Source organism: Streptomyces sp. CA-111067, from assembly GCF_050956065.1.
Classification (GTDB): domain Bacteria; phylum Actinomycetota; class Actinomycetes; order Streptomycetales; family Streptomycetaceae; genus Actinacidiphila.
The window spans coordinates 169,321-400,006 of sequence record NZ_CP192103.1; the positions used below are offsets into that span (position 1 = coordinate 169,321).

Annotated in this window: 192 protein-coding genes, 1 pseudogene and 2 riboswitches (2 of these 195 running past the window's edge); of the genes and pseudogenes, 82 read left to right on the forward strand and 111 right to left on the reverse strand. The window is 72.7% G+C overall.

Translation table 11 applies throughout. The features are described 5' to 3' along the window. A protein-coding gene (locus tag ACQPW6_RS00715) for a phosphocholine-specific phospholipase C (RefSeq protein ID WP_433887514.1) crosses the window boundary here: on the forward strand, positions 1-633 show its end. The gene continues 1,311 nt to the left of window position 1, outside the view; only the last 633 of its 1,944 coding nucleotides appear in the window; the start codon falls outside the window, past its left edge; its stop codon occupies positions 631-633. 117 nt (positions 634-750) lie between these two features. Here ACQPW6_RS00715 and ACQPW6_RS00720 read toward each other — a convergent pair whose 3' ends face one another. After that, positions 751-1,695, reverse strand: coding sequence for a DUF3048 domain-containing protein (locus tag ACQPW6_RS00720; protein ID WP_433887515.1), 945 nt, complete (start codon positions 1,693-1,695; stop codon positions 751-753). Between the two features lie 256 nt (positions 1,696-1,951). Between ACQPW6_RS00720 and ACQPW6_RS00725 the strand changes: the two genes are divergently transcribed. The 5 genes from ACQPW6_RS00725 (at position 1,952) to ACQPW6_RS00745 (ending at position 7,973) form a co-directional block, all read left to right on the forward strand. After that, complete coding sequence (locus ACQPW6_RS00725) at positions 1,952-2,860, forward strand: UTP--glucose-1-phosphate uridylyltransferase (protein WP_433887516.1); 909 nt, start codon at positions 1,952-1,954, stop codon at positions 2,858-2,860. Between the two features lie 449 nt (positions 2,861-3,309). Next, the gene (locus tag ACQPW6_RS00730; RefSeq protein WP_433887517.1) at positions 3,310-4,665 is read left to right on the forward strand and encodes a dicarboxylate/amino acid:cation symporter; all 1,356 of its coding nucleotides are present in this window, start codon (positions 3,310-3,312) and stop codon (positions 4,663-4,665) included. A gap of 157 nt (positions 4,666-4,822) precedes the next feature. Continuing rightward, positions 4,823-5,764, forward strand: coding sequence for a GlxA family transcriptional regulator (locus tag ACQPW6_RS00735; RefSeq protein ID WP_433887518.1), 942 nt, complete (start codon positions 4,823-4,825; stop codon positions 5,762-5,764). A gap of 182 nt (positions 5,765-5,946) precedes the next feature. Beyond that, a complete protein-coding gene (gene gap / locus ACQPW6_RS00740) occupies positions 5,947-6,945 on the forward strand; it encodes a type I glyceraldehyde-3-phosphate dehydrogenase (protein ID WP_433887519.1) in 999 nt (332 codons plus the stop codon). Positions 6,946-7,109: 164 nt separating this feature from the next. Continuing rightward, positions 7,110-7,973, forward strand: a complete 864-nt coding sequence (locus tag ACQPW6_RS00745) for a hypothetical protein (protein ID WP_433887520.1) — start codon at positions 7,110-7,112, stop codon at positions 7,971-7,973. Between the two features lie 39 nt (positions 7,974-8,012). Here the strand turns inward: ACQPW6_RS00745 and ACQPW6_RS00750 are convergent, their stop codons facing one another. After that, complete coding sequence (locus ACQPW6_RS00750) at positions 8,013-9,212, reverse strand: cytochrome P450 family protein (protein ID WP_433887521.1); 1,200 nt, start codon at positions 9,210-9,212, stop codon at positions 8,013-8,015. A 168-nt stretch (positions 9,213-9,380) separates the two neighbouring features. Further along, positions 9,381-9,493, forward strand: a riboswitch (SAM riboswitch). A 55-nt stretch (positions 9,494-9,548) separates the two neighbouring features. Here ACQPW6_RS00750 and ACQPW6_RS00755 point away from each other — a divergent pair. From ACQPW6_RS00755 to ACQPW6_RS00780, 6 genes are all read left to right on the forward strand, one after another. Then, positions 9,549-9,653, forward strand: coding sequence for a putative leader peptide (locus ACQPW6_RS00755; protein WP_433894381.1), 105 nt, complete (start codon positions 9,549-9,551; stop codon positions 9,651-9,653). Between the two features lie 141 nt (positions 9,654-9,794). After that, a complete protein-coding gene (locus ACQPW6_RS00760; protein ID WP_433887522.1) occupies positions 9,795-11,441 on the forward strand; it encodes an ABC transporter substrate-binding protein in 1,647 nt (548 codons plus the stop codon). After that, positions 11,438-12,517, forward strand: a complete 1,080-nt coding sequence (locus ACQPW6_RS00765; protein ID WP_433887523.1) for an ABC transporter permease — start codon at positions 11,438-11,440, stop codon at positions 12,515-12,517. Before ACQPW6_RS00760 ends, ACQPW6_RS00765 begins: the two co-directional genes overlap by 4 nt. A 1-nt stretch (position 12,518) precedes the next feature. Further along, positions 12,519-13,547 (forward strand): ABC transporter permease, encoded by a 1,029-nt coding sequence (locus tag ACQPW6_RS00770; protein WP_433887524.1) that lies wholly within the window; start codon positions 12,519-12,521, stop codon positions 13,545-13,547. After that, a complete protein-coding gene (locus tag ACQPW6_RS00775) occupies positions 13,540-15,267 on the forward strand; it encodes a dipeptide ABC transporter ATP-binding protein (protein WP_433887525.1) in 1,728 nt (575 codons plus the stop codon). The genes ACQPW6_RS00770 and ACQPW6_RS00775 overlap by 8 nt, the downstream gene beginning before the upstream one ends. Positions 15,268-15,344: 77 nt before the next feature. After that, the gene (locus ACQPW6_RS00780; protein WP_433887526.1) at positions 15,345-16,457 is read left to right on the forward strand and encodes an LLM class flavin-dependent oxidoreductase; all 1,113 of its coding nucleotides are present in this window, start codon (positions 15,345-15,347) and stop codon (positions 16,455-16,457) included. Between the two features lie 46 nt (positions 16,458-16,503). On the opposite strand, the gene ACQPW6_RS00785 is transcribed toward ACQPW6_RS00780, so the two are convergent. From ACQPW6_RS00785 to ACQPW6_RS00805, 5 genes are all read right to left on the reverse strand, one after another. After that, positions 16,504-17,745 carry an MFS transporter gene (locus ACQPW6_RS00785; protein ID WP_433887527.1) on the reverse strand — a complete coding sequence of 414 codons (1,242 nt, stop codon included), beginning with the start codon at positions 17,743-17,745 and terminating at the stop codon, positions 16,504-16,506. A 463-nt stretch (positions 17,746-18,208) separates the two neighbouring features. Further along, positions 18,209-19,165, reverse strand: coding sequence for a lysophospholipid acyltransferase family protein (locus ACQPW6_RS00790; RefSeq protein ID WP_433887528.1), 957 nt, complete (start codon positions 19,163-19,165; stop codon positions 18,209-18,211). Continuing rightward, positions 19,152-20,303, reverse strand: a complete 1,152-nt coding sequence (locus ACQPW6_RS00795; RefSeq protein WP_433887529.1) for a TOMM precursor leader peptide-binding protein — start codon at positions 20,301-20,303, stop codon at positions 19,152-19,154. Before ACQPW6_RS00795 ends, ACQPW6_RS00790 begins: the two co-directional genes overlap by 14 nt. Before the next feature lie 308 nt (positions 20,304-20,611). Next, complete coding sequence (locus ACQPW6_RS00800) at positions 20,612-21,775, reverse strand: lanthionine synthetase C family protein (protein ID WP_433887530.1); 1,164 nt, start codon at positions 21,773-21,775, stop codon at positions 20,612-20,614. A 299-nt stretch (positions 21,776-22,074) separates the two neighbouring features. Continuing rightward, positions 22,075-25,170 carry a lantibiotic dehydratase gene (locus tag ACQPW6_RS00805; RefSeq protein ID WP_433887531.1) on the reverse strand — a complete coding sequence of 1,032 codons (3,096 nt, stop codon included), beginning with the start codon at positions 25,168-25,170 and terminating at the stop codon, positions 22,075-22,077. 235 nt (positions 25,171-25,405) lie between these two features. Between ACQPW6_RS00805 and ACQPW6_RS00810 the strand changes: the two genes are divergently transcribed. The 4 genes from ACQPW6_RS00810 to ACQPW6_RS00825 all read left to right on the forward strand — a co-directional run bounded on the left by ACQPW6_RS00810 (position 25,406) and on the right by ACQPW6_RS00825 (position 27,870). Next, a complete protein-coding gene (locus ACQPW6_RS00810) occupies positions 25,406-25,537 on the forward strand; it encodes a hypothetical protein (RefSeq protein ID WP_433887532.1) in 132 nt (43 codons plus the stop codon). 115 nt (positions 25,538-25,652) lie between these two features. Continuing rightward, positions 25,653-26,084, forward strand: a complete 432-nt coding sequence (locus tag ACQPW6_RS00815) for an XRE family transcriptional regulator (protein ID WP_433887533.1) — start codon at positions 25,653-25,655, stop codon at positions 26,082-26,084. Between the two features lie 105 nt (positions 26,085-26,189). Then, positions 26,190-26,690: a ParH-like protein gene (locus ACQPW6_RS00820; protein WP_433887534.1), complete on the forward strand. Its 501-nt coding sequence runs from the start codon at positions 26,190-26,192 to the stop codon at positions 26,688-26,690. Next, entirely contained in the window at positions 26,683-27,870 is a 1,188-nt protein-coding gene (locus ACQPW6_RS00825; protein ID WP_433887535.1) for an MAB_1171c family putative transporter, read from the forward strand. Before ACQPW6_RS00820 ends, ACQPW6_RS00825 begins: the two co-directional genes overlap by 8 nt. A 409-nt stretch (positions 27,871-28,279) precedes the next feature. On the opposite strand, the gene ACQPW6_RS00830 is transcribed toward ACQPW6_RS00825, so the two are convergent. The 6 genes from ACQPW6_RS00830 to ACQPW6_RS00855 form a co-directional block, all read right to left on the reverse strand. Further along, complete coding sequence (locus ACQPW6_RS00830) at positions 28,280-29,251, reverse strand: substrate-binding domain-containing protein (RefSeq protein WP_433887536.1); 972 nt, start codon at positions 29,249-29,251, stop codon at positions 28,280-28,282. A gap of 50 nt (positions 29,252-29,301) precedes the next feature. After that, positions 29,302-31,839, reverse strand: coding sequence for a glycoside hydrolase family 2 protein (locus ACQPW6_RS00835; RefSeq protein ID WP_433887537.1), 2,538 nt, complete (start codon positions 31,837-31,839; stop codon positions 29,302-29,304). 32 nt (positions 31,840-31,871) lie between these two features. Then, entirely contained in the window at positions 31,872-32,768 is an 897-nt protein-coding gene (locus ACQPW6_RS00840; RefSeq protein WP_433887538.1) for a carbohydrate ABC transporter permease, read from the reverse strand. Continuing rightward, positions 32,765-33,652: a carbohydrate ABC transporter permease gene (locus tag ACQPW6_RS00845; protein ID WP_433887539.1), complete on the reverse strand. Its 888-nt coding sequence runs from the start codon at positions 33,650-33,652 to the stop codon at positions 32,765-32,767. The genes ACQPW6_RS00840 and ACQPW6_RS00845 overlap by 4 nt, the downstream gene beginning before the upstream one ends. 31 nt (positions 33,653-33,683) lie before the next feature. Next, positions 33,684-35,018 (reverse strand): ABC transporter substrate-binding protein, encoded by a 1,335-nt coding sequence (locus tag ACQPW6_RS00850; RefSeq protein WP_433887540.1) that lies wholly within the window; start codon positions 35,016-35,018, stop codon positions 33,684-33,686. A gap of 187 nt (positions 35,019-35,205) precedes the next feature. Next, a complete protein-coding gene (locus ACQPW6_RS00855; RefSeq protein WP_433887541.1) occupies positions 35,206-36,450 on the reverse strand; it encodes a lactonase family protein in 1,245 nt (414 codons plus the stop codon). Positions 36,451-36,576: 126 nt separating this feature from the next. On the opposite strand from ACQPW6_RS00855, the gene manD reads away from it, so the two are divergent. Further along, positions 36,577-37,818 (forward strand): D-mannonate dehydratase ManD, encoded by a 1,242-nt coding sequence (gene manD, locus ACQPW6_RS00860; protein WP_433887542.1) that lies wholly within the window; start codon positions 36,577-36,579, stop codon positions 37,816-37,818. 34 nt (positions 37,819-37,852) lie between these two features. On the opposite strand, the gene ACQPW6_RS00865 is transcribed toward manD, so the two are convergent. Next, complete coding sequence (locus ACQPW6_RS00865; protein ID WP_433887543.1) at positions 37,853-38,551, reverse strand: alpha/beta hydrolase; 699 nt, start codon at positions 38,549-38,551, stop codon at positions 37,853-37,855. Between the two features lie 423 nt (positions 38,552-38,974). Between ACQPW6_RS00865 and ACQPW6_RS00870 the strand changes: the two genes are divergently transcribed. The 5 genes from ACQPW6_RS00870 to ACQPW6_RS00890 all read left to right on the forward strand — a co-directional run bounded on the left by ACQPW6_RS00870 (position 38,975) and on the right by ACQPW6_RS00890 (position 46,644). Next, entirely contained in the window at positions 38,975-40,600 is a 1,626-nt protein-coding gene (locus ACQPW6_RS00870; RefSeq protein WP_433887544.1) for a carboxylesterase/lipase family protein, read from the forward strand. 75 nt (positions 40,601-40,675) lie between these two features. Further along, entirely contained in the window at positions 40,676-42,199 is a 1,524-nt protein-coding gene (locus ACQPW6_RS00875; RefSeq protein ID WP_433887545.1) for a glycoside hydrolase family 30 protein, read from the forward strand. Positions 42,200-42,376: 177 nt separating this feature from the next. Beyond that, entirely contained in the window at positions 42,377-43,420 is a 1,044-nt protein-coding gene (locus ACQPW6_RS00880; RefSeq protein ID WP_433887546.1) for a LacI family DNA-binding transcriptional regulator, read from the forward strand. Positions 43,421-43,640: 220 nt separating this feature from the next. Continuing rightward, complete coding sequence (locus ACQPW6_RS00885; RefSeq protein ID WP_433887547.1) at positions 43,641-45,101, forward strand: glycosyl hydrolase; 1,461 nt, start codon at positions 43,641-43,643, stop codon at positions 45,099-45,101. Between the two features lie 67 nt (positions 45,102-45,168). Continuing rightward, the gene (locus ACQPW6_RS00890; protein WP_433887548.1) at positions 45,169-46,644 is read left to right on the forward strand and encodes a glycosyl hydrolase; all 1,476 of its coding nucleotides are present in this window, start codon (positions 45,169-45,171) and stop codon (positions 46,642-46,644) included. A 44-nt stretch (positions 46,645-46,688) separates the two neighbouring features. Here ACQPW6_RS00890 and ACQPW6_RS00895 read toward each other — a convergent pair whose 3' ends face one another. Beyond that, the gene (locus ACQPW6_RS00895) at positions 46,689-47,495 is read right to left on the reverse strand and encodes a FadR/GntR family transcriptional regulator (RefSeq protein ID WP_433887549.1); all 807 of its coding nucleotides are present in this window, start codon (positions 47,493-47,495) and stop codon (positions 46,689-46,691) included. Between the two features lie 165 nt (positions 47,496-47,660). Between ACQPW6_RS00895 and ACQPW6_RS00900 the strand changes: the two genes are divergently transcribed. The 7 genes from ACQPW6_RS00900 (at position 47,661) to ACQPW6_RS00930 (ending at position 55,615) form a co-directional block, all read left to right on the forward strand. Continuing rightward, positions 47,661-49,172 carry a carboxylesterase/lipase family protein gene (locus tag ACQPW6_RS00900; protein ID WP_433887550.1) on the forward strand — a complete coding sequence of 504 codons (1,512 nt, stop codon included), beginning with the start codon at positions 47,661-47,663 and terminating at the stop codon, positions 49,170-49,172. Continuing rightward, on the forward strand, positions 49,169-50,506 hold the full coding sequence (locus ACQPW6_RS00905) for an ABC transporter substrate-binding protein (protein ID WP_433887551.1): 1,338 nt from the start codon (positions 49,169-49,171) through the stop codon (positions 50,504-50,506). Before ACQPW6_RS00900 ends, ACQPW6_RS00905 begins: the two co-directional genes overlap by 4 nt. After that, positions 50,503-51,468 carry a carbohydrate ABC transporter permease gene (locus ACQPW6_RS00910; RefSeq protein WP_433887552.1) on the forward strand — a complete coding sequence of 322 codons (966 nt, stop codon included), beginning with the start codon at positions 50,503-50,505 and terminating at the stop codon, positions 51,466-51,468. Before ACQPW6_RS00905 ends, ACQPW6_RS00910 begins: the two co-directional genes overlap by 4 nt. A gap of 1 nt (position 51,469) precedes the next feature. Continuing rightward, entirely contained in the window at positions 51,470-52,357 is an 888-nt protein-coding gene (locus ACQPW6_RS00915; RefSeq protein WP_433887553.1) for a carbohydrate ABC transporter permease, read from the forward strand. An 11-nt stretch (positions 52,358-52,368) separates the two neighbouring features. Further along, the gene (locus ACQPW6_RS00920) at positions 52,369-53,361 is read left to right on the forward strand and encodes an aldo/keto reductase (protein WP_433887554.1); all 993 of its coding nucleotides are present in this window, start codon (positions 52,369-52,371) and stop codon (positions 53,359-53,361) included. Beyond that, on the forward strand, positions 53,358-54,065 hold the full coding sequence (locus tag ACQPW6_RS00925) for a ThuA domain-containing protein (RefSeq protein WP_433887555.1): 708 nt from the start codon (positions 53,358-53,360) through the stop codon (positions 54,063-54,065). Before ACQPW6_RS00920 ends, ACQPW6_RS00925 begins: the two co-directional genes overlap by 4 nt. Before the next feature lie 113 nt (positions 54,066-54,178). Continuing rightward, positions 54,179-55,615 (forward strand): MFS transporter, encoded by a 1,437-nt coding sequence (locus tag ACQPW6_RS00930; protein WP_433887556.1) that lies wholly within the window; start codon positions 54,179-54,181, stop codon positions 55,613-55,615. Between the two features lie 42 nt (positions 55,616-55,657). Here ACQPW6_RS00930 and ACQPW6_RS00935 read toward each other — a convergent pair whose 3' ends face one another. From ACQPW6_RS00935 to ACQPW6_RS00955, 5 genes are all read right to left on the reverse strand, one after another. Further along, positions 55,658-56,008 (reverse strand): UBP-type zinc finger domain-containing protein, encoded by a 351-nt coding sequence (locus tag ACQPW6_RS00935; protein WP_433887557.1) that lies wholly within the window; start codon positions 56,006-56,008, stop codon positions 55,658-55,660. Further along, positions 56,005-57,435 (reverse strand): ATP-binding protein, encoded by a 1,431-nt coding sequence (locus ACQPW6_RS00940; RefSeq protein ID WP_433887558.1) that lies wholly within the window; start codon positions 57,433-57,435, stop codon positions 56,005-56,007. The genes ACQPW6_RS00935 and ACQPW6_RS00940 overlap by 4 nt, the downstream gene beginning before the upstream one ends. Then, complete coding sequence (locus ACQPW6_RS00945; RefSeq protein WP_433887559.1) at positions 57,432-59,117, reverse strand: FAD-dependent oxidoreductase; 1,686 nt, start codon at positions 59,115-59,117, stop codon at positions 57,432-57,434. Before ACQPW6_RS00945 ends, ACQPW6_RS00940 begins: the two co-directional genes overlap by 4 nt. 109 nt (positions 59,118-59,226) lie before the next feature. Then, the gene (locus ACQPW6_RS00950; RefSeq protein WP_433887560.1) at positions 59,227-60,522 is read right to left on the reverse strand and encodes an enolase C-terminal domain-like protein; all 1,296 of its coding nucleotides are present in this window, start codon (positions 60,520-60,522) and stop codon (positions 59,227-59,229) included. A 173-nt stretch (positions 60,523-60,695) separates the two neighbouring features. After that, positions 60,696-63,131, reverse strand: coding sequence for a ricin-type beta-trefoil lectin domain protein (locus ACQPW6_RS00955; protein WP_433887561.1), 2,436 nt, complete (start codon positions 63,129-63,131; stop codon positions 60,696-60,698). Positions 63,132-63,421: 290 nt separating this feature from the next. On the opposite strand from ACQPW6_RS00955, the gene ACQPW6_RS00960 reads away from it, so the two are divergent. From ACQPW6_RS00960 to ACQPW6_RS00975, 4 genes are all read left to right on the forward strand, one after another. Continuing rightward, entirely contained in the window at positions 63,422-64,162 is a 741-nt protein-coding gene (locus tag ACQPW6_RS00960) for a DUF4232 domain-containing protein (protein ID WP_433887562.1), read from the forward strand. 126 nt (positions 64,163-64,288) lie between these two features. Next, positions 64,289-64,876: a class F sortase gene (locus ACQPW6_RS00965; protein WP_433894382.1), complete on the forward strand. Its 588-nt coding sequence runs from the start codon at positions 64,289-64,291 to the stop codon at positions 64,874-64,876. A 92-nt stretch (positions 64,877-64,968) separates the two neighbouring features. After that, the gene (locus tag ACQPW6_RS00970; protein WP_433894383.1) at positions 64,969-65,457 is read left to right on the forward strand and encodes an RNA polymerase sigma factor; all 489 of its coding nucleotides are present in this window, start codon (positions 64,969-64,971) and stop codon (positions 65,455-65,457) included. Beyond that, positions 65,441-66,319: a DUF4232 domain-containing protein gene (locus tag ACQPW6_RS00975; RefSeq protein ID WP_433887563.1), complete on the forward strand. Its 879-nt coding sequence runs from the start codon at positions 65,441-65,443 to the stop codon at positions 66,317-66,319. Before ACQPW6_RS00970 ends, ACQPW6_RS00975 begins: the two co-directional genes overlap by 17 nt. Positions 66,320-66,338: 19 nt before the next feature. Here ACQPW6_RS00975 and ACQPW6_RS00980 read toward each other — a convergent pair whose 3' ends face one another. Next, complete coding sequence (locus ACQPW6_RS00980) at positions 66,339-67,178, reverse strand: patatin-like phospholipase family protein (RefSeq protein WP_433887564.1); 840 nt, start codon at positions 67,176-67,178, stop codon at positions 66,339-66,341. Positions 67,179-67,304: 126 nt separating this feature from the next. Further along, positions 67,305-68,513: a cytochrome P450 family protein gene (locus ACQPW6_RS00985; RefSeq protein ID WP_433887565.1), complete on the reverse strand. Its 1,209-nt coding sequence runs from the start codon at positions 68,511-68,513 to the stop codon at positions 67,305-67,307. 91 nt (positions 68,514-68,604) lie between these two features. Between ACQPW6_RS00985 and ACQPW6_RS00990 the strand changes: the two genes are divergently transcribed. Together ACQPW6_RS00990 and ACQPW6_RS00995 are read left to right on the forward strand one after the other, a co-directional pair. Then, on the forward strand, positions 68,605-69,276 hold the full coding sequence (locus ACQPW6_RS00990; protein ID WP_433887566.1) for a TetR/AcrR family transcriptional regulator: 672 nt from the start codon (positions 68,605-68,607) through the stop codon (positions 69,274-69,276). A gap of 335 nt (positions 69,277-69,611) precedes the next feature. Then, on the forward strand, positions 69,612-69,800 hold the full coding sequence (locus tag ACQPW6_RS00995; protein WP_433887567.1) for a hypothetical protein: 189 nt from the start codon (positions 69,612-69,614) through the stop codon (positions 69,798-69,800). A 58-nt stretch (positions 69,801-69,858) separates the two neighbouring features. Here ACQPW6_RS00995 and ACQPW6_RS01000 read toward each other — a convergent pair whose 3' ends face one another. Then, on the reverse strand, positions 69,859-71,139 hold the full coding sequence (locus ACQPW6_RS01000; RefSeq protein ID WP_433887568.1) for an amidohydrolase: 1,281 nt from the start codon (positions 71,137-71,139) through the stop codon (positions 69,859-69,861). 161 nt (positions 71,140-71,300) lie between these two features. On the opposite strand from ACQPW6_RS01000, the gene ACQPW6_RS01005 reads away from it, so the two are divergent. After that, positions 71,301-71,489 (forward strand): thiazolylpeptide-type bacteriocin, encoded by a 189-nt coding sequence (locus tag ACQPW6_RS01005; RefSeq protein WP_093711265.1) that lies wholly within the window; start codon positions 71,301-71,303, stop codon positions 71,487-71,489. A gap of 92 nt (positions 71,490-71,581) precedes the next feature. On the opposite strand, the gene ACQPW6_RS01010 is transcribed toward ACQPW6_RS01005, so the two are convergent. From ACQPW6_RS01010 to ACQPW6_RS01095, 18 genes are all read right to left on the reverse strand, one after another. Further along, entirely contained in the window at positions 71,582-73,510 is a 1,929-nt protein-coding gene (locus ACQPW6_RS01010; protein ID WP_433887569.1) for a TOMM precursor leader peptide-binding protein, read from the reverse strand. Then, entirely contained in the window at positions 73,507-74,259 is a 753-nt protein-coding gene (locus ACQPW6_RS01015) for an ABC transporter permease (protein WP_433887570.1), read from the reverse strand. Before ACQPW6_RS01015 ends, ACQPW6_RS01010 begins: the two co-directional genes overlap by 4 nt. A 37-nt stretch (positions 74,260-74,296) precedes the next feature. Then, positions 74,297-75,244: an ABC transporter ATP-binding protein gene (locus ACQPW6_RS01020; RefSeq protein WP_433894384.1), complete on the reverse strand. Its 948-nt coding sequence runs from the start codon at positions 75,242-75,244 to the stop codon at positions 74,297-74,299. A gap of 1,652 nt (positions 75,245-76,896) precedes the next feature. Further along, complete coding sequence (locus ACQPW6_RS01025; RefSeq protein ID WP_433887571.1) at positions 76,897-77,973, reverse strand: lantibiotic dehydratase C-terminal domain-containing protein; 1,077 nt, start codon at positions 77,971-77,973, stop codon at positions 76,897-76,899. Next, a complete protein-coding gene (locus tag ACQPW6_RS01030) occupies positions 77,970-80,756 on the reverse strand; it encodes a lantibiotic dehydratase (protein ID WP_433887572.1) in 2,787 nt (928 codons plus the stop codon). The genes ACQPW6_RS01025 and ACQPW6_RS01030 overlap by 4 nt, the downstream gene beginning before the upstream one ends. After that, complete coding sequence (locus tag ACQPW6_RS01035) at positions 80,753-80,902, reverse strand: hypothetical protein (RefSeq protein WP_433887573.1); 150 nt, start codon at positions 80,900-80,902, stop codon at positions 80,753-80,755. Before ACQPW6_RS01035 ends, ACQPW6_RS01030 begins: the two co-directional genes overlap by 4 nt. A gap of 4 nt (positions 80,903-80,906) precedes the next feature. Further along, the gene (locus ACQPW6_RS01040; RefSeq protein WP_433887574.1) at positions 80,907-82,493 is read right to left on the reverse strand and encodes a nitroreductase family protein; all 1,587 of its coding nucleotides are present in this window, start codon (positions 82,491-82,493) and stop codon (positions 80,907-80,909) included. A gap of 117 nt (positions 82,494-82,610) precedes the next feature. Further along, positions 82,611-84,554 (reverse strand): TOMM precursor leader peptide-binding protein, encoded by a 1,944-nt coding sequence (locus tag ACQPW6_RS01045; protein ID WP_433887575.1) that lies wholly within the window; start codon positions 84,552-84,554, stop codon positions 82,611-82,613. Continuing rightward, positions 84,544-87,216 (reverse strand): TOMM precursor leader peptide-binding protein, encoded by a 2,673-nt coding sequence (locus tag ACQPW6_RS01050; protein WP_433887576.1) that lies wholly within the window; start codon positions 87,214-87,216, stop codon positions 84,544-84,546. The genes ACQPW6_RS01045 and ACQPW6_RS01050 overlap by 11 nt, the downstream gene beginning before the upstream one ends. A 5-nt stretch (positions 87,217-87,221) precedes the next feature. Next, the gene (locus ACQPW6_RS01055; protein WP_433887577.1) at positions 87,222-88,256 is read right to left on the reverse strand and encodes an AfsR/SARP family transcriptional regulator; all 1,035 of its coding nucleotides are present in this window, start codon (positions 88,254-88,256) and stop codon (positions 87,222-87,224) included. Positions 88,257-88,694: 438 nt separating this feature from the next. After that, positions 88,695-89,618, reverse strand: coding sequence for a dihydrodipicolinate synthase family protein (locus ACQPW6_RS01060; RefSeq protein ID WP_433887578.1), 924 nt, complete (start codon positions 89,616-89,618; stop codon positions 88,695-88,697). A 46-nt stretch (positions 89,619-89,664) separates the two neighbouring features. Further along, positions 89,665-90,510 carry an ABC transporter ATP-binding protein gene (locus tag ACQPW6_RS01065; protein WP_433887579.1) on the reverse strand — a complete coding sequence of 282 codons (846 nt, stop codon included), beginning with the start codon at positions 90,508-90,510 and terminating at the stop codon, positions 89,665-89,667. Then, on the reverse strand, positions 90,503-91,534 hold the full coding sequence (locus ACQPW6_RS01070; RefSeq protein ID WP_433887580.1) for an ABC transporter ATP-binding protein: 1,032 nt from the start codon (positions 91,532-91,534) through the stop codon (positions 90,503-90,505). The genes ACQPW6_RS01065 and ACQPW6_RS01070 overlap by 8 nt, the downstream gene beginning before the upstream one ends. Next, the gene (locus ACQPW6_RS01075; RefSeq protein WP_433887581.1) at positions 91,531-93,066 is read right to left on the reverse strand and encodes an ABC transporter substrate-binding protein; all 1,536 of its coding nucleotides are present in this window, start codon (positions 93,064-93,066) and stop codon (positions 91,531-91,533) included. The genes ACQPW6_RS01070 and ACQPW6_RS01075 overlap by 4 nt, the downstream gene beginning before the upstream one ends. Before the next feature lie 11 nt (positions 93,067-93,077). Next, entirely contained in the window at positions 93,078-93,995 is a 918-nt protein-coding gene (locus ACQPW6_RS01080; protein WP_433887582.1) for an ABC transporter permease, read from the reverse strand. Position 93,996: 1 nt separating this feature from the next. Beyond that, positions 93,997-94,920, reverse strand: coding sequence for an ABC transporter permease (locus ACQPW6_RS01085; RefSeq protein ID WP_433887583.1), 924 nt, complete (start codon positions 94,918-94,920; stop codon positions 93,997-93,999). Continuing rightward, complete coding sequence (locus ACQPW6_RS01090) at positions 94,920-96,527, reverse strand: FAD-dependent oxidoreductase (protein ID WP_433894385.1); 1,608 nt, start codon at positions 96,525-96,527, stop codon at positions 94,920-94,922. The genes ACQPW6_RS01085 and ACQPW6_RS01090 overlap by 1 nt, the downstream gene beginning before the upstream one ends. A gap of 17 nt (positions 96,528-96,544) precedes the next feature. Beyond that, the gene (locus tag ACQPW6_RS01095) at positions 96,545-97,684 is read right to left on the reverse strand and encodes a LacI family DNA-binding transcriptional regulator (RefSeq protein WP_433887584.1); all 1,140 of its coding nucleotides are present in this window, start codon (positions 97,682-97,684) and stop codon (positions 96,545-96,547) included. Positions 97,685-98,012: 328 nt separating this feature from the next. Between ACQPW6_RS01095 and ACQPW6_RS01100 the strand changes: the two genes are divergently transcribed. After that, complete coding sequence (locus ACQPW6_RS01100) at positions 98,013-99,746, forward strand: exo-alpha-sialidase (protein WP_433887585.1); 1,734 nt, start codon at positions 98,013-98,015, stop codon at positions 99,744-99,746. Between the two features lie 83 nt (positions 99,747-99,829). Here ACQPW6_RS01100 and ACQPW6_RS01105 read toward each other — a convergent pair whose 3' ends face one another. From ACQPW6_RS01105 to ACQPW6_RS01115, 3 genes are all read right to left on the reverse strand, one after another. Continuing rightward, complete coding sequence (locus tag ACQPW6_RS01105; protein WP_433887586.1) at positions 99,830-100,237, reverse strand: rodlin; 408 nt, start codon at positions 100,235-100,237, stop codon at positions 99,830-99,832. 119 nt (positions 100,238-100,356) lie between these two features. Then, positions 100,357-100,920 carry a dihydrofolate reductase family protein gene (locus ACQPW6_RS01110; RefSeq protein WP_433887587.1) on the reverse strand — a complete coding sequence of 188 codons (564 nt, stop codon included), beginning with the start codon at positions 100,918-100,920 and terminating at the stop codon, positions 100,357-100,359. Positions 100,921-101,009: 89 nt separating this feature from the next. Beyond that, complete coding sequence (locus ACQPW6_RS01115; protein ID WP_433887588.1) at positions 101,010-102,185, reverse strand: alanine--tRNA ligase-related protein; 1,176 nt, start codon at positions 102,183-102,185, stop codon at positions 101,010-101,012. Between the two features lie 293 nt (positions 102,186-102,478). Between ACQPW6_RS01115 and ACQPW6_RS01120 the strand changes: the two genes are divergently transcribed. Then, positions 102,479-103,840 carry a PP2C family protein-serine/threonine phosphatase gene (locus ACQPW6_RS01120; protein ID WP_433887589.1) on the forward strand — a complete coding sequence of 454 codons (1,362 nt, stop codon included), beginning with the start codon at positions 102,479-102,481 and terminating at the stop codon, positions 103,838-103,840. Between the two features lie 48 nt (positions 103,841-103,888). Here the strand turns inward: ACQPW6_RS01120 and ACQPW6_RS01125 are convergent, their stop codons facing one another. From ACQPW6_RS01125 to ACQPW6_RS01135, 3 genes are all read right to left on the reverse strand, one after another. Further along, on the reverse strand, positions 103,889-104,320 hold the full coding sequence (locus ACQPW6_RS01125; protein WP_433887590.1) for an Asp23/Gls24 family envelope stress response protein: 432 nt from the start codon (positions 104,318-104,320) through the stop codon (positions 103,889-103,891). A gap of 220 nt (positions 104,321-104,540) precedes the next feature. After that, positions 104,541-104,984 carry a DUF6069 family protein gene (locus ACQPW6_RS01130; protein WP_433887591.1) on the reverse strand — a complete coding sequence of 148 codons (444 nt, stop codon included), beginning with the start codon at positions 104,982-104,984 and terminating at the stop codon, positions 104,541-104,543. A gap of 229 nt (positions 104,985-105,213) precedes the next feature. Next, the gene (locus ACQPW6_RS01135; RefSeq protein ID WP_433887592.1) at positions 105,214-105,729 is read right to left on the reverse strand and encodes a hypothetical protein; all 516 of its coding nucleotides are present in this window, start codon (positions 105,727-105,729) and stop codon (positions 105,214-105,216) included. A gap of 178 nt (positions 105,730-105,907) precedes the next feature. Between ACQPW6_RS01135 and ACQPW6_RS01140 the strand changes: the two genes are divergently transcribed. From ACQPW6_RS01140 to ACQPW6_RS01150, 3 genes are all read left to right on the forward strand, one after another. Beyond that, positions 105,908-108,454, forward strand: coding sequence for a carbohydrate-binding protein (locus ACQPW6_RS01140; protein WP_433887593.1), 2,547 nt, complete (start codon positions 105,908-105,910; stop codon positions 108,452-108,454). A 162-nt stretch (positions 108,455-108,616) separates the two neighbouring features. Continuing rightward, positions 108,617-109,630: a hypothetical protein gene (locus tag ACQPW6_RS01145; protein WP_433887594.1), complete on the forward strand. Its 1,014-nt coding sequence runs from the start codon at positions 108,617-108,619 to the stop codon at positions 109,628-109,630. After that, positions 109,630-111,741, forward strand: a complete 2,112-nt coding sequence (locus ACQPW6_RS01150) for an NACHT domain-containing protein (RefSeq protein WP_433887595.1) — start codon at positions 109,630-109,632, stop codon at positions 111,739-111,741. The genes ACQPW6_RS01145 and ACQPW6_RS01150 overlap by 1 nt, the downstream gene beginning before the upstream one ends. On the opposite strand, the gene ACQPW6_RS01155 is transcribed toward ACQPW6_RS01150, so the two are convergent. The 5 genes from ACQPW6_RS01155 to ACQPW6_RS01175 form a co-directional block, all read right to left on the reverse strand. Beyond that, a complete protein-coding gene (locus tag ACQPW6_RS01155) occupies positions 111,624-112,307 on the reverse strand; it encodes a hypothetical protein (RefSeq protein WP_433887596.1) in 684 nt (227 codons plus the stop codon). The two genes, ACQPW6_RS01150 and ACQPW6_RS01155, sit on opposite strands and share 118 nt — an antisense overlap. Positions 112,308-112,493: 186 nt before the next feature. Then, a complete protein-coding gene (locus tag ACQPW6_RS01160) occupies positions 112,494-112,964 on the reverse strand; it encodes a hypothetical protein (protein ID WP_433887597.1) in 471 nt (156 codons plus the stop codon). Positions 112,965-113,133: 169 nt separating this feature from the next. Then, positions 113,134-113,577: a hypothetical protein gene (locus tag ACQPW6_RS01165; protein ID WP_433894386.1), complete on the reverse strand. Its 444-nt coding sequence runs from the start codon at positions 113,575-113,577 to the stop codon at positions 113,134-113,136. Between the two features lie 68 nt (positions 113,578-113,645). After that, a complete protein-coding gene (locus tag ACQPW6_RS01170) occupies positions 113,646-114,239 on the reverse strand; it encodes a SigE family RNA polymerase sigma factor (RefSeq protein WP_433894387.1) in 594 nt (197 codons plus the stop codon). 82 nt (positions 114,240-114,321) lie between these two features. Continuing rightward, entirely contained in the window at positions 114,322-114,660 is a 339-nt protein-coding gene (locus tag ACQPW6_RS01175; protein WP_433887598.1) for a cupin domain-containing protein, read from the reverse strand. Between the two features lie 164 nt (positions 114,661-114,824). On the opposite strand from ACQPW6_RS01175, the gene dnaN reads away from it, so the two are divergent. Both dnaN and ACQPW6_RS01185 read left to right on the forward strand, forming a co-directional pair. Further along, a complete protein-coding gene (gene dnaN / locus ACQPW6_RS01180; RefSeq protein ID WP_433887599.1) occupies positions 114,825-116,021 on the forward strand; it encodes a DNA polymerase III subunit beta in 1,197 nt (398 codons plus the stop codon). 172 nt (positions 116,022-116,193) lie between these two features. Then, complete coding sequence (locus ACQPW6_RS01185; protein WP_433887600.1) at positions 116,194-117,855, forward strand: trypsin-like serine protease; 1,662 nt, start codon at positions 116,194-116,196, stop codon at positions 117,853-117,855. Positions 117,856-117,922: 67 nt separating this feature from the next. Here the strand turns inward: ACQPW6_RS01185 and ACQPW6_RS01190 are convergent, their stop codons facing one another. Both ACQPW6_RS01190 and ACQPW6_RS01195 read right to left on the reverse strand, forming a co-directional pair. Continuing rightward, positions 117,923-118,885 (reverse strand): SDR family NAD(P)-dependent oxidoreductase, encoded by a 963-nt coding sequence (locus ACQPW6_RS01190; RefSeq protein ID WP_433887601.1) that lies wholly within the window; start codon positions 118,883-118,885, stop codon positions 117,923-117,925. 63 nt (positions 118,886-118,948) lie between these two features. Next, positions 118,949-120,442 (reverse strand): metallophosphoesterase family protein, encoded by a 1,494-nt coding sequence (locus tag ACQPW6_RS01195; protein WP_433887602.1) that lies wholly within the window; start codon positions 120,440-120,442, stop codon positions 118,949-118,951. A 212-nt stretch (positions 120,443-120,654) separates the two neighbouring features. Between ACQPW6_RS01195 and paaK the strand changes: the two genes are divergently transcribed. After that, complete coding sequence (gene paaK, locus ACQPW6_RS01200; RefSeq protein WP_433887603.1) at positions 120,655-121,974, forward strand: phenylacetate--CoA ligase PaaK; 1,320 nt, start codon at positions 120,655-120,657, stop codon at positions 121,972-121,974. A gap of 142 nt (positions 121,975-122,116) precedes the next feature. Here the strand turns inward: paaK and ACQPW6_RS01205 are convergent, their stop codons facing one another. From ACQPW6_RS01205 to ACQPW6_RS01220, 4 genes are all read right to left on the reverse strand, one after another. Further along, positions 122,117-122,809: a methyltransferase domain-containing protein gene (locus ACQPW6_RS01205; RefSeq protein ID WP_433887604.1), complete on the reverse strand. Its 693-nt coding sequence runs from the start codon at positions 122,807-122,809 to the stop codon at positions 122,117-122,119. 175 nt (positions 122,810-122,984) lie between these two features. Further along, positions 122,985-123,749 (reverse strand): glycosyltransferase family 2 protein, encoded by a 765-nt coding sequence (locus ACQPW6_RS01210; protein WP_433887605.1) that lies wholly within the window; start codon positions 123,747-123,749, stop codon positions 122,985-122,987. Between the two features lie 203 nt (positions 123,750-123,952). After that, positions 123,953-124,426 (reverse strand): hypothetical protein, encoded by a 474-nt coding sequence (locus ACQPW6_RS01215; protein ID WP_433887606.1) that lies wholly within the window; start codon positions 124,424-124,426, stop codon positions 123,953-123,955. Continuing rightward, complete coding sequence (locus ACQPW6_RS01220) at positions 124,423-125,712, reverse strand: molybdopterin-dependent oxidoreductase (RefSeq protein WP_433887607.1); 1,290 nt, start codon at positions 125,710-125,712, stop codon at positions 124,423-124,425. Before ACQPW6_RS01220 ends, ACQPW6_RS01215 begins: the two co-directional genes overlap by 4 nt. 116 nt (positions 125,713-125,828) lie before the next feature. Between ACQPW6_RS01220 and ACQPW6_RS01225 the strand changes: the two genes are divergently transcribed. From ACQPW6_RS01225 to ACQPW6_RS01265, 9 genes are all read left to right on the forward strand, one after another. Then, positions 125,829-127,289, forward strand: a complete 1,461-nt coding sequence (locus tag ACQPW6_RS01225) for a hypothetical protein (protein ID WP_433887608.1) — start codon at positions 125,829-125,831, stop codon at positions 127,287-127,289. A gap of 221 nt (positions 127,290-127,510) precedes the next feature. After that, the gene (locus ACQPW6_RS01230) at positions 127,511-128,224 is read left to right on the forward strand and encodes an HAD family hydrolase (RefSeq protein ID WP_433887609.1); all 714 of its coding nucleotides are present in this window, start codon (positions 127,511-127,513) and stop codon (positions 128,222-128,224) included. Between the two features lie 46 nt (positions 128,225-128,270). Next, entirely contained in the window at positions 128,271-129,233 is a 963-nt protein-coding gene (locus ACQPW6_RS01235) for a TIGR03557 family F420-dependent LLM class oxidoreductase (protein WP_433887610.1), read from the forward strand. An 81-nt stretch (positions 129,234-129,314) separates the two neighbouring features. After that, positions 129,315-129,929 carry a flavodoxin family protein gene (locus ACQPW6_RS01240; protein WP_433887611.1) on the forward strand — a complete coding sequence of 205 codons (615 nt, stop codon included), beginning with the start codon at positions 129,315-129,317 and terminating at the stop codon, positions 129,927-129,929. A gap of 27 nt (positions 129,930-129,956) precedes the next feature. Further along, on the forward strand, positions 129,957-131,105 hold the full coding sequence (locus ACQPW6_RS01245) for a glutathione-independent formaldehyde dehydrogenase (protein WP_433887612.1): 1,149 nt from the start codon (positions 129,957-129,959) through the stop codon (positions 131,103-131,105). Positions 131,106-131,330: 225 nt separating this feature from the next. Next, positions 131,331-132,998 (forward strand): transaldolase, encoded by a 1,668-nt coding sequence (gene tal, locus ACQPW6_RS01250; RefSeq protein WP_433887613.1) that lies wholly within the window; start codon positions 131,331-131,333, stop codon positions 132,996-132,998. Between the two features lie 164 nt (positions 132,999-133,162). Continuing rightward, entirely contained in the window at positions 133,163-133,837 is a 675-nt protein-coding gene (locus ACQPW6_RS01255; RefSeq protein WP_433887614.1) for a HemK2/MTQ2 family protein methyltransferase, read from the forward strand. Then, positions 133,821-134,153, forward strand: a complete 333-nt coding sequence (locus ACQPW6_RS01260) for a CDGSH iron-sulfur domain-containing protein (RefSeq protein WP_433887615.1) — start codon at positions 133,821-133,823, stop codon at positions 134,151-134,153. The genes ACQPW6_RS01255 and ACQPW6_RS01260 overlap by 17 nt, the downstream gene beginning before the upstream one ends. After that, positions 134,150-135,193 carry an iron-containing redox enzyme family protein gene (locus ACQPW6_RS01265; RefSeq protein ID WP_433887616.1) on the forward strand — a complete coding sequence of 348 codons (1,044 nt, stop codon included), beginning with the start codon at positions 134,150-134,152 and terminating at the stop codon, positions 135,191-135,193. Before ACQPW6_RS01260 ends, ACQPW6_RS01265 begins: the two co-directional genes overlap by 4 nt. Positions 135,194-135,367: 174 nt before the next feature. Here the strand turns inward: ACQPW6_RS01265 and ACQPW6_RS01270 are convergent, their stop codons facing one another. Both ACQPW6_RS01270 and ACQPW6_RS01275 read right to left on the reverse strand, forming a co-directional pair. After that, positions 135,368-136,264 carry a methylenetetrahydrofolate reductase gene (locus ACQPW6_RS01270; protein WP_433887617.1) on the reverse strand — a complete coding sequence of 299 codons (897 nt, stop codon included), beginning with the start codon at positions 136,262-136,264 and terminating at the stop codon, positions 135,368-135,370. Beyond that, a complete protein-coding gene (locus ACQPW6_RS01275; protein ID WP_433887618.1) occupies positions 136,261-137,538 on the reverse strand; it encodes a PucR family transcriptional regulator in 1,278 nt (425 codons plus the stop codon). The genes ACQPW6_RS01270 and ACQPW6_RS01275 overlap by 4 nt, the downstream gene beginning before the upstream one ends. Before the next feature lie 315 nt (positions 137,539-137,853). On the opposite strand from ACQPW6_RS01275, the gene ACQPW6_RS01280 reads away from it, so the two are divergent. The 6 genes from ACQPW6_RS01280 to ACQPW6_RS01305 are packed head-to-tail and all read left to right on the forward strand — an operon-like array spanning position 137,854 to position 143,573. Continuing rightward, on the forward strand, positions 137,854-139,257 hold the full coding sequence (locus ACQPW6_RS01280) for an aminomethyl transferase family protein (protein WP_433887619.1): 1,404 nt from the start codon (positions 137,854-137,856) through the stop codon (positions 139,255-139,257). Between the two features lie 48 nt (positions 139,258-139,305). After that, a complete protein-coding gene (locus ACQPW6_RS01285; protein ID WP_433887620.1) occupies positions 139,306-140,178 on the forward strand; it encodes a methylenetetrahydrofolate reductase in 873 nt (290 codons plus the stop codon). After that, complete coding sequence (gene purU / locus ACQPW6_RS01290; protein WP_433887621.1) at positions 140,175-141,083, forward strand: formyltetrahydrofolate deformylase; 909 nt, start codon at positions 140,175-140,177, stop codon at positions 141,081-141,083. Before ACQPW6_RS01285 ends, purU begins: the two co-directional genes overlap by 4 nt. Beyond that, positions 141,080-141,214: a hypothetical protein gene (locus tag ACQPW6_RS01295; protein ID WP_433887622.1), complete on the forward strand. Its 135-nt coding sequence runs from the start codon at positions 141,080-141,082 to the stop codon at positions 141,212-141,214. Before purU ends, ACQPW6_RS01295 begins: the two co-directional genes overlap by 4 nt. Further along, complete coding sequence (locus ACQPW6_RS01300; protein WP_433887623.1) at positions 141,214-142,269, forward strand: ABC transporter substrate-binding protein; 1,056 nt, start codon at positions 141,214-141,216, stop codon at positions 142,267-142,269. Before ACQPW6_RS01295 ends, ACQPW6_RS01300 begins: the two co-directional genes overlap by 1 nt. A 59-nt stretch (positions 142,270-142,328) precedes the next feature. Beyond that, positions 142,329-143,573, forward strand: coding sequence for an MFS transporter (locus ACQPW6_RS01305; protein WP_433887624.1), 1,245 nt, complete (start codon positions 142,329-142,331; stop codon positions 143,571-143,573). Between the two features lie 68 nt (positions 143,574-143,641). Here ACQPW6_RS01305 and ACQPW6_RS01310 read toward each other — a convergent pair whose 3' ends face one another. The 16 genes from ACQPW6_RS01310 to ACQPW6_RS01385 all read right to left on the reverse strand — a co-directional run bounded on the left by ACQPW6_RS01310 (position 143,642) and on the right by ACQPW6_RS01385 (position 161,728). Next, positions 143,642-145,576, reverse strand: a complete 1,935-nt coding sequence (locus ACQPW6_RS01310) for a TolB family protein (RefSeq protein WP_433887625.1) — start codon at positions 145,574-145,576, stop codon at positions 143,642-143,644. A 245-nt stretch (positions 145,577-145,821) separates the two neighbouring features. Continuing rightward, the gene (locus ACQPW6_RS01315; RefSeq protein ID WP_433887626.1) at positions 145,822-147,045 is read right to left on the reverse strand and encodes a lactonase family protein; all 1,224 of its coding nucleotides are present in this window, start codon (positions 147,043-147,045) and stop codon (positions 145,822-145,824) included. Positions 147,046-147,113: 68 nt separating this feature from the next. Next, positions 147,114-147,971, reverse strand: a complete 858-nt coding sequence (locus tag ACQPW6_RS01320; RefSeq protein ID WP_433887627.1) for an ABC transporter permease — start codon at positions 147,969-147,971, stop codon at positions 147,114-147,116. Positions 147,972-148,017: 46 nt separating this feature from the next. Further along, on the reverse strand, positions 148,018-149,103 hold the full coding sequence (locus tag ACQPW6_RS01325; protein ID WP_433887628.1) for an ABC transporter substrate-binding protein: 1,086 nt from the start codon (positions 149,101-149,103) through the stop codon (positions 148,018-148,020). A gap of 11 nt (positions 149,104-149,114) precedes the next feature. Beyond that, positions 149,115-150,716, reverse strand: a complete 1,602-nt coding sequence (locus ACQPW6_RS01330; protein WP_433887629.1) for a carboxylesterase/lipase family protein — start codon at positions 150,714-150,716, stop codon at positions 149,115-149,117. Positions 150,717-150,763: 47 nt separating this feature from the next. Beyond that, the gene (locus tag ACQPW6_RS01335; protein WP_433887630.1) at positions 150,764-151,435 is read right to left on the reverse strand and encodes a GntR family transcriptional regulator; all 672 of its coding nucleotides are present in this window, start codon (positions 151,433-151,435) and stop codon (positions 150,764-150,766) included. An 81-nt stretch (positions 151,436-151,516) separates the two neighbouring features. Beyond that, positions 151,517-152,377 (reverse strand): amidohydrolase family protein, encoded by an 861-nt coding sequence (locus tag ACQPW6_RS01340; RefSeq protein WP_433887631.1) that lies wholly within the window; start codon positions 152,375-152,377, stop codon positions 151,517-151,519. Positions 152,378-152,451: 74 nt separating this feature from the next. Beyond that, positions 152,452-153,453: an ABC transporter substrate-binding protein gene (locus ACQPW6_RS01345; protein WP_433887632.1), complete on the reverse strand. Its 1,002-nt coding sequence runs from the start codon at positions 153,451-153,453 to the stop codon at positions 152,452-152,454. A gap of 93 nt (positions 153,454-153,546) precedes the next feature. Then, positions 153,547-154,413, reverse strand: a complete 867-nt coding sequence (locus tag ACQPW6_RS01350) for a hypothetical protein (protein ID WP_433887633.1) — start codon at positions 154,411-154,413, stop codon at positions 153,547-153,549. Positions 154,414-154,430: 17 nt separating this feature from the next. After that, a complete protein-coding gene (locus ACQPW6_RS01355) occupies positions 154,431-155,609 on the reverse strand; it encodes a DUF3500 domain-containing protein (protein ID WP_433887634.1) in 1,179 nt (392 codons plus the stop codon). Further along, complete coding sequence (locus tag ACQPW6_RS01360; protein WP_433887635.1) at positions 155,602-156,558, reverse strand: hypothetical protein; 957 nt, start codon at positions 156,556-156,558, stop codon at positions 155,602-155,604. Before ACQPW6_RS01360 ends, ACQPW6_RS01355 begins: the two co-directional genes overlap by 8 nt. Continuing rightward, positions 156,558-158,210, reverse strand: a complete 1,653-nt coding sequence (locus ACQPW6_RS01365) for a thiamine pyrophosphate-binding protein (RefSeq protein WP_433887636.1) — start codon at positions 158,208-158,210, stop codon at positions 156,558-156,560. Before ACQPW6_RS01365 ends, ACQPW6_RS01360 begins: the two co-directional genes overlap by 1 nt. Next, positions 158,207-159,268 (reverse strand): amidohydrolase family protein, encoded by a 1,062-nt coding sequence (locus ACQPW6_RS01370; protein WP_433887637.1) that lies wholly within the window; start codon positions 159,266-159,268, stop codon positions 158,207-158,209. Before ACQPW6_RS01370 ends, ACQPW6_RS01365 begins: the two co-directional genes overlap by 4 nt. An 82-nt stretch (positions 159,269-159,350) precedes the next feature. Continuing rightward, positions 159,351-160,211 (reverse strand): HpcH/HpaI aldolase family protein, encoded by an 861-nt coding sequence (locus ACQPW6_RS01375; RefSeq protein WP_433887638.1) that lies wholly within the window; start codon positions 160,209-160,211, stop codon positions 159,351-159,353. Then, the gene (locus ACQPW6_RS01380) at positions 160,189-160,914 is read right to left on the reverse strand and encodes an SRPBCC family protein (RefSeq protein ID WP_433887639.1); all 726 of its coding nucleotides are present in this window, start codon (positions 160,912-160,914) and stop codon (positions 160,189-160,191) included. Before ACQPW6_RS01380 ends, ACQPW6_RS01375 begins: the two co-directional genes overlap by 23 nt. A 10-nt stretch (positions 160,915-160,924) precedes the next feature. Then, a complete protein-coding gene (locus ACQPW6_RS01385; protein ID WP_433887640.1) occupies positions 160,925-161,728 on the reverse strand; it encodes an ABC transporter ATP-binding protein in 804 nt (267 codons plus the stop codon). 730 nt (positions 161,729-162,458) lie between these two features. On the opposite strand from ACQPW6_RS01385, the gene ACQPW6_RS01390 reads away from it, so the two are divergent. The 5 genes from ACQPW6_RS01390 to ACQPW6_RS01410 all read left to right on the forward strand — a co-directional run bounded on the left by ACQPW6_RS01390 (position 162,459) and on the right by ACQPW6_RS01410 (position 170,328). Beyond that, positions 162,459-163,517 (forward strand): ABC transporter substrate-binding protein, encoded by a 1,059-nt coding sequence (locus ACQPW6_RS01390; protein ID WP_433887641.1) that lies wholly within the window; start codon positions 162,459-162,461, stop codon positions 163,515-163,517. Further along, on the forward strand, positions 163,514-164,359 hold the full coding sequence (locus ACQPW6_RS01395; protein ID WP_433887642.1) for an ABC transporter permease: 846 nt from the start codon (positions 163,514-163,516) through the stop codon (positions 164,357-164,359). Before ACQPW6_RS01390 ends, ACQPW6_RS01395 begins: the two co-directional genes overlap by 4 nt. Positions 164,360-164,417: 58 nt before the next feature. Further along, complete coding sequence (locus ACQPW6_RS01400; protein WP_433887643.1) at positions 164,418-165,251, forward strand: ABC transporter ATP-binding protein; 834 nt, start codon at positions 164,418-164,420, stop codon at positions 165,249-165,251. A gap of 69 nt (positions 165,252-165,320) precedes the next feature. Next, positions 165,321-168,122 (forward strand): SpoIIE family protein phosphatase, encoded by a 2,802-nt coding sequence (locus ACQPW6_RS01405; RefSeq protein ID WP_433887644.1) that lies wholly within the window; start codon positions 165,321-165,323, stop codon positions 168,120-168,122. A 316-nt stretch (positions 168,123-168,438) separates the two neighbouring features. Next, entirely contained in the window at positions 168,439-170,328 is a 1,890-nt protein-coding gene (locus ACQPW6_RS01410) for a hypothetical protein (RefSeq protein ID WP_433887645.1), read from the forward strand. Positions 170,329-170,370: 42 nt separating this feature from the next. On the opposite strand, the gene ACQPW6_RS01415 is transcribed toward ACQPW6_RS01410, so the two are convergent. Continuing rightward, a complete protein-coding gene (locus tag ACQPW6_RS01415; RefSeq protein WP_433887646.1) occupies positions 170,371-171,141 on the reverse strand; it encodes a DeoR/GlpR family DNA-binding transcription regulator in 771 nt (256 codons plus the stop codon). A 254-nt stretch (positions 171,142-171,395) separates the two neighbouring features. Here ACQPW6_RS01415 and ACQPW6_RS01420 point away from each other — a divergent pair, with 254 nt between their 5' ends. The 7 genes from ACQPW6_RS01420 to ACQPW6_RS01450 all read left to right on the forward strand — a co-directional run bounded on the left by ACQPW6_RS01420 (position 171,396) and on the right by ACQPW6_RS01450 (position 179,227). Further along, positions 171,396-172,220, forward strand: a complete 825-nt coding sequence (locus ACQPW6_RS01420; protein ID WP_433887647.1) for an endo alpha-1,4 polygalactosaminidase — start codon at positions 171,396-171,398, stop codon at positions 172,218-172,220. A 53-nt stretch (positions 172,221-172,273) separates the two neighbouring features. Further along, entirely contained in the window at positions 172,274-173,614 is a 1,341-nt protein-coding gene (locus ACQPW6_RS01425; RefSeq protein WP_433887648.1) for an ABC transporter substrate-binding protein, read from the forward strand. Between the two features lie 9 nt (positions 173,615-173,623). Then, entirely contained in the window at positions 173,624-174,634 is a 1,011-nt protein-coding gene (locus tag ACQPW6_RS01430; RefSeq protein ID WP_433887649.1) for a carbohydrate ABC transporter permease, read from the forward strand. Beyond that, complete coding sequence (locus tag ACQPW6_RS01435) at positions 174,631-175,521, forward strand: carbohydrate ABC transporter permease (RefSeq protein ID WP_433887650.1); 891 nt, start codon at positions 174,631-174,633, stop codon at positions 175,519-175,521. The genes ACQPW6_RS01430 and ACQPW6_RS01435 overlap by 4 nt, the downstream gene beginning before the upstream one ends. Before the next feature lie 98 nt (positions 175,522-175,619). Beyond that, positions 175,620-176,579: a carbohydrate kinase family protein gene (locus ACQPW6_RS01440; RefSeq protein ID WP_433887651.1), complete on the forward strand. Its 960-nt coding sequence runs from the start codon at positions 175,620-175,622 to the stop codon at positions 176,577-176,579. Beyond that, a complete protein-coding gene (locus tag ACQPW6_RS01445) occupies positions 176,576-177,889 on the forward strand; it encodes an alpha-glucosidase/alpha-galactosidase (protein WP_433887652.1) in 1,314 nt (437 codons plus the stop codon). The genes ACQPW6_RS01440 and ACQPW6_RS01445 overlap by 4 nt, the downstream gene beginning before the upstream one ends. A gap of 78 nt (positions 177,890-177,967) precedes the next feature. Beyond that, complete coding sequence (locus ACQPW6_RS01450) at positions 177,968-179,227, forward strand: Gfo/Idh/MocA family protein (protein ID WP_433887653.1); 1,260 nt, start codon at positions 177,968-177,970, stop codon at positions 179,225-179,227. Between the two features lie 86 nt (positions 179,228-179,313). Here ACQPW6_RS01450 and ACQPW6_RS01455 read toward each other — a convergent pair whose 3' ends face one another. Continuing rightward, positions 179,314-180,528 carry a flotillin family protein gene (locus tag ACQPW6_RS01455; protein ID WP_433887654.1) on the reverse strand — a complete coding sequence of 405 codons (1,215 nt, stop codon included), beginning with the start codon at positions 180,526-180,528 and terminating at the stop codon, positions 179,314-179,316. 26 nt (positions 180,529-180,554) lie between these two features. Beyond that, positions 180,555-180,791: a hypothetical protein gene (locus ACQPW6_RS01460; protein WP_433887655.1), complete on the reverse strand. Its 237-nt coding sequence runs from the start codon at positions 180,789-180,791 to the stop codon at positions 180,555-180,557. A gap of 273 nt (positions 180,792-181,064) precedes the next feature. On the opposite strand from ACQPW6_RS01460, the gene nhaA reads away from it, so the two are divergent. Beyond that, positions 181,065-182,966 carry a Na+/H+ antiporter NhaA gene (gene nhaA / locus ACQPW6_RS01465; RefSeq protein ID WP_433887656.1) on the forward strand — a complete coding sequence of 634 codons (1,902 nt, stop codon included), beginning with the start codon at positions 181,065-181,067 and terminating at the stop codon, positions 182,964-182,966. A 127-nt stretch (positions 182,967-183,093) separates the two neighbouring features. Here nhaA and ACQPW6_RS01470 read toward each other — a convergent pair whose 3' ends face one another. From ACQPW6_RS01470 to ACQPW6_RS01515, 10 genes are all read right to left on the reverse strand, one after another. Continuing rightward, positions 183,094-183,321 (reverse strand): DUF6296 family protein, encoded by a 228-nt coding sequence (locus tag ACQPW6_RS01470; RefSeq protein ID WP_433887657.1) that lies wholly within the window; start codon positions 183,319-183,321, stop codon positions 183,094-183,096. Between the two features lie 147 nt (positions 183,322-183,468). After that, on the reverse strand, positions 183,469-184,101 hold the full coding sequence (locus ACQPW6_RS01475) for a response regulator (RefSeq protein ID WP_433887658.1): 633 nt from the start codon (positions 184,099-184,101) through the stop codon (positions 183,469-183,471). Continuing rightward, complete coding sequence (locus ACQPW6_RS01480) at positions 184,098-185,399, reverse strand: sensor histidine kinase (RefSeq protein ID WP_433887659.1); 1,302 nt, start codon at positions 185,397-185,399, stop codon at positions 184,098-184,100. The genes ACQPW6_RS01475 and ACQPW6_RS01480 overlap by 4 nt, the downstream gene beginning before the upstream one ends. Before the next feature lie 7 nt (positions 185,400-185,406). After that, on the reverse strand, positions 185,407-186,168 hold the full coding sequence (locus tag ACQPW6_RS01485; protein WP_433887660.1) for an ABC transporter permease: 762 nt from the start codon (positions 186,166-186,168) through the stop codon (positions 185,407-185,409). 165 nt (positions 186,169-186,333) lie between these two features. Further along, the gene (locus ACQPW6_RS01490) at positions 186,334-187,251 is read right to left on the reverse strand and encodes an ABC transporter ATP-binding protein (protein WP_433887661.1); all 918 of its coding nucleotides are present in this window, start codon (positions 187,249-187,251) and stop codon (positions 186,334-186,336) included. A gap of 211 nt (positions 187,252-187,462) precedes the next feature. After that, on the reverse strand, positions 187,463-188,218 hold the full coding sequence (locus ACQPW6_RS01495) for a cobalt-precorrin-6A reductase (protein ID WP_433887662.1): 756 nt from the start codon (positions 188,216-188,218) through the stop codon (positions 187,463-187,465). Continuing rightward, a complete protein-coding gene (gene cobF / locus ACQPW6_RS01500; protein WP_433887663.1) occupies positions 188,218-188,988 on the reverse strand; it encodes a precorrin-6A synthase (deacetylating) in 771 nt (256 codons plus the stop codon). Before cobF ends, ACQPW6_RS01495 begins: the two co-directional genes overlap by 1 nt. Before the next feature lie 52 nt (positions 188,989-189,040). Further along, on the reverse strand, positions 189,041-189,862 hold the full coding sequence (locus tag ACQPW6_RS01505) for a (2Fe-2S)-binding protein (RefSeq protein ID WP_433887664.1): 822 nt from the start codon (positions 189,860-189,862) through the stop codon (positions 189,041-189,043). Further along, a complete protein-coding gene (locus ACQPW6_RS01510) occupies positions 189,859-190,722 on the reverse strand; it encodes a CbtA family protein (RefSeq protein ID WP_433887665.1) in 864 nt (287 codons plus the stop codon). Before ACQPW6_RS01510 ends, ACQPW6_RS01505 begins: the two co-directional genes overlap by 4 nt. Before the next feature lie 33 nt (positions 190,723-190,755). Next, positions 190,756-190,971, reverse strand: coding sequence for a CbtB domain-containing protein (locus ACQPW6_RS01515; protein ID WP_433887666.1), 216 nt, complete (start codon positions 190,969-190,971; stop codon positions 190,756-190,758). 37 nt (positions 190,972-191,008) lie between these two features. After that, a riboswitch (cobalamin riboswitch) is annotated at positions 191,009-191,159 on the reverse strand. Positions 191,160-191,419: 260 nt separating this feature from the next. On the opposite strand from ACQPW6_RS01515, the gene ACQPW6_RS01520 reads away from it, so the two are divergent. Beyond that, on the forward strand, positions 191,420-192,493 hold the full coding sequence (locus ACQPW6_RS01520) for a HoxN/HupN/NixA family nickel/cobalt transporter (protein ID WP_433894388.1): 1,074 nt from the start codon (positions 191,420-191,422) through the stop codon (positions 192,491-192,493). 164 nt (positions 192,494-192,657) lie between these two features. Here ACQPW6_RS01520 and ACQPW6_RS01525 read toward each other — a convergent pair whose 3' ends face one another. Next, on the reverse strand, positions 192,658-193,317 hold the full coding sequence (locus tag ACQPW6_RS01525; RefSeq protein WP_433887667.1) for a hypothetical protein: 660 nt from the start codon (positions 193,315-193,317) through the stop codon (positions 192,658-192,660). A 251-nt stretch (positions 193,318-193,568) separates the two neighbouring features. Between ACQPW6_RS01525 and ACQPW6_RS01530 the strand changes: the two genes are divergently transcribed. From ACQPW6_RS01530 to ACQPW6_RS01540, 3 genes and pseudogenes are all read left to right on the forward strand, one after another. Next, positions 193,569-194,354 carry a thioesterase II family protein gene (locus tag ACQPW6_RS01530; RefSeq protein WP_433887668.1) on the forward strand — a complete coding sequence of 262 codons (786 nt, stop codon included), beginning with the start codon at positions 193,569-193,571 and terminating at the stop codon, positions 194,352-194,354. Continuing rightward, entirely contained in the window at positions 194,354-195,676 is a 1,323-nt protein-coding gene (locus tag ACQPW6_RS01535) for an MFS transporter (protein WP_433887669.1), read from the forward strand. Before ACQPW6_RS01530 ends, ACQPW6_RS01535 begins: the two co-directional genes overlap by 1 nt. A 47-nt stretch (positions 195,677-195,723) precedes the next feature. Then, positions 195,724-196,452, forward strand: a pseudogene (locus ACQPW6_RS01540) (condensation domain-containing protein); the annotation flags it as partial. A gap of 19 nt (positions 196,453-196,471) precedes the next feature. Here the strand turns inward: ACQPW6_RS01540 and ACQPW6_RS01545 are convergent. Both ACQPW6_RS01545 and ACQPW6_RS01550 read right to left on the reverse strand, forming a co-directional pair. Beyond that, the gene (locus ACQPW6_RS01545; protein ID WP_433887670.1) at positions 196,472-197,065 is read right to left on the reverse strand and encodes an AfsR/SARP family transcriptional regulator; all 594 of its coding nucleotides are present in this window, start codon (positions 197,063-197,065) and stop codon (positions 196,472-196,474) included. A gap of 171 nt (positions 197,066-197,236) precedes the next feature. Beyond that, a complete protein-coding gene (locus tag ACQPW6_RS01550; protein WP_433887671.1) occupies positions 197,237-198,760 on the reverse strand; it encodes a sulfatase family protein in 1,524 nt (507 codons plus the stop codon). Positions 198,761-199,042: 282 nt separating this feature from the next. On the opposite strand from ACQPW6_RS01550, the gene ACQPW6_RS01555 reads away from it, so the two are divergent. Next, positions 199,043-200,530 carry an alkaline phosphatase family protein gene (locus tag ACQPW6_RS01555; RefSeq protein ID WP_433887672.1) on the forward strand — a complete coding sequence of 496 codons (1,488 nt, stop codon included), beginning with the start codon at positions 199,043-199,045 and terminating at the stop codon, positions 200,528-200,530. A gap of 62 nt (positions 200,531-200,592) precedes the next feature. Here ACQPW6_RS01555 and ACQPW6_RS01560 read toward each other — a convergent pair whose 3' ends face one another. Further along, on the reverse strand, positions 200,593-204,231 hold the full coding sequence (locus ACQPW6_RS01560) for a discoidin domain-containing protein (RefSeq protein WP_433894389.1): 3,639 nt from the start codon (positions 204,229-204,231) through the stop codon (positions 200,593-200,595). 430 nt (positions 204,232-204,661) lie between these two features. Between ACQPW6_RS01560 and ACQPW6_RS01565 the strand changes: the two genes are divergently transcribed. Next, the gene (locus ACQPW6_RS01565) at positions 204,662-208,570 is read left to right on the forward strand and encodes a GH92 family glycosyl hydrolase (protein ID WP_433887673.1); all 3,909 of its coding nucleotides are present in this window, start codon (positions 204,662-204,664) and stop codon (positions 208,568-208,570) included. Positions 208,571-208,591: 21 nt separating this feature from the next. On the opposite strand, the gene ACQPW6_RS01570 is transcribed toward ACQPW6_RS01565, so the two are convergent. Beyond that, the gene (locus ACQPW6_RS01570; protein ID WP_433887674.1) at positions 208,592-208,915 is read right to left on the reverse strand and encodes an alpha/beta fold hydrolase; all 324 of its coding nucleotides are present in this window, start codon (positions 208,913-208,915) and stop codon (positions 208,592-208,594) included. Here ACQPW6_RS01570 and ACQPW6_RS01575 point away from each other — a divergent pair. After that, a complete protein-coding gene (locus ACQPW6_RS01575) occupies positions 208,895-209,230 on the forward strand; it encodes a hypothetical protein (protein WP_433887675.1) in 336 nt (111 codons plus the stop codon). The genes ACQPW6_RS01570 and ACQPW6_RS01575 overlap by 21 nt on opposite strands. A gap of 55 nt (positions 209,231-209,285) precedes the next feature. Here the strand turns inward: ACQPW6_RS01575 and ACQPW6_RS01580 are convergent, their stop codons facing one another. From ACQPW6_RS01580 to ACQPW6_RS01610, 7 genes are all read right to left on the reverse strand, one after another. Next, entirely contained in the window at positions 209,286-210,125 is an 840-nt protein-coding gene (locus tag ACQPW6_RS01580; RefSeq protein WP_433887676.1) for a putative protein N(5)-glutamine methyltransferase, read from the reverse strand. Between the two features lie 219 nt (positions 210,126-210,344). Further along, on the reverse strand, positions 210,345-211,430 hold the full coding sequence (gene add / locus ACQPW6_RS01585; protein WP_433887677.1) for an adenosine deaminase: 1,086 nt from the start codon (positions 211,428-211,430) through the stop codon (positions 210,345-210,347). A gap of 136 nt (positions 211,431-211,566) precedes the next feature. Further along, positions 211,567-212,136 carry a hypothetical protein gene (locus ACQPW6_RS01590; RefSeq protein WP_433887678.1) on the reverse strand — a complete coding sequence of 190 codons (570 nt, stop codon included), beginning with the start codon at positions 212,134-212,136 and terminating at the stop codon, positions 211,567-211,569. Further along, positions 212,136-213,461 carry a DUF58 domain-containing protein gene (locus ACQPW6_RS01595; protein ID WP_433887679.1) on the reverse strand — a complete coding sequence of 442 codons (1,326 nt, stop codon included), beginning with the start codon at positions 213,459-213,461 and terminating at the stop codon, positions 212,136-212,138. Before ACQPW6_RS01595 ends, ACQPW6_RS01590 begins: the two co-directional genes overlap by 1 nt. Further along, complete coding sequence (locus ACQPW6_RS01600) at positions 213,458-214,471, reverse strand: AAA family ATPase (protein ID WP_433887680.1); 1,014 nt, start codon at positions 214,469-214,471, stop codon at positions 213,458-213,460. Before ACQPW6_RS01600 ends, ACQPW6_RS01595 begins: the two co-directional genes overlap by 4 nt. Positions 214,472-214,531: 60 nt before the next feature. Beyond that, complete coding sequence (locus ACQPW6_RS01605) at positions 214,532-215,044, reverse strand: hypothetical protein (protein WP_433887681.1); 513 nt, start codon at positions 215,042-215,044, stop codon at positions 214,532-214,534. Beyond that, the gene (locus tag ACQPW6_RS01610) at positions 215,041-216,117 is read right to left on the reverse strand and encodes a DUF4129 domain-containing protein (RefSeq protein WP_433887682.1); all 1,077 of its coding nucleotides are present in this window, start codon (positions 216,115-216,117) and stop codon (positions 215,041-215,043) included. The genes ACQPW6_RS01605 and ACQPW6_RS01610 overlap by 4 nt, the downstream gene beginning before the upstream one ends. Before the next feature lie 155 nt (positions 216,118-216,272). On the opposite strand from ACQPW6_RS01610, the gene glsA reads away from it, so the two are divergent. Both glsA and ACQPW6_RS01620 read left to right on the forward strand, forming a co-directional pair. Further along, a complete protein-coding gene (gene glsA, locus ACQPW6_RS01615) occupies positions 216,273-217,673 on the forward strand; it encodes a glutaminase A (protein WP_433887683.1) in 1,401 nt (466 codons plus the stop codon). Between the two features lie 213 nt (positions 217,674-217,886). Then, complete coding sequence (locus ACQPW6_RS01620; RefSeq protein WP_433887684.1) at positions 217,887-218,981, forward strand: chemotaxis protein; 1,095 nt, start codon at positions 217,887-217,889, stop codon at positions 218,979-218,981. Between the two features lie 19 nt (positions 218,982-219,000). Here the strand turns inward: ACQPW6_RS01620 and ACQPW6_RS01625 are convergent, their stop codons facing one another. The 10 genes from ACQPW6_RS01625 to ACQPW6_RS01670 form a co-directional block, all read right to left on the reverse strand. Then, on the reverse strand, positions 219,001-219,900 hold the full coding sequence (locus ACQPW6_RS01625; protein ID WP_433887685.1) for a SecDF P1 head subdomain-containing protein: 900 nt from the start codon (positions 219,898-219,900) through the stop codon (positions 219,001-219,003). Between the two features lie 4 nt (positions 219,901-219,904). Beyond that, entirely contained in the window at positions 219,905-220,558 is a 654-nt protein-coding gene (locus ACQPW6_RS01630) for a DUF6629 family protein (protein WP_433887686.1), read from the reverse strand. Positions 220,559-220,681: 123 nt separating this feature from the next. Continuing rightward, positions 220,682-220,990 (reverse strand): acyl-CoA carboxylase epsilon subunit, encoded by a 309-nt coding sequence (locus tag ACQPW6_RS01635; RefSeq protein ID WP_433887687.1) that lies wholly within the window; start codon positions 220,988-220,990, stop codon positions 220,682-220,684. 270 nt (positions 220,991-221,260) lie between these two features. Then, the gene (locus ACQPW6_RS01640; protein WP_433887688.1) at positions 221,261-222,835 is read right to left on the reverse strand and encodes an acyl-CoA carboxylase subunit beta; all 1,575 of its coding nucleotides are present in this window, start codon (positions 222,833-222,835) and stop codon (positions 221,261-221,263) included. 35 nt (positions 222,836-222,870) lie between these two features. Next, on the reverse strand, positions 222,871-223,698 hold the full coding sequence (locus ACQPW6_RS01645) for a 4'-phosphopantetheinyl transferase family protein (protein ID WP_433887689.1): 828 nt from the start codon (positions 223,696-223,698) through the stop codon (positions 222,871-222,873). Between the two features lie 8 nt (positions 223,699-223,706). After that, positions 223,707-224,165, reverse strand: a complete 459-nt coding sequence (locus tag ACQPW6_RS01650; protein ID WP_433887690.1) for an acyl carrier protein — start codon at positions 224,163-224,165, stop codon at positions 223,707-223,709. A gap of 90 nt (positions 224,166-224,255) precedes the next feature. Continuing rightward, on the reverse strand, positions 224,256-225,713 hold the full coding sequence (locus tag ACQPW6_RS01655) for an FAD-dependent monooxygenase (RefSeq protein ID WP_433894390.1): 1,458 nt from the start codon (positions 225,711-225,713) through the stop codon (positions 224,256-224,258). Positions 225,714-225,878: 165 nt separating this feature from the next. Further along, positions 225,879-227,507, reverse strand: a complete 1,629-nt coding sequence (locus ACQPW6_RS01660) for an NAD(P)/FAD-dependent oxidoreductase (RefSeq protein ID WP_433887691.1) — start codon at positions 227,505-227,507, stop codon at positions 225,879-225,881. Positions 227,508-227,646: 139 nt separating this feature from the next. Continuing rightward, on the reverse strand, positions 227,647-228,837 hold the full coding sequence (locus tag ACQPW6_RS01665; protein WP_433887692.1) for a beta-ketoacyl synthase N-terminal-like domain-containing protein: 1,191 nt from the start codon (positions 228,835-228,837) through the stop codon (positions 227,647-227,649). A gap of 193 nt (positions 228,838-229,030) precedes the next feature. Beyond that, positions 229,031-229,657 carry a hemerythrin domain-containing protein gene (locus ACQPW6_RS01670; protein ID WP_433887693.1) on the reverse strand — a complete coding sequence of 209 codons (627 nt, stop codon included), beginning with the start codon at positions 229,655-229,657 and terminating at the stop codon, positions 229,031-229,033. 274 nt (positions 229,658-229,931) lie between these two features. Between ACQPW6_RS01670 and sigJ the strand changes: the two genes are divergently transcribed. Then, positions 229,932-230,686: the 5' portion of an RNA polymerase sigma factor SigJ gene (sigJ, locus tag ACQPW6_RS01675; protein WP_433887694.1), read on the forward strand. Its footprint extends 292 nt past the window's final position; only the first 755 of its 1,047 coding nucleotides appear in the window; it begins with the start codon at positions 229,932-229,934; its stop codon lies off the right edge, out of view.

Below are 230,686 nucleotides of genomic sequence, written 5' to 3' on the forward strand. Positions count from 1 at the left end.
GAGAACTCGCTGCCCGACGCCGCGCCGCCGGCCACCCCGGTGGCGCCGGTCCAGGAGTCGGGCACCCGCCCGGCCCGCCGGGTCTCCTACTTCTTCGACACGACGTCCTGGACCGACACCGCCACCGGCCGGATCTGGTTCAAGACGGTGTCGCGCGGCACCCTGGGCGCCGGATTCGCGGCGTACACCGTCAACTACCGGTCGTACGACAACTGGCGCTACACGCTTCCTGCCGGCGGCTCGATCTCCGACTACTTCAGCGCGCAGACCTACGGCGGCGGCCTGTACGACTTCGACCTGCACGGCCCGGACGGCTACCTGCGCGGCTTCAAGGGCGACGTGCGGACCTGGAGCAGCACGTCCAAGGGCCACCCGGAGGCGGCCCTCTCCATCGCCCCGGCCGCACCGCGCACGCTGTCCCTCGCCCTGTCCAACGCCGGCTCCGCCGCAGTGGCCTTCACCGTCGGCGCCGACGGCTACACCGGCACCGGCGGCTCCACGGTCCGCGTCGCGGCCGGCGGCACCAGCACGGTCACCCTCGCCCCCTCGTCCGACGGCCACTACGACGTGACGGTCACCGCGGATGTCGGTGACGGCTTCGAACGGCGCTTCGCGGGCCGGGTCTACGCCTGACCGGTCCGCGCCTGACCGATCCGCTCCCGGCGGATCCACGTCCGAGCAGGTCCCCGACGGCCGGACACCGCGTCACCGCCCGGCCGTCGGGGGATCCCGCCTCGCGCCCAGCGCGCGTCACGGCTCCAGGATGACCCAGGTCCGGCCCGGGTGCAGGGTCGCCGGGCCGCCGCCGGCCAGGGTGAACGCGGTGCCGGCGGACTCCGTCGGGCGGTTCCAGTGCGCGGCGTACGCCTTGCCGTCGCGCAGCACCGTGGCCGTTCCCGAGCCGACGGTCTGCGAGAACGGCACGTAGCCGGTACGGCTGTGGAACCGCGACTCCTTGACCTTGACGTGCTGGATGATCACGTTGTCGGCCGTCCAGGGCGACCGGGTGCCGTCCATCGCGACCTGGTACTGCGTGCCGTTCCAGGTGAAGGCGAAGCGGGCGGAGGGCATGGCGGCCGTGGCGGTGCTGCCCGCGGTGCCGCCGGCCGGCGGCTCGGCGGCGAAGCGCAGCCCGATGTCCTTGGCGATGCCGGCCCGGTCTGCCAGGCCCTTGGTGTGCAGGTACTCGTTGTGCGGCGCGGGCCGGCCCTGCTTGCGGAAGAACGCGCCGGTGCCGGTCACGGCGGTGATGTTCGTACTCGACTTGAGCACCGGCAGCAGGTGGCTCTGGGCGCCGGAGAAGGCCAGGGCGGGCTTGTCGTACTGGCCGAGCAGCTGCAGGTCCGTCTCGCGGGCGCTGCGGACCGGCCCGACGGTGGCCGGCAGGTGGCTGCTGTCGAAGACGGCCATGATCCGGGACAGTCCGCCCTCGACCTCGATGCCGTAGACGAGGTCCGCGTCGTTCAGGCCGGTGGCGGGGCGGGCGGCGCCCACGTTGTCGATCTTCACCGCGAGGACCCGGCCGGCCGCTCCCGGCTTGCCGGTGAGCACGGACGGTGATCCCGGTGCCGGGGTGGTGGCCGAGGGGCTGGTGGGCCCGGTCGAGTGGCCGTCCGAGACCGTGCAGGCGGTGACCAGGGCCAGCGCAGCCGCTATGCCGGCTATCCCGGATACCGCACCGGACCGTGCTCTCATGGTGACCACATCCTTGTAACGAGGATATCGCCCGACTTCTGCCCTCATTCGGTCGGATCAGGTCATGTCAGGTCGAAATCGGCCATCGACCGGGGCGGGATCGCGGCTCGCGGAGCCGGAAAACGCCGCTCGCGGGGCCGGAGGAGAGAGCCGGCCGGCCGCTCCGGCGGCGGTCGGCGGCGGGCCCTGGCGCGTTGATAGCGTCGGGGGTGCCGTGCCGGCTGGTGTGGCGTGTCGTTCGACCGAGAGAGAACTGATGCCCCCGACGATCCGCAGGGCCGTGATCCCCGCCGCCGGACTCGGCTCCCGTCTGCTGCCGCTGACCAAGGCCACCCCGAAGGAGATGCTGCCGGTCGGCGACAAGCCGGTGATCGAGCACACCGTGCGCGAGCTGGTCGCCTCCGGCATCACGGACATCACCATCGTCGTCAGCAGCGGGAAGTCCCTGATCCAGGACCACTTCCGGCCCAACCCGGCGCTGGTGGACCAGCTGCGGGCCGACGGGAAGACCGCGTTCGCCGACGCCGTGGAGGAGGTCGGCGAGCTGTCCCGGCAGGGCCACATCACCTACCTCGACCAGCACGGCCCGTACGGCAACGGCACGCCGGTACTCAACGCGGCCCGCAACTTCGGCGACGAGCCGATGCTCGTCCTGTGGCCGGACGACGTGTTCGTGGCCGAGGTCCCGCGCGCCCAGCAGCTGATCCGCGCCTACGAGGCGACCAGTTCGCCGGTACTGGCCCTGATGCCGGTGGCGCCCGCCGACACCCGGCGCTACGGCGTGCCGGTGGTCAAGGAGGACCTCGACGACGGGCTGCTGCGGATCACCGGCCTGGTCGAGAAGCCCGAGCCGGCCGACGCCCCGTCGGCCTTCGCCGCGATCGGCGGCTACGTCATCACCCCCGGCATCATCGACGAGCTGCGCGAGCAGACCACCCGCTGGTACGAGCACCGCACCGGCGAGATCTACCTGACCGGGGCGATCAACGCCTACGCCGCCACCCGCGCGGTGTACGGCCAGGTCATCCAGGGCCGCTGGTACGACACCGGCAACCCGGCGGACTACCTCGTCGCGCAGTTCGCCTCGGCGCTCGCGCACCCCGAGTACGGGCCGGTGCTGCGCCGGCTGGCCCACGACCTGGACGGCACCGCCGCCACCGGCTGACACCCGCGGGCCGGGCCCGTAACCCCCGCAGCATGATCCAGCTCACACCTCCTGCCGCCCACACGCCAACTGCCGTGGGCGGCAGTGGTGTTGGCGAATCCGACCGGCCCGGCTGCCGGGGCGGCCCCAAGGACGGCTTTGAGTATCCCCAAGCAGCCGTGTTAACTGTCCCCCGTGAAGAGATCCGTGCATCGCGAAATTGACATGAGCACCCCGCTCGTGTCGCGTCGGCACGTCGATCTCTGCCGCTGCATGTCCGCGGTCTGTCGCCACACGGTCTGAGTCACCGTCCCCCGGCGCCACACCCGCCCAGCGGCCTTTTCCGCGCTCCCCACCTCCCGGCCTCCTCCGCGAGCCGGTACCCGGTGCTCCGAGCGCCCGCCCGCTCCGCGCGTGTGTGGTGGCCGTCCCCGTCCCCCGCCCCTCCACGCCACGTCAGGAGTGCGTTCGTGTCCGCGAACACCGCCGCCGGCAGCACCGGTCCGGCAGGACCCCGCAGCCGTTCCCTACCGAAGGTCCCCTTCTGGGCGCAGATCGTCGCCGGTCTCGTCCTCGGTGCGCTGCTCGGCTGGCTCGCCCGCAGCCAGGACATCAGCTGGCTCACCACCACGCTCGACAAGATCGGCAGCCTCTTCGTCCAGCTGCTGAAGCTGGCCGTCGGACCGCTGGTCTTCTTCGCGATCATGGTGTCGATCACCAACCTCCGCAAGGTCAACAACGCGGCCAGGCTGGCCGCCAGGACGCTGCTCTGGTTCATGATCATGTCGCTGATCGCGGTGGCCATCGGCATAGCGATCGGGCTGCTGACCAACCCCGGCTCCGGCACCGACCTCACCCCGCAGGACGGCAAGCTGCCGCAGCACTCCGGCTCCTGGATCGACTTCCTGACCGGCATCATCCCGACGGACGTCATCACCCCGTTCAGCGAACTCAACGTTTTGCAGATCGTGTTCATGGCCGTGGTCGCCGGTATCGCCGTCCTGAAGACCGGCGAGAAGGCCAAGCCGATCCTCAACCTCAGCGAGCTGGTACTCGAGTTGCTGCAGACCGCCCTGTGGTGGGTCATCAGGCTCGCGCCGCTGGGCACCGTCGGGCTGATCGGCTACGCCATCTCCGACTACGGCTGGGACCTGATCGGCAAGTACGCCACCTTCACCGCGGACGTGTACGTGGGCTGCGCGCTGGTGCTGTTCGGTGTCTACCCGCTGCTGCTCGCGACCGTCGCCAAGGTCAACCCGCTGCAGTTCTTCAAGGGCGCCTGGCCCGCGATCCAGCTGGCGTTCGTGTCCCGCTCCTCGGTCGGCACGCTGCCGGTGACGCAGAAGTCGGCCGAGCGGCTCGGCGTCCCCAAGACGTACACCTCCTTCGCGGTGCCCTTCGGCTCGACCACCAAGATGGACGGCTGCGCGTCGATCTACCCGGCGATCGCCTCGATCTTCGTGGCCCAGATCTTCGACGTGCACCTCGGCGTGCAGGACTACGTGCTGATCGCGTTCGTCTCGGTGATCGGCTCGGCGGCGACCGCCGGCCTCACCGGTGCGACGATCATGCTCACCCTGACGCTGTCCACGCTCGGCCTGCCGCTCGAAGGCGTCGGCCTGCTGCTGGCCATCGACCCGATCCTGGACATGATGCGGACCGCCACCAACGTGGCGGGCCAGATCGTCGCCCCGATCCTGGTCGCCGCGCAGGAGGGCATCCTCGACCGCGAGGCGTTCGACTCCGCGACCGCGTCCCCGATCGACGACCAGGACCGCGAGCGGGAGCAGGAGCGGCAGCAGGAGCAGGAGCTGGCCGCGGTCTGACCCGGCGCTCCCTCCGCCGGACAGCACAGACGGGCCTCCCCTGCGGCAAAGGGGGAGGTCCGTCGGCCGTGCGGCACCTCCGACGAACCGATGGCAGGATGCTTGCGGTAGCCGTCGTCAGCGCCAAAAGGCGTCCGGCAGGCCGGGAGGTGGAGCGATGGAGCGGCATCGGGTCGTCGTGCTGGTGCTCGAAGGGGCCAAGCCGCTGGACGTCGGGATTCCGGCGCAGGTGTTCGCCAGCCGGGCGAGCATGCCGTACGAGGTGCGGGTGTGCGGGGCCGGGCCGGGGCTGGTGACCGGAGGGGACGGGCTGTCGTACCACGTGGCCGAGGGGCTGGAGGCGCTGGAGCACGCGGACACCGTCTTCATTCCCGGCTACCGGGAGCCGGCCACCACCAGGCCGCCGGCCGCGGTCGTCGGCGCGCTGACCGAGGCCCACCGGCGCGGGACGCGGCTCGCGGCCATCTCCACCGGGGCCTTCGCGCTGGCCGCCACCGGGCTGCTCGACGGCAAGCGGGCCACCACCCACTGGCACTACACCAAGGCGCTGGCCACCCGGCACCCCGCGGTGACCGTGGACGAGAACGTGCTCTTCGTGGACGCCGGCGAGGTGCTCACCTCCGCCGGCGCGGCCTCCGGCATCGACCTGTGCCTGCACCTGGTGCGGCGCGACCACGGCGTCGGGCTCTCGCACCACGTGGCCCGGCGGCTGGTGGCCGCGCCCTACCGCAGCGGCGGGCAGGCCCAGTACGTCCCCCGCAGCGTTCCCGAACCGCTCGGCGACCTGTTCGCCGGCACCCGCGAATGGGCGCTGCGGCACCTGGCGGAGCCGCTGACCCTCCAGTCGCTGGCCCGCAACGCCCGGGTCTCGGCGCGGACGTTCTCCCGGCGGTTCGTGGAGGACACCGGCTACACCCCGATGCAGTGGGTGCTGCGGGCCCGGGTGGACCTGGCCCGCGAACTGCTCGAACGCAGCGACCTGGGCGTGGAGCAGATCGCCGTCCGCACGGGCCTGGGCACCGGCGCGAACCTGCGGCTGCACTTCCACCGCATCCTCGGCACCTCCCCGACCGAGTACCGCCACACCTTCTCGGCCTGAGGCCGGACCAGCACCGGAGCCGGGGTCGCGACCTGCGCCGTACCCGCGTCGGGGCATGCGCCGGCTCCCGCAGAAGGTACGCGGAACGGGGATGGCGGGATCCTTGCGCATCATGTCGGCCAGGCCAGTGCCGCACCGGCGCGCCGATGCCGACCATGGAGGCGAGACGAAAGGAATCCCCCATGACCCGCATCGCCATCAACGGATTCGGCCGGATCGGCCGCACCACCCTGCGCGCCCTGCTGGAGCGCCACAGCGACCTCGAGGTGGTCGCCGTCAACGACCTCACCGCCCCCGAGACCCTCGCGCACCTGCTCGCCTTCGACAGCACCCTGGGGCGGCTGGGCCGCCCGGTCGAGGTCGACGGCACCGACCTCGTCGTGGACGGCCACCGGATCAAGGTGCTCGCCGAGCGCGAGCCCGCCAACCTGCCGTGGGCCGAGCTCGACGTGGAGATCGTGCTCGAGTCCACCGGCCGCTTCACCTCCGCCGAGGCCGCCCGCGCGCACATCACGGCCGGCGCCAAGCGCGTCCTGGTCAGCGCACCGTCCGACGGCGCCGACGTCACCCTCGCCTACGGGGTGAACTCCGACACCTACGACCCGGCCGCGCACGTGATCGTCTCCAACGCCTCGTGCACCACGAACGCGCTGGCCCCGCTGGCCTCCGTGCTGGACGACCTGGCCGGCATCGAGCACGGCTTCATGACCACCGTGCACGCCTACACCCAGGAGCAGAACCTCCAGGACGGCCCGCACCGCGACCTGCGCCGGGCCCGTGCCGCCGGCGTGAACATCGTCCCCACCACCACCGGTGCCGCCAAGGCCATCGGCAAGGTGCTGCCCAACCTGGACGGCAAGCTCTCCGGCGACTCCATCCGGGTGCCGGTCCCGGTGGGCTCGATCGTGGAGCTGAACACCACCGTCAGCCGCGAGGTCAGCCGCGACGAGGTGCTCGCGGCCTACCGCGCCGCCGCCGACGGCCCGCTCAAGGGCATCCTCGAATACGCCGACCAGCCGCTGGTCTCCAGCGACATCACCGGCCAGGCCGCCTCCGCCGTCTTCGACTCCGCCCTCACCCGCGCCGACGGCAGGCACATCAAGGTGGTCGCCTGGTACGACAACGAGTGGGGCTTCTCCAACCGCGTCATCGACACCCTCGAACTGCTGGCCGGCAGCTGACCGGGCAGGGCCGGCTCCGGGCAGCCGGCCCGGCGTACGCGCGGTACGCCGCCTGAGGTACGGGACGTCGTAGGTCCGCCCGGTCCTGGACGCCTTTCCCGTCTGACCGCAACCGCGCCCGCGACCCGGCCGTCCCCGCCGTTGACGGCAAGGGGGCGGCCGAAATGACGTTCGACAAAGGGCTGATCGCGGTGTGCGCGGCGGCGGCGGCGTTCGTGCTGTGGCGGCTCGGGCGGTACGTGGCCGACGGCGGCGGCCGCCGCTCGGTGCGCGTACCGGCCCGGGTGGTGCGGGTACGGGAACCGGCGAAGGAGGGCGCCTTCCGGGCGGCGGGGATCCCCGCCGAGATCGCCTTCGTCGCGCCGGACACCGGGCGGGAGACCGTGCTCGGCACGGGGGGACGGCGGGGCGGCCGGCTGGACGCGGCCTGGCTCGGCCGCAGGGTCGAGGTGCGCTACCCGCCGGGCCGGCCGGAGCAGTTCCGGGTGGTGACCGGGCCGCGCGCCCCGGACCGTGACCAAGTGGCGCTCGCCGTCGGCCTGTTCGTCCCCGTCGCCGCGCTGGTCGCCCGCTTCACCACCGAGGGCGGCTTCCATGCCGCGCTGGTCGGCTTCGGCGTGCTGTGGGCGGCGGGCAGTGCGACGGTGCTGGTGCTCACGGCGGCCGAACGGGCCCGCCGCCGGGCGCGGCTGGCCGCGCGGGACATCACCGCCGGGCAGGTCGTCGCCGTGCTGGCGTCCCGGTACGACACCGACGAGGCGCCGGGGCCCGGTGTCGTGTTCACCCCGGTCGTCACCTTCACCACCCGTGACGGCCATCTGGTCACCGCCGTCTGCCCGTTCGGCAGCTCGGGCCGCCGCGACTGGACCGGCCGCGAGGTCGGCGTGCGCTACGCCCGCTCCGACCCGTCCGTCATCAGCCTCGGCCTCCTCGGCGACCGGCTGCTGGCGGCCGGCGGTCTGCTGCTGCTCGTCTTCTTCCTCGCCTTCGGGGCCGCCCTGACCGCGGTCGGCCTGCTGCTGTCCTGACGGTGACGTGGGCCGCCGTCCCCGTCCTGCCGAGTCCGATCACCAGCGCACCGGCAGCCGCTCGGGACCGCGGATCAGCAGGCCGCCGCGCCGGCTGAGGGTGCCGGGATCGGCGTCGAGCGCCAGCCCGGGGAACCGTTCGAGCAGTCCGCGCAGCGCGATCCGGGCCTCCAGCCGGGCCAGCGGCGCGCCCAGGCAGTAGTGCAGGCCGTGGCCGAAGGCCAGGTGGCCGCGCGTGTCGCGGCGGATGTCGAACGCGTCGGGGCCGGGGAAGCGGGCCCCGTCCCGTCCGGCGTCGCCGATCGCGATCAGCACCAGCTGCCCGTCGCCGGGGATCACCGCGCCGCCGATCGGCACCGGCTCCGTGGTGAAGCGGAAGGTGGTGGTCTCCACCGGCCCGTCGTAGCGCAGGATCTCCTCCACCGCCCCGTCGAGCAGGCCGTCGGGGTCGGCGCGCAGCGCGGCCCACTGGTCGGGGTGGGTGAGCAGCGCCAGGACGCCGTTCGCGATCAGGTTGACGGTGGTCTCGTGCCCGGCGACCAGCAGCAGCCACGCCATCCCGAGCAGTTCCTCGCCGCTGAGCCGGTCGCCGTCCTCGTCGGCGGTGTGGATCAGCGCGCTCATCAGGTCGTCGCCGTGCATGGCCCGCTTGGCGGCGAGCAGGGCGCCGAGATAGCCGTTCAGCGCCTCCTCCGCCGCTCGGCGGGCATCGGGCTCGGCGCCTCCCAGGGAGGTGTTGGACCAGTGGCGGAACCGGTCGTGGTCGAGGAACGGGACGCCGAGGAGCTCGCAGATCACGGCGATCGGCAGCGGGAAGGCGAGGGCGTCCACGAGGTCGGCGCGGCGGGACGGTTCCGCCGCCATCGCGTCGAGCAAGCCGCCGGCGATCTCCCGCACCCGGGGCTCCATCGCCGCCACCCGCCGCGGGGTGAACTCCCGGGCCGCGAGCCGGCGCAGGCGGGTGTGCGACGGCGGATCGGAGCTCAGCATGGTGCGCCCGGCCGCCTTCTGCCGCAGCTCCAGCCGGGGCGCGGCCTTCGCCCACACCTTGGACAGCCTGGCGTCGGACAGCGCGGCGCGGCCCGCCTCGTACCCGACGACCAGCCACGCCTCGTGGCCCTCGGGCATCAGCACCCGGTGGACCGGTCCGCGAGCCCGCAGCTCGGCGTAGAGCGGGTAGGGGTCGCGGCGGAAGTCCTCGCCGAGTGCGGCGAGGTCGACGACGGCTTCGGTGGTCATACCGCGACCTTACGAAGCGCGCGGGCGGGAGGCCGCGCATCACCGCTTCCGGTCGGCGACATGGCGCGATAACGACCGGCGCGGGTCGCGGTGCGGGTGGGGGATGAACGGGTCGGTGGCCGAAGGTGGGCATTGCCCAAAGCCTTCCGAGCGGCTAGCGTGATTCACGGTTATGAGCGTCAGCATCAAGCCCTGGCTCGCTGACCGGCAACCCTCCGCCGCGGTGGGGTGCTCCAGGTGACGACCCGACAGGACGGACGGCCGTTCTGTAAGCGCGAGGCCCCAGGGCCGGATGAGTGCGAGGTGATCCACGTGCGAGTACGACACTCCGCCGGCGTGTGCCATCCGCACGGGTCCTTCGAGCTGCGCGCCACCCGGCGCCACGTCGATCTGCTCCGGGTGAGCAGCGCACTGTGTCCCGGGGCGCGCCCGGTCCGCTGAGGCCGGCCGCCCGCCCCCTCCGCACGCCCTTTCGCCAGGCACCTTCTCCTGGCGCACAGCTTCTCCAGGCACACAGCACAGCGCCACCGGCCTGACGGCCGGTCGGGTGCCCCTCTCCCCTGCCCGGAAACGAGAATCCTCATGCCCCGTCAGATCGGACCGATCCGGCACGGCCGCGGCGCGCTGTTAGCCGGCGCCGCCGCACTGCTGACCCTCACCGCCTGCACGAGCGCGAAGAACGACGACGGGCCCGGCGCCACCGGCTCCGCGGCGAAGGCCCTGACCATCGGCACCACCGACCAGGTGACCAGCCTTGACCCGGCCGGCTCCTGGGACGCCGGCTCCGGCACTGTCGAGGACGAGGTGTACGCCACCCTGCTCACCACCAGGAACGGCTCCTCGCAGGTGGTGCCCAACCTGGCCTCGGCGGTGAAGCTGACCGGCCCCAAGGAGTACACCGCCACCCTCAAGGCCGGGCTGACCTTCGCCAACGGGCACCAACTGACGTCTTCCGACGTGAAGTTCAGCTTCGACCGGCAGCTGCGGATCGCCGACAAGAACGGCCCCTCGTCGCTGCTCCACAACCTCGCCTCGGTGGCGGCGCCGAACCCCACCACGGTCGTCTTCACCCTCAGGTCCGCCGACGACACGCTCTTCCCGCAGGTGCTGTCCACCGCGGCCGGCTACATCGCCGACGAGCAGGTCTTCCCCGCCGACCGGATCCTCGACGACACCGCCGTCGTCGCCGCGAAGCCGTGGGAGGGCCCGTACGCGATCGGCAGCTACCAGAAGAACTCGCTGATCTCGTTCACCGCCAACAGCGGCTACCGGGGCCTGCTCGGCACCCCGAAGACCGCCCGGGTCCAGCTGAAGTACTACACCGACGCCGGCAACCTCAAGCTCGACGTGCAGCAGGGCACCATCGACGCGGTCTACCGCACGCTGACGGTCACCGACCTGCACGACCTGGCCGGCAAGCAGGGCATCACCGTGCACACCGGGTCGGGCAACGGCATCCGCTTCATCGTGTTCAACTTCAAGACGCAGCCCTACGGTTCGGCCACCCGGCAGGCCGACCCGGCCAAGGCGCTGGCCGTCCGGCAGGCCGTGGCCGACTCCGTGAACCGGGCCCAACTGGCCTCGCAGGTCTACAAGAACACCTTCCAGCCGCTGTACGGCTCGGTGCCGGACGGCATCACCGGCGCCTCCCCCGCGCTCAAGTCGCTCTACGGCGACAGGCAGGGCGGCCCCGACAAGGCCGCGGCGGCGCAGGTCCTGTCCGCGGCCGGGGTGAGCACTCCGGTCACCCTCGACCTCCAGTACAACTCCGACCACTACGGATCGTCGTCGGCCGACGAATACGCCCTGATCAAGACCCAGTTGGAGAGCACCGGACTGTTCAGGGTCAAGCTCCAGTCCACCGAGTGGGCGCAGTACGGCAAGGACCGGGTCGCCGACCTGTATCCGCTCTACCAGCTCGGCTGGTACGCCGACTACCTGGACGCCGACGACTACCTGGCCTCGTTCTACGCGCAGAACAGCTGGGTGAACAACGGCTACTCCGACCCCGCGGTGCGGAAGCTGATCGAGCAGGAGGAGACCCAGACCGACCCCGCAAAGCGCACCGCGCTGATCGCGCAGATCCAGGGCAAGGTCGCGGCGGCGCTGCCGCTGCTGCCGCTGCTCCAGGGCTCGACCGCGATCGTCACCCGCGAGGATGTCAGCGGGGTGCCGGACAAGCTGGACAGCTCGTACCAGTTCCGCTGGGCGGAGCTCGCGAAGCGATGACCGCCCTCACCCAGGAGGTACAGGGCGCCGCCGGCACGACCGGCGGCGCCACCGGGAACGGGCTGGCGCGCTATCTGGTGATCCGGTTCCTGCTCATCGTCCCCACGGTGCTGGTCCTGGTCAGCGTCGTCTTCTTCCTGATGCACGCCACCGGCGACCCGGTCACCACCGCCTTCGGCGACCGGCTCACCCCCGAGCAGTTGCACCAGAAACTGCACCAGGCCGGCTACGACCGTCCGCTGCTGACCCAGTACCTGGACTACCTGCGGTCGCTGGCGCACGGCGACTTCGGCCGGACCGCCACCGACAACCAGGCGGTGTCGTCGATGCTGCGCACGTACGGCGCGGCGACAGCCGAACTGGCCGTCTACGCGATGGCGTTCGCGCTGGCCGTCGGGGTGCCGCTCGGCATGGTCGCCGCCGCCTACCGGGACCGGGCGGCCGATGTGGCGCTGCGGCTCTTCGCCATCCTGAACTACGCGACGCCGGTCTTCTTCCTCGGCCTGCTGCTGAAGCTGGTCTTCTCCGTGTGGCTCAACTGGCTGCCGCCCTCCGGCCGTTCCAGCATCGACGTCCAGCTGGAACTGCAGGACCGGACGGGCAGCACCGGGATCTACCTGGTCGACGCGCTCCGCAGCGGCGACGGCTCCGCGGTGGCCGACGTGCTGCGGCACGCGGTGCTGCCCGGCGTCGCGCTGGGGCTGCTGGTGGCCGGGGTGCTGCTGCGGCTGGTCAGGACGAACCTGATCGGCACGCTGTCGGCCGACTACATCGAGGCCGCCCGTTCCCGGGGGGTGAGCCGTTTCCGGCTGGTCACCCGGCACGCCACCCGTCCGGCGCTGATCCCGGTGGTCACCGTGCTGGGCCTCCAGGTCGCGGGGCTGCTCGGCGGGGCGGTGCTGACCGAGACCACCTTCGAGTGGAAGGGCCTGGGATACGAGCTCGCGCACTACCTGACGGTGCGCGACTACGCGGCGGTGCAGGGCATCGTGGCGCTCTTCGCGGTCGTCGTCGCGCTGACCAACTTCCTCGTCGACGTCACGGCGGCGCTGATCGATCCCCGGGTGAGGTACTGAGGTGGCCGACGACGTCATGGACCGGCCGGCCCGCCCGCGGCGCCGGCGCCCGGCGGCCCGGATACCGCTGCCCGCCCGGCTGCGCGCCGCCGGCGGTGTGCAGCGCGCGATGCTGCTCACCGGGGCGGCGCTGACCGGGCTCTTCCTGCTCGCCGCGCTGTGCGCGCCGCTGCTCGCCCCGTACGGATACTCCCAACTGGCCACCGGTGACCGGCTGTTCGGCTCGCAGCAACATCCCGGCGGGGCGCATCCGCTGGGCACCACCATCGCCGGCTACGACGTCCTGTCGCGCACCTTGTGGGGCAGCAGGACGGCGCTGGAGATCATCGCCCTGGCGCTGCTGCTCTCGGTGTTCGCCGGGGTGCTGCTCGGCCTGGCCTCCGGCTACCTCGGCGGCTGGCTGGACCGGCTGCTGGTGGGAGTGGCGGACGCCATGTACGCGTTCCCGCCGCTGCTGCTCGCCATCATCATGTCGATCGTCATCAGCGGCGGGCAGTCCAGCCTGGTGGGCGGCCTCGGCGCGGCGGCCTGTTCGGTGGCGGTGGCCTTCGTACCGCAGTACTTCCGGGTGGTGCGCGCGGAGGTCACCCGGGTGAAGTCGGAGCCGTTCGTGGAGGCGGCCCGGGTGATCGGCACCGGCACCTGGCGGATCATGACCCGCCACGTGCTGCGCAACTCGGTCAGGACGCTGCCGCTGATCTTCACCATCAACGCGTCCGAGGCCATCCTCACGCTGGCCGGCCTCGGCTTCCTGGGGTTCGGCATCGAGCCGACCTCGGCGGCGGAGTGGGGTTACGACCTCAACAGGTCGGTCGCCGACGTCACTTCGGGCGTGTGGTGGACGGCGCTGCCGCCCGGCCTGGCGATCGTGCTCACCGTGCTGGGCACGACGCTGCTGGGCGAGGGCCTCACCGATCTGGCCGACCCGCGGCTGCGGGCCGGCGGCCGGACGGCGGTGGCGACGGACTCGGAGAAGAGCGCGGACGGCGGCCAGGACCGGGTGCAGGACGGAGCCGGCGCTGATGACTGACCTGCTGCGGATCGAGGATCTGCACGTCTCCTTCAGCTCCGGCGGTGCGAACGGTCCCGGCGGTGCCGGCGTGGTGTCCGCCGTCAGCGGGGTCGGCCTGTCGGTCGCGCCCGGCGAGGTGCTCGCCCTGGTCGGCGAGAGCGGCAGCGGCAAAACGGTGACGGCGAAGTCGGTACTCGGGCTGCTGCCGGCCACCGCGTCCACCCGCGGCCGGGTGCTGCTCGGCGACGGTTCGGCCGAGCCGGCCGAGGACGTGCTCACCGCCTCGCCGGCCCGGCTGCGCGCGATGCGCGGCACCCTGGCCGCGATGGTGTTCCAGGAGCCGTCCACCGCGCTGAACCCGGTCTTCACCATCGGCTGGCAGCTCACCGAGGGCCTGCGGGCACACGGGCGGCGCCGCGGCAGCCGGGCCGAGCGCCGGGCGGTGGCCGTGGACATGCTCGACCGGGTCGGCATCCCGGAGCCGCACCGCCGGGTGGACCACTACCCGCACCAGCTGTCCGGCGGGCAGAAGCAGCGGGCCGTCATCGCCATGGCGCTCGCGCTCGGCACCCGGCTGCTCGTCGCCGACGAACCGACCACCGCGCTCGACGTCACCGTCCAGGCGGAGATCCTGGAGCTGCTGCACCGCTGCCGTACCGACTTCGGCACGGCCGTCCTGCTGATCACCCACAACATGGGGGTGGTCGCCGACCTCGCCGACCGGGTCGCGGTGATGCGCGAGGGCCGCATCGTGGAGGACGCGCCCGTCGGAGAGCTCTTCGCGGCGCCCGCGCACGCGTACACCCGTGAACTGCTCGCCGCCGTGCCGGACTTCGGCAGTGCCGGACACGCTCGGGCAGTTCCCTTGCCGGACACCGGTGTTGAGCGCCCCGAGCCGGTGGTCAGGGCGCGGGGGCTGGTCGTGGAGTACCCGGGGCGGCTCGGCGCCGCCGCCTTCCGGGCGGTGGACGGCGTCGGCTTCGAGATCCGGCCGGGCGAGGTGCTCGGCCTGGTCGGTGAGAGCGGCTCGGGCAAGACCACGATCGGCCGTGCGGTGGCCGGACTGACCGCCATCACCGCCGGCGAACTCGACGTGCTCGGCGAGCGGTTGGCCACCCCCGGACGGCTGCGGCGGGTCCGGCGCGCCACGACCGGCAGCCGTGCCGGGCAGGTCGGCTTCGTCTTCCAGGACCCGGCGACCAGCTTCAACCCGCTGCTGACCATCGCCGATTCGGTCGGCGAACCGCTGACAGTGCACCGGCGCGACCTCGACGGCGCGGCGGTACGCGCCAGAGTCGACGCACTGCTGGAGTCCGTCCGGCTGCCGCGCGGCCACGGCGCCCGCTACCCGCACGAACTCAGCGGCGGCGAACGGCAGCGGGCCGGCCTGGCCCGCGCCCTGGCGCTGCGCCCGCGGCTGGTGATCGCCGACGAGCCCACGTCGGCGCTGGACGTGTCGGTGCAGGCGCAAGTGCTCGAACTCTTCACCGGGTTGCAGCGCGAGCTGGGCTTCGCGGCGCTGTTCATCAGCCATGACCTGGCCGTGATCGAGCAGGTCGCGGACCGGGTGGCGGTGCTGCACGGCGGCCGGATCGTCGAGTCGGGGGCCGCGTCCGACGTGCTGGGCGCGCCACGCGCCGACTACACCCGGCGGCTGATCGCCTCGCTGCCCGTACCCGACCCGCGGCGGCAGGGCCGCCGCCGGCAGCCGGCCGCTCCGGACCCGGGAGGCGGCTGACCGGCCCTCCGGCCCGACGGCCGACCCACCGAACCGCCTTCATCTCCGCTCACACCACCGCACCGAAAGGCACCACCATGCCCGTTGAATTCCTCGGCATCGCAGCCACCAACGACGGCTCGGAGACCAGCCCCCGCAGCGGGGCGTCGTTCGACAAGGACTACACGCTCAGGCTCGCCCGCGCCCATGAGGACCACGGCTGGGACCGGGTGCTGTTCGCCTACAGTTCGGCCTCGCCGGAGCCCGGCACCGCCGCCGCGTACATCGCCGCGCACACCAGCAGGTTGCAGATCCTGCTCGCACACCGGCCGAACGTGTCGTACCCGACCTTCGCGGCACGGGAGTTCGCCACGCTCGACCGGATCAGCGACGGGCGGCTCACCGTCCACTTCATCACCGGCGGCACCGACCACGAGCAGCAGCGGGAGGGCGACTTCCTGACCAAGGACGAGCGCTACGGCCGCACCCGCGAGTACATCGAGATCGTCAAGCGGGTGTGGACCGAGCACGAGCCCTTCGACCACGAGGGCACGCACTACCGCTTCAACGACTACGTCTCCGACGTCTTCCCGGTCAGCCTGCCGCGGCCGGACGTCTCCTTCGGCGGCTCCTCCCCCGCCGCGTACGAGGCGGGCGGCGCCGTCGCCGACATCTACGCGCTGTGGGGCGAGCCGCTGGCCGAGACCGCCAAGCAGATCGAGGCGGTGAAGGCGGCGGCGCGAGCCGCCGGGCGCAGCACGCCGCCGCGCATCCAGGTCGCCTTCCGGCCGATCATCGCCCCGACCGAGGAACTGGCCTGGGAGAAGGCGCACCGCACGGTCGCCGCCATCGGCGAGCGGCGGGCGTCGGGCGCGTGGAAGCGGCGCGGCGGCGGGCAGCCGGAGAACACCGGATCGCAGCGGCTGATCGCCATCGCGGAGCAGGGCGAGCGCTACGACCGCGCGCTGTGGACCCCCACGGCCGCGGCGACCGGTGGGGCGGGCAACTCCAACGCGCTGGTCGGCACCCCGGAGACGGTGGCGCAGGCGCTGCTCGACTACTACGACCTGGGCGTCGACATCATCTCCGCCCGCGGCTACGACCTGCTCGGCGACGCGATCGACTTCGGCCGGCATGTGATCCCGCTGGTGCGCGAGGAGGTCGCCAAGCGCGACGCGGAGCGCGCGGGTGAGGGGCGCCGCACCGCGTGAGACCAGGTTTCGGCCGGGCGGCCCGGCGTCCGATCCTGTGATGCTGTCAGCGGCCCAGTACGCGGGCGGTCGGCCACACCGCGCCCGCGTACACCGCCGCGGTGGTGAGCAGCACGGCCGGCAGCGGCAGGGCGCTGACCAGGGAGCCGAACAGCAGGTCGCCGAGCGGTAGGGCGGCCGAGACGACGGCGAGCAGCGTGCTCAGTACGCGGCCGCGGACGGCGGGGTCGGTGTGGGCGGTCAGCACGCTGACCATCACCGGGAGGAACGGGCCCTGCGCGAAGCCCATGACCGTCATGCACAGCACGGCCGCGCCGGCGCCGTGCGCTCCGGCGAGCGCGGCGTAGGAGGCGGCCGTGCCGAGCAGGCAGCCGGCCACCACGGGCAGTGCGGGCCGCCGGGCCAGCAGCAGCGCGTACAGCAGCAGCCCGGCCAGCGAGCCCGCGGTGTACGCGGCGACCACCCAGGCGAGCGCGGAGCCGGGCGCCCCGGAATGCCGCAGGTAGAGCGGGGCGATCACCGGGATGCGGGGCGCGTCCAGGACGCTCAGGACGAAGGCGAGGATCGCCATCGAGCGGATGACCCGGTTGGCCGTCATCGCCCTTATGCCCTCGCGGAGTTGGCCGAGGTAGCCGTGGGCGCCTGCCTCTTCGGCTCTGTGGCCGGGGGCCGGGAGGAAGCCGGTCACCAGCAGGGCCGAGACGAGGTAGCTGCCGATGTCGGCCCAGATCGCGGCCACCGGTCCCGCGGTGGTGACCAGGACGGCGGCGGCGGGTGCGCCGATCACGATGCCGAGGCGGGGGAAGAGCCAGTACAGCGACTGCACGCGGGCCTCGTCCGCGCCCGCCGCGCGGGCGGCCGGGGAGATCAGCAGCTGCCGGCAGACCAGTGCGGGCGCGGCGGCCAGCGCGGTGGCGGCGCCGGCGCAGGCCAGCACCCACACGTGCAGCTGTCCGACCGCGTCGGCGAGCAGGATCGCGGTGAGTACGACGGCGGCGGTCAGCGCGGACCAGGCGGCGAGGCGCCGCGGCCCCACCCGGTCGGCCAGCGGCCCGGCCAGCACCAGGCCGATCGCCGCGGCGGCGGTCTCGGCGGCGCCGACGGCGCCGAGCGCGAGCGAGGACGAGCTGAGCGTCAGCACGGCGAGCGGTACGGCGGCCATGGTGACGGTGCTGCCGATCATCGTCGCCAGCGAGGAGAGCAGCAGCGTGATCAGGGGCACCCGGCGGACGCTTGGGGCGGCGGACGCGGCCGGGGTGTCCGTACCCGGGGCGGCGTCGCGGGTCACCACGGGACGCTGCCGCTGAGCCAGGCGGTGGGGCCTGCCGCCGGCCGGCCGGGTGTGCGGCGACTCGCCCGTCCCCAGGTCCACTGTGGCTTGTCGCGCGGTTTCCCGCGCCCCTGATGAAACCGGGAGCACCCGCGCGGCCGGGGGCCCGGCCAGGACCGCGGGTGGCTCCGCGAGTCGCCCGCCGGCCGGCCCGCTGTGGCTGATCGCGCAGTTCCCCGCGCCCCTGATGAAACCGGGGCAGCACCCGACCGGCAAGCCGAGCCCCGAGGGGTGGCGGGGACCTGCGCGCGCAGGCGCCCACCGCAAGGGGCTGGGCGGCCGGCCGAGCCCCGAAAGGGCGCGGGGAACTGCGCGACGAGCCCCCACCGGCCCGCGGGCCGGCTGCCACCGCACGGGGCTGGGCGGACCGTCCGCCCGCAGGCACCGTGCGGCGGACGCGCCGCAGCCCGTGCGGGCCGAATCATGAAGCGGTGGCGGCGGCCGGGTGCGGGGAGGGGGGAGAAACGGTCAGGACCGTATCGAAGATCTCCCAGCACCACCACGCCTCCGGCGCCTGCGACACCACCGACTCCAGCCAGCCGAAGACGCGTTCGGTGACCTGCTCGTCCGGCTCGCGCGAGCCGGAGGTCGACAGGGGCTCGTCCACCGCGATGGTGAAGTGCGCCGTGTCGTCGCGCACCAGGCGGACCGGGATGATCGGCACCCGCAAGGCCCGCGCCAGCCTGGCCGTTCCCATCGGGGCCTGGACCGTGCGGCCCATGAAGGAGACCGGGTGCAGCACCTGCTCCGAGCGCTCGCCCAGCGTGAACTCAGGCATCGTCATCAAGATCCGGCCGGACCGGACGGTGGTCAGCGCGCGCCGGGTGGAGTCCGTGGCCGGCAGGCCGATCGCGTCCAGGGACGGGAGGAGCTCAGGGGCCACGGCGTCGTGCACCGCGCGGACGAGTTCGTAGGCGGCGCCGTCCATGAACGAGGTCACCGGCATGCCCAGCCGGGCGGCCAGGAAGGCGGGCAGCGCCTGGTAGGGACCGCTGTGCAGCGAGATCACGAGCGGCCCGCGACCGTCGGCGAGCGCACGCTCCAGGTGCTCCGCCCCGGTCGCGGCGACGCGCAGCCGCGGATCGGTCGCGTACATCAGCGGCCCCACCGTGTTCAGGCCGCGGGCGAAGTGGTGCCCGGCCCAGGCGGCGGCGAGCGCGGGCGCGTCACCGCTGAGCGCGGGGACACCGCGGAACACCGGTTCCACGGCGGCACGGTAGCGGTCGAAGCGCCCGCTCAGGACGTTCTCCCGCTCCCACTCCAGCGAGTCGGCCAGGAAGCGCAGCGTGCGCTCGGGCGGCTGTTGCCGTGCGGCACGCAGGAACGCGCCGCCTGCCACCGCGACGTCCATGTCGGTGAGGCTGTCAGTGCTGGTCATCGGACGGTCCTCCACAGGCCGGGCAATCGGGGTCTTGGGGCACCTCGCGCCAGTCCAGCCGCATGGTGCGCAGGTCTAGTTCGCCCAGCCGGTTGGCCAGCAGCGGCGGCGCGATGCCGGACAGCACCCGCACGGCGTCCCAGGTCTGGAGGTTGGCGACGATCGCGGACAGCGGGGCGAACGCGGCGGTGTGCCGGTCGCGGTGCGGGGACAGCGGGGTGATCGTCTCGCCGTCGCCGCGCCGGACGTTGTCCCGCTCGTAGCACGTCCAGCACGCGGTGCTGCCGGGGACGATGGTGGGGCCGATCATCCCGACGTGGCCGGCGTAGGCGCCGCCGACGATGTGCGGGATACCGAGGGCGGTACAACTCCGGGAGATCCAGCGGGCGGTGGTGTTGATGTCGGGCTCGTCGGCGCAGTTGACGACGAGGTCGCTGCCGGCCAGCAGCGTGTCGAGGTCGGTGTCGGGGCCGAGCCGGGTGCCGACGGCGGTCACCCGCACGCCGGAGCCGGTCACGTCGTTCAGCCGGCGGGACGCCGCCTCGGCCTTGGGCAGGCCCAGGTCCTCTGCGCTGTAGAGCACTTGGCGGGAGAGGTTGCTCAGCTCGACGACGTCCGGATCGACCAGCCGGAGGTGGCCGATCCCGGTGAGGGCCAGGCTCTGCGCCATCCAGGTGCCGGTGCCGCCGACTCCGATGACGGTCACGGTGGCCTGCCGCAGCCGGCGTTGGGCTTGTAGCGGGTGCACGGAGCCGTCGGCGGCGTGGTCGTCGGCGTCGCGGGCTCCGGTGAAGCCGGTGAAGTCGTGGAAGAGGTCGATCTGGCGGCCGTAGCGGACGAGTTCGAGCTCGTCCAGGGCGGTGGTGGGTGCCGCGGCCGCGTCGTCGAGCGCGCCCTCGTCGTCGAGGGCGGTGAGGATCTCGTCCAGGTCGGTCCGGCTGAACCCGGGGTGGGCCGACCGGAGTTCGTCCAGCATCGTGTCGGTCCCGGTGCCGTCGATGAGCAGTCTGACGGCGTCGATGACGGGCGGCTCGGCCGCGTAGACCACGTGCCGGGACTGCGAGAAGAAGATCACCCGCAGGTGGCCCTCCGAGTCGATCCCCGCGCCGACACCCGGGCGCAGACGTGGCATCCGCATGCTGTCCGTCCTTCCGGAAAAAGACGGTGCTCCCGACGGCGATCACGCGCCATCGGGAGCACCGGCAAGGGCAACGGCCTCAGCAGGAACCGTTCTTGTCCGTACGCGCGATGACGACCTGGATCTTCTTGATCATGGTGAAGCACCTCCTCGGAGATTCGGAGTTTCGGTGGGGCCTGGAGCGGCCCGGCCATCTCAGAATGGCGTCGCGGTGGCTGGGTGTCAACTGAAATGGATGAGAATCTGAATCTTATTCATCTCAGTTTATGTCAGCCGTCGCTCCCGTCACATCCGTGTCTGCCGTTACGTCAGGAGAGCAGGAGTGCGGCACTCCAGTGCGGGCGGTCCGGCGGCTCGCGCCGGTCGCCGGACAGCCAGGCGTGCAGGGCCAGGGCGGTGCCGGCGGCTCCGTCGAGGAAGCCGGGGATGTGCAGGCGGCTGGACGTCGATGAACCGGCCGGGCTCGCGGGGACGGAGAAGACGTACGGCTGCGCGGGGTCGGCGAACTCCATCGCGCGCGCGGCGAGTTCGGGCAGCCGCGCGCCAAGCACGGGGTCGCCGGACACCCGCGCGACCAGGCCGGTGATGTGCAGCAGCCCGCCCCAGCCGTGGCAGAGCGAGGCGTCCACGACGCGCTGCTGGTCCGGCGGACGGTCCAGGGCGCAGCGCAGGGCGTCGGCCGCGTCGCTCGCCCAGGACCGTTCCCCCAGCGCCCGGCCGGCCAGGGCGAGCGCGGCGGCCGCGCCGGCCGGGCCGTGGCACCAGGCGGTGCGGTCGGGATGTGGCGGATCGGGCCGCGCGCCCGCCGGTCGGTCCGGTCGCTCGAACAGGCGCGGCCAGTACGGTCCGTGGGCGTCTCGGGCGCGGCCGTCCAGCAGCCAGGTCGCCATCGTGGCGACGGCCTCGTCCTGCCCACGCACCCGCACCCCGCGTTCGGTGGCGAGCGCCAGCAGAGCCAACGGGCCCGCCACGCCGTGCGCGAGGCCCGGGTAGGCGTAGTCGTCGCGGTGGCGCTCTCCAGCGCCCCGGATCCACCAGTCCGAGCGCGTGGCATCGGCGACAAGGGCCGTGAGCAACGCGCGTAGCGTCGGCCGCTGTTCGGCCCCGCCCGCCAGCAGGTAGCGGCCGAGGCCGGTCAGCCCCGACACCACGTCGTAGCCTCCGGCGCTCGCGTGCGGGGCGCCTGCGGCGCGCCGCGCCGAGTCTCCGGCGACCAACTGCCCTACCAGTTCGGCGATCTGCCGGTCGGCGGCAGCCAGCAGACCGGCGTAGTCCCCGTCGCGTGCTGCCGAGGCGCGGGCCGCGAAGGCGAGTGCGGGCAGCCCGCAGAACAGCCCCTCTGCGGCGGGCCGCCGTCCGGCAGCGACGGCTGCCCGCAGATGACGGTCGGCCGCACTACGCAACTCCGGCTGGTCGTAGCCCAGTTCGGCGTACAGGAGCGCGAGCGCGGGATGCCCGTCGGCCAGCGACATCGGATGCCAGGGCGAGCGCCCGTCACTCTGAGCGCTCGCGCGGCGAACGGCATCGGCTTCGACAGCCGCCGGATCGTCCAGCCGCTCCGCCACCTGGCTGACGACGCGGCCCGCCCGCGCCCGCAACTCCCCCACCGAGGCCGAGCCCGCACGGGCATCCGCCTCCCCGCCTGCCCACTCGCAGCCCTCCCCCGTGCCGACCGCCTCCCACCCACTCCGCGCCTTCGCGACGGACGGACATCGGCTCCCGGGTGCGGAGACCGCCGCCACCTCGTACTCTTCCGCGGACCCGCGGCCGTTCACCGGCGGGCCTTCGCTCGGGCGTGGTGGGCGTGGGCGGCGCCGCGGGCGATGGCGTACGCGTGGGATTCGGCGCGCGGGTCGATGCCCAGGCGGCGGTTGCAGTGCAGGTGGAGCAGGGAGACCAGGACGCGGCCCGGGTCGAGCCAGGACTCCTGCTCCGCGGTCTTGCGGACCAACCGGCCGTGTTCGGCGAGCAGGTGAAGCAGCTCGTCGGGGAGGGCTGAGTCCTGCTCGGGCGTGATGCGGTCCAACGCGGCGCGGCAACGGGTGGTGAACGCGCGGTGGTGGTCGGGGTGGCGGGGGAAAGCCGCGGTCAGCCAGTCGGTCCAGGTCTGCGGGTCCGCCGGGAGGAACGCCCGTGCCATGGCGGCGACTTCGGCCGCCGTGGTGAGCAGCGGGTCCGGGTCTGCGGCGGACGCAGACAGCGCGCCGAGTACGGCGGCGCTGTCAGCGTGGAAGACCTCCTCGGCGAGCGGGAAGGCCGCCGGGCCGCCGTAGCGCTCGATCTCCGGGTCGTATGTCGCCAGCGACATCCCGGCCGACATGCCGTCGTCATACAACCGCCTTCCCACCGCGTGCAGTTCGGGCAGCAGCACCGCGTGCAGGACGGCGCTGTCGCCGTGGAACCGCAGTCGCAGATGGTGTCCGCCGTCCCGGTAGCGGACGAAGAACCAACGGTCGACGCCCTCGGGCAGCTGTGCCGCCAGTGGCGCCAGGTGGCGGGTCAGCACGCCGTCCTGCTGGTCGGCGGGGCAGTCCAGTTGCACGTACAGCCAGCGCCCGCCGGGCAGGTGGGCCGCCGAGCGCGGGCGCGGCGGCGGCAGGGCGGCCGCGTGCGAAGAGGCTTCCGCCGTACGCGGCGGCGCTGTCCTGGCGTCCGGCGGCGGCCCGTGCCGTACGGGCAGCAGGGAGACCACGATCTCCGCGCTGTGGGCGCCGCCGCCCGGTCCGCGCAGCCAGCCGCGCGCGGTGTCGCCGCCGTAGCCGGGCCGCAGCAGCACCGCCTCGCCGTGCGCCCGCAGCTCCTCGCGCAGCAGCTCGCGGTGCGCGGCGGCCGGCAGGTGCAGCGGTATCCGCTGGTCGGAGGCTGCCAGTTCGACGTCGTCCGGCAGTCCCCAGCGCCGCCGGAACCGGTCGAACCCCGCCTCCCACTCCGCGTCCGGCGTCGCCGGATCGGTCAGTGCGGGGCCGGCCGGCCGCCAGCGTGCGGCGCTGAGCACGGTCCGGCCGTACCGGACGGCGGGCAGGAACGGCGCCCGGCCGAGGGCGCCCCAGTCCCACGGCCGCCAGCGCGGCAGCGTGACATGCGGGGCTTCGAGCAGGAACCGTACGGCGTTGGGCAGGCCGGCCTGCCGGTTCAGGTGGTGGAAGGCCAGCGGTTCCAGCTCGCGGCCTAGGCGGCGGGACACGATCCGGAAGCGCTGCCGGTCGGCGCCGATCTCGATGTCGTCGAGCGGCAGCGTGCCGGGCGCGGACGGGTCGCCGTAGACGCCGGCCAGCAGGTCGTGGTCGAGCCAGTGCGGCGCCTGGGCGACATGGGTGAAGCGGTCCTGCGAGACCGGGTGGGCCGGCCTTATCGGCAGCGCCCCGGAGGCCCGGGTGGCGGCCGTCGCCGACGCCCGGGCCAGCTCGCGGGTCTGCTCAGGGAAGAGGTAGCCGAAGCGGCCCGCGCTGGCGCCCGCCAGCGGTGACGCGTTGTCGGCGAGGACGAGGGTGAAGTCGCCGCGTTCGAGGTCCGGTACGGAGTCGGCGACCAGTTGGGCGTACAACTCCACGGCCCGGTCGGGGTGTTCGGGGCCGCTCGGCCGCCCGCTGTGGTCGCCGTCCGCCGGCTCCGCGGTGAGGCGGTCGAGCAGCGGGCCGTCCAACTCGATCTCCTGGCTGCCCTCGGCGACGGCCTGGCAGTATGCGGTCAGCAGGGCCGCCTCCGCGTCGGCGCCGCGCCTCGCGGCCGGGGGCGCGGGCGCCGGGGAGCCGCCGGGGCCCGGCGGCATGCGGTACCCGGCGGGCAGACCGAGGCCGGTGCCGGGATCGAGGAGTTCGGCCAGCGGCACCAGCCGCTCAGCGCCGTAGTGCTCGATGAACCGCGCGTGGTAGCCCGCGAGCGGGCCGGGGCCCGGCCGGGACAGCCGCCACAGCGCGGTCGCCGCGCGTTCGGCCTCGACGGCGACGGTGTGCGGCAGGACGACGTCGGCGTCGAGGGCCAGGTCGACCTGGAGGCGGACGTGCTCCCCGCCGACCGTGACCACCGGTGCGGGGCCGGCCGGCGGTCCTGCCGCGTAGTCGGCGGCGGCCCGCCGCACGGCGCTGACCTGGCGGTGCGGCGGGGTGCCCGGGCTCAGTACGCGCAGCAGGTGGTCGAGCGGATCGCTGCCGTCGAGCGGCGGGCGCAGCTCGGTCAGCAGGGCTTCGGCGGCGACGAGTTGGGCGATCAGCGCGCTCACCGAGCCGGCCGTCACACCCGGGAAGGCGCTCTCCAGCAGGCCGGTGAGGTCGCGGACCGGTATCGGCAGCCGGGCGGCCTCGACGGCGGCCCGTACGGCGGGCGTCCAGCGCAGGGTGTGCTGGTGCGGCCGGCCGCCCGTCTGGTCGGAGGCGGCTTGGGGCTGCCTGGTGCTGAACGGCACGATCAGCCGCCCGTCGCGTATCCGGCACAGGTTGTTCGCCACCACCCGCAGGCCGGGCAGCACGTCGGGGTCCTGCTCCCAGCCGGCGACGGAGCGCGCCAGCCAGGACCAGTCCGGGCGCACGCCTTTGCGGTGGTCGGCGCCGAGCACGGCCCGGCCGCGGTCGCCGAACGAGGCGAGGCCGACGCCCGCCATCAGGCCGAACGGGGTGCAGCGGTGGGCGGCGCGAAGTGCGTACCGGGTCAGCCCCCTCGCCATCCTGGCCAGGTCGCGCGGCGGCAACTCCTCCCCGGAGAGCGCCCGCTGCCACTGGCCTGCCAGCGAGGGGCTGGCCAGCGCTACGGCCTCGCGCAGCAGCGGGTCGGCGGCGAGGCCGCGCAGATAGCCGGTGAGCGCGGCCGGGTCGCGGCCGCCGGCTCCGGCCGGTGCCTGCCAGGTGTCCCCGGTCCGGTCCCGGCTGAGCACCGGGGCGCGCAGTAATACCTGGTCCGCGCACCGGAAAAGCACCGCAACCCGGTCCCGGCTATCCGGGCGGCTGCCGCCGGAGAGATCTTCTTCCTTTGCCGGACCGTCCATGCTGCCTCCGGTTTTTTCGGCAGTCGAGAGGTATTGATTGACGGGGCGGCGAGGCGGTCCCTATAGTCAGCCGCCTGGAGCCCCGGTGCCGTTGTCATGGAACCACATCGAATGGAGACGCCACATGGATTCGGAGAAGATCAAGGACCTGTTCGACATCGACCTTGACGCCATTCCTTTCGAAAAGGACGCGGTCGCCGCCACGGCCGAGGAATCGACGCCGCCGAGCTTCGTCTCCGTCTGCTGGTGGTGCTGACCGCAGGACCGGGCCTCCAGAGGGCTGACGTACCCCCGCCTCATAAGCTAAGATGAATGAGGGCAGCGGCGGAGCTCATATCCGCTGAGCTGGTGGGGAGACGAAAGGCCAGGTCATGGGCGACTCGGAGGACACCGCGGGGACGACGCTCGCCGAGAAGATCGACGCGCTGTTCCGCGTCGTCCGCCGGGCGGACCGGGAGCAGTACAGCCACGAGGAAGTGGCGCGGGCCTGCCGGGAGGCCACCGGCGACAGCTTCTCCGCGACCTACCTGTGGCAGTTGCGCACCGGCCGCCGTGACAATCCGACGAAGCGGCACCTGGAAGCGCTCGCGCAGTTCTTCCAGGTGCCTGTCGCCTATTTCTTCGACGACGCGGAAGGCGCTCAGGTGGCCGCCGAGCTCCAATTGCTCGGCGCACTGCGTGATGCCGGCGTCAGAAGCGTCGCGCTGCGCGCCGTCAATCTCTCTCCCGAGGGCATGGGGACCATCAGCGACATGATCGATCTGATCGCCAGAAGAGAAGCAGAGAAGAACTCTCCCGATTAGCCGGCCGGAATTTCAGTCCGTCCGGGATGGCAATCGGAAAATGGGGGGACTCCCATGCTGTTAAACAGCTCCCACAGAAAGTTGTGGGCGAAGTACAGACAGGCCATGGGCAGCTCGGCACTGCCAGGACCCTTCGACGCGAAGGTGCTGATCTCCCGGCTGGCGCAGCAGCGCGGGCGGCCGATCGAGCTGGTCCCCGTCGCGGCCCGACCCGATTTCCCCTGCGGCCTGCTCATCACCACCGACCAGGCCGACTGCATCTTCTACGCCGCGGACACCACGCCGCTGCACCAGCAGCACATCCTGCTGCACGAGGCCGCGCACCTGCTGTGCGGGCACCATGAGTCCACGGCCTCCCTCTCCGCCGGGCTGTCCGCCGGCGCGACCACCTCGCTGCTTCCCCACCTGTCGGACTCGCTGGTCAAGCGGATCCTGGGCCGTACCGTCTACAGCGAGCCGCAGGAGCACGAGGCCGAACTCCTCGCGTCGCTGATCCGCTTCCGCGCCGCGCGCGACGACCACGCCCCGACGCTGGCGGACGGCCAGCAGAGCCGGCTCGGCAGCATGTTCGGAGCGGCGTCGCACCGGTTCGGCCGCCATGGCTGACGCCGCCACCTATCTGGCGGCCTGCCTGGTGCTCTCGTTCGCCCTCTACCGGATCGTGCTCGACCGGGGCACCCCGGAGGATCCCGCCGTCCGCTACATCTGCTTCTTCGCGCTCGCCATGGGCGGCGCGCTGCTGCTGCTCGCGCCGCGCAGCATGGCGATCCTGCACCGGCTGGTGCCGCTGCCGCACCTCGGGCTGCTGCTCGGCGCGGAGCTCAAGGTCTGCTCGCTGACGTTCCTCGCGATGCTCGCGCACTCCCTGGACGACGCCGGCGCCGACAAGCCGTCCGCCGGCCGGATCGCGGGGCTGGCGGCGGCGGTAGGCGGGACGCTCGCGGTGCTCTTCCTGGCCGCGCACGCCCAGGACGGTACGACGGCGGTCCGCGCGCAGGGGGCCGACCGCTGGCTGATCGCGGCCTACGACTTCCTGCTGATCGGCTACTTCGTACGGTGCCTCGGCGTGTTGATCACGCTGCTCGGGCGGAACGCCCGCCGGGTGCCGCCGAGCCTGTTCCGCACCGGGCTGCGGCTGATGATGGCCAGCGCGGCGGTGGGCGTGGTCTGGACGCTGCTCATCCTCGGCGACGTGGCCTCGGTACTGCGGGACGGTACGCAGCCCGGCACCGAGGACCGGCCCTCCGCGGTGCTCGCGGTGGCCGTCGCGGCGCTCGCGGTCGGCGGCGCCACCGCGACGATCTGGGGCCGTACGGTGTCGGCGCCGGCCCGGATCGCGCGGGCCTACCGGTCGTACTGCGCGCTCGAACCGCTGTGGTCGGCGCTGCACGAGGCGGTGCCGGGGATCGCGCTGGCGCCGCCGAGCCCGCACGATCGCTGGCGGAGCATGCGCAACGCCGAATTCGCCCTGTACCGGCGGGTGATCGAGATCCACGACGGGCGGCTGTGCCTCCGGCACTACTCGCCCGCGGCGGCGCCAGGTGTGGAAGCCGACGGTTCGCCCTCCGGAGCGCGGCAGCAGCGGGACGCGGCGGCGGAGGCGGTCGCGATCAGCGCGGGGCTCGCGGCGATGCGCACGGGCAAGGGCAGCACGGCAGCCCCGCCACACCTGTCCGCCCCGGCCTCGTCCTCGCTCGGCACGCTGGACGCGGACGTGGATTGGCTGCTCGCGGTGACCGCGGCTTTCGTGGAGCGCACGGAGCGGTCGGCGAACGCGCCCGGCTGAGGGCGCGCGCTCGACCGCCGGGTGCCCCGGCCGCCACCTCCAGCCAGGACACGCCCTGCGGGCGAGCCGACCACCAAGCCCCTTGCGGCAGTCCCCGGACCCCCGGCCGACGAGAGGCTGGTCGCGCCCACGCGGCGCCAGCCGCACACCAGACACAGCCCCGCGCCCCTGGGTGCCCGGGGCACAGCCCCCGACCCGTTCGCGCCCAAGCGCTGCAAGCCCCGTGCCCCTTGGAGTAACCAGCGCGCGGCCCGGACCCGACATCGACACGCCCCGACACCCCGGCTGGGGCGACCCGAAGGGGCGCGGGGAACTGCGCGCTCAGCCAGTGCGCGCCTGCGGGCGGGCCGACTGCCGGGCCACTTGCGGTGGTTGCCGGGCCCCGGTCGCGGTGGGCTGTGCAGGCTCCCTAGGCCAGGGGCCGGTGGCGAAGCAAGGCCGAGCTGGCGCGGAGGGTCAGGGTCGGGGGTGGTGGAGCCGGTGGGGCGGGGTCCGGGCCGAGGTGGTGGAGGAGCAGGCGGGCCGCCCGGGTGGCGGTTGTCGTCAGGTCGTCGCTCATCGCGGTGAGCGGCGGGTGGGTGAGGCGGCACAGCGGGGAGTCGTTCCAGGACAGCACGCTCAGGTCGCGGGGCACGGTGAGGCCCATCTCGGCCGCCACCGCCAGGCCCGCCGCGGCGGCCACATCGCTGTCGTAGAGGATCGCGGTCGGACGGCGCGGGACGGACAGCAGGGTCCTGGTGGGGCGGCCGGTCTGCTCGTGCAGCGGGTCCGCGGGGGCCCCGGGGATCTCCTCCAGGCCGAGTTCGCCGATCAGGGCCGACAGGGACGCACCCCGGGCAGCGGTGTGCCGCAGTCCGGGAGCCGACGGGACGCGGGCGATGCGGCGGTGGCCCAGGGCGGCCAGATAGCGCACCGTGTTGTCGACGGCGGCGGCCTCGTCCGGCCACACCGACAGGCAGCCGGCCCCGGGGCGCGGCGGGCCGAGCACCACCACCGGGACGCCTTCGCTGTGCAGTTCGGCCAGGTCGAGCGGCGTGTCGTACAGGTCGATCAGGACCGAGCCGGCGATCCGGCCGGTCTGCCACCACCGGCGCTGCTGGGAGACCTGCCGGGCGGGGTCGGCGACCCCGGCCAGCAGCAGCGGGTACCGCCGGGGGTCCAGTGCGGCGGCGAGGCCGGCCAGCAGCCTGCCGCGCAGCGGGCCGAGGCCGCAGTCCGCGCCGCCGGGGACGACGACGCCGATCGGCCCGGCCCGGTCGCCGAGTGCCCGGTCGCCGAGTGCCCGATCGCCGAGTGCCCGCTCCCCGGCCGGTTCGGAGTGCACGTCCAGAGCCCCCGCCGTGGGCGCCGGGACCGGGATGACCCCGGCCCCGGGGTCCATGTCCCCGATCGTGGCGCGGCGCGCGGTGGCATCCCGCGCGCCGGGTGGGTTCACCGCCGGATCTGCCGCGTCGAGGGCAGCACGCGCGGGGAGTTGACGCAGAGCAGCGCGCCGGGCAGCCGCTGCGCGTCGGCGTCCTGCCAGTCGCTCACCCGGTAGGTGACGCTCTCCCCCGGCAGCAGGGTGACCAGGCCCCGGTCGGCGCGGGCGTCGGGGTGCAGCCGGTCGGCCTGGAGCAGCAGGTCGCGCAGCAGGGTGCGGGCCCGCACGGTGACCTCCGCGTCGGCGCCGCGCCGGGCGCCGGGCACCAGCTCGATCTGCATGTCGGCCTGCGGGTAGCCGAACTCGGCGTCGGTGCGGTCGAAGTGCACCGCGCGCAGCCCGTCGGCGTCCGCGACCCGGAACTCCCTGCCGGGGTCGGCGAGCACCGCGATCTCCTCGGGCAGCGGCACCAGCGCCACGCTGCGCGGCGCGGCGTCCACCACAGCGGTGAGCTTGGCGTGCACCGTGCCGTCGGCGTCCACCCGGCGCAGCAGCACCGTAGAGGTCCACCGCTGCGCGCCCTGGTTGACCGCGGCGAGCACCGTACGCCCGTCGCGCTGCTGGAAGGTCAGCAGCCGGTCGGCGTAGAGCCGGCTCAGCTCGTGGTAGAGCGGCTTGGGGCGGGCGTCGCCGTCGATGGCGGCCCAGGAGGTCACCGGCCAGCAGTCGTTGAGCTGCCACAGCACCGTACCGGCGCAGGTGGGCCAGTGCGAGCGCCAGTGCTCGACCCCGGTGGCGACCGCCCGTGCCTGGTTGACCTGGGTCAGGTAGTGCCAGGCGTCGAAGTCCTCGGGGACCGGGAAGTGGTGGGCGAGGCCGCGGTCGAGTTTGCCGTTGCCGTCGTCGGCCTTCTGGTGGTGGGCCATGCCGGGCGAGTCCGCGCTGAGCGGGGTGTCGCTGAGCGCGCGGCGCAGCGTGGCGTAGGCGGGCGGTGCCTGCCAGCCGAACTCGGCGACGAACCGCGGGACGCTGCCGGTGTAGTCGGTGTAGTCGGCGCGGTTCCACACCTCCCAGGAGTGCGCGGTGCCGTGCCCGGGGTCGTTGGGGTGGTGCTCCCAGGAACCGGACCAGGGGCTGCCGGCCCAGTACGGGCGGGTCGGGTCGGTGCTCGCGACGATCCGCGGCAGCAGGTCGAGGTAGTAGCCCTCGCCCCAGGCGGCGCCGTCGAGTTCGGCCGCCCACTCCCAGTCGGCGAAGCCCCACAGGTTCTCGTTGTTGCCGTTCCACAGCACGAGCGAGGGGTGCGGCATCAGCCGGGTGACGTTCTCGGCGGCCTCGGCGGCTATCTCGCCGCGCAGCGGTTCGTCCTCGGGGTAGGCGGCGCAGGCGAAGAGGAAGTCCTGCCAGACCATCAGCCCGAGCTCGTCGCAGGCGTCGTAGAAGGCCCGGTCCTCGTAGATGCCGCCGCCCCAGACCCGTACCAGGTCCACCCCGGCCGCGGCGGCCTGTTCGAGGCGGTGCCGGTAGCGGGCCGGTGTGATGCGGCTGGGGAAGACGTCGTCGGGGATCCAGTTGACGCCGCGGGCGAACAACCGGGTGCCGTTGACCACTAGCGTGAACGCGGAGCCGTGCTCGTCGGCGGCGGTGTCCAGCTCGACGGTGCGGAAGCCGACCCGCCGCTCCCAGCCGTCCAGCGCGGTGCCGTCGGCGTCGGTGAGCACCACCTCGCAGTCGTACAGGGGCTGTTCGCCGTAGCCGCGCGGCCACCACAGCTCCGCACCGGGCACGGTCACCTCGACCGTGCCGGTGTCCTGGCCGGCCGGCAGCTCGACGCGCGCGCTGCGGCCGGCCACCGTCAGGCCGACGGTGAGCGGGCGGGAAGCCCCGCTGCCGGTGCGTTCGACGGCCACCCGGACCAGGACGCGGCCGACGCCGTCCCGGACGGTGACCTCGGGGGTTACGTCGGCCAGCCGGGCGACCGACCAGTGCTCCAGCCGGGCCTGCCGCCAGATGCCGGCGGTCACCAGCGTCGGGCCCCAGTCCCAGCCGAAGGAGCAGGCCATCTTCCGGACGAAGTTGAACGGCTCGGGGTAGGCGTTCGGCCGCGCGCCGACGGTCTGCCGCAGCGCCTCGGCCTCCTCGTACGCGGAGGTGAAGCGCACGCTCAGCGGCACCGTGCCGGCGCCAGGACCGGTCTCAGGCCCGGCGCCGGAACCGTTTCCGTCGCCGAGCAGGTCGGTGACGTCGTAGCGGTAGGAGCGGTGCATGTTGCGGGTGGCGCCCAGCAGCCGGTCGCCGAGCCGGATCTCGGCAACGGTGTCCAGGCCGTCGAAGACCAGGTCGGTGCGCTCGTGCCCGGTGCCGGCGGCCGGCAGCGCGGTGGTGTAGGTCCAGTCCGCGCGGCCGACCCAGGCGACCTCCTGCTCGTTGCGGTCCAGATACGGGTCGGGGATCAGCCCGGCGGCGAGCAGGTCGGTGTGCACGCACCCGGGGACCTGGGCCGGGATCTCCGCATCGGCCAGCCCTGCCGGCGCGTGGTCCGGGCGGTGCCTGGTGGTGTCGAGGCGCAGCGTCCAGTCGCGGGTGAGCGGCGTGCGGACCTTCATGCGTTCTCCGTTCCGTGACTCGTGTGCGCGCCTCACTTGGTGGCGCCGGAGGCGAAGCCGTTGTAGATGAACCGTTGCAGTGCCAGGAAGACGATCAGGCTGGGGATGATCACCAGCGCGGCGCCGGCGGAGATGACCTCCCAGTGGGCCCCGTACGGGCCCTTGAACCGGAACAGCGAGGTGGAGATGGTGCCCAGGTTGTCGTCCGGCATGTAGAGGAAGGGGATGTAGAAGTCGTTGTAGATCGCGACACCCTTGATAATCACCACGGTGGCGATGGCCGGCCGCAGCAGCGGCATGATGATCCGCCAGTAGATGGTGAAGGAGTTCGCGCCGTCCAGCCGCGCCGCCTCGTCCAGCGAGATCGGGATGGAGCGGATGAACTGCAGGAAGATGTAGATGGACACGATATCGGTGCCCATGTACAGCATGATCGGCGCCCAACGGGTGTCCATCGCACCGAGGTTGTTCACGATCTGGTAGGTGGCGACCTGGGTGGTGACGCTCGGCACCAGCGAGGCGATCAGGAACAGCGCCAGCACCAGCTTCTTGAACGGGAAGTGGAACCGGTCGATCGCGTAGGCGGTCATCGATCCGATCAGCACCGTGCCCAGCACCGAGAAGAACAGGATGAACGAGGTGTTCCACAGCGCGCGCAGCATGTGCCCGTCGGTGAACGCGGTCGCGTAGTTGTGCAGGTTGAACCAGTTGTCGGGCGCCGACAGCGGACCCTCGTGGGTCATCTCCTTGCTGGTGCGCAGCGAGGTCAGCAGGATCGCCACCAGCGGGATGACCACCACCGCGCTGGCCAGCACCAGCGAGAGGTACTTCAGGAAGACCGCCGTCGCGGTGCGCGGTGACATCCCGCGCCCGCGGCGGGGGTGCGGGCGCGGGGCCCGCAGCGCGCCGGGACCGGTGAGCGCGGTCATGACTGCTCCACCCTCTCGTCGGGGAACAGCAGCCGCTGCACCCAGGTCACCAGCAGCACGATCGCCAGCAGCACCACTGCCGCCGCCGAGGCGAGACCGGTCTTGTTGAAGTTGAAGGCGAGCTTGATCGTCTGGATCACGAAGGTCTCGCTGTTGTTGGAGCCGCCGGTCATGATGAACGGGATCTCGAAGACCGACAGCGATCCGGAGACGGCGAGGATCGCGCTCAGGCTGATGATCGGCCGGATGCTGGGGGCGATGACGTAGCGGAACTGCTGCCAGCGGCTGGCGCCGTCCAGCGCCGCGGCCTCGTAGAGCTGCGGCGGTATGGACTGGATGGCGCCGATGAACAGCACCATGTTCAGACCCATGAAGCGCCACACCGACACTCCGGCCAGCGAGGTGTTGACCAGGTGCGGGTTGCCGAGCCACAGGTGCGGGCCGGCGCCGAACGCCTTCAGCACGGTGTCGAGGGTGCCGCCCGGCTGGAAGAAGTAGAGGAAGACGAAGCCGATCGCCACCCCGTTGATCAGGTAGGGGAAGAACAGGATGCCCTTGAACAGGTTCCGCAGCCGGGTGTTGAAGCTGAGCACGGTCGCGAAGTACAGCGCCAGGCAGATCTGCACCACCGAGCCGGCCAGGTAGAAGAGGCTGACCCAGAAGACTTGGAAGAGCTGCGGGCGGGTGAACAGGTCGACGTAGTTGTCGGCCCCGACGAAGTTGCGGGTGGGGCTGAGGCCGTCCCAGTCGGTGAGGCTGTAGGAGAACATGCTCACCACCGGGATGTAGGTGAACACCACCAGCAGCACCAGCGGGATCAGCAGGTACAGCCACGGGGTGAACCACCAGGCCCTGCGGGTCCGCCGGCGGGAAAGGCTGCTCATCTCTTCCTTCTTCTGCGTCTTCCGCGGAGGGTCAGCCCACCGTGCCGAGGGCGTCGGACCACTTCTTGTCGAGGTCCTTGAAGTAGCTGTCCATGTCGCCGCCGGCCGCGCCGCGGGCGACGTCCACGATGTGCTGCGGGTAGTCCTGGGCGTCCAGCCCGATCTCGGAAGCCTTGTCGATCTCGTCGACCTGCGCGGTCTTGTTGTTGGTGAGGTAGACGAACTTCACCTCGGCGTCCTGGAACGGCTTGAGGTCGGCGGGCAGCGGCGCGCCCTTCACCGACGACGGCGACAGCGACGCCTGCGCGTCACCGGACTTGTTGATGTACCAGTCCAGCCAGGCGCGGGCGGCGTCCTTGTGCTTGGAGTGCACGTTGACCGCGTACTGGTAGTCGGGGCGCACCACCGAGCAGAAGTGGCCGTCGACCTGGGTCGGGAAGGGCATGAAGCCGATGTCCGCGGGGTCGTGGCCGGCCTTCTTGGCCGCGTCCTGCATCTGCACCACGGCCCAGGACGCCAGCCACATGGTGCCGACCTTGCCGCTGCCGAGCAGGGTCTTGGAATTCTCCCAGTTGGTGGTGTTGGGGTCGGCCTCGGCGAGCTTGCCGTGCACGATGTCGTACAGCAGCTTGTCGGTGGTGTAGAGGTCCTGGCCCTGCGACCAGGGCTGCTTGGTGGTCGCCAGCTTGTCGTTGGCCTGCGGGTCGCAGCTCGGCGAGCCGAGGGCGTTGCCCCAGTTCGTCAGCGGCCAGCCGTCGTGGTAGTTCGTGTAGTACGGCGTGGCGCCGGTCTTGGCCTTGATCGCCTGCAGGTCGGTGAGGAACTGCTGCGGTGTGGTGGGCCAGTCGGTGATGCCGGCCTGCTTCCAGACCGCCTTGTTGTAGACGAAGCCGTTGGCGTCGCCGATGTTGGCGATGCCGTAGACCTTGCCGCCGACCGTCGCGTGGTCGGTGAAGTCGTACTTCTTCGACAGCTCGGCGGAGGTGCCGAGCGGTGCGAAGAACGTCGGGTACTGCTTGAGCGTCACAGCATTGGGGATCGACAGCACGTCCCCGTAGTTGCTGCTGTTCATCCGGATCTTGACGTCGCCCTCGTAGTCGGTGATGCCCTGGAACTTCACCGTCACATGCGGGTAGATCTTGTTGAACGCCGCCGCGTAGCCCTTGAGGGTGCCGTCCTGCACCTGGTCGGTGCGGTTGGTCAGCACGGTGATCGTGCCGGAGACCTTCGAGGGGTCGCTCGGCGCGGTCGCCGTGTCCGACGATCCGCCGCCGGAACCGCTGCCGCAGGCGGTCAGCGCCACCGCCATACCCGCCGCGATGGCCGCAAAAGCTGTTCTTCGCACGCCGAACCACACTCCCGTCATCTGTGAACTGAACGGCCGCACTGCGTGCCGTAGCGACGGACGTCTCGTCGTCGGGGCGAAGCGGCTGATGGCTGCTTAACGTAGACGCAACAGCTCGGACTGTCTATAGAACGGTCTAGTGGTTATCAACGCGTGACTGAGCGGCCCTTGGCGCGAGATTACTGTTTCTTTGCTTGACGCGGATGATCTACAGGAGCAGCACGCAGACCGGTACCGGGAAGGCGAAGAGCGGGCCCGTCGCGGTGAGTTCGCCGGTGCCCTGGTCACGGGCGAAGGCGGCGACCGTGCCGGAGTTCTGGTTGGCCGCGAAGAGCCAGTCGCCACCGGGGTCCATGGCGATGTGCCGCGGGTAGGCGCCGCCGGCGGGCACGGTGTCCACCAGCTGGAGTTCGGCGCCGCCGCCGCCGACGGTGAAGCGCGCGACGCTGTCATGGCCGCGGTTCGACACGTAGGCGAAGCCGCCGTCCGCCGAAACCAGCACCTCCGCCGGGTAGTTGCGCCCGGAAGGCGGGTCGCCCGCGGGCACGGTCGGCAGCGACTGCCCCGGGGTGACCATGCCGGTCGCCTGGTCGTAGCCGCAGACGGTGACGGTGTCGCCGAGTTCGTTCGCGACGTACAGGTACTCGCCCGAGGGGTGGAAAGCGCCGTGCCGCGGGCCGGAGCCGGCCGCCATCCTGGCCTGCGAGACGTCCGCGAGCTTCCCGGTGCCGGTGTCGAGGCGGTAGGTGTACACCGTGTCCGTGCCGAGGTCGACGGCCAGTACGAACGCTCCGTCGGGCGCGTTCAGCACCATGTGCGCGTGCGGACCCGCCTGCCGGCTGCCGTCGGGGCCGGAACCGGTGTGCTGGACGAGGTCGGTGCGCGGTCCGAGCGAGCCGTCGGCGGCGATCGGGTGCACCGCCACGCTTCCCGAGTCGTAGTTGGCACTCAGCAGGTGGCCGCCGGCGGCGTGCACGGTCAGATGGCAGGGGCCGTCGCCGCCGGTGCTCTGGCTGCCGAGCACCCGCGGGTCGCCCTGCCCGGCCGCGATCGCCGTGACCGTGCCCTCGTACTCGTTGACGGCGTAGAGGTACAGGTGGTCGGCCGACGGCGTCACGAAGGACGGGTCGGGCACCCCGGCCAGCGTGCTGCCCGCCGTCACCGCGCCGGTGGCGGGGTCGTAGCCGGCGACGCCGAGACCCGCGCCGCCGCCGTCGGAGGTGTACGTGCCGATGTAGAGCGGCCGCAGCGCGGCGGGGGTTCGCGCGGCGGTGTCCGCCGCCAGGGCCTGACCCGGGGCCAGCGCCGCGGTCGCGCCCAGGCCCGCGGCGCCGAGCCCGGCGGCGGCCAGCAGGCCGCGTCGCGAGAGGCCCGGGGGCGGGCCGGGCGTCTTCGGGGTTTCCGGCCGCTCCCCCGGGGTCGGGCCGCCGGTGGTCCGTTCGGTGTCGGTCATCGCTGCTTCTCCTCGCGCTCAGGTCGGCCGTCGGACGAGCTAAAACGTGTGACAGGATGGCGCCCGCCGCCGGGCGGTACAAGACCGCCTCGCGGCCGACCCATCCTCAGCACCCGGGAACCCATGATGAAGATCCGCTCAGCCGATGTGAACGTCACCAGCCCCGGACGTAACTTCGTCACCCTGCGCATCACCACCGACGACGGGCTGACCGGCCTCGGGGACGCCACCCTCAACGGCCGGGAACTGGCGGTGCGCTCGTACCTCGCCGACCATGTCGTGCCGCTGCTGACCGGCCGGGACGCCGGGCGGATCGAGGACACCTGGCAGTACCTCTACCGCGGCGGCTACTGGCGGCGCGGCCCGGTGACCATGGCGGCCATCGCCGCGGTGGACACCGCGCTGTGGGACATCAAGGCGAAGGCCGCGGGCATGCCGCTCTACCAGCTGCTCGGCGGGCGGTCCCGGCGCGGCGCGCTGGCCTACGGCCACGCCTCGGGCCAGGACATCCCCGAACTGCTCGACTCGGTGCGGGCCCATCTCGCCGACGGATTCCAGGCGGTACGCATCCAGTCCGGCGTGCCCGGCCTCGGGCCGGTCTACGGGGTGGCCGCCGGCACCGGCTCCGGCGGCACCCGCTACGACTACGAGCCGGCCCGCCGCTCGGCGGACGGGCCGGCGCTGCCGGTGGAGGAGACCTGGGACACCCGCGCCTATCTGCGGCACCTGCCCCGGGTGTTCGACGCCGTCCGGCAGGAGTTCGGGCCCGAGCTGCCGCTGCTGCACGACGGCCACCACCGCATGACGCCGATCCAGGCGGCGCGCCTGGGCCGGGACCTCGAACCGTACGACCTGTTCTGGCTGGAGGACGCCACCCCCAGCGAGGACCAGGCGGCCTGGCGGCTGATCCGCGGGCACACCACCACACCGCTGGCCACCGGCGAGGTGTTCAACTCCGCGTACGACTACACGACGCTGATCAGCGAGCGGCTGATCGACTACGTGCGCTCGGCCGTCACCCACACCGGCGGCATCACCGCGATGCGCAAACTGCTCGACCTGGCGGCGCTGTACGGGATCAAGTCCGGCCTGCACGGCCCCACCGACGTGTCACCGGTCGGGATGGCGGCGGCGCTGCACCTGGATCTGGCGATCCACAACTTCGGCATCCAGGAGTACATGCGCCACGACCCGCGCACGCTGGAGGTGTTCAGGACGTCGTACACCTTCCAGGACGGCCTGCTGCACCCGGGCGAGACGCCGGGCCTGGGCGTGGAGCTCGACGACGAGGCCGCGGCGCGCTTCCCGTACACACCGGCCTACCTGCCGGTGAACCGGCTGCGGGACGGCACCGTGCACGACTGGTGAGCCTGCTTCACGTCGCCGGGCGCTCGCGCGGGCCTCAGACCCAGCCGGCCAGCGCGTCCATGAACGCCGGGAAGTCGTCGCGGTGGATGTTGTGGCCCGCTCCGGTGACCCGGCGAAGGCTGAAACCCCGGGTGAGCAGGGCCTGTTGCTGCACCGGAGGGACCCGCTCGCTGGGGTCGGCGAGCAGCACCAGTGACGGGACGGCCTCGGCGGCGGGCAGTCCGGGTGGCGGGTCGAGCGCGGTCACGGTGTCGGGGTCCCACAGCGCGAGGCAGGCCGACTCGTCGGCCACCGCGGCGTCCTCCCAGCGCGGGTTGGCCGCCCGGATCTGCGCCGGGGTGGCGTTCCGGTAGGCGCGCGCCGGGCCGAGGTCGTGCGGCTGGGTGCGCCAGGCCGGATCGCTGAACACCGCCCGGCCGACGTCCAGGCCGAGGTCGATGGCCCGTTGCAGCACCAGGGCGCCGAGCGAGTGGCCGAGCGCCAGTTCGGCGCCGGAAGGGCAGCTGTCCGCCAGGTCGGCGGCCATGTCGTCCAGGCGGTAGCGGCGGGCGCCCTCGGGTCCCGGCTGCCGCGGGCTGGTGCCGTGCCCGCGCAGGTCGACGGCTGCCACCCGGTATCCGCGCTCGGCGAGCGCGGGGCCCACCCGGCGCCAGGTGCGGTGGTCGGCCATCATGCCGTGCACCAGGAGCGCGGTGCGCTCGCCGGTCCCCCAGGTGTGGACGGTCAGTCGCATCCAGCAGCTCCCCACGGTCGGTCCCCGCGGGCCGGCTCCGTGCGCCGCACCCGTGGGACGAGATTTTTCTAGAACGTTTTATAGACGCATCGGCGGTGCGCCGTCTACGGTGAGCCGCGAGCCGAGCGGGCGGCGTCCAGTTGCCCGCGTCATCACGAGGGCCGACCCGCGCCGCGCGTCCATCCGGGCCGCGATGGCGCCGCCGACCTGCCCGGCTGCTCGCGTTCCGCCGGCCGGCCCGTCCCGTCACCCGGCCGTACTCGTTGCCGGGCCCCTGAGGGATCGGTCGAAGCCTCCCCCGGGCGGAGGTTCCGCATGCCCCGGCGCCGGACCGGCCACGGCGCGGCGGTGCTCAGGTCGCCGCTCCACCCCGCACCCCCGTGGCCCTCGAACGTCCGCACACGTCATCGAGGAGATGATCAGGTGTTCAGAAGGTTCCTCTCCAGCAGCCGCCCGCGGCTCGGCGGCCTGGTGCTGTCAGCCGTCGCGGCGCTGCTCGCGACCACCGCCGCCGCGCCACCGGGCGCGGCGGCCACCACCGATTCGGCCCCTGCCTCGTACGCCCGCCACGATCCGGCGACGGCCCGGACCCAGCAAGGCGTACTGCACGGCCGCCAAGTGGCGGGCGGCCAGGTGCAGTTCTTCGGCCGGGTGCCGTACGCGGCACCGCCGGTCGGCGACCTGCGCTGGCGTCCGCCGCAGCCGGCCAAGCCCTGGCAGGGCGTCCGTGACGCCTCCGCGCCCAGCCCCGCGTGCCCGCAGACCGAGAACAGCAACGGGCCGCGGTCGGTCACCGAGGACTGCCTCTACCTGGACGTGTGGCGGCCCGACACGCCCGCGGCCCGGGCCGGCCGCGCCCCGGTGCTGTACTGGATCTTCGGCGGTGGCGGCGTCAACGGCAGTGGCAGCCAGTACGACGCGGCCCGACTCGCCGCCGAGACCGGCAGCGTGGTGGTCACCGTCAACCACCGGCTCGGCTGGCTGGGCTTCCTGGCGCTGCCGGCGCTGAGCGGCGAGTCACCCGACGGCATGTCGGGCCAGTACGGCCTGCTCGACCAGATCGCCGGCCTGAAGTGGCTGCGGAGCAACGCCCGTAGCTTCGGCGGCGATCCCGGCAATGTGACGATCGCGGGCCAGTCGGCCGGCGGCCGGGCGGCCTGCCGGCTGCTGGCGGCGCCGCCGGCCCGCGGCCTGTTCGACCGGGCGATCATCGAGAGCGGCGCCTGCGACGCGCAGCCGCTGGCGGCCGCGCAGAGCGCGGGCAGCGCCTTCGCCGCGTCCGCGGGCTGCACGGATCCGGCCACGGCCGCCGCCTGCCTGCGCGGCAAGGACGTGGGCACCCTGATCGACCAGCAGGGCGCGCCGGGCACACCGGCCATCGGCGGCGCCGCGCTGCCGCTCGACCCGCGGCAGGCCATCGCTGCGGGCAGGTTCGCCCGGGTGCCGGTGCTGGTGGGCAACACGCACGACGAGAACCGCCCCTATCCCGGCATCACCCAGCCCGCGACCGATGCCACCCTCAGCGACTGGATCCAGCGGTCCTACCCGCAGTACGCGCCGCAGATCGCCGCCCTGTACGCGGGCCGGCCGGCGGCCGACGCCGCCGGGGCCATCGCCTCCGACCCGGACCGGGTGTGCCGGGCCTGGACGCTGGAGAACGCCCTGTCGCCCTGGACCCGCACCTACGCCTACGAGTTCGCCGACTCCACCGCGCCCGCCGAGGGCGTCACACCCGGTTTCGCGTGGGGCGCCTACCACACCACCGAGCTGGAGTACCTGTTCCGGTTCACCCGCACCGACGGCTCGCAGAAGTTCCTGACCGGCCTGAATCCGGCGCAGGAGCAGCTGGCCCGGCGGATGCGGGCGCAGTGGGGCGCGTTCATCGCCGACGGCCGTCCCGACCGCGGTCAGGGGCCCTGGCCCGGCTACCGGGCCGCGCAGCCCGAGGTGATGCAGTTCCGGCTGCCGCACGACGGATTGACCAGCGGTTTCGTCAGCGATCACCACTGCGACTTCTGGAACGACCACGGCCTGATCCACACCCAGTGACCGGTCGGCGGGCCGTCCTCGCGGGCGGCCCGCCGCGCCCTTGCCCGGCCCTGTCCACCCACTCCTGGAGACACGATGACCTCTCGCCTCACCCGCCTGCCGCTACGGCGCCGATCGGCCGCCGCCGTGGCCGGCTGCACCCTGCTGGCCGCGCTGTTCACCGCCCAGACCGGCCTGTCCGCCGCGGCGCAGACCCCTGCCGGTCCGGCCGCCGCGTCGCACGCCCCGTCCGGCGTACGGCAGTGGGTCACGGACGCGGACACCACCGGCCCGCAACTCGGTCCGCTCACCGCCGTCACCACCACCTCGGCCGCCGCCGACACCACCATCCACGTCGATCCGAGTCTGAAGTTCCAGAAGGTGACCGGCTTCGGCGCCTCCATCACCGACTCCTCGGCCGCCGTCCTGTACCGGCTGGACCGCCCGGCCAGGGACGCGCTGATGGCGGACCTGTTCGACCCGCGGTCCGGTGCGGGTTTCGGCATGCTGCGGCAGCCCATCGGCGCCTCGGACTTCGCCACCGCCGACTACAGCTTCGACGACATGCCGGCCGGGCAGACCGACTACGGGCTGGAGCACTTCTCCATCGCCCACGACACCCGGCAGATCCTGCCGCTGCTGCGGCAGGCGAAGGCGCTCAACCCGCGGCTGCAGATCGTCGCGAGCCCCTGGAGCCCGCCCGGCTGGATGAAGACCAACGGCTCGATGATCGACGGCAAGCTCATCGACAGCCCGCGGATCTACGACGCCTACGCCCGCTACCTGGTGAAGTTCGTGCAGGCGTACGCCGCCGCGGGAGTGCCGGTGGACTACCTGACCGTGCAGAACGAGCCGCAGGCACTGCTGCGGACGGACTACCCGGGTACCGACATGCCGGTGGCCCAGGAGGCGAAGGTGATCGAACGGCTCGGTCCCGCGCTGCGCGCGGCCGGGCTGCGGACGAAGATCCTCGGGTTCGACCACAACTGGTCCGAGCACCCCTTCGACGTGCAGTCGCATGTGGACGTCGGTGAGGACCCCGAGCTCGACTACCCCTTCGACCTGCTGAACTCGCCGGCCGCGCGGTGGATCGCCGGCACCGCCTACCACTGCTACTACGGCGACCCGGCCAGGCAGACCGCGCTGAAGGCGTCCTTCCCCGGCAAGGACGTGTTCGAGACCGAGTGCAGCGGCGGCGGCATCACCCGCACTCTCGGGGCGATGAACAACTGGGCCCGCAGCATGATCTTCTGGAACCTGGCGCTGGACGAGAACCACGGCCCGCACACCGGCGGCTGCACCGGATGCGACGGCGCCGTCACCGTGAACTCCGGGACCGGGGCCGTCACGTACAACGACAACTACTACACGCTCGGGCACTTCTCCCGCTTCGTGCGCTCCGGCGCCACGCGCGTGGGGACTGCGGTCGCCGCCGCGCAGGACGACCCCGGCCCGCTGCAGGCGTCGGCGTTCAGCAACCCCGACCGCAGCACGGCGCTGGTGGTCACCAACCCCAGCGCCACGGCCACCCACACCCTCACCATCACCGCTCCCGGCATCGATGTGACGACCACCCTCGCCCCCGGCGCCACCGCCACCTACACCTGGGCCGCACGCTGACCCGCGTCCGGTCCCGGTGCGGCTGACCGGGACCGGACGGCCGCACCCGACGGCCGCACCGGACGACCCGGCGTACGGGCACCTTTTCGTCTGATCAAACGTTTCAGTGGAGGAGCCGGTGGCTTGGGATAGGATTCTGACCGGTACTTCGGTCACGACATAAAGGCGGACATCCCGGTGAGCCAGACGGCAGCTGCGGGCAGCGGGCGGAAAGCGACCATCAAGGACGTCGCCCTGCGTGCGGGAGTGTCGCCGTCGGCCGTCACCATCGCCGTGCACAACAAGCCCGGCGTCTCCCCGGCGACCAAGGAGCGGATCCTCCAGGCGGCCCGCGAGCTGGGCTGGAGCCCGAACCAGGCGGCGCAGTCGCTGTCCGGCAAGCAGCTGCACACCGTCGGTCTGGCCATCGCCAGGCCGGCCAGGATGCTCGGCCTGGAACCGTTCTACATGGAGTTCATCTCGGGCATCGAGAGCGTGCTCGGGCAGCACTCCTGCTCGCTGCTGCTGCGGCTGGTCGAGCCGGCGGAGGAGGTCGAGGTCCACCGCGAGTGGTGGCAGGGCAACCGGGTCAACGGCAGCATCCTGGTCGACCTGCGGGTGGACGACGAGCGGGTACCGGCGCTGGCCGCGATCGGGCTGCCCGCCGTGGTGGTCGGCCATCCCTCGCTGGCCGGCCCCTTCACCTCGGTGTGGACCGACGACGCCGCCGCGACAGCGGAGGCCGTCAGGTATCTGGCCGCGCTCGGCCACCGCAGGATCGCCCGGGTCAGCGGCCCGGCCGAGCTGGGGCACAGCGCCATCCGCACCAAGGCGTTCGCCGAGATCTCGCAGGGCCTGGGCGTGCAGTCGCAGACGGTGGTCGCCGACTTCTCCGCCGACCAGGGCAGCAGGGCCTGCCGCTCGCTGCTGCTGTCCGCCGACCGGCCGACCGCGATCATCTTCGACAACGACATCATGGCGGTGACGGCGCTCGGCGTCGCGGCCGAGTTCGGCCTCTCGGTGCCGGCCGACCTGTCGCTGCTGGCCTGGGACGACTCCCAGCTGTGCCAGCTCACCCGGCCGACGCTGTCGGCGATGCAGCACGACATCTTCTCCTTCGGGGCCGACGTCACCCAGACCCTCTTCGACGTGATGACACGTCAGGAGCACGCCTCGCACGCCGCCCAGGTGCCCGGCCTGGTGCCGCGCGGATCGACCGCGCCCCCGGCGAACCGGCCGTAGGCCCGCGCCGCCACCGCACCCCGTCCCGCCTGGTCCATACCTTCCCAATAGCGGACGCATCGGCCGGCGCAGCTCGCACGTTTTACTAAAGCCCTGCCGGATGCATTGACATGACTAGACCAGGGTTCTAGCTTCCAGACGTCGGTTTTACCGGCCTTTTCCCGTGACCGCGATGGGTACTCCTCGCCGTCACGGACGCCAAGTGGTGCAACGTTCCATCATGAACTCACGAGAGGGTTCGATGAGACTGCAACTCTTCACCCGCAAACGCATGGCCGTACTCCTCACGCTGCCGCTGGCAGCGGGCGCATGGCTGGCCGGCCTGCCCTCGCAGGCCTCGGCGACCGGCGCCTCGACGCCCGCCGCGGTGCTCGGCTACCTGCACCAGATCAGCGGCAACCACGTCATCAGCGGTGTGCACAACAAGGAGCCGCTGAGCAATCCGTCGCAGTACACCGCGCAGGCGCACTCCCTCACCGGCAAGTGGCCGGGCCTGTGGGGCGGCGAGCTCGGCTTCACCGCCACCGACGTCGCCAACCGCCAGACGATGATCAACCAGGCCAAGACCGAGTGGGCCAACGGCTCGCTGGTCAACCTGACCTGGCACATGTGCCGCCCGGACGTCGCGACCTGCGACTTCCAGAGCGGCCCTGACCCCATCAACGGCAGCCACCTGTCGGACTCCGAGTGGAGCCAGCTCATCACCGACGGCAGCGCCCTGAACACCGACTACAAGCGCAAGCTGGACACGGCCGTGCCGTACTTCCAGCAGCTCAAGGACGCCGGCGTGCCGGTGCTGTTCCGCCCGCAGCACGAGATGAACCAGGGCTGGGCCTGGTGGGGCGGCCGTCCCGGAGCGAACGGCAGCGCCAAGCTGTTCCAGATCACCCACGACTACCTGGAGTCCAAGGGCCTGAACAACATCATCTGGGTATGGAACGTCAAGGACATCGACGGCGGCGCGTCCTCGGTCTCCGACTACTACCCCGGTGACGCGTACGTGGACGTGGCCAGCCTCGACCCCTGGCAGCACGGCTGGCCGAGCACCGAGTGGTACCAGGCGATCCAGAACGTCGCCCACGGCAAGCCCATCTCGCTGGCCGAGGTCGGCACCGTGCCGTCACCGTCCCAGCTGGCCTCCCAGCCGCAGTGGACCTGGTTCATGATCTGGGCGGACTACCTCACGTCGTCGAACTCACCCGCCGGTCTGCAGGCGACGTTCAACTCCTCCCGGGTGCTCAGCCAGGGCCAGTTCACGGTCCCCGGCGGCGGTACGACTCCGCCGACCGGCGGTTCGCACACCGGGGCCATCACCGGGGTCGGCGGCAAGTGCGTGGACGTCGCCGGCGGCAGCTCCACCAACGGCACCGCCGTCCAGCTCTACGACTGCAACAACTCCACCGCCCAGACCTGGACCGTCGGCACCGACGGAACCATCCGCGCCCTCGGCAAATGCCTCGACGTCACCGGACAGGGCACCGCCAACGGCACCAAGATCCAACTCTGGGACTGCAACGGCTCCGGCGCCCAGCAATGGCAGGCCCAGACCAACGGCCAACTCAAGAACCCCCAGTCAGGCCGCTACCTCGACGACCCAGGCGGCAGCACCACCAACAGCACCCGACTCCAGATCTGGGACTCCAACACCAACCCCTGGCAGATCTGGCACCTCCCCGCCTGACCCCCGCCTGACCCCGGATCGATCGTCTCCACCCTCTCCCCATCCCCCTCACGAAGGACACTCCTCCATGTCCGCACACACCAGAACACCCCTGCGCCGCAGAACGCGAGCGGTGGTCGCCGCCGCGGCCGCCACGGCCGTCGTCGGCATCGCGGTCACCGCGACCGGCGGCAGCGCCGCCGCGGCGCCGCCCGGACCGTCGGGCGTCACCAAGGCCGACGAGATCGCCTACCTCAAGAGCCTGACGGGCAACCACGTGCTGTCCGGCCAGCAGGGCGGCGCGAACAGCAACCCGTCGCAGTGGATCAACAAGGTCCACGACATCACCGGCGAGTACCCGGGCATCTGGAACGGCGACTTCGGCTTCAGCCAGAACGACATCGACAACCGCCAGACGGTCATCAACGAGGCCAAGAGCGAGTGGGCCAACGGCTCGCTGCCCGGCCTGATGATGCACGCCTGCCGTCCCGACGTGGCGACCTGCGACTTCGAGGGCGGCTCGAACCCGGTCAACGGCAGCAAGATGTCCGACAGCGAGTGGCAGCAGGTGATCACCGACGGCACCACGCTCAACAACGACTACAAGCGCAAGCTCGACCAGTTCGTGCCGTACTTCCAGCAGCTCAAGGACGCCGGGATCCCGGTGCTGTTCCGGCCGCTGCACGAGATGAACGACGGCTGGGCCTGGTGGGGCGGCCGGCCCGGTGCGGGCGGCAGCGCCCGGCTGTTCCAGATCACCCACGACTACCTGACGTCCAAGGGCCTGGACAACATCATCTGGGTGTGGGCGCTGAAGGACAACGCGGGCGGCGCCGGACAGGCGGCCAGCTACTACCCGGGTGACAACTACGTGGACGTCGTCGGCATGGACGTGTGGTGGCAGAAGTTCCCGGCCACCGACTGGTACAACGCGCTGTCGAACATCGCCGGCACCAAGAAGCCGATGGCGCTGGCCGAGGTCGGCAGCGTCCCGCAGCCCGCCCAGCTGTCCGCACAGCCCAAGTGGGTGTACTGGAACGTGTGGCTCGACTATCTCACCAACCCGAGCTACAACAGCAACGACCAGGTCAAGGCCGGCTACTACGACTCCCGGGTGCTCAGCCGCGGCGCCATCCACATCCCGGCCGGCGGCGGTACGACTCCCCCGACCGGCGGTTCGCACACCGGGGCCATCACCGGAGTCGGCGGCAAGTGCGTCGACGTCGCCGGCGGCAGCTCCACCAACGGCACCGCCGTCCAGCTCTACGACTGCAACAACTCCACCGCACAGACCTGGACCGTCGGAACCGACAGCACCATCCGCGCCCTCGGCAAATGCCTCGACGTCACCGGACAGGGCACCGCCAACGGCACCAAGATCCAACTCTGGGACTGCAACGGCTCCGGCGCCCAGCAATGGCAGGCCCAGACCAACGGCCAACTCAAGAACCCCCAGTCAGGCCGCTACCTCGACGACCCAGGCGGCAGCACCACCAACAGCACCCGACTCCAGATCTGGGACTCCAACACCAACCCCTGGCAGATCTGGCACCTCCCCGCCTGACCCCCGCCTGACCCCGGATCACGGGGCACCGCAGGCACCGTGACTCACCTGGTACCGGCATCGCCGGGCACCGCGCCGGGACCGTCCCTGCCATCCATGGGCGGTCCCGGCCGCGTGCCGCGCTGGAGCAGCGCGCGGACCCGGTCCCGTACGCCCTTGCGCATGTGCTGGGCGTGCGAGCGCATCGCGCGGGCGGCCTGCTGCGGGCTCTCGGAGTGCACGGCCTCCAGGATGGCGCGGTGCACCTCGACCGAGCCGGGCGGCTTGCGGCCCTGGCCGGGGGCGAGCTGGCTCTCGAAGCCGGAGTGCGAGGTCTCCGTGAGGGTGATGTCGATCGCCTCCAGCAGGAACACCAGCGTCTGGTTGTCGGTGCACTCGGCGAGCGTCCGGTGGAAGCGGGTGTTCGCGGTGTCGAAGGAGCGGCGGTCCTGGGCCTGCTCCATGTGCGTGAGGTGGACCTCGGCGTCGGCGAGCCTGCTCAGATGCCGCCGGCCGTTCTGCGCCGCGAGGGTGGCGACCAGCATGTACAGCGCGTCCTGGACCTCGGTGAGCTCCATGACATGCCGGGGGTCGGTGCGCACCAGCATCGACAGCGGTACGGACATCGCCTCGGCGGAGGGTTCCAGGACCACCGCCCGCCGGCCGCGCTGCATCCGCACGACGCCGGTCCCGGCCAGCACGCGCAGCGCCTCGCGGATCGTCGGGCGGCTGACGCCGAACCGCTCGGCGAGGGCCGCCTCGGCCGGCAACTGGGCGCCGGGCACCAGCTCGTCGGCGATCACGGCACGCAGGCTCTGCACCGTCCGGTCGAGCAGATGGGGTTGCCGCGGAGGTTCCATGGTGTCAGACACCTTGCCAACGTAGCACTGGTATCAGCCCCATTGCGGCCCGGAGTTCTCTGGCTTCTTCAATCAACTTGTCAGACAACTCGGCACAACATCATTGACACCCTGAACGGGTGGTGAACATACTCCGAGCCTCCCCACCAACCGCCCAACCCCAGACAGGAGTCGGCCGTGGTGACGATTCTGACCCCCTTCGGTGCCGTGCAGGGACGGACCGCCACGGGCACCTTCGGGCCGGCCGAGGAGTTCCTCGGCATCCCGTTCGCGCAGGCCCCGCAGGACGGCGGCCGGTTCCGGGCGCCCGGCAAGCCCGCGCGCTGGGACGGCGTTCGCACCGCCCACCGCCACGGGCCGGTCTGCCCGCAGGAGCCGGCGCGCGCCGAGGGCCTGGTGATGGACGAGCGGGGCTGCCTCAACCTGAACGTGTGGAAGCCGGCGCACCCGTCGGGCCCGCTGCCGGTGATGGTCTGGCTGCACGGCGGCGCGCATCTGTACGGCCACAACGCCAATCCGGTGAACGACGGCGCGCTGCTCGCGGCCCGTTACGACGTGCTGGTGGTGGCGCCCAACTACCGCCTCGGGGCGCTGGGCCACCTCAACCTGGAGCACCTGCTCGGCCCGGAGTACGCCGACTCCGCCAATGCGGCCCTGCTCGACGTGCTGGCCGCGCTGCGCTGGGTCCGGGAGGCCGCGGCGGCGTTCGGCGGCGACCCGGACAACGTCACGGTGTTCGGCCAGTCCGCGGGCGCCGCGACGGTCGCCGCGCTGCTGGCGATGCCCGCCGCCGACGGGCTGCTGCGGCGGGCCGTCATGGAGAGCGGCACCGGCGACCGCGCGCGGTCGACCGAGTACGGGATCGAGCGCACCGCCGAACTGCTCGCGCTGTGCGGCCTCGACGAGTCCGGCGCCGCCGGGCTGCTCACCCTGCCCGCCGAGCGGCTGGTCGCCGCGCAGGAGGCGCTGGTGCACCGGCGCGGCCCCGAGCGGCCCAACCTCGACATCACCTTCCAGCCGACGCTCGACCCGCGCACCCTGCCGGCCGTCCCGGTCGACGCGGTGGCGGCGGGCAGCGGCTCCGACGTCGATCTCATCGTCGGCACCAACCTCAACGAGGCGTCCGGCTACGCGCCGCTGGACGCGGACGGCACGGAGGCCGACGCCGGCCTGCCGGCCCGGCTGGCGCCCGGCGACTTCCCGCAGGCCCCCGGCCTCGCCGAGCAGCTCCCCGAGCGGCTGGCCCGGCTGCTCGGCCGCCCGCCGCGGGCCGCCGAGACCGTCGAGGCGTATCTGGCCGAGCAGATGTACCGGGACCCCTCGCAGCGGCTGCTCGACGCCCGTGCCGCCGCCCGGGCCCGTACCTACTCCTACCTGTTCACCTGGAGCGACCCGCGGAGCCGGGCGCGGCGCGGCTCCCCGCACTCCCTGGAGGTCCCGTTCGTGTTCCAGACCCAGGCCGCCGAGCAGGCGCGCCCCGACGTCGGCGACGATCCGCCCGCCGCACTGGCCGGCGCGCTCGGCTCCTACTGGACCGGCTTCGCCCGCACCGGCGTGCCCTCCGGCGACGGCCTGCCGCCGTGGCCGGCGTACGAGCCGGCCGGCCGCTGGACGGCGCTGCTCGACGACCCGGTGCGGATGGCCTCCGATCCGCGCCGCCCGGTGCGCGAACTGCTGGAGGGACGATGACCGGCCGGCGGCGGGCCCGCGGCGCGCTGGCGCTGCTGGCGGTGTGCGCGCTGGCGCTGCTCGCGGCATGCGGCGGCGGTGGCGGTGGCGGCAGCAGTGCGTCGGGCGGCGCGTCCGGCTCCGGCAAGGTGACCCTGGACTACTGGACCTGGTGGCCCAAGGCCCCCGACATCGTGAAGGTCTGGAACGCCTCCCACCCCGACATCCAGGTGCACGTCGAGAACGTCGGCGGCGGCACCCAGCAGTCCTCCAAGCTCCAGGCGGCGGTGTCGGCGGGGCAGGGCCCCGACCTCGCGCTCGCCGAGTACGAGTGGCTGCCGTCGTACATCTCGGGCGGCATCGCCAGGGACATCACCCCGTGGGCGGCGGACCTGCGCTCCGCGTACGACCCGGCCGCCTGGGACCTGGTGGCGCTGGGCGGCGGGCTGTACGGGGTGCCGCTCGACCAGGCCCCGATGGCGCTGATGTACCGGCAGGACCTGTTCGCGAAGTACGGCATCGCGCCGCCAGCCACCTGGCAGGAGTTCGCGGCGGACGCCGCCGCGGTGCACCGCGCCGATCCCTCGGTGGTGCTGGCCAACTACAACCCCACCGACGCCGAGTTCATCGCCGGTCTGGCCCGGCAGGCCGGCGGCCAGTGGTGGACCAATGACCGCGGCACCTGGAGCGTCGGCATCGCCGATCCGCCGTCCCGGCAGGTCGCCGACTTCTGGGGGCGGCTGATCGCATCGGGCGCGGTCAGCGCCGAGTCGACCGGCACCCCGGCGGCCAACAAGAAGATCAACGACGGCAAGGTGCTGTCGATCGTCGGCGGCAGCTGGAACATGACCAGCCACAACTTCACCAGCACCGCGGCCGGCACGATCGGCAAGTGGCGGGTGGCCCCGCTGCCGCAGTGGACGGCTGGCGACCCGTCGGTCGGCTTCGCCGGCGGCTCGGCCACGGTGGTCACCAGGACGTCCAAGCACCCCGCGCAGGCCGCGCAGTTCCTCAGCTGGCTGGGCGCCACCGCCGACGGGACCGGCGCGATGGTCAGGTACGGCGGCAACCTGCCCGCCTCCAACGTCGGCCTGAAGCAGTTCGCCGGGGTCCAGCCGGTGGACACCCAGGCCGTCTACGGGCAGCGCGACTACGGGCAGGTGCTCACCGAGGCCGCCCACCACACCATGCGGTCCCAGTGGGGCCCCGACACCAACCTCGCCTTCAGCGACTACTCCGACGAGGTCGGCCTGGTCGTCAACGGCCACGGCAGTCTGGCCGGAGCGCTGTCCACCGTGCAGCAGGCGATCCGCGACGACCTCAAGTCCTACGGATACAAGGTGGCCGGCTCATGACACTCACCGCGGAACCCACCACCACCGAGCCCGCCCCGGCCGGCTCCCGCCCCCGGCGCCCGCGTTCGCGGGCCGACACGGCGGCGCCGTACGTCCTGCTGGTGCCGGCCGCGGCGCTGTTCGTCTGCTTCTTCCTGATCCCGCTCGGCTACGCGGTCTACCTGAGCCTGCGCGGACCGCGGGTGACACCGTCCGCCAACGGCTTCGGGATGATCCACACCCGGTTCGTCGGACTGCTCAACTACTCGCGGGCCTTCCAGGACCACATCTGGCTGGCCAGCTTCCAACGGCTGCTGATCTACGCGGTGATCACCATCCCGCTGACGCTGGGCGGCGCGCTGCTGTTCGCACTGCTGCTGGACGCCGCCCGGGCCCGCCTGGTCCGCTTCACCCGGTTGTGCCTGCTGCTGCCCTACGCGGTGCCGGGGGTGATCGCCGGCATCATGTGGGGCTTCCTCTACCTGCCCGACACCAGCCCGGCCACCTCGGCCGCGTCCGGCATCGGCTGGCACCATCTGAACCTGCTCAGCCCGACGATGCTGTACTCGTCGCTGGCCAACATCGCGGTGTGGGGCGCGCTCGGCTTCAACATGATCATCCTCTTCACCGGGCTGCGGGCCACCCCGGCCGAGGTCTACGACTCCGCGCGGATCGACGGCTGCGGCGAGATCCGGCTCGCCTGGCGGATCAAGATCCCGCTGATCGCCCCCTCGCTGACGCTGGCCGGGCTGTTCTCGCTGATCGGCACCCTCCAGGCGTACAGCGAACCGACCGTACTGGCCCCGCTGACCACCTCGATCTCGTCCACCTACTTCCCGATGATGAACGTCCAGCGGGACGCGTTCGCCACCAACCAGCCGAACCTCGCCTCCGCCATGGCGATGATCATCGCGCTCGGCACCATGATCGTGTCCGCCGTCGTGCTGCGGTTCGGCCGGCGGGCCGGCGCTGAGGAGTCCTGACATGACCACCATCCCGCTGCACACCACCGCTGCGCCTTCCCGCACGTCCCCGGCCCGCTTCCACCCCGGGCGGGCCGCCGCCACCGCGATCATGGTGATCGGCGCCTGCTACTGCCTGCTGCCGGTCGCCTGGCTGGTCATCGCCGCCACCAAGTCGCAGAGCCAGCTGTTCAGCACCTCCACCCTGAGGCCGGGCAGCGGCCTGTCGGAGAACCTGCACAACCTGTTCGCCTACGACGGCGGCGCGTACGGCAGATGGGTGGTCAACACCCTGCTCTACGCGTTCGGCGGCGCCGCGCTCTCCACCGCCGTGTCCTGCATGGCCGGCTACGCGCTGGCCAGGTTCGACTTCCGCGGCCGGGAGACCGCCTTCCGGGTGCTGCTCGCCGGAGTGCTGGTACCCGGCGTGTCCCTCGCGGTCCCGCAGTACTTCCTGGTCGCCAAGGCCGGTTTCGCCAACACCTACTGGGCGGTGCTGCTGCCCAGCATCATCAGCCCGTTCGGCATCTACCTGTGCAAGGTCTACGCCTCGGCGTCGGTCTCCAAGGAGCTGCTGGAGGCGGCCCGGGTGGACGGGGCCGGCCAGACCCGCACCTTCCGCTCGATCGTGGTGCCGGTGATGCTGCCGGGCCTCGTCACGGTCTTCCTGCTCCAGTTCATCGGCATCTGGAACAACTTCCTGCTGCCGTACCTGATGCTCTCCGACTCCAAGAAGTTCCCGCTGACCCTCGGCCTGTTCACCATGATCAGCCAGGGCAGCGGCGAACCGACCCTCTACACCGCGCTGCTGGTCGGAGCGGCGATGTCGGTGATCCCGCTGATCGCGATGATCCTCTTCCTCCAGCGCTTCTGGCGGATGGACCTGATCAGCGGCGGCCTGAAAGGATGAGTACCCCCACCATGACCTCTGCTCCCATCTCCCCTGCCGCGGACGGACGCAGCCGGGCCGTCGACCCGCCCCGACTGCCAGCGCTCGGCTTCGGCACCGCGGGCATCGCCCGGCCGTCCGTCGCGCCGGGGGCGGCCGGCGACACGCTGCGGCAGGCGTTGGAGTGCGGGCTGCGCTACTTCGACACCGCGCCGATGTACGGCGCGGGCGAGGCCGAGCTGCGGCTCGGGCGCTTCCTGGCCGGGCTGCCGCGCGGCGAGTACGTGCTGTCCAGCAAGGTCGGGCGGCTGGTGCGGCCGGCGGAGTCCGGTGCTGGCGAACGGGAGTGGGTCTTCGACTTCAGCGCCGACGCGGTCAGGCGGTCGGTCGAGGAGAGCCTGCGGCGGCTCGGCACCGACCATGTGGACCTGCTCTATCTGCACGATCCGGACGACCACTGGCGGCAGGCGATCGAGGAGGCGTGGCCCGCGCTGGCCGATCTGCGCGACCAGGGCGTGGTGCGGGCCGTCGGCGTGGGCATGAACCAGGCCGCGATGCTCACCGAATTCGTCACGCACGCCTCCCCCGACCTGGTGCTGATGGCGGGTCAGTACAGCCTGCTCGACAGCGCGGCGCTCGACGCGCTGCTGCCGGCGTGCCGGGAGCGCGGTGTCGCGGTGGTGGTCGCCCAGGCGCTGCACGGCGGGCTGATCGACGGGGTGCCGCCGACCACCTTCCACTACCGGCCGGTCGACGCTGCCACCGCCGCAAGAGCCGCGGCGATAGCCGCGGTCTGCGCCTCGCACGGCGTGCCGACGGCCGCGGCGGCGCTACGCTTCCCGCTCGGGCACCCCGCGGTGAGCACCGTACTGACCGGCCCTGAGACGGCCGCGCAGCTGCGGCAGAACGTGGAGTGGGCGGCATGGCCGATCCCGGACGGCCTGTGGTCGGACCTCAAGGCGGCCGGGCTGCTGCGCGCCGACGCGCCGGTACCCGCCGCGGACGTACCGGGGGCGGGCCGATGACCCGGATCGTGGTGCTGTCGGGCGCCGGCCGGTACGCCGACCGCTGGCACGACTTCGCGGCCACCTCGCGGTGCGTGGCGACCGCGCTCGAACCGCTGGGCGCGACCGTGGCCGTGCTGCCCACCGAGCCCGCGTCGCTGCTGCGGCTCGGCGAGGCCGACCTGCTGGTGGTCAACAGCGGCACGGCAGGCGCCGACGAGACCGGGGCGGTTCCGGGCGGCGCGAACGGGCCGGAGGACGAGGCGGAGCTGTGGGCGCGGGCCCGTGCCGCGCTGGCCGCGTACGCCGACTCCCAGCGGCCGTTGCTGGCCCTGCACATCGCCGCCAACTCCTTCAACGACGTGCCCGCCTGGCATCGCCGGCTCGGCGTGCGCTGGGTGTCCGGCCGGTCCATGCACCCGCCGTTCGGCCTCGCCGAGGTGGCCGTCGACGACACCGGGCACCCGGTCACCGCCGGTCTCGCGGACTTCACCGTGCAGGACGAGCGCTACGCGCACCTGGTGCTGTCCGACCGCGCCCAGGAGCTCACCCACCACGTCCACGAGGGTGTCCGGCACCCGCTGCTGCTGGTCCACGAAGTCGAGGGGCGGCGCACGGTCTACGACGCGCTCGGCCACGACACCCGCTCCTACGACTCGCCCGCCCGGGTCCGGCTGCTGCGCGCGGCGGCCCAGTGGGCGCTGGGCCGCGATCCGCGCGGCTGACCCGCGAGCCCACCGCCGCGCCGATCCCCTCGATCCGGTGCCGCGGGTCCGTGCCACCCCCTGCGGTCGGCCCGGCCCGCGGCGCCGGCGGCCACCCTTGGAGCGCCCGCCGCATGCCCCCGCACACCCCGCACCGCCGCCGGCTGATCCTGGCCACCTGCTGCCTGTCCGTCCTCATCGTCAGCCTCGACAACACCGCGCTCAACGTGGCCCTGCCGGCCCTGCGGTCCGACTTCCGCACCGGGGTCAGCGGCCTGCAGTGGACGGTGGACGCCTACACGCTGGTGCTCGCCACCTTCCTGATGTTCTTCGGCTCGCTCGCGGACCGGATCGGCCGCCGCCGGGTGTTCAGGACCGGACTCGCGGTCTTCGTCGCCGCCTCGCTGCTGTGCAGCCTGGCGCCGACCCTGGACTGGCTGATCGCGGCGCGGACGCTCCAGGCCGTCGGCGGGGCGATGCTCAACCCGGTGGCGATGTCGATCATCACCGGTACCTTCACCGATCCGCGGGGCCGGGCCAGGGCGCTGGGGGTGTGGAGCGCCGTGCTGGGCGTCAGCATGTGTGCCGGGCCGGTCATCGGCGGTCTCGCGGTGGAGGTGGCCGGCTGGCGGGCGATCTTCTGGATCAACGTGCCGGTGGGCCTGGCCGCGCTGACGCTGACCGCGCTGTTCGTGCCCGAGTCGCGCGCCCCGCGTCCGCGCCGGGTGGACCCGGTCGGGCAGGCGCTGGTGATGCTGCTGCTCGCGGCGCTGACCTTCGGCATCATCGAGAGCCCCGACCTCGGCTGGTCGGATCCGCTGATCGCGGGCAGTCTCGCGCTGAGCGCCGGCGCGCTCGCCGGGCTGCTCTGCTACGAGCCGCGGCGGGTGGAGCCGCTGATCGATCTGCGCTTCTTCCGCAGTGCCGCGTTCTCGGGTGCCACGGTGATCGCGGTGGCGGCCTTCGCGGCGCTGAACGGCTTCCTGTTCCTCAACTCGCTCTATCTGCAGGAGACCAGGGGCTTCAGCCCGCTGGCCGCCGGCCTCGCCACGCTGCCGCTGGCCGCGATGACGCTGCTGACCGCGCCGCTGTCCGGCCGGCTGACCGGCAACCGGGGCGCGAGGCTGCCGCTGGTGGCCGCCGGGCTCTCGTTCATGGCGGGTGGAGTGCTGCTGGCCCTGGTGGCGGGCCGGACGACACCGCTGCCGCTGCTGCTGGCCGGTTACGGCGCCTTCGGGGCCGGGGTCGGCTTCGTCAACACCCCGATCAGCGACACGGCCGTGGCCGGGATGCCGAGGGCACAGGCCGGGGTCGCCGCCGCGGTAGCCTCCACCAGCCGGCATGTGGGTTCCTGCCTGGGCGTGGCGGTGGCCGGCGCGCTGGCCGGGAGCGCGGGCGGCGGATCGGGGACGGGCTCCGCCTGGTGGACCACCGCGGGCTGCGGGGCCGCCGTCCTGCTGATCGGCCTGGTCACCACCGGCCGTTGGGCGCGCCGCACCGCCACCCGCAGCGCCGAGCGGTACCGGGAGCACGAGCCCGCGCCGGGACCCGCCGCGCGGGCCGGGAACTGACCGGCGGCGGGCCCGTACCCGGGTGGCTTCAGGTGGCCGCGGTCAGTTCACGTGGGCGCGCCAGTCGTCCGGGACGCGGCCGGCCGGGCCAGGGGCCGGCTGGTCGGCCGGGTGGGAGGCCGGCGGGGCGAGCGCCGGGCCGGTCTCCGTCATCTCCTGCGTGTGGTAGTTCCAGAACCACTCCTCGCCCGGCTCGAAGCTGCGGATCACCGGGTGCCCGGTGGCCTTGAAGTGGGCGGTGGCGTGCTGGGCGGGCGAGCTGTCGCAGCAGCCGATGTGGCCGCACTCGGCGCACCGGCGCAGGTGCACCCACCAGCCGCCGGCCGCGTCGCACTCGGCGCAGCCGGTGCCCGACGGGGCGGCGGACGGGTCGATACCAGGGGTCGTCGTCATGACTGCTCCTTGGGTAGTTCGAGCGGCAGGCGGACCAGGAAGCGGGTGTCACCGGGGACGGAGACCGCCTGGAGGTCGCCGTGGTGCTTGTTGACCACGATCCGCCAGGAGATGTCCAGGCCGAGTCCGGTGCCCTCGCCCACCGGCTTGGTGGTGAAGAACGGCTCGAAGATCCGCTCCCTGACCTCGGGGGTCATGCCCGGGCCGGTATCGCGGAACTCGACCAGCAGCTGGTCGTGGTCGCGGGCGGTGCGGATCGTCAGCGTGCCCTTGCCGCCCATGGCGGAGACCGCGTTGTCGATGAGGTTGGTCCACACCTGGTTGAGCTCGCCCGGGTAGGCGGGGATCCGCGGCAGCGAGCGGTCGAACTCCTTGACCACCTTCACCTCGGGTCCGATCTTGGCCCCGAGCATCTGCAGGGTGCTGATCAGCAGCTCGTGCACGTCGACCACCTGGAACGGGGCCCGGTCGAGCTGCGAGTACTGCTTGGCGGCGCCGACGAGGGTGGAGACCCGGGCGACGGAGTCCTGGATCTCGTTCATCAGCAGCTCGGTCTCCACGGTGTAGTTCAGCCACCGCACCGCGCCTTCAAGGGTGGACTCGTCCACCACCTCGGCGACCCGTTCGAGCCAGTCGACGTCGAGCCCGGCCTGGACGAACACCGGCGCGATGTCCCAGCCGCCCTCCAGGCCGTGGTCGTCGAGCCAGTCCGCGACCTCGTCCTCCCGGTCGGAGGTCTCCAGCGGGGTCAGGTCCGGCGCCTTGGCCGCCTGCTCCACCGCCTCCTCCTGGAGGCCGACCAGCACCGGGAGCGTCTGCGCGTGCAGCGATCCCGACGCGATCATGGCGAGCTTGTGCCGCATCCCGGCCACCCGCTCGCGCAGCGTGGCGGTGGCCCGCAGCGCCGCGGCGGCCGGGTTGTTCAGCTCGTGCGTCAGTCCCGCGGACAGCTGGCCGAGCGCGAGCAGCCGTTCGCGCTGCCCGACGGCCTGCTTGGTGGACTGGTTGCCGAAGAACAGCCCCTCCAGCATGTGCACGGCCATCGGGAACCAGTCGCGCATCATGGACGCGAAGTTGTCCGCGGACAGGACGTAGAACCGGGACGGCTCGGTGACCCGCAGCGAGCCGTTGTAGTTCTGCGGGACCCGGTCGCCCAGGTAGGACTGGAAGGCGCCGGCGTAGACCCCGCGGTCGGAGGTCCGGCTGACCTCGACGTCGTCGGCCCCGACCCGCCGGGAGAGCACCACGGAGCCTTCGAGCAGGACGTAGAAGCAGGTGGCGGGCTCGCCCTCGTCGTAGACCTGGCCGACGTCGAAGTTCTCCACCCGGCCCTTCTCGCACAGCCAGGCCAGCTGGTCCTCGGTCAGCTTCTCGAACAGGAAGAGCGTCCGCAGCTCGTCCACGCTGCACGGCCGCGGCGCGTTCACAGCCGCTCCAGGTAGCGGTGCACCAGCATGACGGCCATCGCGCCCTCGCCCACCGCGGAGGCCACCCGTTTCGCGGACTCCGCCCGCGCGTCTCCTGCCACGAACACTCCCGGCACGCTCGTCTCCAGGTGGTAAGGGGCCCGCTCCAGCGGCCAGCCGGCCGGCCGCTCGCCCGGTGGCGCGAGGTCGGGGCCGGCCGGTACGAAGCCCTTCTCGTCGCGTACCACCGCCCCGTCCAGCCAGTCGGTGAGCGGCGCGGCGCCGATGAACACGAACAGCCACTGCGCGTCGACCAGTTCGCTGTGGCCGGTCGCGCGGTCGTGCAGGGTCAGCTGCTCCAGGTGGTCGCTGCCGTGCGCTGCGGCGACCTCGGTGTTGGTGCGTACGTTCACCGAGGGCAGTGCGGCGATCTGCTCGATGAGGTAGTGCGACATCGAGGAGGTCAGCGAGTCGCCGCGGACCAGGATGGTCACCGACTTGGCGCCCCTGGCCAGGTAGACCGCGGCCTGGCCGGCGGAGTTCGCGCCGCCCACGATGTAGATGTCCTGGCCCTGGCAGCCGGCCGCCTCGGTGAGCGCGGAGCCGTAGAAGACCCCGCGGCCGGTGAACTCCGACACGCCGGGCACGTCGAGCTGCCGGTAGGACACGCCGGTGGCCAGGATGACGGTGTGCGCGGCCACCGCGGACCCGTCGGCGAACCTGACCTTGCGGGCCGAGCCGTGCACCTCCAGCTCCACCACCTCGCAGGCGGTGAGGATCTCGGCGCCGAACCGGGTGGCCTGGCGGCGGGCCCGGCCGGTCAGCTGGCCGCCGGAGACCCCGTCGGGGAAGCCGAGGTAGTTCTCGATCCGGGAGCTCTGCCCGGCCTGGCCGCCGGTCGCCAGCCGCTCCACCAGCACGGTGCGCAGGCCCTCGGAGGCGCCGTAGACCGCCGCGCCGAGGCCGGCCGGGCCGCCGCCGATCACCACCAGGTCGTAGAACCGCTCGGACGGCGCGGTGGCCAGGCCGACGCTGTCGGCGAGGTCCAGGTCCGTCGGCTCGACCAGCACCGCGCCCTCGGGGGTGATCACCACCGGCAGCCTGACGCCGTCCTGCTCGGCGGCGGCGAGCAGCCCCACGCCCTCGGGCTCGTCGTGGGTGTACCAGCGGTAGGGCACCTGGTTGCGGGCCAGGAACTCCCGCACGCCCGACGAGCGGGCCGACCAGCGGTGCCCGACCACCTTTGTCTCGGCCACCGGCCGGTAGTCGGAGGCGAGCCAGGCGTCGAGCAGCTCGTCCACCACCGGGTAGAGCTTCTCCTCCGGCGGGTCCCAGGGCTTGAGCAGGTAGTGGTCCAGGTCCACCACGTTGATCGCGTCGATGGCCGCGCCGGTGTCCGCGTAGGCGGTCAGCAGCACCCGGCGGGCGCCGGGGTAGATGTCCATCGCCTTCTCGAGGAACTCGATGCCGTTCATCGCGGGCATCCGGTAGTCGGCCAGGATCACCGCCACCCGATCCCCCCGCAGCCGCATCTCGCGCAGTGCCTCCAGGGCCGACTGCCCCGACTCGGCCCGCACGATCCGGTGGGTACCGCCGTAGCGCCGCCGCAGGTCGCGTGCCACCGCACGCGAGACCGCGGGATCGTCGTCAACGGTCACGATCACTGTTCGTGTCGCGCCGCCGGGCTCTGTCCCCGTCGTCATCCCGGCCCCCTTCATGGCAAATCCCGTCGTGTCTCCACGGGTGTTCCATCCTAGGTAACCGGTGCACTCGCCGCAGCTTCAATGATCAGCGGTCCGGCACCCGTGGTGCTCAGGGGGCGTTCAGGCCGCCGTCGGGGTGCCGGACACCGGCCGACCAGCGCTCGTGCAGGAACTTCACCGGCGGGTGCTTCGCGGCCTGCGCCTCGTCCAGGTCCACGCCCCAGCCGGGGGCGTCCGACGGTGCCAGGTGGCCTTCGCGCACCACCGGGGTGCCGGGGAAGACCTCGTGGGTGGCCTCGTTGTAGGTGTGTGACTCCTGGTAGCCGAAGGCGGGGGTGGAGACGTCCACGGCGAGGTTGGCCGCGACGCCGACCGGGGAGATGTCGCCGGGCGAGTGGAACGCGGTGCGCACGCCGAGCAGTTCGGCGAGCGCGACCAGCTTGCGGGTCGGGGTGAGGCCGCCGACGGCGGAGGTGTGCAGCCGCAGCAGGTCGACGCCGCCGTCCCGGATCAGCCGTACCGCGTCGGTCACCGAGCCGGTCTGCTCCCCCACCGCGATCGGCACCGGCGAGGCGGACCGCACCTCGGGCAGCCGGTCGTAGTGCTCGGGCGCGATGACGTCCTCCAGGAAGGACAGCCGGTAGGGCTCCAGGGAGCGGGCCAGCACGACGGCCTGCTTGGGGGTGAGCCTGCTGTGCACGTCGTGCATCAGGCTGACCTCCTCGCCGAGCCGCTGCCTGGCCGCCTCGAACAGCTGCGGGGTGGCCCGCAGGTACTGGGCCACGTCCCAGCCGTCGGGGTGCGGCGAGCGCGGGTAGCCGCCGCGGGTGCCGGGAGCGCCGTACGTGCCCAGGCCCGGTCCGCCGACCTGGAGGCGGACGTGCCGGTAGCCGGCTTCGAGCAGCTCCTCAGCGCGGTCCAGGGTCTCCGCGACGGTGCCGCCGGCCGCGTGCGAGTAGACCTCGACCGCGGCGCGGCTGCGGCCGCCGAGCAGCTCGTAGACCGGCATCCCGGCCCGCTTGCCCGCGATGTCCCACAGTGCCTGGTCCACCCCGGACAGGGCGTTGTTCAGCACCGGTCCGCCGCGCCAGTACGAGGAGTAGTGCACCAGCCGGGTGATGTCCTCGATGTCGGCCGGATGCCGTCCGACCACCAGCGGCCCGACGTGCTCGTCCACGGCGGCGGCCACGGCGGTGTAGCGCTGGGTGAAGGTGGCGCAGCCCAGCCCGTACAGGCCGGGTTCCGAGGTGTCCACCTTCACCACCACCAGCGGCATGCCCTCCGGGGCCGTCACGATCGCCCGCACGCCGGTGACCCGCAGGCCGTCCCTGGCCGGCCACGGCGGGGCGGCCTGCGGCAGCGCTCCGGAGTCGTCGAGCAGGCGGTCGGGGCCGGATCCGGTCATGAGAACTCCCCTGGTCATGGCGCGCATCGCTGCGGCGGGCGGCGGTCCGGCCAGTCAAGCACAGCGCCCGGCGGCGGGACGGCGCCGGTCCCACCGGACGCCGTCCCGCCGTGTGCCCGAAGGCAGCAGGGTGTCAGGAGGTCAGGGGCTCAGAGGCTCAGGGGCTCAGGGGCTCAGGGCAGGTTGGCGATCCACTGCTGGTTGGCGCCGCCGTTGCAGGTCCAGATCTCCAGTTGGGTGCCGTTGGCGGTGTTGGAGGCGGGGTCGTCGAGGCACTTGCCGGTGGCCGGGTTGATCAGCGCGCCCAGGGTGGGCTGCCACTGCTGGTTGCCGCCGCCGTTGCAGTCCCACAGCTCGACCAGGGTGCCGTCGGTGCTGCCGGCGCCGGTGATGTCCATGCACTTGCCGTTCAGCCGGATCGTCTTGTCGGACTGGACGGTCCAGTTCTGCGCGCCGGTGCCGTTGCAGTCCCACATCTGCACTTTGGTGCCGTTGGCGGCCGACCCCGTGTCGTCGTCCACGCACTTGGCGGTGTCGGCGGTGGCGACGATCGGGCCGGTGGTGGAGCCGCCGGAGCCGACCGGGGTGACGCTGAGGTTGTCGAACTGGTCGGTCTGGTAGCCGGCGGTGCCGAGCCCGACCATGCCGGTGCTGTACGTGGAGTCGGTGGCGCTGCCCACCGTGCGGCCGTCGACGGCCGCGGTGAGGGTGTGGCCGTCGGCGGTCAGCGCCAGATGGTGCCAGCTGCCGGTGCCGAGCGCGGTGGTGCTGCCGCCGGCCAGGGTGGTCAGGGTGTGGCCGGTGTTGTTGCGGACGATCGACCAGCCGCCGGTGTCGGAGACCTGGAGGTAGTAGGCGTTGATGCCGGCCGGGCCGAAGGCGTGCTGCGTGCCGACCCGGGCCATCAGCTGCACCGAGCCCGGCTTCTGCAGCAGGGCGTCGGCGGCGACCGTGTAGTTGGTCCAGTTCAGGCTGCCGCCGATGGTGTAGGGGGTGGAGTCGCCGTCCCACTCGATCGGCTTGACCGCGGACTGCTGGCCGACGCAGCGGCCGGACCGGCCGCCGGCGCAGGGGCCGACCTCGAACGCGCCCTGCTGCTGTGAGAGGTAGCGGGGCTGCTGGCCGGGGGTGCCGCTGTCGAAGGTGTCGCTGTAGGGCAGCGGCAGGGTGCTCTGCGCCGGGCTGGTCGCCGTGCCCTTGCCCTGGCCGCCGGTCGTGGTGAGCGTGTAGACGTAGCCGGGCTGCACGGTCAGCGAGTAGGAGCCGCCGGACGGGCTGATGGACGGCTGCTGGACGAACTGGTTCGCGGTGCTGCCGGAGTCGACGTCGGTCGCCCAGACGTGGACGGCGCCGGCCGACAGGCCGCCGGACACCTTCACGTTGACGGTCTGCGGGGCGGTGGCGGTGGTGGTCTCGATGATCGTGGAGTAGTCGGAGTTGTTCGTGGACTTCAGGGTGACGTAGCTGCCATTGGACTCCGCGCCGCCGAGGTATCCGGAGCCGGTGTCGACGAACTTCCAGCCGGGCGAGGTGAACTGGGTGATCTGCGCGGTGGCCCACAGGCTCCGGCCGACCCCGTAGGCGCCGGAGGACGGCTGGTTGGCGAGGACCAGCCCGTCGGTGGCGTAGGGCAGGTTGGGGTAGACGGCCGCGACCACCGGCCAGTTGATGTACGCGGTGAAGTGCGCGTCGAGGTAGCCGCGGGTGAAGGACCTGATCAGCGCGGGGGCGCCGGAGTTGAGGTCCTGGGAGCCGTTCTCGCTCGCCCACAGCGGTTTGCCGGTGCCGGTGGCGGTCGCGTTGCCCGGGCAGGTGTCGGCGTTGCCGCCGTCGCCTCCGGCGCAGGGGTAGTGCACCCCGATGACCGACACCGCGTCGGCGAACGTCGGGTTGGCGGCGACGTCACCCGCGACGGACCAGTCGCTGTCGGCGCCGACGATCTTCACCGCGCCGTAGCCGTCGGCGTCCAGCGTCGAGCGCAGTTGCTCGTACCAGGCGACGTTGTAGCCGCGCTCGTTCCAGCCGCCGAGGTAGTCGATGCTCAGGCCGTGCGACTTGGCGCAGCCGAGCCAGTTCACCAGGTAGTTGACGGTGTCGGTGGACCAGAAGTTGCCGCCGCCGATCCAGCCGGGGGCGCCCCAGGCCAGGCCGTAGAGCTTGATGCCGGGGTTGAGCGCCTTGGCCTTCTGCATCAGCCACCACTCGTAGCCGGTGGTGCAGTCCACGGCGGACGCGGTGTGCATGTGGCTGGACTCGGAGCCGTCGGTGGAGTTGGTGTCGCCGCCGATCTCCACCTTCAGGATCTGCAGGTCGGCGCCGTAGCCGGGCTTGAAGAGGTAGTCCAGGATCTGCGACTGCTGGGCGGCGGGGTAGTCGGTGAGCAGCCGGGTGTTGCCGCCGCCTCCGCTGATCGCCCCGATGCCGTCGAAGGTGCGTCCCGCGCTCGTCCCGTCGACCGCGATGGTGGTCGGGCCGGCGGCGCCGGCCCGGGAGGTCCCGACGCCCAGCGACAGGCTGAGCGACACCAGCAGCGCCACCAGGACGAAGACCGCCGGACGGCGAAGTGGTCTGCGCAGTAAGGGAGTCGGGGAGGTCACGGCGGTCGTCATGGGGGTTCCTTCCATGGCGCGGTGGGGGCGGCGGCTCATCAGGAAAGATCAGAAGCGAACAAATTCGATCGCAACGGCTCATGAGACCGCGCTGTCGGCGGCCCGTCAAGACACCGCGCAAGCCGGAGCCGAAGACTTCCGCGGGTTGCCCCGGGCGGCCGGACCGGGCTTTGCCCGCTCTTTACAACCCGGTCGGAGGGCGCGTCGTCTCTGCTCCTGATTCCTCGTGACGCACAGCCGGTGACGCTCGCTCGGGAGCCCGGCGGCCGGGGGAAGGAAGAGAGGCAGCAATGCGCGCAAGTTCACTCGCCGTCGGTGCCGCGGCCGTCGCCGTGGCCGCACTCGGAGCGGTTCCCGCGACAGCAGCCACACCTGACCGCGCGTCGAGCACGCCGATGTGCGCCACCTCGCAGCTCGGCGCCTCGCTGGCCGCGAGCGACGCGGCCGCGGGCAACCTGTACTACACGCTGGTGATCACCAACCACAGCAGCACGACCTGCCACCTCACCGGATATCCCGGGGTCTCCGTGCTCGACAGCGGCGGCAAGCAGATCGGCTCCCCCGCCGACCGGACCGCGCAGACCTACACGCAGGTGGTGCTGCGCTCCGGGGGCTCCGCGAGCGACTTCGTCCACACCGCCAACCACCTCGGCAGCTGCCAGCCCACCTCGGCGCAGATGCGGGTGTACCCGCCCGGCAACCGGGACTCGCTGGTGATACCGGCCAAGATCACCGTCTGCCACGACTTCGACATCACCCCGCTGGCCGCGGGCAGCGGCGGCAACCCGCCCGGATCGGGGCAGACCCCGACGACCGCGCCGTCGGCGACCCCGTCGCCCACCCAGAGCAGCGGCGCGCAGGTCCCGGTGGTGCCGAGCGGCGCCCCCGACACCGGCCTCGAACCGGCCGCGCACAGCTCCGACAGCCATGGCGCGGCCATCGCGGCCGGCGCCGCCGGGGGCGCGCTGCTGCTCGGCGGGATCGGCGCGGGCGCGCTGCGCCGCAGGTCGCGCTCGCAGGCTCGGGGCTGACCGTTGCCCTCGCCTACGACCACCGCGCCCGGCTCCCGTCCCGGCCCGCTCTCCCCGGCGGGCCGGGCGGGGGGCCGGCGGGCTCCGGCCGCCGTCGCCGCTCTCGCGGCGGCGGCCCTCGTAGCGCTGACCGGCTGCCAGGCCAAGGACTCCGCGTCGGCGGATCCCGGCTCGTCCGGCGGCCCGCCGGCGGCGGCCGGCACGGCGACGCCCGGGCCGACCGGCACGACGGGCCCGGCGCCGTCCTCGTCGCATCCGGTGGCGCGGTCGGTCCCGGTGCGGCTGCGGATTCCGGCGATCGGGGTGGACACCGCGGTGATCCCGCTGGGTCTGGCCGCCGACGGCAGCGTGAAGGTGCCGCCGATCGCGGCGCACTCGCCGGCCGGCTGGTACGACGGCTCACCGACGCCGGGGCAGACCGGCCCCTCGGTGATCCTCGGCCATGTCACCGTCGGGCAGTACGGCGACGGCGTCTTCCTGCACCTGTCGCGGCTCAGGAGCGGCGACCGGATCGTGGTCGGCCTCAAGGACGGCGAATCGGCCGCCTTCGCGGTGGACCGGGTGCAGACCGTGGCCAAGACGCAGTTCCCGACCGACGCCGTCTACGGGAACGTCGACCACCCCGCGCTGCGTCTCATCACATGCGGCGGCGCGCGGGCCGAGGCGGGCGGGTACCAGGACAACGTGGTCGTCTACGCCTCGCCGGCGTCCTGATCCCGTACACCGGCCGGGCGCCTCGGCGGCTGTCGCGCCCGAAACCGGGCAGCAGACCAGTCACGTCGAGGACACCGAGCGAGGTGAGCGGCATCCGGGCCCAAGAGCGGGCGGCCTCCGAGCTGTTCGAGGCGATCTATCCGCGGCTGGCGGGCTGGTGCCGCCGGCTGGTGGACGACGACGGGACCGCGCACGAGATCGCCTCGGAGGCGTTCACCCGGCTGTGGGCGCGCTGGACCAAGGTCGACGAGCCCACCGGGTTCCTTTATGTCACCGCGGCCAACCTGGTCCGCGACCACTGGCGCAAAATGGAGCGCGAGCGGCGGGCGCTGCGCCGGGTCACCACGGAGGAGATCGTGAAGCCACAAGCGGAGGCGGGTGATCCGTCCGTGCGCATGCTCGTCCAGTCGCTGCCCGAGCGGATGCGCGCTCCCGCCCTGCTGCACTACTACGCCGACCTGCCGATCCGCGAGGTCGCCGCGCTGCTCGGCCGTCCGGAGGGCACCGTCAAGTCCGACTTGCACGCGGCCAGGGAACTGCTGCGCGCCAGGCTCGGGGGGCAGCATGACCGGATCGCCTGAGGACGGCATGGAGGGCATCGGCGGCACGGACGACGCGGGCGGCGGCCCCGATCCGCTGGAGACGCTGCTGCGCCCGGCCACCGAGTTCCTGCCGGCGCCCTCCGGCGCCTTCGAACGGATCAGGCGCCGGGCGGCCCGCCGCCGCCGGGTCCGGGCCGCGGCCGGCGGCAGCCTCGCCGTCGCCGTGCTCGCCGGGTCCTTCTACCTGGTGGGATCGGTCAGGTCGGACGACTCGCACCCGGTGGAGACTCCCCCGTTCAGCACCTCTCGGGTGACGACCGTGCCCTCGCCGACCCCGTCGGACACCGCCACCGGCACCAGGACCGGGAAGCCGACGCAGCGGCCGCCCGTCCCGCCGCCCACCGGCCCGGCCTCGCACGCGCCGGACCCGACCACCACCGGCGCGAGTCCGAGCAGCACGCCCACCTCGACCCCGACCACCCCCGCCGGCACCCCGATGTGCGCGACCTCGCAGCTGACCGCCTCGCTCGGCGGCAGCGACGCCGGCGCGGGCAACCTGTACCGGTACCTGGTGATCACCAACCACAGCGGCACCGCCTGCCATCTGACCGGCTACCCGGGCCTGTCGATGCTGGACGGCGGCGGCAAGCAGATCGGCCGGCCGGCCACCCGCCAGCCGATGGGCTACCAGCCGGTCGTACTGGCACCGGGGGCGTCTGCCAGCGACACCATCCACACCACCAACCACATGGGTACCTGCCTGCCCGAGTCCACCGAGCTGCGGATCTACCCGCCGGGCAACCTGGACCCGCTGGTGATCAGCGGCCAGGTCACCGACTGCGGCGACCTGTTCAGCGTCACCCCGTTCCTGAAGGGCAGCACCGGCAACCCGCCGGCCTGACCGGGGGCCGCCCGGCCGGTCAGTCCTGCCACAGGGCGGTCACCCGGCCGGCGAAGGCGATCCCCTGGGCGTGCCCGGCGCGGGCGACGGCGGGGCGGCGGCGGGCGTCCAGCGGATTGCGGCCGAAGGCCCGGCGGGCCGCCCGGTCCGGGACGAGCAGCGCGGTACGGGTGCCCGAACGCTCCAGTGCCCGGGCCTCGTCGGCCGCCTTCGGGCCGGGCCCGGGCACGTTGGGGATCGGCGCGAGGACGACGGCCCGCTCGCAGCCCTGCGCGAGGCCCGCGTTGACACTGGAGCGGACGCCGCCGTCGATCCAGCGGGTGCCGGCGGCGGTGATCGGCGGCCAGATGCCCGGCACGGCGCAGGAGGCGGCCACCGCGAGCGGCAGGCCGGTGCCGGAGGCCGCGTCGAAGGCGGTGACCTCACCGGTGGCCGTGTCCACGGCGGCCACCAGCAGCGGGCGGCGCGGCCAGTCCCGTACCGGCAGCAGCTTCCCGATCGCCTCGTGCACCTCGTCCTCGGTGACGGTACGGGCGGCGAGCGCGAACCGGCCGAGGCGGCGGGCGGAGGCCGGCGAGGACCGGGCGCCGAGGGCGGCCAGCAGGTAACGGGCCGTGGTGGCAAGGGAGATGTGCAGGTCCAGGGGGTCTGGCCGGCCGCTCGTCTCCTCCTCGTAGAGGACGTCGAGCGTGGTGCCGGCCGCGATCCGGGCGCCGGTGACCGAGCCCGCCGAGGTCCCCACCACGAGCCCGGCCTCCGACAGGTCGCAGCCCGCGTCGGCGAGCCCCTTGAGCACACCGATCTCCCAGGCCGCCGCGGTGAATCCGCCGCCGCCGATGACCAGAGCCGTTCCCCGCATGCCGTCTCCCCCAGGTAGCCGCCCGCTCGCCGGCGCACGGACTCCGCCATGAAACGGGGAGTAGTCCCCGTTTTCTCTGAGGCCGACGGTAGCACCGGCGCGCGGCGGTGGTCCACGCGGGACGGGTCAGCCGGCGGCCCCCGGGCCGCCGAGCCGGACCGGCAGCCGGGCCAGCCCGCGCAGCATCGTGCCGGTGCGCCAGGTCAGCGCGTCCGGGTCGGCCGCGAAGCCGAGCACGGGGCGGCGTTCGAGCAGGATCCGCAGCGCGACGGCGGCCTCGGCGCGGGCCAGCGGGGCGCCCAGGCAGTGGTGGATGCCGTGCCCGAAGCCGAGGTGGCCGCGGGCCTCGCGCCGGACGTCGAAGAGGTCGGGCTTCGGGAAGTGCCCGGGGTCGCGCGAGGCCGCGGCCAGCGAGATCTGCACGGAGTCGCCCGCGGGCACGGCGGTGCCGCCGATCTCCAGCGGTTCGGCGGCGAACCGGAACGCGGCCGCGGCCACCGGGCTGTTGAACCGCAGCGACTCCTCGACGGCGCCCTCGATCAGGGCCGGATCGGCGCGCACCAGGTCGAGTTGGCCGGGGTGGCGGAGCAGGCTGTGCAGGGTCGCGGAGATCAGGTTCACGGTCGTCTCATGGCCGGCGACCAGCAGCAGGAAGGCCATGCCGAGCAGCTCCTCGGCGGACAGCACGCCCTCGCCCGCGGCGGACGTCCCGACCAGGGCGCTCATCAGGTCGTCCGCGGGCTCGGCGCGCCGGCTCGCGATGAAGGCGGCGAGATACCCGGTCATCGCGGTCGCCGCGCCGGCCGCGGCCTGCGGCGAGGTGGGCGTGACGAGTTCGGTCGACCACGCGTGGAAGTCGGCGTGGTCGGACTCGGGCACGCCGAGCATCGCGCAGATCACCGTGATGGGCAGCGGCAGCGCGTACTCCTGCACCAGGTCCGCCTCGCCGTCGGCCGGCAGCGCGTCCACCAGGGCGCCGGCCACCGACTCGATGTACGGGCGCATGTCGGCTATCCGGCCGCCGGTGAACTCGCGGGCCACCAGGGCGCGCAGCCGGGTGTGCTCGGGCGGGTCGGCCTGCAGCATGTTGCGGCCGATCGCGTAGCCGCCGTCGTCGGTCGAGGACGAGGAGTACCGCACGTCGGTGCTCAGCCGGGCGTCGGTCAGCGCGGCCCGTGCCTCGTCGCGGGCAACGACCAGCCACACCTCGCCGGTGCCGGGCACCGTGATCCGGTGCACGGGACCGCGGTCGCGCAGCGCGGCGTAGAGCGGGTAGGGGTCCTCGTCGATGTCGAGCCCGGCGGGGGCCAGTTCGCGGAGCGTGGGTGCCGGCAAGGCGATACCTCCTGGAAGGAAACGGGGAGTAGTCCCCGTTTGGTGCAACCTAGCAGGGCGGGTGGCCGCCCCCGTCGGGTACGGTGCCCGAATGGAGAGCGGCAAAGCGCGGCAGCCGTCCGCCGAGGAGCCGCGGCCCCGGCGGCGGGACGCGGCGCGCAACCGGGAGCTGCTGGTCGCGGCGGCGCACGCGGTCTACGCCGAGCAGGGCGTGGAGGCGCCGCTCGATGTGATCGCACGGCGGGCCGGGGTCGGCAACGCCACCCTCTACCGGCACTTCCCGACCAGGGGGGCGCTGGTGGAGGAGATCTTCCGCGAGCCGCTGGAGCGGGTACGGGAGGCGGGCGAGGCGGCCAGGGAGTCCGAGCAGCCGTGGCCGGGCCTCGCCTCCTACCTCGACCGGGTCTTCACGATGCTCGCCGGCGACCGCGGCGCCAACGACCTGATGACCACCGGGCTGCCGGGGGTGCCGTCGCTGGAGGCGCTGCACACCCACAACCGCGACACGGTGACCGGCCTGCTGCGCCGGGCGCAGCGGGAGGGCACGGTGCGGGCCGACGTGGAGCCGGCCGACCTGCTGCTCGCGCTGCTCGCACTGGGCCGGGTGGTGCCCGCGCTCGCGGCGGTGGCGCCGGGCGGCTGGCGCAGGCCGCTGGCGCTGCTGCTCGACGGCTTCCTGGCCCGACCCGCCGGCGCCGGGCTGCCCGGCCCGGCGCTGACGGAGCCGGAGTTCGGCGCGGTGCTCGCGGACTTCCGGCCCTGACGCCGGCGTACAACCGTCCCGCTACCCGGGTCCGGGCATGTCGTGGGACGGTCTGAGAGCTCTGATCCGCGCGCTCGAAAACGCCCGCGACACCCTGCCGAGCAGCTACCGGAAGGGCCTGACCACCCAGGCGACGTCCTACCAGGGGCTGACGGTGAGCGCCGTCGCGGCGTTCAGCACGGCCGCGGCCGAACTCGCCGACGCCGACGGCCACTACGGGTCGAACCCGGCCGAACCGTGGGCCCGATCCCCTCGCCTCGTCCACGCCCTCGCCGGCCCTCGGCAAGGGGTCGAGGCGCCCAGCATCTCGGCGGACGGACCGAGCCTGCCGGCGTGTGCGCTCGGTCCTGCCGCCGGCGCTGACCACCGCCGTGCAGCGGGCCCGCACGCCGGATCGCGGTGCCTTCACGCAGGCGCCGCAAACGCGGGTGCGTCCCTGGTCGGCCGGTCTGGACGCGCCGGACGCGGACAAGGTCGCCGTCGGGCGCGGCCGGGCGCTGCGCAAGGCGTTCAAGGAGAAGTGACGGCACGTCGGACGGGGCGTCAGAAACGGGTTCGCGTGGTGCGGTTCCCATCCGCGCTTCACCTCGCCGGGCCCAGCCGGGCTCGGGCCGCGATCACCAGCGCGGTGATGCCGGTCTCCAGGGTCAGCCGGACGTGCGGGCGGAAGCGCGGGGAGTGGTTGCCGGGCAGCGCGGCCAGCCGCTCGGCGGCGTCCGCGCCGGCCGCCGCCCACTGCGCCGGGCCGACACAGCCCAGCATCCAGTAGCCGGTCCGGACGCCGGTCCTGCCGTGCAGGTCGCGGCCCGCGTCGCCGTAGAGCGGGAAGTCCTCGGTGGCCGTCGACGGCTGCCAGCCGGTCACCCGGTGCTCCCCCAGCGCGGCGGCGTGCGCGGCGCGCAACTCGGCGGTCAGCGCGGGCTCGTTCACCGTCGGCCCCGACCTGGACAGCTCGCGGATCTCCGGTTCGCGCGGCGCCCCGGCCGCCGCCGACTCGGCGCCGACGATCCGCCGGACGGCGGCCAGCGCCCGGTCGAGGCCGGCTGCGGAGAAGGCCCGCAGGGTGACCTCCAGGGTGGCGCGGTCGGGGATCACGTTGCCGCCGGCGCCCGCGTGCAGCGATCCGACGGTGACCACCAGCGGCTCCCCCGGCCCGGTCTCCCTGGACACGATCGTCTGTAGCCGCAGCACCACCGCCGCCGCGGTGACCACCGGATCGACGGTGAGCTGCGGCGCGCCGCCGTGGCCGCCGCGGCCGTGCAGCACCACCTCGACGGTGGCGCTGCCGGCCAGCAGCGGCCCCGCCGCGTGCGCGATCAGACCGGCCGGCAGCGGCACGGCGTGCTGCGCCAGCACCACGTCGGGCACGGGGAACCTGCGGTAGAGGCCGTCGGCGAGCATCGCCGCCGCGCCGCTGAGCGTCTCCTCGGCGGGCTGGCCGATCACCACGAGCGTGCCCCGCCACTCGTCCGCCGCCCCGGCGAGGGTGGCGGCGGCGCCGGCCGCGCAGGCCAGGTGCACATCGTGCCCGCAGGCGTGCGTCACCGGTACCGGCGCGCCGTCGGGGCCCGGCGCGGTCACGGTGCTGGCGTAGGGCAGCCCGGTGTCCTCCAGGACCGGCAGCGCGTCGAGTTCCGCCCGCAGCCACACCACCGGGCCGGGGCCGTTGCGCAGGATGCCGGCGACGCCGTGGCCGCCGATCCCCCGGGTCACCTCGCAGCCCGCGGCGGCCAGCCGGTCGGCGAACCGGTCCGCGGTGCGCGCTTCGGCGCCCGACAGCTCCGGGTGCCGGTGCAGGTCGAGGTAGAGCTCCGCGGCGCCGGCGAGGACGCCGGCCGCGACCGGTGCGGCCGTGGTCGTCAACTCGGTCTCCCTCCTGAGGCGTCGGCAGCGGCTGCGCGGTGCCGGGTCGGGTGGTGCCAGCGGGATGACAGCGGTCGGCAGCCGGATCCGCCAGCGGACGCGCGTAGAAAGGGTGCGGCGGCCCGACCGGGCCGTGCCCACCGCCGAGAAGGAGTCACCTCATGGCCGACATCTCCAAGCTGGACACGCCGCTCGCCTCGCTGGCCCAGGAGATCCTGGAGCTCGAGTCCGAGACCTTCGAGATCACCGACTACTCGGACGCCAGCGAGGTCATGCTCGGGTCGTCCACCAGCTGCTCCAGCACGAGCACCTGCTCCAGCACCACCAGCACCACCAGCTGCACGGCCTGATCGCCCGTCGGGTCCGCGCGGCCGGCTCCCCGGCCCGCGGACCCTTCGCACGTCCCGGCACGTTCCCGATCGCCGGCGCCTTGCGGAACCCCTCACGGGAACGGGTGCGGCACCCGGCGGATCTCCGCCTCCGCCAGGTCGTCGGAGCGCAGCCCGCCGCGGCGCAGCGCCGTACGCAGCCGGGGCATGGTCAGCGCGCGCTGCCGCGACCAGCCGAAGTCGATCGGCAGCAGCCCCGGCACGATCGTGCAGACCGTCCGCAGGCCCATCCGCCGCTGCTCGGGCGTCGTCTGGTCGACCACGATCACCTCGTACCCGGCGCGCTCCAGCTCGTCCCGGCACCACAGCACGTCCTCGCGCAGGTCGAGGCCGCGCGGCCGGCGGCGCTGCCAGTCGGCGTAGACCTCGGCCAGCGGCTTCACGGCGGGCGGCTCCAGGTAGCCGCGGACATGGCTCTTCATCTGCGGCAGGCCGAACAGCGCCGCGTGGTCGGGCAGCCGGCGCACCAGGCTGAAGTCGGCCGCCATGGCGGCCAGTTCGGCCGGCCGCTCGCCGACCTGCCGGGGCAGGTGCGGGAGGTAGGTGAGGATCTCGGAGACCGCCGACTCCACCGCGGTCTGCGGGTCGAAGGCGGCGCCGGCGGCGAAGGCCAGCGTGCCGGGGCCGTCGTCGCGGCGCACCGCGAGGCCGGTGACGACCGGCACCGGGAGGTCCACCCGGTTGTCGAAGACGTGCACGTCGTAGCCGCACAGCGCGGCGCGGTCGGTCATCGCGCCGATGACCGGGCTGTCGCAGGAGCCGAGGTCGATCTCGGTCAGCGCCGCGTCGCCGTACCAGCCGAGCAGGAAGGCGTCCCGTTCGATCAGCTCGAGCAGGCCGAACAGCACGGCCTCCTCCAGGCAGCTGCCGATCGCGCAGCCGTTGGAGCACTCGAAGACGAAGCCGTCGGCGCCGGTGCCCGCGCTGTAGTAGGCCAGCCGGGCCGGGACCAGCACGCTCCGGCCGTCGCGCAGCGACCAGCCCGGCACCCACGGGATCGGCCGGGCCGGGTCGAACGGGGCCAGCATCGGGTCGTCGCGGTAGGTCTGCGGGGGGTAGCTCCCGCAGGTCCGCGGGTCGAGCGCCCGGTCGCCGAGGTTGTCGTAGGAGTCGGTCAGCAGGCCGCCGGGGGTGCGGCGGTGGGTGCCCGCGTAGCGTTCGAGCCCTTCGAGGAAGGCCAGGTCGCGGCTGGCGGCGAAGGAGTTGGCCTGGCCGCTCCAGGTGACGTCGGTCAGCCCGGCGTAGCCGCGCATGAAGACGCTGCCGGCCACCGGCGCGGTGGTCGGCGAGGTGACGTCGCTCCAGGTGCCGGCGCCCAGCACCCCGCAGACCGGGTTGGCGAGCGCGGCGGCCGGCAGGTCGTACGAGGCGGGGGCGCGCAGCCGGTAGCGCCCGGCGGAGGGCTTCTCCCGCGCGGAGAGCCCGGCATCCTGGCCGGGCGCCGGGGCAGGGTGGGCCGGGTTCGGGCACAGCGGCTCTGCCAGGAGCGGGTGGCTGCGGATCAGTCCGGTCTCCAGGTCGTACCGGGTGACCTGGGGCAGCGCCGCGGCGGGCGGGCGGGCGCCGGCGGCGAGCAGCGCCTCGCACAGCGCGGCGACGGCGTCCACCGCGTAGTCGGGCAGTACCGGCCAGGCGCCCGCCGCCGCGGAGCCGAGGCCGGTCTCCAGCGCCTCGCGTTCGGTACGGGTGCGCAACCGCTGCCAGCGGACGGCCAGGCAGCAGCCGCAGGCGGGGGCGGCGTCGGGTGCGCCGCCCCAGGGTCCGACGAGCACGGCGTCGGCGGTGAGGTGCACGGTGGCCGCGGCCCGCCGTTCGGTGTCCGGTCCGGCGCCGGTGCCCAGCAGATCACGGGCGCCGAGGACGGCGACCGCGGGCGCCGCCGCGGTACGCGTGGCGAGCCGCAGCTCCAGGTCGCGTCCGGCCTGCTCAAGCGGGCCGGGTTCGGGTACGGGCAGGGGCCTCGGCGCGGTGTCCAGGGTCATGTCCGGTTGCTCCAGCGGAAGGTGCGGGCCGAGATGAGCCCGAACAGCACGGCGAAGGCGGCCAGGCCGCCGCAGTCGAGGGCGAGCGATCCGAGCCCGCCGCGTCCTGCCAGGACGTTGGTCAGGCCGTGGTCGAGGTAGCGCAGCGGCAGCAGCCAGGACATCGTCTGGATCCAGCCGGGCAGCAGGTCCGCCGGGTAGAAGGAGCCCGACAGGAAGGCCATCGGCACCATCACGCAGTTGGCGATGGCGGCGACCGCCTCGGGGGTGTCGGCGAGGCTGCCGACCACCAGGCCCATCGCCAGGAAGGCCGCCACGCCGAACACCAGCAGCGGCAGGGCCAGCGGCCAGCTGCTCGACAGGTGCAGCCCGAACATGGGCAGCAGCGCGACCGCGGTGAACAGCACGGCCTGGGCCAGGCCCACCGCGACGGCGACCGCGAACCGCGAGCCGAGCACCGTCGGCAGCGGGGTGGGCGTACGCCACACCAGGCGCAGGATGTCGTCGCGCCGCCAGTGCATCAGGGCGAACGCGGGCCCGAAGAGCGCGGCGTTGCCGACACCCCAGGACAGCACGCCGGGTGCCACGTAGTTGATGTAGGCCAGGCCGCCGTCCACCGACTGGCCGCGGAACAGCAGCCCGAACACCACGAGGAAGACCAGCGGGAAGGCGAAGGTGAAGAAGACGGTGGTCCGGTCGCGTACGGAGGCCAGGTACGCGGCCCTGGTCAGCGCGGTGTAGGCGGTCACGGGCGGTGCTCCGATCCGGTGGGCGCGATGGGGGCGGTCACGGGCGGTGCTCCGATCCGGTCAGCCGCAGATAGGCGTCTTCGAGGGTCGCGGTACGGGTCTGGATCGCGTCCATGTCGACGAACGCGCCGACCGCCACCAGCACCCGGTTGGCGGCCCGGGTCTCGATCACCACCTCGCCGTTCTCGACCAGCACCCGGTCCACGCCCTCGATGGCCCTGGCCTGGTCGGGGGTGATCCGGTCCGCCGGCACCAGCAGCCGGGCCGGCGCGGCGAGCGCGCGGATCAGCGCCCCGGGGGTGTCCAGCGCGGCCAGCCGGCCGCCGGCGATGATCGCCACCCGGTCGCACAGCGCCTCGGCCTCGTCCAGGTAGTGCGTGGTGTAGACGATGGTCCGGCCCTCGCTGCGCAGTTCGCGCAGCACCCCCCACAGCGAGCGGCGGGCCTCCGGGTCGAGGGCGGCGGTGGGCTCGTCGAGGAAGATCAGGTCCGGCTCGTGCACCAGCGCGGTGGCCAGCGCGAGGCGCTGCCGCTGGCCGCCCGACAGATCGTCCACCCGGCTGCGCTCCTTGTCGCCGAGGCCGACCAGGTCGAGCGCCCGGCGGGCGGCGGCCCTGTCGAGGCCATGCAGCGCGGCCACCGTCTCCAGGTGCTCCCATGCGGTGAGCCGGGTGAAGAACGCCGACGCCTGGGTCTGCACGCCGATCCGCCGCAGCAGCGCGATGTCGCGCGGCCAGGGGCTGCGGCCGAAGACGGACACCGTGCCGGCGTCGGCCTTGCGCATGCCCTCGACGATCTCCACCAGGGTGGTCTTGCCGGCGCCGTTCGGCCCGAGGATGCCGAAGAACTCGCCTTGGCCGACGGTCAGCGACACCCCGTCCAGCGCGTGCACTTCGCCGTAGTGCTTGGTGACGCCGTCGAGCACCACGGCGGGGCCCGAGGCGGGCTCCGCGGCGGACTTCGCCGGGGCGTGGAGTGGTTTCATGTCGCCTTTCTCCGGACGGTGTTGGGGTTCCGGACGGTGTTGGGGTGCCGGGCGGTGTTCGGGTGCCGGACGGCGTTCGGGTGCCGGGCGGCTCGCGTGCTCCGGCGGGGTCGGCGCGTCAGCCGGGGTCGCGGCCGGGGTCCCGGCGGCGCGCTCACCGCGGCGGAGTGCGGCGCGCTCCCGCAGCGCGGCGGCGCGCAGGCCCAGCAGCCGCAGGCACACCGCGGCGGCGACGAACGCTTCCGGCAGGTACGGCGTGTAGTCGCCGTAGCGGTCGGGCAGCGCCTGCCGGCACAGCAGTCCGGCCACCGCCAGCGCGGCGACGGCCATGAGTGCGCAGAGCGCCGCGTAGCCACCGTGGACCAGTCGCAGCCGGCGCGGGTACGCCCGCAGCGCGGCCTTCGCGCCGTCCCTCCGGGCGGCGGCGACCATCAGACCCGTGAAGACCCGGCTCTGCGAGGCCAGTTGGAGCGTGCCGAGGCCGTAGCCGAGCGCCTTGTAGCCGTCGAGCGGCGGCAGCGGCACCAGGTTGAGCAGCGCCATCGCGGTGCCGAGCAGCAGCAGGCCGCCGAGCGCGGGCAGCGCCTGCGCGTGGTCGGGCAGCAGCATCCGCAGGACGGCGAAGGGCAGCAGGAAGAGCAGGTTCGCCACCGCTCCGGCGGCGGCCACCGCGATCTGCCTGCCCCGCCCGGGCAGGAACTGCACGTCCTCGACCTCGCAGTACAGGTACGTCATCAGCCCGAACCGGCGGCGCAGCCCGATCTCGCCGACCCGCAGCCCGTATGCCCGCGCGACCAGGCCGTGCGCGAGTTCGTGCAGCCCGAGGCTGATCCAGAGCGCGGCGCCGACGGCGAAGAGGGTGACCGGCTGCCGGTAGAGCCGGGAGGTGTCGTCGGCGAGCGTGCCGAACGCGATCCCCTCCCCCACCAGCAGCGCGGCGCACAGCGCGAGCAGCGCGCCGACGACCGCCCGGCGGCGGGCGAAGCCGGTGGCGGCGTGCAGCCGGTCCATCAGCGCCGGGGCGTCGGCGACCATCCGGGTGGTCCCGCTCAGCAGTGACGAGCGGCCGGCGCCGGGCGTTGCGGCGTTCCCCGCCAGATGCCCGCGCCGGGCCGACACCCCGCCCGCGCCAGGCGTTCCGGCGCTCGCCGCCGCATGTCCGGGCCGGACCGACACCCCGCCCGCGCCGGGCGTTCCGGCGTTCGCCGCCGCATGCCCGGGCCGGGCCGACTCCCCGCCGGCGCCCGGCCCGGCGGAGGGCGCGGGCCTTGCGGGAGCGGGGCCGGTCACGGCGGCCGGGCCGCGCGCGGCGGTGGCCGGAGCGCCGTCGCCGGTCCCCGCCGGTCTGCCGGCCTCCGACGGCGTGGACCAGGCCAGGAGTTCACGGGCGGAGAGCACCCGCAGCATCTGCTGCCACTGCGCGTCGCCGAGCCGGGTGCCGAACGCGGCCGCGTACTCGGCGCCGATATCGGCGAGCGACCGGCTGCCGTCCAGCCGGGCGATGATGAAGTGCTCCTTGGCACCGACCTCCAGCCGGGCTCCGGTGTCCTGGTTCTTCAGCAGGTGGACGGCGGCCGGGCCGCGGGTCAGTGCCGGGCCGACCAGGACGCCGGGGCGCAGCGACGGCCGCAGCTCCAGCAGTCCCGCGGCGGTCACGGCGCCACCGACGGCTGGGGCTCGCGCAGCGCGCGGGCCAGCACGTAGGACAGGTACGCCTCGTCGCGTACGGTCACCGACAGCCGGTTGTTGGTCATGTGCATATAGGGCGAGAGCAGCATCGGCAGCGCCTGGCCGGGGTCGGTGACCGGCAGGTCGCGGGAGCCGTCCCAGGAGCGGAAGACAAGGTCGCCGCGGCGGGCCGCGGCGCCGACCCGGTCGCGCAGCTCCATGCAGTGCTCCGCCCAGCCGCGCAGGAAGCCCGGCAGCCGCTCGGGCGCGGGCTCGGCGACCACCTGGCGGATCTCCTGGAAGCGGCGCGGCAGGGCCGCGTCCATGCTGCGGTACGCGCGGTCGTAGCCGTCCTGGGCGGTGAGGTTGGTGCCGGCGAAGGCGGAGTTCCAGAAGTCGTGGTACCGGTCCAGGAACTCCAGCAGCGCGGTGCGGTCCGGCAGCAGGCAGCCCGACATGGTCATCATCAGCTGCGCCGACGTGCCGAGCAGCACCGACCGCAGGTGCAGGTTCTTGGCGCCGACCGCCTCCACCACCAGCTCGCTCGACTGCTGGAAGTGCCACTCGGCCAGTTCGATCCCGGCCGGGCCGCCGTACTTGCCGTACTCCGGCTCGTAGGGCTCGGCGCTGAAGGAGTTGTTGGGGCGCAGCCGCATCCGGCCGTCCTCGTCCACCAGCTTGGACCGCTCCTCGCCGGGGAACTCCAGCTCGAACAGCGTGTTGTAGAGGTCGGCGAGGAAGCCGCCCTTCACCTCGTACAGCGCGGGGCGGCGGCGCAGGAAGTCGTCAACCGCGGCGGCGGCCCGGGCGCCGACCACCGGCCCGGCGGCGGCCGACGAGGGGCGCAGCCGGAGCCGGATGTGCGGCCCCTCCAGCCAGTAGTTAATGAAGAACCAGCCGCTCAGCAGCCCGTCCCGGGTGAGTTCGGTGACCAGCGGGCGGGCGCACAGGAGCAGGAACGGGCGGGTGCTCGCGGCGTAGAAGACGTGCAGCGCCTGCCAGTCGCCGGGGCGCTGCGCGGTCGCGGCCACTGGTGGCGGGTCTGCCGGGTTCGCGGTCATGCGGGGGTGTCCTGCCTTCCTGGCCGGTCCGTCGGGTCCGCCGGTGCGGCGGCCCGGGGCACGATCTCCACGGCCAGTTCGGCGACGTGGCGGCCGCGCGGCGAGCGGACGTGCAGCTCGTCCTGCGCGGGGAGCATCTCCTCGAAGGCGGCGCCGGTCCGGCCGCCGCCGGTCAGCGCGTCGAGGGCGATCAGGGACAGCGGGGCGGCGAAGTCCACGTAGACCGGCTTCGATCCGCCGCCGAAGACCGCACCGGCGCCGCCCTCCGGGCCGTCCTCCCGCACGGTGGCGAACACCCGCTCCGGCAGGCCGTGTTGCTGCCGCCAGCGCTGCCAGGAGAGGAAGAACGCCGCGTCGTCGTCGCCGGGTCCGCGGACCGGGAGGGCGCCGGGGGCGGCGGTCCAGCGCCGCCGGTGCAGTACGAGGCTGCGGTAGCGGACCCGCGGCCGGACCGTCACTCCGGCGGTCGCCGGGCCCTCCGGCACTCCGCGCCAGACGTCGGGACGGGCCCGGGAGGTCGGCGAGAACAGCAGCAGGGTGCGCGGCACTTCGGGCAGCACCATCGGGACCAGATAGCCGAGGTACAGCGGTACGACCTCGCGGCCGAGCCGGCGGGAGCGCAGCAGCAGCCGGTCGTCGGCCTCGTCGTGCTCGGCGTAGAGGTCGTCCAGGTCGATCCGCCCGGCGGCCGGGGCGGTGCTGGTCTCGCCGGGGCAGACGATCTCGTAGTCGGTGAGCCTGACGTGCAGGTTGAGGTTGGTGGTCGCGGAGCCCGCGGTGATCTCGGCGAAGACCGCGCCCGGGGGCTGCCAGTCGCGCAGCGATTCACGCAACTCGGCGGTCAGGCCGGCGTGTTCCTCCAGGCCGTCGCGATCCGCCTGCCCGCCGTCGAAGAGCTGGGTGAACCGGGTGAAGGGGAAACACAGGCCGCCGTAGGAGTTGTTCAGCACCACCAGCGGGTCGCGCTCGCGGTCGGCGAGCTGGACGAAGTGGCTGTGTGGTGTGAACGACCGCCCGAGCGGCGCGAGTTCGGCGGTGACGGCCTCGACGGTGGCCTCGTCCAGGCGCAGTTCGTCCGCGCCCTGCGGGTGCTCGGCCCAGGTCTCCCGCATCCGCCGGGTGAACTCCGCGCGGGCCCGGTCCAGGGCGGTCACCTCGGGCATGCCGAGCCAGTTCTCCTCCGGCGCGTGGCCGCCGTCGGCCGCCCAGGGCGACTTCAGCGAGGTGAACTGGAGGTACTGGGTGAAGATGTCCTCGTGGAAGTCGTGGACGAGGCGCAGCAGGTCCTCGCAGCGCCCGCCGCGGCCGTAGCGGGCGAGGAAGAAGCCCTTCAGGGTGAGCCGCTGGGGCAGCGCCACGTCGAAGGCGGGCAGCATGCCGGTCAGCGCGTGCAGCGGCTCGGCGGCCAGCTCCGTCCAGCGCGCCAGGTCCGCCGTCACCGGCTCCTCGCGGACGTCCTCGTAGAGGAGCGTCTGCGGCAGGGTCGCCTGCTCGTCGCCCAACGCGGCCTGTAGCGCGCGCAGTTCGCGGCGCAGGGCGCCGAGCAGCCGGCGCCGTCCGGCCGCGTCGGCCCCGGCGTAGCGCTCGACGCACTCGGCGGGGGCGTCCAGCCGGGCGGCGGTCTCCTCGGCCCAGCGGCGGTCGAGCGCGCGCAGCGACGACTGGAAGGAGCGCAGCGGGTCGGGGGCGTGCACATCGGTGTCGAGGCCGGTGATCTGCAGGATGCCGAGGTCGAGCAGGGTGGCGGCGTAGCGGGCCGCCTCGTCCGGCGGGGACTCGGTGGAGTGCGCGAGCCACACCTCGAGTTCGGCGTAGCGGAGCGCGGGGCGGTCCCTGAACAGCCCGATCATCCGGTCGAGTACGCCGCTGCGGCGCAGGAAGAACAGCCGGTCGTGGGCGGCGTCGAAGCTCACCGCGGCGCTGTCGTCCCCCGCGGTCACCGAGCGGCGCACGTACCTGACCCGGTCGTCGTCGACCTCCCAGCCGGCCGAGAGCACCACCGGCAGGTCGCCGCGGCGGGCGGTGTCGGCGGCGATCAGCTCGGCGAGCCTGGCCAGCACCACGACGTTCAGCCGGGGGTGGCTGGTCCATCGGCCGCCGGTGCGCACCTCGGCGGCGCCGTCGGCGAACCGGCCCTCTGCCACCGCGGTGAACGTGCTGAAGGGGCTGGTCTTGCAGGCCGTGCGGTGGACGTAGCCGAGCAGCGAGCGCTCCTTCTTCCTGGCCCGCTTGTCCGGTACGGCCGAGCGGTCGGCGATGAAGGCGTCCAACTGGCCGTCCAGAGTGGGCGAGGCGAGCGGCAGGCCGAGCCGCAGCCGGTCCTCGGCGGCCAGTTGGCGCAGGTGCGCGCGGGCGCGGATCAGGCCGTCGGCCAGCAGGCCGGCTCCTTCGCCGTGCAGGTCGGCCAGTTCGAGCCGGGCGGCCAGCCACTCGGCCAGCAGCCGGCCGGCGCTCCCGCCGACCGCTGCCGCCAACTCCCCAGCGGCGACCGGGTCGTTCGGCAGCCGGTTGTTGAAGACCTGGCGGCGCAGGGCGAGGACCCGGCGCCGGTATCCGTCATCCTCGGTGGCCTTGACCAACTCGGTGAGCGGATCGGTCAGTTCGGCGCCGAGTCCGGCGATCCGCCGCTCGGCGTCGAGCACCCGGTGCGACCACTGCCAGCTGTCGGGGTCGCGCAGGCCGTGCACCGACTCGACCGGAAGTCCGGCGACCCGCAGCACGAAGCGGCGGTGCAGCAGCCAGGACCGGCGGTCGGCGGCGGTCTCCGGCACGGCGGCGGTCATGCGGCTCCCCTCGGTGCGGCCTGCTCTGTGCGGCGGGCGGTGGCGGCGGCCCCGGCGGGTACCGGCTCGGCGGGTACCGGCTCGGCGGGTACCGGCTCCGCGGGCGCGGGGGTGGGCGTGGGCTGGGCGGGCGTGGATGTGGTCATCGGCTCAGGCGATCTCGTACCGGAAGTCGGCCGGGCGCGGCCGTTCGTCGCCGATCATCATGATCAGCAGCGGGATCTCCCCGGTCTCGTCGAGCGCCAGTTCCTCGGTGAACGAGATGGCGTCGAAGCCGAGGGCGACTCCGCAGGACAGGCCGGCCGCCGCCGCGGCCGTGTAGACGGCCTGCGACATCCCGCCCACCACGGCGTTCACCAGCCGGTAGCCGCGGTCGCCGACGGCGTCGAGTACCTGCGGGGTGCGGGCGGCCGGCACGATGACGGCCGCGGCCTGCTCCAGGTTGTAGTTGGCCAGGAAGTAGTTGCGCTGCAGGAAGTCGCCGGGCGGCCCGGTCCGCAGGCCGGTCAGCGAGCCGCCGGCCGGGTCGTAGCGGTAGACGCCCTGCGGGACGTCCGCGACGTGGTTGACGAAGACGTACAGCCTGGTCAGCGGCTCGGCGTCCGGGCTCTCCACGTCGCTGTCCAGGGTGCCGGCGGTCTCCGCGGCGGCCAGCACGGTGGACAGCGCGGCGGCCGGCAGCGGCCGGGACGCCTGGAACCTGCCGAAGCTGCTGCGCCGCTCGCGCAGCGCCGTCCGCACCTCGGCGGTCAGCGGCTCGGCGGCGGGCAGCGGGACCGGCTCGCCGCTCGGCTCGGGCGCGGGCGCCGGCGGCAGCGCTTGCAGCGCCTCGGGGGCGGGCCGCCGGGCGGCGTCTTCGAGGGTCGCGGCGTGCATGCGGTCGACCGTGTCGAAGGTGAACACGCGGCGGGAGCGCTCCTGGTCGGCGTGTGTCACTCGCGGCGCCGGGCCGTTCGGAGGGCCGCCGTGGCTTCCGTCGCCCTGCCAGGCCAGCGGGAGCACCGCGAAGACGCCCTCCTCCTGCGGGTCGAGGCCGAGCAGGCCGCCGAGCCGGGGCTCGTCGAACCACAGCGCGGGCGCGAAGCGCAGCCCGCAGGCCCTGGCCCAGATCCGCCAGGTCTGGAGCAGCGCGCCGACGTCCATCGTGACTACGTGGTAGCTGAAGCTGTTGTACTTGAATGCGTTCTGCCAGAAGCGGACGGTCAGCAGCAGGAACTGGTCGTAGCCGCGGGCCGGTTCGCCGACGGCGGCCCGCACCTCACCGGTGACATCGCCTGCCAGCAGCCGGCGCAGCTCGTGGTGCCGGGTGTCGTAGTAGTGCACGCCGGGGGTGAGCGGGCCGCCCGCGCCGCTGACCCAGTGCACGCCCACCGGGTACAGGCCGCCGCCGGACGCGGTGCCCCGGGACCAGTTGGCCTGGGTGTACATCGGCAGCGTGCCGAGGTCGGAGTTGGCCTGCACGGCGAGCCGACGGCCGACCAGGCCGTAGGAGTCGTAGAGCATCCCGGCCAGCAGCGGCAGCGTGAACGACCCGGTGCCGCGCGGCCCGTGCAGGCCGCGCTGCACGGTGGCGCCGGCGGCCGGCTCCGCACCGGCCGGCAGCGGGAACGACTCGGCGGCCGGGAAGTGCTTGCCCTTGCGCGGCCGGTCGGCCCAGTCGGGCACGAAGTCGGCGGGTTCCATGGGATACCTGCCGCGCCGGACGATGGCGGTCGCATACTCATGGGCGAATCCCACGGTCGTTCCTCTCTTGTCTCGCTCGGTTCTTGTCTCGCTCGGTGCGGGCGGGTCGGTACGGGCGGGGCGGCGGGCCGGTCCGGTGTGCTGGGTGCGGGTCCTCCGGTGGCGGCGGCGTCAAGGGAACGGGTGCGGGGCCGGGTTGAGGTCGGCGGCGGTCAACTCGTTCTGCTTCAGGCCCGCCTGGCGCAGCGCCGTACGCGTCCTGGGCATCGTCAGCGCGCGCTGCCTCGTCCAGCCGAAGTCGATGGGCAGCAGTCCCGGCACGATGACGCCGGCCGTGTGGAGGCCCAGCGCCCGCTGCTCGGGCATCGTCTGGTCGACCACGATGACGTCGAACCCCGCGGCGGCCACCGCCTCGACGCACGCGCCGACGTCGTCGCGCAGGTCGTTCCCCGGCGCCACCGCCGCCGGCCCCGCGGCCAGTTCGCCCAACTCCACCGGCGCGCCCCGCTCCGGTGCGGCGGCCAGCAGGAAGTCCGCGTAGCCCGCCATCTCCGGCAGCCCGTAGAGCAGCGGGTGGTCGTGCAGCACCTGGACCCGGCCGAAGTCGGCGGCCATCGCCCGCAGCCTGCGCTCCTCGCGTACGGTCCTGCGCCGCAGGTTGACCGCGTCGGTGGCGATCTCGCACAGGCCCGCGGCGAGCGCGGCCTCCGGGTCGAGTCCGGCGCCCGCGCCGAAGCACAGCCGGCCGAGTCCGCCGTCGATCCGCTCGGCGACGGCGGTGACGACCGGGAACGGGAAGGTGATCCGGGTGTCGAAGAACCGGGCACGGTAGCCGTACATCGCGAGCCGGTCGATCATCGCCCTGGTCTGCGGGCTGCGGCTGCTGCCGGCGTCGATCTCCGGCAGCCGGGCCCTGCCGTACCAGGCGAGCAGGAACGCGTCCCGCTCCACGACCTCCATCAGGCCGAAGTAGACGGCCTCGGCCAGACTCCCGCCGGACGCGCAGCCGTTGGAGCTCTCCTGCACGAATCGGTGCTCCAGGCCACCGGGTGCGTGGTAATACGCGATGATCTCCGGTACCAGGACCGGGCGTTCGTCGCGCAGCGAGTAGCCCCAGACCCAGGGGATCGGCCGGTCGGGAGCGAAGGGCCGGACGGTGGGGTCGGCCCGGTGGAAGTCGTCGGTGTACAGGCCGCAGTCGCGCGGGTCGAGGGCCTGCTCGCCGAGGTCGTCGTAGGCGGCGGTGACCTGGGTGAGCCGGCCGCGCGGGCGCATCCCGGCGAACCGTTCGAGGCCCTCCAGCAGGCCGACCCGCACGCTGGAGCGGAAGCGCGGGGTGTGCCCGCCCCAGAAGCACTCCCGCAGGTAGTCGCCCGAGCGCAGCAGGAACGAGCCCACCGTGGAGGAGGTGGAGGCGGACACCAGGTCGGGCACGACGGACGGGCCGAGCATCCCGGCGGCCGGATTGACGAACGGTTCGAGCGGCACGTCGTAGTCCTCGGCGGGCCGCAGTCGGAAGTCGTCCGGCGCGCGCTTGGGCGAACTCGCCAGCCGCACGAGGGCGTTGGCGGCGGTGTCCGGCGGCCGGTCGCCGCAGCGCGGGCACTCGGCGTCCGGTACGAAGCTGAAGCGAGTGACGGCGAGGGTCTCCAGGTCCACCAGGAAGGCGTACGGGAACCGGTCCGCGGTGGGCGCGGGGCGCTGCCCGGCGAGCAGTGCGGCCAGGGCGTCCGCGACGAACGGCACCGCCCACGGGGCGGTTCCGGCCTCCCGGGTGCCGGCGCCCCGCTCAAGTGCCTCCCGCAGCCCGCGGGTTCGTACGCCCTGCCAGCGGCGGGCCAGGCAGCGGGCGCAGCCCGGGGTGCCGTCGGCGTCGAACGGGCCGGCCAGCGCGTGCTGCCCGTAGAGGTGTACGGCGGTGACCCCGGCGGCCGGTCCGTCAGTGGCGCGCAGTTCGTCGCGCAGGCCGAGTGCGGACACCTCGACGCGGGTCCCGGTCCGCTCGCCGTCGCCAAGTGCCGCCAGGGAGACGGCGATCAGCTCGCCGAGGTCGGCCGCGGCGGTGTTCGGGCCCTCCTCGGAGATGGCGGGCCGCGGGCGCAGGTCAGTGGTCATGTGGCGCCCCGCCGGACAGCAGCAGTATCCGGGTGGCGTACAGCCGGCCGGCCGCCAGGTCGGGGGCGTGCACCGGGGCCGCCAGGACGTCGGTTCCGTCCGCGCGCAGCCGGTCGGCGAGGCCGCTCCAGGTGGTGGCGGCGTCCAGCTCGGCCCGGCTGTTCCCGGAGCCCCGGATCGCGGTCGGCGCGAGGTCCCGGATCAGCGGGTCCCCGGTGTCGATCACGGCCGGTGCCTGGGGTTCGTGGGCGAGTTGGACGGCGCCGAGCAGGTCGCGCACGGCGTCGCGGACCGCCTCGCGCAGGGTCAGCCCGGCGGCGGCCGTCCAGCGCGCGTCGCCGGCCCGGGCCAAGGCGACGGGCACCGGGCGCTGTTCGGTGCTGCCCAGCTCCAGTACGCCGAGTTCCACACCGAGGTTGGCGGCCGACCGCACCAGGAAGGTCAGTTCGGCGTCGCCGGCCTCCTCCAGCGCGGTGAGCCCGATCCGGGCGGCGCCGACCTCACCGGACAGCGACCGGCGCAGCGTGTGGTGGCACAGAGCGGAGAGCAGCCCGCGGGCCGCCGCCTGCCGCGGCGAGCCGCCCGCACCGGTGCCGGCGGCCGTGGGCTCGGCGAGCCGGCCGTGGTTGTGGGCGCCGAAAGGGCGCAGCGCGGCGGCGGGCACGAGGACGGTCTCCCCGCTGAGCAGCGAGGTGGCGGCGCACCAGGCGGGCCCGGGGTCGGCGCCGAGGCCGGAGCTGACGGCGAGCCGTCCGGTCTCGGCGGAGGCCCACTTGCGCCGGGCCGCCTCCAGTGCGCCGCCGGTCAGCGGCTCGGGCAGCGGCACGACGTGCTCCGCGTAGACCTCGGCGGCACGGTAGAGCGCCCGCAGCCGCGCACCGGCGACATGATGAACGTCGAAGGCGCTCACCTCACGCTGGACGCCGTGCCCGGTGCTCAGCGCGACGGTACTGACCTTGAGCGGAGTCTGCGCCCAGGTGTCATCGGCGAACCGCTGGAACACCCCGGCGGCCGGCTGGACGAGCACGTCCCGATCGGCGATCTCCGCGAGCGCCGCTTGCGCGGCATCCTCCTCGGCCCCCGCCTCGTCGGGCACGGCGCCCGACTCGTCGGCGAGGGAGTCGACCCGCAGATCCCCGGTGGGATCCACTCCGGCGGCAACGGGATCTCCGTCCCCGGAGCCCGTCCCGGGCGCCGAGACCCGCCCGCCTGCCGAACCGTCCGCGCCAAGGACTTCCGAGGCCGACGCCGCTCCCCCGGCCACAGCCGCGGCCCGGATGCCTCCGCCCGCCTCGGACCCGCCGAAACCAGGCTCGGTCGGTGAAGAGACCAGCCGCAGATCCCCAGCCGGACCCGACCCCGCCGGAACACCGGCGGCCGGCTCCCCCCGCGAGACGGACACCGCCCGGCCACTCCCCGCCGCAACGCCCTCGGCCGGCGTCGCGGACCCCGCAGGCGCAGCCGCCGCTCCTCCGGCCGCCTCCGGGTCGGCGAGATCCGCCCCCGCCCCGAGGGGCGCCGACCGGGCGCCGTCCAACGTCGCAGGACGCGTCCGGACCGCCGTCGCCTCCCCCGACGCGCCGCACGCCGGGCACCTCGGGTGCGGCAGGAGCGGCTCCGCCACCGTGTCCAGGGAGTCAAGGTTCTGGACGATCAAGCGGCCGTCGGTCTCCGCCCGGAGCGCTCCAGTCGTCAGGCGGAAGACCTCGTAGCCGAGCAGGTTGCCGATCATCGCCGCAAGCGGGGCACTGACCGCTCGGGACGGGCCGGCGGGGGTCGGGGCCGCGGGGGCCAGGGAGCTCCACAGGTCGGCGGCGTCCGAGGGGTCGCCGTTCGCGCCCAGGCGCAGGGCCGCGCAGGTCCAGCAGCCGGGGGCGCCTGCGCTCGTCAGGGGGCCGATGACCATGGAGCCGCCGAACCGCCAGGCGGGCAGCAGCCGGACGGCGGCCGGGAGCCCGGCGGCCAGCAGCAGCGCGGTCTGCCGGGGCGCCTGCTCGCCGGTGGCCAGGACGACGTCGAAGCCGTCCAGGTCGGCGCGGGTGAACTCGCCGGGCCCGGCGGGTGATTCGAGGACGTCCAGCGCGGCCGGGCAGTCGTCGGCCCGCAACCGGGCTGCCTCGTCCCGCACTTCGGCGAAGGCGTTGGCGGGCGTGTCGATGCCGGCCGGTACCGCGACGGCCGCGCAGCCGTTGCGCAGCAGGCTGAGCGCCGCCCACCGGGCGACCGGATCGTCGCCGAGTATCGCGACCCGGGTCTGCCGGAACCGCAGGAAGCGCCCCGCCGGGTCGTCCGCGTAGTGGTCCACGTAGTCGATCTGCGCGGCGAAGCGGCGCGCTACAGCGGGCTCCGGCTGCGCCGCGCCGGGCGCCGGCGGCACCGCGTCGCGGGCGAAACCACGCGCGTAGAGTGTGCCGATCAGTCGGACCACCAGATCGCGCTGCTTGTCCCCCAGACCCCGGCAGAGCGCCTCGACGGTGTTGTCGCCGGTGAGGTGCGGCACGATCAGCGTGGCGAACCGGTAGGCGGACGGCATCACGACGCTGAACCCGCCGCGCGCGTTGTGGAAGTGCGCCCCGGTGGGGGTCTGGGTGTAGAGCACGTCCCGGCGGACCCGCGGCCGGGTCCCGGCGATCTCCTCGTACGCCTCGTTCGGTGACACCATGTCAGTCACGCCTCCGTCTGGTGCAGTTCCACGGCGCCGGGCCGCTGGCTGATGAGGGGGCCGTGCCCGGCGGCCGGGCCGTGCGTGCCGACGCCGCCGTCCGCCGCCGCGCGGGTGAACACCCGCAGCAGTTCGTGCATCCGGTACAGCCCGCGCGGTTCCCGCTCCAGCAGGCCCGCGCCGACCAGGCTGTCCAGCACGCGTTCGCCGCTGACCGGGCCTGCGCCGGGTACGGGGCCGGGCTCGGCGGCGGCGCCGCCGCTGTTCGCCGCGACGCGCACCGAAGCCTCCGCCGGGACATCGGGCTCGCCGCGCAGGATGGCCAGTTCGAGGCGTTGCAGCGCGGGACCCGGATCGACGCCTAGGTGCCGCGCCAGGTGCGCCTTGACCCTGCGGTACTCGGCGAGCGCCTCGGCCCGCCGACCGGCCCGGTTCAGCGCCTCCACCAGCTGCTCGGCGAACCGCTCGTGCAGCGGGTGGGCGCGTGCGGTGGGCCAGATCTCGGCGACCGCCTCCCGGTGCCGGCCGCGGGCGAGTTCGAGGTCGAAGACCCGCTCGATCGCGCGCAGCCACTCCTCGTGCAGCCGCGGCACCTCGTCGCGGTGCAGCAGGTCGGAGGGCACGTTGCCGAGCAGCGGCGGACGCCACAGTGCGAGCGCCGCGCGCAGCAGCCGCAGTTCGCTCTCCGGGTCCCGATGCGAATATGCCTCGGCGAGCAGTTCACGGAACTGTACGAGGTCGAGAGTGCCGGCATCCGCGGTGAGCCGATAGCCGCCGGGAACAGCCTCGATGGCGTTCCCGGCGATACCGTATTTGGTGAACAGCCGGCGCAGCCTGAGTACGCAGCTATGCAATGCCGACTTGGCCTGAGCAGGCGTCTCCTCGCCCCAGATAACCCGCTGGAGAAAGTCGGCGGAGACCACCGAATTAGCGTGGAGAAGTAATGCGGCGAGCAGCGCGGCCGGGCGCGACGGCTGAAGTGCGACCGAATCGCGGCCGTCGGTCACCGTCAGCATGCCGAGCACGCGAAAGCGCGTCACCTCGCCGTGGGGTGCCGCTCGTGCGCGTTCGCCAGCGGATAAGCCCGTTCCGTTCGTGCGCGCGTCAAGCCGGCCCACACCACTCCACCATCCCCGTAGCCCCGTGTGGCGCCGGTTCCCGGCGGGAGTGCACCGGTTGGCAAAGACCACGTGGTCCCGCCAATTGACGCCACCGAGGACGGTACGGCAGCCGCTTTACCTTGTCTAGAGGAAATGAACATGACGCCACTGAACTGCCGTGCTATCCGGTGGAGACATGCCCCCAAAGGCGACTCGGCTTGCGGAATCAGGACACACCGGACGAGTGCGTTCCGTTCGGAGACCGACAATCGGACATTTCGCGCACGTATTGCAGCGGCATGAATAGAAGATTTCCGGAGGACGGCTGGTGGCGGCCTTTTTGGGGCACTCTATTCCACAACTCGGACCGGCCCCCGCTCACCGCCCGCCGGGCAGCAGCTCGGCGGACGCGTGGAGCAGGGCGGACAGCCGCGCGTTCTCATCAGGGGTATAGGGGCGGAAGGGCGCGGCGGGTACGGCGGCGGGGCCGTCGAGCAGGCCGAGCAGCGCAAGCGCCGCCTTGGTCGCGGCGACGCCCGGCCGGATCGTGTGCAGCGCCGCCAGCCGGTCGAGCGCCGACTGCCGGTCGCGGGCGGCCGGCTCGTCACCGTCCTGGACGGCCGTCAGCAGCGACACGCAAGGCCCCGGGGCGAGGTTGGCCAGGCCCGGGGTGATGCCCACGGCTCCGGCCAGCAGCCCGTCGACCATCGCGGACTCGGCGCCCTGGCTGACGGCGAACCCCGGCCTGTCGGCGGCGTGCGCGACGAAGCCGGCCAGCACGGCCGGGTCTCCCCCGCTGTCCTTGACCCCGGCGCAGTGCTCCAACGCCGCGAGGTGCCCGACGAGTTGCGGGCCGAGCGGATTGCCGGTGTAGCGGGGGATGTTGTAGGCGATCCACCGGCCGCCGAGCGCGTCCACCCGGCCGTAGTGGTCGAGCAGTTCCTCGTCGGTGTGCCGGAAGTAGTAGGGCGCGTTCACCACCAGCGCGTCGGCGCCCGCGTCCAGCGCCGCTCGCGCGCGGGCCAGGGTCTGCCGGGTGGCCGGCCCCGACACCGCCACCAGCACCTTCCCCGAGGGGCCGGCCAGCCGCGCCCACCGCTCCCGTACCGCGGCCACGTACGGGCCGACCTCCGCGGTCTCCACCGCGACGCCCTCCCCGTTGCTGCCGAGCAGCATCAGCGAGCTGATCCCGCCCTCCGCGACATGCCCGAGCAGCCGGGCCACCCCTTCCGGGTCGGGCCGCCCCTCGCGGTCGAACGCGGTCACCAGCGGCACGGTGACGGTGGCGAGCAGATGGGTCACGGTTCTCCTCAGGTCGGGGTGGGACGGCGGGGGACGCGGTGCGCGGTCAGGCCGGGGCGCCGAGGTCGAGTTCCAGGGCGGCGCCGAGCAGTTCGCGGGTGTAGGGCTCGGCGGGCGCGGTGAACACGGCCTCCGCGGGCCCGCGTTCGACGACCTCGCCGGCCCGCATGACGACGACGTGGTCGGCGATCTGCCGGACCACCCCGAGGTCGTGGGTGATGAACAGCAGCGACAGGCCCAGGCTGTCGCGCAGTTCGAGCAGCAGCGTGATGATCTGGGTCTGCACCGACACGTCGAGCGCGGAGACCGCCTCGTCGCAGACCAGCAGGTCGGGTCCGGCCGCCAGGGCGCGGGCGATGCTGACCCGCTGCGCCTGCCCGCCGGACATCTCGTCGGCCCGCTTGGCGGCCAGCGACGGGTCGAGGCCGACCCGGCCGAGCAGCCGCCGTACGCCCTCGGCGCGGCCCTCGGGCGGCACCGCCTCCGGGTGCGTCTGCCAGACCTCGTACAGGATGCGCTCGACCGACATACGGGGGTTGAGCGAGGACTTGGGGTCCTGGAAGACCATCTGGATCGCGCGCCGCTGCGGGTGGCTGCGGTGCACGGCGAGCGGCTCGCCGCGGAAGGCGATCCCGCCGTGGTCGGGGGCGAGCAGCCCGACGACCATCCTGGCCAGCGTGGACTTCCCCGAGCCCGACTCCCCCACCACGGCGACGATCTCGCCGGTCCGCACCTCAAGGCTCGCGTCTAGGACGGCCGGCGCGGTGGGGCGCCGCCGCCGGCCGCGGGCGCGGTAGGTGTGGGTCAGGCCGTCCAGCGCGAGGAGCGGTTCGGTGCCGGCACCGGACGCCGGGGCCGCGCCCGTCTCCTCCCCCTTGCCCAGGTCAGGCATCGGGCACCTCCTCGGCGTAGTGGCAGGCGCTGCGGCGCCCGCCGGGCAGTTCGCGCAGCCGCGGGACCTCGGTGCGGCAGCGGTCGCGGGCCATCGGGCAGCGCGGGTGGAACGGGCAGCCGGCCGGCCGGGCCGCCGGGTCCGGCGGGGTGCCGGTCAGCGGCGTCGGCAGCACGGCCCGGCTGCGGGCGCTGGGGATGTTGCGCACCAGCGCCAGGGTGTAGGGGTGGCGGGGCCGGGCCAGGACGGCCGCCGCGGGTCCGCTCTCGGCGGCCCGTCCGGCGTACATCACGACCAGGTCGTGGGCGACATGGGACATCACCCGCAGGTCGTGGCTGACCAGCAGCATGCTCAAGCGCTCCTCCCGCTGGAGGCGGGCCAGCAGCGCGAGCACCCGGGCCTGCACGGTGACGTCGAGGGCGGTGGTCGGCTCGTCGGCGAGCAGCAGATCGGGGCTGCCGGCCAGGGCGAGGGCGATCAGCACCCGCTGCCGCTGGCCGCCGGAGAGCTGGTGCGGGTAGTCCGCGGCCCGCCGGGCCGCCTGCGGGATCTCCACCCGCTCCATGAGTTCGACGGCGGCACCGGCCGCGTCGTGCTTGGAGGCGCCCTTGCGGACCCGGAGGATCTCGCCGACCTGCCGGCCGACCGGGATCCGCGGGTTGAGGGCGGTCAGCGAGTCCTGGAAGACCATGGCCATGGACGTGCCGCGCACCGAGCGGCGCAGCCGGGGGTCGGCGGTCCGCAGGTCGGTGCCGCGGGTCTCGGGCATGTCGAGTTCGATCCGGCCGGCGGTGGCGGCGAGTCCCGGCGGCAGCAGTCCGATCAGCGCCAGCGACGTGACGGACTTGCCGCTGCCGGACTCGCCGACGAGGCCGAGGGTGGTGCCGCGGCGGACGGCGAGGTCGATGCCGTCCACGATCCGCACGCCGGCCGGCGTCTCGACCTCCAGGCCGTGCACGTCGAGCAGGTGGCCGGTGCGGTCGGCGGCCTCCTTGCGGAGCGGAGCTGCGGTCGGAGGGGTCACGACACCTTCACTCCCGCGAACGACGGCTGGTAGTTGGTGGAGGTGGCGAAGCCGGAGACGTTGTCCCGCCAGGTGTAGGAGATGCGGACGTCCATCGGGTACATGCCGACCGCCTGGTCCCAGATGGTCTTCTGCGCCTGGGCGTAGAGCTGGTCGCGGGTGGTCTGGTCGCCGGTGGCGGCGGCCTGTGCGAGCTGCTGGTCCAGGGTGTGTTTGCAGTAGCCGGTGCGGGCGGCCTTGCAGGTGTAGAGCCGGCCGAGTACGTAGTCGGCGTCGCCGGTGGCGTCCGACAGCGACTGGAGGTTGATGTCCCACTTCATGGCGAGCAGGTCGGACAGGTAGGTGGCTTTCTCCTTCTCGGTGGGCACCACCTTCACCCCGATCTTGGCGAAGTCGGAGGCGACGGCCTGCGCGAAGGGCGTGAACTCGTCCCCGCTGTAGGCGAGTTGGTAGGACTTGCCGAAGTCGAAGCCGGCCGAGGTGAGGGCGGCCTTGGCGGCGGCCGGGTCGTAGGCGTAGGGCGCCTGCGCGGCGAAGCCGGTGATGGTGGTGGAGATCGGCGCCTTGGCGGCCGTACCGGTCACCGGGTAGAGGGACTTGATGATCGCGGAGTAGTCCACGGCCTGCCACAGCGCGCGGCGCACCGCGGTCTGCTGGAAGGCGGGGCGCCCGGAGTTGAACCACAGGGTGTACTGGGCGTCGCTGGGCACGGTCTTGGTGGTCAGGCCGTCCTGGCCGTCGAGTTGGGCGATCTGGTCGTCGGGCAGGCCCCAGGTGCCCTGGATCTCACCGGTCTTGAGCGCGGTGACCCGGGCGGAGATGTTGCTGATGTAGGTGATGGTCACCTTCTTCACCGACGGCTTGGTGCCGTAGAACCTCGGGTTGGGCACCAGGGTCAGCTTCTGGCCGGGGGTGAAGGAGCTGACCTCGAACGGGCCGCTGCCGACCGGCTTGTTGAAGAAGCCGGACCTTCCCACCGAGGCGGCCGGCAGCACCGAGAGCGTGCCCAGCTTGCTGAGCAGGGCGCCCTGCGGGTCCTTGGCGGTGAAGGCGACGGTGTTCTTGCCCGGGGTGCTGACGGTGACCCCGGTCCACAGCGCGGCCAGCGGCCCGGCCAGCTTCACCTCGCGGGCGACGCTCTGCTTGACGTCGTCGGAGGTGACCGGGGTGCCGTCGGAGAAGGTCGCGGACGGGCGCAGCTGGAACGTCCAGGTCCGGTCGCCGTCGGTTCTCTTCCAGCTGGTGGCAAGGCCCGGGGTGTAGTTCGTGCCGTCCCGGATGACCAGGGTGCTGAAGATCTGCTTGGCGGCGAGCTGGGTGCCGTTGTCGGCGGCCAGCGTGCCGGACGGGTCGAGGCCGGTGATCTGGTACGGGCCGGCGACGGTGAGCGAGCCGGAGCCGCCGCCGGAGCCCGACCCCGAGGTGGACGTGCCGGACGAGCAGGCGGCGGCGCCGACGGTGACGGCGGCCAGGGCGGCGGCCAGCGCGATGCCGCGGCGGTGGGAGCGGGTGCGGGTACGGGTGGTGTTCACGGCGGATGTCCTCACGACGAGCGGGCGGTACGGGCGGTGCGGGCGGTGCTTCTGGTGACCGGGTCGGTGAGCTGGTCTCCGACGATGCCGATGGCGACGACGAGCACCATCAGCGCGAGACCGGGGATGGTCGAGATCCACCACGCGGTGTTCAGGTAGTCCTGGCCGGCGGCGATGGTCTGCCCCCAGGACACGGTGCTGGACTTGAGGCCGACGCCGAGGAAGCTCAGCCCGGCCTCGCTGACGATGATCAGGGCGAACTCGATGGTGCTGATGGCGATGGCGGGGGCCAGCACGAACGGCAGGATGTGCCGGCCGATGATCCGGCGTCTGGCCACCCCGGTGACGCGGGCGGCGGCGACCCAGTCGCGCTCCCGGATGGACAGGGTGCCGGCCCTGGCGACCCGGGCGAACGGGATCCAGCGGGTGACGGCGAGGGCGAACACCACGTTGGGCAGGCTGTGCCCGAACAGTCCCGCGATGACGATGGCCAGCAGGATCGCCGGGAACGCCAGCTGGATGTCGATGATCCGCATGACGACGGCGTCGACCGGTCCGCGCAGATAACCGCTGACGGTGCCGACGGCCAGCCCCACCAACCCGGCCCCGACGGCCGCGGCCAGGCCGACGATCAGCGACGTACGGGCGCCGGCGATCACCTGCCCGAGGATGTCGCGGCCGACATTGTCGGTGCCGAGCCACGCGGTGCCGCCGTCGGAGGTGTGCGAGCCGGGCGACAGCAGCCGGTCGGTGAGGTGGGTGGTGACCGGGTTGTAGTCCACGATCAGCGGCCCGAAGACGGCGACGAGCACGTAGAAGGCGACGAAGGCGAGCGAGACGTACAGGCCCCAGCGCCGTCCGGGGCGGCGTCCGCGCGGCGGGGCGGCCGGTACGGACTCGGGCAGGAGTTCGGCGGGTGCGGTGGACATCTCAGGCTCCCGTCCGGATACGCGGATCGAGCCGCAGGTAGAGCAGGTCGACGCAGAGGTTGAGGGCGACCACGATCAGCGCGATGAGCAGGGCCGCGGCCTGGACGACGTTGTAGTCGCGGTTGTTGACGGTCTGCACCAGCAGCGAGCCGATGCCGGGCCAGGAGAAGACGTTCTCGACCACCACGTCGCCGCCGATCAGGGCGCCGATCTGCAGGCCGATCACGGTGACCACCGGCAGCAGGGAGTTGCCGAGCACGTGCCCGAACAGCACCCGCCGCTCGCTGATGCCCTTGGCGCGGGCGGTGGTCACATAGGCGTCGGAGCCGGCCGCGGCCACCCCGCTGCGGGTCAGCCTGGCCACGATCGCCACGAACGGCAGCGCCAGGGTCAGCGCGGGCAGGATCAGGTGGTCCAGGCCGCCGGCGCCGGCGCTCGGCAGCAGGTTCCAGGTGCCGCTGAACAGCAGGATGAACATGATGCCGGCCCAGAAGTTCGGCAACGCCTGGAGGCCGAGGGTGCCGGCCGACACCAGCCGGTCGCGGATCGAGCCGGGCCGCCAGCCGGCCGCGGTGCCCAGCGGGATGCCGACGACGATCGCGACGGCGGTGGCGGTCAGCACCAGTTGCAGGGTGGCCCAGGTCCGGTCGAGCACCGCGGTCATGGCGGGCTGGGACAGGGTGGTGGACTGCCCGAAGTCGCCGTGCAGCGCGTCGCCGAGGTAGTGGCCGTACTGCACGATCAGCGAGTCGTTCAGACCCAGCTGGGCGCGCTCGGCGACCAGCTGCGCGTGGCTGGCGTTGGGGCCGACGAGCACCAGCGCGGGGTCGCCGGGCGCCACCCTGACCAGCAGGAACATCACGGTGACCGCGCCCCACAGCACGAGGACGCCCACGGCCAGCCGGCGGAGGATCACCACGGTCATCAGTAACCTCGCACGTCGGGGAAGCGCAGCTCGACGCCGTCCGCGGCCAGTTCGTCCTGGAAGCGGGCGAGTCGCCGCGGATCGGCGGTGACGCCCTGCGGCGGCACCCGGTCGGTCAGGCAGCGGGCGGCCAGCGCGCCGGCGGCCTCGCCGATGTTCCACTCCACGGGGTGCAGCCGGTAGCAGCCGTTGGTGATGTGGGTGGTGCCGATGTTCTTGCCGGCCGGCAGCAGGTTCGCCATCCGCTGCGGCACCAGGGCGCGCAGCGGGATCTGGAACGGGCAGGAGCCGACGTCGATGTAGTTGTCGCCGCCGGTCGAGGGGTGCAGGTCGATCCGGTACATCCCGACGCCGACCGAGTCGGGGTAGGACACCGCCCCGGCCGCGCCGCGCACCGCGAGCGACAGGTCCTGCTCGACGACGGTGTACTCGGCGCGGATCCGCCGGGCCTCGCGTACGTACGGCGCCTTCGCCAGGCCGTCCTCGGTGCCCAGCACGTCGCCGCGCAGCCGCAGGCCCGGCCAGCCGGTGCCGCCGTCGGGGCGCGGCGCCTCGGTCTGCAGCCAGTACAGCATCGACAGGCTCAGCTCGCGGGCACCGCGCAGGTGGCGGGCGGTCTCGGCCGGGTCGTCGCCGATCACCGGGCCCTCGAAGTAGTCGGTCATCGGCCAGTTGACCAGGCTGATGTCGGAGCCGGCGAAGCCGGGCCGGTACAGCCGGCGGGAGAAGATCCGGCGGAAGGACCACAGTTCGCGGTCGCCGGGGTCGCGGCTCTGGTCGGCCAGCACCGGCACGTCGGTGACCGGGGCGTCCGGGACGAACTCGCGGGTGCCCGGCTCCAGGGTGCGCGGGTCGGGGGCGCTGAGGCCGAGCAGCGGGCCGGGCCAGAACGGCGGCCGGTAGGACTGCCAGAAGCCGAACGACTCGGGCTTGTCTATGGTGTGGTCCTCGCCGGCCCGGTACTCCAGCGCGAAGCAGTGCGAGATCGCCTGCATGTTGTCGGGCTGCGCGGCGGCCGGCGCGTGCGGCTCGCCGGTGTCGGCGGCCGACTCGAAGCCGGTGACGTGCTCGGTGCCGGTCAGCGGCAGCAGGTCGCCGAGCTCGGTGGCGTCCAGGACGTAGCCGGCGGTGACGTGGGTGTCGGTGCCGTCGGGGCCGCGCAGCGTCACGCCGAGCACCCGGTCGCCCTCGGTGTCGGCGGCGACGGGGTGGTGGCGCAGCAGCACCGTCAGCCGGCCGTTGGAGCGGTAGGGCGCGAGCATGCTGTCGATCACGGCGACGGCGACCCGGGGCTCGTGGCAGAGCGCGGAGACCCGGCCCTCGCCGGGGTTGAGGTGCCGTACCGAGCGGGCGGCCTCGGTCAGCGGGTAGTGCTCGCGGTAGAACGCCCTGATGCCGTTGCGCAGCTGCCGGTAGGTCGCGGTGCAGCCGAACTGCTCGATCCACTGGTGCTCGTCGGGCGGTACCGCCTGGCTGGTCAGCTGGCCGCCGAGCCAGTCGGTCGGCTCGGTCAGCACGACCTGCCGGCCGCGGCGCAGCGCCGCGAGGGCCGCCGCGACCCCGCCGAGGCCGCCGCCGACCACGAGGATCTCGGTGCGCCGGGGGATGCCGGCGCCGCCGCGGCTCACTGGGCCGCCTTCCGCGCGCCGCCGGGCTGCTCGCCCGGCGGTGGCTGCGGCGCCCGGCGGGCGGCCGGCCTGGCGGCGCCGGGCGCGGTGCGCGGGGCGGCGATGGTCGAGCCGTCCACGGTCCTGCACGGGATCGAGCGGACGGCGGGGGCGGCCACGTCGCCGCGCAGCTGCGCGATCAGCAGCCGGGTGGCGGAGGCGCCCATCTCGCGGCGCGGTACGTGGAATCCGGACCAGCCGGGGTCGGGCCGCTGGGCGCCGATGGAGTCGCCGAGCACGGCGATGCTCAGGTCGTCGGGGATCCGCAGGCCCCGGCTGCGGCAGGCGGCCCGCAGCAGCTCGGCGAGCTGCTGCTGCTCGACCAGCAGCGCCGTGGTGTGCGACTCGCGGACGTCGTCGAGCAGGCCCTCGACGTCCGCGGGCCCGTCCACGTTCCACAGCGGTGACGCGGCGGAGGTCAGCCGCTCCTCGCGGGCCACCGCCCGGAAGCCTTCGAGGCGGTCGATGCCGGGCTGGCCGACGCTCTCGCCGTAGCGCACGTAGGCGATCCGGCGGTGGCCGGCCTCCAGCAGCCGGCGGGTGGCCTCGGCGGTGGCGGTGGCGTAGTCGGCGGCCACGTAGGAGATGCCGCGGCCCGGCAGGTCGCGGTGGCCGATGTAGACGAACGGGTACTCCATCTCGGCGAGCCGGCCGATCTCCTCCAGGTCGGGGCGGCGGCCGAGCAGCAGCGACCCGTCGGCGAGCTCCAGCCGGGTGGCGCCGCCGCTGAACACCCGGCGGCTGCCGCCGGCGCTGGTGAACATCAGCAGGTCGTAGCCCTGCCGCTCGGCCTCCTCCTCGACGCCGAGCAGGAACGGGAAGTAGAAGTCGCCGCTGTGCAGCGGGAAGACCTGCTCGAAGGTGTGGATGCCCAGGATCCGGTTCTGGCCGCCGGCCAGTACCCGGGCGACGGGGTTGGCGACGTAGCCGACGCGTTGCAGCACCTCGCGGACCCGCTGCCGGGTGGCCTCGCTCAGCTCGTCGTCCCGCCCGTTGAGCACGAGCGAGACCGTGGCCTGGCTCACGCCGGCTATCCGGGCGATCTCGGTCTGGGTGGGGCGGCGGCGCGGGGCCGCGGGCGGGTCAGCTGGCGTCATCAACGATTCCCTATGCGTATTAGGTCCAGGCTCCGCCGACGGGCGGAGGGAGTACGGCCATGGTTGACACTGCGTTACGGGCATGTCAAGGGCTTGGTCACGTCCAATGGGAAAAAGTCCCAGTTCTAATAGCCATTAGGAGCAACATGGCAGGTCGGCGGCCGGCGGCTCGATGACTACGCTGCGAACCCTTGACAGTGGCCTTCCGACGAACCAAGGTGCCTCGCAATACGACGGCCGGCCCGTCGGCCGTACCTAATGCCCATCAGTAGCTGGTTCTCCGCGGGTCCCACCCGGATGCCGGTACCGGGCGGAGGAGGCAGCAACCGTGACGCGAATCGAAGGGGCAGTCCCGGGCCAGCGGGCAGCCGGTGGCGAGGGCGGCGGTCCGCGGCGGCGCGGCGTGCTGGCCGCCGCGGGGGTGTCGGCAGGGGCGGTGGTGTTCGGGGCCGGGCCGGCGTTCGCGCGCGGCGGCCCGGCGGTGGCGCGGACCGGGCAGGCGGTGGCGCCGTCGGCGCCCGGCCTGGTGCCGGCCCGCGGCGCGGAATCCGCTTCGGGCCGGTTCGCCGAGTCCGTGGTGTGGTCGGCCGGTGAGGACGGTGCCGTCGAGCACTTCCTGTACGGCGTGGTGGTGACCGCGCGGGGCACCGTCCTGGCGTGCAGCGAGGCCCGGCTCGACCCGTCGGACACCGGGGCGCACCACATCGCGGTGAAGCGCAGCACGGACGGCGGCGCGAGCTGGCCGGAATCCGTACTGGTGGAGCCGAGTGTCGGCGGCCAGTGCTGGGCCAACCCGACGATGGTGGCCGACCCGCTGACCGGCCGGGTGCTGCTCTTCTACGCGCTGAACGCCGGCAACAACAGCAGCCGGGTGTTCTTCCGCGCCAGCCGGGACGACGGCCGCAGCTGGTCGGACCGTACCGAGGTCACCGGCCTGTTCGCCGCCGACCCGGCCGCCCGGCCGTTCCACCTGCCCGGCCCCGGCCACGGCATCGCGCTGTCCGACGGCCGGCTGCTCGTACAGGTCTGGCACCGGGGCCCGGTCTCGCTGCCGGCGGCGGAGCGCGCCTACGGGGCGAGCGTGATCACCAGCGACGACCACGGCCTGACCTGGCAGGCGGGCGGCTACATACCGGTGGACCCGGCCTACCCGGTGAACGAGGCGCGACTGTTCGAACGCTCCGACGGCGCCGTGGTCCTCAACGGCAGGTACTCGAGCGGCGGGGTGCACCCGCGGATCACCTCGGTCAGCACCGACCGCGGCCGCAGCTGGGCGCCGCCGGTCTTCGACCCGGCGATCCGGCTGTACACCGCGGTGGACTCCGGCCTCGCCCGGCTCAGCGGCGGCCCCGGCGGGCGCGGGGTGTCCCGGCTGCTGTTCAGCCGCCCCGACAGCACCACCGCCCGGGAGAACCTGACGGTCAGCGTCAGCTACGACGAGGGGCGCAGCTTCCCCTACGAGAAGGTCGTCTTCGCCGGGCCCGCCACCTACTCCGACATCGCGCACCTGCCGGACGGCACCGCGCTGGTGCTCTACGGCAGGGACACCTCGGCCGGCCGGCCCATCGACCATGTCAGCCTGGCCCGCTTCGACCTGGCCTGGCTGACCGGCGGCCGGGACGGCGAGCGGTCGGGCCCGCAGTGGCACGAGTACCGCTACGAGGCGGAGTCGACCCCCGTCACGCACACCAGCACCGGGCTGCGCACCGCCCGCACCGCGGACGTCTACGCGGCGGGCCGGCGCGGGCTGCTGCTGCGCGGCGCCACCGCCGGCGCGTCGGTCACCTTCCGGATCGACGTGCGGGTGCCGGGCAGTTACGAGCTGGTGGCGCGCTGCCGGCTGGCCCCGGGCGGGCCGACGCTGACCGCCGCGGTGGGCGGCGCGGACCCGGTGGCGTTCTCCACGGCGCTCGCCGACGGAACCGGCTACGGGGAGTCGGGCTGCGGCCGGCACTACTTCCGCCGGCCGGGCACCTACACGGTGACGGTCGCGGTGGCGGCGGGCACCGGCTCCGGCGCCCTCGGGGACATCGAGCTGGACTATCTGGCCCTGCGCTCCTGAGCGCCTCGTCGGTTCGCCCGCGGCGCATGTGCCGCGGGCGGCCGGCGAGTTGACGACGACGGCCGGCCGCCCGCGGGGCCGGATCAGCCGTTGTCGGCGCCGTTGCCGGACAGCACCGGGATGTCGTCCGCGATGTGCGACAGCTGCTCGTCGCCCTTGCTCTGGGTCGAGCCCTCGGCGCACTGCTGGTTCTGCGGCGAGGTGAGGACGTTGATGTCCTGCGCGGTGACCGGCACCAGGATGCCGACCAGCGAGCCGACGTTCGCCTTGGCCGGCACGCCGACGCACAGCTTGTTCAACGAGCCCTGCACCAGGCCGACCTGCGGGCTCTGCACCCCGCCGGTGGCCGTGTTGCCGTACGCCTGCACCGCGCCGTTGCCGTTGGCGGTCGTGGTGCCCTGGTCGTTGGTCGTGGCCGAGGCGGCTCCGGCGCCACCGGCCACGACTGCCGCAGCCAGACCACAGGTGGCCAGGACCGTACGAGTACGCATAACTCTCCCATCAGGGGTGAAACAGTGAGGAGTCCGAACGTAGTGTCACCGTCCCGCACCCGCACCGCATTCACCCGACCGACGGCGGGCCGCACGCCCGCGCTGACGCCGCGGTCCGATCAACCGACCGCGTAGCGCAGCTCCGCGAACTGCCCGCGCTGCTGCACACCGGTGAGCTTCAGCCGCGCCGAGGTCAGCCGGCGGGGCAGCAGCGCGGCGCCGGCGCCGAGGGTCACCGGCGCCACGGTCAGCACCAGTTCGTCGAGCAGGCCCTCGTCGGCGAAGCTGCCGACCAGCTCGCCGCCGCCCATCAGCCAGATGTCGCCGTCACCGGCCGCCGCCGCCATGTCCTGGTGGACGGCGCGGACATCGCCCTGGACGAAGGTGATGTCCACGCCGGGGATCCGCGGCAGCTCGCGGTGGGTGAACACCCATACCGGCGTGCTCCCGTACCAGCGCTGCCACTTCTCCGGCTTCGCGGCCATCTCCTCGTTTTCGAGCATCCACTCGTACGTCGTGGCGCCCAGGGCGAAGGCGCCGATGCCGGAGAAGAAGTCGGCGAACCCCTCGGGCTCGTCGCTGTCGCGCTCGCCGGGGACCTCGAAGAGCCAGTCCAGCGAGTTGTGTTCGTCCGCGATGTACCCGTCGATGGTGGTGGCCGTGTAGTAGCGCGTTCTGGTCATCGTTACAGCCTGCCATCGGGGTCCGACAACGCCCGGCCGGCCGGGCCCGGCCGGCGGTGGGCGGCCGGCGGTGGGCGGCCGGGCGCCGGTCAGTCCCGCTCGCGCAGCAGGGTGGTGACCAGGTCGCGGGGCAGGCCGTGGGTGTCGTGCAGATAGCCGAAGTCCTCGTCCCGCAGCGGCCCGGAGAACCTGCTGCCCCGCAGCACCTGCCGCCCTCGTTCCAGCAGCCGGCGGAAGCGCTGCTGCTCGTCGAGCAGGACGGTGTGCACCTGCTGCACGCCGGCGGTCTGCCGGAAGCGGCGCCGGGTGTGCTCGATCAGCTCAGGCGGCAGGTCGGCGACCGTACGGGACGGGTCGTCGCGCCACAGGGTGGTCAGGGCGCGCCGGGTCAGCCGGCGCAGTACGTAGCCGCGGCCGGTGTTGGACGGCAGCACCCCGTCGCCGATCACCACGAGGGCCGACCGCAGATGGTCGACCACCAGGCGCAGCGAGCTCTCGTCGGACAGGCCCCACAGCGGTGGCAGGGCGGTCATCCAGGGGTGGAACGTGTCGGTGTCGAAGACCGAGCGCTTGCCCTGGAGCAGCATCGTCAGCCGGTCGAGGCCCATGCCGGTGTCCACGCTCGGCCGGCTCAGCGGGCGCAGGCCGCCGTCCTCGCCGCGGTGGTAGCGCATGGTCACGTGGTTCCAGATCTCGACCCAGCGCGGGTCGGTGGTCGGCGTGCCCTGCGGCGGTCCGTCACCGGTCCACAGGAAGATCTCCGAGTCGGGGCCGCACGGCCCGGTCGGCCCGTTGGACCACCAGTTGTCCTCGACGGTCGGCTCCACCGGCACGCCCAGCTCCTGCCAGGTGCGCAGCGAGCCGGTGTCCTCGCCGGTCTGGCTGTCGCCGCCGAAGACGGTGGCGTGCAGCAGTTCCGGATCGAGGCCGAAGCCGCCGGTCAGCAGCTCGTGGCCCCACCGCAGGCTCTGCGGTCCCTCGTAGTCGCCGAGCGACCACGAGCCCAGCATCTCGAAGACGGTCAGGTGCGTGCCGTCGCCGATCTCGTCCAGGTCGGTGGTCCGCAGGCAGCGCTGCCTGCTGGTCAGCCGCTGCCCGAGCGGGTGCGGGCGGCCCAGCAGGTAAGGGGTCAGCGGGTGCATGCCGGAGGTGGTGAACAGCACGGAGTCGCCGGGCGGCCTGACGAGGGTGTCCCCGGTGAGGTGCCGGTGTCCGCGGTCGTGGAAGAAGTCGATGAACGTGCTGACGGTCTGCTCGGTGTCCATGGCGGTGTCCTTGCGGTCAGGGGACCGGAAAGGGACCGCGGGCACGGTGAGTGAGCGATGTGTCGACGACACCCCGGCGGACCGTTTCCGGTCGCCGGGGAAGAGGAGAGGTCAGGCGGCGGCGGCCGGCGAGCTGGTCGCTCGCGCGGTCGCGGTGCTGATTCGGGTGACGGTCTCCATGGCACGGAGCGTAACAAGGGGGGCTGCCGGGCGCACCCGATTAAGCTGCCGGTGGCCCTCGGTACATGCGATCAGGCGTTCGGACGGCCGCAGGCCCGTGACAGGAGGTACGAGTGACCACGGAGCACGGCGACGAGCACGGAAGCGACGCCTTCGAGGTGGACCGGGCGGTGCAGGACGCCCTGGACCGGCTGACGCTGGTGGCCAACGCCTCCGAGGCGCTGTCGAGCACGCTGGAACTGGAACCGGGGCTGCGCCGGCTGTCCCGGGTGCTGGTGCCGTCGCTGGCCGACTGGTGCGCGATCGATCTGATGGATGACGAGGACCGGCTGCGCCGGGTGGTGATCGAGCACCGCGAGCCGGACGCGCTGCCCGCCGCCTTCCTCGAGGCCCCGCTGCCGGCCGCCGACTCCTCCTCGCAGGCGCCGCTGGCCCGGGCGCTGCGGGGCGCCGGGCCGCTGCGGGTGACGGAGTTCCCCGCGCCGGAGGCCGCCCTGGACGCGCTGCACCGGGTCGAGCTCCAGACCTTCGAGCAGCTCGGCGCGCACAGCGCGATCCTGGTGCCGCTGCGGGCCCGCCGCCGGGTGCTCGGCGTGCTGACCCTGGTGCGTACCGGCCCGGACGGCAACGACGAGCAGCAGCAGCTGCGGTTCCTGGAGGATCTCGGCCACCGGATCGCCATGACGGTCGACAACGCCCGGCTGCACGCCCAGATCGCGCACACCGCCGAGCACCTGCAGCGCTCGCTGCTGCCCGACCTGCCGCACGACGGTCCGGTCGAGGTCGCCGCGCGCTACTCCCCCGCCCGGGCCAGCGCCGAGGTCGGCGGCGACTGGTACGACGCCTTCCCGCTGCCGGACGACGTGCTGACGCTGATCATCGGCGACGTCACCGGCCACGACCTGAAGTCCGCGGTCGCCATGAGCCAGATGCGCAACATGCTGCGCGGCATCGCCTGCGACCGCAAGGAACCGCCGGGCAAGATCCTGGCCAGGCTCGACGCGGCGAACGAGATCCTCTACCCCGGGCAGACCCTGACCTGCCTGTACGGCCTGCTCACCAAGCCGCAGCCGCACGGTCCATGGCTGCTGGAGTACGCGGCGGCCGGGCATGTGGCCCCGCTGCTGGTCACCGCGCAGGGCGACACCCGCTACCTGACCGACGGCCGGAGCCTGCTGCTCGGCGCCGCCCCCGAGACCATCCGGCCGGACGCCGTCGAGCCGCTGCCGCCGGACTCCACGGTGCTGCTCTACACCGACGGCCTGATCGAGCGCCGCGGCGAGAACCTGGACGACGGCATGACCCGGCTGCGGCAGCACGCGGCGGCCCTGGCCCGGGCCCCGCTCGCCACGTTCTGCGACGAGCTGATGGCGGGCCTCGGCGAGGACAGCACCGACGACATCGCCCTGATCGCGGTGCGGCTGCCGGCCGCCGAGGAGGGTCCGGTCACCGCCGTGGTGGAGGAGGAGGACTGAGCGGGTCCGGGTACCTCCGCACCGGGAGCGCCGGGCCGCCGCCCAGGGTCACTGGACCCGGGACTCGTCCTCTTCGTCGGTGTCGTCGTCGGGGAGCCGGACGTCGCGGACGTTGATGTTGATCTCGACGACCTCAAGGCCGGTCATCCGCTCCACGGCCTTGGTGACGTCGGACCGGATCTCGGTGGCCGCCTCGTCGATCGGCGCGCCGTACTGGACCACGATGTCCAGGTCCAGGGCGGCCTGCTTCTCGCCGACCTCGACCTTGACGCCGCGGGTCGGGTCCTCGGAGCGGGCGACCTTGTCGCGTACCGCGCCCACCGCGCGGGCGCCGCCGCCGCCCATCGCGTGCACGGCGTCGACCTCGCGGGTGGCGATACCGGCGATGGTCGCCACCACGGAGTCCGCGATGGTCGTCTTGCCCGCGGTCTCCTTCTTGGACGCCGGGCCGGTGCGGGACAGGTTGTCGGTGGTTGTCATGGGGAAAACCCCTTCGCTGGATGGGTGGGGCGGTCGCGGCCCGACTCCGGTGCGGACCTGAACCGGTCCGCGCGAGCCGCGTGCTTCGTGCCCTGCACGCGCCCGTCACCAGGGAGAACCGGGCCCCCATCCACTGTGCCGCCGCTCCCCCGGCCTCGCCACTCCAGTGGCCCAGCGCCCCGCCGCGGGCTCGCGGGCCCTTTCACGACGGGACGCGGCGTCACCTGGCGCCGGTCGTCCGCCGCAGCAGGGGGATCAGCGCGGCCGCGACGGTGAGGTGGATCAGCATCAGTGCCGTCTTGGTGCCGCCGGTGGCGTTCTCCAGCAGCACCGGGACCAGCGAGAGCAGCGCGACCGCCGCGGCCAGGCCGGTCCAGCGCGCCGGGGCGCGCCGCACCCGGCGTTCCAGGACCGCGAGGGAACCCCAGCCCAGCAGGGCGAACAGCAGCGAGAAGACCAGGACGATCGGCAGGCTGATGGTCACCGAACCCGTCGAGTCCTTGAGGACGAAGCCCGCGCCCAGCGCGTGCGCCACCGGCCAGACGGCCGCCGGCAGCAGCGTGGCCGCCACCACGGCGGCGGCGCGCGGCTGCCACCGCGCCCGTGTCGTCGTCGCGGCGGTCGCCGGGGCGGCGGTGAGGTTGGATTGCGTCTGTGTGCTCATGACCGTTCTCCTTCTGGGGGACGGATCCGGCGCCGGCCGGATCGTGCTGTCACCTTTCTGTCGAACGGGGCACCCGCGGATCGACACCGCCGCGAGGGCGTTTTCGCGCCCCGGCTCAGGACCGGGCGATCTCACCGGCCCGGTCCACGAGGCGGCCGGTGCCCTCGGTGACGGTCCGCGGGCCGGAGTGGCCGTTGAGGTCGGTGGCGGAACGGTTGCGCCCGCGTGATCAGTCGTCGGCCGCGACCAGGAGGGTCAGCAGCGACTGCCGGTCGTCGATGGCGATGAACTCGTGGAACTCGCCGTGCACCCCGCCCCAGTCGTGGAACGCCGAAGTGCCCAGGTCCCGCAGGCGGTAGAGCCGGGTGGCCGAGGCCGTCGCGGCGAACAGGCCGCCGTCGAGGAGGGCTTCGAGCGAACCGGGCAGCGCTCCGTGCTGGACCGCCCAGTCCCGCAGCACCCGCGCGGCCTCGGCGTTGCCGACCTGCCGGTACGCGTCCGGGCGCACCTCGCTGATCCAGTAGGGGCCGTGCCGGCTCCCGTCCGGGTCCACCCCGCCGCCCGCGTAGTCGTCGCGGAACTGCTCGTGCGCGATGACGGCCGCCAGCAGGTCCGCCGACTGAGCGGCGGGCGGGAAGCGGAACGTCTTCAGGTCGACCCAGCGGAAACCGTGGGCGCCCGCGTCGGAGAAGGCGTGGTGGCGGAAGTTCACGAAGCTCTGGCCCACGAAGTCGATCCCGGTCACCGGTGCACGCTATCCGGCCGTCGGCGCATGTTCGAAACTGGTTCTTTGTCTTCGCTCTTGACCCCAAAAGAAACACGACGCAACACTGTCCGTCGTCCGCACCTTCCTGCGCACAGCTCCCACCCGCACCGGATCGCACCTCAGCGAAGCACGGCCGCAACGAGACGAGGAGCACATCATGAACGGATTCAACCGTCGCGACTTCCTCAAGGTCACCGGTGCCGGTTCCGCCGCCCTGGCACTGCCGCCGGCAGTCGTGGCCGGCCGGGCGAGCGCGGCAGCCCCCGGGAGCGTCGTCGGCCCGCGGGTACTCAAGGCGGCCGTCAGCGCCTCGGGCGCATGGCAGGTGACGGCGAGCGTCCTGGGCTGGACGTTCAGCGGCTCGCTCGGTTCCGCGGCGACCGGCATCACCAGCCGGTCGGGCTCCGACGCGCTCGGCGCCTACACCGAGACGGTGTTCACCTTCCAGTCCGGCGCGCGCAAGGGCGGCATCCGCGTCTACGACGGCGCCTCGTCCGTCGTCTTCACCGACACCCGCGTCAAGGCCGCCGCCAACACCGACCCGTTCCCGACCTTCACCGGCTACCCGAAGCTCGCCCACCACCTCAGCCACAGCGACTGCTTCGGGCGGTTCCAGTTCAACACCTTCGCGGGCGCCACGGACAGCCCGTGGGTGTTCTTCGACGACGCGGGCAACGCCTTCGTGCTCTCCGCGGCGAACCACTTCCAGGAGGCGCAGACCACGCAAGCCCCGAACGGCTCGATCGCGGCCGGCGTGATCAGCTCGGTGAGCACCCTGCCGGCCGGCTACACCCGGCAGACGATCCTGTCGCCCAAGGCCGGCGTCGGCGCCGCGCACCGCGCGTGGGGCTCGGCGCTGACCACGCTCGCCGGCAAGCCGCTGCCCGCCAACGACCGGGGTGTCGTCCTCAGCACGCTGGGCTACTGGACCGACAACGGCGCTGACTACTACTACGCGTACGACCAGTCGAAGGGCTATACGGGCACGCTGCTGGCCGTCCGCGACGAGTGGGCGGCGCAGAAGATCCCGATGGGCTACCTGCAGCTCGACAGCTGGTGGTACCCCAAGGGGCCCGCGGGCGACTGGAACGACCTGCCCGACGGCACGTCCCTGTACGAGGCGGACAAGGAGCTGTTCCCCGACGGACTGGCCGCGTTCCAGAAGCAGTTGGGCATGCCGCTGGTCACGCACGCCCGCTGGATGGACCCGTCGAGCCCGTACCACGGCGAGTACGCCTTCTCGGGCAACGTCGTCATCGACCCGGCGTTCTGGCAGAGCGTCATGGACTACCTGCGGGAGGGCGGGGTCGCCGTCTACGAGCAGGACTGGCTGTGCAACAACGCCAAGCCCGCGGAGAACCTCACCGACGCCGACGCGTTCTTCGACAACATGGCCCACCACGCGGCGGCCGACGGCCTGGACCTCCAGTACTGCATGGCGCTGCCGCGCGACTACCTGCAGAGCACCCGCTACCCCAACCTGACGACCATCCGGGTCAGCGACGACCGCTTCGACCGGCCCAAGTGGGACATGTTCCTCTACGACTCCCAGCTCGCCGGCTCGCTCGGGGTGTGGCCCTGGGTGGACGTGTTCATGAGCGGTGAGACCCGCAACCTGCTGCTGGCCAACCTGTCGGCCGGGCCGGTCGGCGTCGGCGACGCGCTGGGGAAGGTGAACGCCGGCAACCTGCGCAAGGTCGCGCGCCCCGACGGGATCCTCGTCAAGCCGGACGTGCCGATCGTCCCCACCGACGCGACCTACGTCGGCGAGGGGGCGGGGCGGATGCCGGCGATGGTCGCGGCCACGCACGTCGTGCACGCGACCGGCCTGACGTACCGCTATGTCTTCGCCTACGCCCGGCAGTTCGCCACCCCGCAGCAGACCTACCAGGCGGAGGGCGCGACCCTCTCGGGCGCCGTCGCGGCCTCGTCGGAGTCCGGCTACACCGGCAGCGGCTACGCCGACTTCCAGCACGACGACGGCGACTACGCCGAGTGGACGGTGCAGGCGCCGGCCGCGGGCACGTACACGCTGCAGTTCCGCTACGCGAACGCCTCCTTCACCGACCGCCCGCTCGCGGTCGCGGTCAACGGCGCCGCCGCCCGCACCCTCTCCTTCCCCTCCACCGGCTGGTGGACGACGTGGAGCGTCGTGGGCCTCACGGCCACCCTGGCCAAGGGCGCGAACAAGGTACGGGTGACCGCCACCGGGGCGAGCGGCGGCAACATCGACTGGCTGGGCGTCACCCAGGGCGCGGTGCCGACCGGCATGTCGCAGAGCGCCTCGTTCACCCTGGCCGAGCTCGGCACGACCGGACCCGCCTACGTCTACGACTACTTCGCCGGCACCGGCAGGCTGGTGGCCGCGGGCGGCAGCGTGACCGCCACCGTCGGCGACGGCACGTACTGGATAGTCGCCCCCGTAGGGCCCTCCGGCATCGCCTTCCTCGGCGACGCGGGGAAGTTCGTCGCGCACGGCGACAAGCGGGTGCAGAACCTCAGCGACGACGGCAGCGTGCACGCCACGGTCGCCTTCGCGGCCGGCGAGGGACCGGTGACCCTGCACGGCCACGCGGCCAGGAAGCCGGCGGTCACCGCCTCCACCGGCAGCGTCGGCGCCGTCACGTACGACGCGGCGGCGGGTCTCTTCACGGTCACCGCGACCGGGGCCGGCGGCCAGGCGGTCGTCACCATCACGCCGTGACCGCGAACGCACCTCACCACTACCGGTGTTGCGGCCGGTTGGTCCGCTCCTCCGCGGGGGATGCCGAATACAGCGGGCGCGTCGAGGTGGAGAACCGGGAACCGCTTTACCGGCTGATCACCGCTGTGGCACGCTCGGTTCTCCTCGGCAGTGGGAGCGTGGATGGGGCAGACAGTCGCGGAGGCCGGCGCTCTGCTGCGCTGCCTGCGGATGGGCACCGGGTTACCGGCGGCGGCCGTGGCCGCCTGGCGCTCGCTTCCCGCGCTGTCCGAGGCGTACGAGCACGTCGTCGCCCCGATGCTCGACGACACCCTCACCGATCCCGCCGAACGCGCCAGGATCGCGGTCTCGCTGCGGGCGACGAGCGTCAAGTACGGGATCGCCGTGCTCGGTTACGCCCGGCTGGCCGGACGCGCGCCGCAACTGGACGTGGCCGTGCTCGCCGGCGCGGTCACCCGGCTCTACGACGACCTGATCGACACCGACTGCGACCCGGCCGCGGACGCCCGTCTCGGCGAACTGCTGGGCAACCGGCCCTTCGTGGCCGCCACCGAGGCCGAACTGCTGCTGGGGCGGCTGGTGTACGACATCGAACGGCGGCTGCGGCACCCGCCGGACGCGTCGGTGTTCACGGCGCTGGTCTCGCTGCACGAGTACCAGACCCTGTCCCGGCGGCAGCGCGACCCGGACGTCCCGCTCGACGTGCTGGAGAAGATCACCCGCGGCAAGGGCTCGGCCGCCAACCTCGTCCTGTGCGGCCTCGTCACACCCCGGCTCGATCTCGCCGAGCGGGAGCTCGCCGTCGAGCTGGGCGAGACCTTGCAGTGCCTCGACGACTACATGGACGTGGAACTCGACCGGGGCAACGGGGTGACCACCCTCCCCTCCCTCGGCGTGGTGACGCTGCCCGACATCGCAGGGCGGCTGCGCTCGCTGCGGCCGCGCCTCGCGGCCTGCTACGGCCGCCGCGCCGCCGGGCCGTACTGCGGCATGCTCTACTTCCTGCTGGTCAAGTCCTGGGTGGGCCGCAGGCTTCCGCTCCTGGGCCGGCTCGCCGCCGGGCCGGCCCGCCGCTCGTCCGTCCTGGCCTTCCTCGCCCGCGGCCAGGACGCGCTGCCCGCCGCCCGGCCCGCGCGGACGCCAGCGGAGGCCGCCCCGGCACGGGAGGCCGGGTGATGAGGGCCCGGCGTACGCTCACCGCCGCCATCTACACGGTGCTGGCCGTCATCCTGCTGGCCACCGTCATCGTGGCGGTACTCGGCCTGAAGGACGGCGACCTCAAGCCGATCGACCTGTGGGCCTCCCTCGTCCCCACCGTGCTCGCGGTCGTCGCGGCGGTGCTCGGCGCGCTTCAGGCAGAGCGGCAGCCGTCCGACTCCCTCGATCAGGCGGTACGGCTACAGGCGTCGGCGCTGGCCTGGAAGGTGACGCAGGACTGGCGCGCCGAGAGCCGGCACCGCGGCCTCTACACCGAGCGCCGGATGGCCGTGCGCTGGCGGCGCGAACCGGGTTCCGACCGGTTCACCCGGCTGGCCGCGGACCTGCCGGAGGAGGGCGTGCTCGACCAGCTCACCGGCGCCTTCTCCCGGCACGTACGCGCGGGCAACCTGTCGCGGCTGGTGGTGACCGGGGAGCCGGGCGCGGGCAAGACGGCGGTCTGCGTACTGCTCACGCTGGAACTCGCCGGGCAGGAGCCGGTCATCCCGGTGCTCTTCCAGCTCTCCTCGTGGGACCCGGCCCGCCCGCTGGCCGAGTGGATGACGGACGAGCTCACCGCAAACTACCCGGCGCTCGCCGACGAGACCCGCGGGCGGGAGGTCGCCGCGGAGCTCGTACGGCACCAGATCCTGCCCGTACTCGACGGCCTCGACGAGGTCGCGGACCCGGCCGCCGCGCTGCGCGGCATCGAGGACGGGCTGGTCGGCCGGTCCTTCGTCCTGACCTGCCGGACCCGCGAGTACGCGGCGCTCGGCCCGGACAGGCGGCTCGGCGAGGCCGTGGAGGTGCGGCTGCAACCGCTGAGCGCCGGTGAGTCGCGCGGTGTGCTCCAGGCCGCGGGCCCCGGCTTCCAGCCGCTGATCACCGCGCTGGACGCGGAGCCCGGCGGACCTCTCGCGCGGGCGCTCCGGACGCCGTTCATGCTCTCCCTCGCCGTGGCCGTGGACGGGTCGCTGCCCGGGGAACTGCTGTCGGCCACCGCGCCGGACACCGAGGAGCGGATCCGGCAGCAACTGCTCGGCACGTTCGTCCGCCGCGCCTACCCGCGCACCTCCGGCAACGGCATCGACGCCGCGGACGCCCGCCGGTATCTGGCCTTCCTGGCCCGGCACGTCGATCCGGGCACCGGCAGGCTCGCCTGGTGGCAGCTGCACCGCGCGGTGCCGCGGCCGGTGTTCCTCGGGCTCGCCCTGGTGAACGCCGGGATCGCCTGCTCGGCGGCTGCCGCCGCGCTGTTCTCGCTGTTCAACCGGTTCTGGCTGGGCCTGGGGATCGGGCTCGGCGCCGCGGTGGTCGGCGCGTTCGTGGTCGAACTGGTGCCGCAGGACGACCCGCGGCGGGCCAAACCGCGGCTGCGCTCGGTGCACCCGACCTCCCCGTACGCGATGCAGCGGGTCCTCGGCTTCGGCGCGGTGGGGGGTGCCGCCTGCGCGGTCATCGTCCGGTTCCTGTACGAGAAGCCGCAGTACATCGCCATCGGCGGGGTGCTCAGCGGCATCACGTTCGCCGCGGCCCGGTACTTCAGCGAGCCGAGCGACCCCATGGACGCCGTCACCCCCGGCAACCTGCTGCGCTCCGACCGTTCCGCGGTGCTCTACGCGCTGCTCACCGGAGCCGTCGCGGGAGCGCTGACCGGCGGCTACCTCGGCGCCTCGATCAAGGACGGCCGGCGTACGCCGCAACTGGACGACGTCACGCTGATCGGCAGGCTGCCCTCCGCCGTGGAGGCGTTGCTCGGCGCGGCGGGCGGGGCGCTGCTCAGCGCGACCGGGCTCGGGCTGATGGCCTTCGGGTCCAGCTCATGGGGGCGGTTCGTGATCACCCGCGGCTGGCTGGCGCTGCGCGGACGCACCCCGCGGCGGCTGATGGCCTTCGTGGAGGACGCGCGGGAGCGCGGGGTGCTGCGGCAGGCCAACGGCTACTACGAGTTCCGGCACCGGCTGTTGCAGCATCATCTGGCCGAGCCCGTACGGGCGGTGGCCTCCGCGCCCGACACCAGCACCGGCCCGGACAGCACCCAGTACGCCCGGCGGGCGGGACGCGGGCCGGTACCCGGCAGCGGCACGTAGCGGGCCTGCGGGAAGCGCACCGACGCCTGCCGCGCGCCGCCCGGCCTGAGCTCCAGCTCGCGCAGCGGCCGGCGCACCTCGGCGACGGCACCCGGCTCCGCGGCGGTGGAGGTGGCGGCTGCGGCGCAGCCGAACTCCAGGGTGGCGCGGGAAGTGCCGCCGGCCCGCTCCGCCTCCCGCCGGTCGACCAGTTCGCCGACCTGCTCGCCGCTGGTCAGGTCGTAGACCCGGTCCGCCGCCGGCCCCTCGTCGTCGCGCACGGCGCAGCGCAGCAGCGGGAAGTCGTGCCCCCGCAGGGCGGCGGTCTGATCGGCGAGCCAGCGGGGTTCGTAGGCGTGCTGGAGCCGCTCGAAGACGATGAGCAGGAAGCTGCGGGCGAGTACGTACGCCCCCAGCAGCGCGCCGGGCGCCAGGACCGCCGTGCGCAGCCGCGGTACGAGCAGCGCCACCAGCGCCAGGGCCAGCGGACCGGCCGCCCACCCCGCGGTGGCCAACTGCCCCCGCGCGAAGTCCGGTTGCGCCAGCCCGGCCCCCCGGCGCCGCACCAGCTCCGCCACCCCGCGCAACGGCCGGAGCGGAACGCTGAGTTGCGGACACGGAGGCACCGACGGCTGCCGCACAGCCGCTCCCGCACCGCCTTCTGCCGCCGTCACACGATGGTGTGTACCCGGCGGCCACGGACCTGAACGGGGCCGCGCCGGGCCTGGCTCATTCCGGGCGGGAAGCGGCCGACCCGCCCGGCCTGCGGGCGGTCAGAAACGGGTGCGGCGGCGGTGGTCCCTGGCGAACCTGATGGCGACGCCGAGCGCCATCACCAGGACGACGGCGCCGATCCAGACGGGTACCAGGGAGTCGAAGAAGTTGTCCCTGCGCTGGTCGGAGACCGTGGCCGGGCCCGCGTCGTGGCCGTTGAGCAGCGTGCGGCACTCCGTCGCCGGGGACGGCGTGCAGTACGGGGTGAAGTGCGCGATCTCGTACCAGCCGAAGCCGATCAGGACCAGGCCGGCCGCCACTGCGAGCAGCCAGACCAGCGTGCCGGCCGCGGTCCTGGTCGCCCGCCCGCGGGAGGTGATCGCCCTGGTGGCCACGCACAGGGCGACGATCAGCGTGTACGCGAGCAGCGGGAGCCGCCACGACCGGAGCACCACCGCGGCCGGGATCACCATCGGCGACGCCACCAGCGACCAGTAGAGCCCCCACTTCAGCCCGCTGCGCAACTCCAAGGGCCCGCTCCTCAAGCCTTTCCGTCCGCGACGCCTTCGTCCGCCTCCCACCCTGGCCCAGACGCGCCGCCGGGACAAGATCGCGCAAGGGTGGCCCCGCTCTCGGCGGGGCCACCCTGTCAGTTCGGCCGCCGGTCCAGCCGTTGGTTCAGCCGCCGGTTCAGACCGTTCAGCCGGCGCAGACCGTCAGGTTGACCGTGTCGCCCATGTGGACGACCTTCGGGGCGTGCGGGGACACCGCGACGACGGTGCCCGGCTTGCAGCCGGCGGGCGATGCCTTGCTGACGGTGCCGAGCTTGAGCTGCGCCTTGCCGACCACGACCGCCTTGGCCAACTTCAGCTCCACGCCGGCCAGTTCGATGCGGATCTCGCCGTACTGCAGGACGGCGGCATCGGACTTGGCCGGACCGCCCTTGGCCGTCGCGTGGCTCGCGGTGGCGGGTCGCGACTCATGCGTTCCGCTGTTGACCGCCGCCAGGGCGGTGCCCGCGCCGACCACCACGAGGGCGGCGGCGATACCGGCGATGGCCGTGGCCCGCCGGCGGCGGGCGCCGCGCGTGATGGCGGCCGTGTCGAAGTGCGGTGTCTCTTCGCCGTTCACGAACTCGTTCATTGCGCTCACCAGTTCCTGCTCGAAGGGTGTGCAGCCCTGGCCGTCGGAAGTACGCGAACCGTATGGCGTCATCGTCCTCGTCCCTCTTCTGCGGGCTGCCTCGGTGACGGGCCGGAAGGGCCGGAAGGGCCGGAGAGCGCCGGGAACCGGTCTCTGAGCCTGGCGATCCCGCGCGCGAGCTGGGACCGTACGGTGCTCGGTGAGATCCTCAGGTCCGCCGCGATCTCGGCGTCGGACAGGTCGTGGAAGTACCGCAGGACCACGACGGTCCGCATCCGCATCGGCAGCCCCTGAAGGGCCCGGACCAGCTGGTCCCGGGTGTCCACCTGCCCGTACTGGTCCCCCGGGGCGGCCAGGTCGGCGCCGGTCTGGTGGGGGGCCGTACGGCGGTACTTGCGCCACCGGTCGTTGGCCAGGTTCACCATGATCCGGCGCACGTAGGCGTCCGGGACGTCCTTGGCGGCGATGGTGCGCCACTTGCGGCAGGCCCGCTCCAGGGTCTCCTGGACCAGGTCCTGCGCCGCCTCGCGGTCTCCCGTCAGGACGAGAGCGCCACGGAACAGCGCGGCCGAACGGGCGACGACGAAGCCGTGGAAGTCGTCCTTCGCCGGCTCGGCCTCGCTGAGTTCGTCACGCGGCTTGGGCTCGGTCGCCAGATCCAGATCCATACGCTCCTCCCTTCCTGTCACTCCCCCTCGACGTGGAAGCGGGCGGATCTGCTGCACGCGGGCGCTGAGACCTGGGTCACAAGCGGTGGCGGATCTCCAGCATCACGCAGCCCTCGTCCGTGCGGTACGGACCGTGCGCCATGCCCGGCGGGCGGCAGGCGAAGTGCCCCTCGCCGAACGTCCGGCCGAGGGTCAGGTCGCGCAGCGCCCCCTCCACGATCAGCACCTCCTCCGCCCAGGCGTGCCGGATCACCCCGGCCGCCGAGGTGTCGAGCCCCGGCGCCCACCGCGCCAGCCGGGTCAGCACGTCCGGATCGTCCTCGTCCCTGCTCAGCACCTTCTCCTCGACACCGGGCGTGCTCGTGGCGCGCCACGGCACGTCCTCGGTGCGGAGGAACTCGCGTTCGGCTTTCACGGCAGCAACCTCTCTGTCGGGCACCCCGGCGCCGGCACACCCGTGCCCGTACACGTGATCGTCGGATGGACGGAGGCTACCGGCCGGCCGTCGCCGGCGGCGTTGTCAGTGGGCGCCGATAGCTTGCGGGGAAGAGTCGGGTGCGGTGGAGCGGAGATGTGCGGATGGAGTTCAGGATCGGGCGCGCGGAGCTTGTCGAGGCGGTGACCTGGGCGGCGCGGTCGTTGCCCGCGCGGGCGGCGGTGCCGGTGCTCGGGGGGCTGCTGGTCGATGCCGGGCGGGGGCGGCTGCGGATCTCGGGGTTCGACTACGAGGCGTCGGCGAGCATCGAGGTGCCGGCGCAGACGGTGGCGGACGGCGAGGTGCTGGTGCTCGGCCGGCGGCTGCTCGACATCTGCCGGGTGCTGCCCGACGGCATGGTCGACTGCGCGGTGGACGGCGCGCGGTTCACCGTCGAGGGCGGCGGTACCCGGTTCGGGCTCTCGACGCTGCCCCGGCAGGAGTATCCCGCGCTGCCCGCGCTCCCGGCCGGGCGCGGTGTGGTGGACGCGGCCGAGTTCGCCGCGGCGGTCGCGCAGGTGGTGATCGCGGCCGGGCGGGACGACTCGCTGCCGGTGCTGACCGGTGTTCAGCTCCGGCTGGACGGCGAGTCGATGACGCTGTCGGCCTCGGACCGCTACCGGTACGCGGTGCGTACGGTCCCGTGGAAGCCGGAGGGTGCGGCGGCGGGCGCCGAGGCCGTCCAGGTGGTGGTGCCCGGCAGGCGGCTGGCCGAGACCGCTCGCTCGCTGGCGAAGTCCGGGCTGATCAGGATCGGGCTCGACGAGCCGGCCGGCGACGGTGGTTCAGGTGGCTCGGGCAGTGGCCTGATCTCGTTCGAGGGCTCCGGCATGCACACGACGCTGCGGCTGCTCGACGGCCGGCTGCCGCGCTACGACAAGCTGTTCACGCTGGACGCCCCGGCGGTGGCGGTGACCGGGCGGGAGGCGCTGGCCGAGGCGGTCCGCCGGGTCTCGGTCGTCGCGGAGCCGCACAGCCCGATCCGGCTGGACTTCTCCGCCGCGGGCACGGTCCTGCTCCAGGCGGGGTACGAGAACGACGTCGCCTCGCAGCGGATCGCCGCCACCCTGACCGGCGCCGACGACCTGGCGGTCGCATTCGAACCCTCCTATCTGCTGGAGGCGCTGACCTCCTTCCGCTCCCCCCGGGTGCGCTTCGAACTGCTCGGCCTCGGCCAGCGGGCACTGCTCAGCGGCCTGCCGGCCGCGACCGGGGAGGATGACGCGGACAAGCCGGAGGAGGAGGTGGCGGCGGTCGAGGAGCACCAGCACCTGCTGATGTCGCTGCGGCAGCTGAGCTGACAGAGGACACCTGCCGGCCACGGCGCGGCAGACCTCGCCGAAGACCGCTGGCGGGGCGGCGGCCGGGCGTAGGATGCCCGCCACAGGTGGGGGGAACCTCCTGTAGGCAGGCCCGCGGCCGGCGCGCCCCCGCGCGTCCCGGCGGGTGTCGTCCGGCAACGACAGGAGCCAAGTGAATCCTTTGGACACGAACGTACGGCGGCCCCGTTCCGTCCTCGCGCCGCTCGCCGCGCTGGCACTGTGCGCCGCGAGCCTGCTGTTCGGCGGTCCGGCCGCGCACGCCGGCACCGTGAAGCCGCGGATCGTCGGCGGTGATCCGGTCGGCATCGGCGAGGTGCCGTGGGTGGTGCAGCTGCTCAACCCGAACCCGTCCGGCGGCAACGACTTCTGCGCCGGCACGCTGATCGCGCCCAACAAGGTGCTCACCTCGGCCTGGTGCGTGGCGGGCCACAACTGGGTGACCGCCGGCAAGGCGGTGCTCGACAGCGCGGTCAAGGGCGCCGCCGGCGCCGGCAGCACCACCCGGAGCATCCACGCGCAGTGGGTGGACCCGGCGTACAACCCGTCGCTGAGCGCGGTGACCGTGGACAACGACCTGGCGGTCCTCACCCTGGACAAGGCCGTGGCCGGCCGCGACTACCTGGCGCTCGCCTCGCCCGACGAGTCCGACCTCTACGACCCCGGTTTCGCGCCACCCACGGTCTACGGCTGGGGCAACACCAGCTCCAGCGTGACGGGTTCTAACCCCGGCGGGGCGCTGCACAGCGCCACCCTGTCACTCAACAGCGACAGCACCTGCGCGGCGGCGCTGGACGCGCTCAGCCCGCACGCCTTCGCCCCCGGCCACATGATGTGCGCGGGCGAGGGCGGCACCGGCGACGACAGCACCGGCCACACCACCTGCGTGGGCGACGAGGGCAGCCCGGTCGTCTACGGCAACTACATCGTCGGCGTGGTCTCCCACCTGGGCGCCCGCACCGCCACCCAGGACTGCAACGTGCCGGGCACGTACGACGTGTTCACCAAGAACATCACCTACTACCCGCAGATCAGGGACCAGATCTACAGCACCGACGCCACCCGGGACGGCAAGGCCGACGTACTGGCCCGCGCCGCCGACGGTACGTCGTACCTGTACGCGTCCACCGGCACCGCCTACCAGTCCCGGGTCGCCTCACCGGTCCCGCTGGCCAACTACAACACCGTCATCCAGGCGGACGTGGACCAGGACGGCTACCAGGACTACATCCTGCGGGCCACCGGCACCGGCAACATGTTCCTCGGCAAGCGCACCGCGGACAGCCCGACGTACGTCTACACGCACTTCGGCTCCGGCTGGGGCCCGGTCAAGGGGATCGTGGTCACCGGCGACATCACCGGTGACGGCACCGCCGACATCATCTCCGAGGACTCCACCGGCCACGTCTGGGTCTTCGCCGGCGGCGGCGCGTACGACTACCACTACGGCACCGATCTGAACTGGTCGCAGTACAACCTGGTGATCGGGCACGGGGACTTCAACGGCGACGGCTACCCCGACGTGCTGGCCAGGGAGGCGACGACCGGCAACCTGTACCTGCTGCCCGGAGTCTCCTACACCCCGGAGGCCCCGTTCGGGCCGCCGGTGCTGATCTCCGGCGGCTGGAACGGCTACGACAAGCTGGTGGCCGTCGGCGACTGGTCGGGCGACGGCCTGCCCGACGTGCTGGGGCGTACCCCGTCCGGGGCGCTGTTCCTCCTCAAGGGCACGGGTGCGACAACCCCCGGGCCCGGCACGTTCGCACCGCCGGTGAAGATGGGCACCGGCTGGAGCATGTACAACATGCTCGGCTGACCGGCACCCGTACCCGCAGCGTCTCCCGCACCGGGGCCGGCAGCGCCCGGTGCGGCGGGCGGCCGGCTCAGGAGGCGAACGCGTCCGCCCCGGTGAGCTCGGCGGACAGCGTCCAGAGCCGGGCCGCCTGCTCCGGGTCGGCGGCCCACGAGCGGACCCCGGCGCTGCCGGGGTCCGCGTCGTCGGCGGGCCCGGCGATGTCGCAGTCCTCGCAGTAGACCCCGCCCAGGCCGTTCAGCTGCGGCGAGGTGGCCGCCCACACCTGGGTGGCGGCGCCCTCCTCGGGAGACTTGAAGGAGTCGTTGGTGGGGTTGCCGTCGGCGTCGATCCAGCCGAAGTCGACCATCTCCTCCTTCGTCAGGTGCCGCTGCAGCGGGGTCATGATGCCGCCGGGGTGCAGCGAGAACGCCCGCACCCCGGAGCCGGCGGCGAGCTTGTCCAGGTGCAGGGCGAACAGCGCGTTGGCGGTCTTCGCCTGGCCGTACGCCCCCCACTTGTCGTACTCCTTCGTCCACATCGGGTCCTCCCAGCGGATGCCGGAGCGGCGGTGGCCCGCGGACGAGACGGCGACCACCCGGCCGCCGCCGGCCTCGATCGCCGGCCACAGCCGGTTGACCAGGGTGTAGTGGCCCAGGTGGTTGGTGGCGAACTGGGCCTCCCAGCCCGGTCCGACCTCGGTGCGCGGGCAGGCCATGATGGCCGCGCTGTTGATCGTGAGGTGGATGTCCCGGCCGGTGGCCAGGAAGCGGTCGGCGAAGGCCCGCACGCTGCCGAGGTCGCCGAGGTCGAGCTGCTCGACCTCGACGCCGTCGATCCCCGACAGGGCCTGCTCGGCGCTGTCGGGACGGCGGGCGGGCACGACGACCCGGGCGCCGGCGGCGGCGAGCGCGCGGGTGGTCTCCAGGCCGAGGCCCGAGTAGCCGCCCGTGACGACGGCGAGCCGGCCGGTCAGGTCGATGCCGCGCAGGACGTCGGCGGCGGTGCTGCGGGCTCCGAACCCTGAGGCGATGCTGTGCTGGGCAGTGGTCATGCCTCCACGCTACGAATTGGAGCGCACTCCAAGGCAAACGGCACGGAACCGACCCGCACGTCGTCAGCGCAGCGGGACGGTGAAGTCGTCCTCGACCGGCGGCTCGATCTCCTGCTCCTGCATGCCGGTCGCGGCGAAGCAGCGGATCCGCACGCTGTCCGGCGTGACGTCGAGCCGCAGGAAGCTCTTGAAGAACGGCGGGCTGTAGGTGGCGGAGCCCGGCGAGAGCACCCGGGTGTAGAGCCGGCGGACGGGCAGCCGCACCCGCGCCTTGCGGTGCGCGGTCCTGGCCACGCCGAGCAGGGTGGCCACCAGCCTGGCCCGCAGCGTCACCCGGGTCTGGTTGGGCCGGGTGGTGGGGATCCGCAGCCGCTTGGCGATCACCGCGGCGGCCAGTTCCGGGGTCAGTTCCAGCAGCCGGCGCATCCGCAGCCGCCGCCCGTACAGCCTGCTGTAGAACGCCAGCGAGTCGCCGCGCAGCGGGTAGCAGCGGAAGTCCTGCTCGGTGACGCCGCCGACGGCGACCTGCGGGATGGTGTGGGTGGCGTGCATGAAGGCACCGCCGCCGCCGGAGACGACGTACTGGATGGTCCGGTCGCCGACCTGGACGGGGTAGCGCTGGTAGTTGTGTATGTCGCCGCCTATGGCGGCCACGAAGTTCCGTTCCGGGTCGGCGACTATCTCGTCCACGGTGCCGCCGCCCCCGATGGCGCAGGGGTGGTGCTCGCCGTCCACGTATATCGGCGAGCCGGTCACCAGGATCTTGGGCCGCGGCCCCTGCGAGACCCGGCGCAGCCACTCGCCCTGCTCGTGGTCGATGTCGCCGAGCAGCCCGGTGTCGATCCCTATGATCCGCAACGGCCCTGAGTCGATCGCCCAGTACGGTCCCGGCAGCGCCGCCTGCTGTGCCGGGGCGGACCGCAACTTCCTCACTTCGGCGAGCAGTTGCTCGTCCGGCACCGCCGGGGGCCGCCACAGCCGGTCGCGCCACCAGGCCGCCGACAGCGGGGTGGGGCGCGGCCGGGGCGGCAGCGCAGGCGCGTCGCAGAACACCCGCATGAAGCCGGTGAGTCCGTCGTACCAGTCGTGGTTGCCGGGGACGGGGTAGATCGGCGCCTGGTAGTCCCGGTACGGCCGGAAGAACTTCGGGCCGTACTCGTTGGCACTGCCCACCGGGTAGAGCACGTCGCTGGACAGCAGGGTGAAGCGGGTGCCGGCGCTCTCCTTGAGGAAGCCGGGCACCACCGCGTACTGCGGTCCGTCGCCCTCGCCGGTGTCGGCGATCAGCATGAAGGAGTACGTGTCGGGGTCGTCGCGGGCGATCACCAGGTCCTCGGGCGCGCCCTGCTCGATCCGGCCCCGCACCCAGCGCTGCCGGTCCGCGCCCGTGGGGTCGCCGAACAGCGACGCGAGCGGGCCGTTGCGGGCCTTCCACAGCGTGGACGGATTCAGCCAGAACACCTTCGGGGCGTCAGCGGGCATCAAGTCGCGGTAGCTGCCGACCTGTTGGCCGTGCCATCCGGCACCGGCCGCGGAATCACGCGAGGAGGAGGACACCCGGGGCACTGTAACAACCCGGGGGGCGCGCCGGGGCGGCATCGCGGTGCCCGCGACCCCCCGGGCCGGGCCGGCATCGCGGTGCCGGGGTCCGGAGGGCCGGCGGCCGGGCACGCGGCGCCTTGACAGTGCCTGCCGATGCTGATTCGTTAGCCTGGAGCAGCACACCGAACGGTCGGTCGGTCCTGGCCGCGGAGGACGAGGAGGACGTCATGGGCAACACCGCGCGGGAGGTTCCGCCCGATCCCCTGGACCCCGCCGAGCTGCTGACCCGCGACGAGCTGGCCGATCTGCAACTGGAGCGGCTGCGGCAGACCCTGCGGCACGCGTACGACCACGTGCCCGCCTACCGGAAGAAGTTCGACGAGGCGGGTGTCGGCCCGCAGGACTGCCGATCCCTGTCGGACCTGGCCCGCTTCCCGTTCACCACCAAGGCCGACCTGCGCGAGGGCTACCCGTTCGGGATGTTCGCGGTGCCGATGCCGCAGGTCCGCCGGCTGCACGCGTCGAGCGGCACCACCGGCAGGCCGACCGTCGTCGGCTACACGGACAGCGACCTGTCGGTGTGGGCGGACGTGGTGGCCCGTTCGATCAGGGCGGCGGGCGGCCGGGCCGGCGACAAGGTGCACATCGCCTACGGCTACGGGCTGTTCACCGGCGGCCTCGGCGCGCACTACGGCGCCGAGCGGGCCGGCTGTACGGTCATCCCGGCGTCCGGCGGGATGACCGCCCGGCAGGTGCAGATCATCCAGGACTTCGAGCCCGACATCATCATGATCACCCCGTCCTACATGCTCACCCTGCTGGACGAGTTCGAGCGGCAGGGGGTGGACCCGCGCGGCACCTCGCTGCGGGTCGGCCTGTTCGGCGCCGAGCCGTGGACGGAGGAGATGCGGCGGGAGATCGAGCAGCGGTTCGCCATCGACGCGGTGGACATCTACGGCCTGTCGGAGGTGATCGGCCCCGGGGTGGCGCAGGAGTGCGCCTCGACCAAGGACGGGCTGCACATCTGGGAGGACCACTTCCTGCCCGAGGTGGTCGATCCGCTGACCGACGAGGTGCTGCCGGACGGCTCGCAGGGCGAACTGGTCTTCACCTCACTGACCAAGGAGGCGCTGCCGATCATCCGCTACCGCACCCGCGATCTGACCCGGCTGCTGCCGGGCACCGCGCGGCCGGCCTTCCGGCGGATGGCGAAGGTCACCGGCCGCAGCGACGACATGATCATCCTGCGCGGGGTGAACCTCTTCCCCAGCCAGATCGAGGAGATCGTGCTGCGCACGCCGGCGGTGGCCCCGCACTTCACCCTGGTCCTCACCCGGCGCGACCGCCTGGACCATCTGACGGTCCGCGCCGAGGCCCGCCCGGACGCCACCGCGGCTGAGCGCTCCGCCGCCGCGGTGGCCGTCGCCCGCGGCATCAAGGACGGCATCGGGGTGACGGCGGAGGTCACGGTGGTGGACCCGGAGACGCTGGAACGCTCGGTGGGCAAGATCCAGCGGATCAAGGACCTGCGGCCCAAGGCCGGCTGAGCACGGGGCCGGCCCGCCGTGCGAGGACGCGCGGGGGATGCGCGGGGGATGCGCGGGGGATGCGCGGAAACGGGCGGCGGCCCCGCCCGGGTACGTCGTCCACTTCGGCCCGGGGAACGGCCCGTGCAGACGGCCCGGGTAGTCACGCGGGGTGCTGCGGTCGGCTCAGTTGGACGAAGCGGCGGCCGTCGACCGTCCATGACCCGTCCTGGATCCAGCCGGCGGCGGTGGCGTGTCGGCGGAGGGCGGCGGGGCCGACCCTGGCCCAGGGGAACGTGGTGCCGTGGGGGCCGGTGCCGTCGTGGAGACGAACCGCCGCGTGCTCGTCGAGGTCGTCGGCGATGCCATGGGGCGCTACCTCGGTGATGAGCCTGCCCTGCGGGTGGAGCAGGTCGCGCACCCGCGTGAGCAGGGCGGCGGGGTCTCCACCGATGCCGACGTTGCCGTCCATGAGCAGCGCCGTCTGCCAGTGGCCTTCGCTGGGCAGCGGATCGAAGACCGAGCGGAGCAGGGCGGTGCCGCCGGCCCCGCGGGTGCGGCGGACGGCTTCGGGGCTGACGTCGATGCCCAGGGCCGACTGGCCGCGAGCGTTCAGGGCGGTGACGAGGCGGCCGGGGCCGCAGCCGATGTCGAGTGTGGGCCCGTGACAGGCGGTCAGGACCGTGCGGTCGGCGGCGTCGGGCTCCGAGCACCACCGTTCGACGTCGAGCGGCAGCAGCCAGCCGTCGGTGCGGCGCAGGAAGAGCGGACCGCGGCCGGTGCGCAGCGCGACAGCGTACGGGTCGGCCATCGCCCAGGTGTGGGCCGCCAGCACCTCGACGGGGGCGCTCACCATACGCCGGCCGGGGAGAGCCGGCTCGTCGCGGCGGCGAAGCGGCCAGCCGGGGCCTCTCGGGCGGCGAACGGCTCGTCGACCCCGGCGGCGGCCTGCGGCCCGGGCGTATTCGGCGGAGTGACCCGCGTCCTGACACCTCTAGGGCGTGGTTCCTCGGCGATCACCATCGGGGTCGTCACCGGGCACCCGCCGAGTCCGCCACCACGTCGGGCGCCGCACCCGCTCGATCTGAGGCGTCCGCCGGCGCCGCTTCCACCGACGGGTCCTGCGCCGCGGCCACCGGTGGTGCGGTGAGCACGGCTCGCATGTCCCGTACCGCGTGCCAGGTGCCCCGCCAGGTACCGGTGACCTTGGAGCGGCCGGTACGCGGCCGGTAGGGGACGTCCCGCTCGGTGATCCGCCAGCCCGCGTCGGCGGCCCGGACCACCATCTCCAGCGGGTAGCCGCTGCGGCGGTCGGTCAGGCCGAGGGCGAGCAGGGCCTCACGTCGTGCGGCCCGCAGCGGTCCGACATCACGCAGCCGCAAGCCGGTGCGGCCGCGCAGCATACGGGCCAGGGCGATGTTCCCGGCGCGGGCGTGGGGCGGGAAGGCGCCACGGGCGACCGGCCGGCGCCTGCCGAGCACCAGATCGCTCTCGCCGGCGGCGACCTGGCGGACGAAGTCGGCCAGCAGGGCCGGGTCGAGGGAGCCGTCGCAGTCGCAGAAGCAGACGAACTCGGCCTCGGCGGCCAGGAGCCCCGCGTGGCAGGCCGCACCGAAGCCGCGGCGCGGCTCGTGCACCACGGTCGCCCCGAGGTCGGCCGCGATGCGCGCGGAGCCGTCGGTGGAACCGTTGTCGACGACGACGGCCCGCCAGCCGGGCGGGATGCGTTCCAGCACCTGGGGCAGGGCCCGGGCTTCGTCCAGGCAGGGCAGAACGACGTCGGCGATGGGGCTCACGAGGGGTCCAGTCGGTTCGAAGGTACGAGTGCGAAGGTACGGATTCGCGGGTACGAGTGCGCGGGTACGAGGCGGAGCGGAGCGCCCGGACAGGCCGACGAAGCGGGCTCCTCCGTTGACGAGTACGGGCATGGTCGGACCCTATGGTCGTGAGCGCCCCCCGGGCACCGTCGGCACAGCGGGCACCACAGGTTCGTAAGAATTCACCCCCGTTCGCCGCGCGCCTCCCTCCATCGGCGGAACAGCAGGAGCAGGGCGGAGAGGGCGAAGAGAACGGCGGTGATCAGCAGCCACCGGCCGAGGAACACCCCGGGCGACAGCAGCGTCTCGTTCCGGTACGGGTCCGGGGCGTCCTGGGAGATCAGCGGCCAGTAGACGAGCAGCATCAGGAGCGAGAGGACGGCGGGAACGCGGATGTGGTTCACCACCGCGATCCGCCGCCGCGACTGTGGCTGACCGCCCAGCGTCACTTTCTGCAGCAGCCAGTTGGTGCTGCCGTACAGCGGGACCAGCACCAGGTCGTGGATCAGCGCGCCGCCGACGAACCACTCCGCCACGCCCCACCAGTCGTTCTCCAGCAGCCGGGTGAGCGCGTAGCCGCACAGGGCGAAGGAGGCGAGCAGGGCCAGCAGGTGGGCGGGGGACTCGCCGTACAGGGTGCGGAACAGCCGTTTCACGCGCGCTCCTCGAAGTCCGTTGCGCCGAAGGTCAGCTGGCGTACCCATTTGGTGTTCAGCACGCCCGGCGCGTCCGGGACGATGATCCGGGCGGGCCGGCCGTGGTCGGAGGAGAGCTCGGCGCCGTTGACTCGCAGGGCGAGCAGCGAGCGGCCGTCGCGCACCTGGTTGGCGCGCAGCGCGACCGCCCGGAAGGACCCGGCGAGCTGCACGGACTCGACGAACACCCCGGGAGGGTCGCTGTCGTGGCCGACCAGCGCGGCGAGGTCCCGCAGCCGTACCCCCTGCCAGTGCTGGTTCTCCGTGGACCATCCCTCGACGCAGGCGATGGGCAGCGCCGAGCTGTGCTGGGGCAGCCGCCGGAGTTCGTCCAGGGTGAGGGTCACGCTGCGGCCGGCCGCGCCGCGGACGGTCAGCCGCCAGTTCTCGCCGATGTCCTGCGGGCGGATGTGCACGGTCGCGGCGGGCTTGTTGACGGGGAAGCCGTTGGGGCCGTCGCCCGGCCGGCGGCCGTGCGGTGCGAGCAGCGCGGTCTCGCGCAGCGGTCCGCCGATGCTCTGGCCCGCGGTCACCAGGAAGAGCACGAGCGAGCCGAGGCCGACCATGCCGAGCGCGCCGCGCCGGGAGATCGTGGGCTGGGCGGGGTGGTCGGACACCAGGCCGCTGTCGTCGGCGGGCTCGGGCTTCGTACGGGAGGTCGGGGTGCGCAGTTCCGCGCGCAGGTCCCGGCCGCGCAAGGACCGCAGCATCCGGGGAAACCGCAGCGCGACGTGGGCGAGCATCGCCCCGAAGAACACCCACGCACCGTAGAAGTGCAGCGTGTAGAACGAGCCCGGGAAGATGTAGTCCAGTTGGACGTTCAGCAGGCCGGTGACGAACTCGAAGATCCCCCCGCCGACCAGGAGCAGCAGTGACAGCCGGTCCAGGGCGTGCCCGATGGACCGCACCGGCGGCAGCGCGAAGAGCTTTGGCACCACCGACCAGAGCTTGGCGAGCAGCACCGGAACCAGCACCACGCCGAGCGTGACGTGCACCCCCTGGTTGAGGCGGTAGAGCCAGTACGGGTGGGTGGGCCAGGAGAACAGGTAGAAGCCCAGCAGGCCCTTGCCCGGGGTCTTGTCGTTGATGTGCGACAAGTTCGGGTTGTACGCCGCGTAGGACAGCAGGCCGGTGAGGAACATCAGCGGAACGCCGACGAGCAGCACCAGCCCCAACACCGAGGTGAGCCACGGGCCGCGCAGGGGGCTGCGCCAAGGACTCGCGGGGAGGCGGGAGGGGACTCTCATGCCTGGCGACACTATGTCCGAGCAGCGGGTTTTCCCGTGCAAGAACTCATGACGAAAGTCTGACGTCCCGCCCCGGCACGCCGGCGGCGGGCTCCCGTCCGCCTAGGGTGCGACGCGTGAGCCCCTCCTCTCCCCCTGTCTACGACACCGTCCCGCAGCCGCCGGGCGAGACCGGCCGGCCGGTCTCCTCCGCCCGGCGCCGTGACGTAAGGGCGGCCGCCGCGGCGGCACTGTTCTTCCTGGTCATGGCCGGTATCGGCGCCTTCATGCAACGTGACAGCGCGGTGCTCAGGTCGCCGTGGCCGCCGTTGGAGGCATGGTGGCGGCCGCACGCCGGACCCGGTACCCCGCTGGCCGTGATCGTGGCGGTGCTCGTCGCCGGTTACGGGCCCGGCCTCGCCGCCCGGCTCCCCTGGCGGGCACTGCTGTGGTCCGGATGGGGGACGGCCATGGCGTGGACGTGGTCGCTGGCGCTGGTGGACGGGTGGCGGCGCGGGGTCGCCGGGCGGCTCACCGACTCCACCGAGTACCTCTCGCAGGTGTGGCGGTTCAAGCACCTCGGGCCGACGGTGCGGACCTTCACCGATCACATCCTGATCAACTCGCCGGACCACTGGACCACGCATGTCACCGGGCATCCGGTCGGCGCCGTGCTCACCTACGTCGGTCTGGACCGGATCGGACTGGGCGGCGGCGCGTTCGCCGCCGCCTTCACGATCACCGCGGGCACGTCTCTGGTCGTCGCCGTGCTGCTGACCCTGCGCCTGCTAACCGGTGAGGAACGGGCGCGGGCCGCGGCGCCGTTCGTGGCGCTCGCGCCGGGCGCGGTCTGGGTGGGTGTCTCCGCGGACGGCTACTTCGCCGCGGTCGCCGCCTGGGCGCTGGCGCTGCTGGCGATCGCGGCCACCCGCACCTCCCCTTGGGCGACGGCCGCCGCGGGTGTCGGCAGCGGGCTGCTCTTCGGCGCGGCGGCCTACCTCTCGTACGGTCTGGTCCTGCTGGCCGTGCCCGGCGCCGTGATCCTGCTGTGCGCCCGCACCGCACGCCCGGTGCCGTACGTGCTGCTCGGCGCGGCGGCGGTGGCCGCGGCGTTCACGGTGGCGGGCTTCGACTGGTGGGAGGCGTACGGGCTGCTGAAGATCCGTTACTACCAGGGGTACGGCGGCGTACGCCCGTACAGCTACTGGTTCTTCGGGGACCTCGCGACCGTGGTGGTGACGGCGGGGCTCGCCTCCGTGGCCGGGCTGCGCAGGACGCTGACCGATGCTGCCGCCGTCCTGCGGGACCGGCGGACGGGCACGGGCGGAACGCGGGCCGGCCGGCTGCGGGAGTGGTGGCTGCACGGGGACCGCCAGACGATCGCGGGCGTCCTGCTGCCCTGCGGATTCCTCCTCGTCATGCTCGCCGCCGACCTGTCCGGCATGAGCAAGGCGGAGACCGAACGCATCTGGCTTCCCTTCACCCTCTGGCTCCCCGCCACCGCCGCCCTCCTCCCCCGCCGCGACCACCGCGCCTGGCTCGCCGCCCAGGCGGCGGTCGCGCTCCTCGTCAACCACCTCCTGCTCACCGGCTGGTAGCCGGCCGGTCGGCGACTCTCCCAGGGTCGCGTTCGACGAGGCCGCCCTCCCCCGGCGTGGCAGGGCCGTTCATGGGCAGGCGCATCGACGATCGCACGTAGGCCCGCGCCGTGGCCTCGCCCCCGAATCGACCGGCGGGGCCATCCGGCCGCAATCCCGGCCGTCCCGAGCAAGAAGTCGCCGGGGCGCGAAAGGGATCGAGGGACGGAAAGGACCGCGACATGACCAGTTCCGAATCCACCGGCTCCGACAGCCGTGCTGCGCGCGGAGCCGTGCTGTTCGACGTGGACGGCACCTTGATGGACACCGTCTATCTGCACACCTGCGCGTGGTGGGAGGCGTTCCGTCAGCAGGGGCACCGGGTCACCATGGCCCGGATCCACCGCAGCATCGGCATGGGCAGCGACCACCTGCTGGACGCGCTGCTCGGCGAGGACCGCGATCACGACGAGGACGCGACCCTCAGCGCCGCCCACGACACGCTCTACGCCCAGTACTGGGACCGCCTCGCGCCACTGCCCGGGGCGTCCGGCCTGCTGCGGGCCTGCGCCGGGCGCGGCTGGCAGGTCGTGCTCGCGTCGTCGGCCAAGGGCCGGGAGGCCGAGGTGATGATCGACGCGCTCGACGCCGAGGGCGCGATCACCGCCGTCACCACCGCCGACGACGTGTCGTCCAGCAAGCCCGCGCCCGACCTCGTCCAGCAGGCGCTGGAGAAGGCGGGCGTTCCGGCCGGGCGTGCGGTCTTCGTCGGGGACGCGGCCTGGGACGCGGAGGCGGCCCGCAAGGCAGGTGTGCGCTGCCTCGGGGTGCTCACCGGCGGCTGGTCCCGCCAGGAGCTGACCGAGGCGGGCGCCGAGGCCGTCTACGACACGCCCGCCGAACTGCTGGCCCACCTGGACGACAGCGCCCTGGCCGCGCCGCCCGAGCGGGACTGACCCGCCGGCGCCCGGCACGAGCGACAGATCAGGAAGGAACACCCCCATGACCCGCTACGGATACTTTCTCTCCTCGGAGGAGTTCAGCCCGCCCGAGCTGCTCGACCAGGCGCGCAAGGCGGAGGCGGCCGGCTTCCAGGGGCTGGCCATCTCCGACCACTTCCACCCGTGGAACGACGAGCAGGGCGAGAGCTCCTTCGTCTGGTCGATGATCGGCGCCCTCTCGCAGGTGACGTCGCTGCCGGTCACCACGCTGGTGACCTGCCCGACGGTGCGGATCCACCCGGCGGTCAACGCCCAGGCCGCCGCGACCGCCGCCGTCCTGACCGGCGGCGGGTTCCGCTTCGGACTGGGCAGCGGCGAGGCGCTGAACGAACACGTGCTCGGCGACCCGTGGCCGGGCGCCGACGAGCGCCTGGACAGGCTGGAGGAGGCCGTCGAGGTGATCAGGAAGCTGTTCAGCGGCCGGCAGATCACCCACCGGGGGCCGCACTACACGGTGGAGAACGCCCGCCTCTACACCCTTCCGGACGAGCCGGTGCCGCTCTACATCTCCGGGTTCGGGCCGAAGGCCGCGGAGCTGGCCGGGCGGATCGGCGACGGCTTCGTCACGATGCAGCCCGACGCCGATCTGGTAGCGGCGTTCCGCCGGGCCGGCGGCGAGGGCAAGCCGGTGGTCGGCGGTCTCAAGGTCTGCTGGGACACCGACCGGCAGCGCGCGGTCAAGACCGTGCACCGCTTGTGGCCCAACGAGCAGCTCCCCGGCGAGCTGGCCCAGATCCTGCCGACGCCGGAGCACTTCGAGCAGGCGAGCACCCTGGTCACCGAGGAGATGGTCGCGCGGGCGGCCGTCTGCGGCGACGACGTGAGCGAGCACGTCGAGGCCGTGACGACCTACGCGGAGGCCGGTTTCGACGAGGTCTACGTCAACCAGATCGGCCCCGACCAGGACCAGTTCTTCGATTTCTACCGCACCGAGATCCTGCCCCGGCTGGACACCGGGAGGTAGCGCTCAGCAGGCGCCGTACCAAGCCCACGGGATCGCTTCGATCCGCAGGTGTCAATCACGCCGGCTGGGTACCCGCAGGGCATGGAATCGACACCTCTACGCGCGATCGCCCTGGTTTGCACACTGAACCCCTCCCCCGCCCGGTCCAGCTCCCAGCTGCTCGCCGAGCAGACCATCGAGGCGTTGGCGGAGCACGCCGTGACCGGTGAAGTGGTCCGGATCGCCGACCACGACGTCCGTCCCGGCGTCACCGTGGACATGGGCGAGGGCGACGCCTGGCCGTCCATCCGGAACAAGATCCTGGCCGCCGACATCCTGGTGCTGTCCACGCCGATCTGGCTCGGCCACCCCTCCAGTGTCGCGCAGCGCGTCATGGAGCGGCTGGACGGTGAGCTCTCGGAGACCGACGACGAGGGCCGCATGCTGACGTACGGCAAGGCCGCGGCGGTGTGCGTGGTCGGCAACGAGGACGGCGCGCACAAGGTGAGCGCCGACCTCTTCCAGGGGCTCAACGACGTCGGCTTCTCCCTCGCGCCGAACGCGGTCACCTACTGGGTCGGCGAGGCCATGCAGGGCACCGACTACCAGGATCTGGACAAGACGCCCGACTCCGTGGCGTCCGCCACCAAGGCCCTGGCCGCCAACACCGCCCACCTGGCACGCCACCTGCGCGCGGCCCCCTACCCCGTGAGCTGACACCCCGATCTCCGGAAGGAGAGAACCATGAAGGCGCTGGTCTACAACGGCCCTTACGACGTCTCGGTCGAGAACGTGCCGGACGCCCGGATCGAGCAGCCGAACGACGCGCTGATCCGCGTCACCACCACCAACATCTGCGGCTCCGACCTGCATATGTACGAGGGCCGCACCGCGGTCGAGCAGGGCAAGATCCTCGGCCACGAGAACATGGGCATCGTCGAGGACACCGGCCCGGGAGTCACCCGGATCAAGGCCGGCGACCGGGTGTCGGTGCCGTTCAACATCGCCTGCGGCAGCTGCCGCAACTGCCTGAGCGGCTGGACCGCGTTCTGCCTGCGGGTCAACCCCACCGACGGCGTGGACGGCGCCGCGTACGGCTACGCCAACATGGGGCCGTACGACGGCGGCCAGGCCGAGCTGCTGCGGGTGCCCTACGCCGACTTCAACCTCCTGCGCCTGCCCGCGGGCGAGGAGCACGAGAACGACTTCACCATGCTCTCCGACATCTTCCCCACCGGCTGGCACGGCACCGAACTGGCGGGCATGCGGGCCGGTGACACCGTCGCCGTCTTCGGCGCGGGGCCGGTCGGCCTGCTCGCCGCGCACAGCGCGGTGCTGCGCGGCGCGGCACAGGTGTTCGTGGTGGACAAGGCGGCGGACCGGCTGGCACTGGCGGAGTCCGTCGGCGCCACCCCGGTGGACTTCTCGGCGGCCGACCCGGTGGAGCAGATCCTGGACGCCACCCACGGGCGCGGCGCGGACTGCGGTGTCGAGGCCGTCGGCTACCAGGCCCACGACCCGTCCGGCCAGGAGCACCCGGAACTCGTCCTGGACAACCTGGTCAAGGCGGTCCGCACGACCGGCGGCATCGGCGTGGTCGGCGTATACGTCCCCGACGACCCGGAGGCGGCCGACGAAGGCGCCAGGCACGGCCGCGTCGGGTTCGACTACGGCACGTTCTTCACCAAGGGCCAGCACATGGGCACCGGCCAGTGCCCGGTACTGCGCTACAACCGCGGCCTGCGCGACCTGATCACCGCGGGGCGCGCCAAGCCGTCCTTCCTGGTCTCCCACGAACTCGGCCTGGACGACGCCCCCGACGCCTACCGGCACTTCGACAAGCGCGACGACGGCTGGACCAAGGTCCTGCTCCACCCGGACCGCGCCGCCTGAGCCGGCATCGGGCGGGCAGAGGCTGCCCGTTTCCATCGCTCGTACACCCGGCGGTCCCGCTCGCTCGGCCGGCGGACCCCGCCGCCGCTTCGGGGCACGTTTGCCCGAGCGGGCAGGGGTAGTCGGAACAGCAACGCCTAAACGCCGGCTCCGTCCGGACGGCCGGCCCGGTGTCGGCGCGTACACCGAATCCCCTGCTCACCGCGTTCTCCGTGGAGGTCTCGCATGACTGTCCCAACCGCGCCCGCCGATCCGCTGGCCGAACTGTCCGCGGCCGGAGTGTCGGTCTGGCTGGACGATCTGTCCCGTGAGCTGCTGGCCGGCGGCGGGCTGGAGGAGCTGATCGCGGACCGGCACGTGGTGGGGGTGACGTCCAACCCGACGATCTTCGCCTCCGCGCTGTCGAAGGGCGACCGCTACGAAGAGCAGCTGCGCCGGCTGGGCCGGGAGGGCGCCAGCGTCGACGAAGCGGTCTTCGCCCTCACCACCGACGACGTACGGGACGGCTGCCGGGTGCTCGCCCCGGTCCACCGGCGGACCGGCGGTGTCGACGGGCGGGTCTCGATCGAGGTCGATCCCCGGCTGGCCCGGGACGCCGAGGCCACCGTCGAGCAGGCGGTGAAGCTGTGGAGGGCGATCGACGAGCCGAACCTGCTGGTCAAGATACCGGCCACCCGAGAGGGTCTGCGGGCGATCACCGAGGTCATCGCGCGGGGCATCAGCGTCAACGTCACGCTGATCTTCTCGCTGGACCGCTACCGGGCGGTGATGGACGCCTACCTGGCCGGCCTGGAGCAGGCGCAGGCCGCCGGCCACGACCTGGCCGGTATCCACTCCGTCGCCTCGTTCTTCGTCTCCCGGGTGGACACCGAGGTGGACGCCCGCCTCGACGCCCTGGACACCGCGGAGGCGCGGGCTCTCAAGGGCAAGGCCGCGGTCGCCAACGCCCGGCTGGCGCACCAGGCGTACGAGGAGATGACCGCCGGGTCCCGCTGGCAGGCGCTGGCCGAGGCCGGCGCCCGCCCGCAGCGGCCCCTGTGGGCGTCCACCGGCGTCAAGGACCCGGCCTACCCGGACACGATGTACGTACGTGAACTGGTCATCGCCGGCACGGTGAACACCATGCCCGGCACCACCCTGGAGGCGTTCGCCGACCACGGCGCCCTCCCGGACCACCCGCCGACGGCCGATGACCACGCCGCCGCCAGCGCGCACATCCGAGCCCTGGAGCAGGCCGGCGTGGACTTCACGGACGTCACCGACACGCTCGAACGCGAGGGACTGGAAAAGTTCGAGGCCAGCTGGATCGAGCTCGGCGAATCCGTGGACCGCGAGATGCGGGGCTCGGGCACCGGTCCCGGCCCGCGGCCCGGCGGGGCACCGGAGCCGCCCGCCGACAGCGCCGGCCTGCTCGCGATCTACCTCAACGACCACCTGGTGGGCGCGACGGCCGGCCTGGAGCTCTTCCGCCGGTCCGCGCAGGCCCAGCACGACCGAGGGGCCGGCGGCCCGCTGGCCGAACTGGCCCGGCAGGTGGAGCACGACCGCGACTCGCTGATCCAGATCATGACCGACCTCGGTGTGTCCACCGATCACCCCAAGGTCGCGCTCGGCTGGCTGGCCGAAAAGGCCGGGCGCCTCAAGCCCAACGGCCGGCTCTTCTCCCGCTCCCCGCTCAGCGACCTGCTGGAGCTGGAATCCATGCTGCTGGGCGTCCAGGGCAAAGCGGCCTGCTGGCGCACCCTGCGGACCCTGGCCGACACCGACGAGCGGCTGTTCGCCGAGCACCTGGACGTACTCCTGGAACGCGCCGAGCAGCAGAGCGCCGAGCTGGAGCGGCTGCGCCTCGCCGCGGCTGGACGCGCCCTGCCCGCCGCCCGGACCTCCGTGTGAAAGGCCCCGGCGGGCGGCTGAGCCGCCCGCACGTCCCGGTCGCCGCGGCTGACGCGGAGTCGCCGGACACACTGCGTGACCGTCGCAGTGGCGGCCTCCACCCGGGCAGCCCATCCTGGACGGGCGGCAGACACCCGGCGGCGCCACCACGACGGGAGGCGGCCATGGCCGTACCAGCCCTGGACGGGCCGCGGCGGATGCTGACGGTACCCGGCGTCTACGCCCCACAGCACGACACGCACCTGCTCATGCGCGCCCTGAACCGGCACGGCATCCTCCCGGGGACCCATGTGCTGGAGCTCGGGACCGGCAGCGGCGCCCTCGCGGTGCACGCCGCCGTGCTGGGCGCCCGGGTCACGGCCGTGGACATCTCCCACCGGGCCGTGCTGTGCGCCCGGGTGAACGCCGCGCTGCACCGCAGCCGCGTCACCGTCAGGCGGCGCGACCTGTCGTCGCCGGGCGGGGCGGCCTACGACATGGTGGTCAGCAACCCGCCCTACGTTCCGGCGCCCGCCCTCCTGCCGCCGGCGCACGGCGGCGCCCGCGCCTGGGACGCGGGCCTGGACGGCCGCGCCGTCGTGGACCGGGTCTGTACGACCGCGGCAGCCGTGCTGCGCCCCGGCGGAACGCTGCTCATGGTCCATTCGCAGATGTGCGGCACCGACGCCACGATCGGCGCCCTCGCGCGACAGGGCCTGGACGCCGAGGTCACCGACCGTGAACTCGTCCCCCTCGGGCCGGTGCTGAGCTCCCGGCTGCCGTGGCTGCGCGGCCGGGGCCTGATGGAGGACGGGCAGGACAAAGAGGAACTGGTGGTCATCCGTGCCCGACGACGCTGAACGCCCCCGCCGCATCCGCATCGAACGCAACGGTCCGATGCTGGTGGAAGGACCCGTGACCGTCACCGGCGACGACGGTGTGGCCCACACCTCCGAGCGCTTCGTCGTGGCGGTGTGCACCTGCCGCCGCAGCCGCACCTACCCCTGGTGCGACACCAGCCACCGGCGCCGCGGTCCCGCGCAGAGAAACGCCGCCGCCGGGGCCGGCGCGGACACCGACTCCGATTCGGGCTCCGGCTCCGGCTCCGGCTCCGGCTCCGGCTCCGGCTCCGGCTCCGGCTCCGATCACGCTTCAGGTACAGGTGGCACCTCATGACCACGACGCCCTACCTCGAATCCCGCCGAGCCTGCCCCGCGCTGCCGGCCCCGCGCGGCATCGTGTCCGGCGCGGTCCTGTCGGCGCTGCGCGACGGCCGCCCGCCCGAGGTGAGCCCGCACGCCGTCGCCGGAGCCGAACCGTACGGGGACGACCTGCAACTGGCGCTCTATGTGCTGTACGAGCTGCACTACCAGGGCTTCGACGGCATCGGCGACGACCGCGAGTGGGATCCCGACCTGCTGCGGCTGCGCGCGGCGCTGGAAGGCCGCTTCCTGGGCGCGCTGCGGGCGGACGTGCCGCGGAAGGCGAGCGCGCACGAGGCCCTGGCAGGCATCCTCGTCGAGCCCGCCACCGACGACGGCACCGGTGTGAGCCACTACCTGCAACGCGAGGGACAGCTCTGGCAGGTGCGTGAATACGCGGCGCTGCGCTCGCTGTACCACCTGAAGGAGGCCGACCCGCACGCCTGGGTCATCCCGCGGCTGCACGGCCGCGCCAAGGCCGCGATGGTGGCCGTCGAGTACGACGAATTCGGCGCCGGACGCGCCGAGGGCATCCACGCCCGGCTCTTCGCCGACCTGATGGACGATCTCGGCCTTGACCACGCCTACGGCCGCCATCTCGGCTCCGCCCCCGCGCAGGCCCTGTGCACCGTCAACCTGATGTCGTTGTTCGGTCTGCACCGCGCGTTGCGCGGCGCCCTCGTCGGGCACTTCGCCGCGGTGGAGGTGACCTCCTCGCCGGGTTCCCGGCGGCTTGCGGAGGCCATGCGCAGGACGGGCGCCGGGCCGGCCGCCGCACGCTTCTACGACGAGCACGTCGAGGCCGACGCCGTGCACGAGCAGGTGGTGCGGCACGAGCTGATCGACCCGCTGCTGGCGGCAGAACCCCTCCTGGACCCCGATGTGGCCTTCGGCGTCCAGGCCACCGTCCTCCTTGAGGACCTGCTGAGCGCTCACCTGCTGAGCGCCTGGAGGGCCGGCCGCTCCGCCCTGCGCACCCCGCTCACGGCCATCGGGCCGCACGGCGGATCCTGACCACCCCGCACGAGGGCCCGCGCCCGCCGAAGGACACGAACGACTGGACCGTACGGACGGACTCCTCGTCCCGCGGTTGCCGTATGTCTCCACCTGCGCGTACCCAGCTGCCGGATTTGATGCGACGGCCGCCGCCGCGACCGTCCGGCATCGCCGTACCCGCGCAACGGGCCTTCAGCCGCTGGAGGTGTTCGAGGTGTTCGCCGCGGTCCGCATGCGCGAGACGAGTGCCGGGTCATCGGAGCGGGACAGGATGACTCCCTGGGTGGACTCCGCGAGTCGGGCGGCCAGTTCGACCGCGATCCGCTCGCCTTCTTCGGCGGCTCCGTCGCCGGCGTGGTCGAGGCGTTCGACGAGGGCGGCGGGCACGCAGCCGTCGGGGAGTTCGTGCCGGAGGCGTTCCGCCTCGGCGAGTGAGCGGAAGCGGTGCACGGTAGCCAGGACCGGCACGGCGCCGTCGATGACGTCGAGCAGGGTGTCCAGGGCGTGCTGCGAGTAGACCGGGCTGGTCACGATGAAGTGCACACCGGCGGCGATCTTGCGGCGGGTCCTGGCGCGGTCGGCGGCCGAAAGGGTGGGCACGGCCCTGATCCGTACCCCGATGTCGAAGTGGGTGGCGGCGTCGAGGCGCAGGCCGTAGCGGTCGATGCCCTCGTTCAGCCCGCGCAGCAGTTCGATGAGTTCGACGACGTCGACCGCCCACGGGCCCTCGGCCTTCGACGTGTCATCCGAGAGCGGCGCGCTCCCGTTCCCGCAGACCAGCCTGGTCACTCCGCGGGCGTGCCCGCCCAGCAGGTGTGCCTGGAGCGCCATCACGCTTCTGCTCCAGGTGGTCACGGTGGCGAGGGCCGGCACTCCGGCGTGGCTCTGGCAGGCCGCCGCGAGGTCGATCGACTGATTCGTGCTGGTGTACCGCGACCGCTCGGGCCCGGAGGTCGCGGTGACGACGAGGTCGGCTCCCGCCGCGCGCACCGCGGCCGCGTCGTCAGCGGCGGCCTTCCGGTCTCCCGCTGTCGGCACGACATACGCGCCCAGGAGGGGAACTCCCGAAGCGGCCAGGACGTCCCTCACGGATTGCCTCCCAGTCCGTTGACGATCTCAAGCGCCACCTGAGCGGCCAGCCGGTCGGAGTACGAGGTGAAGTCGAGCCCGGCGATCTTCTCGGCACGGTGGACCCGGTAGGCCACCGTGTTCGGGTGCGTGTGCAATAGGGCGGCCGCGCGACGCAGACTTCCGTCCTGCCGGAAGTAGGCGGTCAGGGTCGCGCAGTAGTCGGAGCCGTTCGTCCGGTCGTGATCCATCAGCTTCCCCAGCATCTCGCGGGCGAAGGCGCTCAGTTCACCGGGGTCACGCACCTGGGCGAGCAGGCGGTGCACACCGAGCTCGGCGAACGCGGTCACGTCCGACAGCCCCGTCATCAGCTGCCCGACACCGACGGCCCGCCGGGCCTCGTCGTAGGAGGTGCTGATGCGTACCGCCCCGGTGTGCGGGTCGCCCAGTCCGGCGATCAGCCGCATCCCTGGAAAACGTGCGGTCACCGCCTCGCGGCACAGCCGGGCGAGCGACGTCAGCTGGCGGCTGAGTCCGAAGTCGTCCCCGCCCGGGACGAGTGCGACCACCTCCGCGTCGCGGTTCACCACGGTCGCGGACGGGCAGCGCGTGGCGATCATGTGCTCGACCATGTCCGTCGCGGCCGGCGCAGGCGCTCGCGAGGAGGAACACAGGACCGCGACCAGCACCCGGTGGCGCTGTTCCGGGTCGATGCCGAGGTGCCGCGCCCACTCTTCGGCGTCCGCTTCCTCGGTACGGTCACCGACAAGCACCAGCCCGTCGAAGAGTTCGCGGCGCGCGCGCCCCGCGGCGATCGCGACGACCCGGCGGCGGCCGAGGATCACCGCACAGACCATGGCCGCGTGCTCCGTGACCAGGATCCGGGCGTCCTCACCGGTTTCCTCGGCGTCGTGGCCGGCGGTCACCAGATAGGCGACCAGGTCGTCGCCGACGAGGATGGGAGCCACCACCAGCGACACCGCCGAGGCACCCGCGGCGGGCAGCGAGAGGGCCCTGCGCATCCGCGCCGCCTCGGCGATCAGCTGCGACACCGCTTCGGAGTCGCTGTCCAGAACCTTGGCGAGCCTCTCCTCCCCCGTACGGCCGGACGTGCCGGCGCACAGCGCCAGCACCATGAGCGAGTCGTCGACCACTGCCGCCCACACGCCGGCACGTCCGGCGACGACGGTCACGATCTTCTCGAGGTCGCAGTCGGTCGTCGCCAGGCTCGACAGTTCGCCGCACAGGGCCACGGCCTGATGGAGGTCGGCGAACTCCTGGTCCATGGCCGTCATCGGCCTCCCGGTCCTACGAGGGCGCGTACCGCGTATCCGCTGGTCATCGCGGTGGCTTCAGCTCTTCCGGTAGTCGTATCACGGGCGCGGCACAACGGGCCAGGCCGAGGCGGCCGTGCCGCCCTCCCGCACAGCATCCGCCTTTCCCAGGGCCGGCGGCGTTGTGTCAGGCCACAAGTCCGGGCCCCGGCGCTTTGGGTCCCGAGACCGTGCGTCGGCCGTGGCCGTCCTGCGAACGTCATGGAGGCGTCGTGAGCACGACTCCTGCCAGGTCCCGCTCGGACCCGGCCTCTTCGTCGGACGGAAGGCACAACCGTGGACAGGGCGACAACCGGCAGCACAGCGGCTACAGAGAGCCTGCGGGATGCGATCGACCGCGTCGGGAACGCCGTCGACCTCATCCGCGACCAGCCGATCAGGGCGTTCTCGCACGGTCTGGGCTTCGTCCCCGCGGAGTTCACCAACTGGCGCGAGGAAGCCCTCGCCTGGCACGACTCGTGTGCGCTGATGGACCAGTCCCACCACATGACCGACCTGTTCATCGAGGGCCCGGACACCGTGCGGCTGCTGGAGCACCTCGGCGTGAACACCTTCGCCGGATTCGGCAACGACAAGGGCAAGCAGTTCACAGCCGTGAACAACGACGGCTTCTACATCGGCGACGCGGTCCTGTTCGGCCTCGGCGACACCTCGATCGACCTCGTCGGCCGGCGCACCGTGATCGACTGGGTCGACTTCAACGCGCGCAGCGGCGAGTGGGACGTGACCGTCGAACGTGACCCGCAGTCGGTCCAGCGCGGCGGCCGGCCGCCGAGGCTCTACCGGTACGAGGTGCAGGGCCCGTCGGCCGGCCCGCTGGTGGAGAAGCTGACCGGGCAGCCGATTCCCGACGTGAGGTTCTTCGGGATGGCCTCGCTGGACATCGCGGGCCGGAAGGTCCGGGCGCTGCGGCACGGCATGGCCGGGCAGGTCGGTTTCGAGCTGTTCGGCCCGTGGGAGGAGGGCGCCGAGATCCGCGAGGCGATCCTGCGGTCCGGCGAGGAATTCGGCATCACACAGGTGGGCTCGATCGCCTACTCCACCGCCAACCTGGAGTCCGGCTGGATACCCGGCCCCATGCCCGCGATCTTCACCGACGACGGCCTCGCGGGCTACCGCGCATGGCTGCCGGCGACCAGCGCGGGCTCGCTGGGCGGGAGCATGAACTCCCGGGACATCAGCGACTACTACGTCACACCCTTCGACCTGGGATACGGACGGTTCGTCAAGTTCGACCACGAATTCGTGGGCCGTGACGCCCTGCGGGCCCGCGCGGACCAGCCGCACCGCCACAAGGTCACGCTGGTGTGGAACCCCGATGACATGGCCCGGGTGTTCTCATCGCTGTGGACGCCAGGGCCGACGTACAAGTACTTCAGCATTCCCAAGGCCCGGTACGGGCAATTCCAGGCGGACACGGTGCTGGCGAACGGCCGGCAGGTGGGCATTTCCATGGACTGCGGCTACGTCGTCCGTGACCAGGCGGTTGTCTCGCTGGCCGTCGTCGACGAGGCATTCGCGGAACCGGGCACCGAAGTACGCGTGCTCTGGGGCGAGAATCCGCCGTCCGCGAAGCCCACCGTCGAACCGCACGAGCAGATCGAGATCCGCGCGACGGTCGAGTCGGCACCGCTCAACCGCTTCGCACGGACGAAATACCGTACGGCGCCCCAGCTCTGACCGACCGCCCGGCAGCACGGGACCTTCGACGCATTCACGAGGAGCACCATGAGTTTCGGCAGCACGGCGCATACGGCTGTGGGTCCGTCGTTGCTGAAGGACTTCTCCCTGGAGATGACCGGAAAGGACGTCACCAAGCTGGAGGAGGCGTCCACCGCGATCCCCCGTGGGACCCGGATCAACGTCACCTTCCTCGGGAACGAGACACCCGCACTGCGGCTGGCGGCGCCCCGTACGGTCAAACGCCTCGGCTTCACCCCGGTGCCCCATATCTCGGCCCGCCGCCTCGAATCGCGGCAGCAATTGACGGAATTCCTCGCGGGGCTGCGGGCGGAGGGTGCCTGCGACAACGTATTCGCCGTGGGCGGCGACCCCGGCACCCCTCAGGGGCCCTACGAGGACTCGCTGTCGCTCATCGAGAGCGGGCTGCTCCAGCAGTACGGCGTACGGCACGTCGGTATCAGCGGATATCCGGAGGGGCACCCCGTCATACCCGCGCACGTGCTCTGGTCCGCTCTTGGCCGCAAGGCCGACGCGCTGGCCCGGCGCGGACTGACCGGCAGCATCATCACCCAGTTCGGTTTCGACGTGGACACCGTGCTCACCTGGATCGAAGCCGTACGCGGGCGCGGCATCACGCTCCCTGTCGGTATCGGCGTCCCCGGCCCCGCGGGAGTGCGGCGCCTGCTGCTGTTCGCCGCCCGGTTCGGCGTCGGCACCAGCGCCTCCATCGCCAAGAAGTACGGACTGTCGCTCGCCAACCTCATGGGTACGGCCGGACCCGACCGGTTTCTGCGCGATCTGTCCGCCGCCTACGACCCCGGCCGGCACGGCGACGTAGGGGTGCACTTCTACACCTTCGGCGGGCTCAGGGCGACCGCCGACTGGGTCAGCGCGTTCCCGAAGGAGACCCTCGTATGACAACCATCCAGGCGCCGCCCTCCCTCGGGCCGGCGAAAGCAGCGAAGACGCCGGCGGACCGGGCTTCGCTGATCATCAAAGGAGCCGACACCATCGGCATCGTCGCCGCGGTCACCTCGCTGCTCAGCGAGCGAGGCGCCGGCATCGTGTCCCTGGACCAGTGCTCCGACGACCCGCAGGAGGGCACCTTCTTCCAGCGCACCGTCTTCGGAGTGGACGGTCTCCGGGCCGCCCTTCCCGGGATCAGGTCCGACCTGGACGAACTGGCCCGGCGGTTCGGCCTCAGCTACACCCTGCGCGACATGTCCGTTCCCAAGCGGGTCGCCATCTTCGCGTCCAGGGCCGATCACTGCCTGCTCGACCTTCTGTGGCGGCACCGGCAGAACCAACTCCCCGTCAGCATCGCCATGGTGGTCTCGAACCACCCCGACACCGCCGAAGAAGTACGCCGTTTCGGCATCCCCTTCTTCCACGTCCCGTCCATGGGCCCCGACAAGTCCGAAGCCGAGGCCGAGCACCTCCGGCTGCTCACGGGCAACGTCGACTTCGTCATCCTGGCCCGCTACATGCAGATCCTGTCCGCCGACTTCATCGAGAAGGTCGGCGTGCCGATCATCAACATCCACCACTCCTTCCTGCCCGCCTTCATCGGCGCCGGCCCCTACGCGAAGGCCAAGGAGCGCGGCGTCAAACTCGTCGGTGCCACCGCTCACTACGTGACCCCCGACCTCGACGAGGGGCCGATCATCGAGCAGGACGTCGTGCGCGTGACACACGCCGACACCACGGCGGACCTCGCGCGCCGGGGCGCGGACGTCGAACGCGCGGTCCTGTCCCGAGCGGTGCTGTGGCACGCCGAGGACCGCGTCATCCGGGACGGCAACCACACGATCGTCTTCGCATGACCGTCACCATCAACGGCGCACGGATCGCGGGCCGCATTCGCGCCCAGGTCATCGAAGACGTCGCACGCCCGGCCAATACCGTGCGCGCCGCGCGGTCCCTTCACACCGTCGGACAGCTACAGGAGATCTGATGAGACAACGCACCCCGCACGTGCGTCCGCAACGTCCGTACCCGTTCCAAAGAACCCGTTTCCTCGGCGCGGCGGCTGCCACCGCCCTCGGCGTCACCCTGCTCACCGCATGCGGCGACACCGGCTCTGGCTCGGGCAGTTCGGTCACCGTCGGCGTCGGCAGCAATGTCTTCGAGATGCCGATCCGGGTGGCCGCCGCCAACGGCTACTTCGCCGAGCAGGGCCTGAAGGTCAGGTTCGTGACCATCAGCGCTTCCACCGGTGCCTCCGCACTCCAGTCGGGCTCGGTGCAGTTCCTCAGCGACAGCCCCACCGGTTTCCTGTCGGCCGTCGAAAAGAACGTCCCCGAGACCGCGATCTCCGTCGACGGTGTCGGAAATCCGCTCGGTCTGATCGTCAGCACGTCCTTCGCCCACGCGCACCACCTCACCGCCGCCACACCGGCAGCGGAGGTCGCCAAGGCACTCGACGGCTCGGTCGGTGGCGCGAGTTCCACCAACACCCAGGCCCAGACAGGCATCTTCCTCAAGGCGTACGACGTCGATCCCGGCAAGGTGAAATGGGTCTCGCTGCCGAGCCCGGCCGCCGACAAGGCCGCCCTGAAGAGCAATCAGATCGACTGGTTCACCACATCGGAACCCACTCCGCTGGAGATTCAGGAGTCGGGGGACGGCGTCATGGTCGCCGACGCGGTCAAGGTGCCGGTCTGGTCCAACGACAACGTCGGCTACGGAGAGCTGGTGGTGGCGCGCAGCAGCTATCTGAGTCAGCACGCGGCCACCGCCGAGAAGTTCGTCACCGCGGTAAGGAAGGCGGCCGCGTACATGCACACCCACCTCGACTCCCCCGAGGTGCAGAGCGTGGCGCAGAAGACGCTGCCGGGCGTGCCCGCGGACGTGCTCAAGTCCAGCCTGGCGCTGGTCGACTGGCCGACGAGCGGCGCGATGAGCGCGACGGGGTGGAACACGACTCTGGCGTTCATCAATTCGCTGGACGTGCTGCCGCGGACGGCGAAGGTCACCTCCGACGAATGGACGAACACATATCTGCCCTGACACGGCGGCGGATGCGGCGATTCGAGGTGGCGGCGACGGAACGGACCGGGGAGTCAGGCGTGACAAGGACCGAGGGCACCAGACGTCCGAGCAGTTTCGCGTCGCTCAGGATCAGGAACTACCGCCTGTTCTCGCTGGGCCAGTCGACATCCGTGGTCGGCAACTGGATGCAGAACATCGCCGTCGGCTGGCTCACACTCCAGCTCACCGACAGCGGCACCCTCCTCGGTGTGGTGACCGGCGCCCGCTACCTGCCGGTCCTGCTCCTCGGCGCCTGGGGCGGCCTCGTCGTCGACCGGCACGACTGCCGGCGACTGCTGCTGCTCACCCAGGTCTGCTTCGCGCTCCTGGCCGCCCTGCTCACGCTGCTGTCATGGGCCCGCCTGCTGACGCTGCCCCTGCTCGTCGGCGTCGTCCTCCTGGTCGGCCTCACCAACGTCTTCGACGGCCCCGCCCGGCAGAGTCTGATCAGCGAACTGGTCGACCAGGAGCACCTGGCCAACGCCGTCGCCGTCAACTCGACGCTGATCAATGCCGCGAAGCTCCTCGGTCCCGGTATCGCCGGAGTCGTCATCGCGGCGATGGGCGTGACCCCGTGCTTCGCTGTGGACACGCTGTCGTTCCTCGCCGTCATCGCCAGTCTGCTCGCCCTGCGGACATCGGAAATGCACCCGGCCGAGCGCGAAGTGCGTGCCAGAGGGCAGATCCGCGCCGGGATCGACTACATCCTCCGAACGCCCGCGCTCCTCCAACCGATGGTCATGGTCTATGTGACGGGCATCCTCACCTGGGAGTTCCCCGTGAGTCTGCCGCTGTTGACCACATCGGTGTTCCACACCGACGCCGACGGCTACGGAGCGGCGATGGCCGCCATGGGGGTGGGGGCGGTACTCGGCGGATTCGCCGCCGTGCGCCGTACCCGGCTCACGCATCGGACCCTGCCGGTGTCGGCGCTGATCTGGGGTGCCCTGATCAGCGCCGCCGCCCTGGCACCGAACCTGTACACGGCGCTGGCCGTGCTCGTCTTCGTCGGAGCCGGATCGATCACCTTCAACTCGTCGGCCAAGACCTTGATCCAGCTCGGAGCCGTGCCACAGATGCGCGGCCGGGTGATCTCCATCTGGTCGATCGGCTGGCTCGGCGGAACCGTCATCGGCGCGCCGCTCGTCGGCGCGGTCGGCGCCTCGTGGGGGGCACGCAGCGCGCTGCTCGTCGGCGGCCTCGCCGCCGCGGCCGCCGGCATGCTGCCCATATTGCTGTCCGTCAGCGGCTTCGCGGAGCGCCGTGGTCGGAGTGCACCATGACGCGGGGGCTGCCGGCCCACCTCCTGGTCCGAGTGGTCCGAGGTGGGGCAACAGCCCGCGGGTCGCGATCACCTGCCTCCGTGACCACCCCCGTGGCCGTCGCCGCCGCTGCTGCCGCCGGTCAGGAGTGCCTGGGGGAGGTAGAGCGGCATGGAGTCCTCCCACTGGCTGTCGGTGAGCATCTTCTTGCCGGTGCCGTCCGCGTTCATGCTGAAGATCTGGCCGTAGGGCTGGAAGGTGTCGTCGTACAGCGCCGCCTCCTCGCGGAAGCCGTACATGCCGCTGTTGTAGAGGATGGACCCGTCGTGGTTCCAGACCGCGTGACCGTCGTTCGCACCGCTGCTGGTCAGGATCCGCAGGCCGGATCCGTCGGGCTTGATGGTGCAGATGTCGAAGTTGGTCGGGCTGGTCTTGCGGGTGAAGAGGATCAGGCTGCCGTCAGGAGACCAGTCGGGCAGGTTGTCGGACTCGGTGGTGAGCACGTTCGTCGACCCGGTGGTGAGGTCGAGGATCCGCAGGCCGTTCTGCTGTCCCCACACCCGGTAGACGATCCGGTTGCCGTCGGCCGAGTAGCTCGGGAAGCCGGAGTTGGTGGAGTTGTCAGTGAGGGCTTCGTACGCCGAGCCGTCGCTGCGTACCCGCATCACCGCGGCGGTCATCACGGCGCGTTCCTGGAACCAGCCGCCCAGGCCGAAGGCGATCCACTCGCCGTCGGGCGACCATGCGGGCCGGAAGGCGCCGGCCAGGCCCTGGGCGACCAGGGTCTGGTCCAGGGAGGTGTTGGCGGTGTCGAAGACGAGCTGCTGGCCGGAGCCGTCCGGGTTCATGGTGACGATCGAGGATTTGGCGGGCCCGAGCTGCTTCTGGGTGATCACGAGCCGGCCCTGCAGCGACAGGGCGGGGAAGACGTCGCAGAAGCGGTAGTCCCAGTCCGCGTCCCAGCTGTAGAGGGTCTTGTCGAGGGCGCGGACCGTGTCGCCCTGCTTCTCGTAGACCACCGACTTCCCGTCCGCCAGCCAGTGCGGCGAGCGCAGCGGGCGCTTGACGGACGGGTGGGTGCCCGACACGTACGCCAGGCCCTCGTCGGCGCCGCCCTTGACCAGGTAGCCGATCTCGGTGGCGCTCAGGTACTGCGGCGAGACCTTGAGGTTCGGACCCGAGGTGTGCTCGACGCGGTCGGTGCCGGTGGCGACGTCGACCGAGACGATCTGGGACTCGACGACCCCGATGTCCTCGGGCCGGTGGGCGCCCCAGGTCCCCTCGGTGGTGATCTCGTAGTAGACGATCCGGCTGCCGTCCGGCGACCACTTCGGCGAGCCCAGGCAGTATCCCGGCTTGGTCGCGACCTGGCGGAAGCCGGTGCCGTCGGCCTTGATGACGTAGACGCTCAGCTCCTGGGTGTGCTCCCAGCCGAAGCCGTTGTCGTGCCCGCGCCAGGCGGTGTTGCGGTCGCTGGAGAAGGCCAGCCACTTGCCGTCGGGCGACCAGGAGGGGTGGAAGTGGCCGTCGGGGCTCGCGGGGTCGCCGGCCAGGGCCGCGGTGCCGGTGAGGTTGGTCAGGCTCCGCGACTTCATGTCGAGCAGCCATATCTGGGTGAGGTGGTCCGCGGAGCGGGTGGACACGAACGCCAGTTTGCTGCCGTCAGGGGACAGCACGCCGCAGTCGTCCACCGAAGCCCCGGTGACCAGCGGCTGGATGCCGACGGCCTGGCCCGACCCGTTGAGGCTGCCCCAGTAGACGGCGGAGTTGCCGTCGCCCGCGCGTTCGGTGGTGAAGAACACCGACTTGCCGTCGGCGGAGACGGTGCAGTGCCGGTCGAACGCCGCGTCCTGAGGCTGCATCAGCAGCCGCTCGTCGGAGCCGTCGAGGTTGGAGATGTACAGCGTCGACGTCGAGGGCGCGATCCTGTTCATCAGCATCACGCCCTTCTTGCCGCTTTGCGCGGCCGCCACCGCGAACGGGTGGGGCAGCAGCGCGGCGCCGGCGGTGGCGGCACCGGCCACCAGAAAAGCCCGACGCCCTATCCCTTTGTTTGCAGAACCCATCTCTGTCCCAGCTTCCATCGAATTGGACGGTTGATTTTCACCCTCGGGGGGCGCGCAACCATATGGGGGGAGCCACTGACTTCGACCCGAAGGTTGGAACGATCTGAACCGCTGGCATACACAGCTTCCGCCTGCGAGGTTTCTCCATTCATGTGCGGCGCTTCCGGCCGTTCAAGCGGCGCGTGTTTCCCGGGAGCGCTGCGTCAGAAGCGGCAGAAAGTGATGGAGTCCGGGTTCGGCACGGATACCGCGTTGCCGGTGTCGGCCAGCGCCCCGGAGCCGCGGTCGACGCCGAAGACGTTGACCGTTCCGCTCGCCTCGTTGGCGACAAGTAGCCACCGCCCACTCGGGTGGACCGTGAAGCTCCAGGGCGTCACCCCTCCGCACGGAATCCGCTGGATCTCGGTGAGCAGGTGAGTCCAAGGGTTGACAGCGAAGACGACCAGAGAGTTCTCGCCCCGGTTCCCGGCGTAGACGAAACGGCCGTCGGCGCTGATCGCCAGGTCGGACGCGCTTCTGGCGCCGGTGAAGTCGGGGGTGTCGGTGGAGAGGGTCTGCAGGTGCGTCAGCTCGCCCCTCCTCGGCGACCATCCGAGGGTCTGGATGTCGGCGGTCAGCTCGTTGAGCAGGTAGACGGTGCGGCCGCCGGGGTGGAAGGCGAGCCGGCGGGGGCCGGAACCGGGCGCCGTGGCAAAGGAGTACGGGCCGTCCGGGCCGCCGGCGGACAGGGCGCGGGTCCTGCGGTCGAAGCGGTACACGAAGACGCGGTCCGCGCCGAGGTCCGCGACCAGCGCGAACCGGCCGCCCGGGGCGATCTCCGCGTAGTGCGGGTGCGGTGCGGCCTGCCGCGGGCTGGGGCCGGTGCCGGTGTCCTGGGCGAGGGAGGCCGGCGGGCCCAGCTCGCCGGCCTTCGAGATGGGCACGGCCGCGGTGAAGCCGTCCTCGAAGTTCGTGGCGAGGAGCGTGGCGGAGGGACGGTCGATGCCGATGTACGAGATACCGCCGCCGCCCGTGCCGGTGCCGCCGGTGGCCAGGTCGGCGGTCTTCGTCAGGGCGCCGGTCGCCGGGTCGATCCTGAAGGTGCGTACGACGCCGCCGACCTCCATGGTGGCCACGTACAGGATCGGCAGCGACGGGTGCTTGACCGCCCAGTCCGCGCCGGCGTCGCCCACCGGCCCGATCGGCGTCAGGCCGCCGCCGGCGGGATCGAACCAGGCACCGTAGACCTGCGTGCCCTTCCAGGTGTTGAAGTAGACGAGGTCCGAGGTCGGCCGCCTCGGCGGCGTGCGCTGCGGCGTGGTGCTCTGCGACGGGGCCGCCGCCGCGGTGGACGCGAGGCCGAGCAGCGGCACTGCGGCGGCGGTCGCCGCCACCGAGCCGAGCACGAGCCTGCGGGACGGATGGCGGGGGGATCCGGAATCAGGCATGGCGGAGTGCTCCTTTGCACTCGGATCTGCATGGGAGGGGGATGTTCGGTGGCCTCGGCGCGGGAGGTCTACCTGCGGGGGCCGGCCGCGCGCCGCGGGGCCAGGCCGAGCTTCTTGAGCGCGTACTTGTCGAGCTGGGTCAGTACGGCGTTGAGGATCAGCGTCATGGCCATCAGGATGATCAGGCCGGCGAACTCCGTGGCGGCGTCGAGGTTCGTCGCGGCGGTGAACAGCTCGTGCCCGACGCCCTGCGAGGAGGCGATGAACTCGCCGCCGATGACGCCGAGGATGGCCAGCGGGCCGCCGGTCTTGAGCGCGGCGAAGAACGGCGCGGCCAGCGTGGGGATCGTCACGTAGCTGAGCACGTGGTGCCTGCGCCCGCCCATGACCTCGATGATCTCCACGAGTTCGCGTTCCCGCAGCCGCAGCCCCAGGTAGATGTTGTAGAAGACGACGAAGGCCACGCCGGTGGCGGCGATGTAGATCTTCGACCAGGAGCCGATCCCGAAGAACAGCACGAACAGCGGCGCCAGTGCGATCTTGGGGATGCCGTTGACGGCCGCGACCAGCGGCTCCATCACCCGTCCCGCCAGCGGGAACGAGCCGAGCAGCAGGCCCATCACCACACCGATCGCCACCCCGATGACGAAGCCGGTGCCGATCTCCACCGAGGTCACCTTGATGTCGGTCCAGCCGGTGGAGGACCCGAGCAGCTTGTGCAGCGCCGTCCACACCTCGGTCGGCTTGCTGACCGCGTACTTCGGGACGACCGGTCCGCTCATCACCTGCCAGAGCACCAGGGCCAGCGCGATCACCCCCAGCCGCAGCGCCACCACCGTGAGGCCGCCCCGCCACCGGTTGCTCTTCCGCTCGGCCACGACGGCTGGTTCGGTCTTTCGCACCGGCCTGCCGGTAGCAGTCGCCATTGTCTGCTCCTCTCAGTTCTCGTCAGCTGCGTATCGTCGGGCGGTGTCACCGCAGGTAGTCGTTGGTCCAGTTCTTCGTGGAGATCTTCGTTCCCTCGGGCAGCGCCCCGAGTTGGTTGAGGAACGCCATGGTGGTGTTCCACCCCGCTTCGTTCATCTCGTCGTCCACCGGCCAGTCGACCTGTTCGAGGCTGGTCTGCAGGACCGGGTCGGGGATGCCGGGCATCGCGGACTTCGCGACGTTCAGCACGGTCTTGTCCTGCAGATTTGCCTTGAGGTAGCCGGTGGCCTGCTCGACGGCCGCGGAGAACTTCTTGGCGATGTCGGCGTGCTGCTTGGCGTAGCTGGTACGGGCCACCACGACCTGTCCGTAGCCGGCCTCGGTGGAGGACCACTGCGGGACCTTGATCGGGTCGGCGACCACGACGCCGTCTCCGCTGTACTGGATGTTCAGCGGGATCGGCTCCGAGGTGACGAACCAGTCGATCTGGTTGCTCTTCAGCGACGCCTTGTCCGCGGCCGGGCTCGGCAGCGACACCCACTTCACCTTGCCGGGGTCGACGTTGTACGTCTTGAGGAAGATCCCCGCCTCGGCCTGGGTGTTGGTGGAGCTGGCACCGCCGGTCGAGCCGGCGAGGGCGGCGGCGACCTGGTCGGCGGGGGTCTTGGCGGTCAGCCCGTGCGCCTTGGCGAACTTGTTGCTGACGACGAGGCCGAGGGGGTTGCCCCCGCCGTTGGTGGCTATCGCGGTCAGCGGGATGCCCTTGCTGACGGCGGCGACGAAGCCGGTGGGACTGGAGTTCAGGAACTGCACGGAGCCGGACTGGAGGGCCGAAGGGCCGGTCGCGGCGGTCAGGGTCACGTACTTGACCTTGATCCCGCGCTTCTTGAAGTAGCCGTTGGCGTCGGCCAGCCGGATGGACATGTCGAAGATGTTGCCGCTGATCCCCACGGTCACCGTGGTCGTGCCGTCCGCGCTCTTGCCGGAGCCGCTGTCGCTGCCGCAGCCGGCCAGCAGCATCGCCCCGAGGGCCGCCGTGGCGGTCAGCGCGAGCCCTTTGGTGCCACGACGGACCGCCTGTCTGCCCGCGGCGTTGCCGGCAGTACAGATCTCCGCGGTGTGATTTCTCATGAGATTTCCTGTCACCATGCTTGTTGGGTCTGGAAGAAGGACTTCCAGAAGCTGAATCTGGCGGGGTCGGCCAACGGGATCGGCCCGAATTGAGCGCCGACCTCCATGACGGTCGGCGAGTGCGCCGAATACGCCGGCCAGTACGGCAGACCCGGGCCGTTGGGGTCGCCGGTGGCGATGAAATTCGCCCAGTATGCCGACATCCGCTGAGCGATCTCGCGGTCCTCGGCGGTCCAGGAGGCGCGGCCCGGTTCCATGTTGTCGAGGACGAACTCGATCTCGGAGCCGTGTGAGGCACTCCGCGTACGCTTCCCCGGGACAGGGGCGGCGTAGGTCCAGTAGTAGGTGTAGACCGGCCGGGTGGTGTGCTCGGTCCATCGGGTGCCCCACAGATAGGTGGAGATGCGGGCGTTGTCGCGCACCGCCGCATTGCTGGCGCGGGCCGCTTCGTCGTCCGAGGCCGCCGGGTACAGGTGCAGGAACTCCTCGGCCCGCACGCCGAACTTCTCCTTGGCCGCGGCAACGTAGTCCGCCAGCGTCACATGGATCGGAGGGCCGCCCGGCTGCCGGTCGAGCGCACCGGCCGCCCGGTGCTCGGCGAACGCGGACTCCGGGACCGCCCCGCTCTCGTCGAGGTTGTTCCCGGCGATGTAGCAGACGTCGTTCTGCGCGCCCTTGCCGTAGGTGTCCTCGTATCCGGCGGGGATCACCCAACCGTCGACGACCGGGCGGAACAGCGGTGGCCTGGCCTTGCTCCGGGTGTCGACACCACCGTCGAACGCCGGATGCCCGTCGACCAGCTTCTGCCAGGGGAACGATCGCAGTTCGGCGAGCGACCGCGCACCGTGGGCCCGTGTGTACCGCTCCCCCGCGCTCTCCGCGTCGGCCAGGGTCCGGTAGGAGGTGCTCAGGTACCGGAGTTCGGGGTCGCGGGAGTACCGCGCGTGGCTCTGCGCGATGGCCCGCTGGAAGAGTCCGGTGGCCAGCGGCGACATGGCCAGGAAGTTCACCGAGCCCGCGCCGGCCGACTGACCGGCGATGGTCACCCGCCCCGGGTCCCCACCGAATGCGGCGATGTTGTCCCGCACCCACCGCAGGACGGCGATGCTGTCCAGCAGCCCGTAGTTCCCCGAGGCGGCCTGCCCGGACTCCTCGCTCAGTTCCCGCGTGGCCAGGAAGCCGAAGGCGCCCAGCCGGTAGTTGAAGGTCACCACGACCACGCCGCGGCAGGCGAGGCCCTCTCCGTCGAAGCGGGGATGGGCGCCGGTGCCCGCGCGGAAGCCGCCGCCGTAGATCCACACCAGCACCGGACGCGGGGCCGAGGAGGTGGCGGCCCCGGTCCAGACGTTGAGGTAGAGGCAGTCCTCGCTCATCGCCAGGCCGATGCCCGATGTCACCGCGTCGCGTGGCGACTGAGGGCACATCGCGCTGAAGCTGCCGGCTCGGCGGATTCCGGTCCACGGAATCGGCGGCTGGGGGGGACGCCAGCGCAGTTCACCGACCGGGGGCGCGGCATAGGGGATTCCCCGGAAGACCGCCACCGAGCGGTCCCGCCCCGATATCCCCTGCACGAGGCCAGAAGTGGTCTCCACCGGATCAAGCACGATTGTCACCTCCCAGTCGTTGTGAAAGTTCGGTCGCCGGGCGCACGCCCGGGTGTCTACTCAAGGACCAGCGCATGCCGCGCCGCGGCGACGTGGTGCCGCATCGCCGCGACAGCCGCGTCCGGGTTACGGGTGACGATGGCCAGCAGGATCGCCTGGTGCTCCTCGTACGACCCGGCCCGCGGGTGGTGTACGGCGACATTGCGGTACTGCCGCATGACAAGCGGATACAACAAGGTTTCGTACGCCCGGGCGAGTGTCACCTGGTGAGCGGCTTCTTTCACCTGCTGGTGGAATCTTCGGTTCCCTTGGGAATAGGCCGCCTGGTCACCGCGCGACTGGGCATCCGCCATCTCGTCAAGCGTGGCGCGCAATGCGCGGATCTCGTCTTCCGTCGCCCGCTCGGCGGCCTTGCCCGCAAGTGCGGACTCCAGCGTTTCGCGCGCCTCGAGAATGTCCGCCGCTTCCTCGGGGGAGAAGTCCCTGGTCCGCACTCCGCGATTGACCTCGCTGGAGACGTATCCCTCCTGCGTCAGCCGGACCAGGACCGCGCGCATCGTGCTTCGCGAGACGTTGAACATCCTGGTCAGATCCGCCTCGGTCAGCCGGGTGTTCGGCTCCATGCTTCCTGACAGCAGCAGCGAACGCAGTTCCTCGTACGCCTGACTCGACCGGGTGGCGGAAGTCCTGGTCTCGCTGGTTACGCCGCCGTTGTTGCTCTGGTCCACCGTGATCGCCTACGCATCCTAGAAGGGGAACGCCACCTGTAGTTGCTTCTGCACCGCTGCGGAAGGTCCTGTGGCAGTTGCTCAGTCCCGTGCCGCGCCGAGGCCCGGGTAAAGGCGTCGGGCCGTGCCGGCGAAGATATCCTCCCGTGCCTCCTCGGAGAGAACGTCGAGGACCTCCTTTGCGAGTCCCACGAGTTCCGGCAGCGATTGCTCGGCAGCCGGGCAGTTGGAGCCCCAGGCGATACGGTCGGCACCGAACGCCTCGACCACCGGCTGGAGGAAGTCGACCGCCTCCTTTCCGGCATCGTGGAGCCGTTCGAGATTGCGGTGGGTGAGCTTCAGATGCAGACCCGCATTCTTCGCGAGTTCCGCCACCTCCGCGCCCGCGGCGCCGGGAGAGGTCGCGATGTCGGGGTATCCCAGGTGGTCAAGGAGCACCCGCACTCCGGGGAATCGTTCCAGGACCGAGATCAGGTGCCTGGTGGCGGGCCCCAGTCGCATCTGGAGGCAGACGGTGACACCCGCCTCCTCGGCGGTCCGCCAGAAGTCGTACGTCTCGGGCGCGGCGAACCACTCGCCCTGGGCGGGCACGGTGCTGCCGCTGGTGAACAGCCGGACGCCTGCGAGACCCCCCTCGCCGACCAGGTCGAGCAGCCGCGCTCCGGCGCCCGGCCGCAGCGGATCGAAAGTGCCCACCGCGACGAACCTCTCCGGCCGGCGCTTGCGGCTCGTCAGGACGTAGGAGTTGTCGTATCCGTAGGCGGTGGTGGCCTGCACCAGCACGGCCTGCCGGATGCCGGCCTCCTCCATCCGGGAGACCATGCCCTCCGCGGTGACGGGCCGGGACACCGCCCACTGCGACTGGTTCCCCCCGATGGGCGCTCGCGGGTAGACGGCCAGGTCCTCCGAGATGATGTGGCAGTGCGTGTCGACGATGTCCACGGTTTCCGCTGCTCCTTCGCGCTGGGCGTGTGTTGGCATGTGGTGTGCGGTACGGGCGTCCGAGGCCGCCGTCCCTAGGCGTCCGGATAGTCGCCCTCGGCGAACAGCCGGTGTACGTCCTCGGCAAAGTCCGCGCTGAGCAGACCCTGTTCGCGCGAGTACCGCACGATCGCCTCCAGGCTTGCCTGGTTGGCGCCGATGCCGTACGGAATGGGATCGCTGCCGAGCCGGCGCGCCTGCCGGGCGAACCGCGGCACTTCCGTCCACTCCGGATCAGCGGTGACCTGCCGCCGCTTGCTGTCCGCCAGCGCCGCGTAGAGCGCGGTCGGCAGACCGGGATCGCGATCCACCAGCTCGGAGCGGATCGCGATCACCGAGTGCAGCGGATAGATGCCGGTGCGCAGAAAGTAGTCGGCGCTGAGCACGTCGGAGTCCGGGAACAGCGGGTACGGGCCGCTGTCGGCCTCGTCACCGCCCTCACCGGCTGACGGCGGTTCAGCAGCGGCCGTCCAGCCGGCCTTGGGTGCGCCTGCCCGCCCGGTGCCCGCGTTGCCGGTGAACGCCGCGTCGACCTCTCCGGCGCCCAGCAGGGCACCGAGGGAGCGTCCGTCGGTGACCCGCTCGACATTTGCCGGTGTGTGCCCCTCGATGTGGTCGTCGTCGTCCACCACCCAGGTGATCTTGTCCAGGTCGACGCCGTATTCCTCCTGGAGCACCCCCCTCACCCATACGGCGGTGCTCACGGTGTAGGCGCGGACCCCGATCCGGCGTCCCTCCAGATCCGAGGGCGTTCGGATTCCCGAGTCCGTGGCGCACTGGACGTCGCCGTGGTGGAAGCGCCGGTTGAGGAAGACCGGTATCGCGGTCAGCGGGATGCCTTCCTGGAGTGCCATCAGGTAGGACACCGGTGCCAGCTCGCACACGTCGAACTCCAGGTCCCGGATCATCCGCCGGTAGGCGCCGATGATCGGTCTGACCCGCACCTCCTCGACCGCGTACCCGTCCACCGCCGCCCTGCCGTCGAGCAGTGCCTGCCCGTGGGGGTACTCCCCGAGTGCCACCGTGAGCTTGTCCATGCGCTTCTTCGTCCTGTCTTCCGATCGAGTGCTTGCCGATGCCGAGCCGGCCGGACCGGCGGTCCCGGTCCTCTGGTGGGCCGTCACCGCGCCTCAGCCGCCGAGCCGCGAGGGCCGCACGCCGAGGGCCTCGCTGGACTGCGCGAGCAGTTCGTCGAAAGCGACCGGGCGCGGCAGCACTTCCTGTTCGAGCGCGTAGGCGGCGGCCAGCGATATCGGGGCGCGCAGTGCCTCGAAACCCACCGGCTCCGAACCTCCGGGATCCTGAGCGGCCACGTCGCGCATCGCGTCGTACATGGCGCAGATCGCTGCTGAGTGCTTCCGGGCGGCGGCGGCGCTCACACCGATGACATGGTTGATCGGGGTGAATCCCTTGCGCGCCGACCACTCGGCCGCGACGCCGAGGGCGTCGGGAATGGCGGTGCGGATGCGGTCGTCGGAGGGCAGTCCGTTGCCCATGACCCCGTAGTCGAGGCGGCCGTCGAGGAAGTCCGCCTGGAGGCCGGCGCCGGCCGGCGCCCGGGTGACCCACGTCGGGTCCTGGTACGCGTCGACGTGGCCGGCCTCGTACACTCTCCAGTCCACCTTGCGCAGGTCCACACCGAACTGCTCGGTGAGGAAGCCCCGCAGCCACACCCCGGTGGTCTGGCTCCAGGACCGGACGCCGACGCTCCTGCCCTCCAGGCTCTCCACCGGCAGGCCACTCAGGCTCACCAGCGTCTGGTGCTGGGCACGCACCAGCGTGGTGACGGGGAGCAGCACGACCGGACGGCTGTAGGCCACCGCCTGGAGCAGCGTCACCACCGCGACCTCGCACACATCGACGGCAGCGTCGTTCACGAAGCCACGCGATGCCTTGTGCACCGGCCGCACGTCGAGTCTCTCCACCTCGGTCCCTGATACCCGGGCGGCCTCGGTGGCTGCTGCCGCGAGGTCATCGCGACCCACGACCAACTTCATCTCCGACTCCTTCTGCTTCATGCTGTGTGTGCCGGGTCGCCGTGCCCGTGCCGGTGGTGCCGCTCGTGGTGCCGGCGCAGCAGGTCGGCGCCGTAGTCGTTGCCGTTCGGGGTACGGACCACGGTGTGGATGTGGCGGCGGGTCGGCACGTCGTTTGCGTACATGACACCCGCCATGTGCTCGAACTCCACGAGGATCACCGGGCTGTGCAAGCGGTAGTAGAAGACCCCGTCCGGGCCTCCCTCGCCGGCCCAGCCGAAGTAGGTGTCCGACGCGTGCGCCTCGACCTCTTGCTGCCGGACCCGGGCGTGCCCGTCGCCGGCCCGGTCGACGTACAGGCCGAGCAGTTCGAGTGCGGTCGTGCGCTGCGACGGCGTCAGCTCACCGAGCGGCAGGCCCTGGTAGTTCAGCTCGAAGTTGTCCCGGAAGGCGCCGGCGAACAGTTCAGGCGGCATCGTCTCCGCGAGGGTCGCCTTTTCGCGCTGGGACCCGGTCAGGCTCGAGTACAGCTCCTGGCCCACGGCTTCCTCGCGCCGGAATGCCGTCGTGCCGGCGTACTTCCCCGCCTCGGCCACCACCGGCTCCGCGCCGAGGAATGTCGGGGTGAGGACCATCTGGTCGCCGACGAACGCGCAGTTGACGTTGACATGATGGCCGTCGAGCTGCCAGCCCCACGGCTGGTCGGCGCTCTCGGGTCGGCCGTAGACGCTGAACCAGTACAGCCACTCGTTGAGCAGATGCTCCTCGCCGCGCAGTTCGCCGATCGTCAGGTTCAGCCGCATCAGGTCGACGACCTGCGCGAAACCGGCGTCGCTGAGACTGGCCCGGATGACCTCCATGGCCAGTTGCCGCTTGCGGCCGTCGAGTTCCTCCAGGAGCAGCCCGTGCCGCAGGAAGTACCGGGCGCCGTTCGCCCAGTGCCGCCGTGTCACGTCGTCCATCGGCATCCGGCCCTCGGCCAGTTCGGGAGCGGTCAGTGCGCCCAGGTACTCCGCGGCCGCTCCGCGCACCCCGGTGACGTCGACGCCGGTGCCGCGCAGCGGGAACAGCCCCGGTTGCACGCCGTCCGAGGTCGCGACGCCGCGGAACGGCTCGTCCGCCGCGCGCCTGCGCCACTCGACCTTCTCCAACAGATCCGGTGTCCACACAGCCGGCCGCCGCGTCGGGGCCTCCCCGCGGATTCGCAGCTCACTCATGTGCACGACCTCCCGTCGGTCCGTTGAGTCGCGAGGTGTGCTCCACGATCCGGGCGACGTCGACGCGGGACCGTACGACCTGCTGCTGGTGCGCATAACGGGCGCCGGTCTCCAGGGACTTGACCAACTCCTGGGTCCAACCCGCCGAGACCACCCGGCCGGCCGGTGAGTCGTCGCGTTCCGCCGCGGTGGCCGCGATCGACTCCTTGAGTGCCTGGTAGAGCGCGACCACCGCCTCCGGTTCGGACTCCAACACCTCGTCGCGCACCACGACCATGTGGTTCACCGGGATCGTGCCGTGCCGCTCGATCCATTCCTGCCCGGCGGCCTTCGCGTCCTCGATGACCGGGACCAGCTCCACGTCCTGGGCGCCGATCGCGCGGGGGCCGAGGACGGCCGCCTCCACCGAGCCGTCGCGCAGCAGGTCGGCGACCTTCGCCGCCGGTGACCTCCGCACGTTGGCCGGGTTCCGGTACTCGGGGACGTGCGGGTCCTCGGTGGTGACCCAGGTGACGTCCGAGGGCTCGACGCCGTAGTCCTCGCGGAGGATGCCGCGCACCCACAGTCCCGTGGTCTGACCGTAGGAGCGCACGCCGACCCGCTTGCCGGCCAACTGCCGCGGGGAGAGCTTCGGGCTGCCGGACACGCGGGTGAGCGACTGGTGGTGGGTGCTGCCGATCATGGCTACCGGAAGCAGGGTGATCGGGACCCCGGCCTCCCTGGCCTGGAAGTACGTCGCCAGTGCCATCTCGCAGACGTCGAACTCCAGGTTCCTGACCATCCGCGTGAAGGCGGTGTACAGCGGGGACGCCTGCGCGAAGCGGCAGTCCACCCCCTGCACCGGGATGGCGCCGTCCTTGATCGGACGTGTGTGGGGGTAGTCCCCCAGTGCGATCGAGAGCGTCGTCCGGTTGCGCGGATCGCGTTCCGCCACCGCTGCCGGCGCCATCAGACGTCCTCGCCGTACTGCAGGCGGCGGTAGGGCACGCTCAGCACGTTCCGGGTGATCCGGACGTCGATGATGTACGGCCGGGGGCTGCGCACGTAGTCGGACAGGGCGGCGGTGAGTTCGGCCGTGGTGCGCACGGTCGCGCCGCCGCCGCCGAGGGCCACCGCGACCGCGCCCAGCTCGGGCGTCGGAATCACCGCGAGTTCCGGGTCCAGGCCCTTGGCCTTCGCCTTGTGGTACTCCGCGCCCAGTCCCTCGTCGTTCATGACGACCACCAGCACCGGCAGCCCGTACCTGACGGCCGTCTCGAACTCCGAGAGGTGCATCAGGAAGCTGGCGTCGCCCTCCACCACGAAGGCGGGCTTCCCGCCGTCGGCGACGACCGAGCCGATGGTCAGCAGCGGGGCCTGGCCGATGGCGCCGAACATGCCGTAGTTCGACAGCACGTCGCGGGAGCGCTGGAAGAGCATGGTGCCGAAGTCGGTCTGGTGGCCGCTGCCCAGCACCAGCCCGATCTCGGGCGGGATCTCGGCGTCCAGGACGTGGATGACCTCGCGGGGGTCCAGGCGGCCTGGTTCCGCGTGGTATTCCGCCGGGGCCCGCAGCGGTGCCGCGAGCCGGCTGCGTACCTCGGGGGTGTGGAAGCCCTGGGCACCGGCCGGCCGCTTGTCCAGCACCCGGCTCAGCTCCGCGACAGCGGTGACGGCGTCGGCCTGGACGTAGACGTCCGCGGCCTTGCCGTGGCCCATGACCAGGTTCGGGGAGGTGTCGATCTGCACGTAGGAGGCATCGGGGAACAGCAGCCCGTGCTCGGTGGTGTAGTGGTTCAGGCTGGCGCCGACCGCGATCACGCAGTCGGCCTCCTGGAGCAGTTCCATCGCGACCTTGCTGCCGAACAGCCCGGAGATCCCCACGTGGTGCTCGTTGCCCTCGCACAGCCAGTTCTTCGCCTGGAGCGTGGTGGCCAGCAGGGCGCCGGTCTGCTCCTGGAGGCGCAGGATCTGCTCCCCCGCGCCCGCCAGCCGCGCGCCCCGTCCGGCGATGATCACCACCCGCTTGCTCGCCTGCACCAGCTCGGCCGCCCGCAGGATCGCGGCGGGGTCCGGCAGCAGCCGGGCGTGACCGATCAGGTCGGTGGAGGGGGTGTACGGGCCGGCGTCCTCGAAGTCCTTGACCTGGACGTCGAAGGGCGCGCTGAGCATCACCGGCCGCGACCGGGTCCTGGCGGTGTAGAAGGCCCGCTGGACGGCCTCCTCGGCGAGGTCGGGCCGGGACACGTGGACGAAGTCGCATTCGATCGCGGCGGCGAACCTGCGCTGGTCGAGGTACTGCACCGCCGTCTCGTCGCCCACCGGGGTCTCGCCGCAGAAGGCGACCAGCGGGGTGCCGGCCCGGCTCGCGCAGAGCATCGAGGTGGCGAGCTGCGACACGCCGGGGCCGCTGGTCGTGGTCACCACACCGGGGCGGCCGGCGGTGCGCGCCCACCCGTCGGCCATGCCGAGCCCGGAGCCCTCGTGCCGCACCTCGTACAGCCGGACCCCGCGCTGGTGCAGCGCGTTCATCCAGTGCATGTTGGCGTCGCCCATCATGCCGAAGACGTCGCTCGTGCCCTCGTGGACGAACGCCTCGGCGAGCGCTTCGTAGACCTTCACTTGCCGGTCCCCTTCGCATTCGTGGCGTGGGACTTCAGCACGCCTTCCAGTCGCCCGAACACCCGCAGCGCGTTGCCGCCGTAGACCGCTTCGCGGTCGGCGTCGGCCAGCGTGCCGACGGAGTCCAGGAGGTACTTCGTGTCGTCGAACCGGTGGCCGGTCTCCGGGTCCACGCCGCGGACGGCGCCGATCATCTCGGAGGCGAAGAGGATGTTGTCCGCGGGGACGACGTCCGTCAGCAGCTGCATACCGCGCTGGTGGTACACGCAGGTGTCGAAGAAGACGTTGCGCAGCACCGCCTCCTCCAGCGGAGGCCGGCCCCGGTCCTGCATGAAGCCGCGGTAGCGGCCCCAGTGGTAGGGGACGGCGCCGCCGCCGTGCGGAATGATCAACTTCAGCGTCGGGAAGTCGGTGAACAGGTCCGACTCGCACAGCTGCATGAACACCGCGGTGTCGCCGCCCAGGTAGTGCGCACACGTGCCCTGCACGGCCGGGTTCCGCGACATCGCCACGTGGACCATCGCCGGGACGTCGAGTTCCACCATCTTCTCGTAGAGCGGGTAGTAGACTCGGTCGGTCAGCGGCGGCGCCTGCCAGTAGCCGTCCGACGGGTCCGGGTTGAGCAGGCAGCCGACGAAGTCCAACTCCTCGACGCAGCGCTGGAGTTCGGCCGCGCTGCTCCGGATCGAGGACGCCAGCGCCTCGCCCGGGGACTGCGGGAGCTGGCACACCCCGACGAACCGGCCCGGGAAGAGCCCGCACACCCGGGCGATCAGGTCGTTGCTCACCTGGGACCAGTCCAGGCTGGTCCGCTCGTCGCCGAAGTGGTGGGCCATCTTCCCCGCGCCCGGCGAGAACAGCGCCACGTCGACGCCGCGCTCCACCTGGAGCTTGAGCTGGCCCTGCTCGATGGCGGCGCGGATCTCGTCGTCGCTGATGTGCAGTTCGTCGGGCGACACCCGGGCGCCCGATTCCTCGAACGCCTGGATCTGTCGTTCGCGCCACTTCCCGAGCGCGGCCGGGGCCGTGGTGAAGTGACCGTGACAGTCAATGAGCATGAAGATCTCCGAAGTTGGCATGGCCTGCGGTGGGAGGCCCGGTGCGGTGCCGGTAAGGGGGGCGGTGGTGACGGGTCCGCCGTCAGGCGTCGCCGGTCAGCATCCGGCCCAGCTGCAGGCCCGGGTAGGTGCGCACCGGCATGGTCATCAGGAAGCGGTAGCCGTCGTCCAGCACCTGCTTGACGTTGTCGGCCGTCACGTGCGGGTGGCCGACCGGGACTCCGCGGGCGGCGCAGATGTCCAGGATCCGGCGCTTGCACTCCAGCATCAGCGGGTGGTCGTACTCCCGGGGGATGCCGAGCTCCTGGCTCATGTCACCCTCACCGATGATGATCAGCCCGATACCCGGCACCTGGTCCAGGATGTCCGGCAGGTTCTCGATGGCGAGCTGGTCCTCGATCATGAGGGCCACCAGGATCTCGCCGTCCGGGTCGAGCGGCCAGACGTCGGCCTTCGCGTAGTACTCGGCGTTCGTGATCCCCCAGTAGCGGGCGGCGGCGGCCGGGCTGTCGCCGCGCAGGCCGGCCGGCTCGTAGCGGGGGCGGTCGGCCAGCCGGGGGTAGCGGCAGGCGGCGACGGCGTTGCGCGCCTCCTCCACGGTGGAGACGTGCGGCCACACGATGCCGTACGCGCCCAGGTCCAGTGCCTGTTTGGCGTGCCACTGCGCCTTTTCGCCGCCGTTGACCGGGATCCGCACCAGCGGCGTGAGGGCGGGCGCGACGCTGTCGGCCCCGAATATCTGCCGCCTGTTCAGGAGGTACTGCAGGGTGTCGCGGAGCGCGGGGGCGTCCCAGGGCTTGTGCTCGGTCTCGAAGACCAGGGCGTCGTAGGCGCTGGTGCCGAACTCCAGGGCGGCGCTCGGGTCCGCCGCCGCGAACGACGCGAAGACGTGCTGCCCTGCTTCGAGGGCACCGATCACCTTATTGAGCCTGGGTATGGGCACTGCCGACCTCCTCGGTCTGTGTCGTACGCGGGGACGGGACGTCCGGGGTGCCCGAGTCGGGGGCCGGCGGTGGCGGCTGCCTGCGGCGCAGGAGGCGGGCGAACCAGGCGCGCAGCCGGCCCAGCCGTCCGGTGCGGGGCGGTGCGGCGGCCGGGGCGTGCGCCGCGGCGGCGGCAGCAGCGGGTGAGTCGCCGGCGGGTACCGCGACCGGGACCGCCGCCTCCTCGCCGGGGGCGCCGACCAGGACCGCCGGCTCCGTGCAGCGCTTGACCAGCTTCGCCGAGAAGTCCTTCGTCATCCTGGAGGTCACCACGGTGGCGCCCGACTCGACCAGCGAGGCGAGCTTGCCGGAGAGGGTCACCTCGCCGTTCATGACCACCCGGGTGCCGCCGGCCGCCTCGTCCTCGACCACCCGGAAGGTGGCGTCACCACGGAAGCGGGTGGCACCCTGGCCGTCGCCGCCGGTGGCCGTCAGCCGGCCCTCGAACTCGGCCTCGTCCAGCTCCAGCCGGATCCGGGCGGCGAACCTGACGCGGATCGCACCGAACTTGACCACCAGGGCCCCGTCGAAGGAGCCGTCGTCGTGCTCGGCCCCCAGCTCGGCGCCGCTGATGCAGGACACCACGTCAGAGGGGTTCGAGATGACCTCCCAGACCCGTTCTGGCGGGCTGGGTACGGCGATCTCTTCCTTGATCGATATCACGGCATTTTCCTTATGCGGAGGCGTCGGACAGGTCGATCTCGGACTTGAACAGGCTCCACAGGTCGTTGTAGATCTCGGAGAACTCGCGCGACTCGACCAGCGAGCCGATGCTGCGCGGCCGTTCGAAGGGGACCTGCAGGACGCGGTGCACCGTCCCGGGCCCCTGGCTCATCACGATCACCTCGTCGGCGAGGTAGATCGCCTCGTTGAGGTCGTGGGTGACGAACACGAGCGTGCCCTGCTGCTCCTCCCAGAGGTTGAGCAGGTCCTGCTGGAGTTTGAGCCGGGTGATCGCGTCCAGCGGTCCGAACGGCTCGTCCATCAGGACGATCGCCGGGTCGTAGATCAGCGCCCGCGCGATGGCGACCCGCTTCTGCATGCCGCCGGAGAGCTCCCGCGGGTAGTGCTCCTCGAAGCCGGTGAGGCCGACCACCTTGACCCAGTGGGCGATGCGCTCCTCCCGCTCGTCCTTGGGCACCCGGCGGAACTTCAGCGCCAGGCCGATGTTGGCCCGCACGCTCAGCCAGGGCAGCAGGTTGGCCTGCTGGGTCACGTACGCGGCCTGGGAGTTGACCGCGGTGACCCGCTCACCGTTGAAGTAGACCTCGCCCGTGGTCGGGGCGAGCAGCCCGGCGGCCAGGTTGAGGATCGTGCTCTTGCCGCATCCGCTCGGTCCGATCACCGCGACGAGTTTGCGCCGCGCGACGCGGAACGAGATGTCCTGGATGGCCGGTTGGTGCGTACCCGGGAACTCCAGGGTCACGTTTTCGAAGCGGAGTGCCTCCGCATGGGAGTCGCGTGGGTTGGTCGACAACTCTGTCTCCTAGACCGGCTACGGGTGACGCGATCGGGCACTCGCGCGTCCGGCGTTCGAGTGGCCTTGTCAGTGGGGCTCGTTGACTGCGAGGGCGGCTGCGGTTGCGGCTCAGCTCGTCCCAGCTGGCGCTCGACTGGCGGGAATCGCTACCGAGCGATGGATTGTCCAACAACTTGCGAGTGACCGTAACACCGCCGAATCACCCCGGCAAGAAGTCTGCACGAAAAAAGCATAGTGACTATGAGTAGTCAACCGACAACGCTATTAGTTGTTGGACAACGCATCACGGAGGCATCACGGTCACCGGCCGGCCACCGGGCGGTCACCCAGCGAATACGACGACAAACCCGGCGAACACGGCGACCACGGCACCGCGGAGGGCGTCGAGAGCCGGAAGGCACCGGCACGTCGGCCCTCAACCCGTCATCCAAGAGGCTCCACCAACCCGCGTCCGGCCAGTTGTCCATCAATATTGCCACCAAGTTGCCCTGGTGCTACGTTCCTCACCACATCTCGACACATGTTGTCGAACAATCTGCGCGTAACCCGCCGAGAGCCATGGCCGCCCGGAGCGGCAGCGCCGTGGTCGCAGCGATGCCCATCGCCTCGCCACCACCCGCCCCGCGTCCTGTCGGCCCGTACGGCGAAGACGGCCCGCCACCCTCGTGCGCCTGCCGCCCCGGCGCACCCGCACCACCTCAGTGCATACGGAGAAGGGACACAGCACATGGCAAGACCCAGCAAGGCCGGCGCCCTCGGGCGTCCGGCCGGCCGCCGTGGCGTACTGCTGCCTTTGGTCCTGGCAGTGACCGCCTCCGCCTCGCTGGCCGCATGCGGCTCATCGGGTTCGTCCTCGGCGTCTTCCTCCGGCGGAACGTCCGCCACCAAGATCACCTTCGGTGACCTGAGCCCGACGACGACGCTGACGCCGTTCTACGCGGCCGTGTACGAAGGGTTCTTCAAGAAGGCCGGCCTGAACGTGTCGGTCGAGAAGTTCACCGGCGGCGGGTCCTCGTCCGTCGCGGCACTGGCCACCGGCGCCGTCGACATCGCGTCCGGGGGGCCGACCAACTTCATCTCCGACATCGCCAAGAAGGCCGTCACCGGCAAGATCTTCGCCGAGGTGGCCGGTGCGCAGTACGACGTCCTCGCGACCAAGGGGATCACGAGCGTGTCGCAGCTCAAGGGGAAGACGATCGGGGTGTCCGGCGGCAACTCGGCCGACGAGATCTACCTCATGGCGGTGCTGGCCAAGTACGGGATCAAGCCGGGCGACGTCACCTTCGTGACCTCGGGCACGCTCGCGCAGCGCTTCGGCGCCATCTCCAGCGGGACGATCAAGGCGACCGCCGAGCTCGACACCCAGCGCACGGTGGAGCAGCAGGTGGGCACCGTCGTACTCAAGGCCGAGGACAGCCCGGTGCAGGTCCCCAACGTGACGTTCTGGGGTTCCGACAAGTTCCGCACGTCGCACGCCGACGCCCTGAAGCGGATGATCTCGGTCCTCGTCTCGTCCGCCACCTGGGTCTCCCAGCCGGCCAACAAGGCGGCGGCGCTGGCCGACTGCGAGAAGGGCAGCGGAGCGACCGCGGCGAGCTGTGAGCAGACGATCGCGGTCAACACGAATCCCGCGCAGGCCGGCAAGTGGACCTGGTCGTCGACGTGGGCGGTGGACACCGCCGGCATCGCCAAAGCGATCGACGCGACGGCGCAGGTGATCCCCGAGGCCAAGGGCCTGACCCCCGCGGCCGTCGTGGACACCTCGATCACCGGGACACAGCCGTGAGCGCCGCGTCGCAGACCGGGTCCCGGAACGTCTCGGCCGGGCCGACGCCGACGCGGCAGGCGCGTCCCCGCCGCACGGGGAAGGAGACCTGGGCCGCCGTCCGCCCCTTCGTCCTGGGTTCGCTCTCCCTGGTGCTGCTGATCGCCCTGTGGCAGGTGGCCGTGAACGGCCACTGGGTGAAGCCGCTGTTCCTGCCCGGGCCGTCCAAGGTCGTCCACGCCCTCGGTTCGCTGTTCTCGCAGGGCGAGATCTGGTCGAACCTGCGCGTGTCGGGCGAAGAGTTCGCGCTCGGCCTGGGCATCTCCGTGGTGCTGGGCGCCGTGCTGGGCCTGCTGACCGGCTGGTACAAGGCGGTGGACGAGTTCCTGAAGCCGCTGGTCGTCGGCATCAACTCGATGCCCCAGGTCGCCGTGGTGCCGGTGCTCATCCTGATCTTCGGTATCGGCATGACGCCGAAGATCGTGGTCGTCGTGCTGAGCTGCACGACGGTGATCCTGATGAACACCGCGGCGGGCGTGGCGAACGTGGACTGGCAGCTGCGGCGCCTGGCCCGGAGTTTCGGAGCGTCCGACCCGCAGGTCATCAGGACCATCGTGCTGCCGTCGCTGGTGCCGTTCTTCATGACCGGCCTGCGCATCTCGATCGGGCGGGCGATGATCGGCGTCGTCGTCGGCGAGATCTTCGCGTCCAAGGCGGGCATCGGCAACGTCCTCATCTCGGCAAGCAACTCCTTCAACATGCCCGTCATGTACGCGACCGTCGCGATCATCACCTTCCTCGGCATCGCGCTGACCCAGGTCGCGGCGCTGCTGGAGCGGCGCATGCAGCGGTGGCGGCGGTGAGCGCCGCCGTGTCCCCTCACCCGTCCAGAGCGTTCCACCCGCCGATCCAGGGGGATCGATGTCCGCGAAGCAGATGAAGCAGCCCACGCAGCCACCAGCCGAACGGTCCGGAGTGAAGCTCCAGGTCGAAGGCGCGCGCGTCAGCTACCAGGCCAGGACCGGTACCGTCCTCGCGGTGGACGGGATCGACCTCGACGTGGCCGACGGCGAGTTCGTCGCGATCGTGGGTCCCAGCGGTTCGGGCAAGAGCACCTTCCTGATGGCGCTGGACGGGCTGGTCCCGCTCGCCGGCGGTCGGATCTCGGTGGGGGCCCGGCAGATCGACGGCCCCGGGCCCGACCGGGCCGTGGTGTTCCAGGACGCGAGCCTGCTGCCGTGGCGTTCGGTGGTCGACAACGTCGCCTACGGTCTCGAACTGGCCGGCCGGCCGAAGAAGGAGCGGTTGCGCACCGCCGCGGAGCTGCTGGTACTGACCGGGCTCAAGGGGTTCGAGGACTTCTACCCCGACCAGCTCTCCGGCGGCATGAAGCAGCGGGTCAACATCGCCCGCGCGCTGGCGGCGGACCCGGAGATCCTGCTGCTCGACGAGCCCTTCTCGGGACTCGACGCGCAGACCCGCGAGAGCATGCAGGCGGAGCTGCTGAAGATCTGGGACGCCCGTAAGAAGACCGCCGTCTTCGTGACCCACCAGATCGACGAGGCCGTCTACCTCGCCGACCGGGTCATCGCGTTCAGCGCCCGTCCGGCCACGGTCGTGGCGCAGTGGCGGATCCCCTTCGACCGGCCCCGCCCGCTGGAACTCAAGCACAGCCGTGAGCACCGTGACCTGGAGGAGGAGATCTGGGAGGTCGTGCGGGCCCAGAAAGCGCCGGACGAGGCTTCCGGCTCGTGACACAGCGCGCCACGGGTCACCGCGGACACTCCATGGACCAATGGGATATATCAGCGTAAAAGTGATCTTATGTTCTTGTTCGGTCGACCGCAGGACTCGGCCGGCGCCTCACCTGCCCGGGCATCGGCCCGCGGCCGGCGAGGCAGCCGGCGGTGGCTGCTGAACGCACGCAGCGTGGTCGGCCAGATGTTCGTGCTCCAGGTCGCGATCGTGCTGCTGATGGCGGTCGTGGCCGTGGTGCTGCTGGTGATGACCGTCGAACGGGAGGCCACCCGGTCCGCGGCCGGCCGCTCCTACGCGGTCGCGCAGACGATCGCGCACTCCCCCGGCATCGTGGCGACCCTCAGGTCACCGGATCCGAGCGCGGTGCTGCAGCCCCGGGCGGAGGCGATCAGACGGGGCTCCCAGCTGGACTTCGTCGTGGTCGTCAGCAAGGAGGGAGTGCGTTACACCCAGGCCGATCCGGCTCTCATCGGCACCCGCATCACCTACGCGCAGGACCTGGAGGCGCTGCGGACCGGGCACACCGTCACCGGGCGCAACGAGACGAAGACCCACACCGCGATGCGCACCTTCATGCCGATCAAGGACACCGACGGTTCGGTGGTCGGCGGAGTCGCCGTCGGCGTCCGGGTGGCGAGCATCAGCGCGGAGGCCACCGGGCAGTTCCCGGTGCTGCTGGGCGTCACCGCCGTCGCGATGGCCGCCAGCACGGTCGGCGCGCTGACGCTCGGCAGACGGCTGCTGCGCCAGACCCACGGCCTGGGCCCTGCCGAGATCACCCGGATGTACCGCTACCACGACGCGGTGCTGCACGCCGCCCGGGAGGGCGTCGTCATCGTCGACGCCGACCGCAGGCTGCTGCTGGTGAACGAGGAGGCGCGGCGGCTGCTCTCGCTGACCCCGCAGGCGCAGGGCAGGCGGGTGGACGAGCTGGATCTCGCGCCCCCCATGTCCGAGCTCCTGTCCTCCGGGCGGGCGGCGACCGACGAGGTGCATCTGGCCGGGGTCAGGGTGCTGGCGGTGAACCAGCGGCCGCTGGACGGCTACGCGGGCGCGTCCGGCAGCGTCGCGACCATGCGGGACTCGACGGAGCTCAGCGAGTTGTCCAGCCGGGCGGACGACGCGCGCGACCGCCTGGCGGTGCTGTACGACGCGAGTGTCGGCATCGGCACCACCCTCGACGTCACCCGGACCGCCGGGGAGCTGGCCGCGGCGACGGTGCCGCTGTTCACCGACTACGTGACCGTCGACCTGGCGGAATCGGTGCTGCGCGGCGACGAGCCGACCCTCGCGGAGCAGACGTTCCGCCGGGTGGTGAGCAGCGGCGTCCGCGACGACGCCCCGTTCGCCGCGACCGGTGAACGCGTCACGTCCGCCCTTCGGGCATCCCCGGCGGGCGACCCGACCGCCGGCCGGGGGGTGATCGACCGCGACCTGCGCGCGGTGGCCGGGGCGGTGCCCGGAGACGTCCCGGGCCTGGACTTCCACGGCGTCGAGCGGTTGCAGCGCGTGGTCGAGTACGGGATCGCCTCGCTGATCACCGTCCCGTTGTGCTCGCGCGGGGTGGCGCTGGGGGTGGCCCGGTTCTGGCGGTCCAAGGAGCGCGACGCCTTCGAGCAGGACGACCTGAGACTGGCCGAGGAACTGGCCGCGCGGACCGCGGTGGCCATCGACAACGCCCGGCGCTACACCCGTGAGCACGCCATGGCCGTGACCCTGCAACGCAGCCTGCTGCCCGGGGCGCTCCCCGCCCCCACCGCCGTGGAGGTCGCGCACCGCTATCTGCCGACCGAGTCGGGCAGCGTGGGCGGCGACTGGTTCGACGCCATCGCGCTGCCGGGGGCACGGGTGGCGCTGGTGGTCGGCGACGTCGTCGGCCACGGCCTGCACGCCGCGGCCACCATGGGCCGGCTGCGTACGGCCGTGCACAACCTGTCCGCCCTCGATCTGGCGCCCGACGAGCTCATGGCCCGCCTGGACGAACTCGTCACCCGTATGGACGCCGACGAGGACAGGGACCAGAGCGTCACCGGGGCCACCTGCCTGTACACCGTCTACGATCCCTCCACCGGCCTGGCCACCATGACGCGCGCGGGGCACCCCGGGCCCATGCTGGTCCTGCCCGACGGCTCCGTGCACACCCCCGAGGTGCCGGTCTCCCCTCCCCTGGGCCTGGGCGGCACGGAGCCGTTCGAGTCCGCCGAGCTGCGGCTGGCGGAGGGAAGCCGCATCGTGCTGTTCACCGACGGGCTGGTCGAGAAGCGCGGGCACGACATCGACTTCGGGCTCGGCCTCCTGCGGGACGCGCTGGACGGCCGCCCGGGGCTGGACCCCGAGGAGACCTGCCGGACGGTGCTGGAGGCGCTGCTGCCCCGCCACCCCACCGATGACGTCGCCCTGCTCGTGGCCCGGACGCGGCTGCTCCCGCCGGACCGGATCGCCGAATGGGAGATCTCCGCCGACGCGGCGGCGGTCGCACCGGTGCGCGCCGCGTGCGGGCGGCAGCTGCACGCCTGGGGGCTGGACGGCCTCGGCTTCAGTACCGAGCTGATCATCTCCGAGCTGGCCACCAACGCCGTCCGCTACGGGTCCCCACCGATCACCGTGCGCATGCTGTACGACCGGGAACTGATCTGCGAGGTCTCCGACGGCAGCAGTACGTCACCGCACCTGCGCCGGGCGGCCACCACCGACGAGGGCGGCCGCGGGCTGTTCATGGTAGCCCGTCTCGCGCAGCGCTGGGGCACCCGCTACACGCAGCGCGGCAAGGTGATCTGGACCGAGCAGACCCTGAACGCCCCGTCGGTGGACTCCGGCGCGGACACCGCCGACGCCCTGCTCGACCAGTGGAGCGACGACGAGATCTGAGACCGCCGGCTACGCCGAGGCCGCTGGTCAGACGGACCACCAAAGCCATGATTGTCCGACATTTTTAGGTGGCCTCCCATGCGACAGGAGCACACAGGGCAATTCACAGGCAGATTTTCATTGCGGAGGCATGGCGACGCTGTTACGGTCGCCTGCATGTTGTTCGACAATCTGCTTACCAGGGCGTCAGTCGTCCGGGCGGGTAGCCGTCCGAGAGCGGGTCGGATCACAGCCGCAGCCGACATCAGAGCTGCACCAGGAACCACAGCTTCCGGCACGGGGGCCGGGATCGCCTCTGCGAAGGGACCGCACAGCGATGCCACCTGACATCAAGCGCCGAGCGTTTCTGACGGCCGGTACCGCGGCCGCCGCCACCATGCTGTTACCTCGACCCTTCGCCGTAGCGGCCGCGAGCCCCGGCAAGAAGGGCGTGATGCTGATGAACCGGATCGGTCCGTCGGTGTCGGACCTGTACATCTCCGACGCGGACGGTACGAACGAGCGCAGGCTCCTGACCACCTCGTACCTCGACTACCACGCCGGCTTCTCGCACGACGGGAAGTCGGTGGTCTTCACCTCGGACCGAGGAGGCGACGGCAATCCCGACATCTACCGCGTCGCCCTCGACGGAACCGGCGTCCAGCCGCTGGTGAACAGCTCCGCGGTGGACACCGCGGGCACCCTGTCGCCGGACGGGAGGACCCTGGCCTTCGTCTCCACCCGCTCGACGACCGGGAACTACCTCGCGCAGGTCTGGCTGCTGGACATCCGCACCGGCAAGCTGACCAACCTCACCGGCACCCCGGCACTGGCCGGGGACCCCGCCGGCCCTGACGGCCACTTCCGCCCCTCGTGGTCGCCCGACGGCCAGTGGATCGCCTTCGCCAGCGACCGCAACACGCAGTGGCGGGGCCACAACAACGGCGTCGGCTGGGAGCACACCCAGGCGCTGAGCATCTACCTCATCAGGAAGGACGGCACCGGCTTCCGCCAGGTCGTCAGCAAGCCGGACTACTGCCTGGGCTCGCCGAAGTGGTCCCCGGACGGCCGCCGGATCGTCTACTACGAGATCACCGTCGAGGACACGTACGCCGCCCACCAGTTCGGCACCGTGACCTCCCAGATCGTCTCGGTCGACGTCGCCACGGGTACCGACCGCGTCGAGCACACCTCCGGCGCGAACCTCAAGGTCGCCCCCCAGTACATCAGCGACAGCGAGATCGGCTATCTCGTCAAGGGCGGCCCCGACGAGGGCCTGGCCTACACCTCCGGCACCCGGCCGGCCGTCAAGCGGTCGCTGCGCTCACCGTGCTGGTCGCCGGACGGGAAGTCGGTGATCTACGAGAAGCAGAGCCTCGACCCGGTGCGCCCGCTCGACACACCGGTCTACAGCTGGGACCCGGACTGGGAGTACCGCTTCTGCGACGTCTTCCCGGTCCTGTCCGGGCAGGGCCGGCTCGCCTACACCGAGAAGCAGCTCGGCAACTCCTCGATCGTCACCAACAACGCCCAGGGCACCGACCGCAAGGTCGTCTTCGACCCCACCGACAAGATCCCCGACCCGGTGCCGGGCGCGATCGGCGCCTACCGGCCGGCCTGGTCGCCGGACGGCGAGTGGATCGCGGCCGGCCTGGGCACCTGGTTCGTGCAGGACGCGCCGAACAACGCGCTGATACGGGTGCGCAGCGACGGCTCGGAGTGGGAGCAGCTCACCGACGGCACGTACAACTGCGGCTTCCCCAGCTACTCGGCCGACGGCACCGAGATCGTCTACCGGGCGTGGAGCGAGGGCCAGTTGGGCCTGCGCGTCCTCGACCTCACCACCCGGCAGACGCGGGTGCTCACCGACTCCGAGGACAACCTGCCGGACTGGTCCCCGGACGGCCGGCGCATCGTGTTCACCCGTCGGACCAGCGGAGCCAACTTCGACATCTACACCATCCGCCCGGACGGCACCGACGAGCGGTGCCTGACCACCAGCGGGGCCAACGACGCCCACGCGGTCTGGAACCACGACGGGCGCATTCTGTACAACACCGGCATGTTCGGCTTCCAGGAGGAGGCGGTGCTGTACGACGACACGTTCCAGTCCTACGGTCAGATCATGATCATGAATGCTGACGGCTCCGGCAAGACGGCGCTGACCAACAGCATGACCGAGGACTCGATGCCGCTCTACCTCCCGCAGAAGCTCCTGTCCTCGTAACCGACGCCGGCCGCCGGATGCGGCATCAACAAGGGAGGGCCCTCAGCGTGGGGTCGAGCCGACGGTGACCTGTGCGCCGGCCTGTGCGATGCGGGTGAGCTCCGCGGGGTCGGCGTCGGGGTCGGTGACCAGGTGGGTGACCGCGGTCAGCGGGCAGATCTTGGCGAAGGTGGCCCGGCCGACCTTGGTGCGGTCGGCGACCACGATCGTACGGTCGCTGGCGTCGGCGAAGGCGCGGTCGGTGGCCGCCTCCAACTGGTCGTGGGTGGTGCAGCCGTGGGCCGCGCTGACGCCGTCCACACCGAGGAAGGCGATGTCGGTGTGCACCCCGGCGAGCGTGCGCTCGGCGATCGGGCCCACCAGCTCGTAGCTCGCGGTGCGGGCGTTCCCGCCCACGACGACCAGGGTGATGTTGCGGTGCAGGATCAGCTCGGCCGCGATGTTCACCGCGTTGGTGACGACGGTGAACGGGCCGCGGGCGGCCAGCAGTCGGGCGATCTCGGTGACGGTGGTGCCGCCGTTCATGCCGACCACCGCGCCGTCCGGCACCAGTGCCGCGGCCGCCCGTGCGATCGCCTGCTTCTCCGGGCGCAGCCGCTCGGCGCGGTGCTGCAAGGGCACTTCGAGGCCGACCGCGCCGACCTCCGCCCCGCCGCGGGTCCTCCGCAGCAGGTTCTGGTCGCTCAGGTGCTGCAGATCGCGCCGGATCGTCGCGCCCGACACGTCCAGCAGCCCGGTCAGTACGCGCACATCGGCGCTTCCCCGCTCCGAGACGTGCTCAAGTATGCGCGCATGACGCTCACTTCTCAGCATGGAGCCGAGCATAACCCCCGAATCCGCGCACGCCGATACGCGCGTGGCGCCAGTCTCGCGCATCAAATGATCAGGATCGATCGGTTGACATGAAGAAATCTGAGCGATTAACTCCCTCCAACGCCGGAGGTGAGCACCGGCGTCAGAGGTACGCCTAACCGGTGGACGGCCGCCGCGCCGTAAGCCCGGACAATGTCGCCAGGACAGCTCCCACGGTCCGAGGCGGGGACGTACCCTCCCCTCACAGGAGCTCGATGATGCGCAATCGCGTCCGTTCCGCTCGCCGTCTCAGCACGCTTGCCGCACTCGCGGCGACCGTTCTCGCCGTACCGCTCGTAGCCACCGACCGTGCGGGCGCCGCGCCCGCCACCGTGGCACTGCCGCCCGCACACGCCGGCTTCGACTACCAGATCGGCGGCGCCTACACCCCGCCGGCCGGTGTGCGGGTGGTCAGCCGGGACCACGAGGACCCGCCGGCGGCCGGCCTGTACAACATCTGCTACATCAACGCGTTCCAGGTCCAGCCCGGCGCCGAGAGCAGCTGGGACTCCGACCTGCTGCTGCGCGACAGCTCCGGGAAGGTCGTCTACGACACGGACTGGGGCGAGGCGCTGCTCGACACCCGCACCGCGGACAAGCGCACCCGGATCGCCGCCAAGGTCGACGGCTGGATCGACAGTTGCGCGTCCAAGGGCTACCAGGCGATCGAGCCGGACAACTACGACAGTTACAGCCGCTCCAAGAAGCTGCTGACCTCCGGCGGGGCGGAGGCCTACATCACCCTGCTGTCCGCGCACGCGCACTCCAAGGGCCTGGCCATCGCCCAGAAGAACACCTCGGAGCTGGCCGGCGACCGCGCCTCCACCGGGCTGGACTTCGCCGTCGCCGAGGAGTGCGGGACGTACAACGAGTGCGGCGACTACACCGACGCGTTCGGCAACCACGTCATCGTGATCGAGTACACCGCCAAGGGGCTCAGCAAGGCCTGCGCCGGCTGGGGCAGCGAACTGAGCATCGTACGCCGCGACGTCGACGTCTCGCCGGCGGGCAGCGCCGGCTACGTACGCAAGACGTGCTGACCCGCAGCTGACCCGCGCCCTGTTCCACTTCCCCGTCGCCCGGTGGTGATCCCATGCATCGTTGCTCCTCCCCCTGTTCCCGTCCGCCCGGCGACACATCCCGCCGTACCGTGCTGCGGGCCGGCGCCGCGGGCTCCGCGGCCGCCGCCGCGGCGCCGCTGCTGTCCGCGTGCGGCGGGCAGGGCGGGGGGAGCGGCAGCGGCGGCCCGGTCACCATCGAGATGTGGCACGGGCAGACCGACACCGGCAGGGCCGCGATCGAGGCCCTGGTCGCGGAGTTCCACCGCACCCATCCCGGCATCCGCGTCGACACCGGTGGCGGCGTCCTGTCCGACGCGATGCTCCAGAAGGTGACCGCGGCCCTGGCCTCCGGCTCCTACCCCGACATCGCGTACATCTTCGGCTCCGACCTGGCAAGCATCGCCCGCAGCCCCAAGGTCGTCGACCTCACCGACACCGTGCGCACCGGGCCCACCCCCTGGGACCGCTTCTGGGCACCCGCCCGCGCCGCCGTCACCGTCAACGGCCGGGTCCGCGCCGCTCCGGCGCTGCTGGACTCGCTCGCGGTGGTCTGCAACAAGAAGATCTTCGCCGCCAAGGGTGTCGGCCTGCCCCGGCCCGGCTGGACCTGGCAGGACTTCGTCGACACCGCCCGCGCGCTCACCGACCCAGGCGGGAAGGTGTTCGGCACCGGCTGGCCCGGCGCCGCCGACGAGGACACCGTGTGGCGGCTGTGGCCGATGATCTGGGACCTCGGCGGGGAGGTGGTGTCCGCGGACGGCAAGGGCATCGGCTTCAAGGACAGCGGCGTCAAGGCCCTGGAGACCGTTGCCGCGCTGGCCAAGGACCGCAGCGTCTACATCGACCCCAAGCCCGGCAGCGAGCAGATGTACCAGGTGTTCCTGTCCGGGCGGATGGGCATGGTCCCGACCGGCCCGTGGCAGCTGCCCGACATCGTCCAGGCCAAGGTCGACCACCACGTGGTGCCGCTGCCCAGCTACAGCGGCCGTCCCCTCACCATCTCCGGGCCCGACACCTGGACGGCGTTCGACAACGGCTCTGCCCGCGTCGCCGCCACCCGCACGTTCCTGACCTGGCTGATGCAGCCCGCGCAGGACGTGCAGTGGGACGTCCGGGCCGGCAGCCTCCCGCTGAGCCGCGCCACCCAGGCGCTGCCCGAGTGGACCCGGCAGACCCGTGCCATCGACGGCCTCACGGTCTTCACCCAGGCACTGGAGACCGCGCGGGTCCGCCCCAACAACGCCGCCTACCCACAGATCTCCGAAGCGCTCGGCCAGGCGATCACGGGAGTGCTGCTCGGCCGCCGCACCCCCGCGCAGGCCCTGCACGACTGCGCCCGCCAGGCCGACGCCGCTCTGCTCATACCGCGCTGAGGAGGACCCATGCCGCGCCTTCCCACCCCGCTCACCCTGCCGGAATCGCACCCCGGCCGCTCCCCGTCGTCCGCCGAGGGCGCCGACGGCGCCGACCCGCGGAAAGCCGCCGGCCCGCGCCGCGCGCTGCGCCGCCGCCGGCGCGCGGAGACCGCCACCGCCTGGGCGTTCGTCGCGCCCTCGGTCGCGGTCATCCTCGGCCTGTCCGTGCTCCCGGTCGTCTGGTCCCTGCTGCTGTCCTTCCAGGCCGACGACCTGGTCACCCCCAGCCGCTGGGTCGGCCTGGACAACTACCGCGCCCTGTCCAAGGACCCGCACTTCAGCCAGGCGGTCGGCAACACGCTGAAGTACACCGCCCTGTACGTGCCGCTGAGCATGGTGCTTGGCCTGGCCCTGGCACTCGCGCTCAACCGCAGGATCAGGCTGGTCGGCCTCTACCGCACCCTCATCTTCGTGCCGTTCGTCATCTCGGCCACCGCACAGGGCGTGCTCTTCTCCTTCATCCTCGACCCGCAGTTCGGCGCCGCCAACTCGTTGCTGCACAAGCTCGGCATACCCGCCCAGGGCTTCCTCACCGACCCCGGCCAGGCGCTCTACGTCCTGGTGGCGATCTCGCTGTGGAGCGGCACCGGCTTCTGCCTGGTGGTCTACCTGACCGCGCTCCAGGACGTGCCGCCGTCGCTGATCGAGGCAGCCAAGCTGGACGGCGCCGGACGCCTCCACCTGCTGCGGCACGTCGTGCTGCCCGCCCTCGGCCCGGTCAACGTCTTCCTGGTGCTGTGGCAGCTCATCGAGTCCCTGCAGGTCTTCGACCTCGTCTACGTCACCACCAAGGGCGGCCCGCTCGGCTCCACCACGGTGGTCGTCTACTTCATCTGGCAGCAGGCGTTCCAGAACTTCACCGCCGGTTACGGGGCCGCCGCCGCGTACGTGCTCGCGGTGGCCCTCTTCGTGATCGCGGCCGGCACCAGGGCGCTGCGCCGCCGCGGGCCCGCCGGCCCGGAAGGAGCAGTGCGATGACCGCAGCCTCGGCGCCGCCGCGGCCCGTACCCGGCAAGGACTCCCGGCCGGCCGCCGCGCCCCGCGCCCGCCGCCGGCTGCCGTTCAGCCCCTGGCACCTCGCACTGGCCCCGCTCGCGCTGCTCTTCGCGCTGCCGCTGGTGTGGGTGCTGCTCAGCTCGGTGATGAGCGACGCGCAGATCAACCGGTTCCCGCCGGCGCTGTGGCCCTCGCACATCGACCTGAGCGGCTACCGCTACGTGCTGGGCAACGCGATGTTCCCGCGCTGGTTCGCCAACTCCCTGATCGTGTCGGTCGCCACGGTGGTCTCCAACCTCGTCTTCGGGACGCTGGGCGGCTACGCCTTCGCGCGGATGCGGTTCGCCGGGTCGCGGCTGCTGCTGGTGACGATGCTCGCCACGATGGCCATCCCCTTCCAGCTGACGATGATCCCCACCTTCCTGGTGATGAAGAAGCTCGGGCTGATCGACACGCTCGGCGCGCTGATCGTGCCGTCGCTGGTGACGCCGTTCGCGGTTTTCCTGCTGCGGCAGTTCTTCCTCTCGCTGCCCAGGGAGCTGGAGGAGGCCGCCTGGATCGACGGCTGCTCGCGGCTGCGGGTGCTGTGGTCGGTGGTGCTGCCGCTGTCCCGGCCCGCGCTGAGCACGGTCGCGGTGCTGACCTTCCTCAGCACCTGGAACGACCTGACCTGGCCGCTGATCGCGATCAACCACGACACGCACTACACGCTCCAGCTGGGCCTGACGACCTTCCAGGGCCTGCACCACACCAAGTGGTCGGCGGTGATGGCCGGCAATGTGATCACCGTCCTGCCGGTGCTGCTGGCCTTCCTCGCGGCGCAGAAGTCCTTCATCCAGTCGATCACGTCGAGCGGGCTCAAGGGCTGAGCCCACGCCTCCCGGCACCTTCCACCGGAGCCCACGCGCTCTGCCGACCGCATGTTCCACCGCCCACACGAAAGACCGCCCACACGAAAGACCACGCGATGCCGCACTTCGACCTGCTGGTCGTCGGGGACGCCAACCCCGATGTCGTCCTCGGCCCGCTGCCCGGCCCGCTCGCCTTCGGGCAGCGGGAGCAGCTGGTGCCGACCGGCCTGCTCACCCTCGGCGGGTCCGCCGCCATCATGGCCTGCGGGGCCGCCCGGCTCGGCCTGAAGGTCGCCTTCGCCGGCCGGATCGGCGACGACGACACCGGGGCCTACGTCCGTACCGCACTGGAGTCCCGCGGCGTCGACACCCGGGCGCTGCGCACCGACCCCGAGCTGGCCACACCGCTCACCGCCGTCCTCAACCGCGGCGCCGACCGGGCCATCCTCACCGCGCCGGGCACGCTCGCCGCCACCACCGGGGACGACGTGCCCGAGGCGCTGCTCGCCGACTGCCGGCACGTGCACGCCGCGTCGTACTTCCTGATGCCGGCGCTCGCCCGCGCGCTCCCGGCGCTCTTCGCCGCCGCGCGCGCCCACGGCGCGACCACCTCGCTCGACACCAACGACGACCCGGCGGGGAAGTGGGACCCGGCGGGGCTCGCCGCCGTGCTCCCGGTCACCGACGTGCTGCTGCCCAACGCCCAGGAGGCCCGCGCGCTGTCCGGCGCCGGCACCCCGGCGGAGGCGGCGGCCCGCCTTGCCGCGCGCGGGCCGCTGGTGGTGGTCAAGGACGGCGCCGCGGGGGCACTCGCCCACGACGGCCGGGACCTGCTGCGCACCCCGGCGGTCCCGGTCGTACCGCTCGACACGGTCGGCGCGGGCGACAGCTTCGACGCCGGGATGGTCGCTGCGCTGCTGGCAGGACTGCCGCCGGCCGGCGCCCTCTCGCTCGCCGCCGCCTGCGGCGCCCTGTCCACCCGGGCGCACGGCGGCACCCCGGCCCAGCCCACCTGGGACGAGGCGCTGGCCGCCGCGTCCCGCACCGACGAGAACCACGGAAAGAGCCCGTCATGACCACCACGAAGATCGCGTTCATCGGCGCAGGCAGCGTCGTCTTCACGCAGGGGCTGCTGGCCGACCTGTTCGCCTTCGAGGAGCTCAAGGGCGGCGTGCACATCGCGCTTCACGACATCGACGCGGAACGGCTGGCCACCGCGGAAGGCGCCGCCCGGCACATCGCCGCCCATCTCGGTGCCGCGCCGCGGATCACCGCCCACGCCGACCGCGGAGCCGCCCTGGACGGCGCGGCCTTCGTCATCAACATCGTCCAGGTCGGCATGCGCGAGTCCACCCGTACCGACTTCGAGATCCCGGCCCGCTACGGCGTGCGCCAGACCATCGGCGACACCCTCGGCGCAGGCGGCGTCTTCCGCGCGCTGCGCACCTTCCCGCTGCTGAGGTCCCTCGGCGAGGACATCGCCGAACTGTGCCCGGACGCCTGGCTGCTCAACTACACCAACCCGATGGCGATGAACGTCCAGTACCTCGCTCAGGCCACCGGACTCTCCCGGGTGGTGGGCCTGTGCCACTCGGTCTACTGGACCATGCGCGACCTCAGCGAGTTGGTGGACGTCCCCTACGAGGAGGTCAACTACCATGCCGCGGGCGTCAACCACCAGGCGTGGGTGCTGCGTTTCGAGCACCAGGGCGAGAACCTGTACCCGAGGCTCGACGCGCTGGTCGAGCAGGACGCCCAGCTGCGCCGCCGGGTGCGGATCGACATGTACCGCAGGCTCGGCCACTACCCGACCGAGACCAGCGAGCACAGCTCGGAGTACGTGCCCTGGTACCTCGGCCACGCGAGCGAGGTCGAGCGGCTGCGGCTGCCGGTCGGCGCCTACCTCGGCATCGTCGACGACAACGTGGCGCAGTACGAGAAGACCCGGGAGGCGCTGCTCGCCGGAACTCCGCTGGACGTCGCCGGCACGATGGAGTACGCGCCGCAGGTCGTCCACAGCATCGTCACCGGCACACCCCGCACGATCTACGGCAACGTGCCCAACCGCGGCCTGATCGCCAACCTGCCGGCCGGCGGCACCGTCGAAGTGCCGTGCCTGGTCGACGCGTCGGGTGTGCAGCCCACCGCGGTCGGCGAGCTCCCGCCGCAGTGCGCCGCGCTCAACCGCACCTACCTGAGCATGAACGACCTCGTGGTCAGGGCCGCCCTGGAGGACGACCCGCGGCACATCAGGCACGCGCTCATGACCGACCCGGCCACGGCCGCCGCGCTCCCCGTCGAACGCATCTGGCAGCTGTGCGACGACATGGTCCGCGCCCACCGCGACCTCCTCCAGCCGGGTCTGCGCGCCGAACTCGGCAGCTGAGCCCGCACGTACGCGGAGCCGGCGGCTCCGGTCTCGGCAAGTAATTCGGACTCCATCATGAATACGGGAGGGGATCCCATGTCTCGGGTGACTCTGGCTCTCGTCGGCGCCGGGCTGCGCGGCCAGTCCTACGCACGCCACGCGCAGACTTCCGGCTCGGGGCGGGTGGTGGCGCTGGCCGAGCCCGATCCGGCGCGGCGCGCCGCCGCGGCCGCGGAGTTCGGCGTCCCGCAGGACCGGGTGTACGCCGACTGGTCGGAGCTGGTGGCGGCCGGCCGGCTCGCCGACGCCGTCATCGTGGCCACCCAGGACCGGCAGCACGCGGAACCCGCCATCGCGTCGGCGGACCTCGGCTACCACGTTCTCCTGGAGAAGCCGATGGCCACCACCGAGGGCGAAGCCGCGGCGATCGCCGCGGCCGCCGAGCGGAACAAGACCATGATCGCGGTCTGCCACGTGCTGCGGTACACCCCGTACACCCGGACGCTCAAGCGGATGCTGGACGAGGGCGCGATCGGCCGGCTGGTCAGTGTCCAGCACCTGGAGCCGGTCGGCTGGTGGCACCAGGCGCACTCGTTCGTGCGCGGCAACTGGCGCCGCTCCGACACCTCGGCACCGATGCTGCTCACCAAGTCCTGCCACGACATCGACTGGCTGGTGTACCTCTTCGGCCGCTCGCCGCACCGGGTCAGCTCCTTCGGCAGCCTGACCCACTTCCGCGCCGAGGGCGCCCCGGCCGGAGCGGCCGCCCGCTGCACGGACTGCCCGGTCGAGAGCACCTGCCCGTACTCGGCCAAGCGCCTCTACCTGGACTGCCTTGACGACCCGGAGCGGCGCTACTGGCCGCTGTCCGCGGTCACCGAGGACCACACCGAGGCCGGCGTGCTGGAGGCGCTGCGCACCGGTCCCTACGGGCGCTGCGTGTACGCCTGCGACAACGACGTCGTCGACCACCAGGTGGTCTCGATGGAGTTCGACGACGGCGCCACCTGCTCGTTCACGATGAGCGCCTTCACCCCCCAGGAGCACCGCAGGACCCGGTTGCTGGGCACCCACGGCTACCTCGACGGCGACGGCGTGACCATCAGGACGGTCGACTTCCGCACCGGCGCGGAGGGCGTCGTGGACACCCGCACCGCAGCGGGCCCCTCGGCGGCGGACGGCCACGGCGGGGGCGACGAGGCGCTGATGGACGCCTTCGTGGCGGCGGTCGCCACCGGCGACCGCGGCGTCCTGAAGTCCGACGCGGCCGCGAGCCTGGCCAGCCACCGCGTGGTGTGGGCCGCCGAACGGGCCAGAACGACCGGCGCGGTCGTCGCCCTGGCTGCCGGGGTGTAGGGCGCCACCTCCACGGGCTCACCCGCGGCCGACGCCCCGGTCAGGCCGGCGCCCTTCGGCACGGCGTCCTGCCCGGGGCGGTGGTGTCAGTCGATGTCGATCGGGCCGTCGGTCGAGGAGGAGCCCGAGTCCTTGTCGCCGCGCCTGCGCGAGCCGGTCGGGTAGCCGCGCAGCGCCACCGTGCCGTTGGCGGACCGCTCGGCCGAGCCTTCGGCGCCGTCCGCGCCGTCCAGGTTCTTGCGGACCGAGTCCAGGATCGTCAGGCCCTGGCTGACGAGTCCGGCCGCGATCTCGCTCAGGCCGTCGGAGCCGTTGAGCACGTTGACGTTGGCGCCGGCCAGGCCGCCGGCCGCCTCCTTGACGATCTGCGGGAGCTGGTCGATCAGCATCCGGTCCAGCGCCACCCGGTCGTGCGAGGCCGCGGCGGCTGCCTGGATCCGCATCCGCTCGGCGTCGGCGACGGCCAGCACCCGGATCCGCTCGGCCTCCGCCTCGGCCGGCTTGACGATCTCGGCGACCAGCTGCTGCTGCCTCAACTCCGCCGCGCGCAGCGCCAGTTCGGTCTGCGCGGCCAGCACCTCCTGCTGCGCGTGCGCCTGGGCCAGCGGGCCGGCCTGGGCCGACTCGGCCTGCGCGCGGTCCACCTGGGCCGAATACTCCGCCTGGACGACCGCGGTCTGCCGGGCGTACTCCGCCTGGTTCCGCGCCGCCACCTGCTGCGCCTCGACCGACGCCTGGGTGGCCTGCGCCTGGGCGATCTGCGCCTGCCGCTGGATGGCGGCCAGGTGCGGCGCCGACATCGCGTCGATGTAGCCGGTGTGCCCGTCGTCGATGGACTGGATCTGCAGCGAGTCCACGCTCAGACCGATCTTCGCCATCTCGGTCTTCGACGTCTCCAGCACCTCGGTGGCCAGCTTCTGCCGCTCGGTGACGATCTCCTCGACCGTCATCGAGCCGATGATCGACCGCAGGTGGCCGGCGAAGATCCGGCCGGTGAGGATCGACATCTGGTCCTGGTCGGACAGGAACCGCTGGCCGGCGTTGACGATGCTCTCGTGGTCGTTGCCCACCTTGAAGGCGATCACGGCCTTGACCGTCAGCGCGATGCCCTGCCTGGTCACACAGGTCTCGGCCACCTCGGCCTCGCACATGGCGAGGGTCAGGAAGCGGGTCTTGCGGAAGACCGGGAGTACGAACTTCCCGTGGCCGGTGACCACGCGGAACGGTGCGCCACTCAGTCCGCGGCGCCCGCCGGAGATCAGCATCGCCTCGTCGGGTGCGGGAACGCGGTAACCGAACATCCTTACGTCTCCTTCGTGTGCGCGGCTCACAAAGCCGGCGCGTCCAGCGGATCTACCCACTCGATGACGTCCACCTGGCGGCTGCCGCGGGATTCCACCACGAGCACCGTGGCGCCCCTCGGCAGGGGGTCGTCGGACCAGGCGAGGAAGGCTTCGGTTCCGCCTCTGATCCGGACCAGGACCTCTCCCGGTCCGGCGAGGCCGCGCGTGCCGATGAGCAGTTCTCCCGTACAGCCGACAACCGCGTGGTCGCGATACGTCACCGGCCGCCCCTCATCGTCGTGGATCTGTGTTCTCCGTCTCCGACCATCCTCCCACTCGGGGGGCTCCTGCGACCGTGCCGGATCGGTACGGAATCCGTCTCAGGACCGTCCGCGGCCGGCGGTCTCCGGCCGCCGCGGGGGCGGCGGCGTCCGCTGTCGGCTGATCGATTCCGCGTGCCTTGACGGGTCCGGCCGTGTCAGGGTGTGGAATTGACCCCGCGCACGTGCGCGGCCGGATCGACGCGGCAGGCGAACGCACTGGTGGGAGGCTTGATGTTCCGGGGCTTGGCGGCTGCCTTCACGGGCGGATCGGAGCGGGACCGTACGACGGCCGCCACGGCGTGGGCGTACATCCGCACCGAGACCGGCAGCGCCGCCGTACTGCTGGCCGCCACCCTCGCCGCGCTGGCGTGGGTGAACATCTCGCCCGGCGGCTACGACACGGTGTGGCAGACGCATCTGTCGGTGCGGCTCGGCAGCCACGGTGTGTCGCTCGACCTGCGGGACTGGGTGAACAGCGGTCTGATGACACTGTTCTTCCTGGTGGTCGGCCTGGAGGCGCGGCGCGAGTTCGACCTCGGCGAGCTGCGCGACCGGCGCCGGATCCCGCTGCCGATGATGGCCGGCGTCTTCGGCATGGTCGTGCCGGTGGCGATCTACCTCGCGGTGAACGCCGGCCGGTCCTCGATGCACGGCTGGGGCACCGCGATGTCCACCGACACCGCGTTCGCCCTCGGCATGCTGGCGCTGCTCGGCTCGCGGTTCCCGCAGCGGCTGCACACGTTCATCCTGACCGTGGCGGTGGTGGACGACTTCGTGGCGCTCGCGGTGATCGCGGTGGCCTACAGCGACCACATCTCCTGGACGCCGCTGCTGGTGGGAGTGGGCGTTCTGCTGCTGGTGCTGCTGGTGCGCGGCGCCGGGGTGCGCCGCGGGGTCGTCTACGGGGTGCTCGGGGTGGTCGCCTGGGTGGCGTTCCTGCACTCCGGGGTGGACCCGCTGGTGGTCGGCCTGGTGATGGGCCTGCTGTCGTACGCCTACCCCGCCTCCCGGGACGCGCTGGAGCGGGCCACCGGGCTGTTCCGCTCGTTCCGCGAGCAGCCGACGGCGGAGCTGGAGCGGGAGGCGCGGCTGGGCCTCGCCTCGGCGGTCTCCCCCAACGACCGGTTGCAGCGGATCTACCACCCGTGGAGCAGCTACGTCATCGTGCCGCTGTTCGCCCTGGCCAACGCGGGCATCGAGATCGACGGCCCGCTGCTGCGGGACGCCTTCACCTCGCCGATCACGCTGGGCATCCTGCTCGGCTACGGGCTCGGCAAGCCGATCGGCATCGTCGGGGTGACGGCGCTCTCCACCCGGCTCAGCAAGGGCCGGATGCGCCCGCCGGTGGGCTGGGCCTCGGTACTGGGCGGCGGCACCATCGCGGGCATCGGCTTCACGGTGTCCCTGCTGATCGCCACCCTCGCCTTCGACGGGCAGCAGCTGGAGGAGGCGAAGATCGGCGTGCTGAGCGCGGTGGTCTTCGCGATGCTGGCCACCACGGCGGTGGCGCTGGTGACGGCCCGGCTGCCGCTGGAGACCCGGGCCCGGCTGCTGCTGGGCACCGCGCAGTCCGTGGTCGACCTCGCCGACCCGGTGGACCCCGAGCGCGACCACGTGCGCGGGCCGCTGGACGCGCCGGTGACGGTGGTGGAGTACGGCGACTTCGAGTGCCCGTTCTGCGGGCAGGCCGAGGACGTGGTGCGCGAGCTGCTGGCCGACTTCGGCGACATCCGGTACGTGTGGCGGCACCTGCCGCTGACCGACGTGCACCCGCACGCCCAGCTCGCCGCGGAGGCCGCCGAGGCGGCGGCGCTCCAGGGCCGGTTCTGGGAGATGCGCGACCTGCTGATCTCCCGGCAGGAGTCGCTGAAGTTCAAGGACCTGCTCGCGCACGCCAAGGAGATAGGGCTCGACGTGCCCGCCTTCCACAGCGCGCTGAAGGACCGGGTGACCACGGACCGGGTGCGGCAGGACGTGGAGTCGGCGGACCTGAGCGGGGTGGCGGGCACCCCGACGTTCTTCATCAACGGCCGCCGCCATCACGGTGCCTACGACATCGAGAACCTGACGGCGGCGGTGCTCGGCGCCAAAGAGCGCGCGCTCCTCATCGACGGCGCCGGCTCGACGCGTTGAGTCTCCGGCTACCGCCCGGTGGCCCCGCCCGACAGGAACAGCCCCTTTCGGTCACGGGCGACCTTCGGGCCGTCATCGGCTGGTCGCGCCGTTCCCCGCGCCCCTACGGGGCCCGGGCGCAGGCCGGTCAGGGGTGGGTGCGGACGGCCTGGGGCGCGTCGGGCGCCTGATGGCCGCCGCTGGCGAGCATCCGCACCTCGCCGTCCGCGCTGATCTCGGCGCGGACGATGCCGGTCTCGTCCTCGTAGATGGGCGCGCCGGCGGCGCCCGATCTCTGCGTACGGCGCACGATCACCACGTCGTCTTCGACCGCGGGTGCCTGAAACCTCAGCTCGTACTTCTCCGGATAGTCCATGGCTGCCTCCCGACCGGGCCGCCTCGCGGCCCGAACGGCCCTCGGCCTGTCCTGCCGGTCACGGCCATCATCTCCCGCCTTCGCCTGCCCCGCCTGTCCTGGCGCATTCCACCGCGCCACGGCGGCGCGGGCCCCCGGCGGGCCCGCTCAGTCCAGCAGGCCGGCCTTGTACGCCGCGGCGACCGCCGCCGCCCGGTCGCGGACGCCGAGCTTGCCGTACAGGTGCAGCAGGTGGGTCTTCACGGTCGCCTCGCTGATGAACAGCCGGCGTGCCGCCTCCTTGTTGGTGGTGCCCGCCGCGACCAGCCGCAACACCTCAAGCTCCCGGTCGGTCAGCACGTCCGGCGGCGGGCTCGCCGGGCCGCGGACGTGGCCGAGGAGCTTCTGGGCGACGCTGGGCGCCAGCACCGCCTGGCCCAGGTGGGCGGCGCGCACCGCGCGCACCAGCTCGTCGCGCGGGGCGTCCTTGAGCAGATAGCCGGTGGCGCCCGCCTCGATCGCCGGCAGCACGTCGGCGTCGCTGTCGTACGTGGTCAGCACCAGCACCCTGATGTCCGGCGCGCGCTCGCGCAAGCGCCCGATCGCCTCGACCCCGCCCATCCGCGGCATCCGCAGGTCCATCAGGACCACGTCCACCGCCAGGGCCGGCGCCCGGTCGACCGCCTCGGCGCCGTCGGACGCCTCGCCGACGACCTCGAAGCCGGGGTCGCCGTCGAAGACGCCGCGCAGGCCGTCCCGGACGATGGGGTGGTCGTCGACGATGAGCAGGCGAATGGTCACACGGCATTCTCCACCCCGGGTCCGGCCGCCGGTGCGGGCACCACGGCCTGCCCCGGCCGGTGCGGCACGGCGGGGACGCTGGCGCAGATCGCGGTGCCGTCGCCCGGGGCGCTCTCGATCTCCAGCAGGCCGCCGACCTGGCGCAGCCGCTGCCGCATCGCGGTGAGCCCGTAGCTGGCGCCGGCCGGGGCACCGTCGCCGCACGCGGCCGGGTCGAAGCCGGCGCCGTCGTCCAGCACGTCGAGCACCACGACCTCGTGCGTGTAGGACAGGGTCAGCCCGGCCCGGGAGGCGGCGGCGTGCTTGGCGATGTTGGCCAGCCCCTCCTGGGCGGTGCGGAAGAGCACCACCTCCAGGGCCGGCGGCAGCGGCACCGGCGTGCCGGTCACCTCCACCCGTACGGCGACCCCGGAGGTCTGCGACCAGCTTTTGGCGAGGTCGTCGATGGCCTGCGGCAGGTGGGCGGCCTCGTCCAGCGGGCCGGGCCGCAGTGCCTGCACCGAGCGGCGGGCCTCGGCGAGGCTCTCCCTGGCCAGCCGCCTGGCCAGCTCCCGGTGCCTGGCCCGCCGCTCGGGGTCGGCGTCGAACCGCTCGGCGGCCTCCAGCTGGGTGACGATGCCGGTCAGCCCCTGGGCGATGGTGTCGTGAATCTCGCCGGCCATCCGCTGCCGCTCGTCCAGCACCCCGGCCTCCCGCGCCTGGGTGAGGAGCTGGGCGTGCAGTCCGGCGTTCTCCTCCATCGTCTCGCGCAGCCGCCGGTTGGCCTCGGCCAGGTCGTCGATGTCCCTGGCGCGCTGCCTGCTGCGGTTGTCCTCGGCGATGCCGCGGAAGGTGATCACCCCGGCGAGGACGGCGTTGACCAGGATCAGGCCCACGTAGACGGCGATCACGGCGCCGTGCACGTTCTTCAGCCCGCCGACCTGGCTGGTGGCCATCACCGTCGCGTTCAGCGCGATGGCCGGCGGCCGGAGCCATCGCGGCAGCACCGCGACATGCAGGTAGCCGGTGAAGCCGAAGAACCCGAACAGCGGGTTGAGCAGCACCAGGGCGGCGATCAGCACGATCAGCCCGGCCCAGAAGACCACGGCCCGGCGGCGCCGTTCGGGCGGCGGCGGATAGGCCACCTCCATGAAGCGCAGCCAGAGCGCGGCGACCGCGGACAGCCCGAACACCAGTGACAGGTAGACCACCGTGTACGGGCCGAAGGCCGCGGTCAGCGCCAGCGAGAAGCCGAGGCCGACGTAGGGCAGGTACTGCTGCAGCTCGCCCGACCGGCTCACGGGACCGTGGTCGTTCATCCCGCCATCATTCCCAACGGAAGACGCGCGCGGCCACCAGGCTGCCGAGAACGGTGTAGCCGGCGAGCACGGCCAGGTGCTGCCACAGCGCGCCCTGCCCGGCCCAGGCCGCCATCACCGCGCCGAACGGGACGTACTCGCCGATCTGCCGGAGCACGTGCGGCAGCTCGTCCACCGGCACGTACAGGCCGCTGAAGAAGAAGTTCACGATCATCAGCGGGACGCCGAGCGCGCTGGCGGCGCCGGAGGTGCGGGCGAGTGCGGCGACCACCAGGCCGAGGGCGAGCACCGCGGTCGTGCCGAGGACGAAGGACGCCACGACGGTGCCGGCGTTCGCGGGGGCGGTCACGTCGAAGGCGATGCCGCCGACGGCGACGATCAGCGCGACGCCGACCGCGGTCATCGCCGCGATGACCGCGAGCAGCGCGGCGAGCATCCCGGCGGCGGGCACCGGGCTGACCGCCAGCCGGCGCAGCACGTTCTTCTCCCGGTAGGTGGCCATGGCGATCGGCAGCGCGGTGAAGGCGAGGGAGAGCGGCACGAGGGCGGCGATCGTCGGCACGTAGACGTCGATCACCCGCCGGCCGTCCAGGGCGTCGGACGGCTTGGTGAACGCCGGGATGTTGCCGAACAGGATCAGCAGCAGCAGCGGGAGCAGCAGCCAGGCCAGCGAGGCGGGCTCGCGGAGCAGCAGCCTGGCCTGGCTGGTGGTGAGCCGGGCGAAGCCGCGGCGGGTCATCCGGACGGACGGGAGGGCGAGTGCGGACATGGGGTGGGCTCCTTGCGGGAGGGGTGGTGACGGGGCGGGGAGGGGCCGCGGTTCGGCCGCGGGCCGCGGCGGGCATCGGCGCCGGGCGCGGTGGGCGGCGCCGGGCGCGGGGCGCCGTCGGCGTTGGTTCGGCCGCCGGGCGGTGCGGGTCTTCGCGGCCGGGGGTCAGCTCACCGCGTCGGGGGTGGCGTGGCCGGTCAGGGCGATGAAGGCGTCGTCGAGGCTGGCCTGCTCCACGCGCAGGTCGGCGGCGATGATGTGGCGGCGGGCGAGCAGCGAGGTGACGGCGCCGACCAGGTCGCCGGTGCCGCTGATCTCGATCTGCGGGCCGTGCCAGGACAGCCCCGTCACCTCGGGCAGCGCCCGCAGCACGTCCTCGTCGAGCGGCGCGGACGGCCGGAACCGCATCCGCTGCGACTCGCCCGCCTGCCGGGCCAGCCCCGCCGGGGTGTCGACGGCGACCACCCGGCCGGAGTCGATCAGCGCGACCCGGTCGCAGAGCCGCTCCGCCTCCTCCATGAAGTGCGTGACCAGCAGCACGGTGACGCCGTCGTCCCGGATCCGCTCCACCAGATCCCAGGCAGCGCGGCGGGCGTGCGGGTCGAGGCCGGTGGTCAGCTCGTCCAGGATCACCACCCGGGGGCCGCCGATCATGGCGAGCGCGATGGCGAGGCGCTGCTGCTGGCCGCCCGACAGCTTCTTGTACCGGCACCTCGCCTTGTCGGTCAGGCCGAGCCGGTCCAGCAGTTCCGCCGGGTCGGCCGGCCGCCGGTAGAAGGACGCGAACAGGTCGAGCGCCTCCCGGACCTCCATCTTCTCCGGCAGGCCGCTCTCCTGGAGCTGCACCCCGAGCACCTGGCGCAGCTCGTCGCGGTCCCGGCCCGGGTCGAGCCCGAGCACCGAGACCCGGCCGCCGTCGGCGGGCCGCAGCCCGGACAGGCACTCCACGGTGGTGGTCTTGCCCGCGCCGTTCGGCCCGAGGATGCCGAAGATCTCGCCCTCCTCGACGCTGAACGACACATCGTGCACCGCGACGGTGTCGCCGTAGCGCTTGTGGAGCCGATCGACCTCGATGACCGCCATGTCCCCGACCTTTCCCGCTGACCGCTGCCTGCCGGCAGTTGATCGCTGATCTCGGGCTCGGCGCCGGTGCGCCGTGTCCCCCGTGCTCCCCGAGCGTCCCGCGCGGGGTGCTGTCCGCGGATCGACCACCGGGGTGCGGTCGGCGCCGGTGCGGTGGATCCGCGGCATCAACCGATCGGTTGATGCGGCCCGACTCGGCGGGGTTCGGGAGTCAGTTCGCGTCGCGCAGCCAGGCCGCCGCGGCCTCGGGGCCGGCGGCCAGCGGGACGCCGGACGGTGGCTCCGGGCGGCGGACGACGATCACCGGGAGGGCGGCCTCGCGGGCCGCGGTGAGCTTGGCGGCGGTGGCGGCGCCACCGCTGTCCCGGGTGACGAGCACGTCGATCCGGTGCTCGCGCAGCAGTTCGCGCTCCTCGTCCAGGCCGAACGGGCCGCGAGCCAGCAGCACCCGGCAGTTCGCGGGCGGTGCGGACTCCGGCGGTTCGACCGAGCGGGCCAGCAGGAAGATCCCGGGCCTGGCGGTGAACGGCGCGAGGTGCCTGCGGCCGGTGGTGAGCAGTACCCGGCGGCCGAGGGCGGGCAGCAGGGCGGCGGCGTCCTGGACGGTCGCCACCTGGTGCCAGCGGTCGCCGGGAACCGGCTGCCAGCCGGGCCTGCGCAGTACGAGCAGCGGCAGGTCGAGACCGGCCGCGGCCTCGGCGGCGTTCGCGCTGACGGTGGCGGCGAAGGGGTGGGTGGCGTCGATCAGCGCGTCGAACCGCTCCGCGCGCAGCAGCCGGGCCAGCCCCGCCGCTCCGCCGAGGCCGCCGGTGATGACCCTCCCGGCGGGCTGCCGGGGTCCGGTGGTGGCGCCGGCCAGCGAGGTGGTGACGTCGAGCCCGGGGTCGGCGGCCAGCAGGTCCGCCAACCGGCGGGCCTCACCGGTGCCGCCGAGGATCAGCACCCGCCGTAGGGCAGGCAGCGCCATCAGTCGGCGGCCTTGCGGCGCAGCAGGCAGGTGTCCATGATCCAGCCCTTGCGCTGCCGCGCCGCCGCCCGCAGCTCCTTGATCCGGTCGGCGTTCTCGGCCAGCGGCCCGGCCACCAGGATCTCGTCGGGGGTGCCGAGATAGGCGCCCCAGTAGACGTCCAGCGGCTGGTCGGTGAACCGGTCGAAGCTCTGCCGCGCGTCGAGCATCACCACGACGTCGTCCACGCCCTCGGGCAGTCCTCCCTCGGCGAGCCGCCGCCCGGTGGTGATCTGCACGGCGCCGCCGACCTGGTTCAGGCCGATCCGGTGTCTGGCGGCGAGCGACGAGACGCTGCTGATGCCGGGCACCACCGTCCAGTCGAACGCGACGGCGCCGCGCGCGTGCACGTCCTCCAGGATGCCCAACGTGCTGTCGTAGAGCGCCGGATCGCCCCAGACCAGGAACGCGCCGCACTCGCCGTCCGCCAACTCCTCGGCGATCAGCCGCTGGTAGATGTCGGCACGGCGGCGGCGCCACTCCCCCACGGCCGGCGGGTAGCCCGCGGTGGCCGCCGTACGGTCGCGCTCCGGGTCGCGGGCGACCACCACCCGGTGCGGGCCGGTGGCGTGCCGCGCCAGGATCTGCTCGCGCAGCGCCGTCAGGTCCGCCTTGGCGTCGCCCTTGTCGAGCAGGAAGAAGACCTGCGTGCCGGCCATCGCGCGGACCGCCTGGAGGGTCAGCTGCTCGGGGTCGCCGGCCCCGATGCCGATGACGTGGATCTGTCTCACGGGCTCTTCTCTCTCCCAGAATCTCAAAGCCTTCTGTGCCTTGCGGGCTGTCTCAGTGCGCTCGCAGGGCGCAGTCCCCGCACAGCGCGCCCCGGCCGCCGGGCGCGGCACGGTAGATCAGGCAGCAGCTGCGCCGCCGGAAGCCGCCGTCCGGCGCGGTGCCGTACTGCGCGCTCAGCGGCGGCCTGGCCAGCAGCGACGCGGTGAACTCGGCGGTGCGCGGGGCGAGTCGGGGGCGTGTGGCGGCGATCATGGTGGCCGCGCCGTTGACCGCAGAGGCGCTGTTGCCCAGCAGGATGTGCGGTGAGACGCCGAACTGCTCGAAGCGGCGGGCGAGTTCGGCCAGCGGGCCGTCAACGAGCCGTCCCAGGAGCAGTCCTGGCTCGTCGTTCTGCTGGGCTCGCGGCGCGCCGAGGGCGTCGGCCGGCAGCGACAGCGGCACCGGGCCGCCGAGTACGGGTTGCCACCGCAGGTCGCCCACGTCACAGGCCAGCGGCCGGCGGTGGAGCACGGCGGCGGCCAGCGCCGGCGACACCAGCCGGGCGGCCAGGCCCAGATGGGCCACCGACGCGGCGACGCGCAGTTCGACGGACCCGGTCGGCTGCCCGCCGGCCGCGGCGAGCCATTCGCGGACCGCCGTCACCCGCTCCCCCAACTGCCGTTCGCCCATGGGCTGCCACGGCAGCGGCGGCGGTTCGCCCACCGGGTGGGTACGGACGGCGAAGAACGGCCCGAGCGCGGCGATCTCCTCGATCACCGCGCCCGGGCCGACGACGTCCGCGGCGCCCGACGCCCCACCGACGGTCGCGCCACCGCCGGTCGCGCCACCGCCGGACGGGCCGCCGTCGCTGCCGATGTCGCCGGCAGCCGTCATGCGGGTACGGGCTCCGGCTGCCGGCCGGTCGCGCCGGCGCCGGTGTCCGGCTGGAGCAGCCGCTGCGCCAGCGGCGCGAAGACCAGCCCGATCGCCGACCACAGCAGCACCTGGGCGGCCACCGAGTACAGCCGGAAGGAGAACAGCACGTCGGCCGGGAAGCCCGGGTAGACGATCGTGCCCTTGCCGTCGGTCAGCGGCAGCGGTGTCTCGGTGGCGTGGTTGCCGAAGTGCTCCTTGTTGTAGCCGAGATGGCCGAGTGACGGCAGCAGCAGCATGACGACGCCGACCGCCACCACGAACGCCCCTGCCGCCAGCAGCACGGCGTTCCAGTTGCCGAACCTGTCCTGGAGCCGTTTGCCGAGCCAGACCGCGCCGGCCAGCAGCGCCACCGAGCACACCACCATGACCAGGTAGAGGCCGCTGCGGGCCCTGATGGTGTCCTCGTGGCCGATCGCGGGCGGATTGGCCGGATACTTCAGGAACGGCACCAGGTACATGCCGAGGAATCCGCCACCGGCGACCAGCAGGGCCAGGTTGCGCGGCCGGACGGCGCCGACCCGGCCGAGGCAGACGGCGTAGGCCACCGCGAACAGCGCGCCCATCGCCATCCCGAAGACGATCATTCCGACGCCGATGCCGACGTCGGCCTGGATCGTCCGGCTGAACAGGTCGGGTCCCGCGGCCTCGGGGGCGAGGCCGGCCGCCTTGTCCAGGGCGGACTGGGCGGCGTCACGGCCGCTCTCGTAGTCGATCGCCTTGCTGATCTGCGGTTCCGCGAAGATCCGGGCGAAGAGGAACGCGAGCAGCCCGGCGACCGCGCCGGCCAGGACGCCGCGCAGTATGAGTTTCTTTTCCATGTCGAGTTGTCCGAACGTCGGGTGCCGGCGGCGTCAGTGGCAGGGGAAGCCGAGGAAGTGGCGCGCGTCGTGGACGAACTCGTGGATGTGCATGTCCTTGCCGAACACCGAGACGGCGCCCTGGTCCACGCCGACGAAGTAGTAGGCGGCGAGCGCGACGAGCGCGGTGCCGACCAGCCACAACACGGCCTTGGACACCGGCAGTACGACGGGGGTGGACGTCGGACGGGGAGCGGAAACGCTGCTCAAGGTGAGCCCTCCTTCGGGGATCGTGCGTCCCTGGTTGCATGGGCGTCGTGATGAGCGGCTGTCTGACTTCCCGTCCGCCTCGCGGCGGCGGGATCACAGTGGCGCGACCGTGCTGGATTCCCACCAGCTTCGCCGTCCCATCACTACGTGAGGAGCGTAGGGCGGTGACCGCACACCGTCAATCGTGACGAAGTTCGCATCGGCGCTGGTTCAAGCCATCGCCGGGCTGCCGGGCGGGCGGGGCGGACCGGCGCGCTCCGGCGTACCACCACCGGCTGCGGCAGGAGGTTTCGGGGCCCCTTATTGCGAGTAGATTGCAACAAGTAATCTGCTGCATCGAGTGTGCCCCTCACGCCCGCCACCACGGAGGACGAATCGTATGACCACCAGCACCGAGGCCCTGGCCGAGGGCGCCACCGGGTCCCGCTGGCGCCGGATAGCCGGCTCGATGTCCCGTGCCGAGTGGACCCGGCTGGGCGGCATGGCCGCCTTCATCGTGGCGCTGCACGTGATCGGCTGGTTCACGCTGGTGGCGATCGTCGCGCCGAACCACTACAGCCTGGGTACGAAGTCCTTCGGCATCGGGATCGGGGTGACCGCGTACACGCTGGGCATGCGGCACGCCTTCGACGCCGACCACATCGCGGCCATCGACAACACCACCCGCAAGCTGATGCACGAGGGCAAGCGCCCGCTGTCGGTCGGATTCTGGTTCTCGCTCGGCCACTCCAGCATCGTCTTCGCGCTGGCGTTCCTGCTGTCGCTCGGCGTGAAGTCGCTGGCGAACCCGGTAGAGAACGACGACTCGGCGCTGCACAGCGTCACCGGCTGGATCGGCACCACCGTCTCGGGCACGTTCCTGTACGTCATCGCCTTCGTCAACCTGCTGATCCTGGCCGGGATCTGGAAGGTGTTCCGGCAGATGCGGCACGGCCAGTTCGACGAGGCCGCGCTGGAGGAGCAGCTGAACAACCGGGGCTTCATGAACCGGCTGCTCGGCCGGCTGATGAAGTCGGTGACCAAGCCGTGGCAGATGTACCCGATCGGCCTGCTCTTCGGCCTCGGCTTCGACACCGCCACCGAGATCGCGCTGCTGGTGCTGGCCGGCTCCGGCGCGGCCTCCGGGCTGCCCTGGTACGCGATCCTGTGCCTGCCGGTGCTGTTCGCGGCCGGTATGTGCCTGCTGGACACCATCGACGGCTCGTTCATGAACTTCGCCTACGAGTGGGCGTTCTCCAAGCCGGTCCGCAAGGTCTACTACAACCTGACGATCACCGGCCTGTCGGTGGCCGTCGCCCTGATCATCGGCACCGTCGAACTCCTGGGCCTGGTCGGCGAGAAGGCCGACCTGCACGGCGCCTTCTGGGACTGGGTCGGCGGCCTCGACCTGAACATCGTCGGCTACGTCATCGTCGGCCTGTTCTTCGTCACCTGGGCCGTCGCCTTCGCGGTGTGGAAGTTCGGCAACATCGAGGAGAAGTGGACGGCCGGCCTGCGGACAGGCGAGCAGCCGGGCGAGTGACCCGCCCGGCGCCCCGTGGGAGCGTACGGGCTACCGGCCGGTGTCCTGGTACCGGCTGTCGCAGACGGGCACGCTGCTGATGATCACCCACGCCCTGAACAGGATGACAGGGTTGCTCTGGATGCCGGTGGTCTCGCTGCGGTAGCCGCTGCCCTTGGAGTTCTTCAGCGTCTGGATGCTTCCGACTTTGCGACAGTACTGGACGGCCGCGTTGCCGTCCGGGTCATGGTCTTTCCCTTCTCGTCCGCCCGTCGGGCCTGTGAGTGGCCCGTGGAGGATGCCGCCGGGCCGGGCGGGGCGGCGGGGTCGGCGTCGGGGGCGGTCAGTCGGCCGGCACGGATCATGCGGCCGAACAGGCGGCGGGGATCGGCGCTGATCAGGTCCCAGTCGTCGACGACCAGGCAGGCGGCGGCCAGGACGGTCTCGGGGAGGAGGTCGTCCAGGGATACATGGGCGACCACCGCGTCCGGGGACAACCAGTCCGGGGCGAGATAGCCGTCGTCAGCGGTGGCGGTGGTCGCGGTCACCACGGCGTCGGCGCCTTCGACGGCCGCGCGCGGGTCGGCGACCGCCGTCACCGGGATCCCGTAGTCGGCGAATCCGGCCGCGAACTCCTCGGCGGTCCGCGGGCGCACGTCATGGACCCGGACGGACACGAGTTCGGGCTCGCTGCGCAACAGCAGCTCCAGGTGGGCCTGCGCCTGACGGCCCGCGCCGACCAGGCCCAGCGTGCGGACCGGCCGGGGCGCCAGGGTCCTGATCGCCAGCGCGGAGACCGCGGCGGTGCGGGTGGCACTGATCAGAGCGGCGTCCATCAGGCACACCGGATGCGCCGGCGCCGCCGGGTCGTTCCATGGACCGGTTCCCGCAGCGCACGGCCGCAGTGGACTCCCGGTGCGGGTCGCCGCCCGCCTCCCGTCCGCTCAACGGCGCGCCTGGCCAACAAACCGCCCACGGGGTGGAATGTGGGCGAACTGACAGTGCGATAGCGAGCCGAGAGCGGGCGGACAGCCGGGGGTGCGACCTTGGCATGCACCGTCCGACGATCGGCCGGGACATGAACAGGAGCACAGCTGTGCCGACCACCGGAGACCGACCGGACAAGTGGCTCGTCGTCCACCGCCCGCCGGGCGAGCCGCGAACCAGCCTGGTGTGCGTGCCGCCGGCCGGCGCCGGCGCGAGCAGCTTCACCGGCTGGCGACCACTGCTGCCGGCGGACACCGAGCTGGTGTGCGTGGAACTGCCGGGCCGGGAGAGCCGGTTCGACGAGCCGCCGCAGACCGACTGCCGCGAGGTCGCCGCGCGGATCGCGGATCGGCTCACGGCGCGGGTCGCCCCGGCGGGCGGCCCGCAGCTGGTGCTGTTAGGCCACAGCCTCGGCGCGCTGATCGCCTACGAGGTGGCCCGGCGGCTGACCGGTCCGGCGCGGCCGGCGCTGCTCATCGCCGCCGCCTGCCGCGCCCCGCACCGGGTGGGGATGATGGGCGGGCTGATCGGCCTGGGCGACCGGGAACTGGTGGCCGGGCTCCAGCGCTTCGGCTGCGATCCGACCGGCGCGCTGGGCGACCCCGACGTCGCCGCGCTGTTCCTGCCGCCGCTGCGCGCGGACCTGGAGATGGCCGCGGCGTACACGGCCGCCCCGCAGGACCCGCTGGACGTACCGTTGCTGGCGCTCTCCGCGCGCCAGGATCTGACCTGTACCGAGGACGACGTGCTGGCCTGGCGCGAGCACACCGCCGCCGCATTCGCGCACGACGGTTTCGACGGTGGCCACTTCTTCCTGCGCGAGCGCCGCGCCGAGGTGGTCTCGGCGGTGTTCGCCGCCCTGGAACTGGCCGCCCCGGGCGCAGGGAGCCGCTGATGCGCGAGCTCCTTCGACACCGCGACGCACGCGTCTACCTGATCGCGCAGACCCTGTCGATCATCGGCGACAGCGCGATCTGGCTGGCGATGGGCATCTACGCGAAGATGCTCACCGGCAGCAACAGCGACGCCGGGCTGACCTTCCTCGCCTTCATCCTGGGCTCGGCGATGGCGCCGTTCAGCGGCATGCTGGCCGACCGGGTGCGGCGCCGGACCCTGCTGGTGTGGGTGAACGTGGCCGCGTCCGCCGAGGTGTGCCTGCTGCTGGCCGCGGGGCCGGGGCGGGTGTGGGTCATCTATCCGGTGATGTTCGGGTACGGCGCGCTGGGCAGCGTCATCCTGTCCGCGCAGACCGCGCTGCTGCCCAGGCTGGTGCCCGAGGAGCTGCTCGGCCCGGCCAACACCGTGCTGCAGGTCGCCGAGCAGGGGTTCCGGATCTTCACGCCGCTGCTCGGCGCCGGGCTGCTGGCGTGGGTGGGGCCGAAGCCGGTGATCCTGATCGACGCCGGCACCTTCCTGGTCGCTGCCGCGGCCACGGCGGCGGTCCGGCACCGCGAGTCGAAACCGGAGCGCTCCGAGCAGAGCTGGTCGCACGAGTTCACCGCCGGGATGCGCTACCTCGGCGGCGACCGGCTGCTGCGCCGGCTGCTGGTCGCCGGGGTCATGTCGCTGCTGGTCTTCGGGATGATCCAGTCGGTGCAGTACGCGGTGGTGGACGACGGGCTGCACCGCTCGCCGGCGTTCCTCGGCGTGCTGGAGTCGGCGATGGGGTTCGGCGCGATCGCCGGGGCCGTCGCCTCGGAGCCGATGCTCGGCCGGTTCGGGGAACGCAAGCTGGTGGTCGCCGGGCTGCTGGCGATGGCCGCGGCGTTCGCGCCGCTGCTGATGACCGGTGTGCTGGTCCTGGTCGTCCTGGCGATGCTGCTGTTCGGCGCCGGGCTGCTGGCGGTCAACGTCGGGGCCATCACCCTGATCCAACGGCGAACCCCGCCCGAGCTGCTGGGGAGGGTGGACGCCGCGGTGTCGCTGGCCGTGCTGATCCCGCAGAGCATCTCCATCGCCGTCGGCGCCGCGCTGGTCGCCGTCGTCGACTACCGGATCCTGCTGCTCGCGATGGCCGCCGGGACTGTACTGGCGGCCGCGCACCTGATGCGCGGGTCTGCCGGCGAGGAGGCTGCCGCCGGTTCCGCCGCGGTGCCCGCCGCCCGGCCGGCCGACGGGGCCGCCCCGACCGGTCCGATCGATCCGAAAGAACCGTCTGCCCGCGGCACCGCGTCCGACGCCGCAACCGCGACCCACCCACCCGACGCGGCCGGCTGACCGGGCCGCTCGGCCGGGACCCGGCTCACCGACTGGAGAAATCCGCCATGATCCCGTTGTCGTCCGCCCAGCAGCGCCTGTGGTTCGTGAACCAGCTGGAGGGCCCGAGCCCGACCTACAACATCGACCTCGTCCTCGAAATGTCCGGCGCCCTGGACGCCGAGGCGCTGCGCCTGGCGCTGCAGGACGTCGCCAACCGACACGAGTCGCTGCGCACCGTCGTCGCGGACGTCGACGGCACGCCGTACCAGCGGGTGCTCCAGGGCCTGGACGCCGAGGTGTCGCTGACGGTCGCGGCGGTGGACGGCCCGGCGGAGCTGGCCGCAGCGGTGGACGCCGCGCGCAACCGCAGTTTCGACCTGGCCGGCGAGCTGCTGTTCCGGGCCTGGCTGTTCGCCATCGCGCCGGACGAACATGTGCTGGTGCTGCTGATGCACCACATCGTCGGCGACGGCTGGTCGGCCACCCTGCTGGCCCGCGAGCTGTCCATCGCCTACGCGGCGCGGCACGAGGGACACGGCCCGGACTGGGAGCCGTTGCCGGTCCAGTACGGCGACTACACGCTGTGGCAGCGGGACCTGCTCGGCGACGAGGACGACCCACAGAGCCTGGGGGCCCGTCAGCTCGGCTACTGGCGCGAGGCACTGGCCGACCTGCCGGAGGAACTGCGGCTGCCGACCGACCGGCCGCGCCCGCCGGTGGCCAGCTACAACGGCGGCGCGGTGCGCTCCGAGCTGTCCGCGCAGACCGTGGAAGCGCTCGGCACCCTGGCCCGCGGCAGCGGCACCACCCCGTTCATGGTGTGCCAGGCGGCACTCGCGGCGCTGTTGACTCGGCGGCGTCGATCAGGTCGCCGAGCACGGCGCCGTGCCGGCCCGCGCACAGGTCCGCCCGGAAGCACAGGTCGAGCACGGCGATCCGGGCTTCGTCCAGCGCGTCCGCCCAGGCCCTGAGCACCGGACGGTCGCGCACCCCGGCCAGCGCGGGCCCGTGCCACATCCCGAGCGCCCCGTGCAGGTGGTCGGCGGCTTCCCCGACCCGGCCGCAATCGGCGAGAGCACGCGCGGCGGCGACGTCCCGGTGGAACGCGGCGCTGTCCAGGCAGCCGTCGCCGAGGTCGAACAGGTAGCCCGCGGCCTCGGCCCGGATCGCGGCGCCGCCTCCGGCCTCCCGGATCACCGACCGCAGCCGGGAGACCCCGATCTGCACCTGGCTGCGTACGGTCGCGGGCCGGACTCGCCACACCGCCTCGATCATCCGCGAGACCGGAACCACCTGCCCGGCCTCGTGCAGCAGCACCGCGAGGATCCGCTGCTGCCGTGAGCCGCCGATCGGCACCGCCCCCGCGCCGCCGCGGGCCGAGACCGGCCCCAGCACCTGGAAGTCCATTCCGCCCCCTCCGCACGACCGGCACCAAACTATGGCCGCGGGCGCTATCGGCGGGCGGGTCCGGCACCGTCGTCGGCATCGCGCGGGAGGTCTTCCGGGCGTCGGCCTGCGAGGACGGGGTGCTTGGCCGGCCGGCGCTCGACCGACCGGCTTTGCACCGGTCGGCCGGCCTCAGTCGTGGACGGCCGACGCCTTCGCGCAGGACGCGGCTCCGGCGCAGTGCTGGAGTGCGGTCAACGTGGCGTGCAGCGCGTCTCGTCGGGCCGCGGGGATCGTGGCGGCCCCGTTGTGCAGCTCGTTCGGATCGGTCGCGGTGTCGTAGTACTCGCGCTCACCGTCCGCGTACTCCACCCACAGCGCGTCGGCGGTGCGGATCGCCTCGTACGTCGGCGGGTTGCCGCTGTTGTCGGGGGCCGCGTCCGGGTCGTCCTTCTTGGATTCGGGGTGGTGGTGCTCGACCAGGACGGCCTGCCGCCAGTCGGCGGGCTGCTGCCCGTGCAGCAGCGGGGCGAGGCTGCGTCCGTCGGCGGTCGAGGGGGCGCCGACGCCGGCGAGGTCCTGGAAGGTCGGGCTCAGATCGACGTTCTCCGCGAGCTGCGAGACGCTGCGGCCTGCCGGCACCTTCGGTCCGGCCACCACCAGCGGCACCCTGATGTCGGTGTCGTACGCCGTCTGCTTGCCGGGCCGCAGCCGGTGCTCGCCCATGTGGAAGCCGTTGTCGGAGCTGAAGACGAAATAGGTGTTGCCGGCCAGCCCCTTGGCCGCCAGCTTCGCCCGCACGCCCGCGATCATGTCGTCCACCGCCTGCACGGAACGCACCCGCTTGGCGAACTTCTGGTCGATCGACTGCTGGTCCTTCGTCGTGAGCGGCGTCAGGCCGCTCTGCCACTTCGGCGTCGGCGACGACGTCACGTCGTACGCCGGGGTGCGCGGTGCCTTCAGGCCGGGGAAGGAGTGCGCGTCGCGAGGCGCGGGCGTGGACGGGGCGTGCGGGGCGAAGGTGGCCAGCTCCAGCATGAACGGCTTGTGGTCGGTGGCGGCCTTGTCGATGAAGGAGTCGGCCTTCCCCGCGACGACGTCGGTGAGGTAGTCCTTCGGGTCGTGCCCGTAGTGGACGACCTTGCCGTTCTCGTTGAGGTTGTAGTTGAACTCCGGGTAGCCGTTGCCGGCGGCGTCCCACTCGTCCCAGCCGGGCGGTACGTACGGCTTGCCGGTGTTGCTGTCGGCGGTCGGCTGGTAGCCGTTGAGGTACTTGCCCATGAAGCCGGTGCGGTAGCCGGCCTTCTGCAGGGCCGGGGCGTAGCACTTCTTCTCGTCGCCGTTGCGGTTGAAGGCCGCGTAGCCGCCGTCGTCGCCGTTGTTGGTGAACACCCCCGTGTTGTGCGGGTAGTCACCCGTCAGGATGGACGAACGCGACGGGCAGCACAGGGAGTCGGTCACGAAGTAGTCCGAGAACGTCGTCCCCTCCTTCTGCAACTGCTGGACGTGCGGCATGTACGGGACGAGGTTCGAGGCCAGGTCGTCGGTGAGCACGAAGACGATGTTGGGGCGGGCGGCGGAGCCGGACGCGGCGGCGGTGCCGCTCGGGCCGGCGCTCGCCGAGGCCGACGCGCTGTCGTGCGCGGAGCCGCCCCCGCCGCCGGTGCAGGCGGCCAGCGCGAGCGCCGCGAGCCCCGCTCCGAGCGCTGCGGTCACGCGGTGCTGTCGAAAGCCGGCCATGGCAACGGATCCCTCTCGTCCGGTTCAGTTCACGCCGCGCCGGCCGGTCCGAACTGCCCCGGTTCCGCCGCGGACCCGGGCACCGTAGGAACACTCCTTGTGAGAACTCTGTGATCGACTGGCCCCGCCCCGCTGGAGCGACTCGGGACTTCTTGTAATGGGCAACTGTTGTCCACCCCGTCTTTGCGGACCGAGCGAGATCCTTCCTGCGGCCTCACCCGCATCACTCGTGCAACGCCGCAACGCAAAGGACCGCGCATGCCCGCCAACTCGCAGGGCCTGACCCGCCGCAGACTCCTCGGATCGGCCGCCACCGCCGGCGGCCTCGCCGCAGCCGCCACGATTCTGCCGCCGCACCTGGCGAAGGCCGCCGCCGCCGAACCGCGGCACGGCGGCCACCTCTCGGACATCGAGCACGTGGTGATCCTCATGCAGGAGAACCGCAGCTTCGACCACTACTTCGGCACGCTCTCCGGCGTCCGCGGCTTCGACGACCCCCGGGCGCCGCGGCTGCCGAACGGCCGTCCGGTGTTCTACCAGCCCGACGCCGCCAACCCCGACGGCTACCTGCTGCCGTACCGCCTCAACACCAGGCTCACCGCCGCGCAGGCGATACCCTCCACCAGCCACGCTTGGGGCGCCCAGCACGCCGCGTGGAACGCCGGCAAGATGGACTCCTGGATGCCGGCCCACCGCGCCGCCGACGGCGACAAGAAGGCGCCCTACGTCATGGGCTATCTGACGAGGGACGACATCCCGTTCCACTACGCGCTCGCCGACGCCTTCACCATCTGCGACGCGTACCACTGCTCGGTCCTCGGCCCCACCCATCCCAACCGGTACATGCACATGACCGGGACGATCGATCCGGACGGCCTGGCCGGCGGTCCGGCGCTCGACAACGGCGCCGCGGACAACGTCTACTCGTGGACCACTTACCCCGAGCGCCTCGAAGCCGCCGGAGTGAGCTGGAAGTTCTACCACGAGCCCGACGACGGCCCCGGCGGGCCGCCGACCGGGCTTCCGCCGCTGAGCAAGATGACCCAGTACCAGGCCGCGGCCGAGGGCTCGCCGCTCTACGACAAGGCCCTGGCGTCCTCCCCCGTCGGACAGTTCGAGTACGACGCGCTGAACGACACGCTGCCGACGGTGAGTTGGCTGTTCCCGCCGCAGCTCTACGACGAGCACCCGGCCCGGATGCCGGCCGCCGCGGCGACCTGGCTGGCCGGCAAGATCGAGGCGCTCGCCACCAACCCCGAGGTGTGGGCCAAGACCGTCTTCATCCTCAACTACGACGAGAACGACGGCCTCTTCGACCACGTCGCCCCGACCGTTCCCCCCGCGGGCACCGCGGCCGAGTTCGTCACCAGGACGTCGTCGACCGGCGTGGCCGGCGGTGGCCTCCCGGTCGGCCTCGGCTACCGGGTGCCCGCCCTCATCATCTCGCCGTGGACGGTCGGCGGCTGGGTCGCGTCGGAGACCTTCGACCACACCTCCGTACTGCAGTTCCTGGAGAAGATCACCGGTGTGAGCGAACCCAACATCAGCCAGTGGCGCCGCCGCACCTGCGGCGACCTCACCTCGACACTGCGGATGAGCCAGCCGCGCCGCAGCATGCCCGACCTGCCCGGCACGGCTGCCGCCTACAGCCTGGCCCAGTACGAGGTGGCGCACCTGCCCCTGCCGACGGTGCCGGCGCATCAGGAGATCCCGCACCAGGAGCACGGCCACCGGCCCCGGATCTGACGGCGGCCCGGCACCCGGGCCGGCCCCCGTGCGGGAGCCGGCCCGGGTGTCGCGGGTGGATCTCAGTGGCCGCCCGGGTGGTCGGAGACAGCGGTGCCGCCATAGGGCTGGGCGGTGACCTCCAGATCGCCGGGGTGGCGGCCGGGCTCGGGGCAGGAGAGGGTCACCGTGCGCTGCTCGCCGGGCAGCAGCCACAGGTAGTTGTCGGAGTAGCGGGTGGGCAGCACCCGGTCGCCGGACCGGCGCTCGCGCAGCGAGAGCCTGACCATGGGGGCGACCGAGTCGCCGGTGTTGCGGACCGTCGCGCTCACCGAGAGCCGGCCGTCACGGGAGGACACCCGGCCGCTGGACAGCCGCAGCTTCGCCCCGGACAGCGTGTTCAGCGCCTTGAGGTCGGCGGGCTCGGCGCAGCGCCAGTAGGTGTTCTCCGACAAGGTGGTGCCGTCCGCGCGGGTCAGCCGCAGCCGCACCAGGTGGACGGGATCGCCGCCGGTGGTGTCGGCGACGGTGAAGGCCGGGGCGGTGGCGGACGCGGGGATGTCCACGGTCTGCCGCTGCGCCGCGGCCAGCCGGCGGCCGGACAGGTCGAACACCTCGGCGGTGACGACCGCCGAACGCAGCGCGTCGGCGGTGTGGTTGACCGCGAGCACGCCCCAACTGCGCAGGTCGGCCTGCACGTGGTGCGCCTCGCAGCCCGAACGGGCTCCGTAGTAGCTGCCGTTGACGTCCAGGTCGTAGTCGTAGGTCTGCCAGACGGTGCTGTGCCAGGCCGGGTTGGACATCCACAGCAGCAGCCCGCTGGCGTCCTTCCACAGGTTGGCGTTCCACGCCTCGAACATGGCGCGCATCGACTCGAAGTTGACGAACTGGGCCTTGGTGGCGAACTCCTCCAGTGAGGACGACTCCCCCAGCCGCTCGTCGATCGCCGCCTTGTAGTTCTGCGGGTACTGGTTCCCCTTGGTCGACCAGTCGTGGTAGTTCCACACCGTGCTGATCGGCCAGCCCTGCTCGTCGCCGACGAGGTTCTGCATGCTCTCGGCCACCGACACCGTGGGGATGCCGATCTCGGTGTGGAAGCCGAACGTGCCGGCGCCGTAGGTCTGCGGCGAGTAGTACTGCGCCGGGTCGATCCAGGCGTAGGGACCGCCGCCGCCGACCACGCCGGCGGCGGAGTTGCTGACGTAGCGCACGCCCGGGTGCTCGGCGGCCACCGCGTCGGCGGTGCCCGAGTCGATCTCCCCCGACGGCGTGCCCTCGTTGGCCCCGCACCACACCGCGATGGCCGGGTGCGACCGGTAGCGCAGGATCGTGTCGCGCACCTGGTCCAGGTACAGGGCGTGGTTCGGCGGGTCGAGGAACCAGGCGTTCCAGAAGTCGTTCCACACCAGCAGCCCGTTCTCGTCGCAACGGGCGTAGAACTCCTCGCGGTTGCTGCTGCCGATCCAGTTGCGGATCATCGTGAAGTTCATGTCGCGGTGCATGCCGACGACGGCCTCCATCCGGCCGCCGCCCATGCGGCGCAGGAGCTCGTCCCAGCCCCAGTTGCCGCCGCGGCACATGACCTTCACCCCGTTGACGCTGATCTGGAGCTGGTGCGGCCGGTTGTCGACGGCCTGCACGTCCTTCCAGGTCGTGCCGTCGTCGCTGACCTGCACGGTGAAGGTCAGCGCGTAGGCGGTCTCCCAGAGCAGGGCGATCCGGTCGAAGGACCGCGCCTGGCCGAGGTCGAGTTGGATCCACTGGTCGTCGGTGTAGTTGGACGACCAGCGGGTCTGCGGGTCGCCGTCGACCGCGTTGGCCGCCGCGTCGGTGTCGTTGTCGGTGGACGACGCGGTGGCGGCGGCGTGCAGCGCGAGGTCGGTGCCCGGGTCCGCGCTGTCGGCCACGGACAGCGTCCACAGCGACACCCCGAAGCCGGTGGCCCGCTTGCCGCCCTGGACGCGCAGGTAGCGGGCCTGCTGGGCGGGGATGTCGAGGGTCTGCTCGACGCGGTTGGCGCCGGGGGCGAAGGTGATCGGGTTCTCCGAGGCGTACGCCATCTCGCGCAGCCCGACCCGGACCGTGCGCCGCTCGCTGGTGGCGCCGCTGACCGAGGCGGTGACCTCCAGGTCGTGCAGGGTCGGCTCGCCGTAGCCGTTGGGCCACCACAGCTGCGGGTCGCGCAGCCGCAGGGCGCTGAAGTCGGCGGGCGCGAACACCGCGTCGACGCTCTGCCCGGCGCCGACCGTCACGTTCTTGCGGACCCGGGCGCCGGCGATCGCGGCCTCGACGGTCACGGTGCGGCCGGCCGAGGCCGCGTTGCGCACCGGCACGGTGAGCGTCACCTCGGCCGTGGAGCGGTCGGGCAGCGCCGGCAGTACGGTGTCCACCCGGACGTCGCCGATGACGGCGTCCCCGGTGGCGCGCAGCCGGACGTGGTTCCAGATGCCCATCACGCGGTCGCGGACCGCCGGCATCCAGTCCCAGCCCGACACCGCGAGGTAGTTGGGGCTGTTGCGCATCATGATGTCGGAGCCGGCGTCGGCATAGGAGCTGCCGTCCGCGCCCTTGTCGCCGGGGCTGCCGGGGAAGGGCATCGGGTCGATCCGGACCGCGAGCACGTGCTCCCCGCCGTGCGCGAGCTGCGCGGTGACGTCCAGCGAGACGCGGGCGGTGGGCTGGGCCAGGTCGCCGACCTTGGTGCCGTCGAGCCAGATCTCGGCCTTGTGGTTGACGCCGTCCAGCTCCAGCCAGACGCGGCCGTGGCCGCCGCCGAAGCCGTGCGGGAGGTCCAACGTCCGCCGGTACCACCAGGAGTTGCGGCTCAGCGCCTCCGGGACGCGCATGTTGTCGAACCCGCGGACCGGGTCCGGCAGATGCCCCTCGGCCACCAGCGACGCCAGGATCGTGCCGGGGACCTGCGCGCGCAGCCAGCGCGAGGTGTCCACGCCGTGCGCGGAGATCCGCGCCCCGTCGTCGGTGCCGGCCATGTCCTCCAGGGTCAGGTTCCAGCCGGACTCGATCGGCACGGTGCCGTCGTCCGCGATCCGCAGCGCGGGCACCGGCCGGACGCCGCTGGTCCACTCGGTCCAGCCGGAGGCGTCGGGGCGGTGGCCGAGCGCGGAGCCCAGGATCTGGAAGGAGTTCAGACCGAGCGGGTTGGGGTTGGAGAGGGCGGTGCCGACCATCCGGACCCAGCGCGCGGTCACCGGCTCGTCCAGCACCACCTCGACCGTGCCGCCGGTGCTCGTCGTGCCCTCGTGGACCGCCGTCCACTTCTCGCCGTCGGCGGAGACCTCGATCCGGAAGGCGGTGGCGTAGCTGGACAGCACCTCCCAACCGGTGGTGCCGTTGCGGGGGTTGACGTCGTCGGCGGGCTTGTAGACGGAGTCGCCCTCGGCGGCCTCGAAGACCAGCACCACCGAGGTCACCCGGCACGGCCCCTGCAGGTCGACGGCCACCCACTGCGGGCCGTCGGTGTCCGCCGCCCGCCAGCCGCTGCCCTTGGGGCCGGTCTGCGCCATCCGGTCCACGACGAAGGAGCCGGGCGCCGGCCCGTACGCGGTCGAGGAGACCTTCACCGGGCGGTAGAGCGCGAGGTCGCCGGCGGCCGGGCGACCGCCCGCGGGCGCCGCCGGCGTCCCGGGCGCCGCCACGGCCTGGTCGGCGAACACACCGGTCAGCGTGACGCTCGCGAGTACCGCGGCGCCCGAACGGAGCATGCCCCGGCGGGAGAAGCCGGCGCCGCGGTTCACCGCCTCGGCGCCGCGGTTCGGGTCCTCGGTGATGTCGTCGGGCACGGAGTGCTCCTTGGTTCTTGGGCGCGGGGCGGCCGAACGGGTGCCGGGGCCTCGCGAGTTCGACAACGTTGTCAAAGAGAAGCTGGACGACATTTTTCGGTTCACGGGGGTGCGCGTCAAGGGTTTTGTTGAACCGGTTCAACAAACGAAGGGCGGCGGCCGGTTCGGCAGCCGCCCGGGACACAGGATTCGCGTCACGGGCGTTGACACCGGCCACACCCGGTCGTAAAACTTGGCTCGCCTCCCTCTCGAACCGTTTCAAGCGCACCAGCGGACCGTCGCTGACAACGTTGTCAGATCGCCGGCCCGCCCCGCCCGCACCGTCACCACACCTTCCGCAAGGAGCCTGGACGTGGCCCTGTCCGCAGATCGGCGGCCCGCCGCAAAGCCCCGTTCCAGACGTTCGACGACCGTCACCGTGGCGGCGCTGGCCGGCGCGCTGCTCTCCGTGCTGCCCGCGCAGAGCGCACTCGCCGACCACGGCCAGGACGCCGGAGGGCACGGCTCGTTCGCGACCTCCTTCGAGCCGGCCGACTCCGCGCCCGACTGGCAGAGCACGCCGGACAGCGACCGGCACGGCCGCCCGGCGGTCTCCGCGGTGTACCCCGACTCCGGTGCCGGGCTGCCCGGTTCGGCCATGTCCCAGGTGAGCGGTGTCACCGCGAGCGGCGAGGTGCCGCCCGACCACACCGCGTCCGCCGCCACCGACGGCGACCCGGGCACGTCCTGGCAGGCCGCGAGCCGGGCGCCGAGCCTGACCCTCGCCCTCAAGTCGCCCGCCACGATCACCACGTACGCCATGACGTCGGCGTCCGACTGGCCCGAACGCGACCCCAGGTCCTGGCAGTTGCAGGGCACGACCGACGGGCAGACCTGGCGGACGCTCGACACGGAGAGCGGGCAGTCGTTCGGCCAGCGCTCGCAGACCAGGCTGTTCACCGTCCGACACGCCGGCTCGTACGCGCAGTACCGGCTGGCGGTCTCGGCGAACAACGGCGACAGCAACACCCAGCTGGGCGAACTCGCCCTGGCCGCCGCCCCTTCGGCGCAGCCGGGCATGACCGCCTCGGTCGGCGACGGCCCCGCCTCCAGCCCGACGGCCAAGACGCATGCCGGCTTCACGGGCACCCACGCCCTGCACTACGCGGGCTGGCAGCTCGGCGGCCACGGCACCGCGCGGGACAAGGTCTACCAGGTGTCGCTGCCGGTGCGCCGCGACACCCGGCTGTCGTACGACGTCTTCCCCGAGCTGACCGGCAGGGACCTCGGCTACCCGAGTACGTACGTCTCGGTCGACCTCGCGTTCAGCGACGGCACGTACCTCAGCGACCTCGGCGCCACCGACCAGTACGGCAAGGCGCTGAGCCCGCGCGGCCAGGGCGAGGCCAAGGTGCTGCAGAGCGACCAGTGGAACGCGGTCACCGCGGACATCGGCAGGGTCGCGACCGGAAAGACGATCACCCGTGTGCTGGTCGGCTACGACAACCCGGCCGGGCCCGCGCACTTCTCCGGCTGGCTGGACGACATCAGCCTGGCGCAGGCGCCGCCAAGCAACGACTGCGCGCACCCGTCGACCTGTGTGATCACCACGCGCGGCACCAACTCCTCCGGTGACTACTCGCGCGGCAACGACATCCCCGCCACCGCGCTCCCGCACGGCTTCAACTTCTGGACGCCGGTCACCGACGCGGGCAGCACCGGAACGGAATACGCCTACCAGCGCGGCAACGACGCCGCGAACGAGCCGGAGCTCCAGGCGCTGTCGCTCAGCCACGAGCCGAGCATCTGGGTGGCCGACCACCAGACGTTCCAGGTGATGCCGTCCACGCTCGCCGCGCCGACCACCGCGAGCCGCACCGCCCGTGCGCTGCCGTTCAGCCACGCCAACGAGACGGCCAGGGCGGACTACTACGGGGTGACGTTCGACAACGGCCTGCGCGCCGAGATGACACCCACCGACCACGCCGCCGTCATGCGGTTCACCTTCCCGGCCGGGGACGGGAGCCTGCTCTTCGACAACGTCAACGACAACGGCGGCCTGACCGTCGACCGCGCCGACGGCGTCGTCAGCGGCTATACCGACGTGGCCGGCTTCTACGGCGCGCCGCGGATGTTCGTCTACGCCACCTTCGACCGCCCGATGACGGGCAGCGGCACGCTGCCGGACGGCGGCGGGTCGAAGGTCAGCGGCTACGCGGGCTTCGACCTCGGCGCCGACCGGCAGTTGACGATGCGCATCGCCACCTCCGCGATCAGCCTCGACCAGGCCAAGCACAACCTGGCGCTGGAGATCGGCGGCGCCGGCTTCGACCAGGTGCACGCGGCGGCGCAGAAGGCGTGGGACACCGCGCTCGGCGTGATCAAGGTGGGTGGCGCCGGCCAGGACCAGCTGACCAGCCTCTATTCCAGCCTGTACCGGCTGAACCTGTATCCCGACGAGCTCTTCGAGAACACCGGATCGGCGTCCGCGCCGGTCTACCAGTACGCCAGCCCCTACTCCCCCGGCACCGGCCAGAACACGGAGACGGCCACCGGATCGGCGGTCAAGAAGGGCAAGCCGTACGCCAACGAGGGCTTCTGGGACACCTATCGCACGGCATGGTCGCTGGACTCGCTGCTGTACCCGAAACTCACCGGCGAGATGATCGACGGCTTCGTGCAGCAGTATCGTGACGGCGGCTGGATCGGGCAGTGGACGGCGCCGGGCTATCTCGGCTTCAGCGGCACCAACTCCGATGCCGCCATCGCCGACGCGTACCTGCGCGGGGTGACGAACTTCGATGTGCGCGGCGCCTACGAGGCCGCCGTGAAGGACGCCACCATCCCGTCGTCGGGCATCACCGGGCGCCCTGACGTGCAGCACTCCACCTTTCTCGGGTACACCCCGCAGTCCGACACCTCAAGCGCCTCGGTATCGCTCGAGGACTACCTCGCCGACTACGGCATCGCCCAGATGTCGCTGAAGCTGAGCCAGGACGCCAAGCCCGGTGATCCGCACCTGCGCGAGTACCAGGACAACTACACGTACTTCAGCGACCGGGCGCAGCACTACACGGACCTGTTCGACCCGTCCGTCGGCTTCTTCCAGCCGCGCGACGCGGACGGCACGTTCGAGCAGCCGGCGTCGACGTACAACCCGCTGTCCTGGAACGCCACCGACTACACCGAGGGCGACGGCTGGACGTACGCCTTCGCCGTCCCGGAGGACGGCAACGGGCTGGCCGACCTCTACGGCGGCCGGGCCGGACTGGCCGGCAAGCTCGACCAGTTCTTCGCGACGCCGGAGACCGCCCAGTACGGCGGCAGCTGGCTCGGCCCGTACCACGAGATGTTCGAGTCCCGCGACGACCGCATCGGGCAGTGGGCCTTCAACGACCAGCCGTCCATGCACGTCCCCTACATGTACGACTACGTGGGCCAGCCGGCCAAGGCTGCGGAGCACGTACGGGACGCCGAGAGCAGGCTGTTCACCGGCAGCACCATCGGGCAGGGCTACCCCGGCGACGAGGACAACGGCTCGATGTCGGCGTTCTACATCGACAACGCGCTCGGCCTCTACCCGCTCCAGCAGGGCTCACCGACCTGGGTGGTCGGGTCGCCGCTGTACGACCGGGCCACCATCCGCCCGATCGGCGGCCGCACCGTGACGATCACCGCCGACCACAACTCCGACCAGAACATCTACGTCCAGTCGATGCGGGTCAACGGCCGCAGCTCGGACCTGACCTACGTGCGGCAGAGCGATCTGACCCGCGGCGGGAGCATCGACTTCCGGATGGGTCCGCGGCCGTCCTCCTGGGGCACGAAGGCCGCCGACGCACCGCCGTCACCGACCAAGGGCTCCCGGCCGGCCGACCCGCCGTCGGACCTGACCGGCCCCGGCGAGGGCACCGCGACCGCCACCGGCGGCACCGACCCGGCGCCGCTGTTCGACAACACCTCCACGACGGCGGCCGCCTTCCCGGCCGGCCCGGCCTCGGTCGGCTACCGGTTCGACCAGCCCCGGCACATCGACCAGTACACCCTCACCAGTGCCGCGCAGCCCGGGGGCGACCCGGCGGGCTGGACGGTGAGCGTGTCCGTCGACGGTACGCACTGGAAGGTGATCGACCGCCGCAGCGGGGAGCAGTTCGCCTGGCGGCAGCAGACGAAGGCGTTCAGTCCGGCTGAGGCAGCCGGCAGCTACCAGTACGTCAGGATCGACTTCGATCCACCCGCGACCGGGCGCCTGAACCTGTCGGAGGTGGAGATGCTCGGCTGATCCGGGGGCGGCGGTCGCCGGTCACCTGCGGGTGAGCCCGTCGAACTGCGCCTGCTCGTCGGCACGGTCGGCGAGCGCGCGCAGTTCGCCGGCGTAGGCGGCCCAGACGTCGCGGGTGAGGAAGTGGCCCACTCCGGGCAGCGTGCGCAGGCGGGCATCGGGGACGGCGCCGGCGATGTCGCGCGCGGCCGCGACGCGCAGCAACGGGTCGCCCTCGCCGTGCAGTACGAGGGTCGGCGCGGTGATCCGGGCGAGTGGGCCGCCGTGCCACTTCGCGCCGATCTGGCGGCTCTGCGCCTTCTGGTCGCGGAAGCCGGCGACCTGGTGCGCCGCCTCCTTGTCCACGAACTCCCGCACATCGTCACAGGATCGACCTGCTGGAGCACGCGCTCGACGTACTCGACGGGCCACCCGGCGAGCCCCGAGCGCAAACTCGAGGCATTCGCCCTCCTCAGCGGCCTGACGGCGCTGTTCGTCCAGAACGAGACGGCCGCCACGGACACCGGCACCGCACGGAGAGCCGCCTACCTCCGGCACGTCGCCGCCGCGGGAAGCCACCCCCGCATCACCGCCCTGCTCGCCGGTTCCCCGGCCGACGGCAATTCCGTCGACCGGTTCGACGCCGTGCTCCTGCGCGCCCTGACCGGCGTGCTGGGCTGACTCCGCCGCATCCCGCCCCGGAACCGATCCGCCGGTCCCGGTCATTGCTCCGCGGTCAGCTCGGCCTGGTGCCGATCACGACGGTCGCGTACAGCTCGTCGCAGGTCGCCACCCGGGGTTCCAGGCCGTCCGCCGCGACGACGGCCACCGCCGTGGCGGCCTGCTGCTCGCTGACCTCGAACAGCAGCGCGCCGCCCGGCGCCAGCCACCGCGCGGCCTGCGCCGTCACCCGGCGCAGCACGTCGAGGCCGTCGGGGCCGCCGTCCAGCGCCATCAGGGCCTCGTGCTCGCGGGCCTCGGGCGGCAGGAAGCCGACCGAACCGCTGGGCACGTAGGGGACGTTGGCGGCGAGGAGGTCGATCCGGCCGCGCAGCCCTGACGGCAGCGGTGCGAACAGGTCGCCCTGGTAGACCCGGCCGCCGGCGCCTTCTGTGTTGCGGCGAGCGCAGCGCACGGCGGCGGGATCGAGGTCGGCGGCATGCAGCTCGACGCTCTCCAGCGTGTCCGCGAGCGCCGCCCCGACGGCTCCGGAGCCGCAGCACAGGTCGAGTACGACCACCGGCCGGTCCGCCGGCCGGCCGCCGATCGCGACCGCCTCGCGCACCAGGAACTCGGTACGCCGGCGCGGCACGAAGACCCCGGGATCGACGGCGACCCGCCGCCCGCAGAACTCGGCCCAGCCGAGGACGTGTTCGAGCGGCAGCCCCGAGGCGCGCCGCTCGACCATCCCGGCGAGTTCTTCCGGGGACGTGGCGGCGCCGACGAGCAGCCGCGCCTCGTCCTCGGCGAAGACGCAGCCGGCGGCGCGGAGCCGGTCGACGACCGCCTGCTCGGCGGGCGCGGGGCGGTCAGCCGCGGCGGGCGTTTCGGGCAGAGATGACAGATGTTCGGACATGAGTACCTTCCGGGAGGCCGACGAGCACTCCCCCGGCCCGGCTACCTGTGGGCAGCGGGAACCGCACGGCCGTACGGCGGGAAGGCCCGGCATGAACTGGCGGTGATCGTTCCCACCTCCTCGGTCGGCGATGACGTGAAGTCGTCCACGCTCAACCTACCCCACGCGAGGCAGCGCCCGGCGCCGATGAGCCCGCCGCCGGGTGACGGCGGATCGCGATCAGCGGGGGCAGGGCCGCGGCGGGGACGCGTCCGACAGCCAGCCGGCGATGCCGGCGGCCGCGGTGGCCTTCGCTTCGTCGGGCAGGGCGGACGCCTGGACCGAGGTGGCCGCGATCTCGGCGAGCACGCGGTCCGGCAGTCCGAGATGCGTCCGGCAGAGCTCGTACTCCTGGAGCAGGCCGCTGCCGAACAGCAGCGGGTCGTCGGCGTTGACGCTGCACCGGACGCCGGCCGCGAGCAGGTCGGGCAGCGGGTGCGCCGCCAGGTCGCAGACGCCCAGTTTCACGTTGCTCGTCGGGCAGACGTCCAGGCAGACACCCGACGCCGCCAGCCGGGCGAGCAGGTCGGGGTCCTCGACCGCGCGGACCCCGTGCAGGATCCGGTCGGCGTGCAGCAGATCGAGCGCGTCGGTGACGCTGCCGGGCCCGAGGAGCTCGCCGGCGTGCGGTGCCGCCCGCAGTCCACCGCGCTTGGCGAGGGTGAAGGCGTCGGCGAAGGCGGACGGGGGGAACGCGGCCTCGTCGCCGTCCAGCCCGAAGCTGACCACCCCCTCCGGCATCAGCTCCACGGCCAGCCGCGCGGTGTCGACCGCCGCCTCGGCGCCGGCGTGCCGGTTGGCCGCGACCATCAGGCCGAATCCGACGCCCCGGAGCGCGGCCGCGTCGCGGCCGGCTTCCAGCACCCGCCGCACGGCTTCGCGGTCCGGCCCGAGTCGCCCGGCGAACAGCCCCGGCCACACCGAGACCTCCACCCACACCGCGCCGTCGAGTGCGGCGTCCGCCACGATCTCGCCGACGATCCGGCGCAGGTCCGCCGGATCTGACAGCACCTCGTGGACGGCGCCGATGGTCTCCATGAAGACGTCGAAGGAGGAGTAGCCCAGGCCCCGCGGCAGCTTCGGAGGCGCGAGGCCGCGCCTCGCGCACAGCGCCCGCAGGCTCTGCTCCCGGACCGCGCCGTCGAGATGGAGGTGCAGGTGCGCCTTGGGCAGGTCCACCAGGGCGCGCGCCCGGCCGTCGCGGTGCTCGGAGGGGGCGGGCGGCGGACCGCCTCCCGAGGCCCGGTCCCGGTGCGAATCGTCCACCCGACGACACTACCGGCGACGCCGACCCGGCGTGGGGTTCGCCGTCGAACGGGCGGGCCCGCACCGGGATATGGCGCGGGGTGGTGACGTGCGAGGGGGCGCTTCGGGCCGCAGGAGGAGGAGGTGGTGCCCGCGTTCAGCCCGCCCGGCGCTGCCTCAGGGCCAGGGCCACGCAGGTGACCGTCGCGCCGATGGCCAGGGCGGCCGGGAGGCGGGACCAGGAGGTGCTGTGGATCGGGGCCGAGGCGATCAGGAAGACCACCGCTGCCGCGGCGGCCGCGGTCAGCGCGGGGGCGGGGCGGCGGGCCGTGCGGGGGGCGGTGGCGCCCATCGTCCAGGTGTCGGTGACCAGGAGGTAGGCCAGCAGCAGGCCGGTGACGCAGGCGGCGGTCCAGGTCGGCGGCTCGGTGGCCGCGGCCACCGCCACGCTGCCCGCGGCCAGCAGCGTGGTGCGGCGCTCGCGGGCGATGACCGACCAGCGGGCCGAGGTGCGCACCGGGCGGGCGTCGGTCATCGGGGCGGCCCACCAGGCGACGGCGGCCAGTGCGACGACGACCAGGATGCCGATCCGCGCGCCGCGCAGCACGGACGCCGGGTCGCAGGAGGCGATGACCAGCGCGGTGCCCAGCACCCGGGCGGTGAGGTGGCTGCGCAGCAGGTCGTCGGTGCGGCTCATCGCGCTGTTGCTCGCTTTCTCGGGTGCCATCAGACCCCGCCCCTGATCCGGCGGCGCAGCAGCGGCGCGAGGGCCAGGTCGAGGGTCTCGCCGGGCTTGTGGTGGATCACCGCGATGCCGCGCTCGGCCAGCGCGAAGCGCATCGCCGCGCGGTCGGCGCGCCACAGCCGCAGGGCGAGCTCGGAGACCGGGTCGCCGGGGTCGATCTGCGGGTCGCCGGCCGGGATCTCGACCACGACCATCGGGTTCGCGCGGCCCCGCACCTGGTGCAGCACGTCCAGGATCCGCTGGTCGGTGAGCGGGGTGAAGACGTAGACCAGCGCGCCCTCCGGCAGCGCGGGCGGCGGCAGCTTGCTCAGGCCGGTGGTGCGGTAGCCGAGGTCCTTGCGGACGTCCAGCACGCTCTCCACGATCCGGTAGAAGTACCGGTCGCCGCTGCCGGGTTGCAGCCAGCGGGTGGTGCCGCCGACCGACACGACGCCGATCCGGTCGTGGGTGCGCAGGTAGGCGCGGACCAGCCCGGCGGCGGCCCTGAACGTCTCGTCGAGCGAGGAGGTGCCGGTGGCCGGGTCGCGGACGTCGCCGAGCACGTCGAGCAGCACGACGGTGTCGGCGGCCCGCTCGGCGGCGAACTGGTAGAGCTGGATGTCGCCGCGCCGGGTGGTGGCCGGCCAGTTGATCCGCCGCTGCCGCTCCCCGCGGACGTACGGGTGCACGCCGGTGACCTCGATGCCCTCGCCGCGCTGTACGGAGGTGTGCTCGCCCAGCCGCTGCGGCAGCCTGACCGGGATCGGGGTGAGCCCGGCGGCGGTCGGCACCGGGAAGACCTCGATCTCGCCGAGGTCCACCCGCACGGTGCGCCGGGCGGTGCCGCCGGTGTCGTACAGGTCCAGGTCCACCGTGCCGAGCGTCCAGCGCCCCCAGCGCTCGGCGGTGAAGCGCAGCCGCAGGTGCGAGGGGCCGGTGCCGAGGTGGTCCAGGTGCACCCCGGGGCCGAGCGTGATGCCGGGGTCGAGCCGGCCGATCTCGCCGTCGTGCCGCAGCGCGACGGTGGCGGTGATCGACTCGTCCTCGAAGCAGCGCCGCGGCTCGACGGTGGTCACCGTCTCCACCTCGCCGGGGCGACGGCCCGGCAGTGCCAGGGCGAGCAGCGCCAGCGGCCCGGCGGCGAGCGCGAGCAGCCAGGCGTGCCCGGTGAGCAGTGCGGCGCCGACCGCGACGGCGGCCACCGTGCCGTAGCGCAGCGCCCGGTCGCCGGCCCGCCAGCCGTCCGGCGGCCGGGGTGGCGGCTCGGCGAGCACGTCAGGGTCGCTGCCCAGCGCGCGCAGGACGGCCGCGTCGGCGTCTCCCTTCATGACGCGGCGACGGCGCGCGGCACGGTCTGCGGGGCGGGCACGGACTGGACGATCTCGCCGATCACGTCGTCCGACTCGATCTGCCGCACCCACAGCTCGGGCTTGAGCGTCACCCGGTGGGCGAGCGCCGGGACGGCGATGGCCTTGACGTCCTCAGGGGTGACGTAGTCGCGCCCGTCGAGTACGGCGCGGGCACGGGACAGCTGGACCAGGGCGAGGCCGCCGCGCGGCGAGGAGCCGACCTGGATGTGCGGGTGGTCGCGGGTGGCGCCGACCAGCGCGACCACGTAGTCGAGCAGGTCGTCCTCGACCTCGACCCGCTCCACCGCGGCGCGCAGCGCGAGCACCTGCGCCGGGTCGGTCAGGGTGCGCAGGACGGCCTCGGGGGCGGCGCGGTCGAGCCGGGCGCGCAGCATCCCGGTCTCCTGCTGCGCCGTCAGATAGCCCATCCGCACCCGCAGCAGGAACCGGTCGAGCTGCGCCTCGGGCAGCGTGTAGGTGCCCTCGTACTCGATCGGGTTCGCGGTGGCGATCACCACGAACGGGTCGGGCAGCGGCCGGGTGCTGCCGTCGATGGAGACCTGCGACTCGGCCATCGCCTCCAGCAGCGCCGCCTGGGTCTTGGGCGGGGTGCGGTTGATCTCGTCGGCGAGCAGCAGGTGGGTGAAGATCGGCCCGGCGCGGAAGACCATCTCGGCGGACCGCTGGTCGTAGAACGGCGCGCCGGTGACGTCGGAGGGCAGCAGGTCGGGGGTGAACTGGATCCGCCGGAAGTCCAGGCCGAGGGTGGTGGCGAAGGACCGGGCGAGCAGCGTCTTGCCCAGGCCCGGCAGGTCCTCGATCAGCACGTGGCCGCCGGCCAGGATGCCGAGCATGACCAGTTCGAGCGGCTCGGACTTGCCGACGACGGCGGTACGGATCTCGGCGAGTACGCCGGCGGCCCGTTCGCCGGCCTGCTGCGGGGTCAGGGCGTCATGGCCGGAGCTGGTCCGGGGGCTGGGGCTGGTCACTGCGGGATCCTCACCTTGCCTGGTCGGTCTGTGCGGGGCCCGGACGGGGCCGGCGGCATGTCACAGCGCCTCCAGCCGGTCGAGCAGCGCCTTGAGTTCCTGGGCGGACGGTGCCGTCCGCGGCGGCCCGCCGGTCGGGTCGATCAGCGGCCACAGGTCGGTGCCGACGAGGTTGCGGGCGCGCAGCGGGCTGCGGTGCAGCAGCACGCCGTGCCGCTCCGCGAGCCGGGCGGCGAACAGCCGCTGCAACTGCGGGCGGAGCACCGCGGCGAACTGCAGCTCGCCCTCCTCGCCGAGCGACTTGTCGACCATCCGGCGCCACTCGCCGAGGGCCGGCGCACGGCTGCCGAGCAGCCGGACCGACCTGCGGTAGCCGCTGTCCTGGGCGCCGCCGCCGCTGACGTAGCGGGCGACGCCGAAACCGGCGGCGGCGAGCACGGCGAGTCCGGTGGCGGCGGCGACCGGGCCGTCGGCGAGGCCGAGCAGCACGTCGGCGGCCACCGCGACCGCGCACAGGATGATCACCGAGTGGCGTACGGAGCCCAGGGGGCCGATCGGCGAGCCGCCGCTCATCGGTGCGCCCCCGCTCCGGACTGCGCCGCCTTCTCGTCGGCGGGGTCGTCCGTACACTGGTCGGCGGCCCGGGCGGCGGCGAGCTGTTCGGCGATGCCGGACAGCGCCTGCGCGGCCCGTTCGCGGTGGGTGTCGTCCATCGGGTGGGTGGAGTAGCGGGCCTCGCGGAACAGCGCGGTCAGCGCGGCGGCGTGACCGCCGGTCAGCAGACCGCTCGCGGTGGTCCGCTCCAGCAGGTCCTGCGGGCTGTCCGAGGCGTGCCGGGCCACCCCGGAGGCGGCGAGCGAGCCCTCCATGGCCGCGTAGCAGGCGATGACCGCGGTCCGGGCGTCGTCGCCGTCGCGCAGCGCCCGCTGCCCGGAGTCCACCGCGTCGGCCAGTACGTCCTGCTCGTCCAGCGTGGCGTAGGTGGCGCCGTAGGGCTTCGGCGGCGGCCGGTGCAGCAGCCGGAACAGGTAGACCGCGGCGGCCACGGCCGCCAGCGCGAGCAGGACCACCGCGATGGTGACCAGGATCCGCGGGAGGCTCAGGTGCAGGCCGTCGTCCGGGTGGGCCGGCCGGTGGTTCGGCAGGGCGGGTCCCGGCGACAGGGAGGGCAGCGGCAGCGGCCGGTGGTGCACGACGACGCCGTTGTCGGGGCTGCCGCCGCCGTTGAAGTGGTGCAGGCTCAGCAGCGCGATGGGGAGCGCGAACGCCATCACCATCAAGGCGACGCTGACCAGGTCGGCGAGCCGCAGTTCGAGGGCCGACCGGTTTCCGCCGGTGCCGAGCCCGGATCGGTACTGGTTCGCGGCGAGGATGCCGCCGAACAGCCAGACGGCGGCGAACAGCAGCACGGGGACGTTGCTGGCGCCGAACGCGCCGTGGCCCTTGGCGAAGACCGATCCTTCGGGGCGCAGCAGCGCCGCGGCCAGGCCGGTGCCGGCCATCGCGAGAACGGCGAGCGCCATCGGCGCGGTGAGCGTCCGCCCGCGGCGCGCGGCCGGCCGGCCGCCACCTCGCGTGCCGTTCGCGCTCCCCGTACCGCCCTGCGGACCGCCAGCCGTACCGGCGGTGGCCCTGTCCCCGTTCACAGCAGTCTCCCCTCCCCTGCGGTCGGCAGCTTCGCACACGAGTCCACAGATGTCAGCACGGCCCCCCCCGGTTGGCGGCCGTGGGCGGCGCCGGACCGGGGCCGGGCCGGCTGCCTCGCGTTGCGGGCCGGGCGCGGCGCGTCAAGCATGGAGCCATGGCCGATGAGGAGCCGTTCGACGTCGTCAGCGAGGGTCTGGCCGAGGTGCACCGGCAGCTGCTGCCGCTGGACGGCGGCGAAGTGGCCGCGTACATCCCGAAGTTGGCGCAGGCCGATCCCGACGACTTCGGGCTGGCGCTGGTGAGCATGGACGGCCACCGCTACCAGGCGGGCAGCTCCGACGTCAGGTTCTCCCTCCAGTCGGTGTCCAAGCCGTTCGTCTACGCGCTGGCGCTGTCCGAACTCGGCCTCGACGAGATCAGCCGCTGGGTGGGCATCGAGCCGAGCGGCGACGCCTTCAACGCGATCAGCCTGGAGCACGGCACCGGGCGGCCGGCCAATCCGATGATCAACGCGGGGGCGATCGCCACCACCAGCCTGGTGCCGGCCGACACCACCGTCGAACGGTTCGAGCGCATCCTGCACACGCTCAGCGCCTTCGCCGGCCGGCAGCTCGATGTGGACGAGGAGGTCTACCGCTCGGAGGCGGCCAGCGGCGACCGCAACCGGGCGCTGGCGTATCTGATGCACGCGGCCGGTTCGCTGCGCACGGACCCGGCGGACGCGGCCGAGGTGTACTTCCGGCAGTGCTCGGTGCGGGTGGACACCGTCGATCTGGCCGTCATGGCGGCCACTCTGGCGGCCGGCGGCGTCAATCCGGTGACCGGCCGCCGGGTGGTGCCCGAGCAGGTGGCGATCCAGGTGATGTCGGTGATGGCGACCTGCGGGATGTACGACGCCGCCGGCGACTGGCTGGTGCGGGTGGGGCTGCCGGCCAAGAGCGGGGTGTCGGGCGGGCTGGCGGCGGCGAGCCCGGCCCGGTTCGGCATCGCCTGCTACAGCCCGCCGCTGGACCGCACCGGCAGCCCGGTGCGCGCGGTGGCCGCGCTGCGCGAGCTGTCGCCGCGGTTCGGGCTGCACCTGATGTACCGGCCGGCGCCCGGCGGCGCCACGGTGACGGCCTGCTCCACGGTGGACAAGGACAGCTTTGGCGGGCACCGCACCGACGAGCAGCGGGCGCTGCTGCACCGGGAGGGCCACCGGATCGCCCTGGTGGCGGCGCAGGGCGAGCTGGACTTCCTGGCCGCCGAACGGCTGGTGCACGCGCTCGGCACGGTGGTGCCGGCCGTGCCCGGCTGGGTGATCGTGGACTTCGCGGAGGTCACGGTCGTCCGCCGGTGGGCGGGCGGCATGGTGGCCGCGGTGCTGCGCAAGATCGCCGCGCTCGGCCACCGGATCGCCCTGGTCGGGCTGCCGGACGACCCGGCCAGGCCGGACGACCCGCTGACCGTGGAGGCGCTGTCCGCCGACGTCGCCCGGCACTCCGGCCGGACCTCCGCGCTGGCCTGGGCGGAGGACGCGCTGCTCGCCGAGCTCACCGGCTCACCGGCCGGCTGAGCCGGGTCGGCGGCCCGGGCCACGAGCTGCGGAGACCGGCGTCCTGGGATATCCATGAGGAGACATATCGACTTATCAGTAAATACTCCGCAGCCCGGGATGACGGCGCAGAGCACCGCTCCCGGAAGCCGGCACCAGCACCGGCACCAGCACCAGCACCAGCACCAGCACCAGCAGGCACCGTACGTACGCAGTCGCAGGAAAGGGCCTCCCATGCAGCCGATCAGCCCCGCCGTCCTCGCCGATCTGCGCAGGCCCCGGCCGTACCCGGCCGTCTCCGTCCTGCTGCCCACGCACCGCAAGCAGCCGCACAGCTCGCAGGACTCGGTACGACTGCGCAACGCGCTGGCCGCCGCCAAGGAGGCCGTGGAGAACGACCCGGAGGTCAGCCGGGCCTACCGGTTCGACGTCATCGGGCAACTGGACGCGGCGCTGGCCGAGGTGGACCTCGCGTACTCGCTGGACGGCCTGGCGATCTTCGCCGCGCCAGGCGAGTACCAGGTGTGGGCGCTGGACCGGACGGTGCCCGAGCGGGTGGTACTCGCCCAGACCTTCCTGACCCGCAACCTGATCGCCGCCCAGGCCGCCGACCAGCCGTACTGGGCGCTGGTCGTCTCCGCCGACCGCGGCAGCCTGTGGAGCGGCGGCCGGGACCGGGTCACCGAGCACACCGGCGGCGGCTTCCCGCTGGTCCGCACGCTGCCGGACTTCGACCCCGAGCGGCAGGAGCGGATCGGCGACCGGTCGAGCACCTTCAACGACGAGGAGGTGCGCACGTTCCTGCGGAAGCTGACCGACGCGGTCGGCGCCGTACTGACCGCGGAGCCGCGCCCGCTGTACGTGGTCGGCGAGGTGGAGGCGTTCGCCGCGCTCGACGACGCCGGGCCGCTGGTCAAGGAGTCGGTCGCCCGGGTGGTGCACGGCGGCCTGGTCGAGGGCCCGGCCGAAGCCCTGCGGCAGGCGCTGCAGCCCGCCACCCGGGCGCAGGCGGAGGCGGAGGTGGCCGAGGTGCTCGGCGACCTCGACCAGGCCCGCAGCCGCAAGACGTTCGGCGCGGGCGTGGACGAGGTGTGGCAGTCGGTCGTCGAGCGGCGGGCCGCGCTGGTCGTCATCGAGGACGACTACCGCACCACCGTCAGGGACGACGGCGAGCACCTGGTCCCGGCCGGCGCCGGCGAGCGCGGCGCCCGCGAGGACATCGTGGACGAGATCGCCGAACAGGCGCTGGAGACCGGCGCCCGGGTGCACTTCGTGCCGGACGGCAAGCTCGCCGACATGGGCCGGATCGCCGCGGTGCTGCGCTACTGAGCGGGCGGCGGGGCAGGGCCTAGTCCTTGGTCACGTCCTTGACCACGAGCGGGATCGGCAGCGCGCCGCCGGTGAGCAGCGCGGCCAGGCTCTCCGCGTCGGCCTGCTTGAAGTCGCCGGCGATCTGCGCCTGGCCGCCGGTGATGGCCGACTGCACCGAGGGCGCGGAGATGATGGTGCCGTCGAGCACCATGGCCAGCTGGTTGCCCGGCGAGACCAGCTGGGCCAGTCGCGCGGTGCTCCTGGCGAACGCGGTACGGCCGGCCGGGGTGAAGTCGAGCATCACCGTCCACTCGTGGGACTGGCTGTCGAGCTGCGCCTTGGCGCTCTTGACCTCGGAGCCGTCGAGCTCGGCCGGGCCCATGAGGTACTTCATGCCCGTCGTGCGGTCGCAGCCCACCGTCGGCTGATCGGCGGCGACCGGCTTGACGGCGGCCGGGGTCCCGGTGCTGCTCGGGGTCGCGCTCGACGGCGCGGCGCACTGCAACGCGTCGTAGCGCTTGCGCAGGTCCGGGGGTGTCGAGCGGCTCGGTGTGAGCACCGGACGGAACAACAGCTCGGCGGTGGCGGCCATCCGGCGCAGCTTGTCGGCGGCGTCACCCGGCGTCTGGGCGGTGATCGTCGAACCGTGCACCGCGATCAGGGCACCCGCCAGGCCGAACGCCTTCGCGCGGGCCCGCAGCCGGTCCGCGGTGCGCTGCATCAGGTCGCTGCCGGGCGCCGCCGTGGCGTCGTAGGTGACCGTCGTATCGCCGCCGCCGGAGGAGGCCGTGGCAGAGGCGGACGTGCTCGCGCGGTCGGCGGCCGGGCCGTCGGAGGAGTCCGCCGAGTCCGAGGAGCAGCCGGCCAGGGCGGGACCGAGGGCGATCAGGGCCGCGAGCAGCGCGGCGGCCGGGCCCGCGCGGTGAGAGGAGCGCATGTGGTCAGTGTGCGGGCCCGGGCGCGGCGGACGTGGGAGTTCCGGGTGAACGGGCGGGTCGCCGCACCCAGATGAGCATCACCACCGAGACGACGGCCGCGAACGCGCACCAGGTGGAGACGAACTCCATCCGCCACACCCCCGCGCAGACCGCGGCCCCCACGGCGGTGAGCACGCCGAGCAGCCGCAGGATCCGGTCGGCGGCGATCAGCAGCGACCCGACGGTGGCCAGCAGGTAGCCGGCGATCAGCAGGGACGAGTGCGGGACGTGGATCGCGTAGCCGACGGTGTGGCCGCGGATGTCGGCTCTCGGTGCGCGGTCGGCGAGGCAGGCGGCGAGGGCGGCCGCCGTCAGCAGGCCGACGGCGGCGGGCACGGCCTGCCGGGCCCGCGCGGAAGGCGGCGCGGCGAGCAGCACGGCGAGCGGCACCCAGGCCGCCAGCACCGGAAGGGCGATCACCGCCCACGCGGTGGTGGCCGCGCTCTTGCCGCCGCCCTGGTGCCAGACCGCCGCCTCGACCAGCTGGTGCGCGCCGAGCAGCAGCGGCAGCGCGGCCAGCGGCAGGTCCCGCACCCGGCGGGTGCGGACCACGCAGGCCGCACCCAGCGCGCAGATGACCGATCCGGCCGCCAGATCGGCGGTGGCGCTCCAGCACATGACGCCGCCTCAGCTAGGAGATTGCCCGACGCGGCCCGTCGGACCCCGCGAGCCACCGTACGTCCGGGCGCACGAAAAACGGCCCCACGCGCCGGAGCGCGTGGGGCCGTGGGGCGGTGCGGGTCAACTGGCGAGCAGGTCACGGGCGTCGGTGGTCCAGGCCCGCGGCCCGGCGAACCCATGCACCCGCCACCGCGCGGCAGCCCGCCGCACCCCACTGGACGCCTGCGCCTCGGCGGCGGCCCTGACGGCCGCGGCCCGGGCAAGCAGCACGGCGGTGACCGCGGCGAGTTCCTCCGCGCTGACACTCCCCCGCTCCACCCGTATGACAGCCGCGGGCTCCACCACGTGGGGCCCATCGTCCGCCACCACCGGCGGCTCCAGAATCCCCGCGGACGCGGCCACAGGAACGAGCACAGGTGCAAGGAGCATGAGGCTTCCCTTCCAAGAAACGAGCAGGACATACACAGCCGAGCGCCCGAGGTACGCGAGGCATCGCCCCGCCAGGGGCGCGGGACTCTCCCCGTTGTGCGGCTGCCGCCGCGTGGGCGCGAACCATCGCCCCGCCAGGGGCGCGGGGAACTGCGCGACCAGCCACAGCGCGCCTGCGGGTCGTCACCGGCCGAAAGGGGCTGTTCCTGCGGGAGCAAGACCACCGGCCGGCGGGGGTGGCCGTTCGAGCGCGGCGGCAGCCGGGAGCCGCTACTGCGGAGGGTTGCCGTGTTTGCGCCGCGGCAACTCCGCGTCCTTCGTCCGCAACATCGCCAACGAGCGAATAAGCACCGCCCGCGTGTCCCGCGGATCGATCACATCGTCCACCAGGCCCCGTTCCGCCGCGTAGTACGGATGCACGAGCTCCCTGCGGTACTCCTCGATCTTCTCCAGCCGCATCGCGTCCGGATCCTCGGCCGCGGCGATCTCGCGGCGGAACACCACGTTCGCCGCCCCCTCCGCGCCCATCACCGCGATCTCGTTGCTCGGCCACGCCAGCGTGATGTCGCTGCCGATGGACTGGCTGTCCATCACGATGTACGCGCCGCCGTACGCCTTCCGCAGCACCACCGAGATCCGCGGCACGGTCGCGGTGCAATACGCGTAGAGCAGCTTCGCGCCGCGCCTGATGATGCCCTCGTGCTCCTGGTCCACGCCGGGCAGGAAGCCCGGCACGTCCACCAGGGTGACGATCGGGATGTTGAACGCGTCGCAGAAGGTGACGAAGCGCGCGCCCTTCTCGGACGCCTTGATGTCGAGCACCCCGGCCATCACCGACGGCTGGTTGGCCACGATGCCGACGGTCTGGCCGTCGAGCCTGGCCAGCGCGCAGACGATGTTGGGCGCCCAGGCCGCGTGCACCTCCATGTAGTCGCCGTCGTCGACGACCTCCTCGATGACGTCCCGGATGTCGTACGCGCGGTTGCCGTCGGCCGGCACGATCTCCAGCAGCGTGTCGCCGGGGCGGTCCGCCGGGTCCTGGCCGGTCTCGCTGCCGGGTGGCAGTTCGCGGTTGTTGGACGGCAGCATCGACAGCAGGTAGCGCACCTCGGCCAGGCAGCTGCGGACGTCGTCGTACGCGAAGTGCGCCACACCGGAGATGGACGCGTGCACGTCGGCCCCGCCCAGGCCGTCCTGGGTGACCTCCTCGCCGGTGACGGCCTGTACGACGTCGGGCCCGGTGATGAACATCTGCGAGATGCCCCGGACGGCGAAGATGAAGTCGGTGAGGGCCGGCGAGTAGGCGGCGCCGCCCGCGCAGGGCCCGAGCATCACGGAGATCTGCGGGATCACCCCCGAGGCCCGGGAGTTGCGCTGGAAGATCCCGCCGTAGCCGGCCAGCGCCGAGACGCCCTCCTGGATCCGGGCGCCGGCCCCGTCGTTCAGCGACACCAGCGGCGCGCCGGCCGCGATGGCCATGTCCATGATCTTGTGGATCTTCTCCGCGTGCGCCTCACCGAGCGCGCCGCCGAACATCCGGAAGTCATGGGCGTAGACGAAGACCGTCCTGCCCTCCACGGTGCCCCAGCCGGTGACGACCCCGTCGGTGTGCGGGCGCTTGGCCTCCAGGCCGAAGCCGCTGGCCCGGTGCCTGCGCAGCGCCTCGACCTCGGTGAAGCTGCCCTTGTCGAGCAGCAGGTCGAGCCGTTCCCTCGCGGTCAGTTTGCCCTTGGCGTGCTGGCGGTCGGTGGCGCCCGGGTCGGGGCCCTGCCGGGCCAGTTCCTTGAGGTCGCTCAGCTCCTGGAGCCGGTCGGGCACCTCGTCGGGAGACTTTGCGGTCGGCATGTCGCTCCACTCCCCCATGCTGGGATTGATGGCGGTCACTCCTGGGTCAGGACGGCGGTCCGCGGCACGCGGTACGTGCGCGCGGCCGAGCCGGCGATCAGCTCCACGGCGTCCTCGGCGTGCAGGCAGTCGGCGGTGAGGGTGCGGACGACGGTGCGGTGGTGGTGCGCGGAGCGGACCGCCGCGGCGACCGCGTGGCCCGGCGGCGCCGGCAGGTCGGTGACCGACCAGCCGGCCGGACCGGCGCCCGCGCCCTGCCGCCCGCCGAGGTAGTCGGCGGCCAGATCGCGCCGCAGACCGGTGCCGAGGCCCTTGAGGTAGGCCTCCTTGCGGGTCCACAGCCGGGCGAAGGCGGCCGGGCGCCGGCGGGCCGGCACCGCGGCGAGCTCCGCCCGTTCGGCCGGATGCAGGTCGGGCAGGCACAGCCGGACGGTGCCGGCGGACGGCACCCGCTGCACGTCCACCCCGACCGGGTCGGCCGCGAGCGCGACGGCGGCCACCTGGTGGCTGTACGACAGCGAGAACATCAGCCCTGCCCCGGCCGCGGGCGGCCCGAGCAGCACCGGGCGGCCGTGCGGCCCGCCGCAGCACGGGCAGCGCTCCCGGCCGAGCACCAGGTCCCGCGGCGGCACGCCGGTGTACGCGGCGAGCACCCTGCGCAGGGCGACATGGGCCGACAGGTAGCGCACCCGGTCGCCGGTCCGCAGCAGCCCGGCGGCCCGCTCCCGTTCGTCCTCGTCCAGTTCGCCGACCGGCAGCGCGGCCGGGTCGGTGTGCGACCACGGCCGGGAGAGCAGCCAGATGTGCGGCTCCCCCGGCGCTACGGCGAGCGGTGGTGCGGTGGCGGCCCCCGTACGCTGCACCGCGGTGCTCACCGTAAGGGCCGGCCGATGCCGGTCAGCTGCGCCGCCCCCGCCGTGGCGCCGGGCTCGGTGACGCCGACCGGCCCGGTCTCGAGGACCGGAAGTGCCGCTGGTGCCACCGGTGCCACCGGTGCCACCGGTGCCGTGAACGGCTCGCCGATCAGCGAGGCCAGCAGCGCGGACACCTCGGTGACCGAGTCGTCCCGCAGCAGGTCGGCGGCCGGCACCTCGACGCCGAGCGCGGTCACCAGCCGGCGGCGCAGCGCCAGCGCGGTGATCGAGTCGACGCCCTGGCTGCGCAGCGACCGGTCGGTGGCGATCCGGTGGGCCGGCGGTACGTGCAGATACGGTTCGAGCTGCCGGCAGATGTACCGCTCGATGATCCGGGTCCGCACGTCCAGGCCCGCGGCACGCAGTACCTGGGGGTCGGGCAGCCCTCGCAGGTGCAGAGGGACCGTCTGTTCCATCACGGCGTACCGCCTTCCATCGTTGATGAACGCCGGTTGTGGGACGTGCGGTTGCCGCCCGCCCCGGGACCTGCGCGGACGCGCCGGGCGCTACTCGGACGTCTCGGGGGCGCCGAACCAGCGCCGGAGCGCAGCGGGCAGCCCGCCGGGGTCGGCCGAGGTCCAGACGACATGGCCGTCGGGACGCAGCAGCAGGGCGGTGGCGCCGGCCAGTTCGGCGGCGCCGAGGCTGTCGGGATCGGCCACGGTCGCGGCCACCGGCAGCACCCGGCTCTTCCACGGCGCGGCGAGCGCCCGCAGCTCCGGGTCGTCGGCGAGGTCGAGCAGCACGCCCTGCGCCGCGTGCAGGAGTTCGGTGGCGCTGGTGGCCCGGCCGGCCACGGTCAGCGCCAGCGGCGGCATCCGCCGGCCGACCAGCTCGTGGCCGCCGTCCTCGCCGAGGTCGTAGCGGATGTCCAGGCCGCTGACGGTGCCCGCCAGGTGCCGCTTGACCTCGTCGTGGCCGATCAGCTCGCTGAACATGCCGCGGATCGGGTCCATTTCGGGACCGCCGACGTAGACCATGCCCTGGGTGGCGGTGTTCATCAGCAGCCGTGCGCCGACCGGGTGCCGTTCGCCGTGGTAGGTGTCGAGCAGCCCGGGCGGTGCCCAGCCGGTGACCACGGCGGCCAGCTTCCAGCCGAGGTTGGCCGCGTCCTGGACGCCGGTGCTCAGGCCCTGGCCGCCGGCCGGCAGGTGGATGTGCGCGGCGTCGCCCGACAGCAGCACCCGGCCGCGCCGGTACTGCGTCACCTGCCGGGTGGCGTCGGTGAACGAGCCGACCCAGTCGGCGGTGCCGCCGCTGATGTCCTCGCCGGTGATCCGCTGCCAGGCGCCGGCCACCTCGTGGAAGCTGGGCGCGTCGGTGCGGTCCCGGTCCGGCGCCGGGGTGCCGTTCTCGACGACGATGATCCGGTCCACGCCCTCGCGCAGCGGCGCGGCCATGATCATGCCGCCGGGCAGCCGCTCGCCGAGGAAGCGCGGCCGCAGCCCGCAGCCGACCACGTCGGCCAGGTACATCCCGCGGGTGGCGTCGGTGCCGGGGAAGTCGAAGCCGGCCGCCTTGCGCACCGCGCTGTGGCCGCCGTCGCAGCCCACCAGGTAGGACGCGCGCAGGTGCCGGACCCCGTCGGCGGTGCCCGCGGTGACCGTCACCGCGTCCTGGCCGTCGTCGACCTCCAGGAACTCCCAGCCGCGCCGGATCTCGGCGCCCAGGCCCACCGCCCACTGCTCCAGCACTGACTCGGTCAGCGACTGCGGGATGCCGCGGGCGCCGAAGTGGGCGCCTTCGAGCACGGTGAAGTCGAACTGGATGCCGCCGAAGTGGCCGAGCGGGCTGACCTCCAGGGTGCCGTCGGTGCCGCCGAAGGCGGGCAGCAGCCCGCGCTGGTCGAAGACCTCCATGGCCCTGGCGGTGAACCCGAGGCCGCGGGACTGGCCTGTGGGGGCGTCGAGGCGTTCGACGACGAGCACCTTCGCGCCGCCCAGGCGCAGTTCGCCGGCCAGCATCAGGCCGGTCGGACCGGCGCCGACGATGATCACATCGGCGTCCAGGGCCGGGGTCCCGCCCGCGCCCGACACCGCGTCAGTCTGTGTGTCCACGTGCTGTCCTCCTGTCTGCGTCCCGCCCCGGCCGCGCGGCCGGGGCGGTGGTCCGGGTGCGGAGCGGTCGGGTCAGGCGCCGAAGAGCTGGGCGATGTTGGCCGGCGCGGCGTCGGTGCCGGCCCAGGCCACCGCGGCCTGGATGATCGCCGGGGTGGCCTCGAAGCACTTGTTGTCCGGGTCGCCGAGGGCGAACGGGGCGGGCAGGAAGGCGGAGTTCTGCAGCCGCTCGAAGAGCTGGGCGGCGGCCTGCTTGCTGTCCAGCGTCCCGGCCTCGACCTGCTGGCAGATGCCGCGGGTGAAGGCCAGCAGCTCCGAGACGTCCTTGCCGACCGCGGCCGGCAGCCCGGGCACGTCCCGCTTCTCCAGGTCGCGCAGCACCTGGTCGTCGCGGGTGGCCATGAAGGCGCGGTACGCCTTGTCGATGGTGACGGTGGGCAGGATGCTGGTGGACTCCCAGACCCGGACGACCGCGTTCCACAGGTCGTAGTCCCGGAAGGACACGAAGGACGTGTAGACCAGGTCGTCGTGGATGTCGAACAGGCCCTGCTGGAGGCGGTCCACGTAGGCGAACCGCTCGGTGGACCAGTCGCCGTCCCTGGACGCCTCGATCAGCCGCCAGCCGAGCGCGTTGACGACCTCCAGGGTGTTGGTCAGGCCGCGGGAGAACAGCGCGTCGATGAAGCCGGCGGCGTGCGCGGTCAGGCAGTAGCGGTCCCCGACTGTCGCCTTGGCCGAATACTGCAGCCGGCCGGTGCGCACCCAGGGGCGGACGGGGGTGGCGTTCTCGAACTGCTCGGCCATGTCGGGGAAGCGCTCCAGGAACCGGGCGAACTCCTCCTGCGGGGTGTCGCCGGGCTGCGGCGGGAAGACCCGCGGGTCCAGCGTCAGGCCGACGCTGCACAGGGTGCTGAGCGCGCCCTCGTGGTTGTCGAACGGGATCGCCCACAGCCAGCCGCCGTCGAAGACGTGGTGCAGGGTGCCGTTGTGCCAGGGGCTGGGCTGCTTGTGGCCGCGCGCCGACCTGGCGTCGTCGTAGGGGGTGACGCCGACCATGTGGGTGAACATGGTGCGCGAGTGCGTCCTGGCCCGGGTCGGGGTCTCGCGCAGCCCGAAGGTGTCGGCGACCGGCGAACGGTAGCCGCTGCCGTCGACCAGGTAGCTGGCGTGGAACTCCTCGCCCTTGTCCGAGCGCAGCAGCACCCCTTGCTCGGGGTCCACCGCGATCTCCTCGATCCGGGTGGCCAGCTGCGGCACCGCGCCGTAGCGGACGGCCAGGTTGAACAGGTACGCGTCGATGTCCTGCCGGAACAGGTGGGTCTCGGTGCGCTGCCACTCGGGCACCACGAGCTGGTTGATCTGCTCGGGGTCCTGCGGCCTGCCCTCCTTGTGGTAGACGAAGCCGAAGTTCTGCTTGCGCCCGCTCATCGGAGAGACCTTCTCCTGGATCCCCTTGAAGCTGGCCAGCGGCTCCAGTTCGGGCACCTGGTAGCGCTCGGCGATGATCCGGGTCATCGAGGAGGTGTACGGGATGGTGGACTCGCCCACCGCGAACCTGGGGTGCGTGCCGGCGTCGATCAGCAGCACCTTCACCCCGTTGCGGGCCAGCACCGCGCCCAGCATGCCGCCGGCCATCCCCGCGCCGAGGATCGCGACGTCGAACTTCTCACCGGACTCTTCCTGTTGGGTGACTGTGTTCATGCTGCTGGTCCCTCCCGGGTCGGTAGGTGTCGCGGTAGCGGTAGGTGTCGGGCACGCGGAAACGTCCCCGGCTCCCGGTGCGGGAGGGGGACGTCAGGTGTGGTGCGGGGGCGCCGTCAGCAGACGGGCGGCCGGTCGGTCAGTAGACGGCGCGGAGCACCACGGCGGAGTTGAACCCGCCGTGGCCGCGGCCGAGTACCACGGTGGTGCGCAGCTCCGCGGTGCGCGGCGACAGCACCACGTTCAGGTCGTGGCCGGCGAAGGGCGTGACGTCGGCGGTGGGCGGGATCAGCCCCTCGTCCATCGCGAGCAGCGCCGCGGCCAGGCCGAGCGGTGCGGCGGCGCCGTGGTAGCGGCGGCCGGTCATCGTGCGGGGCGCGGTGACCGGCACGCCTTGCAGGCCGAGCACCGCGGTCACCGCGGCGGCCTCGGCGGCGTCCAGGCCCGGGACGAAGACCGCGTCCACCTCGCCGGGCAGCGCCCAGGCGTCGGCCAGCGCGAGTTCGACCGCGCGCCGCAGGCCTCGTTCGCGCCCGCCGTCCGGGTCGGGGTCGAAGGTGGCGCCGTAGCCGGCCACCTCGCCGTAGATCTTGGCCTCCCGGTCCAGCGCGGCCACCGCGTCCTCGAGGACCAGCAGCGCGCCGCCGCCGCGCCGCGACGGGGCCGGCTGGCCGTCGCCGCTCTCGCAGGCGGCGCCGCCGGGAACGGGGCCCTGACCCGGCCAGCCGGCCGGGCACAGCGGCGCGTCCACCCCGCCGGAGACGATCAGCCTGCTGCCCTGGCGGATCTGCCGCCTGGCGTGCGCGACGGCGTCAAGGCCCTTCATGCCGTCCCTGATGGAGATCTGTCCGCTGCTGACCGCGTAGAACCAGGCGAAGGAGCGGTAGCCGCCGCCGTGCCGCCCGGCGGCGGTCCACGGTCCGCCGGCCGCGCCGCCGGGGGCCGGCCGCGGTCCCGCGCCGAAGCCCGGCCAGGAGCCGGCCCCCGCACGCCCCGCCGACCCGGTGGCCGCGACCGCCGCCGCGGTGACCGCGGTGACCGCGTCCGGGCCGAGGTCGGGCAGGTCCTGCGGGCGGATGCCCGCGTCGGCGAGCGCCCAGTCGGCGGCGGCGAGGGTGAGCCTGGCCATCCGGTCGGCCTGCGGGCGCCCCCACAGCGGGTCGGCGCCGCCGGGCACGGCCAGGGCGGCGCCCGGCCGCGGTGACTCGCCCGGCGCGCCGGTCCTGACCTGGCCGTACTTGCCGCCGCAGGTCTGCGCCCAGTAGTCCCGGACCCCCAGGCCCGCGGGCGAGACGATGCCGAGGCCGGTGACCACCACCGCCCCGGTCACCTCTCCCTCCGCGGCGCCCCTGCGCCGACGGCCGCCAGCACCGGGCCGGACTGCCTCGCGTTCACCGTGCTGTCCATGGCCACGCCCCTCCACAACCGAAGCACCAGGTCCACAACCGACGTACGCAAGTGGGCGTCACGTCCGCGCCGCGGTATGACGTGTGACATGTGACGTGCCGCCCGCCGATCGCCGGTCAGGACGTGAACAGCCCCTTCTTGGCGTACTGGCGCTGCCACAGCAGTTTGTTGGCGACCTTCACCGGCGGCGGGAAGGCGCCGAGGAACTCCCGCTGCTCCTGCGGCGAGGCGCCGTCGAGCACCCAGGGGATGTAGACGGCCACGCCCTTGACGCCCAGCGCGGACGCGTTCGCCAGTCCGAACTTCTTCCACTCCGCGGGCACCAGCACGTCCTGGATGAGCGGCAGCGCGCTGTCCTCCTCGTGCTTGAAGTGGTGGTCCATCACCGTGGACAGCTCGTCCACATGGGCCGCCAGGTCCGGCGAGCCCGCCTTGAGCGCGGCGTCCACGGCGTCCAGCCGCGGGCCGAGCTCGGCGTGCTCGGCCTCCATCTCCTCCAGCAGCCGCTGGTCGTCGGGACGGCTGGTGACCTTCTCGGCCACCTGCGGCCACAGCGCCGCGTCCTCCACGGAGTGGTGGTTATGCAGCTGGTGGTTGAAGTTGTCCCAGCCGGCCCGCACCTCGGGCGCGGCGGCCCGGCCGTCGGCCACGGCGGCTGCCAGCCTGCGCAGGTCGCGGCGGAAGGCGCGGTGGGTGGCGTACATGACGGTGAAGTCGATCGTCTCGGTCTTTGTGTCGGCCACGGCCGGCCACTCCCTTACACGTGCGTGAACGGTTCCCCCGACCGCGCGGGGCGGTACGGGTACGGGCCTTCGCGGGCCCGTCGCCACAAAGAGCCCCGGGCCGCAGCGGACGTGACAGCTCCGGTAACGCGACCTCCTCCGCATACCGGGCAAAGCCCCCTGGCCAGGCCATATCGTGACGGTAAGGAGACGTACATCACATTCGCCCGCTGAGGTGTCACGCTTGGCAGTGCGGCAACCCTCTCAGGGGAAACGCACTACGGGAGGCGCAATCGTGTCCGACACTCCGGCTCAGCACGCCGCGACCGCAGGAGACCGCGCGACCGAGGTCTTCGTCGGTCACCGGGAACTGCTGTTCTCGGTGGTCTACAACATGCTCGGCAGCGTCTCCGACACCGAGGACGTGCTCCAGGAGACCTGGCTGTCCTGGGCCCGGCGCAGCCGCCAGCCGCTCGCCGAGGAGATCGACAACCCGCGGGCGTACCTGGTGCGGATCGCGGTCAACCAGGCGCTGGCCCGGCAGGCCAGCATCAGCCGCCGCCGCGAGACCTACATCGGCCCCTGGCTGCCCGAGCCGCTGATCACCCAGGCCCCCGAGGTCCGGGAGACCCCGCAGAACGCGGACGTGGCCGACAGCGCGCTGCGCAACGAGTCGGTGTCGATGGCGCTGCTGGTGGTGCTGGAGACGCTGACCCCGCTGGAGCGCGCGGTCTTCGTCCTGCACGAGGTCTTCGGCTACGCGCACACCGAGATCGCCGAGATCCTGGGCCGCAGCGCGTCGGCGGTCCGGCAGCTGGCGCACCGGGCCCGAGAGCACGTACAGGCCCGCCGGCCGCGCTACCAGGCCGACCCGCGGGTCCAGCAGCAGGCCACCGAGCGGTTCATCGCCGCCGCCCTCGGCGGCGACCTGACCGCGCTGATGGACCTGCTCGCGCCGGAGGTCACCATGTGGACCGACGGCGGCGGCAAGGCCCGCTCCGCGCTGCGCCCGGTCACCGGCCGGGAGAAGGTCGCCCGGCTGCTCACCGG

What these genes read in the sequence shown, in the direction of transcription:
- ACQPW6_RS00720 (WP_433887515.1), bottom strand. Translation starts at nt 1,695, where the DNA reads ATGAGAGCACGGTCCGGTGCGGTATCCGGGATAGCCGGCATAGCGGCT.
- ACQPW6_RS00725 (WP_433887516.1), top strand. Translation starts at nt 1,952, where the DNA reads ATGCCCCCGACGATCCGCAGGGCCGTGATCCCCGCCGCCGGACTCGGC.
- ACQPW6_RS00735 (WP_433887518.1), top strand. Translation starts at nt 4,823, where the DNA reads ATGGAGCGGCATCGGGTCGTCGTGCTGGTGCTCGAAGGGGCCAAGCCG.
- gap (WP_433887519.1), top strand. Translation starts at nt 5,947, where the DNA reads ATGACCCGCATCGCCATCAACGGATTCGGCCGGATCGGCCGCACCACC.
- ACQPW6_RS00745 (WP_433887520.1), top strand. Translation starts at nt 7,110, where the DNA reads ATGACGTTCGACAAAGGGCTGATCGCGGTGTGCGCGGCGGCGGCGGCG.
- ACQPW6_RS00750 (WP_433887521.1), bottom strand. Translation starts at nt 9,212, where the DNA reads ATGACCACCGAAGCCGTCGTCGACCTCGCCGCACTCGGCGAGGACTTC.
- ACQPW6_RS00760 (WP_433887522.1), top strand. Translation starts at nt 9,795, where the DNA reads ATGCCCCGTCAGATCGGACCGATCCGGCACGGCCGCGGCGCGCTGTTA.
- ACQPW6_RS00765 (WP_433887523.1), top strand. Translation starts at nt 11,438, where the DNA reads ATGACCGCCCTCACCCAGGAGGTACAGGGCGCCGCCGGCACGACCGGC.
- ACQPW6_RS00775 (WP_433887525.1), top strand. Translation starts at nt 13,540, where the DNA reads ATGACTGACCTGCTGCGGATCGAGGATCTGCACGTCTCCTTCAGCTCC.
- ACQPW6_RS00780 (WP_433887526.1), top strand. Translation starts at nt 15,345, where the DNA reads ATGCCCGTTGAATTCCTCGGCATCGCAGCCACCAACGACGGCTCGGAG.
- ACQPW6_RS00790 (WP_433887528.1), bottom strand. Translation starts at nt 19,165, where the DNA reads ATGACCAGCACTGACAGCCTCACCGACATGGACGTCGCGGTGGCAGGC.
- ACQPW6_RS00795 (WP_433887529.1), bottom strand. Translation starts at nt 20,303, where the DNA reads ATGCGGATGCCACGTCTGCGCCCGGGTGTCGGCGCGGGGATCGACTCG.
- ACQPW6_RS00800 (WP_433887530.1), bottom strand. Translation starts at nt 21,775, where the DNA reads ATGTCGCTGGCCGACGGGCATCCCGCGCTCGCGCTCCTGTACGCCGAA.
- ACQPW6_RS00810 (WP_433887532.1), top strand. Translation starts at nt 25,406, where the DNA reads ATGGATTCGGAGAAGATCAAGGACCTGTTCGACATCGACCTTGACGCC.
- ACQPW6_RS00815 (WP_433887533.1), top strand. Translation starts at nt 25,653, where the DNA reads ATGGGCGACTCGGAGGACACCGCGGGGACGACGCTCGCCGAGAAGATC.
- ACQPW6_RS00820 (WP_433887534.1), top strand. Translation starts at nt 26,190, where the DNA reads ATGGGCAGCTCGGCACTGCCAGGACCCTTCGACGCGAAGGTGCTGATC.
- ACQPW6_RS00825 (WP_433887535.1), top strand. Translation starts at nt 26,683, where the DNA reads ATGGCTGACGCCGCCACCTATCTGGCGGCCTGCCTGGTGCTCTCGTTC.
- ACQPW6_RS00830 (WP_433887536.1), bottom strand. Translation starts at nt 29,251, where the DNA reads ATGGACCCCGGGGCCGGGGTCATCCCGGTCCCGGCGCCCACGGCGGGG.
- ACQPW6_RS00835 (WP_433887537.1), bottom strand. Translation starts at nt 31,839, where the DNA reads ATGAAGGTCCGCACGCCGCTCACCCGCGACTGGACGCTGCGCCTCGAC.
- ACQPW6_RS00840 (WP_433887538.1), bottom strand. Translation starts at nt 32,768, where the DNA reads ATGACCGCGCTCACCGGTCCCGGCGCGCTGCGGGCCCCGCGCCCGCAC.
- ACQPW6_RS00845 (WP_433887539.1), bottom strand. Translation starts at nt 33,652, where the DNA reads ATGAGCAGCCTTTCCCGCCGGCGGACCCGCAGGGCCTGGTGGTTCACC.
- ACQPW6_RS00850 (WP_433887540.1), bottom strand. Translation starts at nt 35,018, where the DNA reads ATGACGGGAGTGTGGTTCGGCGTGCGAAGAACAGCTTTTGCGGCCATC.
- ACQPW6_RS00855 (WP_433887541.1), bottom strand. Translation starts at nt 36,450, where the DNA reads ATGACCGACACCGAACGGACCACCGGCGGCCCGACCCCGGGGGAGCGG.
- manD (WP_433887542.1), top strand. Translation starts at nt 36,577, where the DNA reads ATGAAGATCCGCTCAGCCGATGTGAACGTCACCAGCCCCGGACGTAAC.
- ACQPW6_RS00865 (WP_433887543.1), bottom strand. Translation starts at nt 38,551, where the DNA reads ATGCGACTGACCGTCCACACCTGGGGGACCGGCGAGCGCACCGCGCTC.
- ACQPW6_RS00875 (WP_433887545.1), top strand. Translation starts at nt 40,676, where the DNA reads ATGACCTCTCGCCTCACCCGCCTGCCGCTACGGCGCCGATCGGCCGCC.
- ACQPW6_RS00885 (WP_433887547.1), top strand. Translation starts at nt 43,641, where the DNA reads ATGAACTCACGAGAGGGTTCGATGAGACTGCAACTCTTCACCCGCAAA.
- ACQPW6_RS00890 (WP_433887548.1), top strand. Translation starts at nt 45,169, where the DNA reads ATGTCCGCACACACCAGAACACCCCTGCGCCGCAGAACGCGAGCGGTG.
- ACQPW6_RS00905 (WP_433887551.1), top strand. Translation starts at nt 49,169, where the DNA reads ATGACCGGCCGGCGGCGGGCCCGCGGCGCGCTGGCGCTGCTGGCGGTG.
- ACQPW6_RS00910 (WP_433887552.1), top strand. Translation starts at nt 50,503, where the DNA reads ATGACACTCACCGCGGAACCCACCACCACCGAGCCCGCCCCGGCCGGC.
- ACQPW6_RS00915 (WP_433887553.1), top strand. Translation starts at nt 51,470, where the DNA reads ATGACCACCATCCCGCTGCACACCACCGCTGCGCCTTCCCGCACGTCC.
- ACQPW6_RS00920 (WP_433887554.1), top strand. Translation starts at nt 52,369, where the DNA reads ATGACCTCTGCTCCCATCTCCCCTGCCGCGGACGGACGCAGCCGGGCC.
- ACQPW6_RS00925 (WP_433887555.1), top strand. Translation starts at nt 53,358, where the DNA reads ATGACCCGGATCGTGGTGCTGTCGGGCGCCGGCCGGTACGCCGACCGC.
- ACQPW6_RS00930 (WP_433887556.1), top strand. Translation starts at nt 54,179, where the DNA reads ATGCCCCCGCACACCCCGCACCGCCGCCGGCTGATCCTGGCCACCTGC.
- ACQPW6_RS00935 (WP_433887557.1), bottom strand. Translation starts at nt 56,008, where the DNA reads ATGACGACGACCCCTGGTATCGACCCGTCCGCCGCCCCGTCGGGCACC.
- ACQPW6_RS00945 (WP_433887559.1), bottom strand. Translation starts at nt 59,117, where the DNA reads ATGACGACGGGGACAGAGCCCGGCGGCGCGACACGAACAGTGATCGTG.
- ACQPW6_RS00950 (WP_433887560.1), bottom strand. Translation starts at nt 60,522, where the DNA reads ATGACCGGATCCGGCCCCGACCGCCTGCTCGACGACTCCGGAGCGCTG.
- ACQPW6_RS00955 (WP_433887561.1), bottom strand. Translation starts at nt 63,131, where the DNA reads ATGACGACCGCCGTGACCTCCCCGACTCCCTTACTGCGCAGACCACTT.
- ACQPW6_RS00960 (WP_433887562.1), top strand. Translation starts at nt 63,422, where the DNA reads ATGCGCGCAAGTTCACTCGCCGTCGGTGCCGCGGCCGTCGCCGTGGCC.
- ACQPW6_RS00975 (WP_433887563.1), top strand. Translation starts at nt 65,441, where the DNA reads ATGACCGGATCGCCTGAGGACGGCATGGAGGGCATCGGCGGCACGGAC.
- ACQPW6_RS00980 (WP_433887564.1), bottom strand. Translation starts at nt 67,178, where the DNA reads ATGCGGGGAACGGCTCTGGTCATCGGCGGCGGCGGATTCACCGCGGCG.
- ACQPW6_RS00990 (WP_433887566.1), top strand. Translation starts at nt 68,605, where the DNA reads ATGGAGAGCGGCAAAGCGCGGCAGCCGTCCGCCGAGGAGCCGCGGCCC.
- ACQPW6_RS01005 (WP_093711265.1), top strand. Translation starts at nt 71,301, where the DNA reads ATGGCCGACATCTCCAAGCTGGACACGCCGCTCGCCTCGCTGGCCCAG.
- ACQPW6_RS01010 (WP_433887569.1), bottom strand. Translation starts at nt 73,510, where the DNA reads ATGACCCTGGACACCGCGCCGAGGCCCCTGCCCGTACCCGAACCCGGC.
- ACQPW6_RS01020 (WP_433894384.1), bottom strand. Translation starts at nt 75,244, where the DNA reads ATGAAACCACTCCACGCCCCGGCGAAGTCCGCCGCGGAGCCCGCCTCG.
- ACQPW6_RS01025 (WP_433887571.1), bottom strand. Translation starts at nt 77,973, where the DNA reads ATGACCGCGAACCCGGCAGACCCGCCACCAGTGGCCGCGACCGCGCAG.
- ACQPW6_RS01030 (WP_433887572.1), bottom strand. Translation starts at nt 80,756, where the DNA reads ATGACCGCCGCCGTGCCGGAGACCGCCGCCGACCGCCGGTCCTGGCTG.
- ACQPW6_RS01035 (WP_433887573.1), bottom strand. Translation starts at nt 80,902, where the DNA reads ATGACCACATCCACGCCCGCCCAGCCCACGCCCACCCCCGCGCCCGCG.
- ACQPW6_RS01045 (WP_433887575.1), bottom strand. Translation starts at nt 84,554, where the DNA reads ATGACCACTGACCTGCGCCCGCGGCCCGCCATCTCCGAGGAGGGCCCG.
- ACQPW6_RS01050 (WP_433887576.1), bottom strand. Translation starts at nt 87,216, where the DNA reads ATGGTGTCACCGAACGAGGCGTACGAGGAGATCGCCGGGACCCGGCCG.
- ACQPW6_RS01065 (WP_433887579.1), bottom strand. Translation starts at nt 90,510, where the DNA reads ATGCCTGACCTGGGCAAGGGGGAGGAGACGGGCGCGGCCCCGGCGTCC.
- ACQPW6_RS01080 (WP_433887582.1), bottom strand. Translation starts at nt 93,995, where the DNA reads ATGTCCACCGCACCCGCCGAACTCCTGCCCGAGTCCGTACCGGCCGCC.
- ACQPW6_RS01085 (WP_433887583.1), bottom strand. Translation starts at nt 94,920, where the DNA reads ATGACCGTGGTGATCCTCCGCCGGCTGGCCGTGGGCGTCCTCGTGCTG.
- ACQPW6_RS01095 (WP_433887584.1), bottom strand. Translation starts at nt 97,684, where the DNA reads ATGACGCCAGCTGACCCGCCCGCGGCCCCGCGCCGCCGCCCCACCCAG.
- ACQPW6_RS01105 (WP_433887586.1), bottom strand. Translation starts at nt 100,237, where the DNA reads ATGCGTACTCGTACGGTCCTGGCCACCTGTGGTCTGGCTGCGGCAGTC.
- ACQPW6_RS01110 (WP_433887587.1), bottom strand. Translation starts at nt 100,920, where the DNA reads ATGACCAGAACGCGCTACTACACGGCCACCACCATCGACGGGTACATC.
- ACQPW6_RS01115 (WP_433887588.1), bottom strand. Translation starts at nt 102,185, where the DNA reads ATGGACACCGAGCAGACCGTCAGCACGTTCATCGACTTCTTCCACGAC.
- ACQPW6_RS01125 (WP_433887590.1), bottom strand. Translation starts at nt 104,320, where the DNA reads ATGACAACCACCGACAACCTGTCCCGCACCGGCCCGGCGTCCAAGAAG.
- ACQPW6_RS01130 (WP_433887591.1), bottom strand. Translation starts at nt 104,984, where the DNA reads ATGAGCACACAGACGCAATCCAACCTCACCGCCGCCCCGGCGACCGCC.
- ACQPW6_RS01140 (WP_433887593.1), top strand. Translation starts at nt 105,908, where the DNA reads ATGAACGGATTCAACCGTCGCGACTTCCTCAAGGTCACCGGTGCCGGT.
- ACQPW6_RS01145 (WP_433887594.1), top strand. Translation starts at nt 108,617, where the DNA reads ATGGGGCAGACAGTCGCGGAGGCCGGCGCTCTGCTGCGCTGCCTGCGG.
- ACQPW6_RS01150 (WP_433887595.1), top strand. Translation starts at nt 109,630, where the DNA reads ATGAGGGCCCGGCGTACGCTCACCGCCGCCATCTACACGGTGCTGGCC.
- ACQPW6_RS01165 (WP_433894386.1), bottom strand. Translation starts at nt 113,577, where the DNA reads ATGAACGAGTTCGTGAACGGCGAAGAGACACCGCACTTCGACACGGCC.
- dnaN (WP_433887599.1), top strand. Translation starts at nt 114,825, where the DNA reads ATGGAGTTCAGGATCGGGCGCGCGGAGCTTGTCGAGGCGGTGACCTGG.
- ACQPW6_RS01190 (WP_433887601.1), bottom strand. Translation starts at nt 118,885, where the DNA reads ATGACCACTGCCCAGCACAGCATCGCCTCAGGGTTCGGAGCCCGCAGC.
- paaK (WP_433887603.1), top strand. Translation starts at nt 120,655, where the DNA reads ATGGGCAACACCGCGCGGGAGGTTCCGCCCGATCCCCTGGACCCCGCC.
- ACQPW6_RS01205 (WP_433887604.1), bottom strand. Translation starts at nt 122,809, where the DNA reads ATGGTGAGCGCCCCCGTCGAGGTGCTGGCGGCCCACACCTGGGCGATG.
- ACQPW6_RS01220 (WP_433887607.1), bottom strand. Translation starts at nt 125,712, where the DNA reads ATGAGAGTCCCCTCCCGCCTCCCCGCGAGTCCTTGGCGCAGCCCCCTG.
- ACQPW6_RS01230 (WP_433887609.1), top strand. Translation starts at nt 127,511, where the DNA reads ATGACCAGTTCCGAATCCACCGGCTCCGACAGCCGTGCTGCGCGCGGA.
- ACQPW6_RS01235 (WP_433887610.1), top strand. Translation starts at nt 128,271, where the DNA reads ATGACCCGCTACGGATACTTTCTCTCCTCGGAGGAGTTCAGCCCGCCC.
- ACQPW6_RS01240 (WP_433887611.1), top strand. Translation starts at nt 129,315, where the DNA reads ATGGAATCGACACCTCTACGCGCGATCGCCCTGGTTTGCACACTGAAC.
- ACQPW6_RS01245 (WP_433887612.1), top strand. Translation starts at nt 129,957, where the DNA reads ATGAAGGCGCTGGTCTACAACGGCCCTTACGACGTCTCGGTCGAGAAC.
- tal (WP_433887613.1), top strand. Translation starts at nt 131,331, where the DNA reads ATGACTGTCCCAACCGCGCCCGCCGATCCGCTGGCCGAACTGTCCGCG.
- ACQPW6_RS01255 (WP_433887614.1), top strand. Translation starts at nt 133,163, where the DNA reads ATGGCCGTACCAGCCCTGGACGGGCCGCGGCGGATGCTGACGGTACCC.
- ACQPW6_RS01265 (WP_433887616.1), top strand. Translation starts at nt 134,150, where the DNA reads ATGACCACGACGCCCTACCTCGAATCCCGCCGAGCCTGCCCCGCGCTG.
- ACQPW6_RS01275 (WP_433887618.1), bottom strand. Translation starts at nt 137,538, where the DNA reads ATGACGGCCATGGACCAGGAGTTCGCCGACCTCCATCAGGCCGTGGCC.
- ACQPW6_RS01285 (WP_433887620.1), top strand. Translation starts at nt 139,306, where the DNA reads ATGAGTTTCGGCAGCACGGCGCATACGGCTGTGGGTCCGTCGTTGCTG.
- purU (WP_433887621.1), top strand. Translation starts at nt 140,175, where the DNA reads ATGACAACCATCCAGGCGCCGCCCTCCCTCGGGCCGGCGAAAGCAGCG.
- ACQPW6_RS01295 (WP_433887622.1), top strand. Translation starts at nt 141,080, where the DNA reads ATGACCGTCACCATCAACGGCGCACGGATCGCGGGCCGCATTCGCGCC.
- ACQPW6_RS01300 (WP_433887623.1), top strand. Translation starts at nt 141,214, where the DNA reads ATGAGACAACGCACCCCGCACGTGCGTCCGCAACGTCCGTACCCGTTC.
- ACQPW6_RS01315 (WP_433887626.1), bottom strand. Translation starts at nt 147,045, where the DNA reads ATGCCTGATTCCGGATCCCCCCGCCATCCGTCCCGCAGGCTCGTGCTC.
- ACQPW6_RS01320 (WP_433887627.1), bottom strand. Translation starts at nt 147,971, where the DNA reads ATGGCGACTGCTACCGGCAGGCCGGTGCGAAAGACCGAACCAGCCGTC.
- ACQPW6_RS01325 (WP_433887628.1), bottom strand. Translation starts at nt 149,103, where the DNA reads ATGAGAAATCACACCGCGGAGATCTGTACTGCCGGCAACGCCGCGGGC.
- ACQPW6_RS01345 (WP_433887632.1), bottom strand. Translation starts at nt 153,453, where the DNA reads ATGGACAAGCTCACGGTGGCACTCGGGGAGTACCCCCACGGGCAGGCA.
- ACQPW6_RS01350 (WP_433887633.1), bottom strand. Translation starts at nt 154,413, where the DNA reads ATGAAGTTGGTCGTGGGTCGCGATGACCTCGCGGCAGCAGCCACCGAG.
- ACQPW6_RS01355 (WP_433887634.1), bottom strand. Translation starts at nt 155,609, where the DNA reads ATGAGTGAGCTGCGAATCCGCGGGGAGGCCCCGACGCGGCGGCCGGCT.
- ACQPW6_RS01360 (WP_433887635.1), bottom strand. Translation starts at nt 156,558, where the DNA reads ATGGCGCCGGCAGCGGTGGCGGAACGCGATCCGCGCAACCGGACGACG.
- ACQPW6_RS01370 (WP_433887637.1), bottom strand. Translation starts at nt 159,268, where the DNA reads ATGCTCATTGACTGTCACGGTCACTTCACCACGGCCCCGGCCGCGCTC.
- ACQPW6_RS01390 (WP_433887641.1), top strand. Translation starts at nt 162,459, where the DNA reads ATGGCAAGACCCAGCAAGGCCGGCGCCCTCGGGCGTCCGGCCGGCCGC.
- ACQPW6_RS01400 (WP_433887643.1), top strand. Translation starts at nt 164,418, where the DNA reads ATGTCCGCGAAGCAGATGAAGCAGCCCACGCAGCCACCAGCCGAACGG.
- ACQPW6_RS01405 (WP_433887644.1), top strand. Translation starts at nt 165,321, where the DNA reads ATGTTCTTGTTCGGTCGACCGCAGGACTCGGCCGGCGCCTCACCTGCC.
- ACQPW6_RS01410 (WP_433887645.1), top strand. Translation starts at nt 168,439, where the DNA reads ATGCCACCTGACATCAAGCGCCGAGCGTTTCTGACGGCCGGTACCGCG.
- ACQPW6_RS01415 (WP_433887646.1), bottom strand. Translation starts at nt 171,141, where the DNA reads ATGCTGAGAAGTGAGCGTCATGCGCGCATACTTGAGCACGTCTCGGAG.
- ACQPW6_RS01420 (WP_433887647.1), top strand. Translation starts at nt 171,396, where the DNA reads ATGATGCGCAATCGCGTCCGTTCCGCTCGCCGTCTCAGCACGCTTGCC.
- ACQPW6_RS01425 (WP_433887648.1), top strand. Translation starts at nt 172,274, where the DNA reads ATGCATCGTTGCTCCTCCCCCTGTTCCCGTCCGCCCGGCGACACATCC.
- ACQPW6_RS01430 (WP_433887649.1), top strand. Translation starts at nt 173,624, where the DNA reads ATGCCGCGCCTTCCCACCCCGCTCACCCTGCCGGAATCGCACCCCGGC.
- ACQPW6_RS01435 (WP_433887650.1), top strand. Translation starts at nt 174,631, where the DNA reads ATGACCGCAGCCTCGGCGCCGCCGCGGCCCGTACCCGGCAAGGACTCC.
- ACQPW6_RS01440 (WP_433887651.1), top strand. Translation starts at nt 175,620, where the DNA reads ATGCCGCACTTCGACCTGCTGGTCGTCGGGGACGCCAACCCCGATGTC.
- ACQPW6_RS01445 (WP_433887652.1), top strand. Translation starts at nt 176,576, where the DNA reads ATGACCACCACGAAGATCGCGTTCATCGGCGCAGGCAGCGTCGTCTTC.
- ACQPW6_RS01450 (WP_433887653.1), top strand. Translation starts at nt 177,968, where the DNA reads ATGTCTCGGGTGACTCTGGCTCTCGTCGGCGCCGGGCTGCGCGGCCAG.
- ACQPW6_RS01455 (WP_433887654.1), bottom strand. Translation starts at nt 180,528, where the DNA reads ATGTTCGGTTACCGCGTTCCCGCACCCGACGAGGCGATGCTGATCTCC.
- nhaA (WP_433887656.1), top strand. Translation starts at nt 181,065, where the DNA reads ATGTTCCGGGGCTTGGCGGCTGCCTTCACGGGCGGATCGGAGCGGGAC.
- ACQPW6_RS01470 (WP_433887657.1), bottom strand. Translation starts at nt 183,321, where the DNA reads ATGGACTATCCGGAGAAGTACGAGCTGAGGTTTCAGGCACCCGCGGTC.
- ACQPW6_RS01480 (WP_433887659.1), bottom strand. Translation starts at nt 185,399, where the DNA reads ATGAACGACCACGGTCCCGTGAGCCGGTCGGGCGAGCTGCAGCAGTAC.
- ACQPW6_RS01485 (WP_433887660.1), bottom strand. Translation starts at nt 186,168, where the DNA reads ATGTCCGCACTCGCCCTCCCGTCCGTCCGGATGACCCGCCGCGGCTTC.
- ACQPW6_RS01490 (WP_433887661.1), bottom strand. Translation starts at nt 187,251, where the DNA reads ATGGCGGTCATCGAGGTCGATCGGCTCCACAAGCGCTACGGCGACACC.
- ACQPW6_RS01495 (WP_433887662.1), bottom strand. Translation starts at nt 188,218, where the DNA reads ATGGCGCTGCCTGCCCTACGGCGGGTGCTGATCCTCGGCGGCACCGGT.
- ACQPW6_RS01505 (WP_433887664.1), bottom strand. Translation starts at nt 189,862, where the DNA reads ATGACGGCTGCCGGCGACATCGGCAGCGACGGCGGCCCGTCCGGCGGT.
- ACQPW6_RS01510 (WP_433887665.1), bottom strand. Translation starts at nt 190,722, where the DNA reads ATGGAAAAGAAACTCATACTGCGCGGCGTCCTGGCCGGCGCGGTCGCC.
- ACQPW6_RS01520 (WP_433894388.1), top strand. Translation starts at nt 191,420, where the DNA reads ATGTCCCGTGCCGAGTGGACCCGGCTGGGCGGCATGGCCGCCTTCATC.
- ACQPW6_RS01535 (WP_433887669.1), top strand. Translation starts at nt 194,354, where the DNA reads ATGCGCGAGCTCCTTCGACACCGCGACGCACGCGTCTACCTGATCGCG.
- ACQPW6_RS01545 (WP_433887670.1), bottom strand. Translation starts at nt 197,065, where the DNA reads ATGGACTTCCAGGTGCTGGGGCCGGTCTCGGCCCGCGGCGGCGCGGGG.
- ACQPW6_RS01555 (WP_433887672.1), top strand. Translation starts at nt 199,043, where the DNA reads ATGCCCGCCAACTCGCAGGGCCTGACCCGCCGCAGACTCCTCGGATCG.
- ACQPW6_RS01560 (WP_433894389.1), bottom strand. Translation starts at nt 204,231, where the DNA reads ATGCTCCGTTCGGGCGCCGCGGTACTCGCGAGCGTCACGCTGACCGGT.
- ACQPW6_RS01580 (WP_433887676.1), bottom strand. Translation starts at nt 210,125, where the DNA reads ATGTCCGAACATCTGTCATCTCTGCCCGAAACGCCCGCCGCGGCTGAC.
- ACQPW6_RS01590 (WP_433887678.1), bottom strand. Translation starts at nt 212,136, where the DNA reads ATGGCACCCGAGAAAGCGAGCAACAGCGCGATGAGCCGCACCGACGAC.
- ACQPW6_RS01595 (WP_433887679.1), bottom strand. Translation starts at nt 213,461, where the DNA reads ATGAAGGGAGACGCCGACGCGGCCGTCCTGCGCGCGCTGGGCAGCGAC.
- ACQPW6_RS01605 (WP_433887681.1), bottom strand. Translation starts at nt 215,044, where the DNA reads ATGAGCGGCGGCTCGCCGATCGGCCCCCTGGGCTCCGTACGCCACTCG.
- glsA (WP_433887683.1), top strand. Translation starts at nt 216,273, where the DNA reads ATGGCCGATGAGGAGCCGTTCGACGTCGTCAGCGAGGGTCTGGCCGAG.
- ACQPW6_RS01620 (WP_433887684.1), top strand. Translation starts at nt 217,887, where the DNA reads ATGCAGCCGATCAGCCCCGCCGTCCTCGCCGATCTGCGCAGGCCCCGG.
- ACQPW6_RS01625 (WP_433887685.1), bottom strand. Translation starts at nt 219,900, where the DNA reads ATGCGCTCCTCTCACCGCGCGGGCCCGGCCGCCGCGCTGCTCGCGGCC.
- ACQPW6_RS01630 (WP_433887686.1), bottom strand. Translation starts at nt 220,558, where the DNA reads ATGTGCTGGAGCGCCACCGCCGATCTGGCGGCCGGATCGGTCATCTGC.
- ACQPW6_RS01635 (WP_433887687.1), bottom strand. Translation starts at nt 220,990, where the DNA reads ATGCTCCTTGCACCTGTGCTCGTTCCTGTGGCCGCGTCCGCGGGGATT.
- ACQPW6_RS01640 (WP_433887688.1), bottom strand. Translation starts at nt 222,835, where the DNA reads ATGCCGACCGCAAAGTCTCCCGACGAGGTGCCCGACCGGCTCCAGGAG.
- ACQPW6_RS01650 (WP_433887690.1), bottom strand. Translation starts at nt 224,165, where the DNA reads ATGGAACAGACGGTCCCTCTGCACCTGCGAGGGCTGCCCGACCCCCAG.
- ACQPW6_RS01655 (WP_433894390.1), bottom strand. Translation starts at nt 225,713, where the DNA reads ATGCTGGCCGGCGAACTGCGCCTGGGCGGCGCGAAGGTGCTCGTCGTC.
- ACQPW6_RS01660 (WP_433887691.1), bottom strand. Translation starts at nt 227,507, where the DNA reads ATGAACACAGTCACCCAACAGGAAGAGTCCGGTGAGAAGTTCGACGTC.